Genomic DNA, 223,658 nt, shown 5'->3' on the forward strand with positions numbered 1-223,658 from the left:
TGTTCTTCGGAACGGATTCTGTGCAGAATCTCCTCAAACCTGCCAGCGTGAAGGCGCATTCCTCGATTGTATCGGGCGTCGCAATGTCGGCGCGAACTGCTCCGATCAAGGTCGGAGCCAGAAAAGTGATCACCAGACGCGGGTTCCTGAAATTCGCCGGAGGTTCGTTCCTCTCGCTGGCGTCGCTCAGTGCCTATGCGGTCGGCATCGAGCCGATGCTGTTGACCCATGTGAAGCGCTACCGGCTGACGCCGCCGCATTGGCCGGCGAGCTTGAAGCTGCGCGTTGTAGCACTTGCCGATATTCACGCCTGCCGCCCCTGGATGACGCCTGAGCGGATCGCTTCGCTCGTCGAGGGTGCGAACGTGCTGCAGCCCGATCTGATCGTACTGCTCGGCGACTATATCTCAGGCATGTCCCTGGTGACGAACCGGGTGGAGGCCCATGAATGGGCGCCGGCCTTGTCAGGACTGAAGGCGCCGCTTGGTGTCCTGTCGATCCTCGGCAATCACGACTGGTGGCACGATCCTTTCGCGCAGCAGGCCGGAGCGGGGCCGACTGTGGCGCGCAAGGCATTGGAGGAAGCCGGCATCTCGGTTCTGGAGAACGACGCTGTGCGTCTGGAAAAGAATGGATACGGCTTCTGGATCGCCGGACTCGCCGACCAGCTGGCCCTGTTACCGAACAAGGCCGCAGGCCGCGACAAATTTGAAGGCCTCGACGATCTCGACGGCACGCTGGCCAAGATCACCGATCAGGCACCGATCATCCTGCTTGCGCATGAGCCTGACATTTTCCCGAAAGTGCCGTGGCGGGTTTCGCTGACGCTGTCGGGCCACACACATGGCGGGCAGGTCAGGCTGTTCGGCTATTCACCGGTGGTGCCGTCCCGCTTCGGCAACCGCTTTGCCTATGGCCATGTCGTCGAGAATGACCGCAATTTGATCGTGTCAGGCGGGCTCGGCTTCAGCATCGCGCCGGTGCGCTTTGGCATGCGGCCGGAGATCCTGCAGATCGACCTCGGTTAGGGCATGCCGGTATTCAGGTGATGCCGGCCTGCAAATGAGGTGTTCCTGCGCTTCCGGTAGTCACGGACCAAAGTCCGCTCCCTTCCGGTTCTCGGAACCCCTCGTTTCCGACTCGGCCTGACCTGAAATCTCGACATGCCCTAGGGCTAATGGAGCGAGCGGATTGCATCCATCACGGCGGGTTCGGCCTTTTCGCCGTTGAAGGCATCGACGATGCCGAAGGCGCCGCCAAAACTCCACACCGACCATGAGAAGCCATGCGCCTCGGCGCGCGCGATCATGTCCTTGACATAGGCGGCGCGGTATTTGGGCGGCATCACATAGGGGTTGCCATACTCCTGGCGGATCATGCCGAACTCGCCCAGCGTGATGTTTTCCGGCTTGATGGCGTTGGCCTTCGCCCAGGCCTCGACCTTTTCGAACGGCGCATCCATGACGCCGAGCAGCTTTTCGTCCGTGTCCATGCTGGCGGCTTGTTCATCGAGATAGGCGAGCAGGCCGTTCCGTCTGGTCCATGGCGCCTCGGCTTTTATCTTGGCGCGGATCGCATCCAGCGTCGCATCGAGCTCGGCGCGCGGCACCGCGGTCAGCGGATAGGGCAGCCCGGTAACATAAAGAATGAAATCGCCGGCCCAGGTCGCGCCCTGATGCGTCAGCAGGAACGGGTCGTAGGAGTGGAAGGTCCAGATGAGGTTGTCGTCGGGGATCGACTTTGGGTCGATCCTGACCAGCGAAGCCGCATTCGAATAACAGGCGCCGGTCAGGATCAGCGTCAGCCTGGTGGCCGAGGCGCGCGCGGCCGCGAACAGCTTTTGCTGACGCTCCGGCCACAGGCTGGTGCCATCGCTGTCGCAGTCGACGATAGGCTCGTTCATCGGCTCGAAAGCGACCTGCGCCGGGTCCTCAGTGGCAAGCGTGTGCGCCATTTTGCGGACGACCTCGACATAGGCGTCGAAGGTTGCGGGATCGTCCATCACCTGGCCCATGCCGATCTCGCGGCCGCCGCCGGCCGGGATCAGGTGCATGTCGACGATCACTTTCAGACCGGCCCGGTTGATCATGCGCGCCGAGTCCCGCACGCTGGCATAAAGGTCGTCACGCAGCGCCAGTGTCTGATCCGACATAAACGGCGTGGGATCGACCGGCATGCGCAGAAAGTCGAAACCGGCGGCCTTCAGCGCCTTGAGGTCACCCTCGTCGAGGAACTTGCGCCATTCCGGGTAGGGCAGGATGGCTTGTCGGTCGTTCCATTTGTCTTCCCCGACCCAGGTCGTCCACTGGTCGAGGTTGAGGCCGCGCTTCATCGAAAAGGTCGCGGCCTGACCGGGAAGCGCAGACGCCGCCAGCACCAGCAGCGCTGCCATCACGGTCTTGATCATCGCCGTCAACAGTGCCATCCGGTTTGCTGCGCTGGTGATTTTGGCAAGACAGGTGCCCCGCCGGGGGCAAAAAGGAAAGCGCGATGGACGATCATGGTGAATCGGCGGCGCTTGCTGCCGGGCTTTCCGGAGCCTTGACGGAATTCGGCCATCGGCTGATGGCGCGAGTCTATTATGCCGACACCGATTTTTCCGGCGTCGTCTACCATGCGCGCTATCTCGAATTCTTCGAGCGTGGGCGCTCGGACTATCTCAGGCTGGCGGGCGTCCACCACACAGAACTTCACGAAGGCAAGCACGGCGAACGGATCGTCTGGGTGGTGCGGCGCATGGAGATCGACTTCCGCTCGCCTGCCCGCATGGACGACATCCTGACCATCGACACATCGACGCAGGATATTTCCGGCGCCCGCATCGTCATGGCGCAGCAATTGAAACGCGGGACAGAGGTACTGGTCGAAGCAAAGGTCGAGGCGGCGATCATCGGCGACAACGGCCGGCCGAAACGCTTTCCGAAAGAATGGATCGCGGCCTTTCTACCAGGAGCAAGCTGATATCCAGGCCTGCCGGCCGGCAACGAGCGGCCAATCGGCAGCGCATTCGATTGTGGATGGATGGCCCGCGTCGTGCCTTGGCGCGGCAATGCGCCGCGCCATATTTCCTAACCCATCCTTAACCATAACGGTTCATGAAGAGATCGGTGAAGATTGGAAGAATCCGCGCGCCTTCCTTTCACCAATATTTGCCCTGAAAAGGCCGCCAACGGTGCATTTTGGGGTTAATCCGGAAGCCAAGCGCGAACGGACCACAAGGGATGCCCATGGGCCAGCCGCCAGCGATGCCCGGAAAATCTTAAGGACTGAAGCATGGAAACTACCGCACTCGCCGATCCGGCAGCGCAATTGTCGATTTGGGCGCTGTTCACACAGGCCAGCTGGGTGGTCAAGCTGGTCATGATCGGTCTGCTCTGCGCCTCGGTCTGGACCTGGGCGATCATCGTCGACAAGCTGGTCAGCTATGCCCGCATGCGTCTGTCGCTCAATCGCTTCGAACAGGTGTTCTGGTCGGGGCAGTCGCTGGAAGAGCTCTATCGCACGCTTGCCGACCGCAAGACCACGGGCATGGGTGCGATCTTCGTTGCGGCCATGCGCGAATGGAAGAAGAGCTTCGAGAAGGGGGCCAAATCGCCGCTCGGCCTGCAGACCCGCATCGACAAGGCGATGGACCTGGCGTTGACGCGCGAGATGGAGAAGCTGGAGGGCCGTCTCGGCTTTCTCGCCACCACTGGTTCGGCCGCACCCTTCATCGGCCTGTTCGGCACCGTCATCGGCATCATGACCTCGTTCCAGGCGATTGCCGGTTCGAAGAACACCAGTCTCGCGGTTGTTGCACCCGGCATTGCCGAAGCGCTGCTGGCGACGGCCATCGGTCTTCTCGCCGCCATACCGGCGGTTATCGCCTACAACAAGCTGTCATCCGACGCGAACAAGATCGCGGTGCGGATGGAAGGGTTCTCGGATGAGTTCTCCGCCATACTCTCGCGCCAAATCGATGAAAAAGTAGCGCCTAAGGGCTGAGGTAAGAAGATGGGTATGTCGGTTGGCATGGCAGGACGCGGCGGGCGCGGACACAGGCGGCGCGGCCGCCACCATGCATTGATGTCGGAAATCAACGTCACGCCGATGGTCGACGTGATGCTGGTGCTCTTGATCATCTTCATGGTCGCCGCACCTATGTTGACGGTCGGAGTGCCGGTCGACCTGCCGGAGACGAAGGCCAAGGCTATGAACGCCGACACCCAGCCGATCACCGTTTCGATCGACGCGGCCGGCAAGATTTTCCTGCAGGAGACCGAAATCCCAAGGGAAGAGCTGGTCGCCAAACTGCAGGCGATTTCCAAGACCGGCTACGAAGAGCGCATCTTCATCCGCGGCGACAAGGCGACCAACTATGGCGCCGCGATGGAGGTCATGGCCCTCATCCAGGCCGCCGGCTACAAGAATATCGGCCTAATTTCACTGCAGCAACAGGATCAGTAGACGCACGATGAAGACCGGCCTCACCACATCGGTGATACTGCATACGGTGGCACTGGCTTTCGGCCTGTTCACCCTGTCGGCGCCGGCCGCGCTGCCGTCCACGGATGTGGAGTCGATAGCGGTCGACATCGTTCACATGGAAGCCATTGCGCAGACGCTGCAGGGCGACAAGAAGGCGGTGATGCACGAAAAGCCGGCGCCGATGCCGACCAAGCGTCCCGACATCGTGCCAGATGCACAGAAAATCGGCGAGAACAGCGTTGATACCGACAAGCCGGTGACGGACGAGCCCAAGCCGAAGCCGGTGGAGAAAACAGCGACGGCTGCTCCGGCGCCGACCCCGACCGAAAAGCCGAAGACCGAGGACACGCCGAAGCCAAAGGAAGCGCCGAAGCCGACACCTGCGACGGAGGTGGCGCCGGAGCCGCAGCCGAAGGAAGAGGTCAAGCCCGAGCCGGTGAAGCAGGTTGAACCGAAGCCGACCCCGGTGAAGGAGCCTGCACCAACACCGCAGCCGGACACGACCGCCGCCATAGAGCCGAAGCCACGCGTGAAGCCCGATGCGGTCGCCGAAGCCATATCGGATCAGCAGCCTCTGGAAGAAGCGCAGCTTCCGACTTCCGCTCCTGCTCCCGAAGCACGGCCGAAGCCGCAGCCGGCGCAGGCCGAAAGCGCGAAGGCTCCGGACCGCAAGGACACCGACAAGCCGGTCAAGGAAGCCTCGTCGAAGCCGAAGTCGGATGACAAGCAGTTCAATGAGGCTGACATCAAGGCTTTGCTCGACAAGCAGAAGCCATCCGGCGGCGGCGCCAAGCGCTCGACCCAGCAGGCATCGCTAGGCGGCGACAAGGATCAAGGCCAGAAGCTGTCGAAGTCCGAGCAAGGGGCATTGGAAGAACAGCTCGGTGGCTGCTGGACCCTCCCGGTTGGGCTTGAGGGTTCTGAGGATTTCACCGTGGTGATCCGTTTCAGCCTGGATGCCTCCGGCAAGCTGGAGGGCCGTCCGACCGTCGAGAAGTCCAGCGGCAACCCCCAATTCGACAGCAGCGCGGTTCGCGCTGTGCAGAAATGCGATGTCGTCGGCCTGCAGGTGCCCGCCGGAAAGCATGACATTTGGTCCGACGTTCGCGTCAACTTCGATCCCAGAGCGATGCTTGGCCTGTAGCCTGAGCACCCAGAAATCAGCAAGAGAAGCGAGAAGACATGAAATCCATCCTCAAGCCGCTCCTGATGGTCGCCGCGATGGCGATGGGCATGAACGCCGTCGTCACCTTGCCTGCTCGAGCAACCCTCGAGCTCAACGTCAACAAAGGCAATGTCGAACCGATGCCGATCGCCATCCCAGATTTCCAGGGAGGGCTCGGCGCGCAGATTTCCGAGATCGTCACCGCCGACCTGAAGCGCTCCGGTCTCTTCGCACCGATAGACAAGAACGCCTTCATCGAGAAGATCGCCAATCCGGATGCGCAGCCCCGTTTCGACGACTGGAAGGTGATCAATGCGCAGGCGCTGGTCACCGGCAGCGTGAGCAAGGAGGCGGACGGCCGAATCCGCGCCCAGTACCGACTATGGGATATTTTTGGCAACCAGCAGATAGCCGGGGAGCAGTTTTTCGCCAACGACGCAAATCAACGCCGTGTCGCCCACATCATCGCCGATGCGATCTATGAGAAGCTCACCGGCGAGAAGGGCTATTTCGACACACGCGTCGTCTTCATCGACGAATCCGGCGCCAAGAATGCGCGTAAGAAGCGGCTCGCCATCATGGACCAGGACGGCGCCAATGTGCGCTATCTCTCCGATGGCCGCTCGATCGTGCTGACGCCGCGTTTCTCGCCGAATCGGCAGGAAATCACTTACATGTCGTATGAAAGCGGCCAGCCGCGGGTCTATCTGCTGCAGATCGAGACCGGACAGCGCGAACTGGTCGGCAACTTTCCCGGCATGACCTTTGCGCCGCGCTTCTCGCCCGACGGCCAGAAGGTGATCATGAGCCTGCTGCGCGATGACGGCAATTCCAACATCTTCGCCATGGACCTGCGAAGCCGCTCGACCACCCGGCTGACCAACTCGACCGCCATCGACACCTCGCCCTCTTATTCGCCCGACGGCAGCAAGGTGGTATTCACTTCCGATCGTGGCGGCCGTGCGCAGATTTATGTGATGGGCGCCGACGGCTCGGGCCAGACCCGCATTTCGTTCGGCGACGGCGTCTATTCGACGCCGGTGTGGTCGCCGCGCGGCGACCTCGTCGCCTTCACCAAGCAGACCGGCGGCGAATTCCAGATCGGCGTCATGAAGACCGACGGTTCGGGCGAGCGCATCCTCTCCTCGGGCTTCCAGCAGGAGGGACCGACCTGGGCGCCCAACGGCCGCGTGCTGATGTTCTTCCGCGACTCCGCCGGCGGCCCAAAACTGGTTTCCGTCGATCTCACCGGCCGCAACGAACAGTCGATCCCGACCGCGAATTTCGCGTCGGATCCCGCCTGGTCGCCGCTGCTGGAGTAGGTTCGGCCGAATTGCCACACCTGCTAAAAAGGGGCCCGTTTGGCCCCTTTTCCATTCATTAGTCGCGTTTCGGCCGCATTTCCGCCTAGGGTCCGCGCCAACTGTGACCGTGGATTTGAAGGTCGTGGACGGACGATCGAAACCAAACATTAACCGTATTTCTTGAATGCCGGTTAACCCAAACGTGGTTACTGGGTGATCAACGAAATCACTCGAAATACGATCACTCGAATACGAAGGAGAGGCGGCATGGGCCGTATCGCAGCACTTACCAGAAACCCGGCGATGATCGCCCTGATCGCAATGCTCGCCATCACCGGTTGCGCCTCGAAGAAAACCCCGAACAGCGCTGAAGAGCTCGGCCTCAACGGCGCGGGTGCGGCAACGCCCGGCTCGGCGAAGGACTTCACCGTCAACATTGGCGACCGCATCTTCTTCGACACGGACTCGACCGCGATCCGCGCCGATGCGCAGACGACGCTGTCGCGCCAGGCGCAGTGGCTCAACCAGTACAAGCAGTACGCCATCGTCGTCGAAGGCCATGCCGACGAACGCGGCACGCGTGAATACAATCTGGCTCTCGGCGCCCGCCGCGCCGCCGCCACCCGCGACTTCCTGGTCGCCAGGGGCGTTTCGGCGAGCCGCCTGAAGACCATTTCCTACGGCAAGGAACGTCCGGTCGCGGTCTGCGACGACATCTCCTGCTGGTCGCAGAATCGCCGCGCCGTCACCACGCTCTCCGGCGCCGGCTCCTGATGAGTAAGACGGCGGCCTTAGTCGCATAATTGCAACACTTCCATGCGAAAGGCGGCCTTGTGGCCGCCTTTTTCAGTTTCGGTCCCGGAAACAAACCCGGAAACAAAATTTGGCCGAAGTCTCGCCTCCTGCTAAGAGCCGAGGGCGTCGTGCCGGTCCCACTGTGATCGGAAGGCGCGAACAGGCTCACGATATTCACGGCGAGAGGCACATGCATTTCAGATCGGTCTTGAGCGGCACGCTTGCGCTGCTGCTCGTATCAGGCTTCGCGGCTTCTGCGAGCGGCACCGGACAACCCGCGGATAGCGGCTTTTCCTTCCATCTGCCGACGCTCGGCATTTTCGGCAAGAAGGAGAAGCCGGAGCAGCAACAGATCGCGCAGCAGCAGGACGGCACCGCCGCCGCGGGGCTGGAAGATCAGCTCCGGCAGATGAACGGCAAGCTCGAGGAACTCAACTTCCAGATCCTGCAGATGCAGGAGCAGATGCGCAAGCAGCAGGAAGACAACGAGTTCCGCTTCCAGCAGTTGGAAGGCGGCTCCAGCGGGCAGCCGCCGGCCCAGAAGAAATCGGAGGCCGCGCCGCAGGACGGTGGCGCGGGCACCGGCGTCGCCGAGGCCCCGGCAGACCAGGCGCCGGCCGATGCCGGCGCGCAGCCGGATGGCGGCCAGAGCGTCGGCGAGGTCATCGTCGAATCGCAGACCGGCGATCCCGGCAAGGTGATCAACGGCACGCCGCCCAAGACCTTCGGCACCATTACCGTCGACAAGAACGGCAATGTAATCGACGCCGGCGGCAACACGCAGGCAGCGGCGCCGGCGGAAGGTGCGGCTCCCGCCGCCGAGGCGCCGGCTGCCGGGGCTAAGACCGGCAAGTCGGACGGCACGGTGGTGGCGGCGCTGCCTGCCACCAACAACCCGGAAGAGATCTACCGCAACTCCTACCAGTTCATCCTGTCGGGCGACTACAGCACCGCCGAGCAGGGTTTTCGCGACCACATCGCCCGCTTCCCGAAGGACGCCAAGGCGGCGGACGCGCATTACTGGCTTGGCGAATCGCTGCTTGGCCAGCAGAAGTATCATGACGCTGCCGAGGTTTTCCTCTCCGCCAGCAAGGACTATCCGAAGGCCAAGAAGGCGCCTGACATGCTCCTGAAGCTTGGCGTGTCGCTGGTCGGCCTCAAGCAGAAGGATGTCGCCTGCGCCACCTTCGGCGAGATCGGCAAGCGCTATCCCGATATTTCGGCCGCGCTCAAGGAACGCGTCAAGCAGGAGAGGGCGCTGGCGGCGTGCTAGTCTTTGCCGTGTTGTCCCAGAACCGGGACCACTTTTGCGCGACATGCATTGATGCTCGATACCGAGCCTGACCTTTCGAATTTTTCGCAGATCGACTTTACCAACGGCGCGCTTGCGGCCGTGTCCGGCGGCAGCGACTCGACCGCCCTCCTTCTTCTCCTCAAGGCTCACCTCGACCGCAGCGCCCCGACAGCCCGGCTGCTGGCGGTGACGATCGACCACGGCCTGCGTCCGGAAGCAGCAGCCGAAGCGCGCAGCGTGGCAAAGCTTTGTGCCGAGCGCGGCATCGCGCACCGGGCGCTCAACTGGTCCGGCGCCAAGCCGTCGGCCGGCCTGCCCGCGGCGGCGCGCGAGGCGCGCTACCGGTTGCTGGCCGAGGCAGCGCAGGCGCAAGGCATTGGTGTGATCGTGACCGGCCACACCGCCGACGACCAGGCCGAGACCGTCCTGATGCGAGCCGCGCGGAATGACGGGCGAGAGCTTGCAGGCCGAGGTCTCGCCGGCATGGCGCCTGCCACCCTCTATGACTGGCGGATCTGGATCGCGCGGCCGCTGCTCGGCGCTCGGCGCGCGGCGTTGCGCGCCTTCCTGCAGCGCGAACATGTCGGCTGGGCGGAGGATCCGACCAACATCGACACGAATTTCGAACGCCCGCGCATCCGGGCCGTGCTCGGCGAAGACCGGAGCAGGCAGCGTTTTGCCGAAGCGATCGGCCTGGCCAGGCGGGCCGCCGGCGAGCGCGAACAACTCGGTCGCCGCGCCGCCGCCCTGATCGGTGAATTTGCCAGCCGGCCGGCGAGGGGTCTCATCCGTCTCGATCCCGGTCTTGCCGAAGCTGACGACACGCGAGCCGCGGTCTATGCGCTGCGTGTCCTGCTGGCGGCGACGGGCGGCACCGCCTTGTTGCCGGACCAGGCGCGCAGCGAAGCGCTGTTCGAGCAAATGCGGGCCGGTCGGCTTTGCGCCACATTGTCGCGGGCGGTCGTCGATATCAGGCGAAACGGCATCTTCCTGCGCCGTGAATCGCGCGACCTGCCGCGTTCCGCGCCGGTAGCTGGCGCTCTGCTTTGGGACGGTCGCCGGCGGATCACGCCACACATCGAAGCCGGGGCGATCACATTGGACGACAGTCCGGGTGCATGGTTGATCGCGCCGCTTGGCGCCGCTGCCGCCGCCAAAACGCCGATTGCCGGGGATGGCGCGCCGCCAAGCCTTGTGCGCGCCGCCCTGGCTGCGGAACCGGCGCTGTGGCGCGGCGGCGAATGCCGTGGTTTTGCAGGGGATGTAGCGGCGGCGCCGGCAATCGCCGTCAGCCCGGTCGTTGCGCCCTTTGCCCGTTTCCTGCCGTGCTTCGATCTGGTGTTGGCGCAGGCCGTGGCCGAGTTGATCGGCGCACCGCCTGTCCCGGCTTGCCCTTTGGCCGCCACAGTGCCGGTTGATCATGGCGCGAAAGCTTAACCCAGACGTGCTGTTATGCTTGGCAAGGGGGGGCGCTCTCCCTATGTTAGGCGCAAGTTTCCTCTCATGACGCGTGTCCCAGCGGGCACCAACGGGACAATTGATGAATCCGAATTATCGCAATCTCGCGCTCTGGGCGATCATAGCGGTCCTGCTCATTGCTCTCTTCAATCTGTTCCAGACGCCGCAGACTCGCGGGGCCTCGACCGACGTTCCCTATTCGCAGTTCCTGCAAGAGGTCGCGGCCGGCCGGGTCAAGACGGTGGTCATCGCCGGCGCCCGCATCACGGGCACCTACGCCGACAACGCCAATGGCTTCCAGACCTATTCGCCTGGCGATCCGCAGCTGGTCTCGCGGCTGCAGGACAAGAACGTCACCATCAATGCGCGGCCTGAGTCGGACGGTTCCAACTCGCTGTTCAGCTATCTGATCTCCTACCTGCCGATGATCCTGATCCTGGGCGTGTGGATATTCTTCATGCGCCAGATGCAGTCCGGCTCCGGCCGCGCCATGGGTTTCGGCAAGTCGAAGGCCAAGCTTCTCACTGAGGCGCATGGCCGCGTCACCTTCCAGGATGTCGCCGGCGTCGACGAGGCCAAGGAAGATCTGGAAGAGATCGTCGAGTTCCTGCGCGATCCGCAGAAGTTCCAGCGCCTCGGCGGCAAGATCCCGCGCGGCGTGCTTCTGGTCGGACCTCCCGGCACCGGCAAGACGCTGCTCGCCCGCTCCGTCGCCGGCGAAGCCAATGTGCCGTTCTTCACCATCTCCGGTTCGGACTTCGTCGAGATGTTCGTCGGCGTCGGCGCAAGCCGTGTGCGCGACATGTTCGACCAGGCCAAGAAGAATGCTCCCTGCATCATCTTCATCGACGAAATCGACGCTGTCGGCCGCCATCGCGGCGCCGGCCTCGGCGGTGGCAATGATGAGCGCGAACAGACGCTGAACCAGCTGCTGGTCGAGATGGACGGCTTCGAGTCCAACGAGAGCATCATCCTGATCGCCGCCACCAACCGGCCCGACGTGCTCGACCCGGCGCTGCTGCGTCCGGGCCGTTTCGACCGCCAGGTGGTGGTGCCGAACCCCGACATCGTCGGTCGTGAGAAGATCCTCAAGGTGCATGTGCGCAACGTGCCGCTGGCGCCGAATGTCGACCTCAAGGTGATCGCACGCGGCACGCCGGGCTTCTCGGGCGCCGACCTGATGAACCTGGTCAATGAATCCGCTCTGATGGCGGCGCGCCGCAACAAGCGCCTTGTCACCATGGCCGAGTTCGAGGACGCCAAGGACAAGATCATGATGGGCGCCGAGCGCCGCTCGTCGGCCATGACCCAGGCCGAAAAGGAGCTCACGGCCTATCACGAGGCCGGCCATGCCATCCTGGCGCTCAACGTGCCGTCGGCCGATCCGCTGCACAAGGCGACCATCATCCCGCGCGGCCGCGCGCTCGGCATGGTCATGCAACTGCCGGAAGGCGACCGCTATTCGATGAGCTACAAATACATGATCTCACGGCTCGCCATCATGATGGGTGGCCGCGTCGCCGAGGAGTTCAAGTTCGGCAAGGAGAACATCACCTCGGGCGCCTCCTCGGACATCGAGCAGGCGACCAAACTGGCGCGCGCCATGGTCACGCGCTGGGGCTTCTCCGACAAGCTCGGCCATGTCGCCTATGGCGACAACCAGGAAGAGGTTTTCCTCGGCCATTCGGTGGCGCGCACGCAGAACGTCTCGGAAGAGACCGCGCAGATCATCGACGCCGAAGTGCGCAGGCTGATCGACGAGGCCTATGTCACGGCCAAGTCCATTCTGACCAAGAAGAAGAAGGAATGGATCGCTCTGGCGCAGGGCCTGCTCGAATACGAGACGCTTTCGGGCGAAGAGATCAAGCAGCTGATCGCCGGGCAGAAGCCCGCGCGAGATTTGGGGGATGACACCCCCACAAGCCGCGGCTCGGCTGTGCCGAAGTCCGGCCGCCGCAAGAAGGGTCCCGAGCCCGAAGGCGGCATGGAGCCTCAGCCGTCGAGCTGAGCTGACATCACTTGATGCAAGAAAACGCCGCGGCTCAATCCGCGGCGTTTTGCTATTCAGGGTCTCTCAAAGAGCATGCGGGACGGATGCATTTGCTTTGCCGGGGCGCACACCGTCAGTCCGGCCAGCATGTTGCTTGCCCCATCTGGCCAGCGGGATCAGGGCATTGTCCAGCTCGATGCCGAATTCGGTAATCGAGTATTCGACCCTCGGCGGCACCTCGGGAAAGATTTCGCGATGGACGATGCCGTCGGCCTCCATTTCGCGCAGCTGTTGGATCAGCATCTTTTCGCTGATGTCAGGCACCAGCCGCTTCAGCTCACCGAATCGTGCCGGCGCCTTGTGAATCTGCCAGAGCAGTAGCGCCTTCCATTTGCCGCTGATGACCTCCAGCGCCGGCCCCAATCCGCAACTATCTGGCTGTTTCTTTCCCATGTTTCATCCAATTCTGAGCAATCGGTGGGTAGCTTACATTTTTGTCGGTACTTGAGAAAAACCAAGCCGGTCCATAGCTTCAAACCAGCTCGCCGGCATCGGCGAACACCACAACATCATATCGGTACCTCGCTTCGACCTGCAAAGGCCGTCGGCGGCCGGATTTTGTCAAAAAGGGATGGATCATGACACGATACGCAAACAAGAAGGCCGTTGTCATCGGCGGGACGCACGGCATGGGGCTCGCCGTTGCCGAAGCCCTGATCGAAAGCGGCGCCGAGGTCCTGGTCACCGGCCGCGACCAGCGCAACATCAAGGCCGCGCGAGCCAAGCTGCTTTCGCGAGCTCATGTCGTGCGGTCCGATATCTCAGACATGGCCGATATCGTCACGCTCGGTGCCGAAGTGGGGCAGAAGCTTGGCCAGATCGACTTCCTTCACGTCAATGCCGGGGTGGCCAATCTCGAACCCGTGGAGCGGGTCACCGAGGACAGTTACGATCGCACCTTCGACATCAACACCAAAGGCGCTTTCTTCACCGCGCAGCGCCTGCTGCCCCTCATCAGGGATGGTGGCGCCATAGTCTTCACCTCGTCGATCGCCGACGAATCCGGCACCGGCGGCATGAGCGTCTATTCCGGATCGAAGGCGGCACTGCGCGCCTTCGCCAAGGTCCTGGCCGCCGAGCTTCTGCCGCGCCGCATCCGCGTGAATGTGGTCAGCCCTGGTTTCATCGATACGCCGACGATGGGTGTGGCCGACGCCTCGGCCGAGGAGCGGGCCGCCTTCATGGCGATCGGCGACGCGGTCACGCCGATGAAGCGCCACGGCACGATGGAGGAGGTGGCGCGCGCAGTGCTGTTCCTGGCGTTCGACGCGACCTTCACCACGGGCGCGCGGCTGACCGTGGACGGTGGCCTTGGCCAGGACCTGAGCCCGACACCGGCGTAACCGCGCAACGAAACCAAGGAGAAGCAGAATGAGCGACATAACAGTGATCGGTCTCGGCGCCATGGGCACGGCGCTTGCCGAAGCCTTTCTGAACCAGGGACATGCGGTGACGGTGTGGAACCGTTCTCCGGCAAAGGCTGAGGCTTTGGCAGCCAAGGGCGCCACTGTGGCCAAGAGTGTCGAGGAAGCCGTCAGATCGAGTCCACTGATCGTGGCGTGCCTGCTTGTCTATGACACCGTTCGTGAGGTGCTCGGCCCAAGCCGAGACGCGCTGTCGGGCCGCACATTGGTCAATCTCACCAACGGCACGCCCGAGCAGGCGCGGGCGATGTCGGCCTGGGCGGTGAGCCAGGGCGCCAGCTACATCGACGGCGGCATCATGGCGGTGCCGCCGATGATCGGCGGGCCGCACGCCTTGATTCTCTACAGCGGTTCGCGCCAGGCGTTCGATGCCTGTTCGGGGCAGCTCGGAGCGCTCGGCACCAGCAAATTCCTCGGTGAGGATGCTTGCCTCGCGCCGCTCTATGATATCTCGCTTCTGAGCGGCATGTACGGCATGTTCGCGGGCGTTCTGCAGGCGTTGGCATTGACGGGCGCAGCAGGGATCCCGGCCGGCGAGTTCATGCCGCTGCTGGCCTCCTGGCTTCAGTCGATGCAAGGCCTGCTGCCGAAGTGGGCGGAACAGATCGACAGTGGCGATCACACCAGCAATGTCGTTTCCAACCTGGGCATGCAGGCTGATGCCTACGTCAATCTCATCGATGCCAGCAGGTCGGCTGATGTCAGCACCGAACTCGTCTTGCCGATGCAAAGCCTGATGAAGCGCGGGGTGGCTGCCGGCCAGGCCAATGCCGATCTTACAAGCCTGGTCGCACTGCTCCAGCTCTCGAAACAAGGCGCTTGACGGGGCAAGACCCAAGAGAAGGCCCGCCAACCTTGCGGTTGGGGGCCTTCGATCTTCAAACGCTGCTGGTCGATCAGCTCTTCAGCTTGGCGTTGCAGAGGCTGTAATAGCCGCCGCCCTTCTGGATCCAGCGAAGGCCGTTCAACGTACCCGCGTCCTTGTTGCCGTGGTAGCCCTGCAGGCAGGTCTTCATACGCGCCTTCGAGGGCTTCTCGGTCTTGAATTCGGCGGCGAGGGTGGTCGGGAATGTCACGCCCGTCGGCGCTACAGCGGGGGCGACCGCCGCGCTGGTTTCCTTCTGCGACTGCGGCTCGGTTTTGACCGCATCCGCATTGGCACTCTCCGCAGCTGACGTCGCGCATTTCTCGGTGCGGAAAGCGGTCCAATCCATGCCGTTCAGAGTGCCGCCTTCCTTGGCTGTGCGATAGGCCTCGCCGCATTCCTTCATCGTCAGTGCGCTTGCAGGGGCGACGTTCCACGCAATCCATGCCGTCACAGCCAATGCCGCCAATTTCAATCTGGACATAAGACCCTCCTGGTTGACAAAAGTTCGATGTCCTTTTGTATACCATTTGTTCTGCATATGTCCAACTGGAATCTTTGCGAACCACCGATATGTCTGGGGTGGGCAGTGTGGGCGAATAGATGATGCCGACAGCTTCCGCGATATGGAAACGCGATCAACGCCGGGTGTGTTCGAGCGCAATAAAAAGGCCCGCGCATGCTGCGATGCGCGGGCCTTTGTCTGGAGAATATGGCTACGCGATCAGCTCTTCAGCTTGGCATTGCAGAGGCTGTAGAAGCCGCCGCCCTTCTGGATCCAGCGCAGGCCATTGAGCGTGTTGGCGTCCTTGTTGGCATAATACACCTCGAGGCAGGTATGCATGCGGCCCTTGGCCGGCGTCTCGCCGGCGTATTTCTTCGAGATCGCGGCCGGGAACTTCACGCCCTTGGGAGCGGTGACCGAGGGCTTCTCGGGCTCGCTGGTATAGGTCGCCTCGCTCGGAGCGGGCACGGTGTCGTCGTCATCTGCGCCTGCGCCGCATTCGGCCTTGCGGAAGTCGTTCCACTTCTTGCCGCCCAGCGTATTGGCAGACTTGGCAGCCTGGTACTTGGCGCTGCAATCGGCCATGCTCAGGCCCTTGCCGCTGCTGTCGGCAGCTGCCTTGGTGGTTGCCTTGGCGGGTGCTGCCGCGGCCGAGGCCCCGGCGGCGCATTCGGTCTTGCGGAAGTCGTTCCACTTTGCGCCATTGAGCGTACCGGCGGCCTTTGCCGCCTGGTACTTGGTGCTGCATTCCTTGGCCGTCAGGCCCTTGGCGCCATCGTCGGTTGTGGCTGCGGCCTTGGTCGTGGCCTTGGCGGGTTCTGCCGCGGCGGATGCGCCGGCGGCGCATTCGGTCTTGCGGAAGTCGTTCCACTTTGCGCCATTGAGCGTACCGGCGGCCTTGGCAGCCTGGTATTTAGCGCTGCATTCCTTGGCCGTCAGACCCTTGGCGCCGTCATCAGCAGCGGCGGCGGCCTTGGTCGTGTCCGTCTTGGCCGCAGCGGCCTTCTTGGCCGCCGGCTTTGCGGTCTCGGTGGTGGCCGCCGCGTCGGTGCCGCACTCGGCCTTCCGATACTGATTCCAGGTCTGCCCGTTCAGCGTGCCGGCGTCCTTGGCGGCATTATACTTGGTACTACACTGGGCCATGGTCAGCGCGCTGGCGGGCGCCGCCATGAACAAGGTTGCGACGGCAAGACCCGTCAAAGTTGCAAGTCGGTGGATGAGCATGGCGTTCTCCCGTTGCTGCGCCCATAGGTTGTACCTGTGTCAATCAATAGTTCTCAACGCTAGGCTGCGCCAGATGCTAAACGGCGTTCTCCCGATAAGGTGATGGACCCTTGCGATCTGCCCCTCCAACAGTCCGGCTTACCGGCCCAATCTGCGCAGTGTGGCCCAGTGTGAATGCTATATTGCGGCAACACCGTGTCATGATACGCTGCCAACGCTCCGAACAGCCTGCTACAATGATTTTCTAAGAATTGGTAATATACAATCACACAATGTGATAGTCGGGCTCGGACCAATTGTGGCATTACGAGCCGGCTGAAAACCGACGGGGATTCTGGCAAGCATGGCAGGACGTTATTTTGGCACCGACGGCATTCGCGGGCGCGCCAACAAGTTTCCGATGACGGCTGAGATTGCGATGCGGGTCGGCATGGCCGCCGGCCTGTCGTTCCAGCGCGGCAGCCATCGCCACCGCGTCGTGCTCGGCAAGGACACCAGGCTGTCCGGCTACATGATCGAAAACGCCATGGTGTCCGGCCTGTGCGCGGCCGGCATGGATGTGTTCCTGCTCGGCCCGATCCCGACACCGGCGGTCGCCATGCTGGTACGCTCGCTGCGCGCCGATATCGGCGTCATGATCTCGGCCTCGCACAACCCTTATTACGACAACGGCATCAAGCTGTTCGGTCCCGATGGCTACAAGCTCTCCGACGAGATCGAGGAGCGCATCGAGAGCATGCTCGACAAGGATATCGAACTGGCGCTCGCCGATTCCGACGGGCTCGGCCGCGCCAAGCGCGTCGACGGCGTGCATGACCGCTACATCGAATTCGCCAAGCGCACGCTGCCGCGCTCGATGTCGCTGTCGGGTCTCAGGATCGTCGTCGATTGCGCCAATGGCGCAGCCTACAAGGTGGCGCCTGCCGCACTTTGGGAACTGGGCGCCGAGGTCATTGCCATCAATGTCGATCCGAACGGTTTCAACATCAACAAGGAATGCGGCTCGACCCATCCGGCCGGCCTGCAGAAGAAGGTGCATGAAGTGCGCGCCGATATCGGCATCGCACTCGACGGCGATGCCGACCGTGTCGTCATCGTCGACGAGAACGGCACCATCGTCGACGGTGACCAGATCATGGCGCTGATCGCCGAGTCCTGGCACCAGAGCGGGCGACTGGCCGGCGGCGGCGTCGTCTCGACGGTGATGTCCAATCTCGGCCTCGAACGCTTCCTTGGCGACATGAAGTTGCAGCTGCATCGCACCAAGGTCGGCGACCGCTATGTCGTTGAGCATATGCGCGCCCATGGGTTGAATGTCGGCGGCGAGCAGTCGGGCCACATTGTGCTGTCCGATTTCTCGACCACTGGCGACGGGCTGGTCTCGGCGCTGCAGGTGCTGGCCTGCATCAAGCGGCAGAACCGGCCGGTCAGCGAATTGTCGAAGAAATTCGAGCCGGTGCCGCAGCTGTTGAAGAATGTCCGCATCGCCGGCGGCAAGCCGCTTGAAGAAGCCTTGGTCAAGGCGGCGATCGAAGATGCGCGCAACCGTCTTGGCAAGGCCGGCCGCCTGGTTATCCGGCCCTCGGGCACCGAGCCGCTGATCCGCGTCATGGCCGAGGGCGACGACCCACAGCTGGTCGAGGCCGTGGTCAACGACATCGTCGACATCATCTCGGAAACGCGCAGCGCCGCCTGATTGCGCTGCCTCCGACGGGAGGGGCGAACTGCCGGCTCAAGACTTCAAGCCCGCCTGCAGGCGGGCTTTTTGTTTCGGCCAGGGTTGGTCCCAGCGTCATGGCGGCGGAGGCCGTTTGCTAAAATGTCGAGAATTCGTGGTTAATCGACAGGGTTAAACGCCTTTTAACTTTTGCAATTCATTATCCACAACTGAGGTCAAACACATTCGAGCGGATTCAAAGTTCCGACGGGTTCTCAGGGGTGACAAACATGTTCAATGCAGCAAAAATGGCTTTCCTTGCCGCGCTGTTCGCAGGCGTGGCCGGGCCAGTATTCGCCGCCGATCTGGCGGAGCCGCCAGTGGTCGAAGAGGCGCCGGCGCCGATCGCCTATGAACAGCCGGCCGATTTCGGCGGCTGGTACATCCGCGGCGATATCGACTATCACTGGTCGAAGTTCCGCGGTGGTGACTACACCACCTACAGCCCGGCACCGCCCCAACTCCCCGGTTCGTTCGCCTCCGGCAAGTTGAAGAGTTCCTTTTCGGCCGGCGCCGGTGTCGGTTACCAGGTCAACCGGTACTTCCGCACCGATCTGACCTTCGACTGGATGGGCAAGTCCAATTTCCGCGGCTCGACCAATGGTTTCTGCGGCGGCGGCATAGCTTGTACCTCCGTCGACACATCGTCCTATTCGGCGATGCTGCTCCTGGCCAATGCCTATGTCGATATCGGCACCTGGCACGGCGTGACGCCCTATGTCGGCGCCGGCATCGGTGGTGCCTGGGTCAAGTGGGATACGCTGCACAATACCGATCTCGATGGCTCCTTCGAGCACAGCGGCGGCAAGGGCTGGCGCTTTGCCTATGCCCTCATGGCCGGCGCCTCCTACTGCCTGACCGACCGGGTCAAGCTCGATCTCGGCTATCGCTACAGCCACATCAATGGTGGCAAGATGTTCAACTACGCCTCCGACAGCGATGTCGGCCCGGGCTTCGATCGCGGCATCAACGTGCACGAAGTGCGCGGCGGCCTGCGCTACCAGTTCGGCCGGTCGGACTGCGCCCCGCCGCCGGAGCCCTACGTTCCCGAACCGGAGCCGGTCTACACCAAGTAGTCGCTTCGAAATCCAGGAATTTGCGAACCGCCCGGCCATGCCGGGCGGTTTTTGTTTGCCGATTGCGGTGCACTTCCAGCCGCGGCGTGCGGAGAGAAAGCCTATCGAAATCAAATCGGTAACGTCGCGTTATCCTTAACCCGCACTTAACCACTATGGTTAACAATGCCTACTGAAACGGCGCTTGCGATCAAAATGAAGAGCGCCAATTTCAGGAGCCGGGGACCCATGAATTTCAAATTGCTGACAGCGCCGGCACTTGCCGCACTCGCGCTTGCGCTGCTGACGCCGGCGCAAGCCGCGGACTACGATCCGCCGATCTATGTCGATCAGGCGCCGGACTATCAACCGGTCGAGGTCGGCTCGGGCTGGTATCTGCGCGGCGATGTCTCTTATCTGGCGCAGAAGAGCTACGAGGATCAGGATTTCACCTTCGCCCCCGCGAGCTTCAGCGAGAAGCAGGATCCGGCCTTTGCCAGCATCGGCTTCGGCTACCACTTCAACGACTATCTGCGCGGCGACGTCAATCTTGGCTATCTGCCCGGCAACAAGATCGGCGTCGGCTTTGACGATTCGGCGACGCCGCCGCCGGGTGGTGCGACCATCGCGTCGGCATCGCTGCAAAATTATTCCCTGTCGGGCATGGTCAATGGCTATGTCGATCTCGGCACTTATGTCGGGATCACGCCCTACCTCGGCGCCGGCATTGGGCTGGTCCGGAGCAAATACAAGCTGTCGGCGAGTTACTTCACCGACAATGTCGACCCTACGGATGATTTCGTCCGGAACGACAACAAGACCCAGTATTCCCTCGCCTACACGCTGGATGCGGGCCTGGCCTATCAGGTGACCAAGAATGTTTCTGTAGATCTCGGCTACCAGTACTTCTCCGCGCCGGATGCCGAATATGTCACGGCCGAGAGCCTGACCTCCTATCCGATCCGCAAGGGCATCAGCAATCATCAGGTCAAGCTCGGCCTGCGCTACGACCTCTGGTAGGCTGGCTGCAGATACGAAACCCGACGGCGGATCTCTTCGATCCGCCGTTTGCGTTTGGGCTCACGACATCCTGATCCCGGACTGCTTCTATCTTGTCAGCGACAAAAACTTTCCTCTTGACGCCTGAGGGCTGAACGCATATCGCCGTTCGTGGGCCACCCCTCCCCAACGAGGGGCCACTATCTGGAAGGATAGACCACGATGACGATGCATACGAAGCCCGGACTCCGTCCGGCAAACCCCAATTTCTCCTCAGGTCCCTGCGCAAAACGCCCCGGCTGGTCGGTCGAGGCGCTGAAGAATGCCGCGCTCGGCCGTTCCCACCGCGCCAAGATCGGCAAGACCAAGCTCGAACAGGCGATCGAGCTGACGCGCGAAATTCTCCAGGTTCCGGCGGATTACCGTATCGGCATCGTGCCGGCGTCGGACACGGGTGCTGTCGAGATGGCGCTGTGGTCGCTGCTCGGCGAACGCGGCGTCGACATGGTGGCATGGGAAAGCTTTGGCTCGGGCTGGGTGACCGATGTCGTCAAGCAGCTGAAGCTCGCCGGTATCAGAAAGATCGAGGCAGGCTATGGCGAACTGCCGGATCTCACCAAGATCGATTTCGACCGCGATGTGGTCTTCACCTGGAACGGCACGACCTCAGGCGTGCGCGTGCCGAATGGCGATTTCATCCCGGCGGATCGCAAGGGCCTGACCATCTGCGATGCCACCTCAGCGGCATTCGCGCAAAAGCTCGATTTCCAGAAGCTCGATGTCGTCACCTTCTCCTGGCAGAAAGTGCTGGGCGGCGAGGGCGCACACGGCATGCTGATCCTGTCGCCTCGCGCCGTCGAGCGACTGGAAACCTACAAGCCGGCGTGGCCGTTGCCGAAAATCTTCCGCCTGACCTCGGGCGGCAAGCTGATCGAAGGCATCTTCAAGGGCGAGACCATCAACACGCCGTCGATGCTGTGCGTCGAGGACTATCTCGATGCGCTTCATTGGGCGAAGTCGATCGGCGGTCTCGATGCGTTGATTGCCAGAGCCGATGCCAATGCCGCCGTGCTCGATGGGTTTGTCGACAAGTCGTCCTGGCTCGGCCATCTCGCGGTCGATGCGGCGACACGTTCCAACACGTCCGTATGTCTGTCCTTCACCGACGCCGATGTCGCGGCGCTCGACGCCGACGGGCAGGCGGCTTTCGCCAAGGCGATCGTCTCTGTGCTCGACAAGGAAGGCGTCGCGTTCGACATTGGATCCTATCGCGATGCACCTTCCGGCCTGCGCATCTGGTGCGGTGCCACCGTCGAGACATCCGATCTCGAGGCGCTGCTGCCTTGGCTCGACTGGGCCTTCGCCACGCAGAAGGCTTCGCTGAAGGCCGCAGCCTGAGATTTCGTGGTGGCCTGCGGGCCGCCCTTTCCCGACAATCCAGTTCAAGGAGGCCGCCATGGCGCCCCGCGTTCTCGTCTCTGACAAACTCTCCACCACCGCCGTCCAGATATTCAAGGACCGCGGTATCGAGGTCGACTATTTGCCCGATCTCGGCAAGGACAAGGAAAAGCTGCTCGAAGTCATCGGCCAGTATGATGGCCTTGCCATCCGCTCGGCGACCAAGGTCACGGAAAAACTGATCAACGCCGCGACAAGACTCAAGGTCGTCGGCCGCGCCGGCATCGGTGTCGACAATGTCGACATCCCCGCGGCGAGCCGCAAGGGCATCATCGTGATGAACACGCCTTTCGGCAATTCGATCACCACGGCCGAACATGCGGTGGCGATGATCTTTGCACTCGCACGGCAGATCCCGGAGGCCAATGCCTCGACCCATGCCGGCAAATGGGAAAAGAACCGTTTCATGGGCGTCGAGATCACCGGCAAGACGCTGGGTGTCATCGGCTGCGGCAATATCGGCTCGATCGTCGCCACGCGCGGCGTCGGCCTGAAGATGCATGTCGTTGCCTTCGACCCGTTCCTGTCGGACAAGCGCGCCGAGGAACTCGGCGTCGACAAGGTCGAGCTGGACGAGCTTTTCGCCCGCGCCGATTTCATCACGCTGCACACGCCGCTGACCGACAAGACGCGCAACATCATCGACGCGGCGGCGATCGCCAAAATGAAGAACGGCGTGCGCATCATCAATTGCGCGCGTGGCGGGCTCATCGTCGAAGCCGACCTGGTCGCGGCGCTGAAGAGCGGCAAGGTGGCGGGCGCCGGCGTCGATGTGTTCGAGGTCGAACCGGCGGAGAACAACGCGCTGTTCGGCATGGAGAATGTGGTGGCAACGCCGCATCTCGGCGCCTCGACAGCGGAAGCGCAGGAAAATGTCGCGCTCCAGGTGGCCGAGCAGATGGCCGACTATCTGATCAAGGGCGCGGTTTCGAATGCCATCAACATGCCCTCGATCACGGCCGAGGAAGCACCGCGGCTGAAGCCGTTCGTCAAGCTCGCCGAAGTGCTCGGCGCCTTTGTCGGCCAAGTCACCGAGGACCCGATCAACGAGGTCGAGATCCTGTTCGACGGCTCGACCGCGACGATGAACACGCGTGCCCTGATCAGTGCCGCGCTTGCCGGACTGATCCGGCCGCAGGTCGCCGACGTCAATATGGTGTCGGCGCCGATCATGGTGAAGGAGCGCGGCATCATCGTCGCCGAGGTCAAGCGCGACAAGTCGGGCGTGTTCGACGGCTACATCAAGCTGACGGTGAAGACCGAGCACATGACGCGCTCGATCGCCGGCACCTGCTTCTCCGACGGCAAGCCGCGCTTCATCCAGATCAAGGGCATCAATCTCGACGCCGAGGTCGGCCAGCACATGCTCTACACAACCAATGCCGATGCGCCCGGCATTATCGGCCTGCTCGGCACGGTGTGCGGTGAGAACGGCGTCAACATCGCCAACTTCCAGCTCGGACGCAACCGGCCGGGCGGCGACGCCATCGCGCTGCTCTATCTCGACGCGCCGTTCCCGGAGAAAGTGCTGGAACAGGTCAAGGCGCACAAGTCCATCGACTCGGCCAAGCGGCTGCAGTTCGACGTCAACGCAATGTAGTTGACGGCGTGGCGGATGCGGCGGTCCTCCCCCCATCATTGGGGCGGCCGCCGCACAGGCCGGTTCAGGTCAATTCATCTGAGCCGTCGGAGACGCCCACGCGATGCCGATAGACCAATTCCCAGCCCTTCCAGCCTGTAAACAGCAGGACCAGAACCACGATCAGCGATAAGATAAAGCCGGTCGGGATCACAGCCGCCGCTCCACCGACATAACGCGAGTACCAGTTATAAAGCTCGATCAGCACGACGAGCACGTTGCCGCCGGCATGGAGCCATGCCGTCGTGAGATTGCGGATCTGAACATCGCCGAGAACGTCCGTCAGGCCGGTAAGAGCGGCCAAGGCGCCCATGATCAGGCCGGCGCCGAGAAGCCAAAGCGATCCGGTGACCCACCCGGGATCGGCTGTTTGCCAGAAAATCAGATCGCAAACGAAGGTGCCGACAAAGAAGGCGATCGGAAACGGAATCAGCATTGGATGAATGGGGTGACCGGCAATGCTTGCCGTGCTGCGAGGGTTATGGCTCATCTTGTTGCCTCCCACGCAAGCAAACTCCGCCAGAGGTAAAATGTTCCAGGTCGGCGCGCGGCAGCAGTTATCGCGACGGCGGCGCAGCGCGGCAGCAGCCAAATGTTATCCGCGGCGGTTCGGTGCCGCCATCTTGCGCCCGCTGTATTCGGCGAGCGAAATGCCGCCCAGCACCAGGACGAGCGCCAGCGCCTGGTAGAGCTGGAATGTCTCGCCGACGATCAGCACTGACAGCAGCGTGCCGAAGATCGGCACCAGATTGATGAACAGCCCGGCACGGTTGGCGCCGATCAGTTCGTTGCCCCTGATGTAAGTGATCTGCGAAATGACCGAAGCGCCGATCGCGGTATAGACGATGACCACCCAGCCGCTGATATCGGGGACGATAACCTTGCCGGCGGCGACCTCCCACAGGAAGAACGGCAGCGAGGTGATGAGGGCAGCGATCGCCAGGGACAACATCAGGCTCTGCCAGCGCATCACCGGCTTCAGCCGCAGCCCGACCGAATAACCGCTGTAGAGGACGACCGCGACCAGCATGATGGCGTCGCCGAAATTGAGTTCCAATGTGAGCAGCCGGCGCGGATCGCCGTGGCAGGCAGTCAAGATGACACCGAAGATGGTCAGCACCACGCCCGCAATCTGCGCCCAACTCACGCGCAGGCGGAAGAAGAAGAAATTGGCAATGATGATCAAGACCGGCATCGCCGCCTGTTCGATCGAGACATTGATCGCCGTCGTGTAGTTGAGCGCGGTGTAGAAAATGGTGTTGAACAGAGTGAAGCCGCTGGCGCCAAGTGCAGCCAGGACGAACCAGTGTTTGCGCACCACCGGCCAGTCCTCCCTGATCGTGCGCCAGCCGATCGGCAGCAGGATCGCGACGGCCAGCACCCAGCGCAGGAAGACCAGCGTCATGGGCGAGACGTGACCGACCGCCAGCTTGCCGGCGACGGAATTGCCGCCCCACAGCAAGGTGGTCAGCAGCAGGAACAGGTAGGCGCTTCGATGCATGCGGGATTCCGGCCGCCTGGGAAGTTGTGTTTGCCGGCCTATTGCCCCCGCCGACGCAAGTAAATGTTGTCAAAGCCGAAAATTGTTGTGCCTCAGGGCATTTTCGACGGCAAAGAAAGGTCGCGCTTGCGAGGTCTTGACGCTATAGAGGCCTGTCGTTTCGAACCATATCCAGGCCGCCAGGGCGGCATCTCAAGGGAAAAGAAACATGGCCAATGTGGTGGTCGTCGGCTCGCAATGGGGCGACGAAGGCAAGGGCAAGATCGTCGACTGGTTGTCGGAGCGCGCCGACGTGGTCGTGCGCTTCCAGGGCGGCCACAATGCCGGCCATACGCTGGTCGTCGACGGCAAGGTCTACAAACTGTCGCTGCTGCCGTCGGGCGTGGTGCGGCAAGGCAAGCTGTCGATCATCGGCAATGGCGTCGTCTTCGACCCGCACGCCTTTGTCGCGGAAGTGGCAAAACTCAAGGCGCAAGGCGTCGAGGTCACGCCGGACCGCCTGAAAATAGCCGAAAACACCGCGCTTATCCTGTCGCTGCACCGGGAGCTGGACGGATTCCGCGAGGACGCCGCCTCCAATTCCGGGACGAAAATTGGCACGACGCGTCGTGGCATCGGCCCCGCCTATGAGGACAAGGTGGGCCGGCGCGCGGTTCGGGTGATGGATCTGGCGGATTTGGAAACGCTGCCCCTCAAGGTCGACAGGCTGCTGACGCATCACAATGCGCTGCGTCGCGGGCTTGGCCATGGCGAAGTCACGCATGAGGCGATCATGACCGAGCTGACCTCGGTCGCCGATGAGATCCTGCCCTATATGGACCGCGTCTGGAAAATCCTCGACGACAAGCGCCGCGCCGGCGAACGCATCCTGTTCGAGGGCGCGCAAGGCACGCTGCTCGACATCGACCACGGCACATATCCGTTCGTCACCTCGTCCAACACCGTTGCCGGCCAGGCAGCCGCCGGCTCGGGGGTGGGCCCCGGCGCCATCGGCTATGTCCTGGGCATCACCAAGGCCTATACGACGCGTGTCGGCGAAGGCCCGTTCCCGACCGAGCAGAAGAACGAGATCGGCGAATTTCTCGGTACGCGTGGCCACGAATTCGGCGTCGTCACCGGGCGCAAACGCCGTTGCGGCTGGTTCGACGCCGTGCTGGTGCGCCAGGCCGTCGCCGTCAACGGCATCAAGGGCATCGCGTTGACCAAGCTCGACGTGCTCGACGGGCTGGATGAGATCAAGGTCTGCACCGGCTACCGTCTCGACGGCGAAACGATCGACTATCTGCCGGCCAGCCAGGGCGCGCAGGCGCGTGTCGAGCCGGTCTACGAGACGCTCGAAGGCTGGAAAGGCACCACCGCCGGCGCGCGCAGCTGGAACGACCTTCCGGCGCAGGCCGTCAAATACGTCCGTTACATCGAGGAGCTAATCGGCGCACCCGTCGCGCTCCTTTCCACCAGCCCGGAACGGGACGACACGATACTTGTGACCGATCCGTTTCAAGACTAGTTTTCTGAAGCCTTTCCGGGCATCGCGGCCGATTTGCGGGGGCCGGCGCGGAAACAAATACAGGTCGACTGAAGCATGGCAGATTTCGTTGCTATTCTGAAAAAGGCGCTCGACAAGCACGGCGACGAAACGCCCGAAAAGCGTACGCGGATCTATGAAAGCGTTCGTACCATGCTGGCGAAGAAGCTTGCGGAGTATTCGCCGCCGCTGGCCGCCGAAGCCATAAGCACGCAGAAGCGATCCCTGGAAGATGCCATCTCGAGCGTCGAGCGCGACTATGCCAGGGCACTGCCGGCATCCGATCCGCTGGCGGAGCTGGAGCACATCTTCTCCTCCATAGACCGCAACAAGAACCAGTCCAGTCATGTAAAGCCTTCCGCCACGCCTGCGCCGGCCTGGCAGCCGGCGAAACCCGTGCAGCCGGCGCCGACCACCAGGACAGAGCCGAGCTGGCAGAGGCCCGCTCCGACACCGCCTCCGCCTGTGGCGCGTGCAGAAACCATCGACAAGCAAGCCGCGGAGCTGGACGCCGACGACGATAGCGCCGATGTCTTTGCCAATGACGAGCAGCCGGCGGCGGACACGTTCCAACGCCTGCGCCCCGCCGAGCGCAGGCGCAGCTATGGCGGGTTGATCGCGGCTGTCGTCGCGCTTTTGGTGGTGGCCGGCGGTGGCTATGGCATCTGGCTGAACAAGGATGCCTTTGGCTCGATGCTGGGCCTCGGCGGCGACACCAAGACGGTCTCGACCGAACCGCTGGTAAAGCCGGCGCCGGCCAAGCCCGCGGCCGATGCACCCGCACCGGCTCCTGCCGGCGAGGGAACGAAGTTCACCCAGCGCCTGTCGCCCGAAGGCGGTGAGACCGATCCCGGTCCCGCGGCCGGTCAAAGCGGCATCGGCGAGGGCGAGTCCGTCGCCGCGCTGACCACACCGCCACCCCCGGCTCCAGCGCCACCTGCGGCTCCAGCGCCTGCGACCCCGCCGGCCGGCGACGCCGCAGCCACGGGCGCGCCCGCCACGCCGGCGCCCGACGCTTCCGCCACGCCACCGGCAACGCCGCGCGCCGATGGCGTCGCTCCGCCGGCCAACGGGGCAGCACCGGCTGATGCCGCCGCCACGCCGCCCGCGGCCGGCACGCCGCCCGCTGCGCCGGCGGCCGCCGCTCCCGCGCCGACCGTTGCGGTCGGCCAGAAGGCGATCTTCTACGAGGAACGCACCTCGACCGCGCAAGGTTCGGCCGAACCCGGCAGCATCGTCTGGTCGCTGGTGCAGGAATCGCCCGGCGGCGACCTGCCGCCCGAGCCGGCGATCCGCGCCGAGGCGACCATTCCCGGCAAGGACATCCAGCTGCGCATGACCATCCGCCGCAATACCGACCAGACGCTGCCGGCCAGCCACATCATCGAGATGATCTTCCTGACGCCCGAGGGCTTTGACGGCGGTGGCGTCGACAACATCCTGCGCGTCGCCATGAAGAGTTCGGAACAGGATGCCGGCAGCCCGCTGATCGGCATTCCGGCCAAGATCGCCGACGGCTTCTTCCTGGTGGCGCTCAACGACACCAAGGCCGACGAGGACGCCAATATGACCTTGCTTCGAGGCCAGGACTGGATCGACGTGCCGGTGGTCTACAAGACCGGACGCCGGGCGTTGCTGACCATGGAAAAGGGCATTCCGGGCGAGAAGGTGTTCGACGAGGCGCTGAAGGCCTGGCAGGCCAAGACGGCAGGTTGACGGGCGGCAGTAGCGGCTGCCTTCGCTCAGAAGCCCTGGAACAGCATGTCGAGCGCGGCGACGATGTCGTCGTGATGTCTAGAAAGGTTTCCCTCTGGCATCCGCAATTCGGACGCGCTGAAGGCCGACACAAACTGTGTGACCATCACAAGATCTTTGCCGTTTATAGCGAAGGTCGGGTTTAGGCGGCGGCCAGGAAGCGGGGCAATCTCGGGCGGCATCAAAGGAACGACCACCGTCGTGCTCAGCCCTTCAAGCATATCTGACTGCACGTCGAGAAGATAACCGTCGCTCTCGGTACTCCGATAGAAATCGTAACGCGCCATCAGAACGGCCGGTGTTTAGCCAATGGCAGTCCGTTCTTTCGGACATATTCGTTGGAGCTTTCGATGGCTTCCCTGTTTTCTTCTTGCCATCGACGCGTTTTCTCCGCCGCAATCGCTTTCGCGATCCCTGCTTCGGCAGCGCGGGAGATGTTGATGCCCAACGCTTTGGCGTCCTTGATCAACTGAGAGTCAATGGACGTGTTGACAGAGGCCCGCTGAGTTTTTGGCGTCGATTGAAGCACGGAGATGCCTCCTTTCATGCGCACAATATACGCGCATAAAAGACCGCAGGCAATGCTACCCCTCCATCTCCTCACGCAGCATTTCCAGCTCCAGCCACTCTTCCTCGAGTGCGGCCAGCGTGGCGCGTTCCTTGTCGAGGGCGGCGATGGTCTTTTGGAACGAGGCCGGGTCGCGCTCGTAATAGGCGGGATCGGCAATGTTGTTTTCCAACCGCGAGATCGAGGCCATTACCGCCTCGATCTTCTTGGGCAAGGATTCCAGGGCGAATTTCTGCTTGAACGACAGTTTCTTCGACGGCCCTTTCGGCGCTGCCGGCTCGCTCTTGCCCGGCGCCGGCGCATCGCTGGCTTCGGCCTTGGCGCGCGCCTTGCGGTCGTCGAGCCGGGTGCCGCCGCGCTGCGCCAGCATGTCGGAATAGCCACCGGCATATTCGATCCAGCGGCCGCCTCCGTCCGGGGCGATGATGCTGGTGACGGTGCGGTCGAGGAAGTCGCGGTCGTGGCTGACCAGGATGACCGTGCCGGCAAAGCCGGCGACAAGTTCCTGCAACAGTTCCAGCGTCTCCATGTCGAGATCGTTGGTCGGCTCGTCGAGCACCAGAAGGTTGGCCGGCCGCGCCAGAACACGCGCCAGGAGCAGCCGCGCCCGTTCGCCGCCGGACAGCTCGCGCACCGGGGTGCGCGCCTGTTCCGGCTTGAACAGGAAATCCTTCATGTAGGACACGACATGGCGCTGCTCGCCATTGATGACGAGGTTTTCGCCGCGCCCGTCCGTGAGATACTGCGCCAGGGTCTCGGCCGGATCGACCGCCTCGCGCTTCTGGTCGAGCGTGGCGATTTCCAGATTGGTGCCGAGCCGCACTGAGCCGGCGTCGGGCTTCATCTCGCCGGTAAGCATCTTCAACAGCGTCGTCTTGCCGGCGCCGTTCGGCCCGACAAGGCCGACGCGATCGCCGCGCTGGATGCGGGTCGAGAAGCTTTTGACCACGGTGAGGTCGCCAAAGCTCTTTTCGATGTTCTTGGCCTCAATCACCAGCTTGCCGGATTCGGCGGCGTCGCTGGCCACCATGGTGGCCGAGCCCTCGGCGCCGCGATGGCCGCGAAAACGCTGGCGCATGGTCTGCAGTTCGCCCAGGCGGCGCATGTTGCGTTTGCGGCGAGCCGTCACGCCATAGCGCAGCCAATGCTCCTCGCGCACGATCTGGCGGCCGAGCTTGTGCTGTTCGCGCTCTTCCTCTTCCAGCACAAGGTCGCGCCATTCCTCGAAATGGCCAAAGCCCTTGTCGAGGCGGCGGGTCTGGCCACGGTCGAGCCAGACGGTGGCGCGCGAGACGCGTTCGAGGAAGCGACGGTCGTGCGAGATGACGATCAGCGCCGAAGACGTCCGGACAAGCTCTTCTTCCAGCCATTCGATGACCGACAAATCGAGATGGTTCGTCGGCTCATCAAGCAGCATAATATCGGGTTCGGGCGCCATGACGCGGGCAAGTGCTGCGCGGCGCGCCTCGCCGCCGGAGAGATCGTTGGGGTTCTCCGTGCCGGCGAGGCCGAGATGCTCCATCAGATATGTGGCGCGGTAGGGATCGTCGGCAGGCCCAAGCCCGGCCTCGACATAGGCACGCACATTGGCAAAGCCGTCCATGTCGGGCATTTGCGGGAGATAGCGCACCGTTGCCGAAGGCTGGCGGAAGACCTCGCCGTCTTGCGGCTCGATCAGGCCCGCGGCAATCTTCAGGAGCGTCGACTTGCCGGAGCCGTTGCGGCCGACGAGCGCGATCTTGTCACCGGCGGACGCCGTCAGTTCGGCGCCATCGAGCAGCGGCGTGCCGCCAAAGGTCAGTCTTATGCCGTCGAGGTTGAGAAGGGGCGGGGCCATGTCAGCTTTCAGGCAAGGGATAGGGGTGGGCGAGCAGCAGCGCGCGGCCATGGCCGAGCGCGATTTCGAGGCCCCCGGTCTTGTTGGACTTGACCTCGTTCGAGATGGTCAGCGACGAGCCGAACACGACCTCGACATGGTCGAGCGGCCACTTCGCGCCGGACACGGTGAGGCCCGAAAGATCGGAAAAGCCGAGCACCGAAAACAGCGTTCCGTCGGCATAGTCGAAGCCGGCCTTGCCAGGCAGCAGAGGGGCGCCTTCCTGCGCTCCGCTGGTCAACAGCACTTTTGTGCCTGTCTCTGTCAGCCGCAGGCTGAGCGCCAGATGCAGGAAGGCGTGGTCGGCGCGCTTGCCGCCGAAAGCGCCGGCCAGCACCAGGCTGGTGGCGCCGCGTCCCAATGCCGCCGCGATCGCCAGTTCGCCATCGGTCTTGTCCTTTTCGGGAGGAAACACCTCCCGCGGCACGGCGGCGAGATCGGCAGGCAGGTCCGCCGGCACGGAATCGAAATCGCCGACCCACAGCTCCGGCATCAGGCCGAGCAGGCGGGCATGATCGATGCCGGCGTCGGCGGCGATGACGCGCGTGCCCGCGACCTGGCGGTCGAGCCGCGGCGTGCGGACGAGATCGCCGCCAAGCAGGATGGTGAATGTGCTCATATCCGCTGGCCCTTACCAGCCCCGCCGACGAAACGGAAGGCCGAGCGGCACCGTCACTCTTTGTTGGAGCATGATCTTTTTCCGGAAACGGATTCCACTTTCCGGGATCATGCTCGGGCAAACTTCCACTTGCGTGGCACCTTGGCCGGGCCTATGTGTCGAAACGCTCTAACGGGGTGCCGGACGCGATCTTCGCGGACCGGCTGAGAGGCAGTCTCGCCAACCCGCTGAACCTGATCCGGTTTGTACCGGCGGAGGGATTAGACGCTTCGGACAGCCCGACGCCTCAATTCCTTTCAACACGAATGAAGGAGGCGCCGATGCGCATGTTTTTGTCCCGTCTTGTCCCAGCGCTGGGGCTTGCTGTTTCGCTACTGGCAAGCTCTGCGTCCGCGCAGGAAAAACTCACGATCTATACCTATGAGAGTTTCACTGCCGACTGGGGTCCGGGGCCCCAGGTGAAGAAGGAATTCGAGGCCGAGTGCGGCTGCAGCGTCGACTTCGTCTCGGTGGCCGACGGCGTCGCGCTGCTCAACCGCGTCAAGCTCGAAGGTGCCTCGACCAAGGCCGATATCGTGCTTGGTCTCGACACCAACCTCACCGCGGAAGCCAAGGCTTCCGGCCTGTTTGTCCCACATGGCGCGGTGGCTGAAAACAACGTGCCGGGCGGCTGGAGCGACGACACTTTCGTGCCCTACGATTATGGCTATTTCGCCGTCGTCTACGACACCGAGAAGCTGAAGAACCCACCGAAGAGCCTGAAGAAATTGGTCGAGGGCGATGCCGCCGACAAGATCGTCATCCAGGATCCGAGGACGTCGACGCCGGGCCTTGGCCTGCTGCTGTGGGTCAAGTCGGTCTATGGCGACAAGGCGCCGGAAGCCTGGGCGAAACTCAAGGGCAAAGTGCTGACGGTGACGCCGGGCTGGAGCGAGGCCTACGGCCTGTTCACCAAGGGCGAGGCGCCGATGGTGCTTTCCTATACGACGTCGCCGGCCTACCACATGGTGGCGGAGAACACCGGGCGCTACCAGGCGGCCTCGTTCGAGGAAGGCGAGTATCTGCAGATCGAGGTCGCCGGCATCACCACCACGGGCGCGAAGAATCCGCTGGCGGCGAAGTTCCTGGCCTTCATGACCGGGCCGAAATTCCAGGATGTCATTCCGGAGACCAACTGGATGTTCCCGGCCGGGAAAACCGACAAGCCGCTCAATCCGGCTTTTGATAGGCTGGTCAAGCCGGCGAAGACCTTGCTGTTCAGCCCGGAAGAGGTCGCGGCAAATCGCAAGGCCTGGGTGGATGAATGGCTGGCGGTGATGAGCAAGTAGATTTGGCTGTATAGTCAAAAGATGAGTGCTCTACGGCGCCCCCCTCTGTCCTGCCGGACATCTCCCCCACGAGGGGGAGATTGGCCTTTACGTTGACTTTCGCCAATCTCCGAAGCTGCAGGAATGAGCGGAGCGCTAAAACCGCCAATCTCCCCCTCGTGGGGGAGATGTCCGGCAGGACAGAGGGGGGCGCGAAGGAACGCGACGCCCGGTAAAGAGTGCAACGCTCTGACCCCTGCATCACGGCCGGCATTGTCGCGCTTGCGGCAATCGCGCTGCTGATCGGTGGCGCCTTCGCCGGCCTTATCCGCGAAGGCGCGCACGACCTTTCCGGCGCCGCGTCCGCCTTTGACCTCTATCTCCTGCGCGTTGTCCGCTTCACGCTCTGGCAGGCTGCGCTCTCGACTCTGCTTTCCGCCGTACCGGCGCTCTTCGTCGCCCGGGCGCTGTCGCGGCATCCGCGCTTCTTCGGACGCGGCTTCATCCTGCAGCTATTCACTGTGCCCCTTGCCTTGCCGGCGATTGTCGGAGCGCTGGGAATACTGGCGCTCTATGGCCGCGCCGGTTATTTCGCCGCGATCGGTGGCCAGAGCTGGCCCGACATCTATGGGCTGTCGGGCATCCTCGTCGCCCACGTCTTCTTCAACCTGCCGCTGGCCACCCGGCTGTTCCTCGAAGCGCTGGGAACGGTGCCGGCCGATCAATGGCGGCTGGCGAGCCAGCTCGGCATGGGGGCGAGGCCAGCCTTCCGGCTGATCGAGTGGCCGGTGCTGCGCGCCGCGCTGCCGGGCGTCGCCGGGCTTGTCTTCATGCTTTGCATCACCTCCTTCACCATCGTCCTGATCCTCGGCGGCGGGCCGGCGGCGACGACGCTGGAAGTCGCCATCTATCAGGCGCTGCGTTTCGACTTCGATCCGGCGCGAGCGGTGACGCTGACGGTGCTACAGATCGCGCTGACTTTCGCCGTCATGCTGGCGCTGACGCGGCTCGGCGCCAATGTGACCGGCGACGCCAATTTGCCTGTCGCGCCGCGCCGCTATCACTTGGCCGGCAAAGCAGAAACAGCGTTCAACGCCGTCCTGATCGTGCTCGCCTTGCTGTTCGTCGCCGGACCGATGGCGGCCACCGTTGCCTCCGGCCTCGGCGCCGATCTCGGCCGGCTGGCGGGCGAGAGTGCCGTGCGTCAGGCGACGCTGACCAGCGCCGGTCTCGCCTTCTCGGCGGCGCTACTTTCGGTGGCGCTGGCACTGTCGCTGATCATGGCGCGGCGGGCACTGTCGCTGCGCCGCCGGTCCAGTGCCCGTTCATTGCTCGAACATGCCACCGACACCGGCGCCGGCTTCGTCCTCGTCGTGCCGCCCATCGTCATCGGCGCCGGCTGGTTTCTCCTGCTGCGCACGGTCAGCGATGTCTTTGCCATCGCGCCGGTCATGGTCGTCACCGTCAATGCGGTGATGGCGATGCCCTTTGCCATCCGCGCGATGCGCCCGGCCTATGATGCGGCGAGCGAGCGCCATGAAAAGCTGTGCGCGCAGCTCGGCATTGCGGGCTGGAACCGGCTGCTTCTGGTCGACTGGCCATCGCTCCGGCGGCCGCTGGCCACCGGCTTTGCCTTCGCCATGGCACTGTCGCTCGGCGATCTCGGCGTCATCGCGCTGTTCGGCAGCGATTCGGTGCAGACCTTGCCCTATCTCCTGCTGGCGCGCATGGGCAGCTATCGCACGGCCGATGCTGCCGGGCTGGCTTTGCTGCTCGGGGCGGTCTGCCTTGCATTGGTGGTCGCGGCAGACTGGCTGGGACGGGGAGAGAGATCGTGACGTCCGCTGTGGAGAAAGGCACGACTGTCCGGCTGGACAAGGTCTCGTTCAGCTATGGCGAAACGCCATTCCTGTTCGATGTCGAATTCGATACATCTAAGATCACCGCCATCATGGGGGCAAGCGGTTCGGGCAAATCGACCTTGCTCAATCTGGTGGCTGGTTTCGAGACGCCGGAGTCCGGTCGTGTGCTGATCGGCGCCGCCGATGTCGGCGCCGAGCCGCCTTCGGCGCGGCCGGTGTCGATGGTATTCCAGGAAAACAATCTGTTTGCTCATCTCTCGGTGGAGAAGAATGTCGGGCTCGGCCGCTCGCCATCGCTCAACCTGACCGACGCCGATCGCGCCGCAATCGCCGAGGCGCTTGACCGCGTCGGCCTGGCCGGCAAGGAAATGCGCCTGCCGCGCGAACTCTCCGGCGGCGAAAGGCAGCGCGTGGCGCTCGCCCGCGTTCTGGTGCGCGACCGGCCAGTGCTGCTGCTCGACGAGCCGTTCGCTTCGCTCGGGCCAGCACTGCGCGACGACATGCTCGACCTGGTGGCCGGCGTTCATGCCGAGCGGGCGATGACGGTGCTGTTCGTCACGCATCAGCCGGAAGACGCTCGCCGTATCGGCGAGCAGATGGTTTTTCTGGACAATGGCAGGGTTGCCGCGACGGGACCTGCCGGCGATTTTTTCGACGGCACTGGCCCTGAAGCGTTTCGGCGCTATATCGGCGCAAGTTCGGGCGGATCACGCGATATTGCCCGGAAGCGGACATAATTTACGACCAAACCGGCTACAGGTGATGTGGCGCTTGCTTGCCATGGTCCAGTCGATGTGGCTAGGTCCGCTTAGTACTGGTCCGGCACGAGCCGTGATTTGCCCCTACAGCGCCGCACCCGGCCGGATGCGTAAACGCTGTAGGTTTTTTGATGTGTGCAGGATTGCCAACGAAACCGATTTTTCGCTGGCGCGGACCCCGGTTCCAAATCATGCGCCGAGAGCTGAAGGAACGCCGTGCTGCCGACCGGCACTGACACTTTGAAACGCAGACCGCTGGTGCGCTTCCTCGCGCTGGCCGGCCTTGCCGTGGCGCTGGCCAGCTGCCAGATGTTCACGCCTCCCGAAGTGCAGGAATCCGGCTTCCAGCCTTCCGACAAGCCGATCACGGTCGACAATGTCGCCGCCAACAGCAAGCTTGCCGAACTGGCGAAGGCACAGCATCCGCGCATCCTTGCCACCTATGGCGGCGAATATTCCGATCCCAAGCTCGAGCGCATGGTGGCCAAGGTTGTCGGCAGCCTGACCGTGGTGTCGGCCAATCCGACCCAGACCTATCGCATCACCATCCTCAATTCGCCCAACGTCAACGCTTTCGCGCTGCCGGGCGGCTATCTCTACGTCACCCGCGGCCTGCTGGCGCTGGCCAATGATTCGGCCGAACTCGCCGCCGTCATCGCGCATGAGATGGGCCACGTCACCGCCAATCACGGTCTGCAGCGACAGCAGCTCGAGGCCGAGGAAGGCCTGGCGACCAAGGTGGTCTCCGATGTGCTGGGCGACAGCCCGACCGCCAAGCAGGCATTGATCCGCGGCAAGCTGAGGCTGGCGCAGTTCTCGCGCAACCAGGAGCTGGAGGCAGACGCCATCGGCATCAAATCGATCGGCGAGGCGGGTTACGATCCCTATGCCGCCGGGCGTTTCCTGCAGTCGATGTCGGCCTATACCGATTTCCGCTCGATCAGCGGCGCCACCGACGCCAGCCTCGACTTCCTGGCTACGCACCCCAACACGCCGCAGCGAATTGATCTGGCGCAGCGCCACGCCCGCCAGTTCGGCGCGCCGGGCATCGGCACCCGCGACCGCGATTCCTTCCTGGCCGGGATAGACGGCCTGCTCTATGGCGACACGCCGGAAGAGGGCTATGTGCGCGGCCAGACCTTCCTGCATCCGGGCCTCGGCGTTTCGTTCACGGTGCCCGACGGCTTCATCATCGACAATTCGGCGGCGGCGGTGACGGCGACCGGTCCCGGCGACATGGCGATCCGCTTCGACGGTGTGTCGATCGACAAGGATCGTGCGCTGACCGACTACATCAGAAGCGGCTGGGTGGCCGGTCTCGACGAGACCAGTGTGCGCCAGGAGACGATCGACGGCAACGAGGCGGCGACAGCGCACGCCGGCGCCGATGGCTGGCAGTTCGACATTGCAGTGATCCGCGCCGGCGGCCAGGTCTATCGGCTTTTGACAGCGGCCCCCTCGGCCAGCACGACACTCGATCCGGTGGCACGCTCGGTCAGCGGTTCGTTCCGCGTGCTCAGCCCCGCCGAGAAAGCGGCACTGAAGCCGCTGCATATCCGCGTCGTCACGGTACAGGCCGGGCAGACGATGGGCACACTTTCGGCGCAGATGGTCGGCGTCGACCGCAAGCTCGATCTGTTCCGCGTGCTCAACGCGATGTCGCCGGGCGCCTCGGTTTCGGCCGGCGACAAGGTCAAGATCGTCACGGACAGATAGCGCCGGTCTTCGTCAGAAACCCCAGCCTTCGTAGTGCTTTTTTCTGAGATAACTTTTCTGAGATAACTCGGGGCGGTACCCCTGTTCCTGGCAATCTCACGCTGCCATGAATTCGGGGTTCTGCTTCACCAGCGCGAGCTTGAGCTTTTCCATGGCGCGGGCCTCGATCTGCCGGACACGCTCCTTGGAAATGCCGAGCGTCTCGCCGAGCGCCTCAAGCGTCGCACCTTCGTCGGTCAGCCGACGCTCCTCGATGATCCTGAGTTCGCGGGCATTGAGCGCGCGGAGCGCCGTCTTCAGCCACATCAGGCGCCGTTCGACGTCGATGGTGTCGCCGGCGACCTCGTCAGGCAATGGATCGTCCGAAATCAGGAAGTCCATCCGCTCGGTGGTACCGGCCTCATCGGCGAGGGGTGCGTTGAGCGAAGAGTCAGGTGCTGAAAGCCTGGAATCCATCTTCTCGACATCGGCCTCGGAGACGCCGAGGGCTACCGAGACTTCGCGGTAGAGCGTGGCGTTAGAGATCGGCTCGGCGCCGTTGGCAAGACGGGCGCGCAGGCGCCGCAGGTTGAAGAACAGCGCCTTTTGCGCCGAAGAGGTGCCGCCGCGAACGATCGACCAGTTGCGCAGGATGTAGTCCTGCATCGAAGCGCGGATCCACCATGTCGCATAGGTCGAGAAGCGCACCTCGCGCTCCGGCTCGAAACGCGCGGCTGCTTCCAGCAGCCCGACATGGCCCTCCTGGACCAGATCGCCGAGCGGCAGGCCGTAATGTCGGAATTTCGAAGCCATGGAGATGACCAGCCGCATATGGGCGACGGTAATCTGATGCAGCGCCTGCTGATCCTGGTCTTCCTTCCAGCGCAAGGCGAGAACATGTTCCTCATCGCGCTCGAGGTAAGGGGCTTTCATTGCCGTGCGGACCATGGTCCGTCCTGCCGTGTCTTCGATCATGCCGCGCTCCTGCTCCCGGACATTTTCGGACGGCCTGGCGGCCGTTATCTCTGTTTGACGCAATTCCGAGGGAAACCGCTTTCCCACTTTCCTGGAATTGCTTCGGGCCTAGCGCAGCCAAGGGTTCTTGAAATGGAAACGCGGCGCCCTACAACAAGCCATGAACGTGCCACACCGGGGATTGGTTCCGCCGCCGATGGCGGTTGTTTTGTGCGGTCCGACAGGGCGCATCGACACCGCAGATCGGGACTATTGGCACCGATCCGAGCTGCTTTGAGAATCTGATTTCTGGATCGTCTTTTTTTTGAAATCTGGTTCCTTATTTTGCTGCGCTGTATCTGTCAGTTTCCGGCTCTCACAAGCGCCGGACACCGGCCAAGGACGGGATCACACAGAAATGAAATGGCTCAATTCGCTCATCGTCGCCGGAACGCTTCAGGTTCTGGCTGTTACATCAGGCCATGCCGGCGCCAATCTTGACCAGATCAAGCAGGCCGGCACCCTCAAAGTCGGCACCGAAGGCACCTATGCGCCCTTCACCTATCATGATGCTTCCGGCGCGCTGGTCGGCTTCGACGTCGAGATCGCCAAGGCGATCGGCGACAAGCTCGGCGTCAAGGTCGAGTTCCTCGAAGGCAAATGGGACGGGCTGATCGCCGGCCTCGACGCCAACCGCTACGACGCCGTGATCAACGAGGTCGGCATCACCGACGCGCGCAAGGCCAAGTACGATTTCTCCGATCCTTACATCGCCTCCAAGGCCGTGCTGATCGTGCGCGGCGACAACACCGACATCAAGACCTTCGCCGACCTCAAGGGCAAGAAGTCGGCACAGTCGTTGACATCGAATTTCGGCAAGCTCGCCGAGACCAACGGCGCCGAACTCGTCGGCACCGACGGCTTCGACCAGTCGATCCAGCTGCTGCTCACCGGCCGCGCCGACGCCACCATCAATGACAGCCTGTCTTTCCTCGACTTCAAGAAGCACAAGCCGGACGCCAATGTGAAGATCGCCGCGCAGGAAGAGAACGCCGACTATTCCGGCGTCATCGTGCGCAAGGGTGATCCGGAGCTGGTCGCGGCGATCAATAAGGCGCTGGCCGACATCAAGGCCGACGGCACCTACAAGAGGATCGCCGATACCTATTTCGGCCAGGATGTCTCGCAGTAAAGACCATTTCCCGGCGGTTGCCGGCAATGACCAATAGCGGCGGGCCGTCTTTGACGGCTCGCCGTTTTTCGCATGATATGAGAAGCACACAATCGCACTGCCGTCACCGCGGCGGTCTGTGAAGGAGGAGCCGTTCGTGCCGCACTGGCTACACCTGATGCTGGACTCGTTGCCGACACTGCTGTGGGCGGCGTTGATCTTCACCGTACCGCTGACATTGCTATCGTTCGCACTCGGCCTGTTCGTCGGCCTGGTTGTCGCCCTGGTGCGGCTGTTCGGTCCCAAGCCTCTGGTTGCCGTGGTCCGCTTCTATGTCTGGATCTTTCGCGGCACGCCGCTTCTGGTGCAGCTGTTCCTGATCTTTTACGGCCTGCCTTCGGTCGGCATATTGCTGGACGCTTTTCCGGCGGCGCTGATTGGCTTCACCCTCAACATAGGCGCCTACAGTTCGGAAATTATCCGCGCCGTGATCGGCTCGGTGCCGAAGGGCCAGTGGGAGGCGGCCTATTCGATCGGCATGACCTGGAGCCAGGCGATGCGGCGCACCATCCTGCCGCAAGCCGGCCGCGTCGCCGTGCCGCCGCTGTCCAACACCTTCATCTCGCTGGTCAAGGACACGTCGCTCGCCGCCGCCATCACCGTGCCGGAGATGTTCCAGGCGGCGCAGCGCATCGTCGCCACCACCTATGAGCCGCTGATCCTCTATGTCGAGGCGGCGATCCTTTATCTGGCGATGAGCTCGGTGCTTTCGGCCTTGCAGACGCGGCTGGAGGAGCGGCTCAACCGCTATGGCGGCTTCCTGGAGGCGCGCTCATGATCGGCCTCACCGACATCGAAAAGCGCTTCGGCGACAATCTGGTGCTGAAGGGCGTGACGGTCACCATTGCCGAAGGCAGCGTCACCGCGCTCGTCGGCCCCTCCGGCGGCGGCAAGAGCACACTGCTGCGCTGCATCAACCTGTTGGAGATCCCGACCTCGGGCATGGTGCGCATCGGCGACGAGACACTGGAATTCCGTCCCGGCATCAAGATCCCCAGCCGCGACATCCAGCGCCTGCGGCTGCAGACCGGCATGGTGTTCCAGAACTTCCAGCTGTTCCCGCATCGCACCGCGATCGAGAACGTCATGGAAGGCCTGGTGACGGTGCTCAAATGGCCGACGGCAAAGGCGCGCGAGCGGGCACTGGCGCTGCTCGAGAAGGTCGGCATGGCGCACAAGGCGGACGATTGGCCGGCAACGCTGTCGGGCGGCCAGCAGCAGCGTGTGGCCATCGCCCGCGCCCTGGCGCCGTCGCCCAAGGTTCTGCTTTGCGACGAGCCGACCTCGGCGCTCGATCCGGAACTGGCGCAGGAAGTGGTCGACGTGCTCGGAAAACTCGCCAGCGAAGGCACCACCATGGTGATGGCCACGCACGACCTTCGCCTTGCCTCCAAGATTGCGCAGGAGGTGGTGTTCCTCGACGCCGGCGTCATCGTCGAGAAGGGGCCGTCCGCCGTGGTGTTCTCCAACCCGGAGCGTGAACGGACCAAGCGTTTTATTGCGACGCTGAAGCAGGAGGCGGAGAAGGAAGCCGGCGGCTGAGCCTTCTACGTTCCCCTTGTGAAGAGGTCGGACGGAAGGTCCGGTTGCGGTCTGGTGTCGTCCCCATCCTCGCTGCTTCGCAGCCACCTGCCTGGGCGAGCCACGGGTCCCGCCCGTCCTTGGAACCCCACAAGGGGGTAAAAACAAAAACCCGGCACAAGGCCGGGTTTTCATGAATTCGACGGTGAAAGCGATCAGGCAGCTTCTTCCTGCTCGGCTTCCTCATTGTCGGCCTTGGCGCCGCGCTTCGGGCCCTTATTAAGGTTGACCTCGATCAGGCGCACGGCTTCGGTTTCCGACATGCGGTTGACTGCCGCGATCTCGCGCGCCATGCGGTCGAGTGCCGCCTCATAGAGCTGGCGCTCGGAATAGGACTGTTCCGGCTGGTTGTCGGCACGGTAGAGGTCGCGCACGACTTCCGAGATCGAGATCAGGTCGCCCGAATTGATCTTGGCATCATATTCCTGCGCACGGCGAGACCACATGGTGCGCTTGACGCGGGCGCGGCCCTGGACGACCTTCAGCGCGCGCTCGACATAATCCTCTTCCGACAGCTTGCGCATGCCGATGGAGGTCGCCTTGGCGACCGGAACCTTCAGGCGCATCTTGTCCTTCTGGAAGTCGATGACGAACAGTTCCAGCTTGTGGCCCGCAACTTCCTGCTCGTCGATCGAGACGATCTGGCCGACGCCGTGTGCCGGATAGACGATGTACTCGCCGGTCTTGAAACCGTGGCGTGCCGAGGTGGACTTCTTCTGCGGGGTGATCGTTGCCATTACGCCCTGAACTCCTTGTTGTGGCACCGGCGGCCTGCCGGTCCGAACGCATGCGACCGGGGACACCGATCGTTAGCCGCACAACAGATGAACCCATCGGAAAAAGCCGGGACCGGCAAACCGCATACATAGCGACTGCCTGGCCCAGATCGCTCTGGTCCGATTGGGGATTTCACCTTTCAGTGATTTGGGGCGCTTGCGCCATAAATCGACGTTGTGTCACCGGCATGTTTCAACTGGTGTAGCACAAAAAGTCGGAAGAATCAAGGTTTTGCTGCAAACGCGAAGGTCGAGCGACATCGCCGCCTGTCAAGGCAGTTAATGTATGAGGCGCGTTACGCAGCGTTATGACGATCCAATAGGCCGCACTTTTTTGCTTTGCGCATCACCCTTTCCGAAATCGATTCCGATTCCAGGGTCATGCGCTCAGTCGCCTTCGCCGGGCTCAGCGGAGAAATATTTCTCGAACTTGCCGGCCTCGCCGTCGAAGCTCTTGGCATCTGCCGGAGGCTCCTTCTTGGCGGTGATGTTGGGCCATTTCTCGGCGTATTCGGTGTTGACCTGCAGCCATTTGTCGAGGCCCGGCTCGGTGTCGGGCTTGATTGCATCGGCCGGGCATTCCGGTTCGCAGACGCCGCAGTCGATGCACTCGTCGGGATGTATGACAAGCATGTTCTCGCCCTCGTAAAAGCAGTCGACCGGACAGACCTCGATGCAGTCCATGTATTTGCATTTGATGCAGTTGTCGGTCACGACATAGGTCATTGGTCGGCTCCGGGACGTCCCGTTCTTGCTAGGGCGATGTGCGTCCAATTGGACGCATAAAGTACGCTCTGACACTTTGAATCTGCGCATCGTGCTTTCCGAAAATCGATCTCCGATTTTCGGGCCGATGCGGCGGCTTTTTTGGTGAGGTAACGCCTTTGCCTGCCGCTTGCAAGGGCAGCCATTGCCGGCGGGGCCGGCGTGTCCGGAATGAAATTCCAGATCGTCGCCATGGCGCAGACGGCCAAGGCTTCAGTCTTCGCCGAACAGCCGGTCGGTTTGCCTGCGCTCTTTCTTGGTCGGCCGGCCGCTGCCGGCGTCGCGCAGCGCCGGAATGGCATCGGCAACAGCCTCGCCTTTCGGCGCCGGCGGCGGGGACATGTCCTCGTAGAGCGTGCGCGCTTCCTCGGCCGGACCGCGCCGCACGCCGGTGCCAAGCACCTTCCAAATGAAAATACGGCGCTCGTGCGTAATGGTCAAAACGTCGCCAGGCTTGACCAGATCGGAGGCCTGCGCTGCTTTGTCGCTGTTGATGCGGACGCGTCCGGCGACAACCAGCTTGGCCGCCAGCGAGCGCGATTTTATCGCGCGCGAAAAGAACAGCCACTTGTCGACGCGCTGACGACCTTCAGCAACCATCGCAGCGAACCTGGGGCTTATTTCTTCAGCTGGTCGCGCAAGGCGGCGAGCTTGGCGAAGGGCGAGTCCGGATCGAAGCGCACCGGGCGTTCTTCGCGCGGCTTGGCCTGGAAGGCCGGCTTGGCGCCTCGCGGTCCGCCTTTGCCTTCCGGCCTGCCGCCTTTCCAGTCAGGCCGGCCCTCGCGCGGACGCTCGCCTTGCGGCTTGCCGTCGCGGCGCTGTTCGCCCTCGGCCTGCGGCTTGGGCTTGAACTTCGAACGGTCGAAGCGTGGCTTGGCGGCACCGTCGCGCTGGTCGCGCCGGCCTTGGTAGGCCGGCCGCTCGCCCGTTGCGGGCTGTCCGCCGGCAGCGTCGGCCGGCGCGTCGGCGCGGGCAGCCTGGCCGTTACGCGGGCGATTGTCCCGGCCTTGACGATGGCGCGGGCGCTGCTCGAAACGACCCTGCCGCCACAGCAAGATGGGCTTTGGCGCTTCGGCCTCGGGGACAGGCTCAGCGCTTCCACCCTCCCCCTCGTGGGGAGGGTCGGCGCGCAGCGCCGGGGTGGGGGCAGCGCCGGCGTCGGCGGTTGCGCCTGAAGTGTCTGCTGTGTCTGCACCTGCTTCGTTAACGCTGTCACCCCCACCCGCGTCGCTTCGCGCCGCGACCTCCCCCATCGAGGGGGAGGTAAGGGCGTCGGCGTTTTCGGCGACGGTGGCGTCGGCGCTTTCGGGGACGGTGTCGTCAGCTTCCGCAACAGCCGGAGCTTCTTCCGCGATTTCTATGGGAGCTTCGACCTGTTCTTCCGCGACGGGCTCTGCCGTTGCTTCCGCGATGGCTGGAGCTTCGGCGGTGGCTTCAACGGCCGCAGTTGGCTCCGAACCCTCGGGAGGTGCGCCCGGCTGAGCGTCCGCAGCAACAGCATCCGCTGCGGCTTCGGCGACGGGCTGCTCAGCCGCAGGCTCAGCGGCGGCAACCGCATCCGGCTCCGATCCAACGGCCGGCGCTTCAGCGACGGCTTCACTTGCAGCGGCTTCCGCCGCCTTGGGCTGTTCAGCTTTTGCAGCCGCGTCCGCAGCCAGCTTGGCGGCAGCCGCTTCCCGCGCCGCGTTGTCCTGTGCTTCCAGCCGCGCCTTGACCTCTGCCGGCGGCTTCGGCTCGGCGCGATAGCCGAGACCTTTCAGGATCTCTTCCATGTCGTCGGCGGTGGCGCCGAGGATGGACATCATCGGCGGCGTCACCATGAAGGACTGGCCGTCATAGGCGCCGTCCGGGCGCTGTCCCAGACCGGGCTTCCAGTTGGTCGCAGGCCGGATCAGGTCGGCCAGCCGTTCCAGAATGTCGATGCGCACGGCGCGGCGGCCGAGATTGCGGTAGCCGGCAAGCTTGTAGAAGCTCTTGTCGAAAGCAGGATCGATGACCACCGAGGTGCGGCCGGAAGCCAGTGCGTGCACCACGTCGCCAAAGCCCGGCTTGTCCTTGCCGTCGTTCTTCAGCGCCCACAACAGCGTAATCAGTCCGGCGGGCGCCGGCTTGATCAGCGCCGGCACGAAGACGTGGTAGGCGCCGAAGCGCACACCGAGCCGGCGCAAGGCGGCGCGACCCTCCTGGTCGAGCGACTTCATTTCCTCGGCGATGTCGCGGCGGTTGATGAGGCCGAAATGCTCGACGAGCTGGAAGGCGATGCCACGGCCGATGCCGGCGATCTGCTCGGCATTCTTCAAGTCGACCAGCGGCTTCAGCAAGGATTCGATCTGGAAATTGACGAAACGCTCGGCGCGCGCGGCGACCTTGTCTCGGGCGGGGCCGGTCAACTGCTCGTCGGCCAAAAGCACCAGGCGCGGCTTCAGCGCGTCCTCGCCGGCAACCAGCGTGCCGATCGGCGCGCCGATCCAGCGCAGCGTGCCGTCGGAGCCGAGCGCAAGGTCGCCATTGGCGCAGGCGCCGAAGCGTTCGGCACGCGCCTCGAACTCGGCGGCCAGCGCTTTTTGCGCTGCCGTACGCACGGCCTTGGCGTCTTCGCCGCCGGCGCTCTGGTCGGCGGTGAAGCGGAACCCTTGCAACTCGCCGACATGATGGCCTTCGACAAGGACGGTTCCGGTAGGACTGATTTCGGCTTCAGGCATTGTATTTTCTCTAAGGCGCCGCATGAGGACGGAAGTCCTGCGGTCTACAAACCGTTTCGTCAACCGCTCATGCAGCGCATCCGACAATCTGTCTTCGATTTCGCGCGTCTTTTCCCGCCAGTGTGCCTGATCGGCCAGCCAGCCCGGCCGGTTGGACACGAATGTCCAGGTGCGGATCTGCGCAATGCGGTGCGACAGCGTGTCGATGTCCCCCTCGGTCGTATCGGCGCGGCGCACCTGCTCGGCCATGTAGTTCTCGTCGACATGGCCGTGTTTGGCGAGGTCGGTGTAGATAGAAGCGATCAGGTCGGAGTGCTGGGCCGGCGCGATCTTGCGGTAGTCCGGCAACGCGCAGGCTTCCCACAGCAGCGCGACGCGCTTGGCATTGGTAGCCAGCGCGCGGATGTCCTCGTCGCGGGAGAGATGTTCGAGCGCCTGCGCATCGACCGCCGGCAGCGCGCGCGTCAGGCCTTCGACCGGCGCGTTGGCCTCGATCGAGCGCTTCAGCGCGTCGAGGCTGGCGAAGTCGAAATGCGCGGTGCGCCATTGCAGCACCTTCACCGGATCGAACTCGTGCCCCTCGATGCGCTTGACCAGTTCCTCGTCCAGCGGATCGACCTGGCCGGTGACGCCGAAGGTGCCGTCGCGCAGATGCCGGCCGGCGCGGCCGGCGATCTGGCCGAGCTCGGCCGCCGTCAGGTTGCGGTACTGGTAGCCGTCGAATTTGCGGTTCTGGGCGAAGGCGACATGATCGAGATCAAGGTTGAGCCCCATGCCGATGGCGTCGGTGGCGACGAGATAGTCGACGTCCCCTGCCTGGAACATTGCCACCTGGGCATTGCGGGTGCGGGGCGACAGCGCGCCTAGCACGACCGCCGCTCCTCCTTGCTGGCGGCGGATCAGCTCAGCGATGGCATAGACCTCGTCGGCGGAGAAAGCGACGATCGCCGTACGCCGCGGCAGGCGGGTCAATTTCTTCGAACCGGCATAGGCCAGGTGCGACAGGCGAGGGCGCGTCACCACCGAGACGCCTCTCAGCAGCTTTTGCAGGATGCCATGCATGGTGGCCGCGCCGAGCAGCAGCGTTTCCTGGCGCCCGCGCAGGTGCAGGATTCGGTCGGTGAAGATATGGCCGCGCTCGAGGTCGCCGGCGAGCTGCACCTCGTCGATGACGACGAAGGCAACGTCGGTCTCGCGCGGCATGGCTTCGACGGTGCAGACCGAATATTTCGCGCGGGGCGGCTGGATTTTTTCCTCGCCGGTGATGAGCGCCACCTTGTGGGCGCCGACCTTTTCGCAGACGCGGGCATAGACCTCGCGCGCCAGAAGGCGGAGCGGCAGGCCGATAATGCCGCTCTCATGCGCCACCATGCGCTCGATGGCGAGATGGGTCTTGCCGGTGTTGGTCGGACCCAGCACGGCAGTCACGTCGCGGCCCGACAGGATCAGCGGCTCGGTGTGTTTCGGCTGGATGTTCATCGGCCTGGAGATGAGGCTTTCTGCATCGTGTTGTCGGGAGCGCGCCTCGCGTGGCGCGTATGACAGGCGACACATAGGGATTTCAGGCGCGAAGCGAAAGCGGAATGTTCCGGCCGGCAGTCCCACGGTTCGTCTTTGAGGTCTCAATTAACAGTTGGAACGAGTCTGGAACGAATCGGCGACGAATCAGTGACTCCGGCAGATTCAGCTTTTGTTCACGGCTACATGTGGATTTTGCGAGCCTGAGTCTCACCATATGCTGAATCGCGGAAACTGGCCCGATTCCTGCAAGGCGACCATTGGCGTTAACCTTTGCCGGCGGGGCATCGTCGTGATCCGATACGCCTCGGCCAACATTATGAAATTGCTGAATTTTCTTAATCGGCCTTAACCATTTTCCGGTGGTATTCGGCCTTGGTCGTTAACGTTCCGCTCAAAGCCGGAACGAATGGGTGACGAATCGGCGATGGCGGGATTTTCCTGGTTTGTTCACCCCAACATGTTGTGTTGTCCACAGCTTGTCCACCGAGAATTCACAGCTTGCGAACCGGGTTTTGCACAGGGCGCCTAGAAATCGTTAATCTTTGCGTGCCGGAACGGGTCAATGTCTCGCGCGCAGCCCGGGGAACATCGCCGGCCGGCGATGAAAAACGGGCCATAAGCCGGCCCGTCCTACCGGGCGAAATTGCTGTCGTTCAGACGAAGTACTGGCCGCCATTGGCGGTGATGGTCGAGCCGGTGATGAAACCGGCGTCCTCAGAGGCGAGGAAGACGACGCAACGCGCGATCTCTTCCGGTTCGCCGAGGCGGCCGACCGGGATCTGCGGAATGATGCGTTCATTCAGCACCTTCTCGTCGATCGCCTTGACCATCTCGGTGGCGATGTAGCCGGGGCAGATGACATTGACTGTGATGCCCGCGCGCGCGCCCTCCTGCGCCAGCGCCTTCGAGAAGCCGATGTCGCCGGCCTTTGCGGCGGAATAGTTGACCTGGCCGGCCTGGCCTTTCTGGCCGTTGATGGAGGAAATGGTGATGACGCGGCCGAATTTGCGGTCGCGCATGCCGCCCCACAGCGGATGCGTCATGTTGAAGACGCCAGACAGATTGGTGTCGATGACTTCCTTCCACTGCTCGCGCGTCAGCTTGTGGAACATGGCGTCACGGGTAATGCCGGCATTGTTGACCAGCACCGAGACCGGGCCGAGATCGGCCTCGACCTGTTTGATTCCGGCGGCACAGGCGTCGTAGTCGGCGACCGACCATTTGTAGGCCTTGATGCCGGTTTGTGCGCTGAACTTCCCCGCTGCCTCGTCATTGCCGGCATAGTTGGCTGCAACGGTGTAACCGGCATTCTTCAGGCCGATCGATATGGCGGCGCCGATGCCGCGCGATCCACCGGTGACGAGCGCTACTTTGGTCATTGAAAGTTCTTCCTCCCTTTGGTCGGAAGAAGGGAATAGGGAATAGGGAGTAGCGAGTAGGGATCGATATCCCGCCGCGCTGCTCCTTCTTCCCCATTCACTACTCCCTATTCACTACTCACTTCTCTTTCACAGCGCTTCCACGCACAGAGCGACGCCCATGCCGCCGCCGATGCACAGCGTGGCAAGGCCTTTCTTGGCGCCGCGGCGGCGCATCTCGAAAACCAGCGTGTTGAAGACGCGGGCGCCCGACGCGCCGATCGGATGGCCGATGGCGATGGCGCCGCCATTGACGTTGACGATCGACGTATCCCAGCCCATGCCCTTGTTGACGGCGCAGGCCTGCGCGGCGAAGGCTTCATTGGCCTCGACAAGGTCGAGGTCCTTGACCGACCAGCCGGCCTTCTCGAGCGCCCGCTTCGACGCGGGTATAGGTCCGGTGCCCATGATTGCCGGATCGACGCCAGCCGTCGCCCAGGATGCGATGCGCACCAGCGGGGTGATGCCGCGCCTTGTGGCTTCAGCCTCGCTCATCAGCAGCGCGCCGGCGGCGCCGTCATTGATGCCCGACGCGTTGGCGGCGGTCACGGTGCCGTCCTTGTCGAAAGCCGGCTTCAGCTTGGACATGGCGTCGATGGTGGCGCCGTGGCGGATGTACTCGTCCTGGTCGACGACAGTGTCGCCCTTCCTGCCCTTGATCGTGAAGGCGACGATCTCGTCCTTGAACTTGCCGGCCTTCTGCGCGGCCTCGGCCTTGTTTTGCGAGGCCAGCGCAAACTGGTCCTGGTCGTCGCGGGTGATCTGGAACTGGCGGGCGACGTTCTCGGCGGTGTTGCCCATGTGGTAGCCGTTGAAGGCGTCCCACAACCCGTCCTTGATCATGGTGTCGATCATCTTGTAGTCGCCCATCTTGACGCCGGCGCGCAGGTGCTCGGCGTGCGGCGACAGCGACATCGATTCCTGGCCGCCGGCGATGATCACCGTGGCGTCGCCAGCAGCGATCTGCTGCATGCCGAGCGCTATGGCGCGCAGGCCCGAGCCGCAAACCTGGTTGAGGCCCCAGGCGGTCGTCTCCTTGGGCAGGCCGGCATTGATCGACGCCTGGCGGGCGGGGTTCTGGCCCTGCGCGGCGGTCAGCACCTGGCCGAGAATGACCTCGTCGACTTCGCCCGGCTCGACGCCGGCGCGCGCCAAAAGCTCCCTGATGACGACGGCGCCAAGTTCATGCGCCGGGGTGGCGGCGAAGGCGCCGTTGAAAGAGCCGACAGCCGTGCGTGCGGCGCTGGCAACGACGATTGAATTGGAAGCGGACATTTTTCTCTCCAGACTTCGAGGTGTCGTGTTCTTGGGGGCTTGTTGGGACTTTTCTTGCCCGTTCCACACCCCAAGTCAAACCGGAAATGGGCATGCCGGCCAAGCGCCGCAAGCAGGGCGCGGGCGGCCGGCGGGATCGCCCAACCTTTGCTGCGCAGCATAATCGCCCGGCCATGCAGCAATAAATGATGCCGCACTGCACAAAGCGCTTGGAATTATAGAGCTTTTGCGCATATCCTTAAAAATGGCGCAATCGTTACCGGCGGCTTACTCAGGCGCGCCGGTGTCCCGGGAGGATGCTGATGGCCGCGAAAGACGACCCTATCATTATCAAGAAATATGCCAATCGCCGGCTCTACAACACCGGCACCAGCACCTATGTGACGCTTGAGGATCTGGCCGAGATGGTCAAGAAGGGCGAGGAGTTCACCGTCCAGGACGCCAAGACCGGTGACGACATTACCCATCCGGTGCTGACGCAGATCATCTTCGAACTGGAGAACAAGGATGGGCAGAACATGCTGCCGATCCCGTTCCTGCGCCAGTTGATCGCTTTCTACGGCGACCAGATGCAGCAGATCGTGCCGAGCTTCCTCGAACAGTCGATGATGGCCTTCTCCAAGGAACAGGAGCGATTCCGCGAGCAGATGAAGGGCGCGATCGGCAAGTCGCCGCTGGATGTAATGAAGATCGCCACTCCGATCAAGGCGCTGGAAGAGCAGACACGCCGCAACATGGAAATGTTCCAGAACGCGATGCGCCTGTTCACGCCGTTCCCGACCGCCGCCACAAATGCTGCGGCCGCGGCTGCACCCGAGCCGGCCCGCAAGGATGTCCCGGAAAAGAGCGGCGACGACCTTCAGGAACTGAAGCAACAGATCGCCGCCATGCAGCGCAAGCTTGACACCATGTCGTAGAGGCGGCCGGGCAATGGTCTGAACCGGCTCAACCCGGCTGGGCCTTGCCTCACGGGTCGATTTCAGTTGCCACGATTCCCAGATATTCGTCGGGCTGCCCGCCGAGTGAGCGGTAGAATGCCTTCGCCGGTATGTTGGATTTCAGCACCGTCCATTTGATGGCCGATGCGCCGATGCCGATGGCGTGTTGGCGAAGCTGTTCAACAAGCGCATGGCCGACCCCCATCCCGCGCGCCGCTTCAGTGACGTAGAGTTCCTTCAGCCAGACAACCGGCTTCAGGTCGTAGGTCCAGGGATGAGGTAGTGGACGGCGATGCCGACGATCACGCCCTCGCGCTCCGCCACCAACACGCCGAACCGGGGCGATGGTCCCAGCCCGTGCTCGATGAGGTTCGCTTAGGTGACGCGAAGCTTGTCGTCATAACCCTCGAAGACGACTAGCGCCCGCATGAGGGCGAGCACCGCACCGACATCCTCGCGCACGAATGGACGAATTCTAACCATCGCCTTTGCATGCTTACTCCAGCCCGACCATATCGCGTGGACGCTGCCGCGCAGCCTGGCCTTGGCCTCACGCGTGCAAGACACCGGGCTCCTTGCCTGAAGCGAAAGGAAGGTCCTCGTCCTGCCAACCGGTTATGCCGCCGATCATGATCTTCACGGGACGACCGAGGCTGGCCAGCTTGAAGGCCGCCTGATCCGCGCCATTGCAATGCGGTCCCGCGCAATAGACGACGAACAGCGTCTTTTCGGGCCATTGCACCATCCGCTCGGCCGATATTTCGCGGTGGGGCAGATGCAGCGCGCCCGGCACATGGCGGCGTCCATAGGCTTCCGGCGAACCGACCACATGCAGGAGAACAAAGTCCGGCTCTCCGGCACGCAGTGCGGCGGCGACGTCGGAACAGTCGGTCTCGACGGAAAGCCGGCGCAGAAAATGGTCGCGGGCGATATCCGGCGATGCCGCCGGAATGTCTGTCACGTGGCTCATCCTCGTATCTCCATTGCTGATGCGACGGAGAGATAAGACAGGAAGCAGGGCGATTGCAGCTGGCAGCTTTGCCATATATCGTCAAGATCATGCCATCCTCTGCCAATCCGCGCCCTGCCAACCCTCTTGTCGTTGCCGTTGCCTATGACGGGCTGTGCACGTTCGAGTTTGGCGTGGCGGTTGAGATCTTCGCCTTGCCCCGGCCGGAAATGGGTGAGGATTGGTACCGTTTTGCGGTTGCCGGTATTGATACCGGTGAAATGCGCGCGCTGGGCGGCGTGCGTATTGTTGCCGACGGCGGGATCGATCTGATCGGCCAGGCCGGCACGGTGATCGTACCGGGATGGCGCGGAACGGAGGCTCCGGTGCCGCCGGCGCTGATCGAGGCGCTTCGAAAGGCACACGAGCGCGGCTCTCGCATTCTTTCGATCTGTTCGGGCGTGTTCGTGCTTGCCGCCGCCGGCCTGCTTGCGGGCAAAAGAGCGACCACGCATTGGCGCTACAGCGAGAAGCTGACGGAGATGTACCCCGACATCACCGTGATTCCGGACGTTTTGTACATCGATGAGGGCAATGTGCTGACATCGGCAGGCAGTGCCGCGGGCATCGACCTCTGCCTGCATCTGGTTCGGCGCGACTTCGGCACCAAGGCTGCAAACATGGTGGCGCGCCGTCTGGTCGTGCCGCCGCATCGCGACGGCGGCCAGGCGCAGTATGTCGAGAGTTCCGTTCCCGAGCCACATGAGCGCAGCCGGCTTGGACCGTTGATCGACAGGATGCGCGCCGATATTGCCGCCGACTATCCCGTCGCCATCTTGGCCGAGCTTGCCGGTATGAGCGAGCGGACGTTCCTGCGCCGGTTCGCGGCCGCAACCGGCGTCACGCCGGCGCGCTGGCTGCTGTCGGAACGGCTTTCGCGGGCGCGCACGCTGCTGGAAGACACCGCCATGCCGATCGAACGGATTGCCGAGACTGCCGGCTTTGGCGCGGCAGGCACGCTGCGGCATCATTTTCGTCAGCAGTTCGCCACGACGCCCGTCGCGTACCGTGCGCGGTTCGGGAACACGGCCAGGTCGGCTTAAGTCACGCGTCCCTCATAGCGGCCACGCGGCCTGATGATGCTGCCGCTAATGATCTGTTCGACCATATGCGCGGCCCAGCCGACACTGCGTCCGAGCGCAAACAGCTGGAACGGTGCATCGCGCGGCAAGCCAAGGCCGCGCGTTAGTGCGGCCAGGGCGAAGTCGATGTTGGGCTGGGCACCGGCCGCCGCCATGGCGGCTTTTTGCAGCTGTTGCAGCGTCTCGTCGACAGGGATGACTTCCAGAAGTGCGGTGGCACGGGGATCGCCGTCGGGATAGAGCGGATGGCCGAACGCCGGCAAGGTCCGATCATGGCCGAGCCAGCGCCGGATCGCCGCATCCGCGCCGTGGGCTGCTGCATCTTCAGCCAGTTGCATCACCGCTTCGCCGGCGCCACCGTGGCGCGGGCCGGACAGCGTTGCCAGGCCGGCCAGCAGGCATGCGGCAGGCGAGGCGCCTGTGGACGCTGCGACGCGGGCGGCGAAGGTCGATGCGTTGAGTTCATGATCGGCGAGCAGGACGAGGGCGCAGCGGATCGCTTCCGCGCCGGCATCATCCACCGACCAGCCCTGCGCCAGGCGCTTATGGACGGGCGCTGTGCCGGCTTCAGCGCCCAGCGACTGCGCCAGCGCTCCGACTGTGCGCGCGGCCTCGGTGCACAGCGAGGCGGCGCTGCGTCCTAGCGAAGGCCGCCCGTGGCCTGCAAGCATGGCAAGCTGCGCAAAGGCCGAGGCGCGGCCGACTGGATGAGGCGCTTCAGGTGACGGAGCTTTGAACGTCACCGGTTCGGCCGAGGCCCACAGCAGAGCGGCGGTTTCCTCCAGCGTCGCCGATTTGGCGAGCGCAACGGCGTCTTGCCCTCGGTAGATGAGGCTCCCGTGCAGAACGGTCGAAATTGCTGTTGCAATCGAGGGTTCGCCCCAGGCGATCGCACTCTCGGCGATGGCCGAGGGACTGCGGCCGCGCGCCCGGCGGGTCGCCAGTGCGGCGATGTCGTCGGCGCGGTACTGGCTGCGGCGCGGGTCGCTCTCATCCGGCCGCATGCCGATGCGGCCACGGCTGACATAGGCGTAAAGCGTCTGCGGCCGCACCTTGAGCCTTTCCAGCGCCTCTTCCCGCGACAGCCATTCGGACATTTTCAGCCCATACATTGATTATATTGATCAAGATTGATCGAGGCGCAGCCTAACCCTTATCTCCCATGCAGAAAAGCTGCAAGGAGATGAGATATGGCGAACGGGCTCGATGATGTGGTGGCGGCGGAGACCGTGCTCTCCGATGTCGATGGCCTTGGCGGCCGCCTGACGATCCGCGGTCATTCGCTGCCGGAATTGGCGGGACGCTGGCGCTATGCGCAAGTGGTTCGCCTGTTGCTCGACGGCTTCTTCGACGGCCTTCCCGGCGATGCCGAACTGGCAGCGAGGCTGGGCAAGGCTCGCGTCGAGGTGTTCGAGCGGCTTGCGCCCTCGCTGCCGCTGCTCGCACCGCTTGAGATCTATAGCGCCATGCGCGCCGGCATGGCGCTGCTGCCGGATGGCGAGACGCTGACGGACGCCTTGCGGCTGATCGCGGCGCCCGCTGTGCTGACGCCGGCTCTGCTGCGGCTGGCGCGTGGCGAGCAGCCGATCGCACCTGACGCGAAGGCCGATCATGCCGCCGACATGCTGAGGATGCTCGAGGGATCCATCCCGTCGCCGGCGCTGGCAAGGGCACTCGACACCTATCTGGTGACCGTCTGCGATCACGGCCTCAACGCCTCGACCTTCGCCACCCGCGTCGTGGCATCGACGCTGGCCGGGCTGACATCGTCGGTGCTGGCCGGGCTCGGCGCGCTCAAGGGGCCGCTGCACGGCGGCGCGCCCGGCCCGGTGATCGAGATGCTCGATGCAATCCAGGCGCATGGCGACGCGGCCGGTTGGCTGCGCGAGAAGGTCGCGCATGGCGAGCGCATCATGGGTTTCGGCCATCGTATCTACCGCGTGCGCGATCCGCGCGCCGATGTACTGAAAGCCGTCGTGCGGCAGCTCGGCAGCGAGGGCGAAGCCGGCCGCCGGCTGGCCTTCGCCGAACAGGTCGAGCAGACGGCGCTCGAAGTGCTGCGGATCGCCAAGCCGCAGCGCTCGTTGCAGACCAATGTCGAGTTCTACACAGCGCTTGTGCTTGAGGCGGCGGGCTTTCCGCCACAGGCGTTCAGCAATGTCTTTGCTGCCGGACGTGTCGCCGGCTGGATCGCGCATGCGCGCGAACAGCAGACGACAGGGCGGCTGATCCGTCCACAGTCGCGCTATGTCGGGCCGGTGCCGAAGCTTGTCGCTTGAGTTTTTTGCGAAGATGACCCCACCCTGGCTTGCCGAGGCGAGCCACGGGTCTCGCCCGTCCTTCGGACCCCCACAAGGGGAGGGAAGCTGCCGCGCGCCGCCGAAACGTCGGTGGTTTGCTGAGATCAGCGTCTACCAAGTCTCCCTCCCCCTTGTGGGGAGGGATCAAGGGTGGGGGTATTCGTAGGGCGAAGACCTGGGCGTGGAGGACCATTCCCCATGACCAAAATTTCATGTGATCACGCGACCGTGTTCGTGTTCTTGCCTTGGTCATCCCTTATATGCTGCACTGCAATATAAGTCCGCTGCCGTCGAACCGCCGATTTCCGGGCGGAATGAGGCAGCAGCGACCAAACCGAACAGGAACGCCATGACCAAAAACGGCAAGGCGGAGGAAACGAAGAAGATCAAGATCGCGCTGCAGGGCGGCGGCTCGCACGGGGCTTTCTCCTGGGGTGTACTCGACCGGCTGCTGGAGGATGGCAGGCTCGACATTTCAGCCGTGTCCGGCACCAGCGCCGGCGCGATGAATGCGGTGGCGCTGGCCGATGGGTTTGTGCGCGCCGGTGTCGAGGGTGCACGGCAAAAGCTCGACGATTTCTGGCGCGCGGTGGCGGCCAAGGGCCGCTTCAGCCCGGTGCAGCGCATGCCCTGGGACGTCGCCTGGGGCAACTGGTCGATCGAGAACACCCCCGGCTATTTCTTCTTCGACACCATGTCCCGAGTGTTTTCGCCCTATGTCGCCAATCCGCTGGGCTTGAACCCGCTGCGTGACGTGGTCGAGCAGGAGATCGATTTCAAAAATGTGCACGCCTGCAACTCGATGGAGCTGTTCATTTCGGCGACCAATGTCGAGACCGGCCAGCTGCGCGTCTTTTCCGACGGCGAGATCGACCTCGACACGGTGATGGCCTCGGCCTGCCTGCCGCAATTGTTCCGCGCCGTCGAGATCAAGGGCGTGCCCTATTGGGATGGCGGCTATGGCGGCAATCCGGCGCTGTTTCCGTTCTTCAAGACGGCGGCGACGGAGGATGTGCTTTTGGTGCAGATCAATCCTGTGGTGCGCGAAGGCACGCCGAAAAGCGCCAACGAAATCCAGAACCGCATCGACGAGATCACCTTCAATGCCGGGCTGCTGAACGAATTCCGCTCGATCGCCTTCGTCAAGGAGCTGATCGCCGCCGGCCGGCTGCCGCGTGGCGAATACCGCGACATCCGCATGCACCGCATCGATGCCGACGAGGCGTTCAAGGATCTGTCGGCGTCATCCAAGGTCAACGCCGAATGGGCCTTCCTGAGCTATCTCAGAGATCTCGGCCGCATAGCGGCCAGCGACTGGCTGGAGCAGAATTACGACGCCGTCGGCAAGCGGCCGACGCTCGATCTTTCCGGCGAACTCGATGACGGCTTCAAACCGGTGCGCGGGCCGGCACCGGGACGGCGGGTGAAGGAATTCCTCGCCGCCCGCAAGAAGCCGGAGGCGGAACGCCGGCGGGCCTGAGTCCGCCCGGATCGATCAAGACGATCAGCGAAGTGTTCGGCAAATCGGAGTAGCGCCGATGACTTTCCGTCCCGGAACAACCGTTGCGTGTGACGGTATACAAAATCATACTGACGCCTGCTGCCATTCACTGAGTGGCTACGCAGGTCGCGCCCACATTTGAGCGTCAAAAACTAGTGCGGGCACAGGGGGATGTCAGTGCTCAAAACGCCTTGAAAACAAAGCGCCTCCAACATCCGTATGGTTCCGAGACTGTGGTTCCGCCGCCTGACGGGGCGCCGATAAAACCGTTTCCGTTAGCCACACTACGCCTGCCTTGCGCAATGCCCCTGCAACTTTTCGACTGTATTGCGATGCAACTTTGATGTAGAAGCGCGGCTTCGCCGTTCACGGCAAATTGAACACGGCCTGGCGCGCACCCATATCGGCGACGCGCCCGAGTTGGAAGACACGGTAGCTGTTAGACGACGGACACCCTGTTGGATAACGACTTGGCCGAACCCCGCAGTGGAAAAAAATGATGCCGAAGATCAGGTTTCACAAGCTTGCCGCTATTGTTGTGCTCATCGGCTTCGCGGCCTGGATGGGAACAGGCGCGTTCTCGTCCGTCGGCAGCGCCGCTGTCGAAGGTGCTGGCAAGGCAGGCGATCAGGCCAAGCCGGGCGATCAGGCCAAGGCGCCGGATGCAGCCAAGGCGGCCGAGGCCGAACCGAAGGCGCCGCTGCGCACCGTCGCTGTGGTGACGCCGCCGCGCAAGACCTATGCCCGCGCCATCCGCATTTCCGGGCTGACCGAGGCCGACAAGCGCGCCGTGCTGGCGACGCGTGTCGCCGGCGTCATCGAAAAGCTGCCGGTCAAGCAGGGCGATCACGTCAAGACCGGCGATCTGGTGCTGATGCTTGCGGCGGAAGAAAAGATCTCGATGGTCGACAATGCCAAGCAACTCGTCGTGCAGCGCCAGGCTGAACTCGACGCATCGCTGCGGCTCATGAAGACCGGCAATCTGCCCAAGCTGCAGCTCGACACGGCGCGTTCGAACCTGACCGCTGCGCAGTCGCAGCTGGAAACGGCGCAGGCCGAGCTCGACCGCAATCTGGTCAAGGCGCCCTTCGACGGCGTCATCGACCGGGTGCCGGTGGAGCTCGGCAGTTCCGTCATGCAGGGCGGCGAGGTGGCAACCATCCTCAAGCTCGATCCGGTGATTGCGCGCGGCGAAGTCAGCGAACGCGACCTCGGCTATCTCAAGCTCGGCGACAAGGCCACTGTCCGGCTGGTCAGCGGCCAGACCGTCGAAGGCACGGTGCGCTACATCAGCCGCGACGCCTCGTCGGCCACCCGAACCTTCCGCGTCGAGATCGCCGTGCCCAATGCCGATGGCTCCGTGCCGGCGGGCATGACGGCCGAGATTTCGCTCAGCGCGCAGCCGACCGATGCCGTCATGTTGCCGCGCTCCGTGGTGACGCTGGGCGACAAGGGAGACCTCGGCATCCGTGCCGTCGACAAGGACAACAAGGTGGTGTTCTTCCCGATCGACCTCGTTGACGACTCGCCGAAGGGCCTCGTGCTTGGCGGCATTCCCGCCGATGCCCGCGTCATCGTCGCCGGCCAGGAACTCGTCAAGGAAGGCGACGTCGTCAAGCCGGTCGAGGCCGACCAGGCGACCATCCAGAAACTGTTGGGCGAAGCGACAACGCAGTAGCGCCGGGTGGCCCCGGACGGGGGCAACCGGCCGCAATGCGCTCCTGAAATTTTGAGAACAGGCCATGGATATCGTCAAACTCGCGATCAACAATGCCCGGCTGACCATTGCGGTGCTGGTGTTCCTGCTGCTGGCGGGCTGGGTCGCCTATCAGTCGACGCCGAAGGAAGCGGAACCCGACGTTCCTACCCCTTATGTTTATATAAATGTCGCCTATCAAGGCATTGCGCCCGAAGACGCTGAAAGACTTCTGCTTAGGCCGCTGGAGGCAAAGCTTAAGAGTCTTAAGGGGTTAAAGGAGATGAAATCATCCGCCTATCAGGGCGGCGCCTTTGTCTTTCTTGAGTTTCTGCCGTCTATAAAAGTCGACACCGCGGTGACAGATACACGCTCGAAGGTTCAGGACGCGAAGGCTGACCTGCCCCAAGCGGCAGAAGAACCGGTTGTTACCGAGGTCAACATTTCCGAGTTTCCCGTCCTGGTCGTCACGCTGTCCGGCGATGTGCCCGAGCGTGTGCTTACGGCGGCGGCGCGCGAACTGCGCGACCGCATCGAGGAAGTACCGGGCGTTCTTGAGGGCACCATACAAGGCGCGCGCGACGATCTTGTCGAAGTCGTCATCGACCCGATGAAGCTGTCCTCCTACGGCCTGCAGCTCGACCAGTTGATCGGCGCGGTCGGCGCTTCCAACAGCCTGGTCGCCGCCGGCAATATCGAGGGTTCGGAAGGCAAATACGCGGTCAAGGTGCCGTCGCTGATCGAAACACCAGAGGATGTGGCGTCGCTGCCGGTGGTTGCCGGACCCAATGCCGTCGTCCAGGCCAAGGACATCGCCACGATCCGGTCGACCTTTGCCGATGCCACGACCATCACCCGCCTCAACGGCAAGCCGGCCATCGCCATTGAAGTCAAGAAGCGCATCGGCGCCAATCTGATCGACACGCTGGCCAAGGTGCGGGAAGTGTCCGACGCCTACGTCAAGACCATGCCGGAAGGCATGAACATCACCTACACGCAGGACAAGTCCGTCTTCGTCAACCAGCTGCTGGGCGACCTGCAGAACCACGTGATGATCGCCGTCATCCTGGTGTTCATCGTCATCCTCTATGCGCTGTCGGGACGCGCCTCGCTGCTGATCGGGCTTGCCATTCCGTCATCCTTCCTCATCGGCATCCTGCTGCTTGCGATGATGGGCTACACGATCAACATGATCGTGCTGTTCAGCCTTATCCTGGCGGTCGGCATGCTGGTCGACGACGCCATCATCGTCACCGAATTCGCCGAACGGCGCATGGGCGAAGGCATGCCGAAGGCGGAAGCCTTCACGCTGGCCGCCAAGCGCATGGCCGGTCCGGTCATCGCCGCGACGATGACGCGCATCGCGGCGTTTTCGCCGCTGCTGTTCTGGCCCGGCATCATCGGCGACTTCATGAAATACATGCCGATCACGCTGATCGTCACGCTGTCGGCCTCGATGCTTTATGCGCTGGTGTTCGCGCCGACGCTGGGCGCGCTCTTCGCCAAGGCGCCGGAGCATCACGAGGAACACAATCGCGACGGCTGGTACATGGCGCTGGTCAAGCAGGCGGTGCGCTTCCCCATCACCGTGCTGGTGCTTACCGCCGTGCTTTTGACCGGCGTTGGCTTCGCCTATTCCAAATACGGCGCCGGCGTCGAGTTCTTCCCCAGCGTCGAGCCCGACTACGGCCTGCTCTATGTGCATGCCCGCGGCAATCTCTCGCTGGCCGAAATGGATACGGCAACCAGGATCGCCGAAAACCGGCTGCTCGGCTGGCCCGGCGTGAAATCGGTCTACACCCGCGTCGGCAAGACGCAGGGCGGCGGACAGGACGTGCCGGAGGACGTCGTCGGCGTCATCCAGTATGAGTTCATCGACTGGCGCGAGCGCAAATCGGCGAACAATATCCTGGATGAGCTGCGCACCGTCATGGCCGGCATTCCCGGCGTCGATGTCGAAGTGCGCGTGCCGGAGGCCGGTCCTCCCACAGGCAAGGCGGTCCAGCTCCGGCTTTCAGCCATCGATCCAAAAGGGCTTGACGACCAGGCCCGTGCGGTCGCGGCGCGCATCGCCAAGGTGCCCGGCGTCATCGACGTTTCCGACGGCCTGCCGCCGCCCGGCGTCGACTGGGCGCTCGAGGTCGACCGCGCCAAGGCGGCGCAGTACGGCATCAGCCCGACCGCGGTCGGCACCGTGGTGCAGTTGGTGACCAATGGCTTGAAGCTCTCGGAATATAGGCCCGCCGGCGCCGACGACGCCGTCGACATCAGGCTGCGCCTGCCCGAAGACCGGCGCACGCTGTCGACGCTCGATGAGCTCAGGGTGCAGACCGCGCAAGGCTCGGTGCCGATCTCCAACTTCGTCGTGCGCAAGCCGGAGCCGACGGTCGGCATCCTCAACCGCATCGACGGCGCCCGCACCGTGGTCGTCCAGGCCAACGTCGCCGCCGGCACGCAGGTCGCGGCGGTGCAGGCGGAGGTGACCAAGGCGGTCACCGACATGAAGCTCGACAACGGCATACGCTGGAAGCTCGCGGGGTCGAACGAGGACAGCGCCGAAGCCAGCGCCTTCCTCGGCAAGGCCTTCGGCGCGGCGATCTTCCTGATCTTCCTGGTGCTGTTGATGCAGTTCAACAAGTTCACCAGCGTGCTTCTGGTGCTGTCCTGCGTGGTCATGGCGACGATCGGCGTGTTCCTGGGGCTGCTGCTGACCGGCGAAGCGTTCGGCATCGTCATGTCGGGCATCGGCGTCATCGCGCTGGCCGGCGTGGTGGTGAACAACAACATCGTGCTCATCGACACCTATGACCGGCTGCGCGAAGAGGGCTGGGACAAGATGGAAGCGGTGCTGCAGACCTGCCGCGAACGTGCCCGCCCGGTGGTGCTGACGGCGGTCTCGGCCATCCTCGGCGTGCTGCCGATCGCCTTTGGTCTCGGCCTCGAAATCTTCCATCACGAGACGACGATCAACGCGCCGTCGACGCAATGGTGGATTTCGCTGTCCTCGGCCATCGTCTTCGGCCTGTCCTTCGCCACGCTGCTGACGCTGGTGGTGACGCCGTCGATGCTGATGATCTTCACGCGCAGCAAAAACAGCCGCTTCTACGCGTTCTTCCGCCGGCTGTTCGGGCGCGACAAGAAACGGGATGCGTCCACGGGGCCGAAGCCGGGTCCGCTCGATGAGCCGGCAATCGCCTTCCCGAAAGCCGCGGAATAGCTGCATTCGACCTGTCGGACGAAAGGCCGTCCGGAACAACCGGGCGGCCTTTTGCATTGTCCCTCATATCCGACCAGCAAGGCGAGGGACTCTTAATGACCGTCAGCACCATCCTCATCATTGTCTTGATCCTGATCCTGATCGGCGCCGTCCCGGCCTGGCCACACTCGCGCTCCTGGGGTTATGGGCCGTCCGGAATAGTCGGCGCTGTGCTGGTGGTGCTGCTGATCCTGGTGCTGATGGGCAGGGTTTGATTGGGGCAAGAGACCTCTGCGATCAGCGCGTCCTCGCCCGATGAAGTGCTGGCAATAGGCATACGGCGGCGCCTGCCCCCACTCCGGCCGCTGCACGGCCACCTCTCCCCATGTCCATGGGGGAGAGGAAATGCCAAGCTTTTCAAGGCAGCGACCTCGGCGGTTAGCATTTCCTCTCCCCCACGAATGTGGGGGTAGAGGTGGCTGGGCGAAGCCGAGACGGAGTGGGGGAGCTCCCAATGCGATTGGCCCGAAATCGAGATGACGAGCACACGCTGTGCCCCCTTGGCCACCCCGCTCCCTTGCGTATACGCTGCGCTCACCACAATCACCGAGGGAGCCATCAAGGTGAACACCGCCAACTCGCCCAGACCCCTCGCCGAGATCGCCAGCTATCACGCCCACATCTACTATGACGGGCAAGCCGAGCGGCAGCATGCCGAATGGCTGCGCCTGCGCATCGGCGAACGCTTCCGCGTGCGACTGGGCAACTGGCGCGACGAGCCGGTCGGCCCGCACGAGCAACCCATGTACCAGATCTCCTTCGCCACCGAGATTTTCGCCACGCTGGTTCCGTGGCTGATGCTGAACCACGGCGGCCTCAGCATCCTCATCCACCCCAACACCACCAACCCCAAACGCGACCATCTGGTCGATCCGATCTGGATCGGGCGAGTGCTGGGGGTGCATGGGGATGTGCTGGGTGAGGATGACGAAGCGGAAGAGGCGCTGGAGGTGAATACGGAGCCGACGTTGGTGGCTTAGGGAGGGCGTTCTGCAAAGTAGAGACTTGGCCCATGGAGACGCGTTCACCAATAGCCCAGTTCAGGCATGCATGACCGGCCGCTTTACGCCTCAAGCCGTATCCTATGCCTTCATCATTGCTTCGTCGAAGATGCCGAACCAGCGTGGGGCCGTTGGAGCGATGGACCGTCGATGGATGGCAAGGGAGAGTTCTCCCTGGTCGCCGGTACGCCGAGGCGGGGCCGCCGAATAGGCAAAAGATTGCAATACAGGACGCAGCCGGCACTCGGTTCCCGCGGAGTCGGGCGCACCGGTTCGTACGGGAGCAACTGGCGCTCCGCACGAGGGACAGGGCAACTCACTGGTGACTGGGTGCGTGCCTGACGAAGCCCTTCGTTTCGGCTGAGATAAATGCTCTCACTTACGGAACATCGCAGGTTCGTCGAAGTTGGAAAGCTACGGAGGACGTGCACATGAACAGTGTCATCTATCTTATCGGCCTTATCGTTGTCGTGCTCGCGGTCCTCTCCTTCCTCGGTTTTCACTAGGTGGCCTCATGCAGCATGAGAACGATCAGGGCGGACAGCCCACCGATTTCGACAAGGCGAAAAGCGACGTCTCCGACAGACTTCGCCAGGAAAATGAGCGTGCCAGCGAGTTGCTTCACGACGCGCGGGACGAGGTGACCCGTAAGGCTGGCGACTATGCATCTGAAGCCACGCAGGTCATCTCCGACAAGGCGGAGGAGGCGCAGCGCGACATCGGATCGAGCTTGGCGGCGTTGGGTGGTGCACTGCGAGCGGCCAGCGATCACCTTGCCAGCAACGATGAAAGGAACGCATCGAAATTCGCTTTGGATGCTGCCAGTGGCCTTGAGCGGCTTTCATCGTCCTTGAAACAGAAGCCCTTTAGCCAAGTCCTTGATGACGTGCAGTCCTTCGGCCGGCAAAATCCCGGTGTCCTGCTTGCGGGATCGGTGTTGGCCGGATTGGCTCTCGGGCGGTTCATCAAGGCTTCTCCGCCGGCAACGCCCGATTCTGAGGCCGCTCCGGGAGGCCTCAGATCACACACCGATCAGCCACAGGGTTGGTCCGCTGATCGTCCACAAGATTTTGGCGTGGTCGGCGATGATGGCGCCACGCAGATCGCGGAGCAGGACAGATGAACAACCAGGACAATCCCAGCCTTGCCGGGCTAGTCACCGATTTGGCCCAGAATGTAACCACTCTGGTGCAAACCGAGGCGAGGCTGTTTCGGGCCGAGCTCTCTGAAAAGCTTACCAAAGCCGGAGCAGGTGCCGCGGAAGTGCTGGGCGGCGCGATTTGCCTGCTCGCCGCGCTCTTGGTGTTGCTGCAGGCGCTCATTATCGCACTGACGCGGGCAGGGCTTGGCGCGGGGTGGTCTTCCCTGCTGGTCGGTGTGGTCGTGGCGGTCCTCGGCGTCATCCTGCTGCGGACCGGGACGGCCAGCATGGCGCCTTCGGAACTTACCCCCGACCGGACCCAGGGACAGCTGAAGCGCGACGCGAGCGCGATTAAGGAACAGGTGAGATGAAAGAGAAATCCGCAGCCGAACTTGAACGCGAGGCCGAGGGGGCGCGCGCCCGGGTGATGGAGACCGCCGAATCCATTCGAGGCAAGATGACGCCGGGACAATTGCTGGATGAGTTCACCGGGCTGTTCTCGGGAGGGGAGAGCGCGGCCATGCTCAGCAATCTCAGAACGCAGGTCCGAGACAATCCTTTGCCGGTCACCATGGTGGGCGCAGGTCTGGCCTGGCTGATGTTCGGCAGCGGTGCCTCAAACACCGCCCACCGTTCGGCTGGCTATCCATTGCCTTCAGCGCCGGGACGACATGATGTAGCAGGGGAGCGCGGCGGTTTGGGCGGCACGCTCTCCGACGCCGCGGAATCGCTCTCCTCAAGCGCTACCAGCGTCGGCGACACCATATCGAGCACCGCAAGAGCCGCTGCGGCGGGTCTGACGGGAAGCGCTGCCAATGCAAGCTCGACGACTGGGGACATGGCGGCGAAAGCCAGCCGCTCCGCGCAAGATCTGTTGGAGGACCAACCCTTGGCCGTAGCGGCCGTCGGTCTCGCCATCGGCGCCGCTATAGGTGCAATGCTGCCCCATACCGCAACGGAGGACGAGCAACTAGGCGCCTATGGCGACAAGCTTCGCGATTCCGCCGAAACTTTGCTCAATAGGGGCCTCGATGAGGCCAAGCAGGTCGCCGCCGAAGCCTATGAGACCATCAAGCAGGAAGCTGGCCGGCAAGATATGGAAGCAGACACGATAGCCGATCAGCTCGGCGAGATCGTGAAGTCCACAGCAGACAAGACCGAGCATGCCGTGCGCGAACGAATTTCCGATACGTCTCAGCGCCAAACCTAGCTTGATGATCCTGGATCAACGATAGCCGGCCTCTCCAGAAAGGGGCCGGTGTTGTCCGTCAAACGGTGACCCGCTCGAGTCACTTCAGAGCCGTGTGCGGACTGATGTCCCTTGCCGATAGTAATCCAGCGGATCAGGTTCTCTGGATTGTTGGCCAACCCGCCGCCGATAAGACGCGGTCAGCAAAACTGGCATCTAGGCGAGGACCGACATTGCACTTGAAGTTCGCAGACCGAGGATGCCGGTCCGCTCTGGGACGTAGGGCGACACCCCACTTCACCCCCCAGCCAGCCGCGGCAGCAGAAAAATCTCCGCCCCCGGCGGCAGTTCCTTCGACCACGTATCGCGATAAATCGTCCCGTCGATCGCCACCGCGATGCCCTTCTCGATCCAGGGCTCGATGCCGGGATACTGTTCAGCCAGTTTCCTGAACAGCTCCCTGATGTCCTTGGCCTCGACCTCGACCTTGCTCTGGCCGCCGGCGAGCTGGCCCAGCGCGCCCCAGAGCGTCACTTCGACCATTAGGGCAAGAACCTCATTTTCGCCCTAGCCTCCCCGTTCCGCCTCGATCGCGGCGAGAACCCGTGGCGGCGACATCGGGATGTGGGTCATGCGCACGCCGGCGGCGTTCGAAACCGCGTTGGCGATCGCCGCCAGCGGCGGCACGATCGAGGTTTCGCCGACGCCGCGCACGCCATAGGGGTGGTTGGGATTGGGTATCTCGAGGATCTGCGTGTCGATCATCGGCAGGTCCGAGCAGACCGGGATGCGGTAGTCGAGGAAGCCGGCGTTCTGGAGACGCCCATCCTTTCCGTAGATGTACTCCTCGTTAAGCGCCCAGCCGATGCCTTGCGCGGCGCCGCCTTGGTACTGGCCCTCGACATAGGTGGGGTGCACCGCCTTGCCGGCATCCTGGATCACCGTGTAGCGGATCACCCTGGTCGAGCCGGTATCGGGGTCGACCTCGATGTCGCATATATGGGTGGCGAAGGAGACGCCGGCGCCGTCGGCGACGAGCTCGCTGTGGCCGGCGATCGGCCCGCCGGTCTTGCCGGACGCGGCGGCGATCTCCTTCAGCGACAGGGCTGCAAGATTGCCGTACTTCTCGCCCTTGGCGATGGCGTGGCCGTTTTCCCAGACCACGTCGTCGACGGGGATGTCCCACGTCTGGGCGGCGCGCTCACGCAGGATCTTGATGGCGTTGCGGGCGGCCGAGATGGTCGCCATCGAGGACGAGAAGGTGCCGCGGCTGCCGTCGGTCATGTCGTTGTAGCCGAGCGAGGACGTGTCGGCGACCACCGCCTTGAGCTGGGCATAGTCGATGCCGAGCTCCTCCGCCGCCACCAGCGACAGCGACGCGCGCGAACCGCCTACGTCCACCGTGCCGACGGCCAGCGACACCGAGCCGTCCATGCCGATGTTCAGGTCCACGCAGGTCTGGCCACCGAAGTTGAACCAGAAGCCGCAAGCCATGCCGCGGCCCTGGTTCTTGCCCAGCGGGGCCTTCATGTGCGGATGGTGCTTGGCCGCCTCCAGCGTCGGGCCGATGCCGATCGGGCCGTAGACCGGGCCATAGGAGGACCTGGTGCCTTCCTGCGCGGCGTTCTTGATGCGGAACTCGACCGGATCCATGCCGAGTTCCTTGGCCAGCTCGTCGACGGCACTTTCCACCGCGAAAGCCGCCATCGGTGCGGAGGGCGCGCGGTAGGCCGCGGTCTTCGGCCGGTTGACCAGCACTTCGAAGCCGACCGTCTTGACGTTGTCGAGCTTGTAGCAGGCGAATGCCGTCATGGCGCCGATCTCGGCCCAGGTGCCGGCATAGGGACCGCTGGTGTAGCGCAGCGTCGCTTCGGCGGCGGTGATGGTGCCGTCCTTGCGAGCGCCGATCTTCACGTCGATCGAGGTGGCGCTGGTCGGACCCGAGGCGCGGAACACCTCGTCGCGGGTCATGACGAGCTTCACCGGCCGTCCCGCCTTGCGCGACAAAGCCAGCGCCACCGGCTCGGCCCAGACATGGGTCTTGCCGCCGAAGCCGCCGCCGATTTCCGACGAGGTGACGCGCAGCTTCGAGGCTTCCAGCCCGAGCAGTTGCGCGCAATGCTGGCGGTAGACGAAATGGCCCTGCGTGCAGACCCAGAGGTCGGCGGTGCCGTCGGACGAGACGCTCGCAACGCAGGCGTGCGGCTCGATATAGCCCTGATGCGTCTGTTCGGTCTTGAAGGAGCGCTCGACGATGACATCGGCGTGGCCAAAGCCCTGATGGACATCGCCATGGCCGAACTGGCTGCGCTTGGTGACGTTGGACGGCTTTACCGGCTTTTCCTCGAGACCCTCGGTGAAGATGGTGTCGTTGATCAAGGGGGCGGTGTGCTTCATCGCCTCGTCGACATCGGTGACATGCGGCAACAGCTCGTATTCGACCTCGATGAGCTTCAGCGCCTGCCTGGCCGTGCGGGCATCGACGGCGGCGACCGCGGCCACGGCGTGGCCGTCATAGAGCGCCTTGCCGCGCGCCATGCAATTGTCGAGGACGTCGTACATGGCGGCATCGCCATCGGTGAGATCGGGCAGGTCGGCGGCGGTGATCACCGCTTTCACGCCGGGGAGCTTTTCCGCCTTCGAGGTGTCGATCTTGAGGATTTTCGCGTGGGCGTGCGGGCTGCGCAGAACACGCCCGACCAGCTGTCCAGCCATGTTGAAGTCGGCGCCGTAGCGGGCGCGTCCGGTCACCTTGTCGACGCCGTCGGGACGGATAGGCCGCGTGCCGACGGATGAGAATTTGCGGCCCGAAAAGCGTGGATCGAAGTTCATGCGTGTGCTCCCTTCATCACGTTGGCCGCATCCTGCACCGCGCGCACGATCTTGTCGTAGCCGGTGCAGCGGCAGAGGTTTCCGGCGAGGCCGAAGCGGATTTCTTCCTCGGTCGGATCGGGGTTCTTGGCCAGGAGGTCCTTCGCCGCGATCAGGAAGCCCGGCGTGCAGATGCCGCATTGCAAGGCTGCGTGTTCGAGGAATTTCTGCTGCAGCGGATGCAACTGATCGCCATGCGCCATGCCTTCGACGGTCTCGATATGCCGGCCTTCGGCTTCAGCGCCAAGCACAAGGCAGGAGCAGACCAGCCGATTGTCGAGAATGATCGAGCAGGCGCCGCAGTCGCCCGTGCCGCAGCCTTCCTTGGCGCCGGTCAGGCCGAGCCGATCGCGCAGGACGTCGAGCAACGTCTCGTCGGGCTGGCAAAGGTATTCGACGTGATCGCCGTTGATTGTCGTTGAAACTGCTACACCGGCCATCATTTGCCTCCTGCGCGTGCGTAGGCGGTCGTCGCGGCCCGTCCGGCCAGCACGCCCGCAACTTTTCGTCTGAACTCGATGGTACCGCGCTTGTCGTCGATGGGGCGGCAGGCCCCAGCGCAGATCTTGGCGAGCCGCTCAAGTGCCGCCTCATCCAGCTTCCTGCCGATGAGAGCCTCGGCTGCTTCTTCCACCAGAAGCACGGTCGGGGCCGCGGCGCCCAGCGCGACGCGGGCGGCTGTTATGACGCCATGCTCGTCGAGCGTCAGCTTCACGCCGGCGCTGACCACCGCGATGTCCATCTCGGTGCGCGGAATGAATCTGAGGTAGGCGTCGCCCGAACGCGGCGCGCGCTTGTCGAGCAGGATCGCCTCGACGATCTCACCCTTGGTGAGCGAGGTCTTGCCAGGCCCGATCGGCACAGCCTCGACCGGAATGGTGCGCTTGCCCGAGGGACCGGCAACCGCGGCCTTTGCGGCGGCGGCCACCAAGGCCGGGACGCTGTCGGCGGCCGGCGATGCGTTGCACAGATTGCCAACGATGGTGCAGCGGCCCTGGACCTGCTTGGAGCCGATCAGCTTCGCCGCTTCGACGACACCGGGCCAGGCCTTCTTCAGAACCGAGCTCTCGCCCAGGACGGCGCAGGGGACGGCGGCGCCGATGCTGAAGCCGTCGGCCGTCTCCCTGATCTCGCTCAAGCCCTCGATCGCCTTGATGTCGACGATCAGGTCGGGATTGACAAACCCGCCCTTCATCCGAACGAGGAGGTCACTGCCTCCAGCGAGAATGGCTGATGTGCCGGAAGCGTCGGCCAGCAGGCCAACGGCGTCTTCGATTGAAAGCGGACGTATGTAACGCATCGTCTCCCCTTGGTGATGGTGATCTCGCCGACCGTTATAAACAGTCTCCTCATAATGACCATCCGGTTGCTGATTTCCAGCGATTGGGCCAGCACCGCGAGAGATTTTGTCTAGGCGGCGTCTTTTGCACGGTCGAGGCTGATGCCGATGTCCTTCAAGGCCTCGGCCACGGCCTCGTCCAGCGGGGTGTGCGGGACTTCGCCGATGATGCCTTCCAGCCGGTCGGACACGAGCCGGTGCGGTTCGAAGCGCAGATAGGACATCGAGACGATCTCGCGCCACATCGCCACGAACGGGCTGCCGGCGCGCAGCACCCACCAGGGCATGAAGGTCAGTTTCAGCGGGCGGCCAAGCGCCTTCTCGGCCGCGGCCTTGATGTCCATGTCGGTGACGGCGTGGCCGGGGAAGTTGAGCGTCTCAAAGAAGCCGAGCTTGCCCTGATTACGCGCCAGGCCGACGAAGCCGATGGCGAAGTCCGGCAAATAGGCCCATTCGTGCACGAGGTTGGCGGGGCCAGGCGCTGTGTAGACGTCCTTGTTCATCTTGGCGGTGACGACGAGGTCGAACCATGATCCGCTGCCGGTGCCGCCGAAGAAATCGCCGGCGCGCAGGATGATGGTGCGGACGCGGCCGGCATTGGCCTCGCGGCGAAACAGCGCTTCCATGGCGCAGCGGATGCGGCCCTTCTCGGTGGTCGGGCGGAACGGCGTGTCTTCCGTGACGAGCTGAGGCATCGGCGAGCCGTAATTATAGACGGTGCCGGGGAAAAGTTGCAGCGCGCCATTGGCATGGCAGGCGGCCATGACGTTCTCCGCCATCGGCAGGCATTTGCCCCAGTCGGTGTAGATCGGGTTGAGACCGTTGAAGACGATGTCGACACCCTGCGTGGCGCGGATCAGCGCCTCGCGGTCGAGTGCATCTCCGGTGACGGCGGTGGCGCCCTTGAGTTCGGCCGGCACCTTGCCGGTGCGGGTGACGGCGCGGACGTCGAAACCGGCGTCGATGAAGGCCTTGCCAACCACGCGGCCGAGCCGGCCATTGGCGCCTAGAATTGCGATCTTGGTCATTTTTCTTCTCCGTGTCTGTGTTTGCACGGCGAATATGATGCGTTCATACGCGAATGAAAATTGACTATGGATGCAGATTTGTTATTCATAAATGAATGGAAGACATCGACTGGAACCTGATCAAGAGTTTCGTCACCGTGGCGGAGACCGGCAGCCTGTCGGCCGCGGCGCGCAAACTGTCGGCCAGCCAACCGACGCTCGGGCGTCACATCGGTGAGCTCGAACAGGCGTTGGGCGTCACCTTGTTCCGGCGCGGGCGGCGCGGCTATGCACTGACGGAAGCAGGCGCCACGCTGTTCGAACGCGGCAGAGCGGTGAGCGAGCAGGCGAGCGCGTTCTCACTATTGGCATTGGGCTCGGTCGAGGCGATCGAAGGCACGGTGCGCATTGCCGCCAGCGAGGTGGTGGCGGCCTATGTGCTGCCGAGGATGACGGCGCGGCTCGGCATCGAGGAACCCGGCATCGAGGTCGAGATCGTCGCCTCGAACCAGGTCGAGAACCTGCTGCGAAGGGATGCCGACATCGCCATCCGCATGGTCAAGCCGGCGCAGAACGAGCTGACGGCGCGCAAGGTCTGCGATATCAAGCTCTGCTGCTGCGCGGCGAAATCCTATCTCGACAGGCACGGACGCCCGCTCAAGCCTGCGGACCTTCTCGACCATCCGCTGATCGGCTTCGACCGCAGCGACGAGATGATCCGGGGCTTTACCCAGGCCGGCATCCCCGTCACCCGAAGCAGTTTCCGCTTCAGGACCGACAACCAGATCGTTCTGTGGGAAGCGCTGCGGGCGGGAAACGGCGTCGGTCTTGGCCAGGAGCCGCTGGCGGACAGCGACCCGTCGCTGGAGAAAACTGCTGCTCGGCCTGCCACTGCCCAGCCTGCCGGTGTGGCTGGCCATGCATCGCGACGTGCGCACCAGCGTGCGCATCCGCCGCGTAGCGGATTTCCTCTACGAGGAGCTGAAGCGCTATTCGGCGGGGGCGGCCGCGAATTCGGCGCGGTGAGCGAGCCCGGCCATCAAAAGCACGACGATCAACAGCCCCGACATGGCGACGAAGATCGGCCCGAAGCTCGAATGCTCGGCAACGAAGCCGATCGCCGACGGCGCCACCAATATACCGGAATAGCCCATGGTGGTGACGACGCTCATGCCGGTGCCCGACGACATGCCTTCCTGATTGCCGCCGGCCGAGAAGATGATCGGCACCATATTGGCGATGCCGAAGCCGCACAGGGCAAAAGCCGCGATGGCGATCCAGGGCGAAGGCGACAGGCCGGCGACCAGCATGCCGGCGGCGGCGACCACCGCCGAGCCGCGCAGCGTGGCCACCGCGCCGAAGCGGTTGCGCACGCCGTCGCCGAAAAAGCGCATGACAGCCATGACGCCGGAGAAGGCGGCGTAGGCAAGGCCGGCGATGGCGAGGTCGGCGCCGAGCTCCTGCCGGAGATAAAGCGCTGCCCAGTCGAGCACGGCGCCCTCGGAAATCATCGTCAGCAGCGCCATCAGCCCGACAAGATAGACCAGCGGGTTGGCCGGCAGCGTTAATCTGTGATGCTCGGCGGCCTGCGGCTTGTCCTCGGCGATGAGGTAGCCGACCGCCACGGCAATGACGGCAAAAGCTATGACCGTGACCACAGCCGCATGGGCGAGGTGGCCGTAAGTCTGGATGGCGTAACCGCCCAGACCGCCACCGGCGAAACCGCCGAGGCTCCAGAAGCCGTGCGAGGACGACATGATGGCGCGGGACAGCCGGCGCTCGACCACCACGGCATTGGCGTTCATGGCGACATCCATGCCGTCGATCGAGCCGCCGAAGATGATCATGGCGATCGACGCCAGCGGCACGTTGGGCGCCAGCGCCACGACCAGCAGGCCGAGGCTGCCGCACAGGCCGAACCAGCGCAACACGGTGCGCGAGCCATGCCTGGAGATCAGATGGCCGCACCAGCTCATGGCCGCGACCGCGCCGACGCCGAACAGAAGGATCAGCAGGCCGAGGGTGAATTTCGAGATGTCGAGCCGGGTCAGGAACACCGGAATCTGCGGCGCCCAGCTGCCGGTCAGGAAGCCGTTGGCGAGGAAGATCGCGGCTACGGCCCATCGCCCCTGAAGGGCGCTCTGCATGGTGTCTTGCGCGTTCATGGCCCGAATCCGGTCAAAGAATGGCTTTGCGCGGCAAATTAGATCGATTCAATTTCTCGTCAAGCGCTTGGCTGCGAAAAGCTTGTGGGCCACATCTAAGGGGAGAAACCGTTAGGCAGCGTTCCTTCGCGCCCCCCTCTGTCCTGCCGGACATCTCCCCCACAAGTGGGGAGATTGGCGGCTTCGGCGCCTCGCTTATTCTTGCACCGCTGGCGATTGGCTAGAGCCTGCGTGACGGCCAATCTCCCCCCAAGTGGGGGAGATGTCCGGCAGGACAGAGGGGGGCGCTGTCCCGCCGACGTCAATCCTGTGAACCGCGCGCTACTTCAGTGATCCCTCGGTCGTCTTGCCACTAACTCCGCTTTCTTGGCGTCCGAAGCCTCGGTCTGGTTCAGCGCCTGCCATTGCGCATAGGGCATGCCGTAGACGATTTCGCGCGACTGGTCCTTGCCGAGATCGACGCCCTCGGCCTCAGCGGCTTCGCGGTACCAGTTCGACAGGCAGTTGCGGCAGAAGCCGGCGAGGTTCATCAGGTCTATGTTTTGCACATCGCTGCGCTCGCGCAGATGCTCGACCAGCCGGCGGAAGGCCGCGGCCTCGAAATCGCGTTTCTGGTCATCGCTGAGTTCGGTCATTGCCTTGGATCCTCACAGCGGCCCGGTGCGCGAGCCGAACATCTTCACCTGATGTATATCGGGACGGCGGTCGATGGCGTCAACGATCGGCGCCAGCCGTTGCGCCCAGGCCAGCGCCCCCTTGCTGTCTGATATCAGGTCCTGGCGGATCTCGATCAGCGCATGGGCAAAGCCGTTGGCGATGGCGTGCTTGAACATGGTGTCGCCGCGCAACGCGCCGTCATAGGGTTCATTGTCGCCGACGACGAGGTTTTTATCCTGCGCCAGCATGTCGATCAGCGGCCGCGCCACGCGGTCGTCGAGGTCCCACAATATGCCGACATGCCAACGGCGGATGAAGCCCTGCATGACAGGGGTGAAGGAGTGTACGGAGAAGATGAACGGTGCTTTGCCTGAGGCGTGCGCCACCGACGCGATCATGGCGCCGACCGCGTCCTGATAAGGCCGGTAGAAGCCGTCGAGCCGCCTTTCGCGTTCTTGCGGCGCCATAGGGTAGTTTCCCGGCACGACGGTGCCGTCATAGAGCTGGCGGATCAGCGTCGGGTCGTCCTCGCCGCGATTGGGATCAATCAGCAGCCGCGAAAAATTGGCAATCACCGCCGGCACGTCGAGCGCCGCCGCCAGTTCGCGCGTCACCGTCTCGACACCGATGTCGTAGGCAATATGGCGATCGAGTTCCGCCGCCGGCAGGCCGAGACTGCCATACTCCTCCGGCAGGTCGCGGCGGGCATGGTCGGCGACAAGCACGATGCCTCGCTTGCGGTCGCCTTCGACGATGTCGAAAGGCGCGAAAACTGTGGATCGGGTCATTGGCTGGAAAGGTCTGTTCGCTGGCTTCCGGGGAGGGTGGTATCGTCATTCCCACGAAGAGGACGGTTGCGCAATGCCGTTGTTTGGCCACGGTTTCTGCGAAAATCCGGTCACGCGCGGCAGATCGCGTGTCGGGGGCCTTTCTAAATCGATTGGAATTGGACAGAACGGCGCGTTGACATGCGCCCGGACTTTTCCGAAAAGGGGCGTTGAGAGATGCAGATGACGTTATTGAGGGGTTTCGGGATGGGTTCCGCCGGCAGGCCGCGTGCGCGCACCGCCTTTGCCGTGCCGCTCCTGACCCTGACGCTAGGGCTCACCGCGCTGGTCGCGGCCTCGCCAGCCCGCGCCGATTTCCGCGTCTGCAACGCCACGCAGAACCTGGTCGGCGTCGGCATCGGCTACCGCGCCAAGGCAGGCTGGATCACCGAGGGGTGGTGGCACATCGAAGGATCGAGCTGCAAGACGCTGATCGAAGGTCCGCTGTCATCGAGGTTTTACTATCTTTATGCAGAAGACGCCGAGCGCGGCGGGCGCTGGGATGGCCCGATCAACATGTGCGTGGCCGAAAAAGAATTCAAGATTGCCGGCGTTACCGATTGCGTCGCCCGGGGCTTCCAGCGCGCCGGATTCCAGGAATATGACACGGGCGAGCAGGCAAGCTGGATGGTCCAGCTGACCGATGAGTCCACAACGGGAGGCGCTCCAGCCGCCCCGGGAACAAACAGTCAATGAGACGTAGCCGCAAGGTCAAGATCCTCGCCACCATCGGTCCGGCCTCCTCGTCCGAGGAGATGCTGCAGAAGCTGTTCGAAGCCGGCGCCGATGTCTTCCGCATCAATATGAGCCACACCGATCACGAGTTGATGCGCACGCTGGTCGGCCGCATCCGTGCCGTCGAGGAAAAGGTCGGCCGTCCGATCGGCATCCTGGCCGATTTGCAGGGACCGAAGCTGCGCGTCGGCAAGTTCGCCAACGGCAAGGAGGTGCTGACGCCGGGCCAGACCTTCACACTCGACAACAATCCCGAGCCCGGCACGTCGATGCGGGTCTACCTGCCGCATCCCGAAATCCTGAGTTCGGTCGAGGCCGGCCACCGTCTGTTGATCGATGACGGCAAGCTGGAGCTCAGGGCGGTGAAGAGCGACGGCAAGTCGATCACCTGCGCGGTCGTCGCCGGCACCACCATTTCCGACAAGAAGGGCGTCAGCCTGCCCGACACCGACCTGCCGGTCGGTGCGCTGACCGAAAAAGACCGCAAGGACCTCGATGCGGTGCTGGCGGAAAGCGTCGACTGGGTGGCGCTGTCGTTCGTGCAGCGGCCGGAGGATTTGGCGGAAGCCCGCAAGATCGCGCGCGGCCGGGCGCTTATCATGGCCAAGATCGAAAAGCCGCAGGCGGTAGCCCGGCTGGCCGAAATCATCGAACTCTCCGACGCGCTGATGGTCGCCCGCGGCGATCTCGGCGTGGAAATGCCGCTCGAAGCCGTGCCGGGCATCCAGAAGCAGATCACGCGCGCCGCGCGCCGCGCCGGCAAGCCGGTGGTGGTCGCCACGCAAATGCTGGAATCGATGATCACCGCGCCGGTGCCGACCCGCGCCGAGGTCTCCGACGTGTCGATCGCCGTGTTCGAGGGCGCCGACGCCATCATGCTTTCAGCCGAATCCGCTGCCGGCGCCTATCCGGTCGAGGCGGTGGCGATGATGAACCGCATCGCCACCAAGGTCGAAACCGACCCGACCTATGCCGGCATCATCAACGCGCAGCGCTCGGAACCGGAAGCAACCGGCGCCGACGCCATTTCGCTCGCCGCCCGCGAGATTGCCGAGACGCTGAAACTGTCGGCGATCATCACCTATACGGCGTCGGGCACCACCGGCCTGCGCGCCGCGCGCGAGCGGCCGCAAGTGCCGATCATCGCGCTGTCGCCGATCCTCAACACGGCGCGGCGGCTGTCGCTTTTGTGGGGCACGCATTGCGTCGTCTCGCCCGACGCCAGCGACCTCGACGACATGGTCGACCGCGCCTGCCGGATCGCTTTCGAAGAGGGGTTCGGCCAGCCGGGCGACCGTGTCATCATCACGGCGGGCGTGCCGCTGAGGACGCCGGGTTCGACCAACATGCTGCGCATCGCCTATGTCGGATCGGACGTGCAGGCCACCCGCAACATAGGCTGAGACCTCGTCACAGTCCGCAGCGCTCTTGCCGCACCTTCGGCGTGATCGATACGCTGAAGGAAGCGGCGTGCCCGTGGAACGGGGTCGTGCAGGTACTGGTCCGGACCCAGCATCTTTCGCCGGTTGAGTTCGACTGTGTCGAGCAGATCGAAATCGACCGTGGCGATCGTGCAGTGCCACCCGGGATTGCGCGACGCCCAGCCCCTCTCGTGGTGTTCCAAAAGCTGCTCGCGGGCGGAATAGCCGTGATAGTCGAACGCGATCAGGCCGTTGGTCGCGTAAATATGGTTCCCGGAAAAGCCCTCGCCAGGAATAATCCGTTCGCCGTAAAATCCTTCCAGAGGAGCATGCTCGAGAAAGGCGCCGGCAAGAATGGCGCACGCGCCATAACCGAAGAAGATGCGGTCCGGCAACGCCCATCGCTTCTCCGGGTTTCTCTTGATACCGTGTTTCAGGACATACATGGCGATCAGGTCGGGGCCAGTTCCGCGTCGGGCACGGCGATGTCGGGGCATCGCCCCTCATTGTACGCATCGCCGGCGATCCGTGCTTCCACGGTTTTTGCCATTGCCTGCAGGTCGACGACCTTGCCGGCGACTTTCTCGATCGCGCCGACGACGAGGTCGGAGGCGATCCAGTCCGGCTTGTGGCCGAGATTGTGGACCCAGATCAGTTCGGCGCCGGGGATGTCCCTGACCAGGCCGACCGAATGGATCGAGGCATAGACCACCTTGTCGCGGTCGCCCGAGATGACAATCGTCGGCGCTGTGATCTCGCGGTAATGCGGCGCGGCCTTCAGCGTATAGTCGTAGAGGCCGGCGACATCGATGGCGTTGGCGCGGAAAGCGCCGGGACGCAGCACCAGCGGAATCGAGGCATTGCCGACATAGCCTTCCGGCACCTTGTTGGGAGAAAACACGCAGGCCGTGGCGCCGTCCATCTGCAGCGTGCCTGCCGGATAGGTCAATGTCTCCGAAAACAGCCAGCCGATGATGGGGGTGGCGGTCAGCTTGTAGTACCAGGCGGTCGCGCCGCCCGGCCAGGGGTGGCTGACCGGCGACAGAAAGACCAGCCCGAGCGTCTTCTCCGGGTGTTCGCGGCCAAAGGCGGCGGTGATCACGCCGCCAAAGGAATGGCCGACCATGATCGCATTGTGGATGCCGAGACGGTCCATCAGCCTGGCGATGGTGTCGGCCTGCGCCGACGGGCTCTCATTACCGGGGCCGCGTGCCGACCAGCCGAAGCCCGGCCGGTCGAGGAAGACCATCTCGGCGCGGCCTTCGAGCAAAGGCCTGATCGGCAGCATCTGATCCCTGAGGTTGGCGCTGGCGCCATGGATGAAGACGATCGCCGGCAGCTCGGCATTTTGTGGCGCCGGCACGTGGACATAGTGGATGCGGGTGGCGTCGATGTCGGCAAATTCGCCGGCCGGCGGGTTCCGCCACTCGATCAGCCACGTGCCGGCGCGGGTGACACCGGCCAGGGCAAAGACGAGCGCGAGGAGCAAAGCACAGGCGGCGTAAATGAGGTTCATGCGCGGAGATACGGGGGTGGAGGGGGATAAGTTCTAGGGAGTAGGGAGTAGGGAGTAGGGAGGTGGCGTCTCGACCAATCTTCTCCACTGACTACTGACTACTGACTAATCCCTAATTCCTACTGCCTAATCAAATTCCTTCGCCGGCAAGCTCTTCCGAAATTGCCGCCACCTGGTCCTGGGCGCTGCGCATCATCGGGTAGATAGTCAGCACCTTCTGCCAGGCTTCGAGCGCCGACTGCTTGTGGCCGGTGGCGGCCATGATCTGGGCCAGGCCCGAAAGCGCGCCGAAATGGCGTGGTTCCAGCTGCAGCGTCTGGTCGATGTCGGACATCGATTTCCCGAAATTCTTCATCATGTAATGCACGGTGGCGCGCCGGTTCCAGCCTTCGGCATATTTTGGCTGCAGGATGACGACCTGGTCGAGAAAGTCGAGGGCGACGTCGAACTTCTGGTCGTCCATCGCCTTTTGCGACCATTGCATCATCAGGTCGATCGAGGCGCTGCCGGACTGGAACCATTCGCCCCAGATGCGCCCGGCGATGCGCTCGGCCGCCTTTTCGTTGCGCTCGCGCTTCAGCTCGGCAAACAGTTGGTCGAGCCTGGCTTCCCTGGTCAGGGCAACCGGCGGCTTTGCCGGCGGATCGTCCGCCGACGCCGGAGCGACGCCGAAAAGAAACAGGGTCGCCAAAAATGCAAAAAGAATCCGCATCGCCGGAATCTAACCCCGGACGGCGGATCGTCAAACTGAAATTAGCGTGAAAGTGCCTGAAACCAGGCAATTACCATCATATGGACGGAGGCAACGAGCCCCCGGCCGAACACTCAGCCCTGGCGCGCCTTGTAGCGCGGAGCGGTCTTGTTGATGATGTAGACGCGGCCCTTGCGGCGAACCAGCTGGTTGTCGCGGTGACGCGCCTTCAGCGCCTTGAGCGAATTCTTGATCTTCATGGTCTTGCCCGTCGGTCTGGGCCCTGTCCGGGCCGAATTATTAAGGCGCGCCTGAAAAGCGCGCCTTTGAACTTGCGGTGGCTCATAAACGAGGAGCCTTGCCCGTGTCAACCGCAAGCGTGCTGGATAGAGGCCGAGAATGGCTTTGGCCATCAAATATCCGCCATCTCGGCTCCACGCCATTGCGCGGCTGAAGGCGGGCTGGAATGGTGCGGCACCCGCAAGCCGATTTGGAGACCTCCATGCGCCTGTTGTTTGTGTCCGCGAGCCTTGCCGTTATGGCAGCGGCATCCACCGCGCAGGCGCAGGAATGCGACCGCAACGACGACAGCCAGCAGATGATGAACATCTGCGCCGGCGAGGACTATCGGGCGGCCAATGCCAAGCTCAACCAGGCCTACAAGGATCTCGTCGGTCGCAACGACGACAAGGGCAGGAAGCTGCTGCAGATCGCGCAACGCGCCTGGATCGCCTTCCGCGACGCCGAATGCGCCTATACGACGACAGACAGCGAGGGCGGCTCCATCCATCCGATGGAGGTTTCACAATGCCTGACCGAACTGACGGACCAGCGCATCAAACAGCTCACCGCGGGCGCCAATTGTAGGGAAGGCGATGCGAGTTGCGCCAGCCCCAACGAGGACGGGGATCTGAACGACGAGCTGCAATAGGGCCCTCGCGCAAAGTGCCGGAATGGCTTAGCTACGGCGGCTGATGCGCGTGAAATGGCCCATCTTGCGGCCTGGGCGCGCTTCCGCCTTGCCGTAGAGATGCAGCATCAGATCGGGCTCGGCGAGCAAAGCGGGCACCCGCAGCACATCGTCGCCGATCAGGTTTTCCATGATGCAGTTTGAATGCCGGCCAGGGTTGCCTAGCGGCAGGCCGGCAATCGCGCGGATATGCTGCTCGAATTGCGAAACGATGCAGGCGGCTTCCGTCCAGTGGCCGGAATTGTGCACGCGCGGCGCCATTTCGTTGGCCAGCAGCGTGCCATCGGCAAGAACGAAGAACTCGACGCCGATGACGCCGACATAGTCGAGGGCCGCCAGGATTTTCGCTGCCGACCCCTGTGCCGTCGCCGCCGTCTCCAGCCTGATCTGGGCCGGCAGGGTCGAGGTATGCAGGATGCCGTCGCGGTGGACGTTCTCAGCCGGATCATAGGCGGCGACCGCGCCGTCCAACCCGCGCGCGGCGATGACCGAGATTTCGCGCTCGAAAGCGACGAAGGATTCGAGGATCAGCGGCACATTGCCCATGGTCTCGCATGTGCCGGCAAAGCCGCCCGTCTCCATGTTGCGGAAGACGCGCTGGCCCTTGCCGTCATAGCCCATGCGGCGGGTTTTCAAGATGCCGCTGCCACCGAACTCTCTCAGCGCCGCCGTCAGCTCGTCGTCATTGTCGACGGAGCGGAAATCCGCTGTCCTGATGCCGATGCCGTTCAGGAATAGCTTCTCCGCCACCCTATCCTGGGCAACTTCCAGCGCTCGCGGCGGCGGATAAACCGGGACCTTGGCAGCAAGTGCGCCGGCGGCCGCCACCGGCACATTCTCGAATTCGTAGGTGACGACGGCGCTGACTGCCGCCAGTTCGGCAAGGGCGTCCGCATCGTCATAGGCGGCGGTGATCTGGCGGTTGGCGACCTGAGCCGCCGGGCAATCGGCCTGCGGTTCGAGGATAATTGTGCGGTAGCCGAGGCGCGCTGCGGCAACAGCCAGCATGCGGCCGAGCTGGCCGCCGCCGATGATGCCGATGCTCGATCCCGCGGGCAGGCTCACGGCGCGTCCGTCGGTTCGGTGGCGACCCTGGCGGTTTGGGCGGTGCGCCAGGCATCCAGGCGGGCGGCAAGTTTTTCGTCGTGCAGCGCCAGCACGGCGGCCGCCAGAAGGGCGGCGTTGGCCGCACCCGCCTTGCCGATGGCAAGCGTGCCGACCGGAATGCCGGCCGGCATCTGGACGATGGAGAGCAGCGAATCCTGGCCTGACAGCGCCTTCGATTCGACCGGCACGCCGAACACCGGCAGCGGCGTCATCGCCGCCGTCATGCCGGGCAGGTGGGCGGCGCCGCCGGCGCCGGCGATGATCACCTTGTAGCCGGCCGCCTTGGCGCCTTTGGCGAAATCATAGAGGCGGTCCGGGGTGCGGTGGGCGGAGACGATCAGCCGCTTGTGCGGAATGCCCAGCGCCTCCAGCGTTTCGGCGGCGTGGCGCATCGTCGCCCAGTCGGACTGGCTGCCCATGATGATGGCGACGTCGGCGCGGTGGTCGGTCAAGCGCATGCTCCCGGCGGTAAAGGCGCGCCTTAGCGGAATTCGGGCTGGCCCGCAAGGATGGCGGCCGCCGCAGCCTAGTCCGGCCAGCGCAGGGCGCCGGATGAATCCTTTCGCGGCTGTCTCATCGCATCCGCCGGCCTGTCGGCCGCGGTGAGCACGGCGCGGAGGCGTTCGGCGACGATCTCGGCCTCGCCTGGGTGCAGGTTGCAGGGGTCGAGAAAGAAATGGCCACGCTCGACCTCGTGGTTGCGCACGATGATGGGCGGCGATCCGGCCGCCAATGCCGAGGCGAGGCCGGCGGCACTGAAGCGGCTTTCGGGGGAGACGAAGATCTGCAGCCGGTCGAGCGGATTGGCGGTCGGGTCGGGAATGATGTTTGCGACGATGCCGGGTATTCCCTGCAGCGAATCCCTCCATAGATTGAGCGCCGCTTCCTCGCGCTGGCGGATGCCGGCATGGTCGCGCTTTTCCCACGCTTCGAGCGCCGCCATCGTGCCGGCGATGCTTTCCTTGCCGACCTTCATGGCGCGGGCGACGCCACGGTTTTGCAGATAGGCGGCGCGGACGAGATCCTTGCGGCCGGCGACGATGCCGCTGGTCGGCCCCGAAAGGAATTTGTGGCCGCTGTAGACGACGATGTCGGCGCCGCGCGCCAGGAAGCTGCGCAGGTCATATTCGGAAGCCGCGTCGACGATCACCGGCACGCCCCTGGCGTGGCAGATATCGCAGAATTCCTCAAGGGAAAGCATGCCGTATTGCACGGTGTGGTGCGCCACGACGTAGAGCGCCGCCGCCGTGCGCTCGTTGATAGCCTCGCGCACATGATAATCCTGCGTGACGCTGACCGTGCCGGCCGGAATGACCTTGGCGCCGGCGACGCGGATCGACTGGTCGATCGGTGCGCCGTAATTGACGATATGGCCGAGCTGGATGACGACTTCGGACTTCAGCCCTTCGGTATCGTCGGGCAGCCGTTCGATCGCCAGCAAATTGGTGCCGGTCATCGCCCCGGCGATCGCCATTGTGATGCCTGAGGCGCAGCAGGCGGTGATGAAGCCGGCCTCGCCGCCGGTGAGGCGGGCTGTGATCACGCTTGCGGCGCGCTGCAGATCGTCCATCTCCACCCATTGCGAGGCGATCTCGGCCATGGCGCTGATCGCCTCGGGAACGATGATCGAGGCGCCGAGCGTCGTCATCGTGCCGGAGACGTTGATGATCGGCCGCAGTCCCAGCCGTTCACGGATCGTGGTGTTGGAGCCGGTGTCGGAATAGGTTTTCATGTTCAGCAATCCCTTGACGGTCAGGCGGCGATCTCGACGACCGCTTCGATTTCAACGGTGATGTTTCCAGGCAGCGAGCCGACCCCGATCGCCGAGCGGGCATGGCCGCCGATCTTGTCAAAGACGCTGGCGAACAGGTCCGAGCAGCCATTGACCACTTTCGGGTGGTCGCTGAAGGTCGGCGTCGCATTGACGAAGCCGAGCAATTTGACGACGCGCACGATGCGGCCGAGATCGCCGGCGGCGGCGTGCATGACGGCGAGCAGGTTGAGGCCGGTGAGGCGGGCATGCTCATAGGCCTGCTCGACGGTGACGTCCTCGCCGACCTTGCCGGTGCACAGCGTGCCGTCGGCGCGCAGCGGCCCTTGACCCGAAAGAAAGATCAGCCGGCCGCTTTCCGCATGGGTGACGAAATTGGCGATCGGCGTCGGCGGCTCGGGCAGCGTCAGGCCGAGCTCGGCGAGCCGGATGTAAGGCGTCATGGAAGAATTCTCCTTGGGCCGGCCTGTTGTTTTACGCAATTCCCAGGGGAAAGCGCTTCGCGCTTTTCCCGGGAAAACCGCTTACACTTTTCCTGGAGTTGCTTTGGGCCGCCCATGTCAGAAATGCGAGGCGCGGAACCGCGCCAGGAAAGAGCGCAGGCGCTCATTGGTGGTCTCTTCGGCAAGGATCTCCTTCGGCGGGCCAACACCGCTGACACCGCCATCGGCCATGAAGACAATGCGGCTCGAAGCGTCGCGGGCAAAGGCCATCTCGTGCGTGACCATCACCATTGTCATGCCGTCTTCGGCCAGGCTGCGCACAACGGCCAGCACCTCGCCGACCAATTCGGGATCGAGCGCGGAGGTGATCTCGTCGAGCAGCAGGATCTTCGGCTCCATGGCGACTGCCCGCGCTATGCCGACGCGCTGCTGCTGGCCCCCGGAGAGTTCCGCCGGCAGGCTGTCGGCCTTGTGGGCCAGGCCGACGCGGCTCAGCCAATGCTCGGCGATCTGGCGCGCCTCGGCCTTGCTCTTGCCGCGCACCTTGGTGAGGCCGAGCATGATGTTGCCGGCGGCGGTGAGGTGCGGAAACAGGTTGAAGCTCTGGAACACCATGCCGGTTTCGGCGCGCATATTGGCAAGGTCGCGCTCGCTGCGCCGCTGGCGCGCGCCGGCCTCACGAAAACCGACCTCCTTGCCGTCGATTCGGATCGAGCCTGAGTCGTAGCTTTCGAGAAAGTTGACGCAGCGCAGCAGGGTGGTCTTGCCGCTGCCGGAAGGGCCGATGACGGTGACCACCTCGCCCCTGTCCACCTTGAGGCTGACCGAGCGAAGCACCTCGACCGAACCAAAGGCTTTCGAGACCCCGGCAATGTCGAGAAGGGCAGCATTGTCGTTCGAGCTTGTGGCCATCGTGCTAGTCCCGGATGAAGGCAAAGCGCCGTTCCAGCCGCCGGCTGGCGTAGGAAAGCGCATAGTTGACGGCGAAATAGATCAAGGCGCCGAGGATGTAGAGCGGCATCGCCTCATAGGTGCGGCCGATGACCTGGTTGATCGCCTGCATCAGGTCGGTGATGCCGAGCAGCGAGACCAGGGCGCTGCCCTTGACCGCATCGGTGACGCCGTTGATCCAGGGCGGCAGGAAGCGCCGGAAGGCCTGCGGAAAGATGACGTAGGTGAGCCGCTGGCGAAAAGTCAGCCCAATGGCCATCGCCGCTTCTGACTGGCCCTTGGGAATAGAGCCGACGGCGCCCCGGAGATACTCAATGACCTGCGCCGTCTTGAACAAGGTCAGCGCCAGCACCGCCGCCGAGAAGGATTGCAGATGCAGGCCGATGGCCGGCAGGCCGTAATAGACGAAGAACATCAGCACCAGGATCGGGATGCCGCGGATGGTGTCGGAGAAGATGCGCACGGCCCAGCGCAGCGGCGCCGGGCCGTAGACCAGGCCGACGCCGAGCGCGACGCCGGCAATCAGCGACAGCACCACGACCAGCAGCGACACCCACAAAGTGATGGCGAAGCCCTGGGCGAGGAACGGTACGGCGTAGAGGATCTGGCTCAGCATGTCAGCGCGCAGCCCTGAACCGGCGTTCGACCAGCCGCAGCCCGAAGAGCAGGGTGTAACCGGTCACCAGGTACATCGCCGTCGTCACCAGATAGACCTCGACAATGCGGAAGGTGTTGAAGTTGATCCACTGGGCGCCGAAGGTGAGCTCGGGCACCGAGATGACCGATGCGATGGACGTGTCCTTGAACAGCGAGATGAAGGTGTTGGACAGCGCCGGCAGCGTGATGCGCAGCATGGTCGGCAGGCGCACATGAACCAGCCGCTGCCAGGGCGTCAGGCCGATGGCTTTGCCGGCATCGAGCTGGCCGCGCGGCACGGCTTCCAGGCCGGAGCGGAACACCTCGACCAGATAGGCGCCGCTATAGACCGACAGCGTCAGCACGAACGAGGTCGGCGCGTCGTAGGCGACGTCGATCACCGTCGGCAGGCCGTAGAAGACAAGATAGACGAGCAGGATCAGCGGCACGTTGCGGATGAATTCGACGTAAGCCGCAATGATGGCGCGCACCACGCGTCCGGCCGAGACATACCAGACCGCCAGCACCAGGCCGATGACGACGCCGATGGCAATCGAAATCACGGCAAGCTCGAGGCTGAGCAGAAGGCCGCCCCACAGCTTGTCGAAATGGCGCCAGATCAGGTTGAAGTTGAGCGTATAGCCCATGCGTCTCCCGCAATAACCAAGGGGATGCGAACTAGAAGGCGGAAGGGCTAACCCTTCCGCCAGCACTTGTCAGACAACCGGGAAACCGGGATGGCGGGCCGGCGGCTCTTGGCCGAAATAGTCCTTGAAGGCGGCGTCGTAGAGTGCGGTCTCATGGCCGAACATGGCGATGGTGAAGGTCTGGTTGACGAAGGTCAGCCAGTCCAGGTCGCCCTGCCTGACCGCCGCGCCGTAGAGCATCGAGTACCAGCTCTTGCCGGCATCGAAATATTTGTCGGGGTTGCGCGAGGCCAGCCAGCGCACGGTTGAAAGATCGACAGCGGCGGCATCGGCGCGTTTCGATTCCAGTGCCTGCAGCACATTGGCCTGGGTGTCGATCTGCAGCACCTGCGCCTCCGGCAGGGCGTAATGGACCGAGCTTTCGGCATCGACATTCTGCAGGATCGAGATGCGCGTCGCCGAACCACCGGCGAGCAGCTTGTCGAAGGTCTTGTTTTCCGCCGTCGGCAGCGTCAGCAGGGCGACGCCCTCGACATAGTATGGCCTGGAGAAGTGGATCAGCTGCGAGCGCTGCGCGGTCATGGTCATGAACTGGATGGTAATGTCGACCTTGTTGGTGGTGACATTGGGGATGCGCTGCGCCGGATCCTGCATGACGAACTCGACCTTGCTCGGATCGTCGAACAGACCCTTGGCCAGGATGCGGCCCATGGTGATGTCCATGCCGACCAGCTCGCCGGCATCGTTTTCGAAATGCCATGGCGCGTTGGTGCTGCCGGTGCCGACGATCAGCTTGCCGCGGTCAAGCGCGGTGCGCAGAACGCTGTCGGATGCGGCTTGTGCCGCCGCCTTTTCGGCGCTGACAGCGGTCATCACGCCCGCCGTTGCAAGCCCGGCCATGCCCAGTTTCAGAAAATCTCGCTTGGATGCGTCGTTCACTGCGACCTCCTGTTGTTTGAGTTCCCCTTACAGACACACGTGTCGCCGACCTGAATTGTCTCTTACAATAGACACATGTATCCTGTACAAGACAGATACTAACATCAGGAATCAGTTATGCAAGACAGCAATGGACTCACGGATCGGGCGGAGCTTGGTCCAGCCGAGAGCCCGACGCCCGACAAGACCTCCGGCTCGCGCGAGAAGGGCCTCAACCGGGTGCTGGAGATCCTGGACTTCCTGCATGTTACGCAGCGCGCCATCGGCATTGGCGATCTCGCCAAGGGGGTGAATGCGCCGCGCTCCACCACCTATACGCTGGTGCGTTCGCTGGTCGATGCGGGTCTCCTGGAGATGGAGGGCGACGGCAACCGGGTCTATTTCGGCAAGAAGCTCTACCTCTATGGGATGGACTATGTCAGGGGCAACGACCTGCTTAGGCGGGGCCGGCAGGAGGTCGACAATCTGTCGCGCGAGACCGGCGAGACCTCCGAATTGTGCATGCTGCAAAGCGGGCGCTATACCATCGTCCATTCCAGCCCCGGCACCAGGCCGTTCCGCATCAGCTCGGCCACCGGCCTGCAGATCCCGCTGCCATGGACGGCATCGGGGCGGCTGCTTCTGGCCGGATTGGAAAGGGCCGCCATCCAGGACATGGTCTCGGAAGACGACCTTTTGCTGCCCGACGGCCGCAGGCTGCAGTTCGACGACTTCATCGCCGATATCGCGACGGCCAGAACGACCGGCTATTGCATCACTTCGGGGCTGGTCGACGCCTACACCAAATGCCTGGCCGCCCCTGTCTTCGCGGCCGCCGGCAAGGTCGAGGCGACGATGTGCCTGGTGGTGCCGATCGACACTTCAGCGGAGAAGACCGACGAATTGCTGACGTTGCTGCGCCATCGCGCGGCGCGGCTGTCGATAGCGGGGTGAGCAGTTAGGCCCCGAGGCCGTCGGCTAAGCGATGATGTCCGGAATGATCTTGTCTTCCAGCGCCATCAGCCGGTCCTTGAGGAAAAGCTTCTTCTTTTTCATGCGCTGGATCTGCAAGGGGTCGCAGCCCATGGCGATCATCGCATTGATGGCCGCGTCGAAATCGGCATGCTCCTGCTTCAGGCGGGAAAATTCGAGGCGGACATCGGCCTTTTCCTGGTCGGACATTCTCTACCGTCTGCATGTCTGCGGCGCCCGGCAATGGGCATGATTGGGCGGGGGCGGCATCAATTGCCGCCGGCGCGCAGCCAATATCACATATCACATTGTCGTGGAATGCTACCACGCAGCATTCGACATCGCAGCCGGATGGTGGCAGACTGTCATGGTGCCGTCACAGATGCGACCTGCGGTGGACGTGCCTTTGACGGCTGCAATCGAGGAAACCATGAAAGGGAGAACCAATCATGTCTCTTGCATCCCATCTTGATGAGTTGCAGCGGAAACACGGTGATATCGAACGCGAGATCGACGATGCGATGAACCATCCATCGGTCGACGACCTCGAAATCGTGAATCTGAAGCGACGCAAGCTGGCACTCAAGGACGAGATTGAAAAACTGAAGGCGAAACCGACGAGACACTGACGCCCTTCCAGGATTAGACGCGCCGCCTTGGCGCGTGACTATCGCTCCGGTGGCGACATGCCGCCGGAGGCCTGTTTTTGCTACTGGTTCCGATACTGTTGGCCGGCGAAACCCGTCTGTGGGATCGCCGCGCTACTGCGATTTGGCGGCTCTGCTTGTCTGTCGCCATTGACAAGCCATCTTTGCTCCTCCACCTCATGCCCGAACCTCAGCGCTATGCGCTGATAGCTGTTTGAGCGTGCGTCGACGTGGACGTATGTCGCTCGGGTGATCAAGAGGCTGCCGGCATGACCGGGTATTTTTCCTCCCCCTTTGCGCGCCGGACATCGGTCGGCGTCGATGTCGGCGGCGTGGTCGTCGGCGGCGGCGCGCCGGTCGTCGTGCAGTCGATGACCAACACCGACACGGCCGATATCGACCAGACCGTCGCGCAGGTTGCGGCTTTGCATCGCGCCGGCTCCGAGATCGTGCGCATCACCGTCGATCGTGACGAGAGCGCTGCCGCCGTGCCGCGCATCCGCGAACGGCTCGAGCGGCTCGGCATCAACGTGCCGCTGGTCGGCGACTTCCACTATATCGGCCACAAGCTGCTGGCCGACCATCCGGACTGCGCCGAGGCGCTGGCCAAATACCGCATCAATCCCGGCAATGTCGGCTTCAAGGACAAGAGGGACCGCCAGTTCGCGGCGATCGTCGAAATGGCGATCAGGCATGACAAGCCGGTGCGCATCGGCGTCAATTGGGGGTCGCTCGATCAGGAGTTGCTCACCCGGCTGATGGACGAGAACCAGCGCCAAGGCTTCCCGCTGACGGCGCAGGAAGTAACCCGCGAGGCGATCGTGCAGTCGGCGATCCTGTCGGCCGAAATGGCTGAAGAGATAGGCCTCGCCCGCGAAAAGATCATCCTGTCGGCCAAGGTCAGCGGCGTGCAGGATTTGATCGCCGTCTACACCGAGCTTGCCACGCGTTCCAACCATGCGCTGCATCTCGGCCTCACCGAAGCCGGCATGGGCTCCAAGGGCATCGTCGCCTCGTCAGCGGCCATGGGCATCCTCTTGCAGCAAGGCATTGGCGACACCATCCGCATCTCGCTGACGCCGGAGCCGAATGGCGATCGCACTCGCGAGGTGCAGGTCTCGCAGGAACTGCTGCAGACCATGGGCTTCCGTCAGTTCGTGCCGATCGTCGCCGCTTGCCCCGGCTGCGGCCGCACGACATCCACCGTGTTCCAGGAACTCGCCCAGAACATCCAGGCCGATTTGCGCAAGAACATGCCGGTCTGGCGGGAGAAATATCCCGGCGTCGAGAACCTCAAGGTCGCGGTGATGGGCTGCATCGTCAACGGCCCCGGCGAATCCAAGCACGCCGATATCGGCATCTCGCTGCCCGGCACCGGCGAGACGCCGACCGCGCCCGTCTTCGTCGATGGCAAGAAGTCGGCGACGCTGCGCGGTCCGTCGATCGCCGCCGATTTCGAAAAAATGGTTGCCGACTATATCGAGCAGCGGTTTGGCCAGCACGGCAAGGCTGCGGCCGAATAAGCCATGCGGGGGCTGCTCAAAGCCGGTGTGATCCTGCTCTGCGGGCTGGGTGCCGGACAGGCGCTCGCCGATCCACCGCAATCGCGCTCGGCGGCGAAACGATTGATCGGCCGTGTCTGTGACCTGATCGAGACGCATGCCGAGCGGAACGGCCTGCCGAAGGATTACTTCGCCCGGCTGATCTGGAAGGAAAGCCGCTTCGACCCCAATGCGGTGAGCCCGGTCGGTGCCGAAGGCATCGCCCAGTTCATGCCGGGCACCGCCAAGATGCGCGGGCTGGCCGATCCTTTCGACATCGACCAGGCGATCCCGGCTTCGGCGAAATATCTCGCCGAAATGAAGACCGGCTTCGGCAATCTCGGCCTGGCGGCGGCTGCCTACAATGCCGGCGAGAGCCGCGTTTCGCGCTGGCTGGATTCCGGCGGTTTCCTGCCGATGGAGACCGAGAGCTACGTCTTCGACATCATGGGCGAACCGGCCGACAAGTTTTCCGACAGCGCTTACGCCGGGACGGTCGAGCCGCTCGACCCGAAAACCAGCTTTCCCGTCGCCTGCCGCAAGCTGCCGGTGATCATGTCCAGAACCGTGGCGATGGCCTCGATCACTGTGAAGCCATGGGGCGTCCAGGTGGCCGGCAATTTCCGCAGGGGCGCGGCGATCAATCAGTGGCTGCGGGTCAGGAGCCGGTTTCCGGCGCTGCTTTCCGGTCGTGACCCGGTGGTCAGCCGGGTGCGCACGCCGATCGGCCGACGCGGCATCTACGCCGTCAGGATCGGCGTCGACGACCGTGCCGCCGCCAACGTCATCTGCCAGAAACTGCAAAGCGTCGGGGGCGCCTGTATCGTCGTGCGCAACCGATAGGCCGAGGGGGCGACATGACGGCCAAAATCGTCCTGCTTAATGGCGTCGGCAGCGCCGGCAAAAGCTCGATCGCCAGGGCGCTGCAAACAATCGCCACCGAGCCCTTCCTGCATGTCCAGATGGATGCTTTCATCGACATGCTGCCGCCGGCGCTGCAGGATCATGCCGACGGGTTTTCCTTTGAGACCGTGCTGGAAGACGGCAAGCCGTCGGTGGTGATCAGGAGCGGGCCGGTCGGCGCGCGAGCCATGCGCGGCATGCGCCATGCCATCGCCGCCATGGCCGGGCAAGGCAACAATCTCATTGTCGACGACGTGATCTTCAATGACGAGATAGCGGAGCACCGCATGCTGCTGTCGGGTTTCGACCTGCATCTGGTCGGCGTCATGGCGCCGCTGGAGGTGCTGGGAGCGCGCGAGGCCGCGCGCGCCGACAGGCTGCCTGGCCTGGCGCGCTGGCAATATGGACGCGTCCACAACGGCATAGACTACGACCTCGAAGTCGACACCAGCCGGCTGACGCCGCTTGAATGCGCCCGTCGCATCCAGGAAAGATTCCGACTATAGTGGCCGGTGTTCTTTTGTTGCAATCATAGCTCTTCCAATCGCCCGAAAGCGATAGTCACCCGTCATGTGCAGGGTCGTGGCGATTAAATATTAATGAGCCCTGCTGTAGCAAAAGAGGTCGATATCTCGACGAGAGCTTTTGCGATCGTCAAAAAGGCGGGGCATGGGGGCGGTGGCAAATTTCCTTAGACGCGTTGTAAGTGAACTTGAAACGCCGCGCGCCAAACGGCCGTTCGGTTCTGGCTGGCTGTCCGGCTCGATTGGCTTGCTTGCCGGGGTCACCGCCCTGCTGATGGTCATCGTGCTGCGCTACCCGTCGCTTACATCGATGCCGGATCTGGCCCCCATCCACCAGATGCTGTTCTTCAAGCCGGTGCTCTATTTCGTCCTCATCTCCGGCTATATCCTGGCGATCCTCAGCATGACGCTGCGCAGGCAAAAGACGCTCGGCGCGGCAGCGATGTTCACTGTGCTGCTGGCGTCGCTGGTCGGCATGCTTCCGGTGCGCCATCAACTGCACATCGAAGGGGTGTTCTTCGGGCTTGATTTCTTCATCCTGAACGCCCTGTTCATGGGTGTGCTGTTCGTTCCGCTCGAACGTCTTTTCGCGCGCAACAAGGATCAGACCGTGTTCCGCGACGAATGGCGCGAGGACCTGTTCTACTATCTGGTCTCATCGCTGCTGGTGCAGATTTTGACCTACCTGACCTTGGCGCCGTCCAACTTCGTCAATGCGCAGGGCGCCCTTGGTTCGGTGCGCGCCTGGGTCCACGACTTGCCGTGGCTGGTGCAACTGCTGGCGGCAATGTTCCTGACCGACCTTGCCCAGTATTGGGTGCATCGGGCCTTTCATCGCATTCCCTGGCTGTGGAAGTTCCATGCCGTGCACCATTCCGCCAAGTCGATGGACTGGATTGCCGGTGCGCGCATGCATTTCCTGGAAATCATCGTGCTGCGCAGCCTGACGGCCACCCCGATGTTCGTGCTGGGGTTCGATGAATCGGCTATCCAGACGTATATATTGATCGTCTACGTCTATTCGTCTTTCATCCATTCCAACATCGGAACCAGTTTCGGTCCAGTCGAAAAGGTGCTGGTGTCGCCGCGTTACCACCACTGGCATCACGGCCTCGAGAAAGAAGCGATCGACGTAAACTTCGCCATCCATTTCCCGCTGCTCGACCGGCTGTTCGGTACCCACCATATGCCCGAAGGGCGCTGGCCGAACGGCTACGGCATTCACGGACATCCCGTTCCGAACGGATACTGGCAGCAATTCCTCTATCCCTTCCGGCGCGGCTAGACTGGAGTCCTTCGCGAAGCGCGCGTGTCACCGCGCCTGGCGAGGTTAGCCCAATCCATGACAAGCGACAGAGCCCCGAGATGCGTGACGGCTACATAATCTGCGGCACGCCGAGAACCGGAAGCACCTTGCTGTGCGGCCTTCTGGCCTCGACGAAAAACAGCCGGCGATCCGCACTCGTTCTACCGGCGGCAGGACAAGGCGGAATGGGCAGAAGAGTGGAAATTGCCGCATCCCGATACGATGAGCGCGCATGACTTCGATGTCGCCTACCTCAAGGCGGCAATCAGCGCGGGAAAGGGCGGAACAGCCGTCTTCGGCTTGCGCCTGATGCGGGAAAACCTGGGTGAACTCTCGGCCATCCTCGACCGGATCTACCCAGACCTGCCATCGGACAAAGCACGCTTTGAAAAGGCCTTCGGCCGAATCCTCTACATCCATCTTTCGCGCGAAAACAAGCTGGCGCAGGCGGTGTCGCTGATCAAGGCCGAGCAGACTGGGCTTTGGCACATCGCGCCCGACGGAACCGAGATCGAACGGGTCGCACCGCCGCAGGAACCCCGCTACGATTTCAAGCGGATCCAGCGCGAGCTTGCCGAACTCGAAGCCTATGACGCGGGCTGGAACGTCTGGTTCGCGGAGCAGGGGATCGTCCCGCTGCGCATCGGCTATGAGCGCCTGTCAGGCGATCCGGCAGCGGCATTGGCATCCATCTGCAAGGCCCTGGGCGTTCCGGCGCCGAATGCCGCCGACGTAAAGCCGGGCGTCGCCAAGCTCTCGGACGAGATTAGTCTGGACTGGATGCGCCGCTATCGTCTGGACGCGGCGATTTGATCAAGCCCTCTTTACCGCCACCGTTTCGCTGAGCCATGTGCCGATCTTGCTGCCGAGACGGTCGGGCGACACCGGCTTGGGTAGATAGTCGTCCATGCCGGACTCGATACATTTGTCGCGGTCGCCCTTCAGTGCGTGCGCGGTGACGCCGATGATTGGTGTGTGATTGCCACTCGCTGCCTCCGCCGCCCGGATGGCGCGGGTCGCCTCGTAGCCGTTCATCTCCGGCATGGAGACGTCCATGAGGATCAGCTTCGGTCGCAGCGCCCGGTACATCTCGACGGCCGTGCGGCCATTGCTGGCGATGCGGTAGCTGAGGCCAAGCCCATTGAGGATCTGGCCGAACACCAGCTGGTTCACGTCATTGTCCTCGGCGATCAGAATATCGATCGGGCCGTTTGGCGTGGCGATCGATTCAGGCACTGTGGCCGCCGGAATTGCCGGGCCGCGAATGACGGTGAAGGCGGGTGGCGCCACAGGTGCCGCCTGCGGAACAACAGGCTCGCGAACGAACTGGGCCTTGCCGATCTGGGCCCGCGCTTTCTGGATTGCCGAGATGACGGTGCCGAGCAGGACGGCCGAGCGCGCCGGCTTGGTGAGATGCGCGGCGATGCCGAAATCGATGACCATCTTGCCGAAATCGACCTGGTCGACGGAGGTCAGCAGCACCACCGGGATAGCGGAGAGACGGCTGTCGGCGGAAATCGCCTTGGCGACATCGGCGCCGTTCATGCCGGGCATTTGGTAGTCGAGGATGATGCAGTCGACCGCAGCAGCGAGTTGGCTGGCCCGGTCTAGGAAGGCGAGGCCGACGGCGCCGCTTTCGGCGGCCGCGCAGTCGAAGCTCCAGCTTCTGAGCTGCTCCAGCAAGATCTCGCGGTTGACCGGGTTGTCGTCGATGACCAGCACGCGGGCGCCGGTGACGTCGACCGGCACGATCTCGTTGCGCGTGTCCTGCTGATGCGCCGGCAGCGGCACGGCGAACCAGAACACCGAGCCGCGGCCGATCTCGCTTTCGACGCCGATCTTGCCGCCCATCAGATCGATGAGGCGGGCGGCGATGGCAAGGCCGAGGCCGGTGCCTTCATGGCGGCGCGTCGACGAGCCGTCGACCTGCGCGAATTTCTCGAACACGTTCTCGAGCTTCTCGGCAGGAATGCCGATGCCTGTGTCCTCGACGCGGACCTTGAGCTGGACCATGCCGTCGACCACCTCGCCGCCGACATCGATCAGCACATGGCCCTTCTCGGTGAACTTCACCGCATTGCCGAGCAGATTGGTGACGATCTGACGGAACCGTCCGGCATCGCCGACGACATGGGCAGGCAGGCGCGGGTCGACGCGCACGATCAGCTCGAGGTTCTTTTCGGCGACGCGCGCCGACACCAGTGTGGCCACGTCCTCGACCGCTTCGGCAAGCCGGAAGGGTGCAGGATCGAGCGTCAGCTGACCGGCATTGATCTTGGAGAAATCGAGGATGTCGTTGATGATGGTGAGCAGCGCATTGCCGGACTTGACGATCACTTCGGTGAAGGTCTTCTGGCGTGCGTTAAGCTCGGTCTTGGCAAGCAGTTCGGCCATGCCCAGCACGCCATTCATCGGCGTGCGGATCTCATGGCTCATATTGGCCAGGAATTCCGATTTGGCGCGGTCGGCCGCTTCGGCCTTGAACAAGGATGCGGCGGATTCGGTGAAGGCGCGGCGGATTGCCTTTTCCATCGGCCGGAAGATCCAGAGGGCGACGATGGCAAGAACCGCGAACAGAAGGCCGCTTGCCCACAACAGCAGCCTGTCGCTGGAGGCGTCGGCCAGATGGCGTTCGCCATCCATGGCGGTACGCACACGCACCAGCATCGGCTGGACGAACAGGTCGTTCTGGTTGAGGATTTCGCGCGAACTCCATTCGTCGGTCTGTTGCGCCGCCGACATCAGGTTGAAGTTGCGCACGATGTCGCGCGACGACCAGAACAGGTCGCCGTTGACGGCGGCCGACGAGAGTTCGTCCAGCGTTTTGGCCGATAGGCTCGGCTTGATCGCGGCCAACTCCGCGGACAGTGTTTCGATCTCGCTGGTCAGGCGTTGCGAATGGCCGCGCGCGGCGGCGGCAAGGCCGTCACGGGTTTCGGTGCGCCAGGTCGTGCTGGCGGTTTCGCCAAAGCTGGAGGCGTTGCGCAGGTCGCGGGTGAAGACGACGAGATTGCTGCTCAGCGCGTCGATGTCGTGGCGGAAGGAATTGACGCGATTGAGCGCAAACATCACCGCGGTGGAAGCCAGCGCAAAGATGAGCAATCCCGAGATGTAGCGGATCCGGATCGAGCGGATGAAGAAAGAATATTCCGGCATGCGCAACCCCAACACATACGCATCATTTTAACGGTCGGGATTACGCTTGATTTACATTAAAATTCCGTTCGCGCCTGGCGGGCCGTCAAGATCCTGGCTGCACGTGCCCGGAGTTGGCGCCATAGAGGGTGGCATCGCATTCGCGCATCATGCGCAGTGCTTCTTCCTCGGTCAGGCCGAACTTGCGCATCATGCTCCGGATTTCGGGGCCTACAGCTATCTCCACCGGTCTTGCCGCCTGGCGGGTCTTCCTGGCCTTTTTCTTGGACATCAGTACGTTTCCCGTTTTGACCGACACATGTTTCGCATCAGCCCTGGCCCGGCCTCACCGTGCTGCGCCAGACCATGGGCGCATGGCAGATCAGGCGGCTGCCAGCCTCCTCCCGCGCGCCGGTCGCGAGCCGCACGGCGCGCCTGGCGATCTCCTCGATCGGCGGCGAGAACGTCGTCAGCCGGTAAGAGGCCCAGTCGGCCTGTTCAATGTCGTCAAAGCCGATGACGCAGAGATCGCGGGGTACGTTGATGCCGAACTCGTGGCGGGCCGCATCGAGAAAGCCGCACGCAATCAGGTCGGTCACGCAGAACGCCGCATCCGGCCGCTGCCGGCCGGAAAAGAGTCGCCTGGCGCCATCGGCTCCGGTGGCATAGCCGGTGCGGCCCTCGCGCCACACGGTCACCTCCAGCCCTTCCTTCTGCGCGGCGGTAAGGAAGGCGGTTTCGCGGGAGAGCAGGCTGGGCGTGCCGGCAGCCGAGGTCACCAAAGCGGGGCGGGTACAGCCGGCCCGGATGAAGGCATGCAGCGCTGCCTCTGCGGCTGCAGCGTTGTCGACACCGATATTGTGCGGGCCGTCGAAGCGGTCATCGCGATTGATCAGCACCAGCCGCTGGCCGTTCTCAAGACAGGTGCGGATCAGCAACTGCGGCGGCGAGCCGGACAGAACGATGCTCGCATCGGCGCGATAGTTCAGCGTGTTGCGCAGCGCCTGGTCGACATGGTGGCTGGGGCCGGAGGTGTTGAACACCATGGCCATTTTGCCGGCGTCCCGCAGATGTTGGGTCAGCGCCTTCTGCAGGCGGGCATGATAGGGCGTGTCGCCATCGGCAACGATGAGGCAGACGATGCCGGTCGAAGCCCGCATCAGGCCGCGAGCCAGATGGTTGACGTGATAGCCGAGTTGCTCGGCCGCCAGCATCACCCGCTCGCGGGTTTCCCCGGAAACGGAAGCGCCGGGCGTGAAGGTACGTGACACGGCCGAGCGTGAAACCCCGGCGAGGTCGGCAACCTGCTGGGCGCTGGAAAAACCGGTGCGGATTCTCGGAACCGTCAAGCGAACGCTCTCGCTGCTGTTTTCGTGATTCTTTGCACGCCAGTGCAATGTAATGCAACTCTCCTGCCATTGCCACCCACCGCACTTGACAGGCATGGCCGAATGCAACAGCTTTGCACAGCCGTGCAATACAAGCCGGCTCAAGAGTGGCATCGGAGGAATACCCTGTCCATTTCGCCGAAGACGGCTTTGAGGGCGCGATTGTCCGGACCGGCTGCATGAGCAGGGCGGCGGCGCATCCGAAGGCGGACCGGCTGTCCGAGGCCGAGATGGACAGGCGTGCCGAGGTCTGCCGGAAACTGCTTGTCACGGCCGGGCAACTGGCGATGGAAGGCTATGCCCGGCAGGGCGCCGTCCAGCCGGTGGCGATGAAAGGCCCGCAGGATTTTCTCACTGAAACCGACGGCAAGGTCGAGGAGCACATCCGCGCGACGCTGGCAGAGGCTTTTCCGCAGGACGGGTTTTTGGGCGAGGAAGGCGGTGGCATGGGCTCTGCCCGCATGTGGGTCGTCGACCCCATCGACGGCACCGCCAATTTCATGCGCGGTATTCCGCATTTCTGCATTTCGATAGCTTTCGTCGAGAACGGCCGCAGCGAGATCGGCGGCATTGCCAATCCGGCCATCGGCGAAACGTACTTTGCCCGTCGCGGGCAGGGCGCGACGCGCAATGGCGCGCCGATCCATGTGTCGCCGACGCAAGCGTTCGACCGCGCCTTTGTCGAGTTCGGCTGGTCGCCCAGGATTCCCAATCGCGACTATCTGGACAAGGTGAGCCTTGTCTGGGCACTCGGCGCCAATGTGCGGCGCTCCGGCTCCGGAGCGCTTGGGCTGGCCTATGTGGCCGACGGCCGCTCGGATGCCTATGCCGAGCTGCACATCAATTCGTGGGACTGCCTGGCCGGATTGCTGCTGGTGGAGGAGGCCGGCGGCCGTGTGAACCGGTTCCTCGACGGCGACGGCATGGCGAAGGGCAATCCCGTGCTAGCGGCAGCACCCGGCCTTGCGGCGACATTGTCCCAGGTGATCGGAGTGCCGCTCGACGACGGGTAGATCGTTTCCAGTGAGAAGACAGGGAGGAATATCGATGAAGACATTTGACAGTAAGCAAGGCTTGCGCGCCGCCTGGCTTGGCCTTGGCGCGGCGCTGGCCATGTTCGGATTGGCGAGTGCCGCCCAGGCGGCCGACCGCAGCCTCACAATGTATTGCGCCGTCGACGAGGCCTGGTGCCGGGCGATGGCGACCACCTACCAGAAGGAGACGGGCGTCAGCGTCGACATGACCCGCATGAGCGCCGGCGAAATCTACGCCCGCCTCCGGGCCGAGAAGGACAATCCGCAAGCCGATATCTGGTGGGGCGGCACCGGCGACCCGCATCTGCAGGCGGCGGAAGAGGGCCTCACCCAGGAATACAAGTCGCCGCAACTGGCAAACTTGCGCGACTGGGCGCTGAAGCAGGCCGACAGGTCGAAGAACCGCACGGTCGGCATTTATCTCGGTGCGCTCGGTTACGGCTATAATGAGGAAGATCTGAAGCAGCGCGGGCTGACCGCGCCGGCGTGCTGGGCCGATCTGGTCAAGCCGGAATTCCAGGGCGAGATCGAGATGGCCGACCCGAATTCATCGGGCACGGCCTGGACCATGCTTGCCACGATCGTCCAGCTGATGGGCGAGGACAAGGCATTCGACTATCTCAAGCAGCTCAACAAGAACATCGCCGAATACACCAAGGCAGGGGCCGCGCCGGCACTCGCCGTCGGCAAGGGCGAGACGCTGATCGGCATCTCCTTCCAGCACGACGTCATCAACGCGGCCAAGCAGAACCCGGCGGTGAAGGTGGTTTCGCCTTGCGAGGGCACCGGCTTCGAGATCGGCTCGATGAGCATCGTGACGGGCGCCAAGCATGTCGAAGAGGCGCAGAAATTCTACGACTGGGCGCTGAGCCCGGATGCGCAGAAGCTCGCGGCGCCGAACGGCAGCTTCCAGATCCCGTCGAACACCGCCACGCCGGTGCCGCCCGAGGCGCCGGACCTCTCGAAGATCAAGCTGATCGACTACGACTTCGCCAAATACGGCTCGTCGGCCGAACGCAAGCGGCTGTTGAAGAAGTTCACCGACGAGGTCCGCAATGGCGGCTGAGCGCGTTCTTTCGTGCTCACTCTAGCATCTGATCGCCGGCTGCCCTTCGCGGCAGCTGGCGCACCATCCTTTGGCACAGAAAGACATTGAATGGCCGCGGCCGGTTCCATGGTCAGTTCCGCTCCTGGACGCAGCGCGCTCGCCTGGGTAATGGCCGCGTGGGCGAGCTTCGTGCTCTTGCCTTGGTACAAGGTCGAAGGCGGCTTCCTGTCGTTCGACTGGCTGGCACAGCCGACGGATGCGACGCCGGCCATCATACTGGCGCTCGGTGGCCGGCCCTGGCTGTTGCCGCTTGTCCTGCCGCTTCTGCTGGCGAGCTGGCTGGTGGCGCGCAACAAACCCAAGAGCCTTGCGATTGCAGGCGCGGCGGGCCTGCTGTGGCTGGCCATCGAAGGCTTTTCCATCATCCATTCGGGCTGGGGATTTGGCTTGCTTACCCAGGTCGCCGGCACGCCGGGACCGATACAGCCGGGGCTCGGCTGGGGTGCGGCGCTCTATGCCGTGGCGATGCTGATGTTCATCGCCGAGGCGCTCGCCGCGCGCGGCTGGTGCAAGGGCGACCGTTTCGTCGTCGGCTCGCTCTCAATCGTGATTGCTTCGCTGATCCTGTTCGTCGCCTATCCGCTGCTGTCGATCCTCACCTCGGCCATCAAGGATAATGACGGCAATGTCGTGCCGGCGCTGTTCGTCGAAAAGATCTTCAGCGCCAACATATGGAGCCTGCGCTGCCTCTATGGCGAGGGCTCCTGCGGCGTGGCGTGGAACACGGTGGCGATCGCAGTCCTCGTCGGCTTTTTCTGCACGGCGCTTGGGCTGGCTCTGGCGCTGATTGCGCTTCGCACCAAGCTGCCGGCCAAATGGCTGCTGCGCGGCCTGTCCATCCTGCCGATCATCACGCCGCCCTTCGTCATCGGCCTGGCGCTGATCCTGCTGTTCGGCCGCGCCGGCATCGTCACCAACCTCATGTCGGTGCATCTCGGCATTCCGCGCAGCCGCTGGATCTATGGCATGGCCGGCATCACCATCGCGCAGGTGCTGGCCTTCACGCCGATCGCCTTCCTGGTTCTGGTCGGCGTGCTGCAAGGGGTCAGCCCGAGCATGGAGGAGGCGTCGCAGACCTTGCGCGCCAGTCGCTGGCGGACGTTTCGTACCGTCACCTGGCCGTTGATCCGGCCGGGCCTGGCCAGCGCCTTCCTGATCTCGTTCATCGAGAGCATGGCCGATTTCGCCAATCCGCTGGTGCTGGGAGGCAATTTCAACGTGCTGTCGACCGATATATTCTTCGCGGTGGTTGGCGCGGCGCACGACCAGGGCCGCGCGGCGGTGCTGGCGATCGTGCTGTTGATGTTCACGCTGGCAGCCTTCGTCATCCAGCGCCGCTGGATCGGCAGCCGCAGCTACGTCACCGTCGCAGGCAAGGGCGATGGCGGTGTACCGGCGACGCTGCCCAAGGCCTTGCGGATCGGCTGCTACGCCGCCGTCGTTCCGTGGCTGGTTCTGACCATCGTGGTCTACGGCATCATCCTGTGCGGCGGTTTCGTGCAATCGATCGGGCGCGACAACACGCCGACGCTCGAATATTTCCTCACCGCCTTTTCGATCGAGAAAGGCGTCAATGGCTGGTTTTTCAGCGGCTCGGCCTGGCCGTCGCTGCTGATGACCATCGGCCTGGCGCTGGTGGCGATGCCGTTCACCGCGGCGCTCGGCATCCTGACGGCCTATCTGCTCGACCGGCAGCGTTTCGCCGGGCGCACCATGTTCGAATTCCTGGCGATGATGAGCTTTGCCATTCCCGGCACGGTGATCGGCGTCAGCTATATCCTTGCCTTCAACGTGCCGCCGGTGCAGTTGACGGGCACCGGGCTGATCATCGTCATCTCCTTCATCTTCCGCAACATGCCGGTGGCGATCCGCGCCGGGCTCGCCAATCTCGGCCAGATTGACAAGAGCCTGGATGAGGCATCGCTGACGCTTGGGGCGCGGTCTTTTGCTACCTTGCGGCGGGTGATCCTGCCGATCCTGAAGCCGGCGATCGTGACCGCGATGATCTACAGTTTCGTGCGCGCGGTGACGGCGGTCAGCGCCGTCATCTTCCTGGCGAGCGGCCGGTTCAACCTCGCCACGGTCTACATTGTCGGGCGCGCAGATGTCGGCGAATACGGCATCGCGATTGTCTATTCGGCGGTGATGATCGTCGTCATGATGGTCATCCTCATCGGCATCCAGCTGCTGGTCGGCGAACGCCGGCTCGGCCGGCGCCGTGCCGGTCCGGAAGCCGTTGTGGCAGCAATCTGATGGGGAGAAGCGGCGTGGATCAGACGGCGAAGACTGCTGCCCCGGTTGTCACGGACAGGCCGGCCGTGCGGTTCGAGGGCGTCACCAAGAAATACGGCGCGGTGACCGCCGTCGACAACGTCAGCTTCGACATCGCGCCGGCCAGCCTGGTGACGCTGCTCGGGCCCTCGGGTTGCGGCAAGACGACGACGCTCAGGCTGATCGCCGGACTGGAACAGACCAGCACCGGGCGCATCCTGATCGACGACAAGGACGTCACCTTGCTGTCCGCCGCCGAGCGAGATGTCTCCATGGTGTTCCAGTCCTATGCGCTGTTCCCGCACATGAACGTGATGGAGAATGTCAGCTACGGCTTGCGGGCTATGGGGCTTGGCAAGGCGCAGGCAGCCGAGCGCGCCGCCGAAAAGCTGTCGCTTGTCGGCCTGTCCGGCTACGAGAAGCGCCAGCCGAGCGAATTGTCCGGCGGCCAGCAGCAGCGCGTCGCGGTGGCGCGAGCCATCGTACTGGAGCCGAAGGTGCTGCTGTTCGACGAGCCGCTGTCCAATCTCGACGCCAAGCTGCGCCGGCGGGTGCGCGACGAAATCCGGGGTCTCCAGCAAGATCTGGCGCTGACCATGGTCTATGTCACGCATGACCAGGAAGAGGCGCTCGCCGTCTCCGACCGCATCATCGTCATGAACGCCGCTCGCGTCGCCCAGGACGGCACGCCGCGCGACCTCTACAACGAGCCGACCAACCGCTTCATCGCCGACTTCATGGGCGACGCCAATCTGCTCGACGTCGAGGTGCTTTCCAGCAATGCGACCAGTGCAAGGGTCAAGGTCGGACCCTTGCTGCTCGACATGCCGGGTCGCGGTAACGCTCCGGGGCCGGCGATGCTCGCTGTGCGCCCGAATGCCGTGCGCATCTTGCCCGGCCAGCCAGCGGGCACCATGAAGGGCCGGGTGGTCAAGAGCTCGTATCTCGGCGACCACATGGAATACCGCATCGCGATCAGCGATCCGGCGGTCGAACTGTTCGCGACATCGCCTGATGTCACACCCGCCGTGGCGGAAGGGACGATGGTCGGGATCGATTTCGATCCGGCGAAGATCGTGCTGATCAAAGACGATTGAACGCGCCGGGAAAGCACCTTCGAAAAAATCCAGCCTGAATGTCACACCGGCCGGTCTTGTCTCGTCATGATGGCGTACCCAACACAAGGACTGCAATCATGACCGCCAAGATCGACCTCTTCGCCGCCGCCCCTGCGCTGATCAAGCAGTGGCAGCGCGCATCGACCGAACTCTCCGTCGCCGCCGGGCTCGAGCACAGCCTCAACGAGCTGGTGAAGCTTCGGGCGTCGCAGATCAATGGCTGCGCCAACTGCATCAATCTGCATGCCACCGAAGCGCGCGAGAATGGCGAGACCGAGCAGCGCATCTATCTGCTGCCGGCCTGGCGCGAAGCGCCCTGCTACAGCGACCGCGAGCGTGCCGCGCTCGGCTGGACCGATGCGCTGACGCGCCTCTCGGAAGGACAGGACCGCGAAAGCGCCTATGATGATCTTAAGGCGCATTTCACCGAGGAGGAGCAGGTGAAGCTCACCGTTTTGATCAACATCATCAATGGCTGGAACCGCATCGCCGTTGGCTTCGGGCTCTACACCGACGCAGCAACGATACGCGCCAGCGCCAAGGCGGCCTGATGACGGCGACGGCACCCGACGACGCGGCAGCGGGCTTCGGCCCGCTGCGTCCGAAGCTGATGCGGGTCGCCTATCGCATGCTGGGCTCGGTGAGCGACGCCGAGGATGTCGTGCAGGATGCCTTCATCCGCTGGATGGGGACCGACCGCTCGCAGGTTCGCGAGCCAGAAGCGTTCCTGCGCCGCACGGTGACGCGGCTTTGCCTTGACCAGCTCAAATCCACGCGGCGCCAGCGCGAGACCTATATCGGCCCTTGGCTGCCCGAGCCGATCGTCGAAGAGGACGATCTTGAAGATGTCACCTTGCCGCTGATGTTGGCGCTGGAGCGGCTTTCGCCGCTCGAGCGGGCGGCCTTTCTGCTGCACGATGTGTTCGGGCTGGAATTCGAGGAGGTCGCGACCGCCATCGAGCGCGATTCAGCCGCCTGCCGCCAGCTTGCCGCTCGCGCACGGGGCCATGTCCGCGAGGCGCGGCCTCGCTTCAAGGTGGAGAAGCAGCGTGGCCTGGAGATCGCCGAAGCCTTTTTCGCGGCATCGCGCAGCGGCGACATGCAGGCGCTCGGCGCGCTGCTGACGGAAGATGTCAGCGCTCATGCCGATGGCGGCGGCAAGCGTCCGGCGGCTTTGGCGCCGGTGCTGGGCTTCGACGCCGTCATGAAGCAATACGCGCAAGTCGCGGCCTGGCTGCGCGACAATCGCTCGACGCTGGTGCGCATCGGCTTCGTCAATGGACTGCCGGGGTTCGTCACGCGGGAGGCCGATGGCGAACTGCAGACGACCGCGCTTGACATCGAGGACGGGAAGATCGCGGCCGTCTATGTCATGCGCAATCCCGACAAGCTCAGGCATCTGCGTTAGACCCGATTGAATCGGAGCGAAATACCGGTTCGGCCCGCCTCCAAAAGCCGGCCCTTCCTGTGTGCGACCCGAGGACGATGTCAGGGCTGCCCTTTGCCGCTGCCGCCACCGACCTCTAGGATGCCTTCTCCCCGTCACGTGGCTGGATCAGCCTGCGCGCGGCATCTGCTCCTGCCGCAAGGAAGCGATCCGACAATTCGGTCCCTGCCACCGCGCGGGCCAGTTGAAGCGCGCCGATGAGGGTCGCAAAGACGCCCGTGGCAACGCCTTCCGGATCCCTGGCCTGCGGAAGCGCTGCAGACAACTGGCGCACCAGAACCAGCAAGCGTTCGGTGTAGACTTGGCGCGTTTCGGGCGGCTGACGCGCGAGTTCCGGCAACAGGGCGGCCGACGCGCAGCCGGCTCCCGGATTGTCCCGGTGCTCAGCTGACAGATACGCCGCTATGCCCATCTCCGGACCACCGGCTGCCAATACCTCCTGCAGTTGCTGCGACTGGGCCTCCAGTGCCGCTACAAGGCTTTCACGCACAAGCTCCGCCTTGGACTGGAAATGCGGATAGAAGGCTCCGTTCGTCAGTCCGGCGTCGCCCATGATGGCTGCCAGTCCGGACGCGGCGATGCCGTCACCGCGAAAACGCTGGGCTGCGACCTCGACGATGCGATCGCGAGAGGCGTCCTTTCGGCCCTTTTCGTAGCGCATGGCGCTCTTCCTTTCTGCTATTGCATTATAGGTGTAATGTGATATTACGATCATAATTCAATCAACGGCAAAAAGCTAGCCCTCATGTCTGTGGAGTATCAAATGAGTACCCTTTCGGGAAGAACCGCAGTCGTGACCGGAGCCTCTTCGGGCATCGGCCGCGCCAGTGCCGAGGCCTTGGCGCGGGCGGGGTATACCGTCTTCGGGACAAGCCGCAGCAAGGCCGGCAACGGCCCGGCGCAGGTGTCCATGCTGACCTGCGACGTGACCGACGGGGAGTCGGTCAGCGCCCTCGTTGCAACCGTGCTGGCCCAGACCGGTCGTATCGATCTGCTGGTGAACAATGCCGGTGTCGGCCTGCTTGGCGGTGCCGAGGAATCTTCGGTCGCACAGGTGCAGGCTCTGTTCGACGTCAATCTGTTCGGCGTCATGCGCATGACCAATGCGGTGTTGCCGTCGATGCGGCGCCGCGGCCAAGGGCGCATCGTCAACATCGGCTCGATTCTGGGATTGGTGCCCGCGCCATACTCAGCGCACTACTCGGCGGTCAAGCACGCGCTGGAGGGCTATTCGGAATCGCTCGATCATGAGGTTCGCGCCTTCAACATTCGCGTCTCGGTCATCGAGCCGGCATTCGTGCGCACCGTCTTCGACCAGAACGGCATCGAGCCGGATTCCCTGTTGAAGGACTACGATCAGGCGCGCGCCGGTCTCAAGGCGCTGCTTGCCGATGTGATGCCCAAAGCCGATCGGCCGGAAGTGGTGGCGGATGTGGTCGTCAAGGCAGCGACCGACGCCCGTCCGCGACGGCGCTATACCGCAGGGAAGGCAGCGCGCCAGGTCAGCCTGCTGCGCCGCTTCGCCCCCGCGGAGATGTTCGACAAGACCTTGCGCAAGCAGTTCCGCTTGCCGGTCTGAACAACGGCGGGACGGAGAATTTCACGCACAGACAGCAGGCCAACAGACACTTTCAGAAAGTCACTGCCATGAAGGCATTCGTTGTCGATAAATATAGCAAGAAAGGCATTTTGCGGCTGGCCGAGATGCCGGAGCCGGAGCTGCTGGACAATGACGTCCTGGTCGAGGTCCATGCCGCCGGGGTGAACCTGCTGGATTCCAAAATCAGAACCGGCGAATTCAAACTCGTCCTTCCCTATCGCCGGCCCTTCATCCTCGGTCACGACGTTGCCGGGAGGGTTGTCAGGGTGGGCTCGAAAGTCCGCAGATTCAAGCCCGGCGACGCCGTCTATGCGCGGCCGCGCGACGGCCGGATCGGGACATTCGCCGAATTCATCGCAATCGATGAAGCCGACGTGGCGCTGAAGCCGGCGAACCTCAGCATGGAAGAGGCGGCCTCGATCCCGCTGGTCGGTCTGACCGCCTGGCAGGCTCTCATCGAGAGGGCGGGTCTGAAGACAGGCCAGAAGATCTTCATCCAGGCTGGCTCCGGCGGCGTGGGGACATTCGCCATCCAGTTGGCAAAGCACCTCGGCGCGATCGTTGCGACAACAGCGGGCGCGGCAAGCAACGATCTGGTCAGGGATCTCGGCGCCGATGTCGTCGTCGACTACAGGAAGGACGACTTCGAGAAAATCCTGTCGGGCTACGACGTCGTCCTGAACAGCCAGGACGCCAAGACGCTTGAGAAATCCCTGACTGTGCTGAAACCGGGTGGGAAGCTCATCTCGATTTCCGGTCCTCCGGATCCCGAATTTGCCAGGAAACAGAGACTGAACGTGGTGCTAAGGCTGCTGCTGCGGCTGCTGGGCCGTGGTATCAGGACCAAAGCCAAGCGCCGGGGCGTGGGATTTTCGTTCCTGTTCATGTCGGCGCAAGGTGAGCAACTGAGCAAAATCACGTCCCTCATCGAAGATGGGGCGATTCGCCCGGTCGTCGACAGGGTCTTTCCTTTTGAAGCGACCAATGAGGCGCTGGCTTACGTCGAAACAGGACGCGCCAAGGGCAAGGTCGTCGTCAAGGTCAGATAGCGCGCCCAGTTGCTTTGGGGGCATTTGAGAGACACCAAAGCAAGGCAGCGCAAGGCCGACAAATTCCGAAAACGGTTCGGCATCCGATCGCCCAAACCTCAGTTGTTGCGGATTGCCACGAAGCTTGCCGCTGCCTTCAGCAAGGCTGCCTGTTCACCGTAAGGCTCAAGCAATTCATGGGCCTGCTTGACCAGCCCATGGAGCTGGCTGCGCGCCCAGTTCGCGCCATGCAGCGCCACCAGCGTCGCCTTGCCGGCGGCTGCGTCCTTGCCGGTCGCCTTGCCCATCTGGCTGGCATCGGCGGTCAGGTCGAGCAGGTCGTCGGCAAGCTGGAAGGCAAGCCCGACCGCCGAGCCGAATTCGGCCAGCCGGTCGCGGTCCCGCGGTGCGGCGCCGGCAATGATTGCACCGGCTTCGCAGGCGTAGCGGATCAGCGCGCCGGTTTTCATCGCCTGCAGCCGGATGATGCCGGCCTCGTCCGGCCTGTTGCGCTCGGCTTCGAGGTCGAGCGTCTGCCCGCCAACCATGCCCCCGGTGCCAGCCGCGCGCGCCAGCGCCAGCACCAGCGCCGCCCTGCGCTCCGCCGGCAGCGCCGTCGCCTCATCGGCGAGGACATCGAAGGCAAGCGTCAGAAGCGCATCGCCGGCAAGGATGGCGGTGGCTTCATCGAAGGCCTTGTGCACGGTCGGCTGGCCGCGGCGCAGATCGTCGTCGTCCATGGCAGGCAGATCGTCATGGATCAGCGAATAGCAATGCACGCATTCGAGCGCCGCCGCCACGCGCATCGCCGCCTCGCCATCGGCGCCGAAAAGGGCGGCACTTTCCATGACCAGGAAGGGGCGCAGCCGCTTGCCGCCGTTCAGCACGCCATGGCGCATGGCCGCCATCAGACGCTCCGGCCGGGCGATCTCGCCGGCAAGCGTGCGGCCGTCCAGCAGCAGCCTGAGCCCGGCCTCGATAGCCGCCGCCCGCCCCAGAAGTGCGGCCTCAAAGGCCAATTGCTCGTCTTTCGTCATGGCCGGGAGCGGTAGCCGACACTCAGACGTTGCGCAAGAAGCCCCGCGCCATTATGCCGGAGGCGGGAGAATGGCGCGGGTGGGGCGGCTTGACGGAACCGATCGTCGATCATGAAACCGAGGGGTTTGAGATGGCGCGACCGAGGCGCGTGAACCGCGCCGGTCTGAAGCGCCTCGCCCGGCGTTGCCTGGTCGTCGCCGCCGTGCTGGCGGCGATACCCGTTGGGCTGACCTTCCTCTATCTGCCGTCCTTCGTGCATCCGATATCGACCTTGATGGTCAAAGACCTCGCGACATTTTCCGGCTACGACCGGCGCTGGGTGTCGATCGACGATGTGTCGCCGGTGCTGGCCAATTCGGTGATCATGTCGGAGGACGGTCAGTTCTGCTTCCATCGCGGCATCGATCTCGGCGAATTGCGCGGCGTCGTCGACGATGCGCTGGCCGGCGAGGCGACGCGCGGCGCCTCGACCATCACCATGCAGACGGTGAAGAACCTTTTCCTGTGGTCGCGGCCGCTGGGCTCGGTGCGCAAGGTGGTCGAACTGCCGCTGGCCGTCTATTTCGACGCGGTGATGTCGAAACGGCGGATCATGGAAATCTATCTCAACATCGCCGAATGGGGGCCGGGCATTTACGGCATCGAGGCGGCGGCGCAGCATCATTTCGGCGTTTCGGCCAAGCAGCTGTCGCGGCGGCAGGCGGCATTGCTCGCCGTCTCGTTGCCCAATCCGATCGCCCGCAATCCGGCCAAGCCCGGTCCGGGTCTGCGGCGCCTGGCGTCGCTGATCGAACGCCGCGCCGGCCGTTCGGGCGCGTATGTCGGTTGTCTTGATTAGGTAGAACCGCTGCCAGTTCAAAAAAAATCGCCACGGTGCTGGCCAAAACGGCCTAGGGCGTGTATAGGCACCCGACTTTCTCAGATTATGGCCCTGACGCGGCCCTTTCACGAGGGCTATCGGGGCATTTTGACCATGTAGTGGAGCATATCCATGGCCGTTCCGAAACGAAAAACCTCTCCGTCCAAGCGCGGCATGCGCCGCTCGGCCGACGCTCTCAAGGCCCCGACCTATGTCGAGGACAAGAATTCCGGCGAAATGCGCCGCCCGCACCATATCGACCTGAAGACCGGCATGTATCGCGGTCGCCAGGTGCTGACGCCCAAGGAAAGCTGAGACCAGCTTTCGAAGGGTTTGATGCCAAAAGAACCGGCCATTGGCCGGTTTTTTTTGCGTTTGGTGCGCGCCGCGCCGCCAACTATGCCAAAGACCGGGCGTCCGTGGCGATACAAGCTGCGGCGGCGGTGCTGTATTGAGTCCGCATGCCTTGTCGCGGCGCTTCCGCGCGATCATCGACCGGCTTCAGAGGGCCCGCATGACCAAGCTCACCACAGCACCCCGCGATATCTTCCAGACCTTCATGAACTTCCCGCTGGTCGAGGACCTCGATGCGCTGAAGGCGGATGTCGCCCATCATCGGCATGCCTTACGGCAGTCCCTACACGATCGACGAGCTGGTCAACGACCAGACCAACGCGCCGACCGCGGTGCGGCGCGCCTCGCAGCGCATCAGCCTCGGGCTCGACCGCTATGATTTCGACATTGGCGGAACCCTGTTCGACGGGCAGGACGTCAAGGTGGTCGATGTCGGCGATGTCCCCGGCGATGCCGCCGGCAGCCACTACAGGTTGGCCGAAACGGCGATCCGCAAGATCCGCGTCGCCGGCGCCTTGCCGATCACCATTGGCGGCGATCACGGCATTCCAATCCCGATCCTGCGGGCGCTTGACGGCGAAGGGCCGATCACCCTGGTTCAGATCGATGCCCATCTCGACTGGCGCGACAATGTCAACGGGGTCAGGGAAGGCTATTCCAGCCCCATCCGCCGCGCTTCGGAGATGGCCGCATATAGCCGGGATTTTCCAGCTCGGCATCCGCGGCCAGGGCAGCGCCCGGCTCGAGGAGGTCGAGGCGGCCCGCGCCTACGGCTCCAACATCGTCACCGCCAATGAATGGCAGGATATCGGTACGGCGGCGCTGCTCAAGCGCATCCCGGACCGTGGCCGCTATTACCTGACCATCGATGCCGACGGTCTCGATCCCGCTGTCATGCCGGCGGTCGAAGGCCCGGCGCCTGGCGGCATCAGCTATCGGCAGACGATCGAACTGATCAAGGGGCTGTTCGCCAAGGGACGTGTCGTCGGCATCGACATCGTCGAGATCGCGCCGGCGCGCGACGTCAACGAGATCACCTCGATGACCGCCGGCCTTTTCATCCTCAACGCTATCGGCGCCGCCGTGCGGACAGGCCAGTTCAAGCGCTGAATCCCGGCGTGTCGGTGGTCAGCCGGGGCAACTGTGGCTGACAGGGTTGTTTCGCGCGGTCTTTTTCCGTGTTTGCGGGCGCTAGCGAAAAATCTTGACGGCGTGCCTGCGGGGCATTCTACAGAAGGTGCCCCCATTGTTTAGGCAATTCCTTGGGAAACCGCTTTCCTGGAATTGCTAGAGGAGACGCCTGATGTTCGGTGCCATCCCGCTGCTGATCGTGCCCTTCGTGGCCTACAATCTCGGACTCCTCGGAATATTCGGCAGCGGCGACGATCCGTGGGCGACCGAGATCTTCTCGTTCAGCATGATGTCGGGCGGGGTGTTCTCGATGACGCTCGGCGACCTGATGGTGGTGATCGGGCTGATCTTCCTGTTCCTGGAAATGGTGAAGTCGGTGCGCACCACGAACGCCTCGATCATGGACCATCTGTTGTCGACGCTGGTCTTCGTGGCGTTCCTGGTCGAATTCCTGCTGGTGAAGGGCGCGGCGCACTCCGTCTTCTTCACGCTGATGGTGATCGCCCTATTCGATGTGCTGGCCGGGTTTTCGGTGTCGATGCGGTCGGCGAGTAGAGACATAAATTTGAACTAGCCGCCTTCGTTGGATGGTCGCATCCGTTCGCGATTGGCGTGGCTGCTCTTTCTGGTCGTCATCCTGGGGCGAAGCAAGGAGCGAAGCGACGCGGCGCAGACCCTGGGATCCATTCCGTGAAGCTAAGGCGTTGCAACGGTTCAGAATTCTGCTCCGCTTACACTTGCGGCAAAGGTCGCGGCATGGATCCCAGGGTCTTCGCGACGGAGTTTCGTTCCTGCTTCGCCCTGGGATGACGAAGCTCCCCCTCAGCCCGGATCGGCGGTGAAGCCCGCCGCTTCGATGCCGGCGATGGCGGCGGCTTCGTCATTGTCCGACGTATCTCCCGAAATTCCGACGGCGCCGATGACGGCGCCTGCCTTGTCGCGGATCAGCACGCCGCCGACGACCGGCAACACGCGTCCACCGGAGACGTCGGAAATGCCGGCGACGAGATGCGGCCGCTCCTTGGCGAAAGCCTCGACACGGCGCGAGCCCATGCCGATGGCGAGCGCGCCATAGGCCTTGCCGGCCGACATTTGCGGGCGCAGGAACGAGGCTCCGTCCTGACGCTGGAAGGCGACGAGATGCGCGCCGGCGTCCAGCACGGAAACGCCGAGCGGCTTGAGCTTCAGCTCGGCGCCCTTGGCGAAGGCGGCGTCGATGATGTGCTTGGCTTTTTCGAGGGTCAGTGCGGTCATGGCTGTCTCCTGATCAAAACGCGTCAATCATCGACCTGACATGCGGGATGCGAAATCCCGGTTGCGGTTGAAATTGCTTCGCGTGGGAAAGCGGAAATGGCGGGCATTGCTGATCGTGGCACATGGCGGCGGATACGATCCGCCGGCATCCAGATCGGGCGTCGATGAAGAAGGCCGCGCTATTTTTTCTTGGCTCGGGGCGCTTTCTTGACCGGAACGGCAGGGGCGTTGGCGAGGTCTTCCGCTTCCTTGGCAAGGCGCAATGCCCGGAGCTTGTTGGTCTTGGCCTGGCGGGCGTCGGCCTCGGCGACATACTCCGCCATCGCCTTTTGCCGCACCGTGGCGGCCTCTTCCTGCTTCTTGAAACGCATATCCGCCCGGGCGCGGGCAGTATCCTTAGAGTTCTCGACCAAGAGCGTTATCCAATCCCGTAAATTATGTTTTTCAGCCCCTTGATAGCAGAGCCGGCCTGATAATGGGGAAATAAGTTGGTCAAGCGGCGGGGGCCTCGATGCCGCTCGACGCCTTGCGGGCGACCACCGCCTCATATCCGGCCTGCAATGTAGCGCGGACGGAAGGCTGCGCGGGTGTGGCGACAGGCGTGCCCAGATGGTCGTGGCGCAACTCGTCCATGAACTGCTCCCACATTGGCGGTCCGCCTTTCTCCAGCAGCTCGGCCCGGATCGAAAGCTCCTCGCTCACCGGCAGCCAGACGCGGCCCCAAGCGCCGAGATGCGCCATGATCGGCACCAGCGTGATGGCCATCTCGGTCAGGCTGTAGATCGCCTTCTGCTTGTGCGAGGGGTCGTCGGCCTTGGTCAGCATGCCGAGTTCCATCAGCCGCTTCAGCCGGTCGGCCAGGATATTGGAAGCGATGCCCTCGATCGAGCCGTTGAGCAGTTCGCGAAAGTGGCGTTTGCCGCCAAAAATCATGTCGCGCAGGATGATCAGGCTCCAGCGATCGCCGAACACTTCCAGCGACAGATTGATAGGGCATCCCGAGCGGTGTTCGGTTTTCATCCGACTCTCCTCAAAAACCAGTTGCATTATCGTATCAGTTTTATTATCGTGCAACCGATTGCAAAACGCAATCAGTTTGGTTGGCCTTTGATTGGCCGATGCGAGGAGAGTCCCATGACACGGGCCGCAGCACCCGAAATCGTCTCCCAGACGTTTGGGGATCCCGGCGATCCAACCGTTCTGCTGATCATGGGCGCCATGGCCTCGATGCTCTGGTGGCCGGAGGCGCTCTGCAAAAAACTCGCCGGCGAAGGCCGCTTCGTGATCCGCTACGACAATCGTCGACCAAATATGCGCCGGGCGAGCCGACGTATACGTTCGACGACATGGCGGACGATGCGGTGCGCGTCCTCGACAGTTGCGGCATCGGCAAGGCGCATGTGATCGGGATGTCGATGGGCGGCATGATCGCGCAATGACTGGTGTTGAAACATCCCTCGCGTGTCATCACACTGACGGTGATCAGCAGTTCGCCGGTGGGGATCGATACATCGCACCTGCCGGGGACGACCGAAGCCTATATGGAGCACTCGGCCGATGGCGCCAAGGTCGATTGGTCGGACCGCGACCAGGTGATCGGCTTCGTCGTCAAGGATGCGCGTGCGATCGCCAGCACCGCGCATCCCTTCGACGAGAAGGCGATGCGCGCGTTCGTCGAACAGGACTACGACCGATCCGGCGGCTTCCTGAGCGCGACTAACCATTTCATGCTGAAGAGCTGCGAGGATCTGAAAGGACGCCTGCGCGAGATCAAGGTTCCGCTGCTCGTCATTCACGGGACATCGGATCCGATCTTTCCGGTCGAGCATGGCGCAGCCCTTGCCGACGCTGTTGCCGGCGGGCGGCTTGTCCGCGTCGAAGGCGGTGGCCACGAACTGCATCCCGACGACTGGGGCACGATCGTTGCCGCCATCGTCACGCATACCAAGCCCTGAAGGCAGTCTCGAACCTTGACACATTCGCCTCACGGAAATAGTTAAGTAAATGCTTCAGTGTCGGCGCAGGCTGGCACCGCTCAGCATCGGCGAACCACAAACAGACGAGCAAAAAATGTCCCTGACCTTCCATTTCCATCCGCTGGCATCGTTCTGCTGGAAACCGCTGATTGCGTTCTACGAGAACGACACGCCCTTCACGCCGGTTATCGTCGACCTCGGCGACGAGCAGTCGCGGGCAGCATTCCTGAAGGTGTCGCCGACCGGCAAGATGCCGGCGCTGTATGACGATGCACGCAATCGCACGGTGCTGGAATCGACCATCGTCATCGAATATCTGGCCGCGCATTATCCCGGGCCGGTCGAGCTCATCCCGGCCGAGGCCGACCTTGCTCTCCAGGTCCGCCAGGCCGACCGTTTCTACGATTTCTACGTGCAGGCGCCGATGCAGAAGATCGTCGGCGACAGGTTGCGCCCGCAGGACCGGACCGACCCGTTCGGGGTCGACGAGGCGCGCGCGCAACTGCGCAACGCCTATGCGATCATCGAGGAGGAGATGCGTTCGAAAATCTGGGCGGCCGGCCCCACCTTCACCATGGCCGACTGCGCCGCCTCGCCGGCGCTGTTCTACGCCAACAAGGTCGAGCCGTTCGGCGACAGCTATCCGGCCGTGAAACGCTACCACGACCGCCTGCTCAAGCGGCCGTCTTTCGCCCGGGTGATCGAGGAGGCGCAGCCCTACTTCAAGTTCTTTCCCTACAATAACGGCTGATCGCGATGCTGCACGATCCCGCCCAGCTCGACCTGATGTTCCAGGCGCTCGCGGACCCGGCCAGGCGCAGCATGGTCGAGCGGCTGTCGCGTGGGCCGGCCTCGGTCAGCCAGTTGGCCGAACCGCTGGCGATGTCGCTGTCGGCCGTCGTCCAGCATCTCAACGTGCTCGAAGCAAGCGGGCTGGTGCGCTCGGAAAAGCTCGGCCGCGTGCGCACCTGCCAGATCGCGCCGCAGGCGCTGCGCAGCGCAGAACACTGGATCAACGAACGGCGGCTGACATGGGAGCGTCGGCTCGACCGGCTCGGCGATTTTCTCGCCGGGACCGAATGATCTGAAGCAGAGGAGAAATGACCATGCCCGGCAAAAGCAGAGCGGAGTTGATCCGCGGCTATTTTTCCGCCTACCAGGCGAATAACATGGCTGCCGTCGCGGCTATGCTCGCCGACGATTTCACCTTCACCAGCCCCTATGACGACGCCATCGACCGTGCGACCTATTTCGAGCGCTGCTGGCCGGACAGCCCGGCCTTCAGCTCGATCGTCATCGAGCGGATATGCGAGGACGAGGACGCCGCCTTTGTCCTCTATCGCTGCGAGACGGCGGACGGAAAGACCTTCCGCAACACCGAACTGCATCTGTTCCATGACGACAGGTTGCGCGCCGTCGAAGTCTATTTCGGCGCGTCTTATCGCGACGGCGTCTTCGTCGCGCAGAAACCATCAAGCTGACCATGAGGACCTGACCATGGCCGAACGATCCGTCGTCCACTCCACCTTCGTCCTCGAGCGCCTCTATCCATTTGCACCGGCGAAAGTCTATTTCGCGCTCAGCGATCCGGCCGCCAAGCGGCGCTGGTTCGCCGACCCCGACAACCCGATGACCCACAGGCACGAAATGGATTTTCGCGTCGGCGGCCAGGAGGTCAATGCCGGCGGGCCGAAGGACGGGCCGATCCACACCTATACCGCCACCTATCAGGACATCGTGCCCAACCAGCGCATCGTCTACAGCTACGACATGCTGTTCGGTGATGTCAGAATCTCGGTTTCGCTGGCGACAATTGAGCTTCGCCCGGAAGGCACGGGCACGCGTCTGGTGCTGACCGAGCAGGGCGCGTTTCTCGATGGGCACGACACACCGTCATCGCGCGAGCATGGTACCGGATTCCTGCTCGATGCGCTGGGCAAGGCGCTGGCAACGGACACTTGAAAGCCAGGGAGGCGAGGTGGAATCGCGGCCTATGCTTCCCAGAACTGATCAAGCCAAATATTGAGCTTGAGGAAGCCGGCACTGCTGACTGTATAGACCCGCCTCGTGCCCTCGGCCTTGGCCTGAACCAGACCGGCGTCCAGCAACACTTTCAAATGCTGGGACACGGCCGGGCGGGAGACTGGCAGGCCCGAAGCCAGTTCGTTGACGGTTTTCGGGCCACGCCGGAGCTCTTCCAGAAGATAGCGCCGGTTGGGGTCGGCAATCGCCATGAAGGCGTCAGAAAAGATCATGCCTATACTTGTGGGGCAAAGCTTTTCAAATCTCAACCGTCGGCTTCCGCTTTTCTGAGCCGCAGTGCTTCAGGGGTGACCGAGCGATCGGCCGGCTGGGTCTTGAAGGCGTCGCGGTCTTCGATAGGCACCGGCGCGCGGCGGCTGATGCGCAGCAGCGTGTAGGCGGCGAGGCTGAGATGCGCCAGCGCGGTGGCCAGGAACAGGCCTTCGGGGCGGAGCCAGCCCATCAGGGCGGCAGCCAGCAAGGGCCCGATCATGGTTCCGAAGCCATACAGAAGCAGCAGGCCGCCCGAGACCTTGACGAAATCCTCCGATCGGGCGTGGTCGTTGGCATGCGCCACGGCGATCGAATAGAGCGTGTAGGCAAAGGCGCCGTAGGCGGCGGCGAAGACAATGACGAGGACGGCGGAACGCGGTTCGAACAGGAAGATCAGGATGGCGAACAGTGCGGCGCCGAAAGCCGCGCCCGCCAGCACGAAACGGCGGTCGGTCTTGTCGGAGAGGCGTCCGGCCGGAAGCTGCATGGCCGCGCCGGCAATAACGACAAGGCTCATCATCAGTGCGATCTGGGCGGTGGAGATGCCGATACGGGCGCCGTAGACGGCGCCAAGCGTGCCCCAGGCGCCATTGGCGATGCCGACCAACAGGCAGGCGATCGCCGACACCGGCGAGTTGGCGTAGAGACCTTTGACGTCGAGCTTGACGTCCTGCAAAGGCTTGGGAGACGAAGCCGACGACACCGCGGTCGGGATCAGCGACAGGCAGAACAATATGCCGGTGATCATGAACAGCGACGCCGATCTGACGTCGCCGCCGGCAACGATCATCTGGCCGCCCATGATCGAGGCATAGGTGACCATCATGTAGAGGCCGAAGACGGTGCCGCGGTTCTCGTTGGTGGCCTTCTCGTTCAGCCAGCTTTCGATGACCATGAAGGCTCCGGCCATGGTGAAGCCGGTGAAGGCGCGCAGCAGGATCCAGACATATTCGTCGATGATCAGGCCGGTAAGCAACGCCACGATGGCGCCCGAAGCGGCAAAGGCGCCGAACGCCCGGACGTGGCCGGCGCGGCGCACCAGGCGCGGTGCGAAGAAGCAGCCGGTGACGAAGCCACCGGCCCAGGCCGTGCCCATCAGGCCGAGCGATGCGGTCGAAAACCCTTCGAGCTGGCCGCGCAACGGCAACAACAGGCCGTGCAATCCCGAAGCCGCGAGCAGGAAAGCGGTGCCGCGAAGCAGCGAGAGGATCGGCCTGTAGCTTGCAAACATTGTTTGATCCGTCTGGAGATTCGGTAGCGGGGTCTGAAGACAGGCGCATTCGGGCTTTTCGGCGGCGGACGCTCAACGCCGAAACTAACGCGAAAACTAGCCGCGGCGAAACAGGGCTTCGGCCGCCGATTTGGTGCTGCCCTTGGTCTGGAGCTCGGCTTCCAGCCGGGCAATCTCCTCGCGCAGGATGCTGATCCGTTCGGTAAGGTCACCGACCGAAAGCAGCGACAGATCCTGTCCGATCTCATGCGGGCGGGCTTTCTTCTTGGGTTCGTCGTCGAAGATCGCCATCGTCGCTCCTCCCTATTCAGTATTGGGCTGATTTGGCCATTTGCCTGATCCGGCAATCAGCATACATAGGGCAGGGGCGCAGATGCAAACAGCCGGCAAGAAGCTGGCAGCCGGCGACAGACCGGCGGACCCAGACGGGAAATTTCATGGCGAGCGGACATAAAATTCCAGCCACAATGACGGCCATCGCAATCTCGCAACCGGGCGGGCCGCGGGTGCTGAAACCGGAAACGCGCGACGTGCCGGTGCCTGGTCCCGGCGAAATCCTGATCCGGGTGCGTGCGGCCGGCGTCAACCGCCCCGACGTGCAGCAGCGCAAGGGCGCCTATCCGGCGCCGCCCGGCGCTTCCGACCTGCCCGGCCTCGAAGCATCGGGCGAAGTGGCCGCCCTTGGCGACGAGATATCGCGCTGGCGCATCGGCGACCGGGTCTGCGCGCTGACGCCGGGGGGCGGTTATGCCGAATATGTCAAGGTTCATGCCGGCAGCGTGCTGCCGCTGCCCGCCGGCTTCACCCACACGGAGGCGGCCGCGGTTCCGGAAAACTATTTCACCGTCTGGCACAATGTGTTCGAGCGCGGCGGCTTGAAAAAGGGTGAGACGCTGCTGGTCCATGGCGGCTCATCGGGCATCGGCACCACGGCGATCCAGCTGGCGTCGGCCTTCGGCGCGTATGTCGTCACCACCGCCGGCTCGAAGGAGAAATGCGACGCCTGCCTGAAGCTCGGCGCCGACCGGGCGATCAACTACCGCGAGGAGGATTTCGTCGCGGCGGTCAAGGATGCGACCGGCGGCAACGGGGCAGACGTCATACTCGACATGGTCGGTGGCGACTATATCGCGCGCAACTACGAGGCCGCCGCGGTCGAGGGCAGGATCGTCCAGATCGCCGTCCAGGCCGGCGCGATGGCGAGCGCCGATTTCTCGAAAATCATGGTCAAGCGGCTGACCCACACCGGCTCGACGCTGCGGCCTCGCACGGTCGAGTTCAAGGCGGCGCTCGCCGCCGCACTGGAAGCACAGGTGTGGCCGCTGCTCGGCACCCGCAAGGTAGCGCCGGTGATGGACATGATCTTCCCGCTGACCGACGCATGGCGGGCGCATGAGCGCATGGAAGAGGGCGAGCATATAGGCAAGATCGTTCTCGACGTCGGGTAGATGGGCGAGAGTCAGGTGAGGCCGGCCTGCGAATGGCGGCTCCCTGCGCTTCCCGCCTCCGCCGGCCGAAGCCCCCATGAGGGGTTGCGGCAGTTAAGGCTACGGCCGGCGTAGGCCGGTTCTCGGGAGCCGCCATTCTCGGCTCGGCCTACCTGAATCTCGCTCATCCTCCGCGCTCAGCCTGTCGGCAAGATGAACAGAAGCTTAATGCTGCAATGCAGCATTTGCATTGCGGCTATGCAAAGACGTCTGTTCAATTCGTGGGCAGCACTGCCTATCTAAGCGTCATCGAAACGATTTGATCCAACAACTGGAGGACAACCATGAACCCGATCCGCGCTTTCCGTAACTGGCGTATGTACAACGAAACCGTGCGCGAGCTGAACAAGCTCAACGCCCGTCAGCTCAGCGACCTCGGCATCAGCCGCGGCGACATCGAGAGGATTGCCCGCAAGGCCATCTAATTCGAAGCATGGTCGGCCAGTGAGGCCTGACCACGCGGCAGAAGCAAGAGCCGCCGCAGACGGTATCCCGTCGCCGGTTCCGAGCCCGCTGGACCCTGTCCGGCGGGTTTTGTCGTTTTGGACCCCCTGTACAACTCGGCATCAATGGTCGCCGGAGCCGAGGTCCTCCTGGCCTCCCCCGCTGTCCGGTGTCCGACGGCTGCGCCCTGCGCCAAAAACATTGCGAAACGGCAGCGGAGCGGTTATACAGGCCGCGAATTTCCCATTTTGGTGGCTCTAAACCACCGCCCGCGCGGGAACGCGGGCGAACGAGAAGGATTTTTGAAATGGCCAATACGCTGCTGATGCCCAAGGCGACCGCCGTCTGGCTGGTCGACAACACCGCGCTGTCCTTCGAGCAGATCGCGCAGTTCTGCGGGTTGCATCCGCTCGAGGTCAAGGCGATCGCCGACGGCGAATCGGCGCAAGGCATCAAGGGCATGGACCCGATCATGACCGGACAGCTGACCCGCGACGAGATCGCGCGCGCCGAGAAGGATCCGAACCAGCGCCTGAAACTGTCCGACCCCAAGGTGCGGGTGCCGGAATCCAAGCGCAAGGGTCCCCGCTACACGCCGTTGTCGAAGCGCCAGGACCGGCCCAACGCCATCCTGTGGCTGGTCCGCAACCATCCGGAATTGAAGGACGCGCAGATTTCGCGCCTGGTCGGCACGACCAAGTCGACGATCGAACAGATCCGCGAGCGCAAGCACTGGAATTCGGCCAATCTGCAGCCGATGGACCCGGTGACGCTGGGTCTCGCTTCGCAGATCGACCTCGACATGGAAGTCAACCGCGCCTCGCGCGGCCGCGAGCAGGCGCAGCCTGTCGGCGACACGCTGCTGCCGGCTGCCGTGACCGAGCGCCTGGTGCCGGCGCCGGAGAAGCCGAAGGACGAGGATGCCGAACTCGACGCCAACGCCGTGTTCGCCAAGCTCTCGGCGCTCAAGTCCAAGAAGGAAGATGCGGACGACGAGTAAGGTTTGCGACAGTTCATCAAAAAAGCCCGCTTCGAGCGGGCTTTTTCATTGATTGTCGAAGTCTCAGCTGCGCGCCGCCCGGTCCGGCGTCATGCCATAGTCCTCCGAGCGTTCGACGGCGCGGTAGAAGTCGGCAAGCTGCTTGCCGCGCTCAGGCTTGAAGATGCGGCCGGCGATGACCACCGAGGCGATGCGGTCGATGCGGAAGGCGCGGAAATCGTCGCGCATCTCGCACCAGGCAACCAGCGTCCATACCTTGCCCCAGAACCACAGACCGAGCGGACGGATGTCACGCCCGGTGCCGCGGCCGGCCTCGTCGCGGTAGTCGATGGTCAGCACCTGTCGCTTCTCGACAGCGCGCTCGATCACGTCGATCGCCTCACGCGCGGCGTCGCTCACCACCCACATCGGCGTGTGGATCTCGGTGCGGGCGATGCGGTCCTTCTCGGCGTCGGGCAGGACGGCGCCGATCTTGACCAGCGCCTCGTCGGCCGCACGCGCCATGGCCGCGCCGCCAAAGGCCCGCACCATGCGGGCGCCGGCGACCAGCGCGACGATTTCGTCACGCGTGAACATCAGCGGCGGAAGGTCGAAACCTTCCCTCATCATGTAGCCGACGCCGGCCTCGCCGTCGATCGGCACTCCGGTCGACTGCAAATCGGCGATATCGCGGTAGATGGTCCGCTCGGAAACCTCGAGCCATGTGCCGAGCTTCTGGGCGGTGACCAGCCGGCCGCCACGCAGGTGCTGCACGATCTGAAAGAGCCTGTCGGCACGTCGCATCGTATGGTCCCTCGGCTGCTTTTCTATGAATGTCATGGTCCCGAAACCGGTTCCGGGTGACATCCATCTCCTGTTTTATGCTTGTCGTTCTCCCAAAAACCGCTGCGCACTTTTGGGCGACACGCATTATGGTTTAAGTCCTTCGCGCTTGCGCTGCACGGCGACGAATTCCGCGCCGAAGGACAATTTCTTCGTTGTCGGCGTGTTCACGTCGAGCACACGCCAGTACGGCGTGATATCGTTCAGCGTCATGCCGCGTTCGAGATCCTCATTGGCGGCTTCGGCGACGGTGCGCAGATGATAGCCGATGGTGACCGGACATGTCACTTGCGCCCCATGCTCGATGGCGAGCGCAGTGCGCAAGGCGCGTACATCCATCTCGACGCCGTTGGGGATCGTGCGGATGAAATCATCGACCTGACGGGGCGTCGGCACCAGCATCGGCTGGCCCTCGACGACGTCGCCCATTGTGCGTGGCGTCGGCTTCACGCCGTTGACGCCCGGCGTGTTCAGCCTGTCGTTCCAGCTTTTCACCATTCATGTCTCCTGACACGTTTATGGCATGGTGCTCCTGACAGCATTCTGTCAGGAGCCTTCAGCATTGTCCGTAGCAGGCGCCAAAAGTCTTTGCGCCAGCCCAAGGCGTCGCCGCCCGGGGGTCCATGTCAATGATCCGGGCGTTGCGGGGTCCGCATCCAAGCATTGTCATGTAAAACGCCTCAGATCTCGCGAATGCGGCTGTGACCCTCATACATATCCGGCCAGCCAATGTCCTTGCGGATGTCCGCCGGCAAGGAGTTCAGGAAGCGCTGGGTACGGACTTCATTGCGCATCGTGCGGATCTTGCCGACATAGTGCTGTACGCTGTTCAAAATACCAAAGCTGTTCATGACCATCTCCTCTTCTCTGATGGAGACACTATCGCATACCCCTCCTGACAGCAGTCTGTCAGGAGCATGTCAGCTCGTTGAAGAAAGCTGCGAGGTGCTTGGCGGTCGGTTCGGAAACGAGCCTTTTGTCAGGAATGGCCAAGTCGACCGAGACCATGCAAGAACCGCTTTGACAGCCTGTCGCGATGCTGCTCAAAGGCGGGCATGTCGAAACTCCTCGCGCTCGTCATCATCGGCATGATGGCCATTCAGCTGATCAAGCCGCTCGGCTGGCCGGGCCTGAAGCGGCGCGGCGATTTCTGGAAGCTGGCCCTGATCGCCATGGCGGCCATCGCGCTGGCGGGTGCGCTGGGGCACTGGGCATAGCCTTGAGGGTCAGGTCGGGTCCACCGTTCCCATGGCAATCATCCGGATGGCGTTGAGGCTGGGCACGAAGAAATAATCGCCACCGCGCGTCGTCATGAATTCCGGCAGGTTCGCAGCAATAAAAGGCGTGCCGTTGGCCGGGCCGGCCGGAATGACATGCTTGCTCGATTCGGCGCGGTTGCCGGTCAGCGTGCAGGTGTCGTTGCCGGTTTCGGAATCCAGGCCGTAGCTCATCCATTGCTGCTGGATTATATTCTGGCTCAGATCCATTGGAAGCAGGCTGCAATCAACAGTATTTGGAAATACTCGCGTCAGTTCTCTGAAGCCCACCAGTCCGAGCTTGTGCCCCCTCAGGTCAATCGGCGAGCACCCATCCGACCAGATGTTCGGCCCAGGCGCGGTAACCGGCTTCCGAGGCATGAAAGCCATCGGAGGCAAAGCCGGCCTCAGGGTTGGTGATCGGCAGCCGTGGCGCCGGCACGGCGCCGCGCTCGAAACAGAGGCGCTCGCCCATGCGGTTCATTGCGGTAGCGCGGATTTCGAGTATCTTGCCGAGCAGCGGCGGCATGGCCGGCGCACGGGTGAATTCCAGCACCGGCGACCAGACGACGCGGGCCTCCGGCCATTTGGCGCGCAGCGCGTAAAGCAGGCCGCCGAACTCTTTCTTGAAGCGCGGCACCGAGTGGAAATTCTTGGTGTCGTTGGTGCCGATGGCCAGCACTATATGCGTCCACCGATCGGCCGACAGATTGGGCAGCACATGGTCGCGGATCTGGCCCGACGTTGCCGAGTTGAACCCGGCGGCGCGCCAGCGCACGGCAAGGCCGGTTCGTTTTGCGACCAGCATTGCAAGCTGCGCGGCAAGCCCGTTCTCGGAATTGCCGATGCCGACGGAAGCGGCCGAGGAATCGCCCAGCACCAGCAGCGAGATGGCCGGCGCCTTGCCCGATATTTCGTGCATGACCGGCCCTTGTGCCGGCAGCATGCGGGTGGTGCGGCGGCGCACGCCGAGGCCCTGCCAGACATAAACGGGGTAGGCGAGCCAGGTAAGAAGGGCCGGGAAGCGCATGGCGATACCGTTTAGAGATCAGCGGCAGCCTTAGCGCAAGTTTCGCCTGAGGTGAACGAGCTTCTAGTCGCAGCAGTTCGGCTTGTCCGCCTGCTTGTCCTGATATTCGTCATGCAGCCGCACCCAGTCCATCAGGCTATGATAAGGGCCATTTTCGCCGCGGCCCTTCGGTGTCATGTCGAGATAGTCGTAAGTGCCGATCTGGGCCTCGCCGCCGCGGGCGCGCGACATAAAGGTAAGGAATATGTCGCCGTTCTCTTCCTTGTAGAAAACACTGGTGCCGGGAAGGTCCTTTGACGTGCGCGGACGCGTCTCGAAATTGTAGGTGGTGTCGCCGGCCGCGATCTGCTTGTCGGTGAAGGAGACCTGCATGTCGAAGTTGAAATCCGAGGCGTAGGACGACACCCAGTCGAATTTCCAGCCCATACGCTGCTTGTAAGGCAGCAGTTCCGCCAGCGGCGCGCGCGCAACCACCACCAGCGACACGTCGTGGTGCCTGAGATGCTGATCGGCGCCGTCTATATGGTCGGCAAGGAAGCAGCATCCTTCGCAGCGGTGGTTCGATCCTGGCGTCATCATGAAGTGGTAGACGATCAGTTGGCTGTTGGCGCCGAACAGTCCGGCCAGGTTCTTCGGACCCTGCTCGGTCTCGAAGACATAGTCCTTGCGGATTTTCATCCAGGGCAGTTCACGCCGCTCGGCGGCGATGCGCTCACGCAACCGTGTCAATTCCTTCTCGCGCGCCAGATGCGCCTTGTGCGCCTCAAACCAGTCTTCACGCGAAACCACCTTGCTGCGAGTCATGAAGTTCTCCCTGTCTGTTCACCCAAGGACGTTTGGGGTGGGCAGAAACCGACATCGCCGTCAGCTTTTGCCGAAAAGGAGATAAGGATGGACGAACTCCGTCCAAGCCGCGCTTTGCATAAACAAACCCGGGCGCATCGGCCCGGGTTGTATGACAACGGGAGGACTGCGCTCAGGCGGCCTGTTCGAGGCTCGCCGTCCATTGTCCCAGCGCCGCCAGATGGTTCATGTGGGCACGATGGGTGAAAGCGGCCTGGCCGGCGGCGACGTTCGATGCCTTGCCGCTCCAGGCCTTTTGCGGGGCGGCCTGCAAGGCGCGGCCATAGGAGAAGGTCAGCTTCCACGGATGCGGGCCGATGGCGTTGATGGCGTTGAGGTTGGCGGTAGCCTCCTCGTCCGACTGCCCGCCCGAAAGGAAGGCGATGCCCGGCACCGCTGCCGGTACGGTTTCGCGGAACAGTTTTATGGTCTTTTCCGCGACCTCTTCGGGGCTGCTCACCTTGCCCGACTTCCTGCCGGCCAGCACCATGTTCGGCTTCAGGATGGTGCCTCCCAGCAAAACGCGCGCCGCATGCAGCTCGTCATAGAGCTTGATCAGCGTTGCCTTCGAGATGTCGTAGCAGGTGTCGATGTCGTGCGCGCCGTCCATCAGCACTTCCGGCTCGACGATCGGCACGATGCCGGCCTCCTGGCACAGTGCGGCATAGCGGGCCAGCGCATGGGCGTTGGAGGCAATCGAATTGACCGAGGGCACGCCCTTGCCGGTGTCGATGTCGATCACCGCGCGCCATTTGGCGAAGCGGGCGCCGAGCTTGTAATAATCTGCGAGCCGCTCGCGCAAGCCGTCGAGGCCTTCGGTAACGGTATCGCCGGGAAAGCCGGCGAGCGGCTTGGCGCCGGCATCGACCTTGATGCCGGGGATGGCGCCCGCCGCCTTGATGATGTCGACCAGAGGCGTGCCGTCGGCAGCCTTCTGACGGATGGTCTCGTCGTAGAGAATGACGCCGGAGATGTACTTCGTCATCGCGTCCTTGGCGCGGAACATCATCTCGCGGTAGTCGCGGCGGCTGTCGGCGGTCGATTCGACGCCGATGACGTCGAAGCGCTTCTTGATGGTGCCGGAGCTCTCATCGGCGGCCAGCAGGCCCTTGCCGCCGGCCACCATTGCGGCGGCAATGTCTTCGAGACGTTCGCTCATTTTTGCTTCTCCTTGACGGTGTTGTTCCGCGCTTAAGGGAAGTCTACCGCCAAAGGAATGGCATCGGAAAGCTCGAATCGATTGAAAGTTTCCAGCGCCTCGTTTGACGCCCTCGTCCCGATCAGGCCTGCTTCTTCAGGACGTCGACGCCGGGCAGCGGCTTGCCTTCCATCCATTCCAGGAAAGCGCCACCGGCGGTCGAGACATAGGTGAAGTCGTCGGCGACGCCGGCATGGTTGAGGGCGGCCACCGTGTCGCCGCCACCGGCGACCGAGACCAGCTTGCCGGCCCTGGTGCGGGCCGCCGCGTGCCTGGCCGCCGCCACCGTGGCGTGGTCGAAAGGCTCGATCTCGAAGGCGCCGAGCGGGCCGTTCCAGACCAGCGTCGCGGCGCGGTCGATCCATTCACCGATCGTCTTCACGGTCTTTTCGCCGACATCGAGGATCATGCCGTCAGCCGGGACATCCGTAATGGCAACGGTCTCGCTGGCCGCACCCGCCTTGAATTCCTTGGCGACGACACCGTCGACAGGCAGGATGATGGCGCAGCCGGCTTCGGCGGCCTCGATCATGATCTGCTTGGCGGTCGCGGCAAGGTCATGCTCGCACAGCGACTTGCCGACAGCGGTGCCACGCGCGGCGAGAAAAGTGTTGGCCATGCCGCCGCCGATCACCAGCGCGTCGACCTTCTTCACCAGGTTCATCAACAAGTCGATCTTGGTCGACACCTTGGCGCCGCCGACAATGGCGACGACAGGGCGGACCGGATTCCCGAGCCCCTTCTCCAGCGCCTCGAGCTCGGCCTGCATGGTGCGGCCGGCATAGGACGGCAACAGCCGCGCCAGGCCTTCGGTCGAGGAGTGCGCCCGGTGGGCGGCGGAGAAGGCATCATTGACGAAGATATCGCCATTGGCGGCGAGCCGCTCTGTGAAATCAGGGTCGTTCTTCTCCTCGGTCTTGTGGAAGCGGGTGTTTTCCAGCAGCAGCACATCGCCCTTGTTCATGGCGGCGACCGCACTGCCCGCCGTGTCGCCGACGCAATCGCCGGCAAAGCCGACCGGGCGGCCAAGCACCTCCGCGGCAGCCTTGGCGATCGGCTCCAGCGAGAATTCGGGCGAGGGACCATCCTTCGGGCGGCCGAAATGCGCGAGCAGAATGACCTTGGCGCCCTTGCCGGACAGTTCGGCGATGGTCGGTGCGATGCGTTCGATTCGGGTGGCGTCGGTGACCTTGCCGTCGGCGACGGGAACGTTGAGGTCGACGCGCACCAGCACGCGCTTGCCGCTGATATTGCCGATATCGTCGAGTGTCTTGAAGGCGGCCATGCGGGTTCCTTTCCGTGGAAAATCGCCGGGACCATACCTCGCATCGATGACGATGCAAGGCTTGAGCCGGGGTGCGAGCTAAATTTTGAGATCAAGGCGAAGGCTGTCGTGATGATGCGGGACGTCAGCGTGAACCGATCGCTTGTCAGCCTTCTGTCGTTATCTTTTCCGCCGTCGGCTCAAGGGCCTTCTCATTGGCTGTCGCCTCTGCAGTCTGCGTCTCGGTCGGCTTGCGCCAGTTGCGGATGAAGGCGGAGACACGATCGCCGATCTCGCCGGCGCTCAGGAACACCGGAACCCGCGCCACCGGCGCGGTCGGCTCGAAGGAGAGGCCGAGACCGGTGATCTTGCCCTTGTCGTCGACGTCGCGGACGATCAATTCGATCGGGCCGATCAGCACCCGGTCGGCATATTCGGCATGGCCGCCGAGCCGCGCCGTCACCAGCGCGCCGACGGTGAGCTTCTGCTCGGCTTCGCTCAATCCCGGAGTGTATGCGGCCTCGAGCTCTGCGGCCGAGCGGGCGGGATCGACGGCAAAGGCGCCGAAGAAGTCGGCATCCTCGGGGTCGACTACGGCGCGGCTGGCAAACAGCTTGTCAAGCAGGCGCGGATAGCGGTCGGGCACGAAGATGTAGACCTGGTCGCCGGCCGCGAGCCGGCCCATGTCCTGGAAACGCATCGAGCGGCCGTCGCGCAGCACCAACGAGGGCCGTGCCCAGCGCGGGATACGCTCGCCGCGCGCCACCGGGCTGCCGGGCGCCACGCGGTAGGCGAGCAGTTCGTGATGGGCGGAGCCCGGCAGTTCGAGTTCGACCTTGTCGAGCGGCCCGAGCCTCGCCGGCACGATCAGGCCGAGCCGGCGCGCCAGCGGACCGACCGACCAGCCCTGCACCACCAGCGATACCAGCACGATGATGAAGGCGACGTTGAAGATGGTGCGGCCGTTCTCCAGTCCGCCGAGCAGCGGGGTGATGGCAAGCAGGATGGACACGGCGCCGCGCAGGCCGACCCAGGAGACGAAGGCGATCTCGGGACGCGGCAGGCGGAACGGGATAAGGCAGAGCCAGACGGCGACAGGGCGCGCGACAAACATCAGGAACAGGCCGAGCAGCACCGCCGGCACCATGATCGCCGGAAACTGCGAGGGTGTCGCGAACAGGCCGAGGATCAGGAACATGATGATCTGTGCCAGCCACGACATGCCGTCCTGGAAGCGCTTCAGGATGGTGACGGCGCGGATGTCGGAGTTGCCGGCAATGAGCCCGGCGAGATAGACCGCCAGGAAGCCCGAGCCGCCAATGGCGCCGGCGGCGGCGAACACCATCAGTGACAGGGTCAGCACGAAGATCGGCAGCAAGCCATGGTCAAGGTTGAGCCGGTCGACGAGGCGCACGATGCCGAGCCCGCCAAGCACGCCGACGACGGCGCCGAGCCCCATATTGAGCAGGAAGCCGAGGATCAGGTCGGTGACCAGCACATGGGTCTCGGGATTGGCGTGGGCGGCGATGATCTCGACCAGCGTGATAGTCAGGAAGATGGCGATCGGGTCGTTGGTGCCGGATTCGACTTCCAGTGTCGCGCGCACGCGTTCGCGCAGATTGATCTCGCCGGCGCGTAGCAGGAAGAAGACGGCCGCCGCATCGGTCGAGGCGACCGCGGCGCCGAGCAGGAAGGATTCCAGCCAGCTGAGGTCGAGCAGGTAATAGGCGGCGGCGCCGAACAGGCCAGTGGTCAGGATTACGCCGAAGGTCGCCAGCGACACCGCCGGTCCGGCCGCCTGGCGCAGCGCGTTGAGCGGCGTGCCGAAACCGGAATCGAACAGGATGACCGCCAGCGCCAGCGAGCCGGCAAAATATGCCACGCGCGCATTGTCGAATTCGATGCCGAGACCATCGACGCCGCTGGCGAGGCCGATGCAGAGGAAGAGCAGCAGCAAAGGGGCGCCGAAGCGGAAGGCGATCAGGCTCGAGAACGCTGCGGCGACGACTAGCGCTGTGCCGACCAGCGTGACGAGATAGATCGCATGCTCCATCCGTGATTTGCCCCTCGAATTCCTCTTTCTACCGATTCACGGGAGAGTGGGGCGAAGGCATGGCCGGTGCAAGGCGCAAGGATGGCTTTTTGCCTGATGCCGCTGATTTTCCGGCGTTTGGCGGCTTGGCGCGCCTTGCCCGCCGCCCTGACGAAAAACGCCCGGACAAGCCGGGCGTTCGAAGCTGCGAGACGATGCCTTCAGGTCAGGCGATGGTCTTGCCAAAGGCGACCGAGGTGTCGGCCATGCGGTTAGAGAAGCCCCACTCATTGTCGTACCAGGACAGCACCGAAACGAAGTTGCCGTCCATGACCTTGGTCTGGTCGAGCGCCAGGATCGACGAGCGCGGATCGTGGTTGAAGTCGATCGACACATTCGGGTGATGGGTGACGCCGAGAATGCCCTTCAACTTGCCGTTGGAGGCGGCGATCACCGCTTCGTTGATCTCCTGCACGGTGGTGGCGCGCTTGGCGATGAACTTGAAGTCGACAACCGAGACGTTGGGGGTCGGCACGCGGATCGAGATGCCGTCGAGCTTGCCCTTGAGGTCGGGCAGCACCAGGCCGATCGCCTTGGCCGCACCGGTCGAGGTCGGGATCTGCGACAGGGCAGCCGCGCGGCCGCGGTAGAGATCTTTGTGCATGGTGTCCAGCGTCGGCTGGTCGCCGGTGTAGGAGTGGATCGTCGTCATCATGCCCTTTTCGATGCCGACGGTCTCGTGCAGCACTGCGGCCAGCGGCGCCAGGCAGTTGGTGGTGCAGGACGCATTCGAGATGACGATGTGGTCCTTGGTCAGCTTGTCGTGGTTGATGCCGTAGACGACGGTGAGGTCAGCACCTTCGGCAGGCGCGGAGACCACGACGCGCTTGGCGCCGGCGGTCAAATGCGCGGCAGCCTTGTCGCGGGCGGTGAAGATGCCGGTGCATTCGAGCGCGATGTCGATGCCGAGTTCCTCCCACGGCAGTTGCGCCGGGTCCTTGATCGCGGTGACCTTGAAGGTCTCCTTGCCGACGGTGATCTGGTCGCCCAAGACCGACACTTCGTGCGGGAAGCGGCCGTGCACGCTGTCATAGCGCAGCAGATGCGCGTTGGTCTCAACCGGGCCGAGGTCGTTGACGGCGACCACGTCGATATCCTTGCGGCCGGATTCATGGATGGCGCGCAGGATGTTGCGGCCGATGCGGCCAAATCCGTTGATGGCAACTCTGACGGTCATTTTACTCTCCCTGGGAGCTGGAGGCGGCAGATGGGTCCGCAGCTTCATAGCGGCGGATGGCACAAGAATCCAGCCGCAGAAGGCCGAAGTTAAATCGATTAGGTTGGTTCAGCCCCGCGAATCCGCCTTGGAGGTGCGCGGGACTGACCCTGATCTTACTTGCCGTGCAGGCGGGCTTCCGCAGCCTTGGCCGCGGCTTCGGCGGTGATGCCGAAATGCGGGTAGAGCTGCTCGATGGTGCCGGAAGCGCCGAAGCCGGTCATGCCGATGAAGATGCCGTCGGAGCCGATCAGGTGATCCCAGCCCTGGCGGATGCCGGCCTCGATCGCCATCTTGATCGGCGCGTTGCCGATCGTCTCCTTGCGGTAGGCGTCGCTCTGCTGGTCGAACAGTTCGAAGCAAGGCACCGAGACGACGCGGGTCGGGTGCCCATGCTTTTCAAGCAAATCACGGGCGCCGAGCGCGATCTCGACCTCGGAGCCGGTGGCGAAGATCGTCACCGCCGCTTCGCCGCTCGCCGCGGCCAGTTCATAGGCGCCCTGGCTGCTGAGGTTCCTGGCCGAGTGCTCGGTGCGCACCGTCGGCAGGTTCTGACGGGTCAGCGCCAGGGTGGACGGGGTCTTTTCCGATTCAATGGCGATCTGCCAGCATTCGGCGGTTTCCACCGCGTCGGCCGGGCGGAAGACATTGTGGTTGGGGATGGCGCGGAGCGCCGCCAGGTGCTCGACCGGCTGGTGGGTCGGGCCGTCTTCGCCCAAACCGATCGAATCATGGGTCATGACGAAGATCGAGCGGATGCCCATCAGCGACGCCAGCCGCATCGACGGACGGGCATAGTCGGAGAAGCACATGAAGGTGCCACCATAGGCGATGAGGCCGCCATGCAGCGTCAGGCCGTTGAGGGCGGCCGCCATGCCATGCTCGCGGATGCCGTAGTGGACATAGCGCTGGCCGTAATCGTCCGGCGTGATGTTCTTGGTCTGGCTGGTCTTGGTGTTGTTGGAGCCGGTGAGGTCGGCAGAGCCGCCGATGGTTTCCGGCACCGCGCCATTGATGACTTCCAGCGCCATTTCCGACGATTTGCGGGTGGCGACCTTCGGCTTGTCGGCCGACAGCTTCTTCTTGTAGTCGGCAATGACGGCATCGAAATTCGACGGCAGCTTGCCGGCGAGGCGGCGCTCGAACTCGGCCTTCAACTCAGGCTGGGCCTTGGCCAGGCGGCCCTCCCAGTCGGTGCGCGGCTTGGCGCCGGCCTTGCCGGCGGTGCGCCAGGCGTCGAGGATGTCGGCCGGGATCTCGAAGGGCGGCGAGTCCCAGTTGAAGAATTTCCGCGCGCCTGCGATCTCGTCGGCGCCGAGCGGCGAACCGTGCGCCTTGTTGGTGCCGGCCTTGGTCGGGGCGCCGAAGCCGATGGTCGTCTTGCAGGCGATCATCGTCGGCTTGTCGGAATGGCGGGCGGCTTCGATGGCGTAGGCGATCGCCTCGGGGTCGGTGCCGTCAATGTGGCTGGCGTTCCAGCCGGAGGCCTGGAAGCGGGCGACCTGGTCGGTGTTGTCTGCAAGCGAAACCGGACCGTCGATCGAGATGTTGTTGTTGTCCCAGAAGACGATCAGCTTGTTGAGCTTGAGGTGGCCGGCCAGCGCGATGGCTTCCTGGGAAACACCTTCCATCAGGCAGCCGTCGCCGGCCAGCACATAGGTGTAGTGGTCGACGAGGTCGTTGCCGAAGGCGGCGTTCATGATGCGCTCGCCGAGCGCGAAGCCGACCGAATTGGCGAGACCCTGGCCGAGCGGGCCGGTCGTCGTCTCGATGCCGGTGGCATGGCCGTATTCGGGATGGCCGGCGGTCTTGGAACCCAGCTGGCGGAAATGCTTGATCTGGTCGAGGGTCATGTCCTCGTAACCGGTCAGATGCAGCAGCGAGTAGAGCAGCATCGAACCATGGCCGGCCGACAGGATGAAGCGGTCGCGGTCCGGCCAATGGGGGTTCTTCGGATCATATTTCAGGAAGCGGGTGAACAGCACTGTGGCGATGTCGGCGCAGCCCATGGGCAGGCCGGGATGGCCGGACTGGGACTTCTCGACGGCGTCCATGGAGAGAAAACGGATCGCATTGGCCATCCGGTCATGTTGTTCACGCGACGTCATGGTACCTCCGGGGTGGGGATTTGTGGGCTTGGCAGAGCCCAGGAAAGAGTGCGCGACACATAGCAGCCACGGGCTTTTAGTCAACAAATCGGCTGCACATTTGCCGGTCTTGTGATGGCTTTGAGACCTTATGGGGCGACCTACATTAGCGTTAGCGGGGGACAGTCGCGAGAGCTTTGTTGACGTTGCCTTCACCCGGTGCCTAATGTTTCCTTGTTAACGCGTTCTGAACGCGAAGCGATTCGGTGATGGGCAGGGCACAGGACGAAGGCCATGACCGGCGAAACCACACTCAAGGAAGTCATCCACAGGCTGGGCAAGGCCATCGAGGGGCTGGAAAACGCCGTCGCGGCCAAGCTCGAGCACGAGCGCGACTATTCCGAAGCCGAGGCTGAGGTGCAGCGCATGAACGCCGACCGTTCACGGCTGGCGCAGGAACTCGACAATTCCGAAGCCCGCGCCGAACGGCTGGAAGATGCCAACAAGGAAGTGTCGCGCCGCTTGGTGACCGCCATGGAAACCATCCGCGCGGTGCTGGACAGGTAGGAGCTGCAGGCCATGGCACAGGTCACGGTTTCCATCGACGGCAAGCAGTATCGCATGGCTTGCGACGAGGGTCAGGAAGAGCACCTGATCGACCTCGCCGAGCGGTTCGACCGTTATGTCTCGCATCTGAAGGATTCGTTCGGCGAGATCGGCGACCAGCGGCTGACGGTGATGGCCGGCATCATGGTGATGGACGAGCTTTCGGAGCTGCAGAAGCGGGTCAAGGGCATGGAGACCGAAGTGCAGACGCTGCGCAAGACGCGCGACGAAGCGCTGACCAAGGCCGACAAGAACGACACCGTGCTGACCAGCGCGCTCGGCGCGCTCGCCCAGCGCATGGAAGACCTGGCCACGTCGCTGGCGGTCAACAAGGCCTGAGCCTTTCCCGCACAAACGAAAGATTGTCGGCCCAACGTCGGTCCGTAGAACGAAAGTGCTCGTTCCGTCGCCAATAATAGTTTCCTATTGTCCTGCAGCCGCGATTTTTGCGCTAAGATGCGGGAATGCCGGAGCGTTGACGCCGTCCACGGCCGCTCCTGACGAAATCTGTTGCTGGGGAAATAATGCCATGAGCCTTCGTATCAACGACATCGCGCCTGACTTCACCGCCGAGACCACGCAAGGGCCGATCAAGTTTCATGACTGGATCGGCGACGGCTGGGCGATCCTGTTCAGCCATCCGAAGAATTTCACCCCGGTCTGCACCACCGAGCTGGGCACGATGGCGGGGCTCGAAGGCGAGTTCAAGAAGCGCAACGTCAAGGTCATCGGCATTTCCGTCGATCCCGTTGCGAGCCACGACAAGTGGCAGGCCGACATCAAGACGGCGACCGGCCAGACGGTGAACTACCCGCTGATTGGCGACAAGGACCTCAAGGTGGCCAAGCTTTATGACATGCTGCCGGCGGGCGCCGGCGAGACGTCGGAAGGCCGCACGCCGGCCGACAACGCCACGGTGCGCTCGGTCTATGTCATCGGGCCGGACAAGAAGATCAAGCTGGTGCTGACTTACCCAATGACGACGGGCCGCAACTTCGACGAGATCCTGCGCGCGGTCGATTCCATGCAGCTGACGGCCAAGCACCAGGTGGCGACGCCGGCCAACTGGAAGCAGGGCGAGGATGTGATCATCACCGCCGCGGTTTCGAACGAAGATGCGGTCAAGCGTTTTGGCGCTTTCGAGACGATCCTGCCCTATCTCAGGAAGACCAAGCAGCCGTCAGCCTAGGTTTTCTCCGTCGGAGCTATTTGGGGCTTCAGTCCTATTTGTGGCAAGGCGTGCTTGACCGGCGCGCTTTGCCAGATGACCATGCTCTTGTTCAACCCGACGGAGAAAACGGTTCCTGTCGGGCAAGGGGCAGGGGGGCCGGACATTGGACATCGCTTCGGCCAAACCTGAGGTCGCCGGCTTCTACGACAAGCCGACCGGCGCCATCCAGTATGTCGTCACCGACCCGGTGACGAGACGCTGCGCCGTCATCGACCCGATCCTCGATTTTGACGAAAAATCCGGCGCGACGGCGACGAAGAATGCCGACGCCTTGCTGGATTTCGTCCGGGCAAACGGGCTGGAGCTCGAGTGGATCCTGGACACCCATCCGCATGCCGATCATTTCTCGGCGGCGCACTATCTCAAGGAAAGGACCGGCGCGCCGACGGCGATCGGCGACAGGATCGTCGAAGTCCAGGCGCTGTGGAAGGCGATCTACAACTGGCCGGATTTCCCCGCCGACGGCTCGCAGTGGGACCGGCTGTTTGGGGAAGGCGAAACGTTCATGATCGGCAACCTTCCGGTCAAGGTGCTGTTCTCGCCCGGCCACACGCTGGCCTCGATCACCTATGTCATTGGCGACGCAGCCTTCGTCCACGACACGCTGTTCATGCCCGACAGCGGCTCGGCAAGGACGGACTTTCCCGGCGGCAGTGCCGCGCGGCTGTGGCATTCGATCCAGGGCATTCTGGCGCTGCCGGACGAAGCGCGGGTGTTTGTCGGCCACGACTATCAGGCCGGCGGCCGCGAGCCGTGCTGGGAGAGCACGGTCGCCGAGCAGAGGGCAAAGAATATCCACCTCGTTGCGGCGCGCAGCGAAGCCGAGTTCGTCGACTTGCGCGAAGCGCGCGACAAGACACTGCCGATGCCGCGGCTGATCCTGCATGCGCTGCAGGTCAACATGAATGGTGGACGGCTGCCGGAACCGGAGGCCAATGGGAGGCGGTATCTGAAGTTTCCGCTTGATGGGCTTTGAGAGGGCAGTTGGCGAAGCTGCCGATCTCCCCCGCAAGGGGGGAGATTGGATGTCAAGAATGCTTTCGCCAATCGCCAGCGTAAGCGTAAGACATAAAAAAGGCGGCGCCGGTTTCCCGACGCCGCCTTCTGTTCCTTAGCCGAACCCAGCTTTACGCCGCGGGCTGCGCCTCGATCGTGCGCAGGGCCTGCATCTGGCGCTTGGCGGCGGCCTTGACCGCGTCCTGCACCTTTTCGAAGGCGCGCACCTCGATCTGGCGCACGCGCTCGCGGCTGATGTCGAACTCGGACGACAGTTCTTCCAGCGTCAGCGGCTCCTCGGCGAGGCGGCGGGCCTCGAAGATGCGCCGCTCACGATCATTGAGCACGGCCAGAGCGCCCGACAGCATGCCGCGGCGGTTTTCCAGCTCGTCCTGCTCGATCAGCATGTCTTCCTGGCTTTCGTGGTCATCGACCAGCCAGTCCTGCCATTCGCCGGATTCACCTTCGCTGGCGCGGATCGGCGCGTTCAGCGACGCGTCGCCGGACAGGCGGCGGTTCATCGACACGACTTCAGCTTCCGACACGTTCAGCCGGGTGGCGATCTCGGTGATCTGGTCGGGCTTGAGGTCGCCATCGTCCAGCGCCTGGATCTTGCCCTTCACCTTGCGCAGGTTGAAGAACAGGCGCTTCTGATTGGCGGTCGTGCCCATCTTGACCAGGCTCCACGAGCGCAGGATGTACTCCTGGATCGAGGCCTTGATCCACCACATGGCGTAGGTCGCGAGGCGGAAGCCACGCTCGGGTTCGAATTTCTTGACGGCCTGCATCAGGCCGACATTGCCTTCCGAGATCACTTCGCCGATCGGCAGGCCGTAGCCGCGATAGCCCATGGCGATCTTGGCGACGAGCCGAAGATGGCTGGTGACGAGCTTGTGCGCAGCGGAAGTGTCTTCATGCTCGGCGTAGCGCTTGGCGAGCATGTACTCTTCCTGCGGCTGAAGCATGGGAAAGCGGCGGATTTCTTCCAGGTAGCGGCTGAGGCCGCCTTCGCCGGAAACAATACTGGGTAGTGACTGGGCCATGATTGCGCCCCCTCTCTATTGGAGTGATGCCCCCGAAACGCGGCGGGCATGTGACGCGAGCACCAAAAGGCTCGCCCGCGGCAACTGATTTATATAGGAACAAAACCAGAAAAGACAGGCATTTGTTCAACACGAAACAGTGTGTCACGCTGAAGTGAACAATGCCGCTCAGGTTTTAGCTGGCTGGTTCAGAGCTTGCGGAAGCCGCCGACGAGTTCCTCCATGTCCCCCGGTATCGGCGCCTCGAACCTCATCGATAAATGGGTAGCCGGGTGCCGAAATGCAAGGAGCCAGGCATGCAAAGCTTGCCTGGAAAATGCCTTGACCTGGGTTTTCAGCGGCTCGGGCAGCCGGTTGGCCTTGGTGCGGAAGGCCTGGCCGTAATCCGGGTCGCCGATGACGGGGTGGCCGATATGAGCCATGTGGACGCGGATCTGGTGGGTGCGGCCGGTTTCCAGCCGGCATTCGACCAGGCTGGCGGCGGCGAACGGCTGCTGGTTTTCGCCGAAACGCTCCTTGACGGTGAAATGGGTCACGGCGTGGCGGGCGTCGTCACGGCCTTCCGACACGACGGCGCGGCGCACGCGGTCGGCGGCACGGCCAAGCGGCGCGTCGACCGTTCCGGTCGGCCGCGACGGGATTCCCCAGACCAGCGCCAGATAAGCACGTTCGAGGTCGCCGGTGCGGCCGTGGTCGGCAAAGGCCTCCGACAGCGCCTTGTGGGCGCGGTCGGTCTTGGCCACCACCATGACGCCGCTGGTTTCCTTGTCCAGCCGATGGACGATGCCCGGCCGCCTGACGCCGCCAATGCCTGAAAGACTGTCGCCGCAGTGGTGGATCAGGGCATTGACCAACGTGCCGGTCCAGTTGCCGGCGCCGGGATGGACGACGAGGCCGGCCGGCTTGTTGATGACGATCAGCTCGTCGTCCTCATAAAGCACGTCGAGCACGATGGCCTCGCCTTGCGGTTCGGCCGGTTCCGGCTCGGGCATGACGACCGATACGCGCTCGCCGGCACTCATCTTGCGCTTGGTCTCGTCGACCGGCTTGCCGTCGATCGAAACGGCACCTTGCCGGATCAGCATCTGCACCCGGCTGCGCGACATGTCGGGACCAAGGGCGCTCGCCAGCCACTGGTCGAGGCGCTGGCCGGCCGCTTCCGCGCCGGCTTCGAGCACGGTTGGCGCCGCCTCTATGAATTGTCCAGCCTCTATCAATTCAGGGGTCTCTTCGCTATGAGCGCTCATCGAAAAAAGTTCCGGAAGTTCTGCCATGGCCCGGCCCGTTGCCGATGAAGAAGAAAAGCCGCTCGATCCCGAGATCGAAAAGGTGCGCGGCAGGCTCATCCGTTTCATGGCCATCAATCTCGGCCTGCTTTTGCTGGCCCTTATGGTGGTGATCGCGGCCATTGTCTACAAATCGCGCAAAGCGCCGCCCGCGAACCCGCCGCTCGCCAACGACATTCCAGTTCCGCCCGGCGAGCCGCTCGCGGCCGACATAGTGCTCCCGGTCGGAGCCAAGGTGATCAGCCAGGCTCTGTCGGGCAATCGCATTTCGATCGACGCCGAGATCAGCGACGGCAGCCGCACCATCTTCGTCTACGACATCGCCGAGCGCCGTATCATCGGCCGCTTCGCCATACGCAACAAATGAGCGGGCCGAAACAATGACCGGGTTTGCCGACCATCGCCGCATAGCAACCGTTACGCTCGTCGTCGCCGACTATGACGAGGCGATCGCCTGGTATGTCGGCAAGCTTGGCTTTGTCCTCTGCGACGACATCGAGCTCGGCGACGGCAAGCGCTGGGTGACGGTAACGCCGGCGGTCGGGCAAGGGCCCCGGCTGCTTCTGGCGGAAGCATTGGACGATGTGCAGAAGAGCCGCGTCGGCGACCAGACCGGAGGCCGCGTGGTTTTGTTTCTCGAAACCGATGATTTTGACAGTGACCATGCGACCATGCTGGAAAACGGCGTCGACTTCCACGAAACGCCACGCCATGAGCCCTACGGTACCGTGGCGGTTTTCGCCGATCTCTACGGCAATCTGTGGGACCTGATCGAGCCGAAACGCTAGGTTCGCGAAGCGACATTACACAGAAGCGGTCCGGCCGTTCCAAGCCCAGTTGCTTTTTCCAAACCGTCAGCCTATATCGCCGGTTCTTGAACGCGCCCATCGTCTAGCGGTCAGGACACCGCCCTCTCACGGCGGGAACAGGGGTTCGATTCCCCTTGGGCGTACCAAGCAACGACTTTCCTTCTGCATCATCGAAAATTTCGGGCAGCAGCCGCGCGGATCGCGTGTGACCGCGAGGGTCGGCGCATCAGCGAAATTCGGCAAGTCCGCGCACCCGAATACACCCAATTTAAGTCAGGCCGCGACGCTTGAAAGCGTAGCGATCTCTGTTACTTGCGGTGCGGGGATAGCATCTGCGGCAACGCGGATTTGGTTTGGCATAGCAGGCATGAATTCGGCAAAAATGATATGCCCGTGCTGTCACGGCAGCGGGCAGGTTTTCGATTGCTTGAAATGGCGTGAGTCGAAAGGGCATTGCTGCCCGCAAGGCACGCACCGGGCCGGCTGTCCCGGGCAGACGATGGCATGCGCCGAATGCGCGGGCCTGGGAACGCTGGCGGAAGCCGATCTCAGAGCCGTTGCATAGCCTCAGGTCATGCAACTCAAACCCCTTTCACCATCCAGCGCCGGCAGTCTCCGCGAGCTTCTGGCGCGGCGCTGCCAATTGCACTAGCATCATGTACGAATTCGCCAAAGGGCGTTGCGGCGCGCAAGACGCCGGGGAACATAGGCGAGGGTCGGCGAGGAGGAGACCGATGCAGAAACTGCAGTCGCAGGGCGTCCATCACATCACCCTCGTCGGCGCCGGGCGCCAGACTTCGATCGATTTCTGGGAGGGCGTGCTCGGCATGCCGTTCATCTTCGAGCAGCCCAACCTCGACAAGCCAAGCGAAAGTCATCTCTATTTCGATCCCGGCGACGGCAGGTTGATCACCGTCTTCACCGACGAGAGCCGCACGCCGGTCAAGCGGCGCACGCCCACCGAACCGGGCTGCGTCCATCATATTGCGTTCTCGGTGTCGCGCGTCACTTTCCTGCAGGCGGTCGCCCGGCTCGACGAACGCGCCATCAAGCACAGCGGCGTCAAGGATCGCGGCTTCATGGATTCGATCTATTTCGAGGATCCGCTCGGCCTCTTGATCGAACTCGCCTCCTATCGCTTCGATCCGCCGGCAGGTTTCACCCATGCCGACGTGCTGATGCAGGCGCACAAGCTGCGCGTTGCGCGCGGCGACTACAACATCGCCGAAGTGCACCTTGCCGACGCGATCCAGACGCTGGTCGAGTGGTCGCGCGCGACCTTGTCGGACGACCGGACGCCGAAGAATCCATACTGACGGCCAGCAAAAGGGGAGGACCACAATGGCAAAGACAGTGATCAAGAGCGCCGGGAAATCAGCGGCCAAGCCTGCGGCGAAAGCGGCTGCGAAGCCGGCCGCAAAGGCGGCCGTAAAGGCCGCGCCGAAGGCAGCCGCAAAGCCGGCCGCGAAAGCCGCGACGAGGCCGGCTGCCAAGAAATCCGCGCCGAAGGTCAAGGCGGCGAAAAAACCGGCGCTGAAGCTCTCGATGCTGAAGCCGAGCGTCAACAACATGACCGTCCGGGTGTTTGCCCGTGCGGCCGGGTTCGACGCCGCCGAGACCGACGCCTGGGGCCACACGCGCTCGCCCGAATATATGGCGCGCAATCCGGCGCATCTGACGCCGATGATCGAGGACAAGGGGCTGCCGCGCGGCGTGCTCTGGGAGAGCTGTGCCATCATGCAGTATCTCGCCAACAAGCACGGGCTGGAGAAATTCTATCCCAAGGCGCCGGCCAAGCGGGCGATGGTCGACAGCGCCATGTTCTACCTGATCGGCACGCTCTACCCGTATGTGGCGCGCGCCACCTATCCGGCGCTGGGTTTCCCGCACTATGCCGGCGAGGTCGGCCATAGCGACGCTCATCCGGAGAAGAAGTCCGAGGCGCAGAAGGCCGCCATGGCGGCGATTGCCGAGCCGCTGGAGGTGTTTCACTCCTTCTTCAGGGACGGCAAGCCGTTCATCGGCGGCAAGCACCCGTCGATCGCCGACATACGCCTGGCATCGACGCTGGAGTTCCTGGCCGTCATCGACTATGCGCTGCCCAAATGGGCCAAGGAGTATGTCGCTGCGATGGAGAAGAAACTCGGCCAGGCCTATGCCGAGCCGGCCGGCGATGTCAGAGGCTACATTGCCTATGTGAAGTCGCAGGCCAGCGCGCAACGCTAAGGATTCATTAACCAGAACGCTGTCTATTGAAGGCACCGCGCGACCACGGATGTACTGGCGCAAGGGTGAAGGGAAAGGTCGGCGCAATGCCGGCCTTTTGCTTTTCGCCGATGCGCCATCAGGCGCGTCTCATGCTGTAAAGTCCGACATCAGGCATATTGCCATCGTCTGCTTCGACCCTACCATCATGGTCGGCGGACGACACACGAGGAGCTTTGCGATGAAGGGCGTAGCGAGAGTGTTTGCGATTGCCGGTGTTGTGTTGGTCGGAGGCTACCCGTGCAATGCCGCGCCGCTCGACACGATGGCGGAGGTCGGCGATGCCATCCAGGCGTGCTGGACGCCGCCGGCGGGTGTTGGAAATGCCAGCGTCACCTTGAGCTTCAGCTTCAAGCGCGACGGCACGCTGATCGGTCCGCCGCGGCCGACGGCGATCAAGGTCGATGGCGATGCCGATACCAGGAAGTCATTCGTCGACGCCGCAACCACTGCCCTGCAAAAGTGCCTCCCGTTGAGCTTCTCGCCGACGCTGGCGCAAGGCGTCGCGGGCAATGTCTTCACCGTGCAATTCGCTTCGCCCAAGCAGTAGGCGAGCGGGCGAGCGTTTCACCGTTTTCACAGAAACGGCGACCCCCTCTCTCGTTGTCTTGACGCAATTCCCAGGGGAAAGCGCTACGCGCTTTTCCCGGAAAAACGACTCACACTTTTCCTGAAGTTGCTCTGATCAGTTGTGCGGGCGTCTGATATCGACATGCCGCTGCAGTTCCGGCGTCTCGAAGACGTAGTCGGCCCAGGCGGATTCCGGAATCTGTCCGGCCAGATAGCATTCCAGCAACAGGCTCTGTTCGGGATCGAGCGCTCTCGGCGCCCGCTCATGGTCCAGCCCCAGCGAGTGGAACAGGTTCCTGGTCAGGCCAGAGACAGTGAAGTGAATAGACATCTTCGTCTCCTTTGCCCGACACAACGCGAGACACCGGAGAAAGGTTTCATCCGCAAGGGCCCGATAACGCGGGATCGATGATTGCGGCGGCCCGGGCTCGCCCGAGCCTGGCCTCGTCGCAATCTTGAAACAAAAGTGTAATAGCGAATTTACAGGAACCGGCATAATACACTCGGCATAAAATACCTGGCGGTTGCTGGCGTCTCTTGAATTAGACTTACCTCACGCATTGAGGCTCAATCGGCTGGAGCGGCGATCGGCTCCACAGGGGTACAAGGACCAGGTGTCGCCGATGATGTGTTTGTGGCTTGTCGTGACCTTTGCACTGGTGTCGGCAAGCGTCCTCGGCATTTCGGCTTCCCTTGCCGATCCATGCGCCGCGCTCAGGAGCCAGCTGGCACCGTCCGGCCGCAGCGGCGGGATCAGCTCCGAGCTTGCGCAGCTGCGTCGCCAGCTTGCGGCGATCCAGGGGCTGGAGAGGCAACGCCGGTGCACGGCGCAAAGTGCGGTGGGGGGCTTCTTCAATGCTTGCGCCGACCTCGCCAAAAGCCGCACACAGGTGCAACGCCAGATCGCCGGCGCCGCGATTTCGCGCCGGGATGCGTCCGGACTGCAGGCCAGGCTCGTCGCGCTCGGCTGCACGCCCGCCGCCGGGCAACAAAGACAGCGTCCGGCTGGCGCCATGATCGGCAGCAATTCGATGCTGTTTTGCGTTCGTCTCTCCGACGGCTATTTCTTCCCGGCGCCGAAATCGCAGTTCGTGCAAGGCGGCGATGTCAAGGAGATGGTCGATCAGTGCCGCTACATCTGCGACGATGCCGGCGTCGACCTGTACACGCTCAGTGATCCAAGCCTTGAAACCGAAGAGATGGTCGCGCTCGATACGCGCACATCCTACAAGGACCTGCCGACGGCCTTCAAATATCGCAATGATGCGAACTTCAGGGCCTGCGACCTCAAGCGCTATCACCGGCGCGTTGCCGAGCTGAGAGCGCGCACGGTGACGCCAGCCAATATGGCCAACGCGATCATTCCTTTGCCGTCAGCGAAGCCGGATCTTGGCACCGTGGCGCAACTTCTCCAGCCTGGCGCAGACGCTGCAGAGGCCAGGGGCGCCGCCCAGCGACAATCGGTCGAGCCATTGGCCGGCTCGCGGCCGGTCAGGGTGGTCGGGCCGGCTTTCTTCCCGGCGGAGTAACCTGCGCCTAGAGCGTTTCACCGTTTCACCGAAACGGCGAACCGCTCTATGTCTTTGTTTTACGCAATTCCGGACGGAAAACCGTTTCACACTTTTCCTGGAATTGCACTAGTACCAGCTATTCGCAAACCATCCTGTAGCGTTTGCCGGGTTCGCTGACATTCTTGCAGGTGAGCGGATTGGCCGGTTCGGAAGCCATGCTGGGAGGGCTGGACCTGACGTGCCGCCTTGGCGCAGCTATTTGTGTCGTGTGCCTGCGTGCCGCGGGCCGGTAGGGCTCCTGCGGCGGCGGCGTCGGAAACACACCGGCTGCCGCCTGCATCCGGCTGGCCTCAGTCTGCGACGGATCGCGATCCCAGACCCGCCTGATATCGAGCGGCTTCGGGATCACCACCGTGCCGTCATAGCTGCGTGCGCAGCCGCTGCCCGCAAGCAGCGCCATGCACAGGAAACAAGGCACGATCCAACCGGTCATCAGCAACACCCCCGCCGACTTATAGCCCGGCCGGGGTTCCGCCGACAACCGGCGGAATACCGCAGGGCAATGTGGCTCTGGCCGCAGTCTGGATTGGTTATGGTTAGCGGATCATTAATGCTTCTCGGGCACATTCCGCCGGCGAACCGCTGAGGGGGTTCGGCCTTGGCTTTCGGGGTGGGAACGGGATGGCTGACGGGACTGTTGGAACACGCGGCGGACGCGGTTCCCGAAAAGGGGTGGTGAACGGCGAGGATACGTCCGTCGGGGGTTCGCCCGAAGCGCTGCGCGAACTGGTCGGGGCCGGCGCCGACTGGGTCTGGGAGACCGACGCCGAGCTGCGCTTTTCCTGGCTTTCGGAGAACTACCAGGCCGCCACCGGCATCGATCCCGCCAGCATTCTTGGCCGTTTCCGCTTCGATTTCCTCAAGCAGATGGTGCACGGCAATCGACACGCCGCCGCGCATCTGGAGGATCTGCAGGCGCATCGGCCGTTTCGCGACTTTGTTTATGAGTTGAAGGGCGGCCGTCCCGGCTGCCGCTGGGTTTCGATCACCGGTTCCCCGCGGTTCGACGGCGAAGGCGAATTCATCGGCTATCGCGGCATCGGCCGCAACGTCACGGCACTGGCCGGTGCGCTGGACGAACTGCGGCAGGACGAGAGCGATCCGCCGGCCGGCGAGGCTACGCAGCACCTCGCCGATCTCGAGCGGACAATGGATGCCATGCATATGGGCGTCGTGGTGCTTGACGCGAAGTTCGACACGCTCATCGTCAACAAGGCCTATCGCGAGCTCTCCAGGATTCCCGACGGCGCCGTCACGGTCGGCGCGCCGTTCAGCCTGTTGATGGAACTCAACCGCCGCAACGGCATCTACGGCGATCTCGATGAACAGCAGTGGCAGCACTACCTAGCCACCCGCATCGAGGAGATCAGCGCCGGCTCGGTTGCGCCACGCGAATTTCTCCATGCCAATGGCAGGACGATGATGTTCTCCGTGACGGCGTTGTCCGGCGGCAAGCGGCTGTTGACCTACTACGACGTCTCCGAGCTCAAGCGTCGCGACGCCGAGATCGAGAGTGCCAACGCCAAAATTACGGAGACCTTCGCCAATCTTCGCACGATGGTCGACCAGATGCCGATCGGCGTGCTCGTCCTCGATGCGGAGATGCGCGCGGAGGTGATCAACCGCGCCTTCTATGATTTCTGGGAAATCGATCCCCGACGCGCCGGCATCGGCTGCGGCTTCCGCGAACTGATGCAGGCCAGCCGCGATATGGACCCTTACGGTGCTGACGATGCCGAATGGCAGGGCCACATCGCCGAGCGCGAAGCAGAAATCTCGGCCGGCCTGGTTGGCTCCAGGCAACTGCCACGCAATGACGGCCGTACGCTGATTGCCTCGCTGGCGCCGCTCGCCGGCGGCAAAAGGCTGATCTCCTATGTCGACGTCACCAACATGAAGGATCGCGAGGCTGAACTCGCCCAAGCGCTGGAGAAATCGCGGCTGGCCGAGGCGGTGATCAACGGCGTCAAGGACCCGATCTTCGTCAAGGACGACAATCTGCGTTTCGTCTTCGTCAATGAGGCGTTTTCGGCACTGTTCGGACAGAGCCCGCAAGCGATGCTGGGCAGGCCCGGCGGCGACTTCCTCAAGCAAAAGGACGCCGCGCAATTCGAAGACAGCGAACGCGCCGTGCTGGCGACCGGCACGCCCTACGAGGTCGAGGAGACTTTCGACGCCGAGGGCGCCAGCCGCTCGCGCATCGTGCGCAAGAACCGCGTCGGCATGCCCAGCGGCCGCAACTATGTCGCCGGTTTCCTGTTCGACATCTCCGACATGAAGCGCCGCGAGACCGAAGCCGAGGACGCCCGCAAGAACCTCACCACGGTGCTGGAGTCGCTGCCGGCGGCCGTCATCATCTATGACCGCGACGACAAGTTCGTCTTTGCAAACCGCAAGCTGCAGGACACGCTGCCGGAGCTGAAACCGGCATGGCAGCCCGGCCGCAGCTTCCGCGAGGCCCTGGAACTCGGACATTCGGTCGGCTATTTCCGATCGAGCGGCGATCGAGAAATCGATAGGCTCTATGAAGGCGACCCCGATGTCTGGCTCAATGCCATCCTCGCCCGCTATCGCCTGCCCAACTCGTCCTATGAGCGCCTCAATGCGGACGGCCGCTGGTATCAGGTCTACGATATGCGCACCGAGGACGGCACCTTCATCGGCGTGCGCGTCGACATCTCGGAGATCAAGAGCCGCGAAAAGGCGCTGCAGGAAAGCATGCGCCAGATCGACCTGTTCCGCCACGTCATGGACGAACTGCCGGTCGCCGCCTTCATCAAGGCGCAGGATCTGAGCATGGAATTCGTCAACAAGGCCTGGTGCGCGCTGACCGGCATCCCCAAGGAGGAAGTCATCGGCCGGACCGATCTCCAGCTTTTCGGCATCGACGACGCCGAAACCTACACCCATGACGACACCGAGGTCGTCGTCACCGGCCGCGGCCGCGAGATCGAGGAGCCCGTTACCCATCGCGACGGCACGGTGCGGCAATTGATGACGCGCAAGAGCCGGCTGGTGGCGCTCGATGGGTCGGTGCACCTTGTCGGCTCCAGCACCGACATCACCGACGTCAAGGCGCGCGAGCAGGCGCTGGAAGAGAGCATGCGCGAGAACGAGGTGTTCCGCAATCTCATCGACAACGTGCCGGTGTCGATCTACGCCAAGCGCTCCGACCTCAGGCAGTTCTACGTCAACAAGGGCTGGTGCGACCTCACCGGCCTCCGCAGGGAAGACGCGATCGGCAAGACGGACATCGAGATTTTCGGCGAAGACGGCGAAGCCTTCGTCAACAGTGATCTCGCCGTGCTGCGCACAGGCGATACACAGGAGATCGAGGAAACGGTGACGCTTGCCGACGGCAGCGTGCGCCACCAGTTCGCCCGCAAGGGCGCGATGATCGCGTCCGACGGTTCGCTCTATCTGATTGGGTCGACCACCGACATCACCGAACTGAAGCTGCGCGAGGCCGAACTGCGCGAGGCGCGCCAGCGCGCCGTGCTGGCCGACCGCGCCAAGTCGGAATTCCTGGCCAATATGAGCCACGAGATCCGCACGCCGATGAACGGCGTACTCGGCATGGCCGAGTTGCTGGCCAAATCCGACCTCGATCCCAAGCAGAAGACGTTCACCGATATCATCGTCAAGTCGGGTAACGCGCTCTTGACCATCATCAACGACATACTGGACTTCTCCAAGATCGATGCCGGACAGCTGGTGCTCGACCCTGCGCCCTTCAACCTGCCCGAAGCGATCGAGGATGTGGCGACGCTGATATCGACGCGCGCCAAGGAGAAGGACCTCGAGCTCATCGTGCGCGTCGAGCCGGGCCTGGAAAGCCTGTTCGTCGGCGATGTCGGTCGCGTCAGGCAGATCGTCACCAATCTGGTCGGCAACGCGGTGAAGTTTACCGACGAAGGCCACGTGCTGGTCGACGTGACCGGACAAAGGGGGCCGACGGGGACAAAGCTTACCGTTTCGGTCACCGACACCGGCATCGGCATTCCGCAGCAGAAATTAAAGCTCGTCTTCGAAAAATTCAGTCAGGCCGACACCTCGTCGACCAGACGCCACGAAGGCACAGGGCTCGGGCTCGCCATCACCTCGCGGCTGGTCGAGTTGATGGGCGGCGAGATCGGTGTCGAGAGCGCCGAAGGCAAGGGCTCGACCTTCTGGTTCACCGTGACATTGCCCAGGGCCGAGGAACAGACCGGACGGCGGATCATGCCGGTCGACGTGACCGGCTCACGGGTGCTGATCGTCGACGACAATGCCGTCAACCGATCGATCCTGAGCGAGCAGATGGCGTCATGGACCTTCGATTCCTGCGCCGCCGAAAGCGGACCCGAAGGGCTCAAGGTGCTGGTCGCCGCGGCTGCCTACGGCGTGCCGGTCGACTGCGTCGTGCTCGATTATCAGATGCCGGGGATGAGCGGCGCCGAAATGGCGCGCGTCGTGCGCAACACCGCAGGGCTGGCCGACACGCCGATCATCATGCTGACCTCGGTCGACCAGTCGCTCGCCAACACCAGCTATCGCGATCTCGGCATCGACGCCCAGCTGATCAAGCCGGCGCGTTCCTCGGTGCTTCTGGAAACGCTGGTCGCCACCATCCAGCGGCACCATCACAATATCACGGACGGCCGTGTGCTGCCGGCGGCAAGCAGCGGTTCCGGCGGCGGCAGGAACGAACCGTCGCCGGCAAAGCCGCCGCTCGCTGCATCGGAACGCGCCTTGCTGCAACCGCCGCCGGTTCGTGCCCGCGCCCGGGCCGCCGGGGATGAACGCCGGCTCGACATTCTCGTTGCCGAGGACAATGAGGTGAACCAGATGGTGTTCACCCAGATAATCGGCGAAACCGGCTACAGTTTCGAAATCGTCGGCAACGGCCGCAAGGCGCTCGACGCCTTCGGCCGGCTTAATCCGCGCATGATCCTGATGGACGTCTCGATGCCGGAGATGAACGGGCTCGAGGCCACCGCCGCAATTCGCCGGCTGGAAGAACATACGGGTATGCATATCCCGATCGTCGGCGTCACCGCGCATGCCTTGAAGGGCGACCGTGAGCGCTGCCTGGAAGCCGGCATGGACGACTATCTGCCCAAGCCGATCAGCCCCAGGGCGCTGCTCGAAAAGGTCGAGCGCTGGGTCGGCATATCAGGCGAAGCCCAACGAGACGCTGGATAGCAACCTGCGGCGCCGCCGGGATTCGGCCGCGCCGCAACAGCCAAGGATATGGTGCGATCGCACCATATCAAAGCTGGCGCCCAGTCAGGACAATGGTCGCAACGAAACCGCTCATTCAGTTACGGGCGGGAGCAAGCGACCGCCGACAAGAAACAGCGTCGAATCTACCCCAACGGACCTGTTTTTGGCGATGGCTCGGCCAAGATTCGCTCTGGTCACGGGCAACGCGCTCCCGTCCGGTTTTTCTTTCTCGGCATCGCGGCCTGCGGTGTGCCGGGACTTGATGCCAGCACGAATTGCGCAAGCGTCTGATTCCAGCGGCAACTTCCATTCCCACAAACCGGCTTAAAGGGTGCGGCCCACAAGACGTCTGTGCGACGTTACCGGGCTGACACGAAACTGTCATGCGACTGTAATAATCGAAGGCTATTGGCCTCAGCGGGCGCCGGTTTGAAGAGGGCGCCAAGAGACCATCTTCCGAACAGGAGCAGGCCACATGAAGAAATTCCTCGTTACGGCATCGGCCGTGGCGGTAGCGTTCGCCGCATCGTCCGGTGTCGCCGCTGCGCGTGACCAGATCCAGGTCGCCGGTTCGTCGACCGTGCTGCCTTACGCCAAGATCGTCGCCGAGCAGTTCGGCGAAACCTTCACCAACTTCAAGACCCCGGTGGTCGAGTCCGGCGGCAGCGGCGCCGGCATCAAGGAGTTCTGCAAGGGCGTCGGCGAAGACACGATCGATATCGCCAACTCCTCGCGCCCGATCAAGAAGGACGAGCTGAAGTCCTGCGCCGACGCCGGCGTCAAGGACGTCCAGGAAGTCCGCATCGGCTATGACGGCATCGTCTTTGCCACCGGCATCAAGGGTCCGGACTGGGCGCTGGTTCCCGCCGACATCTACAAGGCGCTCGCCGCCAAGCTAGTGGTCGACGGCAAGCTGGTCGACAACCCGAACACCAAGTGGAACCAGGTCAATCCGAAGCTGCCCGACTGGGATATCGCCGCCTATATCCCGGGTGAGAAGCACGGCACCCGTGAAGTGTTCGAGACCAAGCTGCTCGACGCCGGCTGCGACAAGGCCGCTTTGAAGGCTGCCGGCATCGCCGACGACAAGGAAATCGGCAAGACCTGCATCGCCATCCGCAAGGACGGCAAGGCTGTCGACATCGATGGCGACTACACCGAGACGCTGGCCCGCATCGACTCCAACAAGACCGGCGTTGGCGTGTTCGGCCTCGCCTTCTACGAGAACAATGCCGACAAGCTGAAGGTCGCTACCGTGGAAGGCATCGTGCCTTCGACGCAGACCATCGCCGATGGCACGTACCCCGTGTCGCGGCCGTTGTTCTTCTACGTCAAGAAGGCGCATCTGGGCGTCGTTCCCGGCCTCAAGGAATATGTCGAGTTCTTCCTTGATGACCAGATGATCGGCCCGGAAAGCCCGCTCGCCCAGTACGGCCTGGTTTCCGCTCCCGACGCCGAACGTCAGGGCCAGCGCGACGCCTTCGCCGCCGGAAAGACGATGTAATCAACCGACCGGATCAGGGCGCGGACCAAATCCGCGCCATGATTTCGCCGCTTGCCGCAACGGTGGCGGCGATCTGAATTTTCCCTGGGGTGGGTGATGTCGTCCTTGCTCGTACTCGCCATAGTCATCGCCATAGGCGTGGTCGCTTTTGTGATCGGCCGCCAGCGCGCAGCGGCGCAGGATACCGGCAAGGTCAAGCCGCATTCGCGCGCGCATTATCATGGCTGGTGGGCCTTTCTGCTCGCGGTCCTGCCTGCCGTCCTGCTGCTCGCCGTCTGGGATATCGGCTCTTCCTTCTATCTCGACCGGCACATCCATGCCGCTTTGCCCGAGCGCACCGCCGACACAAAGGTGGCCAGCGAAGCGCTCGACGCCAGCCTGGTGAAGAGCCTGGCCAAGGGCCTGCGCCGGCTCGATGGCGATACCGCACTTCCCGCTACTTTCGCCGAATTGCAGCCGCTGCTCGCCGCCAAGGGCGTGGCACTGGCCAGCGACACACAGGACTATATGATCCCGATCGCGGTCGAGGCGAACCAGGTCCAGGACCGGCTCGGCCTGTTCGGCGCCGTGCTGACCTTCGCGCTGTCGGTCGCCGGCGCCTTCTATGCGCTGAGGCAGATCGCGCCGCGCGCCAGGGCGCGCAACAATGTCGAGAAGCTGATGCTGTGGGGGCTGCTTGCGGCCTCGACCATCGCCATCCTGACCACGGTCGGCATCGTGCTGTCGATGCTGTTCCAGACCATCACCTTCTTCGAGAGCGTGTCGCCGATGAGCTTCTTCTTCGGCACGGTGTGGGATCCGCGTTTCGCCGCCGCCGGTTCCGGCGGCAGCCAGGGTCAGTTCGGCCTGATCCCGCTTCTTGCCGGCACGCTCTACATCGCCGCCGTCGCCCTTCTGGTGGCAGTGCCGGTCGGGCTGATGTCGGCGGTCTACATGTCCGAATATGCCTCGCGCGGTGTGCGCTCGGTGGTCAAGCCGGCGTTGGAACTGCTGGCCGGCATTCCGACCATCGTCTACGGCATCTTCGCCGTTGTCACGCTCGGACCGTTCTTGCGCGACCTGTCGGCGGCACTCACCGGGGGCTCGCCCTTCATCCAGGGCCAGAGCATCTTCACCGCCGGTCTGGTGATGGGCGTCATGCTGATCCCGGTCGTGTCCTCTTTGTCCGACGACATCATCACCGCGGTGCCGCGCGCAATGCGTGACGGCTCGCTCGGCCTCGGCGCCACCCGCTCCGAGACGATCAAGCGGGTGATCCTGCCGGCGGCACTGCCCGGCATCGTCGGCGCCATCCTGTTGACGGCGTCGCGCGCCATCGGCGAGACGATGATCGTCGTGCTGGCGGCGGGCGTCGCCGCCAATCTGACGGCCAATCCGTTCGAGGCGATGACGACCATCACCGTCAAGATCGTCAACCAGCTGACCGGCGACCTCGAGTTCAACTCGCCGCAGACGCTGGTCGCCTTCGCGCTCGGCCTGACGCTGTTCGCGCTGACGCTGGTGATGAACATCGTCGCCCTCTACATCGTGCGCAAGTACCGGGAGCAGTACGAATGACCGACATCCCCCTGGACACGATGGCGGGCGCCGTCGCGCGACCGCGCCGCGACATCGGGCTGAAGGCGCGCTACGCCGCCGAACGCCGGTTCCGCATCTATGGCGTGATTGCGATCTCGGTGGGCCTGGCGTTCCTGGCCATCATGTTGATCACCATCGTCTCGAAAGGCTACACCGCCTTCTGGCAGACGACGGTGACGCTGCCGGTCACCTTCGACGAGAAGGTGATCGATCCCTCCGGCAAGCGCGCGACCGACCCTACCGTGCTGATCAAGGCGAACTATCCCAAGCTCGCCGAAAACGCGCTGGTGGCCAAGCTCGGCATCGATCCGGCCAACAAGCCGATGATGCTGAAGCTCAAGGGCTTCCTGTCGGAAGGCGCCCGCGTCCAGCTGCGCGACATCGTCTCCGCCGATCCGTCGGTGATCGGCACGACGCGTGACGTCGACATCCTGGCCGCCGCCAATCTCGACTCGGCCTTCAAGGGCCAGATCGACCTCGGCGTCGATGAAGCGCGCCGCAAGGTGTCCGACCAGCAGATCGACTGGATGAACAAGCTCAAAGCCGAAGGCGCGATGGCCGAGCATTTCAACACCGGCCTGTTCAGCTATGGCGCCTCCAGCCGGCCCGAGACGTCGGGCATGGGCGTGGCCATCATCGGTTCGTTCTACATGATGGTGATCGTGCTTTTGCTGGCGCTGCCGATCGGCGTCGCCGCCTCGATCTATCTCGAGGAGTTCGCCAAGAAGAACCGCTTTACGGACCTGATCGAAGTCAACATCAACAATCTCGCGGCGGTGCCGTCGATCGTCTTCGGTCTGCTTGGCCTTGCCGTGTTCATCAACTTCCTCGGCATGCCGCGCTCGGCTTCCTTCGTCGGCGGCCTGGTGCTGACCTTGATGACGCTGCCGACCATCATCATCGCGACGCGCGCCGCCCTTGCCGCGGTGCCGCCGTCGATCCGCTCGGCAGCGCTCGGGCTCGGCGCCTCCAAGATGCAGATGGTGTTCCACCACATCCTGCCGCTTGCCGCCCCAGGCATCCTTACCGGCACCATCATCGGCCTGGCGCGTGCGCTCGGCGAGACAGCACCGCTGCTCTTGATCGGCATGGTCGCTTTCGTCGCCGATTATCCGACGACGCCTTTCGATCCGGCGACCGCGCTGCCGGTGCAGATCTACATGTGGGCAAACGAGGCTGAGCGCGCTTTTGTCGAGCGCATGTCCGGCGCCATCATCATCCTGCTCGTCTTCCTCATGGCCATGAACATCACCGCGATCGTGCTTCGGCGCCGGTTCGAGCGGCGCTGGTAGAAAAAAGGCAATTTGGTATGAACATCATGACCGAACAGTCCCTTGAGAATGCAGTGGGCGACAAAATGAACGCCAAGTCGAACGAAGTCATCAAGATGCGCGGCGACAAGGTCGGCGTCTTCTACGGCGAGAAGCAGGCGTTGTTCGACGTCAATCTCGACGTCCGCCAGAACCAGGTGACGGCGCTGATCGGCCCGTCCGGCTGCGGCAAGTCGACCTTCCTGCGCTGCCTCAACCGCATGAACGACACCATCGATTCGGCGCGGGTGACCGGCAAGATCACGCTCGATGAAGACGACATCTACGACAAGAACATCGATGTCGTCGAACTGCGCGCCCGCGTCGGCATGGTGTTCCAGAAACCCAACCCGTTCCCGAAGTCGATCTACGAGAACGTCGCCTACGGCCCGCGCATCCATGGGCTGGCCAAGCGCAAGTCCGACATGGACCAGATCGTCGAGCAGAGCCTGAAGAAGGCTGCGATCTGGAACGAGGTCAAGGACCGCCTGCAGGAGCCCGGCACCGGCCTGTCCGGCGGCCAGCAGCAGCGCCTGTGCATCGCGCGCGCCATCGCCGTGTCGCCGGAGGTGATCCTGATGGACGAGCCCTGCTCGGCGCTCGATCCGATCGCCACCGCCCGTGTCGAGGAGCTGATCGACGAACTGCGCCAGAACTACACGATCGTCATCGTCACCCACTCGATGCAGCAGGCGGCGCGCGTGTCGCAGCGTACAGCGATGTTCCATCTCGGCTATCTCGTCGAGGAGGGCGCCACCGACAAGATGTTCACCAACCCCGACGACAAGCGCACCCAGGACTACATTACCGGCCGCTTCGGCTGAGCCGTCCGGCGGGTGAATTTTCAGGCACGAGGACCAAGATCATGGGTGAACATACCGTCGCCTCCTTCGATGAAGAGCTCGGGCAGATCAGCAAGCTGATCCGCGACATGGGCGATCTGGCAGGCTCGATGGTCAGCGGCTCGACCAGGGCGCTGCTCAATTCGGACAATGCGCTGGCACAGCGTGTCGTTTCCGACGACGCCATCATGGATGCGCGCCAGCGCGAACTGGACGACCGCGCCATCACGCTGATCGCCAAGCGCCAGCCGATGGCCAACGATCTGCGCGCCGTGGTCGGCTCGATCCGCATGGCCGGCGACCTCGAGCGCATCGGCGATCTCGCCAAGAACATCGCCAAACGCGTCGGCACCGTGGGCTTGAGCGTCACGCCGCGCGACCTCTCGCACTCCATCGATGCCATGGCGCAGCTGGTGCTGATCCAGGTGCAAGGCGTCGTCGAGGAATATGCCGCCACCGATGCGGCAGCTCTTGCAAAACTCAGAAATGACGACGAACGCATCGACGTCAAATACACGTCCGTGTTTCGTGAGCTCTTGACCTACATGATGGAAGACCCTCGCAACATCACCGCCTGCACGCATCTCTTGTTCTGCGCCAAGAATCTTGAGCGCATCGGCGATCATGTCACCAACATCGCCGAAAATGCGTATTATGTGCTGACCGGCCAGCAATTGCCCGCCAATCGTCCGAAGCAGGACGAGACGGCGATGGCCACGCCGGCCTGATGAGGGTGAACTGCCTATGATCGCGCCACGCATCATGGTCGTGGAGGACGAGGAGCCGCTAGGCGTGCTCCTCCGCTACAACCTCGAATCCGAAGGCTATCACGTCGAGGTGGTGACACGCGGCGACGAGGCCGAGATCCGCCTGCAGGAAAACGTGCCCGATCTCCTGGTGCTCGACTGGATGGTGCCCGCTGTTTCCGGCATCGAGCTCTGCCGGCGGCTTAGAGTGCGGCCCGAAACCGAGCGGCTGCCGATCATCATGCTGACCGCGCGCGGTGAGGAAAGCGATCGCGTGCGCGGCCTGTCCACCGGTGCCGACGACTATCTGGTCAAGCCATTCTCGACGCCGGAGTTCATGGCGCGCGTGAAGGCGCTGCTGCGCCGGGCCAAGCCGGAAGTGCTGTCCAGCGTGCTCAAGGTCGGCGACATCGTGCTCGACCGCGAGTCGCACCGTGTCTACCGCAAGAAGAGCGAGATCAGGCTCGGACCGACCGAGTTCCGGCTGCTCGAATTCATGATGCGCCATCCCGGCCGCGTGTTCTCGCGCAGCCAACTGCTCGACAATGTCTGGGGCGAGACGATCTATATAGACGAGCGAACCGTCGACGTGCATGTCGGGCGGCTGCGCAAGGCCGTCAACAACGGCCGCATGCCGGATGTCATCCGTACCATTCGCGGCGCCGGCTACGCTATCAGGGAAGACTAGGATGCTGCGCGTCGCGCCGTTGCCGGCCATTCAGGCGACATGCTTGCCGGATTTCGCCTGAATGCCCGGCGCGAAAATCTCCTGGTCGACGAAGCCGAGCGCGCGCATGGCGCAGCCTTCGCGGATCAGCGGCAGCTCGTTGGGCTCGGTGTCGAAGGAGATCGATTTCGAGTGCTGGCCGCCGGCGGTCTGGGCGATCGCTTCGCGCAATGCCGGTTCGATCAGGTCGAAGGCGGCGGCGCTGACGCCGACCATGGCGACGGGTGCCGGATCGATCAGAGCAAACAGGCTGCCGAGGCCGAAGCCGAGCGCCTCACCGGCCCTGCGATAGGCTTCGCGCTCCGGGCCATCGGTTTCGCGGGCGCGCGCGGCGAGTGCGCGCATATCAGCGTCGCCGATATCGACCGGCTCGGCATCCTCGCCCATCATTTTGGCGCTGCGCCAGATGGCGTAGTTTCCGGCATAGGCCTCGACGCAGCCGCGCCGCCCGCAGCGGCAGAGCGCGCCGCCCGGACGGTGGATCATGTGGCCGAACTCGCCGCCCGAGGAATGGGTGCCGGTGAACAGTTCGCCTTTCAGCACCAGTCCCATGCCGATGCCGTGCGACAAGAGGATGGCGATAAAGTTGTCGCGGTAGCGCTCGGGCTGGCGCCATTGCAGCGCCACCGCCATCATATTGCAGTCGTTCTCCATGGTGGCCGGAATGCCGAATTCCACTTCCAACATGTCGGCGAAGGCAATGTCGGTCAGTGGCGTGATTGGCGACCACAGCATGGCGCGCGCCTGCGAATCGGTGATGCCCTGGATGCCCATGGCAATGCGGGCGATGCTCTGGACATCGAGGTCGGGATCCTCAAGCCGCCGCCGGACGATTGCTACGCATTCGCCAATCAGCTCGTCGCGCGGCTTGGTCAGCGTGTCCAGCCGGCGCTGTTCCTCGGCGACGACGTGGCCGGCATAGTCGATGACGGTGACGGACAGGAAATTGAGCGACAGCACGACGGTCATCACCGCCGCCGCTTCCGGGTTGAGGCCAAGGCCGACCTGCGGCCGGCCGCGTTTCAGTGCGCCTGTCTCGCCAGGTTTGCCTTCAATCAGGACGCCTTCTTGAATCAGATCAGACGAGATTGCCGATATGGTCGAGTGGCTGAGGCCGGTGGTCGCCGCAATCTCGGTCCGCGACGGCTGGCCGGCCCGGCGCACGGCCGAAATCACCATGGCACGGTTGCGACGGCGCAGATCGTCGTGGCGGATTCCAACCGACATTTGTTTCCTCCCGGCCTCCTCGCGCCTCATGATAGTGAAGGCGTTCGACGGCACCAGCCAAATATTGGCAGACGCCGGCAGCCCTGTCATTGTTTATTGCGGACCTCGAAAAAATTCGGCAAGGCCATCAGAATCCATCAGAATCGATGTTGACAGCGCCTTATCATTGAACCAGTATTTTTTCGAGGCTCGAAAAATAGGGCCTCTGTGTGCCGGCCCTCGGGCCAGTTTTGTCGCGCCGCACGCGGCGCAGGGAGGATTATGATGAACAGATTTGCAGCCGCCATGCTGGCGGGTGTCGCCATGTCGCTGGCGCTGATGTCGGTCGCGCAGGCGAAGGACAAGGTCATCGGCGTGTCGTGGTCGAACTTCCAGGAAGAGCGCTGGAAGACCGACGAGGCGGCGATGAAAACGGCGATCGAGGCTGCCGGCGACAAGTACATTTCGGCCGACGCGCAGTCCAATCCCGGCAAGCAGCTGACCGACGTCGAAAGCCTGATCTCGCAGGGCGCCAACTCGCTGATCATCCTGGCGCAGGACGCCTCGGCCATCGGCCCGGCGGTGCAGAAGGCGCTGGACGAAGGCATTCCGGTCGTCGGCTATGACCGCCTGATCGAGAACAAGGACGTCTTCTACCTGACCTTCGATAACAAGGAAGTCGGCCGCATGCAGGCCCGCGAAGTGTTCAAGGCGAAGCCCGAAGGCAACTATGTCTTCATCAAGGGCTCGGGCTCGGATCCGAATGCCGATTTCCTGTTCTCGGGCTCGATGGAAGTGCTCAAGGAAGCCATCGACTCGGGCAAGATCAAGAATGTCGGCGAGGCCTATACCGATGGCTGGCTGCCGGCCAATGCCCAGAAGAACATGGAACAGTTCCTGACCGCCAATGACAACAAGGTCGATGCCGTGGTTGCGGCCAATGACGGCACCGCCGGCGGCGTTGTCGCCGCGCTGACGGCGCAGGGCCTTGCCGGAACGGTTCCGGTCTCCGGCCAGGACGGCGACCATGCCGCTCTGAACCGCATCGCGCTCGGCACGCAGACGGTGTCGGTGTGGAAGGACGCGCGCGAACTCGGCAAGAACGCCGCCGAGATCGCCTCGCAGCTTGCCGATGGCAAGAAGACGGGCGACATTGCCGGCGCCAAGGACTTCACCACGCCTGGCGGCAACACCGTCAAGTCGCTGTTCCTGACCCCCGTCGCGATCACCAAGGACAACCTCAACGTCGTCATCGACGCCGGCTGGATCAAGAAGGACGAAGTCTGCACGGGCGTCGCCGCCGGCAGCGTCGCGGCTTGCAACTGATCTCGACGACTTGAAGAAATGAGGCGCCGCGGCTGTCAAGCCGCGGCGTTTTCTCTACGAGAATTGTGTGTTTCCGCCATCGGCGGCAAACTTCTAGGCTGTGGTCCGGCATCCGCGCCAGACGGCAAGCCGCTGGAGGACATCATGACCGACACGACCTCAAATCCGCAGGCCGATACGGCACGAGCGTCTGAACTCGGCGCGGTCGCCCGGTTCCTGAAAGCGACCGAGCTCGACACGCGCATGCTCGGCATGGTCGGCGCGCTGCTGGTCATCTGGGTCGGCATACATATCCTGTCGGGTGGGCTTTTCCTGACGCCGCGCAATCTTTGGAACCTGTCGGTGCAGACGTCCTCGGTCGCGATCATGGCGACCGGCATGGTATTGGTCATCGTGATGCGCAACATCGACCTTTCGGTGGGCTCCGTCGAAGGCGTGATCGGCATGATCATGGGCGTGGCACAGGCCGAATTCCTGATTCGCGTCATCGGCTTCCAGCTTGGAAACCCCTGGCTCTGGGTCGTCGCGCTTGCCGCCGGCGTGGTGCTTGGTCTGCTGATCGGCGCGTTCCAGGGCTTCATCATCGCCTATATGCAGGTTCCGGCCTTCATCGTGACGCTTGGTGGCCTGCTGGTCTGGCGTGGCATGGCATGGCTCATCACCAGCGGGCGCACGGTCGCGCCACTCGACGCCACCTTCCAGCTGATGGGCGGCGGACCACGCGGCTCGATTGGCGCCGCTGCCAGCTGGATCGTCGGCATCGTCGCCTGCGCGGCGGTCGCCTTCGCGCTGCTCAACGGTCGCTCACAGCGCAAGCGCTTCAGCTTTCCACTGCGCCCCGTCTGGGCCGAGACCTTGCTTGGCGTGGTCACTTGCGCGGCCATCCTCGGCGCCGTGTGGATCGCCAATTCCTATCCATGGCCGATCGGCATCGTGCGCCAGTACGCACAGCAGAACGGCATCACCGTTCCCGAAGGCGGGCTGTTCATCGCGCATGGCATCGCCATACCGGTGCTAATGGCGGTGATTGTCGGCATCATCATGACGTTCATCACCAAGCGCACGCGTTTCGGCCGCTATGTCTTCGCCATCGGGGGCAATCCGGAGGCTGCGGAACTCGCCGGCATCAACACGCGCTGGGTGACCATGAAGGTGTTCATGATCATGGGTGTGCTGGCTGCAATCAGCGCGGCGATCTCGTCGGCCCGTCTCAATGCGTCAACCAATGCGCTGGGCACACTGGACGAGCTTTTGGTGATCGCGGCCGCTGTCATCGGCGGCACGTCGCTCGCGGGCGGCGCCGGAACGGTGATGGGCGCCATGCTCGGCGCGCTACTGATGCAGTCGCTGCAATCCGGCATGGTGCTGCTCGGCATCGACTCGCCGCTGCAGAGCATTGTCGTTGGCGCTGTCCTGGTCATCGCCGTCTGGCTCGACACCGTCTACCGCAAGCGCGTCTAGGGAGGAACGACTATGGAAAAAACTGCTCCCACCGGTACGCCACTGATCGACATGCGCAACATCTCGATCGCGTTCGGTGGCATTCGCGCCGTCGACGATGCGTCCATCGATCTTTTCCCGGGCGAAGTGGTGGCGCTGCTTGGCCACAACGGCGCCGGTAAGTCGACGCTGATCAAGATCCTGTCGGGCGCCTACAAGCGCGATGCCGGCCAGATCTTGGTCAACGGCCAGGAGGCCTCGATCTCCAATCCGCGCGACGCCAAGAAATACGGCATCGAAACGATCTACCAGACGCTTGCGCTGGCCGACAATGTCGACGCTGCCGCCAACCTCTTCCTCGGCCGCGAACTGATGACCGCGTGGGGGACACTCGACGATGTCGCCATGGAGGCCGAGGCGCGCAAGGTGATGGGCCGGCTCAATCCGCGCTTCCAGCGCTTCAAGGAGCCCGTGATCAAGCTATCGGGCGGCCAGCGCCAGTCGGTGGCGATCGCACGCGCCATCCTGTTCAACGCCCGCATCCTGATCATGGACGAACCGACGGCCGCGCTTGGGCCGCAGGAGACGGCGCAGGTCGGCGAACTGGTAAAGCAGCTCAAGGCCGACGGCATCGGCATTTTCCTGATCAGCCACGACATTCACGACGTGTTCGAGCTTGCCGACCGGGTCTGCGTAATGAAGAACGGCCAGGTCGTCGGCACCGCGCTCACCACCGATGTGACGCAGGACGAAGTGCTCGGCATGATCATCCTGGGAAAGTGCCCGCCCGGCGCCATTCCCGGTCCGGGTGCGCTGAAGATCGCGGCCTGAGACCACGCTATCGTCAGCTGTCATGTTCACTGATGCTCGAGATCGATAAGCCGGCTAAATATGCATGATATGCCAGCTGTCATTATGGCTTGGCCGCGCCATTGTCTTGCCGCGGCGACTTGCCCATAAAGGTCCCGAACCGTCCATGGGCCTGCGTTGAAGAAGTTTTTCCCGATCCTTGCCTTCATTGCCGTTGCACTGATCAGCCTGACGATGGCGGGCTTCGCCTATTTCGCGACCCAGGAAGCGGCGCGCATCAAGTTCGAGGCGACGGCCGACGACGCGCTCAACCGCATCGAAAGCCGTATCGATCTGCATCTGTCACTGCTGCGCTCGACGCAGGCGCTGTTCGACGCCCGCAATGGCGAGATTTCAGGTAGCGAATTCAAGGCCTTCTTCAGCGCCCTCGATGTCGATAACAATTTCGCCGGCCTGCGCGGCATCGGCTATCTCAGGCTGGCCAAGACCGGTGACGAAGCGGCGGTCGAGCGCGACATGTTGCGCGACCGCGGCGCCGCCCACACGGTCTATCCGGACACGACACAGCCATGGCGCACGCCCGTCGTGCTGTTCGAGCCGCTCGACCCTGCCAACGAATCCACCATCGGCTACGACATGTTCACCGAGCCGGTGCGGCGCGAGGCGATCGAAAAAGCGATGGCCGATGACGCACAGCACGCAAGCGGTCTGGTCCAGCTCGGCCAGGACACTGGCGCGGCGCAGACCTTTACCGGTTTCCTGGTCTTCGTCAGGCTCAATGTCGAAACCGCGCCGGATGGTATCAATGCGTCCAGATCATCGACATCAGGCCTTCTCTACGCGGCCTTCCGCGCCCGCGACCTGTTCCAGACCGCGCTCAGCCGCACGCCTTTGCTGCCGGTCAACACCGCGGTCTATGACGGCACGGCCGACGCCGACAATCTTCTGTTCCAGTCGGAAACGCCGCCGGTTGCGAGCTTTGGCGACAGGCTGTTGGTGACGCGCAAGATCATCGTCGCCGGTCGGCCGTGGACGGTGCTGTTTCGGCCGACAAGTGCATTTTCGCAACCGTCCTCGCGCGCCATTCCGGTCATGCTCGGGCTGTTCGGCCTGCTTCTGGCCGGGGCCATCGCGTTGGTGGCGCGCTACCAGGAGCGCGCCTACGACGCCAAGTCGCTGCTGCATGAAACGACGGAAAAAAGCCTGCTCGAAAAGGATTTGATGCTGCAGGAGATGAAGCATCGGATCAAGAATTCGATCACGCGGGTGCTGGCGATTGCGCGCCAGACGGCAGCGCAAGCAACCGACGTGAAGGAGTTCTCAACTTCCTTCTCAGCCCGCCTGCAGGCAATGGCGGCTTCCCAGGATATGCTGACGCGTTCGCGCTGGCAGAAGGCCGATCTTGGCGACCTGCTGCGCATCGAGCTCGGCCAGGTGTTCGGCAAGGAGCTTCCGGAAGGGATATTGTCAGGGCCTCAGGTGCTGCTCGACGAGAGGACGACGCAGGCGCTTGGCCTGACCTTTCACGAACTGGCGACGAATGCGCTGAAATATGGCGAGGCCGGCAATTCCGTGGGTGCGCTCAAGGTCGACTGGTCGTTCGAGGGGCGCGGGTCCGAGCGGATGCTGGTTCTGAACTGGCGCGAGGCCGGGCAGAAGGAACTCGAAGCGCCGGCGAAGACCGGCTTCGGCACCAAGCTGATCGACCTCAATGTCACGCGCGAATTGCGCGGCACGATTGCCCGAGATTTTCGCATCGATGGGCTTACGGTGGAAATCAGGATCCCGCAGCCTGATGCAGTCAAACAAACGGAGGCCGGCTGACCGGTCTCCGTCGCGATTGTCTGACGCTTTTGAAGCGGATCAGCAGCGAGCGGTGTAGAGCCGGCCGCGATTGTCGCGATACTGGCAATAGCCGTTGCGCAGGTTGCGCACCAGCAGGCCGGAACCGGCGCCAACGGCTGCGCCGATCAGCGCACCCTTGCCGCCGCCGATCAGTCCGCCGGCCAAAGCACCGACACCGGCGCCGACACCGACATCCTGCTCGGTCGTGCTGCAGCCGCTGACGGCGACCACCGTAACCATGGCAATAATCAATTTCCGCATAGAATCTCTCCTCACTTTTGTCCTCACTTTAGTAAGCTCCAGCCGCTATTTAGCACGAAACAGCAGCCTTTGCCCGCTCGATCTTATTGTTGGCTAAGAGAGTCTTTTTCGCGGCGCGTGGCGTTCGACGCGACCACGACACTGGAAATCTGCAAAGACGCGTCGAGGGTGCCGTCCGGGCGCACGTTCCAGACGATCTGGTCGTAATCATCCTCCAGCGCGGGGTCGACCGTAAGACATTTGGCAACGACGTGCTCGGCCTGACCCTGCACGTCGCCGGCAGCGAATGGACGTTCTGCCGTGCATGCTTCGGCGGTTTCGAAAACACTGACCGGCACCGGCAGTTCACGACATTCGGTCATGTTGTTCGAACAGCCAATTACCAAAAGCAAAGCGGCGATGTGTTCCACGGCGATACGTCCTCTCGCCATAAGAACGGTCCACAGCCGTCAAAGTTCCTGTGCCGAAAGGGGCGTTAATAATTGGTCGGCTACGAGCTGGACAGCTTCTGAGCCAGGCTGCTTGGGAGCAGCGTGAACCTGAGCATCTGGCTCAGGCCAATTGCGACGCCACGATCAGCACAACAGCGGCGAAGCGAAGCAAGGGGTGCCAGGCGTGCTGCAAAGGCGAGGCTGAAGCATCAGGATCCTGAAAGCCGCTCATCGAGACCCGCGCGGCCTGCTCCAGCCTGTTCATATCGGCCACCGTCATGATCATTCCTCCCATACTTGCGTTGCAGGCCGCGGACGAACATCGGTTGAATCGGTCAAGATCCAGCAATCTCTGGGAACCACAGCATCGGATTTTATGGTGAACAGCCGGTTAAGGAATCCCGCCGCTCATTCGGTTTCGAAATTGCCGTGCGGAACCACCAGGCGATATTCGAGGCGGTCACTGGTGATCTCCAGCGTCGCCGTGCCGTTCAGCGATGCCGGCACGACACGTTCGAGGGCAACGCTGCCGAAGCGTTTCTCGGTGCGTCTGTTATCATTGGCGACAATGGCCTCGACCCAGGTCAGCGACAAAGCCGGCTTGTCGGCGGCCTCTGCGACGTTCGACAGATCGGCAGTTACCTCGACAAAGCCGTCCGGCCGCGCCAGGGCGCCGTAGCTGAATGAATTGACGGCGAGTTCGTGCATTGCCAGTCCGATATGAATGGCGGCGTTGGGATTGAGGTAGGGGTTGACGCCATTGAAGCGCAGGCTCTGCGCGGGATCGGCGCCGTAGCGAACGACCTGGCCGCGGATAAGCTCGCGAAGTGCTGCACCCCGCCAGTTCGACGACGTTACCAGATCCTGGGAGGAAGCCAGTGACTGCAGGCGGCCGCGAAAGCGCTTCAGGAAATCGTCGGGTGTCTCGGAATAGCGGCCGGTCTGGGTGGCAATACTCTGGATGATGGCCAACAGGTTCTTGGAGCGGTGGCTGACTTCGCGCAACAGCGTCTTCAGCGTCTGTTCGCGGCGTTTCTGCTCGGTGGTTTCCACCATCGTGGTGACGACGCCCTGCACGTCGCCGCGATGGCCCCGATCGGCATCGACCCATACCTGGAACCAGCGCATGCCATCACCGGTGGGAACACTCAGTTCAAGGCGTTCCGGATTGCCGGAAGCGATCACATTGCTTTTGGCGGCGGCGATTTGCTCAGCTTGCGCCGGTGGCAACGCGCCGTTGCTGTCGGCTGTGTCGGAAACCCACGGCGCACGCATGTTGCGGGCCCATACAGTCTTCAATTCACGATCCTGATAGAGGACGGAAATGCCGGCATTGTGCAGAGCGTGAAGCAAGGCCCGGCCAAGCTGCATTCCGCTTTCAGCCGGGTGCAGTGCGATCACCTCGTCGCCCTGTCCGCTCTCGCCTCCGCCAATGGAACGCATCAATCACCTGTCCACCTGATCGGGACCGAACGATTCACTTGGACTCAGTTCCTGAGTAGGTCCCCAGAAAAGGTCCGCCGGACGATGTCCCGTTGGAGGACATCGCCCGGCGGTGGCTGGAAACCGTTTGAGGGGTGCGGCTTCCAGTGTTCTTCGCCCGCTCCTACGATGCCCGTCTGAACAGGCCGGCCAGAAGCGAGATGACGAGGAAGGCGAGAAAGATGAAGAACAATATTTGCGCGATACCGGCCGAGGTACCGGCGATGCCGCCGAAACCAAGCGCGCCGGCGATGATCGCCACGACGAGAAATACGAGCGCCCAGTAGAGCATGATCTGTCTCCTTCCGATACTGGATCAAGAACGTGAGTGATTGCTGTTTGTTCCACCATTTGACGAAAAAGAAGGTCTTTGGAAGAGGCCCGGACGCGAATTGATTCGCGCGCGTGAGCGCCATACGGCGCGACGGGCAGCCGCCGATCGCCGGGTTAGGCGATCGCCAGTGCCGCCAACGCTGCGAGGCGGCGAAAAGTTGGAGATTGAAGGCCCTACTTCACGCGGCGGCCTTGGCCTGCCGGTCGAAGAACAGCGCTTGGCTGATCAGCGCCTTGACCATGTCGGGATTGAACGGCTTGGTGACGAGGAAGGCCGGTTCAGGCCGCTCGCCGGTCAGCAGACGTTCGGGGAAGGCGGTGATGAAGATTACCGGCACCGAAGTCGACGACAGGATTTCGTTGACCGCATCGATACCCGAGCTGCCATCGGCAAGCTGAATGTCGGCCAGCACCATCTTCGGCCTTGTCTTGCCGAACATCGCCACCGCCTCGGTATGGGTGCGCGCGGTTCCGACCACGTGGTGGCCGAGGCTCTCGACCATTTCCTCGATGTCCATGGCGATCAGCGGCTCGTCCTCGATGATCAGCACATCGGTCGCCACCTGGCGAGAGATCTCGTTGCTCGCCTGGGCAAGCAGTTCGGAGAATTCCTTGGCGTCGACATCGAGAATTTCAGCTGCCTCGTCTTCACCGAAGCCTTCGACCGCGACCAGCAGGAAAGCCTGGCGTGGCCGTGGCGCAATGGCGTTCAGATTGGCGGCGGCGCGCTGCTCCCATGCCGATTGCGCCTGCTCCTGCGGAACGCGGATGGCAATGGAGGTGAACAGTTTGGCGAATACCTTGTAGAGCGCGATGCGGTCGCTTGACGCTTGCGGGAAGATGTCGACGTCGGCGATGATGGCTTCGAGCATCGCGGCTACCAGCGCATCGCCACTCTCCTGCGATCCGGATACGGCGCGTGAAAAGCGGCGCAGGAACGGCAGGTGCGGAGCGATGGTTGCGGAAAGGCTCATGGTAGACGTCTCCCTCAGATGACGTGATTGCATAGATTGCAGGTCAAGCTGATTGCAAGCCCCAACACCCAAACGCGGGTTTTGCGAAAAAGTTCCGAGACTTGTGGAACGAAACCGTACGGGCGACGTTTGTGGTGCGATGGGCAACCAGACGAGGGGGCCGCTTTGCGTTGTGTAATGGGGCGGCTCGGGGCGCTGGATTTAAGGGCGAAATGAAGGACATGAATAAAGAAACGCTGGCTGGCGCCGCTGACAGGCGCCGGGCCAATTCCGGCGACCCGCTCGGGGCGAATTCGGAAATCGGCCGCAAACTCAAACAATATTATGACGAGCTGGTCTCGGACAATGTGCCGGATCGCTTTGCCCAGTTGCTCAGCCAACTGGAAAAGGCCGAACCTGCACAGAAGAAGGACTGAGGCATGGCAGCTGTCTCACAAGGGTTCAAGACCGACCTGCTCGGCTCGATCCCGAGCCTGCGGGCCTTTGCCGTGTCGCTGACGCAGAATGCCGACAAGGCCGACGATCTGGTGCAGGAGACGCTGGTCAAGGCTTGGGACAAGCATGAGAGCTTTCAGCCCGGCACCAATCTCAAGGCATGGCTGTTCACCATCCTGCGCAACGAGTTCTATTCCCAGATGCGCAAGCGCGGCCGCGAGGTGCAGGACAGCGACGGCATCATGACGGCCAGGCTTGCCGTTCATCCGGCTCAGCACGGCCAGCTTGACCTCAAGGATTTTCGCGGCGCGCTCGAGCAACTCCCCGAGGACCAGCGCGAAGCCATCATCCTCATCGGCGCTTCAGGCTTTTCCTATGAAGAGGCCGCCGAAATCTGCGGCTGTGCGGTCGGAACGATCAAAAGCCGGGTCAGCCGGGCCCGCACGCGGTTGCAGGAGATCCTGAAAATCTCCGGTGAAGACGAATACGGGCCGGACGCAATCTCGTCCCAGGTGACGGGTTCAAACGCTGCCTGACGGCGGAGGCCCGTTTGCGGGCCTGGGCTCTTTACACATACGCATCGAAGATATCTCAGACTGGCGCGCGGCCGCAGGCCGCCGCCAGAGCCTCGACGAGATCGGTCCCCGAATAAGGCTTGGTGACCAGGCGGATGCCGGGAAAAGACCCTTTGATCTCATCGGGGTCCGAATAGCCGGAGGCAAAGACAAACGGCAGGCCCGATTGGCGCAGCCGCGCGGCGAAATCGAGTGTGGACGTTCCGCCCAGCATGAGGTCCACGATAGCGGCGTCGAACTCGCCAACGACCTTCTGCTCATCGATCTCGGCCAGAGCGCGGGCAATCACTACGTCGTTCGCGCCATGGTCGCGGCAAAGCTGCTCGACATCCATGGCGATCAGGAATTCATCCTCCAAGACAAGAATTCGCAATCCCTCAAGCAATGGCGGCACTTGGCAATCTCTCCTCAATTCTTGCAGCATCGGCTACAGTGACTCCAGTCAACCGCATCGCGGACCTTGGGGGATCGGTCAGGCCTTAATCCGAAAAGTTCGCCCACCGGCTCTACTCCACAAGCGAGCTTCGAATTCGCCTCAGTGGAGTGTAGCGAGTCATGATCGCTATTTGCCATCCTGTCATTTAAAAAAGACATGCCATCGGCAGCGGAACCGCGGCCTTGCAAAGGCGTAGCACTCAGTCTCTGGCAAGAGACTTTCGAAAGAGGGATCGAAATGTCTGGCCAGAATGGTCGTTCGTTTTCCAGCCGTCAGTACCCATGCGAGATCTGCCCGCTTCGGCGATTGCCGGTGTTCCGGGAATTCGAGAAGCAGGAGCTTGCCTATGTCAGCATGTTCAAGAAGGGCGAACTGGCCGTCGACAAGGGCGCCACAGTGCTGGTCGAAGGCAGCCAAAGTGCTCATCTCTACACCGTGCTTTCGGGCTGGGCCTTCCGCTACAAACTATTGTCGGACGGCAGGCGCCAGATCCTGAACTACTCCATGCCCGGCGATCTTATCGGGCTGCAGGGCAGCCTGATGGGCGAAATGCAGCACTCGGTCGAGGCGCTGTCGCCCATGCTGTTGTGCGTCTTCGAGCGTGAAAACCTGCACGAGCTCTACCGCAACCATCCGGGCCTTGCTTACGACATTACCTGGCTGGCGTCGCGCGAGGAGCGCATGCTGGACGAGAACCTGCTCAGCGTCGGCCGGCGCACGGCGGTCGAGCGCACCGCCTATCTCATTGCCTTCATCGCCAGCCGCGCGGCGGCAGTCGGGCTCAACGGCAAGGCGCCGGTGCAAATCCCGATTACCCAGCAGCATGTCGCCGATACGCTCGGCCTGTCGCTGGTCCACACCAACAAGACGATCCGCAAGCTCATCGATCGCAAGCTGATCGCCTGGCGCGACGGCGGTTGCGAAGTGATCGACGGGGAGGGGCTGAAGGATCTCGCGCGCTGGGAGGGCCTAAGCGAAGGCCGTCGGCCGCTGATCTGACAGGCAGGCCTCCATCTGGGGCTGGACTCGCACTTGCAAACACCCTTTCATGGATACGGTCTCCGATTTCGGAACCATGATGTGTGTCGGGCGTTTGAAGCCAAGCAAACGCAAGGAGTTTAGAATGGCAACTGCCGCAGGAAAAACCGCCAACGAAAGTCAGACGAACGCCGACCTGGAAGCCGACATTCGGCAGTTGAAGGCGGATATCGAAAAATTGACCAAGCAATTGGCCAAGACCGGCGAACATGGTTACGGCACGGCGCGGCGCGCTGCTGCCGAAGGCGTCGACCAGTTGCGCGCGCAGGGCGAAGCCGTCTTCGACAGCCTGCGTGGCAACGCCAAGGATCTTGAGGCCCAGATCACGGCCAATGTGCGCGAGAAGCCGGTCACTTCACTGGCGATCGCGGCCGGCGTCGGCTTCCTGTTTGCGCTTCTTGCCCGGCGCTAGTTTCGACAGAGATGGGCATGCTGGCACCGCTTATCTCGGCCTTGGCCTCGGGTGAAGCCATTGCCGCCATGCGCCGCGCGCGCACGGCGGCAATCGTCTATGGGCTCGCCGCCGTGGCTGCCCTGTGCGGCCTCGGGTTTCTCCTGGGGGCGGCCTACATCTGGGCGGCTGACCGTTACGGCTCGATGGCCGCCTGTCTCGGCTTCGCGGCCGGTTTCCTGGTAACGGCCGGGCTTATCGTGCTCATTCATCAACTTGCGGCCGGAACGCGTGCGCGCCGACGTGCGCGAAGGCGCAATGCCGACCTGAAGGCGCTCGGTATCACCGCGGCGCTTGCCGTGCTGCCGGCCTTGCTCAAGGGGAAAGGCGGGAAGGGCGTCATTCTCGGCCCGATGATCGCGCTCGCGGCCTATGCCATCTACCGCGAGAACGTCAAACCGGATCCGGGCGATCCAGACAGCGAAGCCGACTAAAGCGCGTCGCGCTGATACGCTGTTCCCGGGAAAACCGCTTCGCACTTCTGAAATTGCTTTAAGCCGGCAGATCTTCAAGCGGCATCGATATTTCGGCGAACACGCCTTCGCTGCGGAATTCGTGGGTCACTTCGCTCGATAAAACCTTGGCGAGGCTGCGGCGGATCAGGATAGAGCCGAAGCCCTGGCGTTCCGGCGGGTCGACTTTCGGCCCGCCGCTTTCGCTCCAGGTCAGCACAAGGCGGTGCGCGCCTTTCTTGCCCGCCGCCTTCCAGTCGACATCGACCTTCCCCGAGCCAACCGACAGCGATCCGTATTGCAGCGCGTTGCTGGCCAGTTCGTGCATGATCAGGCCGAGCCCCACCGCCTGGTCGGGCGAAAGCAGCAGCTCCGGACCGGAGATCACGATGCGCGGCCGTTCTGCCGAATCGAACGGCTTCACCTCGATCTGCATCAGTTCGCGAATACCGATGCCGCGCCATTCGCGATCCGACAGCAGGTTATGGGCAGCGCCCAGCGCCTGCAGCCTGGCGCCGAAGGCTTCCAGGAATTCGCTTGGGCGGCGAGCGTGGCGAACGGTCTGTGTGGCCAGCGCCTGCACGGTCGCCAGCGTGTTCTTGACCCGATGGTTGAGCTCGCGCAGCAGCAGCCTTTGCCGGTCCTCGCCGAGCTTGCGTTCCGAGATGTCGTAGTTGACGCCAAAGATAAGCGTCGGCTTGCCTTCGCCGTCGCGCTCGATGACGCGGCCGCGGGTGACTATCCAGCGCGGCGGATCGAAGCCTTTGACCCGGTATTCGCCGAAATAGTCGTCGCTGCCGGTCAGGGCATCGCGAAAGCGCGTCTCGGTCTGGTAGACGTCGCGCGGGTCGATGGCGGCCAAAATGTCGCGCGCCCGCAGCCGGTTCGAACGCGGCAGGTTGAACAGCTCCGACAAACGCACGTCGCATTCGATCATGTCGGTGCGGATATCCCAGGCCCAACTGGCGAGCGAGGCGGCGTCGAGCGCTATGGCTCGGCGCTTTTCCTCCTGCGCCAAAGCAGCCGTGGCAATGGCGCCGCTGCGGGTGGCGTCCTTGAGGGTAAACAGGCTGGCGGCGAGGCTGGCCAGCGATTTCAAATGATCGAGCGCGGCAGCGGACGGAAATTCATGCGGCTCCCGGTCGAGTACGCACACCGTACCGACGCGCGCGCCGGCGACCACCATCGGCGCGCCGACATAAAAGCGGACATGGTGTTCGCCGGTGACCAGCGGGTTGCGGGAGAAGCGAGGGTCGATGCTGGCATCCGGCACCACCATCGGCTCGTCGCCGGCGGCAATGGTATGGGCGCAGAACGATATGTCGGTCGCGGTTTCGGTCTCGTTGAAGCCGACACAGGATTTGAACCACTGTCGTTCGGTGTCGAGCAGCGTGACGAGCGCGATCGGCGCCTGCATCACGGCGGCGGCAAGGCCGGTGATGCGATCGAAGTCGGGATCGGAGTCGGTGTCGATCGCGTCAAGCCCGTGCAGTACGGCAAGCCGCTCCGGCGCCGCCACGGCGCGGCGGACCTCAACCGGCAAACCAGCCTGCTTCGTCACCTTGCTATCCACCAAGCCCCCTCGCTTGCAGGCCCCACCCGCGGTGGCGCGCACCTTGCGCGGCCGTCGCGCCGGAACTTTTGTAGCAAGCAATCGTTACCCCACCATGTTTCGCCGGCGATGGTTTTATCCACCATCCCGGTTGCGCGATAGGAACGCCGCCGATGACCAAGATCGCCCCTGAAAACAAAGCCCGTCAGGGGCGCTGGGGTTGGCACGGCCTGCGCATATTGGTCGCCGCGTTGCTCCTGGCTTTCATTGCTTGGGGAGCGGCCGAGATTTATGGCCAAAAGATCGATCCAGATACCCCTGAAAGCCAGGGGCAGCCCACCGGCCAGACCGCGCCGGCCGACCAGAGCGCGCCAGCCGGCGAGGGGCAGTCGGGCGGCTAGGGTTTTCCTCGTCATTCGTAATCGCATCAGGCGGCCTTCGCCTGGGCGGCTTGCGCCGGAACCAGGACGTTCAGTGCGCCAGGGTGGATCTGGATTGTCGTTTCACGCTCCAGCTTGACCAGTTCGCCGTCGATGACGGCGCCGAATTTCTTGCTCCCTGTATGGATTTTCACGATTGCCTTGTCGGCCTGATGGGTTTCGACATGATCGCTGTCGCGCCACCTGCCGCGAGCCATGTCGAAGAGCGCCCTGACCAGCTCGCCACGCTGCCGCGCCACGGTGACATAGATGCCGAGCACGCCGCCGGCAGGATTGTCGGCATAAGGCAGATGGCCTTCGCCAAACAGATTGTTGGAAATGCCGATGCCGCTGATGCGGGTCACGATTTCGGCTTCGCCGACCGTCAATGTCACCTTCATGGCTGGAGGATTGTTGATCGTCGTCCAAGCGGCCTTGGCCGAAGCGCGGATCTTTCCCAGGCGCGAGGCAAATTCCATATTGTCGCGCAGCTTCACCATTCTGGCGTGCAGGCCAATCGAGAACTGATGCACGAAAGGCCGGCCATTCGCGCTCGCGATATCGACCGCCATGATCTCGCCGTCGGCAAAGGACTTTAGCGCGCCATCGATGGTCTGCGGAATTCCAAGGCCACGGGCAAACAGGTTCATGGTTCCTGCAGGCAGGACGGCCAGCGCCTTCTTGCCATTCATCAGCCGCCCCGCGGCGGCCGAAATGGTGCCGTCGCCGCCACCGGCCAGCACGACGTCGATGTCGCGCCGCGCGGCGACCTTGTCGAGCGCCGCGACAATCTCTTTGCCGGCGACGATGTCGATATCGATGGAGTGACCAGCCGCCTCGAGCGTCTGGCGCATGCGGTCCGTTAGCGCGGAAAGATCGGTGGTCCGCAAGGTGCCGCCGTCCCGGTTCAGCACCGCTGCAAATCGCATGCCCCGCTCCGTATTCTTTTTTAAAGGCCGGAATGCCAGCCGCAGGCTGAAACGGGCAAGCTTGGCAAAGGTTCCATCGGCCGGGCGGGAATGTCGGGCGATTCCGCGGACTTGCCCAGGGTATTTCGATGCTCCCGTTTTTTCGGAACAAGCGCCTTGTCACAACGTTGTGATCCCATTGGAGGCGCCGCCTTCGGTCTCCCGGCAAGTGGTTTGCCGATTGCGGCGCGCATGAGATCACGCAAGAGGAGACTTAATCATGATCCGCACACTGTTCGCGACGACTGCACTCGCAACGCTGATCGCTACCGGTGCGTTTGCGCAGTCAACGACGGCCCCGGCGACGACCCCAGCGCCGGCTGAAGCCCCTGCTACCATCGCGCCGGCGCCGCAACAGGCCGACGGCGCGCTGATGACCAATATCATCGGCGAGTCCGTCTACAATGGCACTGGCGACGATGCGCAGAAGATCGGTGACGTCAGCGACGTCGTCCTCGATGAAAACGGCCAGGCGAAATCCGCCATTATCGGCGTTGGCGGCTTCCTCGGCATAGGCAGCAAGAACGTCGCCTTCGACTACGGCAAGTTGCAATGGGTCGAGAGGAATGGTGACCGCTGGCTCGTCGCCGAGACGACGAAAGAAGCGTTGACGGCGCTGCCCGACTTCGACCGTAAGCCCTACGATCCGGCCTCGGCGCCTGCTTCCACGGCGCAGAACGACCCGCAGAAGCCGGTTGATCTCAACGCCGCGCCGTCAGAACCCGCGGTGAAACGCGCTGACGGCAATCTCGCAACCAACATCATCGGCGAGAATGTCTACAATGGCACTGGCGACGATGCCCAGAATATCGGCGACGTCAACGACATCGTGCTGACCAAGGATGGCAAGGCGCAGTCGCTGGTGATCGGCGTCGGCGGCTTCCTCGGCATGGGTGAAAAGAACGTCACCTATGATTTCGCCAAGGCGCGGTGGGCCGAAAAGAACGGCGATCGCTGGCTGGTGGCGCAGACGACCAAGGAGGAACTGCAGGCGCAGCCTGATTTCGACCGCAAGCCCTATGATCCGGCGCCGGTGACGACAACCTCCGACGCAACGCAGCCGACTGCTCCCGCTGCCCCGACGGCCGTTGCACCGGCTGACAATGCTCAGCCAGCGGACAAGACCGCGGAAGCTCCGGCCGGTACAAAAGCCACCGATCCGACGCAAACGGCAGCGATCGACAAGTCGACACTGACCGAAATGCCGGTCGGCAACATCAGAGGCGACGACCTGAAGGGCACCACCGTCTATGGCGCCAACGACGCCAAGGTCGGCGAGATCGGCGACGTCGTGCTCACGCCCGACAGCAAGCCGGATGCCGTCATCATCGATGTCGGCGGCTTTCTAGGCATCGGCGCCAAGGAGGTCGCGGTCGGCATGGACAAGCTCAAATTCATGACCGACAAGGACGGCAACAAATATCTCTACACCAACTTCACCAAGGAGCAGTTGCAGGCGCAGGCCGCCTATGACAAGGGCAGCTATGCCGAGAAGCGCGACCAGCAGCGGATGATGGTACAGTAAGGGAATAGGCAGTAGGGATTAGGCAGTAGGCGAAAACTAGGCGATCAGGCACCAGGCCGCCAGGAACATTCTACTGCCTACTGCCTACTGCCTACTGCCTACCGCCTACCCACATACCCACCACCCCCTCGTCCGTCAGCTCTGCAAGCGCCAGCGACTGGTCGAGATGCTCGGCGCGCCAGGCAAGCAGCCGCTCGGCAAATTCAAGCCGCACGCTGAGATAGGCCGGGTCGGCGGCAACGTTGGCCAGTTCGCCCGGATCCTTCTCCATGTCGAAGAGCAGCGGCGGCAGGCCGCCGCCGAAATGCACGTATTTGAATTTTTCCGTACGGATGACGGCGAGGTTGCACTGGCGCGAGCCGATGCCGAAATGCCGTTCGGCCTCACCGCTGGCAATCGAGCGGAAGTCGAACTCCCAATGCGCCGCGTCGCGCCAATCCTTAGGCGGTTCATCTTGCAGGAACGGTTTTAGCGAGCGGCCGTCGAGATGCAGCTGGGCGTCGGCGTCAAGCAGATCGAGCAAAGTCGGAAAGATGTCGACTGCCTCGGTGAAGTGGTTGACGATCGAGCCGGCTGCATTGCCGCGTCGTGGGTCGCGCACGATCAATGGGATGTGATAACTGCCGTCGAAGAAGCCGCCTTTGCCCAGCATGAAATGGTCGCCCATCATCTCGGCGTGGTCCGAAGTCAGCACGATGATGGTGTCATCCCATGCATTCGCCGTCTTGATCGCTTGCCAGATGCGGCCAAGCTGCGCGTCGACCTCCGAGATCATGCCGTAATAGATCGCGCGGATGGCCCGGATGTTGTCGTCGCCCCAGTCGCGCACGTGGCCGTCGGTGCCGGGGCGGAAGCTTCTCCGCTTCCGGCGACCAAGGTCGTAAGCCAGATAGGGATGCCTTTGCGCCTCTGCCTGCCAAGTCTCGGCACGGCGGAAGGGCGGTCCGTCCGCCGGATCATACAGCGTGTTGTAGGGCCGCGGTACGACAAAGGGCGGATGCGGGCTGATGAAGGAGACATGCGCGAACCATGGCGAATCCTGTTCGTCCAGCCAGCGAATGAATTCGCCGGCAAGAAAAGCGGTCGGCGTCTCGTCCCTGGAATAGACAGGCGGCGCGCTGGTCACGGCGTCGCCCGCTTCCCCGCCCACGGGGCGGTGAATGCCGGGAGAGCCCGCGCTGGTGTCGACGCCACGTGCCTTCAGCCATGACAGCCATGGTTTCTGATGCTCAGGCAGGAACTGGCGAACGCTGAAGCCGGGCAGCACGCCCTCATAGCTTTTCAGCCGGGGATCGCCCGGCGCCATCGTGCGCGGATCGGGCGAGACGTCGGTGTAGCCGAACAAAGTCGGATCATAGCCGAGGGCGCGGGCCGAAAGCGCCATGTTGCCGTGGCGAGCGTCGAGCGGCGTGCCGTTGCGGCAGACGCGATTGTTCATCTGGTAGAGGCCGGTGTAGAGGCACGCGCGGGCCGGCGAGCAAGGCGCCGCGCCGCCGTAATGCCGCATGAAAAGGACGCCTTCGGCGGCGAGCGCATCGGCATTCGGCGTCTTCACCACGGCATGGCCGGCAGCCGACAGGCAATCGCCCCGCCATTGGTCGCAGGAGATCAATAGGATGTTCGGGCGTCTGCTTTTCGCGGCCAATGCTCTATCCTGTCACGTCGGGAAGACGTTCAATGAACCGGAATTTGGCGGCAGCGCAAGCCTGTCAGTCTTGCTTAAATGGTGAACGAAAATTTCCTGCTGTTCACTATTAAGATACAGTCCATTCTGAGTTTGCCGCCTTTGCCGTTGCCGGGCGGCCCCTCATATAGGCGTGGACAGCGGCAACGGCCGCAAACCCAAGGGAAGGAGCAAGACAATGCTCGACCAGATCAAGGGCCTGCATCACGTGACGTCGATGGCCGGCGATGCGCGCCAGAACAATGATTTCTTCACGCACAAGCTCGGCCTGCGCCGGGTCAAGAAGACCGTCAACTTCGACGCGCCAGATGTCTATCACCTCTATTATGGTGACGAGCACGGTACGCCCGGCTCGGTGATGACCTATTTTCCGTTCCCGGACATTGCCAGGGGCCGCCACGGCGTAGGCGAGGTCGGTACCACGGCCTATTCGGTGCCGGCCGGCACGCTCGGCTATTGGGAAAAGCGCTTCGCCGATGAAGGCGTTGCGGGTGTCTCCCGCGAAGAGACGTTCGGCGAGAAGCGGCTGGCCTTCGCCGGTCCCGACGGCGACGGTTTCGCGCTGGTTGAAGACAAGGCGGACAGCCGCGCGCCATGGTTGAAAGGCGGCATTCCCGCTGATGAGGCGATACGCGGCTTCCACTCGGTCTCGCTCAGATTGAAGGATGGTGGCGCCACGGAAGAGCTGTTGAAGTTCATGGGCTATGAGCAAGTGGACAAGTCCGGCAGTGTCAGCCGGCTCGCCATCAAGAACGGCAACGGCGCTGATGTCGTAGATATCGAATCGCTGCCTACCGCGGGCTTTGCCAATCTCGGCGCCGGCTCGGTCCACCATGTCGCCTTCGCGGTGGAGAACCGCGCCCAGCAACTCGAAGTGCGCAAGGCGCTGATCGATACGGGTTATGGCGTAACGCCGGTGATCGACCGCGACTATTTCTGGGCGATCTACTTCCGAACGCCGGGCGGCGTGCTGTTCGAAGTCGCTACCAATGAGCCGGGCTTCGACCGCGACGAGGACACCGCCCATCTCGGCGAAGCCCTGAAACTGCCGACGCAGCACCAGCATCTGCGGCCCTATCTTGAAGAGCATCTGCAGAAGCTGGAAGGCTGAGACGATGAGCAAGGAAGCTTACATCCATAAGACGCTGCCGGGTTCGCCCGGCGGCCCGCTGCTCTTCGTCTTTCACGGCACCGGCGCGGACGAGAGCCAGCTGCTGTCGCTCGGGCGCGACCTCGCGCCACAGGCGACGATCGTATCGCCGCGCGGCGATGTTTCCGAGCATGGTGCGGCGCGTTTCTTCCGCCGCACCGGCGAGGGCGTCTACGATATGGACGACCTCGCGCGGGCGACCGCCAAGATGGCCGGTTTCATCAAGGCGCAGGTGATAGCGGCAAGGCCATCTTCGGTCTTGGGTCTCGGCTATTCCAACGGCGCCAACATCCTGGCGTCCGTAATGTTCGCCGCGCCCGAGCTGTTCGATGCGGCGGTGCTGATGCACCCGCTGATCCCGTTCGAACCGCAGGTGCAGGGCAGCCTTGCCGGACGCCGCATCCTGGTCACCGCCGGCAAGCGCGACCCGATCTGCCCGCCCAACCTGACATCCCGGCTGGAGGCCTATTTGCGCGCCGATGGCGCCGATGTCACAGTGGAGTGGCACGATGGCGGCCACGAAATTCGACCAAACGAGATCGAAGCGGCGAGGCGGCTTTTTGCCGATGCGCCGGTTGAAGGAGCAAGCGATGCCTGACGAATTGCCTGAGATCGAACTCGAGGACCGCGGCTCGAAGGGACGTTATGTCCTGCGCGGGCCCGGTGGCGCCGAGGCGGAAATGACCTTCACCAAGGTCGGCGAGCACCAGATCATCATCGATCACACCGAAGTGCCGGACGTGTTTCGCGGCCAGGGCGCCGGCCTTCGGCTTGTCACACGCGCCGTCGAGGACGCGCGGGCAGTGGGCAAGAAGATCATCCCGCTCTGCCCCTTCGCCAACGCCCAGTTCCGCCGCCATCCGGAATGGGCGGATGTGCTGAAGCAATGACCTTTTTCCCTTCTCCCCTTGTGGGGTGAGCAGCCGGTTCGCCGCAGGCGAATTCATCGTGCCGGTGGCATGATGAAAGGCCGGCGAACGCCGGGACGCTGCGAAGCAGCGGGGACCGGCAGGTGGTCGGAGTCGCTCAGCCACAAGAGCGAACGCCTCTCTGGCATTTGCGCAGTTCGGCCTTCTTGCCTAAGTACACAGTTCGCTGCGGTTCGTCCGCTCCTGCCAACTGACCGAATGGCTTCCTGATGACCGAATCCGATCTCGTCCCCGTCTTCGACGGCCACAACGACACGCTGCTGCGACTGTACCAGTCGAAAGACACCGACGTCGAAAAGCTGTTCATCGAGGGGACGCAGGGCGGTCATATAGATCTGCCGCGCGCCAAGAAGGGCGGCTTTGCCGGCGGCATGTTCGCGATCTTTCCACCGCCGGTCGAGAAGAGCAAACGCTCTGCGGTGCCGCCGGCGCCGAGCGACAATGAGCCGTTGCCGCCGGAACTGCCGCGCGCTGATGCGCTCAATTCCACCATCGGCATGGCCTCGATCCTGTTTCGGCTGGAGCGAGCGGGGGCGCTGACCGTCTGCCGCAGTGCCGGTGACATTCGCGAGGCGATGGCGAAAGGTTCGATCGCGGCGGTGTTTCATATTGAAGGCGTCGAGGCGATCGATCCCGAACTTACCTTGCTCGACGTGCTCTACGAATCCGGCCTGCGCTCGCTCGGCATTGTCTGGAGCCGCCCCAACGCCTTCGGCCACGGCGTCCCGTTCCGCTTTCCGTCGTCGCCCGATACCGGACCGGGGCTGACCGATGCCGGCAAGGCGCTGATCAAGGCCTGCAATCAGCTCAAGATCATGGTCGACCTGTCGCATCTCAACGAAAAGGGCTTTCGCGATGTCGCCGCACTCAGCGATGCGCCGCTGGTCGCCACCCATTCGAACGTGCATGCGCTGTGCACCCATTCGCGCAACCTGACGGACTGGCAGCTCGGCGCTATCCGCGAGACCGGCGGCATGGTCGGGCTCAACTTCGCCACCGGCTTCCTGCGCGAAGACGGACGGATGAACTCGGACACCAGCCTCGACATCATGGTGCGCCATGTCGACTCGCTGCTGCAGGCGCTGGGCGAGGACGGCGTCGGTCTCGGCTCCGATTTCGACGGCGCGATGATTCCGGCGGTCATCGGCGACGTTGCCGGCTTGCCGAAGCTGATAGATGCGCTGGCCGCGCGCGGATTCGGACGCGCATTGATCGAGAAGATCGCCTATCGCAACTGGCTGAACGTTCTCGAAAGAACCATAGGCTGAGGCTTAAGCGCCCATGCGCTTCAGCCAATCCTGGCCGCCGCGATCCCTGATCATCGGCAGCGGGTTCTCCCAGTCCAACCGCGCGCAGATGCGGTAGACTTCGAGCGTCTCGGCGCTCATTTCGCCGCGCTTGTAGAAGTACATGGCGGCGGCATAGCGGGTACGACCCGACCATTTTTCGCCGAGCGGCGTGTTGACCAGCTGCCACTGTTCGGCGGCTTCCGTATCATCATCCGGTTCGTCGGCCATGATCAGAAATCCGCCGGCGGATTGGCGGTGCGGCGGTCGAGCTTGATGAAAGGACGGGCCACCACCTTGGCCCGCTTCATCAGCTTCTGGTACTGCAACTCGCGCATGGCGTAGATCTCGACCCAGAGGTCTTCCACCATCGTATCACCATAGGGACGCGTCAGCGAGGCGATGGCGATATTGCGCTTGGCCATCGGCGACCAGATGGCGGCGCTGACCAGCCCGACCTCCTGATGCTTCTTGTGGTAGACGATGGCGTGCTCGGCCGGGATGTTGCCTTCGATCTCCAGCCCGACCAGCATGTGGCGCAGCCTGCGTTTGGCACGGGCTTCGAGGATGGCGCGGCGGCCGTTGAAATGGCCTTTTCCCAAATCGACCATAAAGCCGAGACCGATCTCGTCCGGCATGCGCAGACGGTCGGCGCGAATGGCATGGTCTGCGGTGGTGAAGTCGGCATTGGCGACGATCAGGCCGGCTTCCAGCCGGGCGCGGTTGAGGGCGGCGTAGCCGATGGCGCGGATGCCGCGCAGTTCGCCTGCCGTCATCAGGCGGTCCCAGAGGCTGAGCGCTTTTTCGGCCGGCACGAACAGTTCGTAGCCGAGATCGCCGGTGAAGCCGGTGCGCGAGATGGTTACGGTGCCGCTGTCGTGCGGAAACTCGGCGAGGTCGAATATCTTCAACTTCTCGACGCCGGCGAAACCCGCCTCGCGCAGCACGGCGAAGGAGGTTGGGCCTTGCAGCGCGAGACCAGCGACGTTTTCGGTCTCTTCCTCGACGGTCACTTCGAAACCGATGGCGCTGTCGAGCAGCCAGGGCAGGTGCCGCTCCTGCGAACACAGGCGGAAGCGGGTCGGCGACAGCCGGAACAGCGTGCCGTCATCGAGGACAAAACCTTCGTCGTCGCACCATGCGGTGTAGTGGACGCGGCCGGGTTTCAGCTTGGTGACATCGCGCAGCGTGACGCGATCGAGGAAGGCTTCGGCATCCGGCCCCTCGATGCGGTATTTGGTCATCGGCGAGATGTCGAACAAAGCCGCCTGGCTGCGGATGGCGAAATATTCGAGTTCCTCGTCCCACAGCGAATGCGGCGCGCGATAGCCGGCCCAATTGTACCAGTCCTGAGTTTTGGCCACCGCATCGATGCGCGGCTGGAACGGCGTGCCGAGACGCAAGGTGCGGAAATGGCCCTGCGCTGTGGTGCGGGCGGCGTTGTTGACCCGACTCGTCATGACGGCATTCCTTCGCCGTAGAGTGCGGCGTTGACTGGCTGAAACATCCGATCATCCCTTCATCGCTATGATGCGCCGCGCCGCATTAAAACCGGGAGCACCCGAAACGCCGCCGCCTGGATGCGAACCGGCGCCGGCCAGGAACAGCCCCTCGATCGGCGTGTCGTAGCCCGACCAGCCCGAGACGGGCCGCGACATCAGCATCTGGTCGGCCTGCAATTCGCCGTGGTGCCAATGGCCGCCCGGCATCCGGTAGTTGGCTTCGATACCGGCTGGCGTCAAAAGCTCGGCATGCAGCACGGACTTGCCGATACCGGGGGCGTACGCTTCGAGCTGCGCCATAACAGCCTTGAGGAATTTCGGCTTGCCGGCATCCCAACCCTCTTTCAGCGCGTAAGGCGCGTATTGCACGTTCGCCGACAGCACGCAGGCGCCGCTTGGCGCGAGCGAGGGGTCGGAGAGCGAGGGCAGTGTGATCTCCATCACCGGTTCGGCTGAGAACTCGCCATATTTTGACGGGTTGAAGGCGCGCTCGACATGGTCGGCCGAGGGCGCGATGACCAGACGGCCCTTGTGATTATCGGCGTCGACGCCGGAAAATTGCGGTGGCCGATCGAGCGCCAGATGGAGCTTGGCAGCGTCGCCCTTCATGCGGATATTTTTTACCTTGCGCACGAAACCCGTGTCGATCTCGCGCGGACCGACGAGATCGAGCATGGTCGTCGCGGGGTTGACGGCGGAGACGATCGTTCTGGCGTGCAGCACCTCGCCGCCGTCGAGGGTCACGCCGAGGGCGCGGCCTTTCTCGACGACTATTCTGGCCACGGGCGCTGCCGTGCGGATGGTGACGCCGGCTTTCTCCGCCGCCGCGCGGATCGCGGCGACGACCGCACCCATGCCACCTTTCGGCAGCATCTGTGCCCCTGCCGCACCGTCGGTCTCGCCGGCCAGCCGATAGTAGAGGCCGAGCAGGGAGGTCGGCGAACGCGGGCCGAGATGGCTACCAAGCGTGGCGTCGAAGGCAAGCAGGCCCTTCAGCCTGATATCGGCAAGCTGCTCGTCGAGCAGGTCGGCGACGTTCATCAGGAGAACGCGCAGAAAGTCGCGCATGTCTTCCTTGCCGAGCTTTTTCAGCGCCACGGCCGTCTGGCCGAGCGCTGCCGTTTCAAGCAGCGACATGCCACCGAGATCGGGCGGGCGCCGCGACAGGAACGGTTTCAGGATGCCGGCATAGCGCATGAGTTGCGCGCGCAATTCCTTCCAGGCGGACTGCTCGGACGGAGTGGAGCCGGTCAGCACTTCGCCATAGGCGCCATGCAGGACAAGCGGCGGGCCGTCCTTCGCCAAGGCGACCGACGGCATGAAGTCTGTACGGGTGACCTGCAGCCCGTGTTTCTCCAGCTCCAATGTCTTCACCACGTCGGGGTGCAGGCGGTTCAGCACATGCGCGATCGAGGAGACCCGAAAACCCGGCGCAAACTCTTCGGTGCGCGCCGCGCCGCCGACATCGCCAGCGGCTTCCAGCACCAGCACCTTGCGGCCGGCTTTCGCCAGAGTGGCGGCAGCGACAAGGCCGTTATGGCCGCCGCCTATGATGATGGCATCAAATGACGTCATGGGCCGGGCTCATATGGGAGGTCGATTTGGCGAGATCGCGCAGGATTTCGGCTGCCGCATTGCGGCCGGGCGCGCCCATGACGCCGCCGCCGGGATGGGTCGAGGATCCGCATATATAGAGCCCGCCGACCGGCGAACGGTATTGCGCGTAGCCCGGCACCGGCCGGTTGAACAGCAGCTGGTCGAAGGTCAGCTCGCCCTGGAAAATATTGCCTTCGGTCAGCCCAACCTCGGCTTCGATCTCGCGCGGCGTGCGAACCTCCATGTGAACGATGCGGTCGCGGAAGCCCGGCGAGTATTCCGCGATCTGCGCGACCACGCTTTCGGCGAAGCCGTCGCGGTCGGTATCGGTCCAGTCGCGGCCGTTCACCTTGGGCGGCGCGTACTGCACGAAGCAGCTCATGAAATGCTTGCCCGGCGGCGCCATGGTCGGGTCGAGCGTCGTTGGGATGACCATGTCGAGGAATGGGTCGGCCGACCAGCGACCGGCCTTCCAGTCGTCATAGGCGCGCTCCATGCGCTCCATGGAGTCGGTGAAATGCATGTCGCCGCGATAAACGGGCGAATCCTTCGGCAGTGCCGGGAAATCGGGCAGCGAATCCAGCGCGATGTTGACCTTGCCGGACGAGCCGCGGACCTTGAAGTTCCTGACCCGACGCAGGAAAATATCGGGCAGTTCCTTCTCCTCGACCAGTTTCAGGAATGTGCGTTTGGCGTCGGCGTTGGAGACGACGAGCTTGCCGTAGACCTCCTCGCCGCCGGCCAGCACCACGCCCTTGGCCTTGCCTCGGCTCACCAGCACATGGTCGACCTCGGCGCCGGTACGGATGGTGCCGCCGGACCCCTCGAAGGAAGCGGCGAGCGCCTTGGTGACAGCGCCCATGCCGCCGCGCGCATAGCCCCAGGCGCCGACCGAGCCGTCGACCTCGCCCATATAGTGGTGCAGCAGCACGTAGGCCGTGCCGGGCGACATCGGCCCGAGCGCGGTACCGATAATGCCGGACAAAGCGAAGTTCGCCTTGATGACATCGGTCTCAAAATATTCGTCGAGGAATTCCGAGATCGACATGGTCCAGAAGCGCAGCGTCAGCGCCATTTCTTCTGATGACAGGCCGGCGAATTTCCTGCCGAGATAGAGAAACTCTCCGAGGTCACGCGGCTTGAGACTGGTCGGGTCCGGTGCGGTGCGCATCAGCAGCGGCTGGATGAAGCGGCACTGCCGCGTCACGTCGCGCGAATAACGGTCATAGGCCTCGGCGTCGCGCCTGGAGAAGCGGGCAAATTCGCGCCGGTGCGCATCGTGATCGCGGTAGTTGGCGAGGTAGTCGCCATCGCGCGTGAACACGGCGCCGCCCTCATAGGAAATCACCTGCAAGCCGAAGCGCGGCAGTTCGAGGTCGCGCATGATCTCGGGGCGAAACAGCGAGCAGACATAGGAGCAGTTGGAGTAGAGGAAGCCCGGCGTCAGCTCGCGGCTGGTGGCGGCGCCGCCGACCCAGTCGTTCTTTTCCACCACCAGCACGTCGAGCCCGGCGCGTTGCAAATAGCAGGCGTTGACCAGGCCGTTGTGTCCGCCGCCGATGACGATCGCATCCCAAGCTTTCATTCGCGCCCAGCCTTCATGGTGCTCGACCCTTCATTTTTCGCGTGATTTGTCGCCGAATGCGCGGAATTTGGCACGGCAGCGGCTATTCTGTCCAGCCGTTCTGAATGAATGTTCAACAAATGATATTGCGTTTTCCTGTTAATACGCTACGCTTTGCCGGCATTCGAACCTGCGCAATTCGGCTGATGGGACTTAAAGTCTGATGATCGAAACGGCAGATGGCGAGCCGGAATATGACGACGCCGCGATCCGCTTCCTCGAGGCGCTGTGGGGCGAGGGTTATCTGTCGCCGGGCCGACCCGACGAGGTCGACCGGGTGGTCGAAGGCCTGTCGCGCAAGACGATCCTCGACATAGGCTGCGGCTCCGGCGGCATCGCGTTGCATCTGATCGAGCGCCACGGTGCAGCCCATGCCACCGGCTTCGACATCGACGCCCGGTGATCGAGGCGGCCAGAACGCGGGCTGCTGCACGCGGGCTCTCAGACCGCGCCAGCTTCATCCAGGCGTCACCCGGAGCGCTGCCTTTCACCGATGGCGCCTTCGATGTTGTGTTCTCCAAGGACGCGCTTTTGCATGTGCGTGACAAGGACGCGCTGTTTGCCGAAATCTTCCGCGTGCTGAAACCGGGCGGCGTCTTTGCCGCCTCCGACTGGCTGATCGGCCATGACGGCGAGCCGTCATCTGAGATGAAGGCCTATGTCGCGGCCGAAGGCCTGTCCTTCGCCATGGCCTCGCCGGCACGCTATGCGCAAGCGATGCGCAGCGCCGGCTTTGCCGATGTCGCCGTCAGAGACCGCAATTCTTGGTATCGCAAGGTCGCGCGCGGCGAGCTGGAAAGGCTGAAAGGCCCGCTCTACCAGACGGCGGCAGCCGCAGTCGGAGCGGCCTATATCGACAAGAACATACGAACCTGGGAGGCCATGCAGAAGGTGCTTGACAGTGGCGAGCACCGTCCCACTCATCTTCGCGGGTGGAAGCCGGCTGTGGTGGGATAGCCGGCAATGTGGAGCATGACGGCACCGATGAAAGCTGCAGCGCGCGAAGAGCGATCCTCCGACACGTCTGGAAAAACCGAACCGGAAAAACGCGGCCGCAAGGCGTCGAAGGAGGTCAGGCAACAGCAGCTGATCGAAGCGACCATCGATTCGCTGGCCAAGCGCGGTTATTCGGAAACGACGATGGCCGATGTCGCTGACGGCGCCGGCCTGTCGCGCGGCATCGTCAACTTCCATTTCGAGAGCAAGGAGAAGCTGCTCGTCGCCACGCTTGCCTATATGGCCGACGAATATGCGGCGCATTGGCGCGTCGCGCTGACCAAGGCCGGCGAGGATCCAGCCCGGCAGCTGCGGGCGCTGGTCGCCGCCGATTTCGACCGTTCGATCTGCAACAAGCGCAAGCTCGCGGCCTGGTGCGCGTTCTGGGGCGAGGCCAAGTCGCGGCCGACCTACCAGGCGCTGTGCGGCGCACGCGACGCGGCCTACCAGAAGATCTTCATCGACCTCTGTGCCACGCTCAAGCAGGGCGGTGGTTATGCCTATGAGCCGCAGGTGATGGCGCTCGCGCTCAGCGCCATGCTGGAGGGCTTGTGGCTGCGGCTGATGATGGGGACCGAGGACGTCACCCGTGAGAGCGCGCTGCAGGCGGCAAACGAATTCCTGTCGGCCGCCTTTCCGAAACACTACCGGCCGGGCAGCGGACGTTGACAACAACCGGCAGATCCAAGCCGGAGCGAACAATCAAAAACAAAGAGGATGGAACAGCATGAAAAGAATAACCCGACGCCTGACACTGACATTGGCGCTGACGGCGACGCTGGCTGGTTCGGCCGCGGCGATTGCGGTCGCCGCCGACAAGGACCTGATCGTGTTCGACTGGTCGGGCTATGAGGACCCGAGCTTTCACCCCAAATATGTCGAGAAGAACGGCGACTCGCCGACCTTCGCCTTCTTCGGCGACGAGGACGAAGCCTTCGAGAAAGTGCGCTCCGGTTTCAAGGCCGATCTTGGCCATCCCTGCTCGCAGAGCGTGACAAAGTGGCGTGAGGCGGGGCTGCTGCAGCCGCTCGACACCTCGAGGATCACCGGCTGGAAGGATCTCAATCCCGGCATCATGGCGATGAAGGATCTGGCCACCACTTCGGACGGCAAGGCCTGGTTCATGCCGTGGGACTGGGGCAACACCCAGCTCACCTACAACTCCGACAAGATCGACGCGAAGGATGTGCAGTCGCTGAAGGCCTTCGCCGACCCCAAGTTCAAGGGGCGGGTCTCAATCGGCGACAATGTCGACGACGCCTATGCGCTGGCCAGCCTTGCCATCGGGCTCAAGGACTGGACCAAGATGACGGACAACCAGTTCAAGCAGGCTTCCGACTTCCTGCGTCAGGTGCACAAAAATGTCCGCTCCTACTGGACCGATACCACCGACGTCGTGCAGTTGCTGAGCGGCGGCGAGGTCGATCTCGCCTGGGCATGGAACGATGCCACAGTACAATCCGTCGCTGCCGGTGTGCCGATCAAGTCCAAGAAGGATACGGACGAAGGCATCTCGACCTGGGTCTGCGGCTACGTGCTGTTCAAGGACGCACCCGGCAATGTCGACAAGGCCTATGACTACCTCAACGCGATCAACGATCCCGAGACCGCCAAGGTGCTGGTCAAGGACTGGGGTTATGGCCAGGCCAACGCCAAGGGCATGGCCGGCGTCGACCCGGCGATCCTGAAAGAAAAGGGCTATGACGACGTGCAGAAATTCGTCGACAAGACCCTGTTCCAATCGCCCGTGCCGTCGTCGCTCAAGCTCAAGATGATCGCCGAATTCGAGAAGATCAAGGCAGGCTACTAAAGCTCTGTCCGGCCTCCTCCGTCTGCCTGTCAGTGCGCCGGGCAGACGGTCTCGCCAAGGCCGCTGAAATTCCGTAACGTCGCCCGGCCGCTTTTCGCGATGAGGAGTTTCGCGCCATGAATTCCATGCTTCGCCGCCTCGCCCTTGCCGCTGCTCTTACAGTCGGCGCCGGCGCCGTGCTTGCTTATGCCGAAGGCGGCGGCGACCTCGTCGTGTTCGACTGGTCAGGCTATGAAGATCCGTTGCTGCACCCCGACTACACCGCCAAATACGGCGCCGAGCCGACCTTTGCTTTCTTCGGCGACGAGGAGGAAGCGTTCCAGAAGATGCGCGCCGGCTTCAAGGCCGACATCGCCCACCCCTGCTCGCAAAGCGTGACCAAGTGGCGCGCGGCCGGCATTCTGCAACCGCTCGACACCTCGCGGATCGCCGGCTGGAAGGATCTCAATCCCGGCATCATGGCGATGAAGGATCTCGCCGTCACCGCCGACGGCAAGGCCTGGTTCATGCCGTTCGATTGGGGCAACACTTCGCTGCTCTACCGCACCGACAAGGTCACGGCGGAGGAAGCGCAGTCGCTGAAGATTTTCGCCGATCCCAAATTCAAGGGCCGCGTCACCATCGGCGACAATGTCGATGACGCCTATGCGCTGGCCAGCCTGGTCATCGGCCTCAAGGACTGGACCAAGATGACCGACGCGCAGTTCCAGGAGGCGTCCGCCTTCCTGCGTGACGTCCACAAGAACATCCGCTTTTACTGGACCGACGACACCGACCTCAACCAGGCCTTTACCGGCAATGAGGTCGACCTAGTCTGGGGCTGGAATGAGACCTTCGTGACGCTCAAGGGCCAAGGCATGCCGATCGCCATGAACCGCGACACCAGGGAAGGCATATCCACCTGGGTGTGCGGCTATGTGCTGATGAAGGATGCGCCGGGCAAGCTCGATCAGGCCTATGATTTCCTCAGTGCGGTCAACGCGCATGCCGTGTCCGATTACTTGGTCAAGACCTTCGGCTACGGCCACGGCAACAGCGCCGGGATGGCCGCGATCGACCATCAGGTGCTGAGCGACCGTGGCTTCGACAATCTCGACAAGTTCTTGGACAAGACGCTGTTCCAGCAGCCGGTGCCGCCTGAGCTCAAGCAGCGCATGGTCACGGAATTCGAGAAGATCAAGGCCGGCTATTGAGCGACAGGACTGAAAGAACCGATGTCGTCATCGTCGGCGCCGGTTTCACCGGCCTGTCGGCTGCGCTTGAGCTGAGAAAGGCCGGCATCGATGTCGTGCTGCTCGAAGCACGCGACCGCGTCGGCGGCAGGGTCGAGGCTATTCGCAACGGGCTTGGCGAGCGCATCGACAGCGGCGGCCAGTTTTTCTGCGAAGACATGCCGGAGGTGACGGCGCTGGCCGCGTCCCGTGGCAAGGCCTTCGTCGAAACCTATGTGAATGGCGATTTCATCACCCATCCATCGCTGTCGGTCGAAGAGGCCGAACGGACCTATCATGGCGCGATGGCAATCCGCGAGCGGATGAATGCGATCGAGCCGGACGATCCCTCGATCGCCGGCATGAGCGCTGCCGCCTGGCTCGAACGCCAGCCTGATCCCACTGACGCCAAGACGGCTTTCCGCTCGATGATCGAAGGCCTGTGGTGCCTGGCGATGGACAAGGTGCCGCTGTGGTACCTCATCGACAATGACCGCCGCATCACCAACGAGATGCCCGAGCTGCAATATTCGCTGCTCGAAACCATGCAGTCGCTGGCCGAGGACATGGCGGGAGATCTCGGCGACAGGGTTTGGCTGAACGAACCGGTTACGCGCATCGAGCACGGGCCGCAACGGGTTCGTGCCGTCTCGGCGAGCAACTCCATCGAAGCGCGAAAAGTGCTGGTCGCGCTGCCGCCGGCGACGGCCGCGAAGCTGGATTTCGCGCCCGCTCTGCCGCCGGCTCTCGCAAAGGCGCTCGGTGTCTGGGAAAGCGGTGCGGTGATCAAGATCCTGGTGCGCTATCCCACGCCGTTCTGGCGCGAGCGCGACCTGTGCGGCATGGTGATGTGGCGCGACCTGCCGGGCCTGTTCGCCTGTGACGCCAGCAAGGATGCGCAACATGCCGCGCTGGTCGTCTTCGTCGGCGGACCGCTGGCCTTGCATTGGCGTCCGCTCGCGGACGCGGCGCTGCGTGCGGAGGTCACGGCAAGGCTCGTTGATGCCCTTGGCCCGGAGGCGGCCGATATTATCGATTTCAGCCAGCGCGACTGGATCGATGACCGCTGGAGCGGCGGCGCCTACAGCGACCTTATTGTCGATGTGACGGCACGGGATGCCGAGCGCACGATCCGTGCCGGCGCAGATCCTGTTCATTTCGCATCGTCGGAACTGTCGCCGTCATTCCCGGGCTATGTCGAAGGCGCCATCGTGATGGGGCGGATCGCAGCCAAACAGATCGCGACGGAACTTAAAATTCTTAGTGGAGCATGATCTTATTCCGAAAACCGGTTTCCACTTTTCGGGATCATGCTCAGTCCGCCATCGCCACCAAGGCCTCCGGATCGTAGCCGAGGCGGATCGAAGTGCCGACGGGGATATCGTCGGCGCCGAAGTCGTTGGTCTCGGTGACCGACAGTGGCTTTTCCAATCCGGGTATCTCGACGATGAGATGGGTGATCTCGCCAAAATAGTGGCGTTCGACCACCTTGCCGGCCACTTCGAATTTCGCCGTCGCGTTGTCCCACAGCACGCGCAATCGCTCCGGCCTGATGCCCAGCGTGGCGCCGCCGCCATTGCGCACGAAGGCTTTCGGCTTGTCGGTCCGGACGCGGCCGAAGCCCAGCGTGCCGACGACCAGCGAGGCGGCATTCTCCTCGACGATCTCAGCTTTTACGAAATTCATGCCGCCGAGGAAGTCGGCGACCTGGCGGTTGACCGGCCGCTGGTAGATTTCCTTGGGCGAGGCGACCTGGGCGATCTTGCCGCCGAACATTACGGCGATGCGATCGGACATAGCGAGCGCCTCATACTGGTCATGGGTGACCAGCACGAAGGTGATGCCGACCGCCTGCTGCAGGCGGCGCAGTTCGACCTGCATCTGCTCGCGCAATTTCTTGTCGAGAGCCGACAGCGGCTCGTCGAGCAGCAGCACTTTGGGCCGCATCACCAAGGCGCGGGCGAGCGCCACGCGCTGGCGCTGGCCGCCGGAAAGCTCGGTGGCGAGGCGTTTGCCGAGGCCGGTGAGCGACACCTGCGCCAGCGCTTCCTCGACGCGGCGCTTTTCTTCCGTTCCTCCCAGCCTGAGCCGTTTCAGCCCATAGGCGACATTCTGCTCGACATTGAGATGCGGGAAGATGGCATAGCTCTGGAACACCATGTTGGTCGGCCGGCGGTTGGCCGGGATGCCTTCCATCGACTGGCCGCCCGACAGCGGGAACTCCTGATAGAACTGCACCGATTCCGGCATGATCGACAGCGCGTTGTTGGGGAAGATGCCGTAATAGATCCAGGCCCTGCGCAGATGCTCCGGCAGGTGTGAGGCATCGGGCGTGAGCTTGATGTATTCGCGCACGCTCCAGCGCCGGCCGGCATGCGGATTGTAGGTGGCAAACGAGCGCGACACGCCGTTGATGAACGGCTCGTCGAAATAGGTCGAGCCGTAGAGATCCTGCAGCGCCGGATGCGCCATGGCGACGTGGTAGCCTTCATTGTCGACGTCGCGCACCGACTTCCAGTTGACCGGCGTTTTCTGTGTCCAGATGCCCCAGGACGGCACCATCTCGGCCACGTTGTAGTGTGCCATCTCGGCCTCGATCGGCTTCAACAGTTCGGCCACCGAAGGCTGCGGGCCGCCCTTGCGAAAGCGGACAAAGATGAAGCCCATCCATATCTCAAGGTCGAGCGGCATCAGGCCGAATTCGGTCTTGTCGAGCTCGGGGAAGGAGCGCGGCCGGGCGGCGCCGCGCAGCGTGCCGTCGAGATTGTAGACCCAGCCATGGAACGGGCAGACCAGCGCGTTCTTGCAGGTGCCCTGGCTGTCGGCGACGACGCGGCTGCCGCGATGCCGGCACATGTTGTTGAAGGCGCGCACGACGCCGTCCTTGCCGCGCACGATGAGCGCCCGCTCGCCGACCACGTCCATAGTCAGATAGTCGCCGGCATTCGGCACGTCGCAGACATGGCCGGCGATCTGCCAATGGTTGCGGAAGACGTATTCCTTCTCAAGTTCGAGAAGCGCGTCGGAGTGATAACTCCAGCCCGGCAGACCCCGCCGGTCCCAATCATTGGGGATCGCCACGTCACGGAGATGCGGGTTCATAAAAAAGCTCTTCTTTTATTGAATACTCATTCAATAAAACCATATTTTACATTGAAATGCAATGGCTTGTAGAAATCACAACTTTTCAAGTCGGCACAACAGGACCAGCTGAAAGCCAGAAAATCCCGGAATATCCGGGCGTTAACCGGGGGCGTGAAATAGCTGTCCGGCATGCGGATTTGGCCGTGCCGAGCTTGCAAACACGGCCCGCTCCGAGACGAAAATACCTGGCGTCCGCAAATTCGATCCGCAGTGTGAGCTTGTTCATAGTGCGGCCGACAGGAAGCGGGCTTGGTGCGTTCGCGGCCCGCCTGTCGTCAACATTTGATTGCCCGGATGAAACAGCTTCGCAAACGCATCTTGCCGTCGGCACATGACCGGATCTGTCCGGATATGCCCGAATTTCTTGTTTCAAACCTGTTACGCGGGCAAGCCAAGCGCATCATTCGCCCGTTACCAGGCGCGCTTAGGTTCGTTTCATAAGAAAACGAAGGGGAGCAGCAATGCATACGAAAGTCGAGATCACTAGCAACGAACGACGCGCCAAACTGGCACTGCGTCAGCGCGCCAGCGACCATCCGGTTGCGATGTTCTCCATGCTGGGCGCCTGCGCTCTGGCCGTCATGTTCCTGACACCGGCTTCCGGTCCGGCTTTTGCTTCGCTCAACCCGCCGGCCAATGTTGTCCAGGGCGCGCCGACCACCATCAAGACCGCCCGGCTGCCGGAGCCGGAAATCGATTTTGCCTGCCAGGGTCAGGCCTGGGGCGCCGAGAGCGCGGAGTGCCTGCGCGTCATCGCCGCCCAGTCCGGCGTGCACAAGGCGCGTTCCGTCCGCATGATCGCCAACGCAGCGCCGCTGACCACGACACCCAACGTTTTCTGAACCTCCCGAGCGCTTCCTCCCGCGCTCGTTCTTGGCTCCCGCCGCTTCCCTCGGTCGGGAGCCTCTTTTTTAGGGCCTATCGATATTCGGGTGAGGCCGGCCTGCGCATGGAGGTTCCCTGCGCTTCCGGTGCTCGCGTACTTCAAGTACGCTCCGCTCCGGTTCTCGGGAACCACCATTCTCGACTCCGCCTGACCCGAATCTCGATAGACCCTACGTGGGTGCTTCGGAAAACTTAGCCGGCGGCGGCGACCTGGTCGGCTATTGCCGAGAGTACGCCGCGGACGTCCAGCGTCGAGAACGGCTTTTCCAGGATTTGCGGGCGCTGCGGCGCCGGCAAGGCTTCGATCTCGGCCTTGGCGCCGATCAGGTCGCCGGTTACCAACACGAAGCGTTTGGCCAGCGCCAGGTTGTCGGCGAGCAATTCGCGGTAGATGGCAATGCCGCTGGTGCCGGGCATGCGCAAGTCGGAAAAGACGATGTCTGGCGGCATGTGGCCGGTCAAGGTCGCCGCCGCCGACGTCCAGGCCGGCACGACCCGCGACTTGATACCCATCAGTTCCAGGATGTCGGAGAGGGAGCCGGCGACGTCGGGTTCGTCGTCGATGATCAGCGCATGGCGCAAGCCGCTGGAACGAGCCGGGCTGTCGCCGGCTGCTGCCGCGCCGCCGGTGATTACCGGCAGCTGGACGACGAAGCGCGCGCCACGCGGCAGCACCTCCTCGAACCAGATATTGCCGTTGTGGCGCTCGACGATCGATTTCGAGATCGACAGGCCGATGCCGGTGCCGACGCCGACCGGCTTGGTGGTGAAATAGGATTCGAAGATGCGGCTGCGGATCGCCTCGGGAATGCCCGGTCCGTTGTCCTCGACCGAAAACCCGGGGTTGCCGCGATCGCTGCGGAATGTCCGCACCTTGATCAGGCGGTCGCCGCCGATACCGGCCAGAGCGTGTTGGCTGTTGATCAGGAAATTGGCGGCCACCTGCGTGACGTGGTCGGCATCGGCCATCGCCAGCAGCGGGCCGGGCGCGAAATCGGTGTCGATGATGATGCCGCTCGAGCGTGCGCCATAGGCGGTTACTTCGAGTGCGGCGCGGATCACCTGGTTGAGATCGGTCTCGGCCTGCGCCGCCGGATGCAGGCGCACCATCGACAGGAAGCTTTTGACGATGCGGCCGCAGCGCTCGGCAGCGGCGCGCACTTTCTCGGCGCGAACCTTGGTCTGCGGGTCGGTGGCGAATTCATGCAGCAGCGTCGACTGCGCAACGACCACGGCGAGCGGGTTGTTGAGCTCGTGCGAAACACCGGCCAGCAGTGAACCCATCGCCGCCATCTTCTCGTTCTGGTGCAGTTTTTCGCGCTGGCGGTTGATCTCTTCTTCGGCGCGCAGCTTATCGCGCAGATCGCGGATCGAACCGAAGATGAGCTGACGGTCAGCCACCCGCATCTCGGTCGCCGTCAATTCGATGGGAAACACCTCGCCGGCCGCATTCTGTGTCACGGTCTCAAGCCGTTGGCCAACCATCGGCGCGCCGCGGCCAGACATGTATTCGGCGCCCGAGACATAGCCCTTGCGGTAATATTCCGGCACCACGGTATCGAGCAGGTCCTTGCCGAGGATGTCGCTGCGCTGATAGCCGAACATCTTTTCGGCGGCCGGATTGAATTCGATGATCGAGCCGGTCTCGTCGATGACGATGATGGCGTCGAGCGACGCCTGCAGCATGGTGCGGCGGATGACTTCGCTGGCATGGGCGTCGGACGGCGAGTGCTCGATGGCGTCGCCGATGGCGAGCGCGATGATGTGCATCGTCGCCTCTTCCTCTTCGGTCCATTCGCGCTCGTTTAGGCAGTCGTTGACCGCGAACGTGCCCCACAGATGACCGTGCGCGAACACCGATACCGACAGGAACGACTTGATGTGCTGCTTTTCGAAATCGGCCCTGAGGAACCCGTCGAGATCGCGCGTATGGCCGGCGAAGATCTTGCCTTGCCGCTCGTCCTCTCCAATCCGCTCCAGCAGCGGATCGGTATCGACGATCGACTGCATGATCACCGTCGGCGAAGCCAGTTCGCCGCCGAAGCGAGGATCGATCCAGTAGGCGGCGACCGATTGGGCGAAGCCCTGGCCGGGCAATTCGCGCAGCCTGAACAGGATGCCGCGCTGGCAATTCATGGCGCTGCAGAGCGTTTCGAGGATGGTTTCCATCTCGCGCTGCCAGTCGCCGGCATCGCGCAACCGGCGGACGACGCGCACAGCCGCCATCGCGGCGCTCTGGCGAGCGCCTTGCGGGTCCATACGTGGTGCTGGTTCAGCGGTCATGTCAGCCATCAGTAAAGGGCCGTCGAATTAGGCAGCTATGGAGCATTTCACGAAAAAGGTGAAACGCTCCATGTTTCAATGTAATCCCGAACGGAAATCGCTACGCACTGTTCCTGGAATTGCTAGAGCGTTTCACCGTTTCACGGAAACGGAGAAGCCTCTATCTCTTTGTTTTTACGCAATTCCGGGCGGAAAACCGCGTACACTTTTCCTGTAATTGCTCTAGTGCCCGTCACCGGTCGGCAGCGAGAAGATATAGCCTTCGCCGCGCACTGTGCGCAAAAATTTCGGATTGGCCGGATCGGTTTCGATCTTCTTGCGCAGCCGCATGATGCGAATGTCGACGGCGCGCGACGATTCAGGATCCTCGACAAAACCAATCGCCTCGGAGATCGCCGATCGCGTCAACAGCCGGTTGGCGCGGGTCAGGAAAACCTCCAGCACATCGAACTCGCTCTTGGCCATGTCGATGACGGCGCCGTTGGCGCCGGTGACAAGCCTGCCGTCGAGGTCGGCCTGGAACGGGCCGAAGGTCAGGCGGCGGCCGCCATCGGCTTGTGTCTTCGCCGCCTGGGGCGGGCTCGGCTGCGGAACGCGGCGCAGCACGCTGCGCACACGAGCCAGCACCTCACGCAACTCGTAGGGCTTGACGATGTAGTCGTCGGCGCCAAGCTCCAGCCCGACAATGCGGTCGAGTGCGGTGCCGGCAGCCGTGGCATAGATGATGCCGACCGGTATTTTCGAGCGCAGCCAGCGGCCGAGCGACAGTCCGTCCTCGCCCGGCATGGCGATGTCGAGAATGGCCAAATGAAACGATTCCGTCTCCAGCAAGGCGCGCGCCTCGGCCGCGCTTCCGGCCTGGGTCACATCGTAGCCGTTGGCGCCGAGATACTCGGCGACCGCGTCCCGGAGATCGGGCTCGTCCTCGACGATGACAATCCGTGCCCGCACTATGGCCTCGCTCCCGCTTTCAGCGGAAAGTAGATTGGGTATAAACATGATGTCCAGCACTCATATCCGGTTGCGGGGGAACGGGAAGAAAAACATGGCTGCACGATCCGTCATCGCGCTGGTTTCCGTCGCCGATGTGGTGGCCGGCGATCTTGCCGATCATCTCGACCGGCGCGGCCATGACGTGCGCGAGGCGCGGCAGCCCTGGGAAGCTGAATCCCTGCTTTCGGCCGGAGGCATCGATATCGTCATCGTCGGCGACAGCCTCAGCCAGGCGGAGGGGCGGGACCTGCTCAGGCGTTATGGCGGCGGCCAGAGCGCGGACGGGAAGGCGGGGCCGGATTTCATCCTGATCTGCCGGCCGGCCGATCTGGTCGACAAGGTGCTGGCGCTCGAGCTTGGCGCCGCAGATGTCGTCGAAAGTCCGCTCAATGTCAGGGAGCTTGCCGCGCGCATCGGCGGCCTGCTGACGCGGCGCGGCAGGTCCGCCCAGGAACTGATCGTGCTGGAAAATGCCACCGTCGATTTGCGGTCGGCCATCGTCATGCACCGTTCGGGTACGGAAGAACAGCTGTCGCCGGGCCAGGTGGCGCTGCTCAGGCTGTTTCTGGCCAGCCCGCGCAAGGTGCTGACGCGCGACGACATCATTGCGGCGGCGCCCGCCGAAAATGCCGATGCCTTCGACCGCTCGATCGATTCGCGCATCGTGCGGCTGCGCCGCAAGCTCGACACCGAAACCATCACAACTATACGCGGCGCAGGCTACCGGTTCGACCCGCCGACGCAGCGCGCCGACTGAGGGTCGGGAGGCTGGATTGTTCCTCGGCTCGCCCAAAAAAGCTGCGCAATCTCGGGCGCCATGCATAGGCGTCAGCGCACCACCAGAAGCGATGGTCCCGACGGCAATTCGCTGGCGACTACGATTTCGCTGGCGGCATGCGCGCGGTCCTTCAGGAGAACCGTGGCGAGACCGGCAAAGCCGAGCAGGCCTTGTGCATAGAGCAGTACCGAAAGCACGGAGGCTGCAGATTTCGTCTTCATCGGTTGTCCCCAAAAATCAGAACCGCGGGTGCTTCAGGATAAACCCGAAGTGCCCGCGTCGCCCACGGAGCCCCCCGTTGCGACGCGGGCCTTCGGTCCTCTCGGCAGCAAGTTGCCGGAGGGGCCGCGCATCCACTTCAACCCGAGGCCGACCCGCCAGAGGGCCCTGAGACGGCTGATGCGCAGACTGGAGACAATCCAGACCAAGGCTATGAACAGCGCGGCATGCAGCGTCGAAATCTCACCCGAATTCATCACCGCCAGTTTCGTCATCGGGGTGCCGGCTACTGTGCCGATGCCGCCGACGACAAATGCGGCGATGCTTATCCTGAAGAGCCAGGACAGGGTGGTCGATTTGATGCTCATTTTCGTTGGCGCCGGCTGTTCTCGTTGGGATGACTGTGCCGCGAGCCTGTAACCAGATCATGCCGCCCAGGCCGCGCTTTGTTGCAAGTCGGTTTCGAGCGAAGCCAATCTTCTTTCATATAAGGACATCAGCACTTTCGTTTGGGGGCGCGGTGCGTGATCGGGAGTGCGCAGCGAAGGCGGAGCACGCTTCCCTTGTCCACCTTGCTTGTTAACCAGAGGAAACAGATTCGAAACACAAACGAGCCTCAGCGAAGTCAGTCTGAAACATGGCGCGGGGATAAGGCGGCCACCGAATTGACGCCGGCAGGACCGGCAAAGAGGAGCCATCATGTACAAAGCCATTTCCGCCAAACTCATCAACGTCACCGCCGCAGCCGGCGGCGCCGCGCTTCTGCTTGGCACCGCCAACAGCACCGCCCATGCCGCGGCAAACCAGATCGTGGCGCGTGTTTCGCTGTCGCAGCAGACCATGGAAGTGCTGGTCGATGGCCGGCCGACTTTCGCCTGGAAGGTCTCGACCGGCGACAGTGCGCATGTCACGCCGACCGGCTCGTTCAAGCCGACCCGCATGCACGAGATGTGGCATTCGAAGAAATACGACAACGCGCCGATGCCGCATTCGGTCTTCTTCAGCGGCGGCTACGCCGTGCATGCGACCAACGCCATCAAGCGGCTGGGACGGCCGGCGTCGCATGGCTGCGTGCGGCTGCATCCCGACAATGCCGCCGACTTCTACCAGTTGGTCGAAACCTTCGGCCCGACCAACACCAGCATCGTCATCGTCAAGTAGCAGACTGCGTTTGGAGCGATGGTGCAGCGCAGCCGGCCAGGTCATGCCGCACCGCAAGTTCCCGCCTGAAGCTCCATCAGAGCTTCGCGGTAAATCAATCCAGTCAAAAAAGAGGCCGGAAATTTCCGGCCTCTTTTCGTTTGTTCGCTAACGCCGTTCGCAGCTCAGTCCGCGTGCACCGGCATCAGCTTCGGGTCTGGCTTTTCGGCGTGGTGCGGCAGGTCCTTGCTGGCGATGAAGGTGTAGAACATCGGCACCACGAACAGGGTGAACATGGTTCCGACCAGGATGCCGGTGAAGATCACGAGGCCCATCGAATAGCGCGCCGCCGCACCAGCACCACTGGACACGATCAGCGGCACGACGCCGAGCGCCATCGCCGCTGTCGTCATCAGGATCGGCCGCAAGCGCACCTTGGCCGAGGCGACGATCGCATCGCGCCGCCTCATGCCATGCAGCTCGCGCTGCTGGTTGGCGAACTCGACCAGAAGAATGCCATGCTTGGTGATCAGACCTATCAGTGTGATCAGGCCGACCTGCGTGTAGATATTGAGCGTTCCAAGCCCCAGATTGAGCGGCACGATGGCGCCAAAGATCGACAGTGGCACCGCCATCATGATGATCAGCGGGTCGCGGAAGCTTTCGAACTGCGCCGCCAGCACCAGATAGATGACGATTACGGCGGCTGCGAACGCGATAAGGATCGTGTTGCCCTGCTCCTTCTCCTGCCGGGACTGGCCGGAATAATCGATGAAGAAGGTATCGGGCAGGCTCTCCTTGGCAAGGTTCTCCAGGGTCTGCAGCCCGTCGCCCGTGGTGACGCCGGGAAGCGGCAGCGCTGATATCGTCGCCGAGTTCAGCTGGTTGAACTGCTCGATCGCGGCCGGCGCGGCGTTGGTCGAAATCTTCACTACCGCTGAAAGCGGCACCATTTCGCCGGTCACGCTACGCACGAAATATTCGCCGAGCTTCTCGGGATTGTCGCGGAATTCCTTCGGCACCTGCGGGATGATGTCGTAGCTGTTGGAGTCGCGGTCGAACTGAGCCACTTCGGCGCCGCCGACCAGCAGCGTCAGCGTCTGGCCGATGTCGGCGATCGGCAGGTTGAGAGCCGCCGCGCGGTCGCGGTCGATGGTCACCGTCACCTGCGGAGCGTCAAAGGACATCGAGTTTTGCACGACGATGAAGCGGCCGGAGGCCTGCGCCTTGTTCTTAATCTGCTCGGCCGCCTCGTAGACCTCGGCGGAGCCACCGGTCGAGCGCACCACCATGGAGATCGGCAGGCCGCCGCCGGAGCCCGGCAGCGTCGGCGGCGCGAAGACGAAGGCCTCGACGCCGGCCACCTTGCCGAGGCGTCCCTGGATATCGGCTTGAAGCTCCTTTGAGTTGCGCTGGCGCTCGGCCCAATCCTTGAAGGCGAAGCCGACAAAGGCGCCGTTGGTGGCGCCGCCAAAGGCAACGGCAGAGAATTGCGCCCTGGTTTCGGGAATGTCCTTCACCAGGCCGAGGATCTGGTTGACGTAGGTCTCGGTGTAGTCCGAGGTCGCGTAGCGCGGTGCCGTCACGATCGACAACAGGAAGCCCTGGTCCTCTTCCGGCGCCAGTTCGCTCGAGGTCTTGGTGAACATGAAGCCGGTGAGCGCAACCAGCGCCACGACCATCAGCAGCGTCACCGGTCGATTTCTCAAGGAGGCGGTGACCGCCCGCTCATAGACATGCTCGACACGGCTGAAGGTTCCGTCGACGACGCGCTGGAAGCGACTGTGCGATCCCGCCTTGAGCAGACGCGCCGCCATCATCGGCGTGATGGTGACGGCTATGAGGCCGGACAGCACCACCGAACCGGCGAGCGTCACCGCGAACTCGCGGAACAGCGCGCCGGTCAGGCCGCCGGTGAAGGCCAGCGGCGCGAACACGGCGGCGAGCGTGATGGTCATGGCCACGATGGCGGAGAAAATCTCGCGCATGCCGTTGAAGGCCGCCTGCATCGGCGACATGTGGTCCTCCTCCATGTGGCGATGAATGTTCTCCACCACCACGATAGCGTCGTCGACGACAAGGCCGATGGCCAGCACCATGGCCAGCAGCGACAGAAGGTTGATCGAATAGCCGACCGCAAACAAAAGAAAGCAGACGCCGACCAGCGACAGCGGGATGGTCACGATCGGCATCATCACCGAGCGGAATGAGCCGAGGAACAACAGGATGACCACGACGACGATGGCGACGGCTTCGGCGATGGTCTTGAACACTTCATCGATCGAGGCGCTGATCTGTTCGGTGGAATCGTAGACGATTTCGATGGTCATGCCTTTCGGCAGCGTCTCTTGAATCAAAGGCACGATCTTGTGGATCGCCTCCGCCGTTGTCAGCGGGTTGGCGGCCGGCGTCGGGAAGATGGCGAGGAAGGTGCCGGGCTTGCCATTGAAGCTCACCCTCGTGTCGGTGCTCTCGGCGGCAAGCTCGACTCGCGCCACGTCGCGCAAGCGCACCACCTGGCCGTCCGTCGAGCGCAGCGGAAGCTCGGCAAAGGCCTCAGGCGTCTGCAGCGTCGAGCGAACCGTGATCGAGGAGACGACATATTCGTTCTCGGTGTTGCCGGGCGCCGACAGGAAGTTGGAGTTGTTGATCGCCGCCAGCACTTCGGCGGCGGTGACGCCACGCGCAGCAAGCTTGACCGGGTCGATCCAGACCCGCATCGAATATTCCTCGGCGCCGAAGATCTGCACGTCGGCGACACCTTCGACCGTCGACATGCGGGGCCGCACGACGCGCTCGATATATTCGGTGAGCTGCTCCTTGCTCATGTTCGGATTCTGCATCGAGATGTACATCATCGCGAACTCTTGGCCGGTGCCCTTGACGATGACCGGGTCCTTGGATGCATCCGGCAAGGTGCCGCGTACGCCCTGCACCTTCGACAGGACCTCGGTGAGCGCGACATCCGGATTGGAGCCGAGCTTCATCTGGACGACCACAGTGCTCGAAGACGGCCGGCTGGACGAGGTGACGTAGTCGATGTTCTCGGTCGAGGCGACGGCCCGCGCGATCGGGGCGGAGATAAAGCCCTGGATCAGGTCGGCGCTGGCGCCGGGATAGGCGGTGGTGATGGTGATCGCCGTCTCGTCAACCTTGGGATACTGCCGGATCGACAGGTTGAAGATGCCCTGGAAACCCAGGAGCAGGATCATGCAGGCGAGGACGGTGGAGAGGACCGGCCGGCGAATGAAGATGTCGGAAAAGTTCATTGCTGAGCCTGCTGGTTAGCCGACTTGCTGGGGTCAATGGTGTTGTCGACAGCGACGGACATGCCGTTGAAGAGACGGTTCTGACCGGCGGTGACGACCTCGTCACCGGTCTTGATGCCCTCGATGATCTCGACCATGCCGTCGTTGCGGCGGCCGGGCTTCACGAACACCTGCGACAGCACGAGCGCCGGCTTTTCCGGTTCTGCCGCGGGCTTCGCGGGGTCGACAGCCGGCTTGTCCGCGGGCTTCGCCGCGGCGTCTTCGGCAGCCGGTTTCGCGTCTGCCGGCTTTGCATCTGCCGCCGGCTTTGCTGCGTCGGCCCCCGCGGCAGGCTTTTCCTCGGGTTTCGCGGCTGGGGCGCCTTCCGCCGGCTTCGCCGGAACGACGACGAAGACGAAGTCGCCATAGAGGCTCGACGTCAATGCCGTCTGCGGCAAGGACAGAATGTTTTTCTCCTGCGGCAGCTCGACGCGAACCTGGACGAACTGGCCGGGCGTCAGCTTGCCGTCAGGGTTGGCGACCTCGCCGCGGACGGACACCAGGCGGCTTGAAGCGTCGATCTTGGGATCGATGCCGCGAATGGAGCCGGCAAACGGCATGTCGGCGCCGCCGCCGGTGCCGCCGAGGCCGAGCCGCACCGCCTGGCCTATCTTGAGCAGCGGCAGCTGCTGTTCGGGTACCGAGAAATCGACCCGCATGGTGTCCAGATCCTGCAAGGTCACCACTGCGTTGCCGGGCGAGAGATATTGGCCGAGGTCGATCTTGGGGATGCCCACGGTGCCGGCGAACGGCGCCGTCAGCTGCTTCTGATCGAGCACGGCCTGCAGCTTGTTGACCTGCGCGGCGGAGGCCGATGCAGCGGCTTGAGCGGTGTCGAGCGTGGCATCCGTTCCGACGCCGCGCCGCTGCAGCTCCAGCGCGCGTTCGAGCGCCGTCTTGTCGGACACGGACTGCGCCTTGGCCGCGACCAGATCCGCGCGTTCGACGGCATCGTCGAGCTGCAGCAGGACCGAATCGACCGGCACCTTCTGGTTGGCATGGAAAAGGATGTCCTTGACGATGCCGCTGGTCTCGACGGTAAGGTCGACACCGCGCACGGCGCGTACCGTGCCGATCGCCTCGACGCCCGGCGTCCAGTCGGAAGGCTTGACGACAACCGTCGATACGGTCGTCGCCGGCGGCTTCATGGTGGCGAAATACTGTTTGATAGCGTTGTCGCGGAACAGGTTGAAGCCGACAACGCCGACGCACACCAGAGCGAGCAGAAGCAGAATTGCGGTGATAGAGATGAAGCGCTTCACGAACTGTCCCCTCGGCCGGTGTCCGGCAAAATAGCCGAATAGCGGGACACTTATCGACGCCAGGTCCCGATTACAAATGACGGCGAACTTACTGTACCGTCTGGACGGTCTTGTCAATTCCGCCTAGGCTGGTGCGGGGGAAGGGATCGATGAAGACCCAAAGGGCAAATTCGCGCGACAAGATACTCGCCGCCGCCGCCGATGTCGCACGCGAGACCGGTCCCGGCAGCCTGTCGCTTGACGCCGTCGCCAGCCGCGCCGGCGTGTCGAAAGGCGGCCTGTTATATAACTTTCCGACCAAGGCCAAACTGATGCAGGGCCTGGTGGAGAATTACCTGCGCGCGTTCGAGCTGGCGCTGGAATCGGGCCGTGTCGCCGGCGCCAGCGGCGAGAGCCTGCTCGCCACCTATATCCGGCTCTCGGCGGATGATTGTGAGGAGCCGAAGCCGACGGCTTCGTGGATATTCTCGGCGATCGCCGAGGATCCGGATTTCCTGACGCCGATAAAAGCCTTCAAGTCACAGCTGCTGCAGCGGCTGAAGAGCGAGACGCCGGACCTCAAGACGCTGCTGGTCTGCTTTCTGGCCATCGAAGGGCTGCGCAGCATGAACCTCTTCGATTCCGACGTGCTGTCCGCCGACGAACGCCACTTGCTGGTATCGGCCCTACTGGAGATTGCGGGATAGCTTAGGGCGTCGCGGTCGAAGAAGCGATACGGGCCGGGCGGAAAGGACGGTTAGTGAGCGGCATGGCATAGGCACGCATCACGACATCGGCGATTTCAAGCTACAGCCCCCTGATTCGTTGGATCGATGCTTCAGGAATGACTGCGCGAATGCGCGGCCGACTATGTTGCGCCGCACCATAACACTGCCGTGCCAGCCTTGACGTGTCAGCCTTGAGACGGCGCTCGGCGAGGCCGGCAAAGCGCGTTTTAGGGCTGTGATGGCGCCGGCATATGGTTATGGCATTGTCATGTTGCGGCGCACAAACTATGTGCCTTTGTAGTCCTCCTAACAGTCGCGAGATCTCCATGGGTTCCCTTTCTTCGAAGAATGCGCTCGTCACCGGATCGACCAGCGGCATTGGCCTGGCCATTGCCCGCGCCCTTGCCGCGAGGGCTCCAACGTCACGATCAACGGCCTTGGCGAAGCCGCGGCGATCGAACAGGAGCGCGCCGGCATCGAGAAGGATTTCGGCGTCCAGTGCCGCTACTCCGGCGCCAACATGATGGACGGCGCAGCGGTGACCGCCATGGTGCGCGAAGCCGAGCAGGCCTTAGGCAGCCTCGACATTCTGGTCAACAATGCCGGGATACAGCATGTCGCGCCAATCGAGGAGTTTCCCGACGACAAGTGGGAAGCCATCATCCGCATCAATCTGCTTGCCGCCTTTTACGCGATCAAGGCCGTGGTGCCCGGCATGAAGGCGCGCAAATGGGGCCGCATCATCAACACCGCGTCGGCGCATGCACTGGTCGCCTCGCCGTTCAAGTCGGCTTACGTCTCGGCCAAGCACGGCATAGCGGGTCTGACCAAGACGGTAGCGCTGGAAGTCGCGCAGGACGGCATCACCGTCAACGCCATCGCGCCCGGCTATGTCTGGACGTCACTGGTCGAAAGGCAGATCCCCGACACGATGAAGGCGCGCGGCATGACCGAGGAACAGGTCAAGCGCGACGTGCTCCTGGCGGCACAGCCGACGAAGCAATTCGTCACCGTGGAGGAGCTCGCCGCGCTGACGCTGTTTCTGTGCTCGGACTCGGCCAGGCAGATTACCGGCACGACTTTGCCTATGGATGGCGGCTGGACGGCGCAGTAGGCGCGGTCCCCCGGCGCCGCTCTTTCCTTGACAAAGACGAAGGATCAATCCAGCATTGTGGCAAGGGGTTCCTTCGCGACGACCCCGTGAGGCGTCAGCCCAATGATCGCGTCCAAACTCTCACTCTGGAGGTGGACGCCATGCCGTCAACAACCGCAATCACCGTAGCGCAGCTTTCCCGCCTTGTCGGTCTGTCCGACGCGCCTGTTCTTGTCGATGTCCGCATCGACGAAGACTACGACGCCGATCCGCGGCTGCTTCCGGCCTCGTGCCGGCGCGACTTCAAGTCTGTTTCGAGCTGGGCGGCCGAGTTCACGGGGGCTCATGCTGTCGTCATCTGCCAGAAGGGGCTGAAGCTCTCGCAAGGCGTTGCCGCATGGCTGCGCCATGAGGGCATTGCTGCCGAATCCCTTGAAGGCGGCTTCGAGGCGTGGCAGGCGGCCAAGGGACTTCTGGTCAAGGCCGACAAGATACCGCCCCGCGACGACAAGGGCCGCACGGTCTGGGTGACGCGTGCCCGCCCCAAGGTCGACCGCATCGCCTGTCCCTGGCTGATCCGCCGCTTCGTCGATCCCTCGGCGGTGTTCCTGTTTGTCGAGCCGTCTGAAGTGCTGGCGGCCGCCGATCGGTTTGGGGCGGTTGCCTTCGACATCGACGACGTGTTCTGGAGCCATCGCGGCGAGCGCTGCACCTTCGACACGATGATCGAAGAGTTCGGGTTGCGGTCCGAAGCGCTCGATCGCCTTGCGCTGATCGTGCGTGCAGCCGATACGGCGCGCCTCGATCTCGTACCGCAGGCGGCCGGGTTCCTCGCTGCATCGCTCGGGCTGTCGCGCATGTTCCGCGACGATCTCGAACAGCTTGATGCCGGCATGCTGCTCTACGATGCGTTCTTCAGATGGTGCCGCGATGCCACTGACGAAACCCACAATTGGCCCAGCGCGGGCAAAGCGCCATGAGCGCCCTCGCCGCGGACGACGATGCACAGGCTACCGAGGCTCCGGTCGTCCCGACCTTCCGCCAAGCCGCGAAACTGTGGGCAAGGATCGGCCTGCTCTCCTTCGGCGGGCCGGCCGGACAGATCGCGCTGATGCACAAGGAATTGGTCGAGGATCGCCGCTGGATCGGCGAGCAGCGGTTCCTGCATGCGCTCAACTACTGCATGCTTCTGCCAGGCCCCGAGGCACAGCAGCTCGCCATCTATATCGGCTGGCTGCTGCACCGGACCGCCGGCGGCCTCGTCGCCGGCATCCTGTTCGTGCTGCCCGGTGCGTTTGTCATGCTGGGCCTCAGCATCTTCTACGTGCTTTACAATGATGCGCCTGTCATCGAGGCGCTGTTTTTCGGCATCAAGGCGGCGGTGCTGGCCGTCGTCGTCGAGGCGGTCCTCCGCATCGGCAAACGGGCGCTCAAGAACCGGGTGATGGTGGCGATCGCGGTGGCCGCGTTCCTTGCCATTTATGTCATCAGGCTGCCGTTTCCGCTGATCATCCTGGTTGCAGGGCTGACCGGCTGGATCGGCAACCGCTTGGCACCGGCGCGTTTTTCCGGAGCCGCACGCGGCAAGGACAATTTGCCCGATGTCAGGGGCGCCGTCGACGTCATGTTCGAACGCGGCGACCTCGCTCACACCAAGCCGACGAAATGGCACGCGCCGCGCACCATCGCGATCTGGCTGCCGATCTGGCTCGGGCCGGTCGTACTGATCCTGGCGCTGACCGGCCCTGCCAGTGTTTGGGCACAGCTTGGCGGCTTCTTCAGCCTGATGGCGGTGGTCACATTCGGCGGCGCCTACGCTGCGCTCTCCTATGTCGCGCAGGCAGCGGTGACCTCGTTCGGCTGGCTGGCGCCGGGTGAAATGGTCGATGGGCTTGGTCTGGCCGAGACGACGCCGGGACCATTGATCCTGGTGCTGCAGTTCGTCGGCTTCGTCGCCGCCTATCGTCACGCCGGTGCGATGGGACCGCTTGTGGCCGGATCGCTCGGCGCATTGCTGACGCTCTGGGTGACGTTCGTGCCGTGCTTCTTCTGGATCTTTCTGGGTGCCCCCTACATCGAGGCGCTGCGCGGCAACAAGGCGCTGTCGGCGGCGCTGAGTGCGATCACGGCGGCTGTGGTCGGCGTGGTGATGAACCTTGCGCTGTGGTTCGCACTGCATGTCGTCTTCGGCGCGTTGCACCGTTTTGGTCTTGGGATGGAGCTACCGGTGCTGTCGTCGCTGGATTGGCGCGCCGCGCTGCTGGCGGCGGCCGCCATGGTCGCCATGCTGAAACTGAGGATCGGCATGCTGCCGACATTGGCCGGCTCGGCGCTGGCCGGACTGGCGCTGCTGGCCTTGCCTGCGTAGCGTCCGAAGGCGCGACCAGCCATTATCACAGCCGGATTTTTGAGGTATGCCGGGCCGGCGCACAACGGTCGCGGGCGCTGGTAGGATCAGCGCCGGCCCCGGAGATACGCTTTACGTCGAACCCGATACCGCCAAGCTGAACCTGCTCGACGCGGAGAGCGGCGCGCTGGCGAACTGATTTGACGAGGTTGGCCGAGCTGTTCAAAGTCGATCCTGGATCGCACAACGGGATATGACATGGTGGATTCCGATCGGATCGACAAGCTGATCGCAGGGGTGCCCCCCGCCTTGGCGCTTCGTGCCGGGCTGGACCTTGGCATCTTCACCCGGCTCGGCGGCGATGCTGCGACTGCCGACAGCCTTGGGGCAGCGCTCAAAGTCGAGCCCGCTCGTCTGTCGCGGCTCCTCTACGCGCTCGCCAGCATCGGTCTCCTCGACGTCGAGGATGGTCAGTTTCGCAACGGAGCCGAAGCGTCGAAGTTTCTCGACGCGTCCAAGTCGACCTATCGCGGCGGCGATCATGTGCTGCTGCGCGAACTCTGGGGAGCCGACCTTTTGACCGCAGAGTCGCTGCGGCAGAACCGGCCGGCCGCGCTGCACGACTTTTCTGAAGCGGGGCCAGAATCCGCAGCGGCCTTCAGCCGCATGCTCGCACCGGGAGGGGTGATTTTCGGCCGGAATCTGGCCCGTGAGCTGGACCTCTCGGCGGTCCGTTCGGTGATCGACATCGGCGGCGGCGCCGGGACCATTCTGGTCGGACTTCGCGAGCGATGGCCGCATATTGCGGCGACTTTGATGGAACTCCCGACGGTCGCAGCGGTCGCACCAGCGATCCTGTCGGAATACGGTGCCGGCGATGTGGTTGTCGAAGAAGGCGACATAACGGTCGCGCCATCGACCGGCCGGCATGACTTGGCAATCCTGAAGGCCGTCGTCCAGGTCCTGCCGCCGGACCAGGCGCGCAGTTCGATCCTGAACGCGGCGCGTTGCCTCACCCAAGGAGGCGAGATCGCAATTGCGGGGTGGGGTGTCGTCGATGACGACCGTCTCGGCCCGCCTGAGGGTGTCTTTCTCAATCTCACCTTCCTGAACCTTTACCGCGCAGGCGAATCGTACACGGAAGGTCAGTATCGCGGGTGGATGGCCGGGGCTGGGTTCCGGGATATCTCCAGGTCGCAGCTGACCGACGGCACCACGTTGTTTCGTGGGCGCCTCACGGACTGATCGTGGCTGGAGTGGTTGGTTTCGGGCGTGTGTGGCCCTCAGAGCCAGCCCCGGACGGATTGCACAAAGTTCCTGAGGCGGCGTGAGCCGATCTTTCCCCTTACCGGCAGCGCGGTGTCCCCTGTCTTCTCGATAGCTTCTTCGCAGAGGGGGCATTTAAATGTCACTTGGTCGACAACAAAGTTCGGGATAGCGGCATATTTCGCATTCGTCGATTGGGGCGGAACCTCCGACAGGATGTTGCGCGGTCGCTGCAACTTGCGCCTAGCTAGCCCGTTCGACTACGTCGAATCGGAATGGAGTTTTTAGACATTCGTTTATCTATTCGTGGTTTCTAATACATATGGCATCCAACGCGTTCACCCGGATTTGGTTTGCTTTGAGCCGCCTAAGGCGCGCCACGAACGGTAACGTTGCCGTCATCGTTGCCTTCACCTTGCCGGTCGTGGTTGGCGGCGCCGGCCTCGGTGTGGAGACATCCTTCTGGTATTACAGCAGCCTCAAGCTGCAGGCCGTTGCCGATGCCGCGGCCTATGCCGGCGCGCTCGAGAAAGTCGCGGGTTCCGATAACCCGACCATCATCGCCGCCGCCACGCAGTCCGCGACCTCGAACAATTTTGCCACGCCGGGCACGATCCAGGTCAACACGCCGCCATTGTCCGGCCCGAACACCGCGAAGAAGGCAGTGGAGGTCATCGTCAAGCAGAACCTCGACCGCTACTTCACGGCGATTTTCAACCAGGCGCCCGTTGCCGAACAGGCAAGGGCGGTGGCGCTGATCAATGACGCCTCCAAAGCTTGCGTGCTGGCGCTCAGTCCGTCGGCCTCCCAGGCTGCGCTCTTTTCCGGCAACACCACCGTCAACCTCACCGGCTGTTCGGTCATGTCGGACTCGATTGCCTCGGACGCCATAAAGACGCAGGGCTCGGCGGTGCTCAAGGCCGACTGCCTGATCACGGTCGGCGGCATGGTGCTGAACAATCCAGCGACCACAGTCTGCAAGTCCAACATCACCCGAGCCTTGCCGGCAGCCGATCCTTTCTCCGGCTTGGCGACGCCGACAGCCGGCAACCCTTGCAAGAATGTCAACGGCAACAAGACGTCGCAAACACTCCAGCCTGGCACCTACTGTAGCGGCATGAGCCTCAGCGGCAACGTCACCCTGCAGCCCGGCGTCTACGTCGTGCAGGGCGGTATGAAGGTCAACGCCAACGCGGTCGTCGCCGGCAGCGGGGTAACCATCTTCATGGCAGGCAGCAACACCGTCAGCATGAACGGCAACGCCAAGGTGACGCTGAGCGCGCCTACCTCCGGAGCCTATTCCGGCGTGCTGTTCTACGGCGACAGGACCGGGACTGCGGCACAGAGCACCTTCAACGGCACAGCGGACTCGCTTTTGACCGGCGCCATCTATTTTCCCAGGCAGCAGGTCAACTACCTTGGCAACTTCTCGGGGAACGGTGGCTGCACTCAGGTCGTCGCCGACACCATCCAGTGGTCAGGCAGTACGACGATCAAGCAGAACTGCAAAGGCCTCGGGATGGACGACATTCCGGCGGCACTGTCCGTTCAGCTTGTCGAGTAGCGGGATGGGTGGGCGGACCTTGCGCATTGTCCGGGACAAATCCGGGATAGCCGCCGTGGAGTTTGCCATGTTGCTGCCCGTCCTGTGCTTGGTCTGCCTCGGCATCGCCGATGGCTGGTCCTACGTGACGAGTTACCTGCAGATGCGCGCGGGCGTCAAAACCGCGGCCAATCTCGTGATGGCCGGCGCGTCCAATGACACCGGGACGCAGGCGGTCGCGCTTTCGAGCTGGAACGACAAGCCCGAGGACGCCGCGGTCGTGCTGGTCCGCTCCTATTTGTGCGGCGCCACGGTCGTGGATGAGACCACCATCTGCGGCGGAAAGAAAATCTTCGTCCAGATAACGGCGACGGGCACCTGGGTGCCCCCGTTTAACTTCGGTGTCTTCCCGGACCCGCGCGCGATCAGTCATCAGCAGGTGATCCGTGTCCGCTGAAAGGATCGGATCCAGGTGGCGCCGTGACTGCTCCGGCGCAGCCGGGCTGGAATTCGCTTTGATCGCGCCTTTCCTGGTGATGCTTTTGTTCGGAATCTTCGCCTTCGGCTGGGCCATGAATGCCGTGTCGACCGTCCGCTATACACTGGAAACCTCTTCCCGGGCGCTGCAGCTGAACAACACGCTTTCGCAGAGCGACATCCAGGCCATCGCCACGCAGAAATTGGTGAACCTGGGTCTGAAGAACGTCATTGTGACGATCGCGACCGACCCTGCCAGCGGCGGTTTCAAGATGGCGCATCTGACCGCCAGCTATGCCTTCGTCATCGCTTTCCCGTATTTCGACCAGTATCCGATAAATTACGCCACGACCGTCACGGTGCCCCTGGTTGCCAGCTAGGATACGGCCGGCTTCGTTGAGTTGGCGGCGCCGAACTCAGACCGTAACGGATCGACTGGGAACCATCGCTCGATCTGGAATTGTACTTGCAAGAGGTCGATTCTCTTCGCGGCTGTAGATGCTTAAAGCTCGCTCCTGAGACCTCAGGGATGGACTTTTTCTATGGAACTAAAGTCAGGCTGCTTGCTTGGTCGCGTCCGTGAAAATCACCGAAAACCAGTCCATCAGTGCTGCAACATGCCGACAGGCTATCTCAGTCACCAAGCCTTTGATCTTGCTGGTGATCCCGACAGGAATCGAACCTGTGACCTACAGATTAGGAATCTGCCGCTCTATCCTACTGAGCTACGGGACCACGCGGCCCGACACATAGCCGCTTCCGATCGTTTCGCCAAGAGGCTCGCCGAAGGCAATGAAGAGGCCGGCCGAAGGCTAATCGGCCGGCCTTTCGTCGGGGCAGGTCAGGCTGCCAGCGCCGTTTCGGCCAGTTTCACCCAGTAGCTCATGCCGTGCGGTATGACTTCGTCGTTGAAGTCGTAGGCCGGATGATGGAGGCCGGCGGTCTCGCCATTGCCGATGAAGATGAAGGCGCCAGGGCGGGCTTCCAGCATGTAGGAGAAGTCTTCGCCGCCCATCACCGGCTGGATGGCGCGGTGGACCTGGGTGTCGCCGGCGACATTTGCCGCGACATCGCCGGCAAAGACCGTTTCTTCCGGATGATTGAAGGTCACGGGATAGTTGGCGTCATAGTCGACAGTGATCGTCGCGCCGAAGGCGGTGGCTATTCCTTCGCAGATGGTGCGGATGCGCTCTTCCGATTTCTTGGCGATCTCTTTCTTCAGTGTGCGCACCGTGCCGGCAATCTCGGCGGTCTCGGGAATGACGTTATAGGCGTCGCCGGCGTGGAACTTCGTCACCGAAACCACCACGGCCTCGACCGGATCGGTGCTGCGCGAAGCGACCGTCTGCAGGGCGCCGACCAGCTGGCTGGTGATGACGATCGGGTCGATCGTGCCGTGCGGCATCGCCGCATGGCCGCCGCGGCCCTTGACCGTGATGGTGAACTCGGCGGTCGCCGCCATGATGGGACCCGGCCGGATGGCGAACTGGCCCACCGGCAGGCCCGGCATGTTGTGCATGCCAAAGACGCGCGAAATGTCGAAACGCTCCATCATGCCGTCCTTGACCATCTCGTTGCCGCCGCCGCCGCCCTCTTCGGCCGGCTGGAAGATAACCGCGACCGAACCGGCGAAATTGCGCGTTTCGGTCAGATATTTGGCGGCGCCCAAAAGCATCGCCGTATGGCCGTCATGGCCGCAGGCATGCATTTTGCCAGGAATGGTCGAGGCATAGGGCTTGCCGGTGATCTCGTTGATCGGCAGCGCGTCCATGTCGGCGCGCAAGCCGATGGTCGCGCCTTGCCCCTTGCGGCCATGGATGATGCCGACGACGCCGGTCTTGCCGAGGCCCGTCACCACGTCGTCGCAGCCGAATTCCTTCAGCTTCTCGGTGACGAAGGCGGCGGTCTTGAAGACATCGAAATTCAGTTCTGGCGTCTGGTGCAGATGGCGTCGCCAGCCGGCAACTTCATCCTGCATCTCGGCGGCGCGGTTGAGAATCGGCATAATGGTTCCATCTCGCTGTTGGAGCAGACGATCTGGCCTGCTTGATTGCAATTGTGATTGCCATGCTTGTTGCCATCTTGGCACTTTGCCATCTTGGCGTCACATAGGGTAAATAGCACCCCAGACAATGTGATCCGGAAATTGAGGGCCGGATCAGGTCATGCTGGCCATCGCGTAACGAAATCTTACGGAGCCAGGGGCGACTACGGCAAGAGGCGATTTCGGATTCCATGATGCGGCACAGCCATATCCTCAAATTACTGCTAACGGGCGGCTTGGCGCTACCCATGCTGGCTGGGCCAGCTTTGGCCAATCCGGTGATCCTGTTCGACCTCAACAGCGGCAAGGTTCTGCAGCACCAGGACGCATTCAAGCGCTGGTATCCCGCTTCGCTGAGCAAGCTGATGACCGCCTATGTCACCTTCCGGGCGATTGCCGCCGGCGAGGTCCAGCTCGATTCACCGATCAAGGTGACCAAGCATTCGGCGGGCGAACCGCCGAGCAAGATGGGCTTCAAGCCGGGCTCGGTGATGCGGCTCGACAATGCGTTGAAGATGATGCTGGTCAAATCGGCCAACGATATCGCCATGGCCATCGGCGAAAACATAGGCGGCTCGCAGGCCGGATTCGCCGTTCGCATGAATGCGGAGGCGGCGCGGCTCGGCATGACCGGATCACATTTCGTCAATCCGAACGGACTGTTTTCGCCGGAGCAGTATACGACGGCGCGCGATCTTGCCCTGCTGGTGATGGCGATCCGCAAGGAATTCCCGCAATACGCCCCCTGGTTCTCGATCGAAGGCCTTGCCGTCGGCAAGAAGGCGATCTCCAACTACAATCTCTTGATCGGGCGCTATCCCGGCGCCGACGGCATGAAAACCGGGTTCGTCTGTCCCTCGGGCTTCAACATGATCGGCTCGGCGACACGCAATGGCCGCACGCTGGTCGCGGTCGTGCTCGGCGAAAAATCGGCGATCAGCCGTGCCGAGACCGCCGCCAGGCTGCTCGACCAGGGCTTTGCCACGCCCGACCCGAACTGGCTCACGGTCGCGGCCATGCCTTCCTATGGCGATACAATGTCACCCAACGACATGCATGATGAGATCTGCAGGAAGAAGGCGCCGCACGAGCAGTCCGAGGCGGCTCCGCCGGTGGCCGCGAAGGGTGCCGACGTGCCGAAATCGCCCTATCAGGAAAAGCTCGACCACGTGCCGACGCTGGTTGCCGTGGGCCTCGGCGGCGCCACCGGGCCGGCGCCGAAGGCGATGCTCGACCAGGGCGGCCAGGAATACGCCGATGTGCCGCTGCCGAGCTGGCGGCCAGACATTCCGGCGCCAAAGGGCGCCGAACCGGCCGTGGTGGGCCAGGCAACCGCGGTGCAGGGCGACCAGCTGGTCAAAGCCGCGAACTAGGCGATGGCTGGCTTTCCGATACCCGTCACGGTGGTCACCGGCTTCCTCGGCGCCGGCAAGACGACATTGCTCAACCGGCTGCTCAAAGATCCGGCACTGGTCGACACGGCCGTCATCATCAACGAATTCGGTGAGGTGGCGATCGACCACCTGCTGGTCGAGCAGGCCTCGGACGGCATCATCCAGTTGTCCGACGGCTGTCTGTGCTGCACGGTGCGCGGCGAACTGGTCGATACGCTGGCTGACCTCGTCGACCGGCTGCAGACCGGCCGTATCGCCCGCCTTGCCCGCGTCGTCGTCGAAACCACCGGGCTCGCCGATCCGGCGCCGGTGCTGCAGTCTATCATGGCGCATCCCGCCCTTGTGCAGGCCTTCCGACTTGATGGCGTCATCACGCTGGTCGACGCGGTCAACGGCAATGCGACGCTCGACGGCCATGTCGAGGCGGTCAAGCAGGTGGCGGTCGCCGATCGCATCGTGCTGACCAAGGTCGATCTGGCCAGCGATCCCGGCGACGTCGATGCTTTGCGAACGCGACTCCATCAGCTCAATCCAGGCGCCGTGGTGCTGGAGGCCGGCGACGGCCGAACCGGCGTCACGGCGCTGTTCGATTGCGGCCTCTACAATCCGGCGACCAAATCCGCCGATGTCCGGCGCTGGCTCGGCGAAGAAGCCGCCCATGAGCACCACCATCATCATGATCACGGCGAACATGAGCACCACCACCGCCACGATTCCCGCGTGCGCTCCTACTCGCTGGTCCATGACGGCCCGGTGCCGTTTTCGGCGATCGAGATGTTCCTCGACCTGCTGCGTTCTGCGCATGGCGACAAGCTTTTGCGGATGAAGGGCGTCATCGAGCTTGCGGAGGACCCGTCGCGGCCGCTTGTCGTCCACGGGGTGCAGAAGATCCTGCATCCGCCGGCGCGGCTGCTGGCCTGGCCGGACGGCCAACGCGGCACCAGGCTGGTGCTGATCACGCTCGATATGCCGGAAGATTATGTGCGCCGGCTGTTTTCCGCCTTCACCAACCGGCCGTCGATCGACACGCCGGATCGCGCGGCGCTGGAGAGCAATCCGCTGGCGATAGCCGGGGGCTGATTGTCAGGCTCGCTATGCGCCGCGTTCGACCAGGAAGCGGTGGCCGCCGCTGACGGCTGATGTTTCAACAAGCTGGTGGCCAGCGTCGGCGCAAAAGGCGGGGATGTCGATGACCGCCAGTGGGTCGGTGGTCTCCAGCCAAAGCCGGCTGCCCGGCTGCATTGCCGCCAGGCGTTTTTTCGCCTTGAGAACGGGCAGGGGGCAGTTCAGGCCCTTGAGGTCATAGATCGCGGTGTGATTTGTTTGTTTGTCTTCATGCATGTCTTTGTCCCAAAACCGCTGCGCACTTTTGGGCGACATGCATCGGCAAGGCGAAAAACCTCAGCCGCCGAACATGCCTAGCAGCTTGTTCTTGATCTTCGACATCCGGCTTTCGTCCGCCGGCGGTTCTGCAGGCGCCGCCTCGACGCTCGCAGTGGCGACCGGCTGCTGGGGGGCCTGCTTGGCTGCTTCCTTTTCGGCCAGCGCTTGGGCCTTTGCGGCTTGCTTTTCAGCCAGTGCCTGGGCCTTGGCGGCTTTCGCAGCCTCGATGGCAGCAACCCGCTGTTCCTCGGCCTTGCGCTTGGCTTCCTTCTCTGCGTCCAGCGCCGCCATCTTGCGGCCGGCGGGCGAATCGATGCGGCCCATGCGCGCCGTCTCGGTCAGCGTGCCGTCGGAATTCAGCGACGGCGGTTCGATCGGCACGCGCTCGCCCCGGGCGCGGCGCTTCGACCATTCGGAAACGATGGCGGCTTCCTTGATGCCGGCAATGGTCGGCTTGGGCGCCGGCACGCTGGCTTTGACCGCGCCGGTGAAGGCCGCGTCATAGCTGCTTTGATAGGCGTTGAGTGCGCTCTTCAGCGAATCCGGCTGCGTGGTCGCCGGGCAGGCGCCGGTCGGATCGAATGTCGTGCCCTCGGGCGCCACCTGGTTGAAGACATAGCGCTTGTCGCAGACATCGACTTTCGGCGGCACCTTGGTGATCTCGAAATTGTCGTAACCGACCTTCAGCATCTTCCAGAACTCATAGTTCGGGTCGTTGCGGTAACGCGCCATGTTGGCGGCGGTCATGCGGAATGGGAAAGCCTGGATCTGGAACTCGGTCTGGCCGCCCTGGAAGGCATCGCGACCAAAAGCGTAGATCTGCTCGATCTGCGGATCGGTCATCGAATAACAGCCCGACGACGAGCAGGCGCCGTGCACCATCAGATTGGCGCCGGTGCGGCCATTGGCACGGTCATAGGCGTTGGGATAGCCGATGTTGAAGGACAGGTGATAGTTCGAGCGCGGATTCATCTGCGACGGGCGGACCGTATAGAAACCTTCCGGCGCCTGGCGGTCGCCCTCGGTGTATTTCGGGCCGAGCTTGCCCGACCATTTGCAGATGTCGTAGCTGGCGACCATCTCGTAGCGGCCGGTGGTCTTGGCCTTCCAGATTTCGAGCTTGCCTTCTTCCTTGAAGATGCGAGCCATCACCGACGAGGTGCGGATCATGCCCTTGGCCTTCATGTCGGCCAGGATCTTGTCCGGCAGCGGCTTGCTGGCTTCCGGCGCAAAATTCTTCATAGAGGAATCGTTGCAGCCGGCAACGCCAAGCGCGGCGATCAGAAGTGCGGTGCGGGCAAGCTTGGCAAACATGGATACGGCTATGTCTTTTTCTCGCGTCACGGGCCGGATAGCGCCCGGTCCTGTATGCTGAACACTGACGGACACCCTAAGCCCGTTAACCTTGAAAATTCCTTACCGCAAGCGTCGGACGGCGTCCCCCACGGCAATTCGCCCGGTGTCACGGATTTTTTATTGAGCCGAATGCGGCGGCATTTTTATGGCGAAATTGCTCCTTGACGCCACATTGCGGTGCGTTGCCCGCCGAAATCAGAGGCTGCGGCCCATCGCCAGGTATTTTTCGCGGCGCTGCTCGCGAAAATCGGTATTGGCGCCGGCAAATTCCTTCATCGTCTTGGCAATGAGGTCGCCGGTGGCGGCGATCACCGTTTCGGGCGCGCGCTGGGCGCCGCCGAGCGGCTCGGCAATGATGGCGTCGATGATCTTCATTTCCAGAAGGTCCTGGGCGGTGATCTTCATGTTGGTCGCCGCATCCTTCGAGCGCGTGGTGTCGCGCCACAGGATCGAGGCAGCGCCTTCCGGCGAGATCACCGAATAGATGGCGTGTTCCAGCATGTAGACGCGGTTGGCGGTGGCGATCGCAATGGCGCCGCCCGAACCGCCTTCGCCGATGACGACCGAAATCGATGGCACTTTGAGGCCGAGGCAGGCCGAGGTTGAACGGGCGATGGCTTCAGCCTGGCCGCGTTCCTCGGCGCCAACGCCGGGGTAGGCGCCGGCGGTGTCGACCAGCGTCAGAAGTGGAATCTGGAAGCGGTCGGCAAGTTCCATCAGCCGCACGGCCTTACGGTAGCCTTCAGGGCGCACCGAGCCGAAATTGTGCTTGAGCCGGCTCGCCGTGTCGGAGCCCTTTTCCTGGCCGATGACGGCCACCGGTTCGCCGCGGAATCGGGCGAAGCCGCCGATGATCGCCTGGTCCTCGCCGAAATTGCGGTCGCCGGCGAGCGGCGTGAAATCGCTGAACAGACCCTTGATGTAGTCGAGGCAATGCGGCCTGTCGGTGTGGCGCGCGACCTGCACCTTCTGCCACGGCGTCAGCGCCTTGTAGATGTCGCGCAGCGCGTCGCGCACGCGCTTCTCGAGCCGGCTGATTTCGTCGCCGACATCGACCGCCTCGCCATTCTCGGCAAGCTTCTTCAGCTCGAGGATCTTGAGTTCAAGGTCCTGCACCGGCTTTTCGAAATCGAGGTAATTGTACATTCTTGAGCGGACCGATGCGTCGGAAGGCAAACATCGCGCAGATGTAGGCTCCGCGCGGGCACGTTGCCCTCACATAGCGATATGAGGCCTAGTCGGCAAGCGGATGATGATCGTTGACCAGCCGCACCAACCGCTCTTCCAGCACATGCGTGTAAATCTGCGTGGTCGAGATATCGGCGTGGCCGAGCAGCTGCTGCACCGCCCTGAGATCGGCGCCGTTCTGCAGGAGATGGCTGGCGAAAGCATGGCGCAGCACATGCGGCGAAATTTTCGCCGCCGATATGCCGGCCCGCGCGGCAAGGCCTTTGAGGTCGCGGGCAAAGACCTGCCGGGAGAGAAAGCCGCTGTCGCCGGCGGCCGGGAACAGAAACGGGCTGTCGGCGAAAGCCGGCACCGACGCCCGGGCCGTGAGCCATGCCCGCATCGCCATGCGGGCCTTGGCCGACAGCGGCACCATGCGCTCCTTGTCGCCCTTGCCGCGCACCATGAAGAAGCGGTCGTCGCGCTGCGCGACGGTCACCGGCAGGCCGACAAGTTCGGAGACGCGCAGGCCGGTGGCATAGAGCACCTCGACCAAAGCGTGCAGGCGCAGTGCCGCCACCCGGTCGCCATTGACGCCATCGCCTGTCTCAAGCGCCGCACGGTCGAGCAGCCGACCGGTATCGGCCTCGCTCATCGTCTTGGGCAGCGGCCGGCCCTTTTTCGGACTGTCCAGCGTGCCGGTCGGGTCGTCGCCGCGCAAGCCCTCGGCGTAGAGAAACTTGAAGAACTGGCGGATCGCCGACAGTTTGCGCGCCTGCGACGTCGACGCAAAGCCGCGCGCCGCGATATCGTCGAGATAGGCGCGGATGTCGGCTGCGGCGGCAGCGGCAAGCCCGCCGGCAATCTGCTGCGAAGCGTCTTCGAGATCACGGCGGTAGGAAGACAGCGTGTTTGCAGCGGCACCGCGTTCGGCGCTCATCATCTCGAGAAAGGCTTCGATGCGAGCCGCGCTGTTCATGTTCCAGGGGTCAGTTTGGGTCAGTTTTTCTTGGGGTTCAGCTTTTCCGGTGGGATGCGCACGGTGATTTCGGCTTTTTTCGGCTCGACGAACATCGCCAGCGCCACCATCGTACCATAGGCAATGCCGGCAAGAATCATCATCGTCACGACAAAGCGGAACAGTGTCGGCATCAATCTTCGCCCGTCTTCTTGCTCTGCGATTCCAAGCCCGTGTCCTTATGGGACGCTAATTCCGTCAATTCAAGGACGAAGGGCTCTGCGTGCGAAAGGCGCTATGCTTGACGCAAACGGGCTTTTGATGTCGATACGCCGGCAAAGACGGCTTAGAAACAGCATGGTCTCATGAACGCGTTACCAGCAAATCCTCCCGGCGATAGCCATGCCGCGCTGCTCGACAGGCTGGGCAGCCGCTCGATCGTCTTTGTCGGCCTGATGGGCGCCGGCAAGACGGCGATCGGCCGCAAGGTGGCGACGATGCTGTCGCTGCCCTTCGTCGACAGCGACCAGGAGATCGAAACCGTGTCGCGCATGACGGTGCCGGAACTGTTCGAACGTTATGGCGAGACCGAATTCCGGGCATTGGAGCAGCGCGTCATCCTGCGCGTGCTGGAGAGTGGGCCGCAGGTGCTGTCGACCGGCGGCGGCGCGTTCATGAATGCGCAGACGCGGGAAGCGATCGCCGGGCATGGCGTGTCGGTGTGGCTGAAGGCCGAGATCGACCTGTTGATGGAACGCGTGTCCAAGAAGCAGAACCGGCCGTTGCTCAAAAGCGCCGATCCGCGCGCCGTGCTCGAGCGGCTGATGGGCGAGCGCTACCCGGTCTATGCCACGTCCAACATCACGGTGCCGACACGCGACGACCGCAAGGAGGTCATTGCGACCGAGGTTGTCGACGCGCTGTGCGGGCATTTCGGCATTCCGGCTCCGACTGCGCCGGGCGAGGTGCGGCTGTGAGCGAACCGGTCACTGTCGAGGTCGGCCTTGGCGAGCGTGCCTATGACATCCTGATCGGCCCCGGCCTTTTGGCGCGCGCCGGCGCCGAGATTTCGCGCCGCCTGCCCGGCACGAGAGCGGCGGTGGTCACCGACGACAATGTCGCGGCGGCACATCTCGACGCGCTGAAGGCCGGTCTGGAAACAGGCGGCATCCAGCCTGCCGTCATCACTTTGCCGGCCGGCGAAAAGACCAAGAGCTTTGCCCATCTCGAAGAGGTGGTCGACGGCGTGCTCGCCGCCAAGCTGGAGCGCGGCGATGTCGTCATTGCGCTCGGCGGTGGCGTCATCGGCGACCTCACCGGCTTTGCCGCCGGCATCGTGCGCCGCGGCATGAATTTCGTCCAGATTCCAACCTCGCTGCTGGCGCAGGTCGATTCCTCGGTCGGCGGGAAAACCGGCATCAACAGTCCGCGCGGCAAGAATCTGGTCGGTGTCTTCCACCAGCCGAAACTGGTGCTGGCCGACACCGAAGTGCTCGACACGCTGCCGATCCGCGAATTTCGCGCCGGCTATGCCGAGCTTGCCAAATACGGGTTGATCGACCGACCGGCGTTTTTCGCCTGGCTGGAAGCGAACTGGGAAAAGGTGTTCGCTGGCGGACCGGAGCGGACCGAGGCCATTGCCGAGGCGTGCCGCGCCAAGGCCGATGTCGTCGCCCGCGACGAGTTCGAAACCGGCGACCGCGCACTGCTCAATCTTGGCCACACATTCGGCCATGCGCTGGAAGGCGCCACACAGTATGACGGCGCCCGCCTCGTCCATGGCGAAGGCGTCGCCATCGGCATGGCGCTGGCGCACCGCTTTTCCGCAAGGCTCAATCTGGCCAGCCCGGACGACGCGGCGCGGGTCGAGGCGCATCTTCGCGCCGTCGGTCTACCCTGGCGGATGGCCGACATCCCTGGTGAGTTGCCCGATGCCGAGGCGCTTCTTGGCTTCATCACCCAGGACAAGAAAGTGTCGCGCGGCGCGCTGACCTTCATCCTGACGCGCGGCGTTGGCCAGGCTTTTATTGCCAAGGATGTACCGGCGTCGGAAGTGCTTTCGTTCCTCAGCGAAAACCACCCGGGCCAGGAAGGCCGGCCGCGATGATCAACGAGCCCGGCTGGACCGTCGTCGCCGTCCTTGCCATCCTCATCCTGCTTGTCCTGGCCGTGCGCACGCGCCTGCTTGCCATGTTCGGCTATGAGTTGTCGCGCATCGAGCCGCAGCGCTCGACCCAGGACGAGTTGCGCGGCGCGGTCGACGATTTCCGCCGCGACGGCCAGATGGTGCGTGAGGACCGCGACCGTGTCGGCGGGCTGTTCGATCTCGCCGAGCTCGAAGTCTCCGACATCATGGTCCACCGCACCAATATGCGCTCGGTCAATGCCGACAATGGGCCGGAAGCCGTGGTGCGCGAGATCCTGCAGAGCCCGCACACCCGCATGCCGTTGTGGAAAGGCTCTCTCGACAACATTGTCGGCGTGCTGCACGCCAAGGACCTGCTGCGAGCGCTGAACGAGGTCGGCAACGACTTTTCCCGGATCGACGTGATGAAGATCGCGTCGAAGCCTTGGTTCGTGCCCGACACCACCACGCTGCAGGAACAGCTCAACGCCTTCCTGCGTGCCAAGGCGCATTTCGCTATCGTCGTCGACGAATATGGCGAGGTCGAAGGGCTGGTGACGCTGGAGGACATTATCGAGGAGATCGTTGGCGAGATCGCCGACGAGCACGATGTCGACATTCAGGGCGTCAAGCAGGAGGCGGACGGTTCCGTGGTCGTCGACGGCACCGTGCCGATCCGCGATCTCAACCGGGCGCTCGACTGGAACCTGCCTGACGAGGAAGCGACCACCATTGCCGGCCTGGTCATCCACGAGACGCAGTCGATCCCCGAGGAAAAGCAGGCTTTCACCTTCCACGGCAAGCGCTTCGTGGTGATGAAGCGCGACAAAAACCGGATCGCCAGAATCAGGATCAGGCCGGCGGGCGAATCTTAAAGGTACCGAGCAGGCCCGCCACATGACGCTCTTTGCCGAGCTTATGCCGCGATCTGGCTCGTAGACCGTTCGTGGATGGTCGCACCGGTTTGAGCGTCAACTGCGACCAGGCTGACCTCGTAGCCCCAGAGGCTGCGGACATGGCGCAGCGTCGCGTCACGGCTGGCCCCTTCGAGCACAACACCATCCTTTACCCTGTGTTGCAGTCGCAACTGCCGGTCGCCGAGCAGGTCGACATCAATCACCTGGATGTCCGGCCGATTCGCTCCAAGGTCGTAACCGTGGGCTAGCTCGGCCCGTATCTTGTGATAGCCACGTTCGTTGTGGATCGAGGCGACTTCGAAATGCGGTTGGTCGGCTCCATCGCCAAGCACGAAGAACCGCCATTTTCGGATCAAGCTCGGGCTGAGGTACTGGCGGATAAAGGATTCGTCGCGGTGGTTGGCCCAGGCCTCAAGCAGGACCTCGCGCCAGTTGCCATGTCCTGCAATGTCCGGGAACCAGTCGCGGTCCTCCGCCGTCGGCTCGGTCGAAATGCGCTGTATGTCCTGCATCATGTCGAGGCCGAGGGCATAGGGATTGATGCCTGAAAACCGGGGATCGTCAAAGGCCGGCTGGAAGATCACGTTCGAATGGTTGCGCAGGATTTCGAGCATGGCACCTTCGCCGATCCGGCCGCGATCGAATAGCATGTTCATGAGCGTATAATGCACGAAGGTGGCGCAGCCTTCATTCATGACTTGAGTCTGTCGCTGCGGGTAGAAATATTGCGCGATGACGCGGACGATCCTGATGATCTCGCGCTGCCAGGGTTCCAGGATCAGGCTGTTCTTCTCGAGGAAATAAAGGAGGTTTTCCTCGGGAAGGTTGAGCGATCTCTTGCGCTCCGCCATCCCTTGATCCTCATTGCCGGACTTGTTTTTGTTCTGCGACGGCGGCAGCGTGCGCCACAGATCGTTGTAGGAGCGCTCTTCGTATTCGAGGCGCTCGCGAAGCCCTTCGCGCTGTCGCTCCGACGAGAGCTTTGGCGGCCGGTGGTAGCGGAACACCCCTTGTTCCATCAGCGCATGGGCGGAATCGAGAATAGCCTCCACTGCTGCAAGGCCGTGCCGCTCCTCGCACCGGGCGATGTAGCCCTTGGCGAAGTCCAGATAACCCAGGATTGCCCCGGCGTCGGTCCATTGCTGAAACAGATGATTGTTCTTGAAGAAATGATTGTGGCCAAGCGCCGCGTGGGCCGTCACAAGGGCCTGCAAGGCCATGGTGTTTTCCTCCATGAGGTAGACGATGCAGGGATTGGAGTTGATGACCAGTTCATAGGCCAGCCCCCGACCACCCTTACGGTAAAGAAGCTCCTGGTGAAGGAAATGTTTGCCGAACGACCAATGCCGATACATCAGTGGCATGCCGATAGATGAGTAGGCGTCGAGCATCTGCTGGGAGGAGATTATCTCCATCTGGACCGGGTAAGTATCGAGATGCAACTCGTCGACCGCGATCGCCTCGATCTCTTCAAAAGCCCGCGATAATTTCTCGAAATTCCAGTCGGAACCGGAAAACAACAAATTCGTTTCGTTGGCTCGCCTGACCATCTCTCTCTCTCAAGCGCTCTTGATGGCCACCGGCTGCCTGGCGAAGAGCCGGTGGAAGACCGGGTAAATATCCGCGGGAGCAGCGATGCGGCTCATCTGGAAGTTGGGCCATTTCAGCTCGATCGTACTGTAGGCGCGCCAAAGCGACGTCCCGTTTTCGGTAGCACCGAATATGTGGCTCTCGCGTTCGTCGATGATCTCGACATAGGCGAAATACTGGCACAGGCGCATGAGCTTGCCGTTCATGAGCTCTATGCATCGCTCGGAATCGGTGGTGAAATTGTCCCCGTCAGAGGCCTGCGCGGCGTAAATGTTCCACTCGCTGGCAGGATAGCGCTGGCCGATAATGCGGTGCATTTCGTCGAGCGCGGTGGAGACGATCGTACCGCCGCTCTGCGTGTTGTAGAAGAACGTGTCCTCATCCACTTCGTGCGCCTCATGGGTATGGCGGATGAAAACGATCTCCGTGCGTTCGTAGCGCCGTTTCAAGAACAGGTGCAGCAGCACGAAGAAGCGTTTGGCCAAGTCCTTTTCGCGTTGGCCCATCGATCCGGACACGTCCATAAGGCAGAACATGACGGCATTGGCATTCGGCACCGGCCGGGCGTCGAAGCGGTTGAATCGGATATCGACCGGATCGACAAAGGCAATTCGCCTGCGCCGTCGCTCCAGCCGGTCAAGCTCGTCGCGTAATTCCGCGATGCGCTGGCGCACCGCCGCGCCGGCCGGGGCCGACTCAAGCGTGACGATTTCCCGGAGGATCGCCTCCAGTTCCTGCTGCGTGGGGCGCCTCAGCGCAATGCGCCGGCCTAGGCTGTTGCGCATCGTGCGGCCGGCATTGATGTTGGTCGGGGAACCAGTTGCCGCGAAGCCGGCCCGGCGCGGCTTGAAGGCAAGGATTTCCTTGAGATTGAGCTTAACCAGGTCGGGCAGTTCGAGATCCTCAAAAAAGAGTTCGAGCACCTCCTCGCGTGACAGCACGAAACGAAAATCGTCTTCCGACGCCGTGTTTCCTGGCGACGACGCCGCGCCGCCCCCATGCGGCTTCGGGAGCAGGTCTCCAGGGGAAAAATGCCTGTTGCCCGGAAGGATGTGTCGGCGCCGTCCGCTGGCCCTGTCATCGTTGAAGCTCGGCTCGGCCGTTTTCCTTTCAGGCATGGGCACGGCGTGCTCGGTATCCACGTCGGCGATCCTGCCAGTGCGGATTTGATCGCGAATGCTCCGCTTCAACTCCTCGCGAGCACGCCTGAGGAAGCGCTGTCGATTGCCAAGGCTCTTGTCCTTGGGGTTCAGGCGACGGTCGATGAAGATCGGCATGGAACCATCCGGCTCTGTCAACCCGCCTTGTTCACCCGCATGTACCAGTCCACCAGCCGGCGTACCTGCCGTTCTGTGTAGCCACGCTCGATCATGCGCTGTACGAATTCGTTATGGCGCTTTTCCGTAACGCTGTCTTGCTTGGAGCCGAAGCTGATCACCGGCAAGAGGTCCTCGACCTGTCCGAACATCCGCTTCTCGATGACCTCGCGCAGTTTTTCATAGCTGGTCCATGACGGGTTGCGGCCGTGGTTTCTTGCGCGAGCGCGCAGAGTGAACTTCACCACCTCGTTACGGAAGTCCTTGGGATTGGCGATGCCTGCCGGTTTCTCGACCTGCGAAAGTTCGTTGTCCAGGATCTCCCGGTTGAGGATCTGGCCGGTGTCGGGGTCCTTGTAGTCCTGGTCCTCAATCCAGGCATCCGCATAGGCGATGTAGCGGTCGAAGAGGTTCTGGCCGTATTCGCTATAGGACTCCAGATAGGCCTTCTGGATTTCGTGGCCGATAAACTCGGCGTAGCGCGCCGCAAGCTCCGACTTGATGAATTCAAGATAGGCCGCTTCCGTTTCCTTCGGGAACTGCTCCCGCTTGATCGCCTCCTCCAGAATGTACATCAGATGCACAGGATCGGCGGCCACCTCCTCATTATCGAAGTTGAATGTCTGCGAAAGGATCTTAAAGGCAAAGCGCGTGCTGACGCCCGTCATGCCTTCATCGACGCCGGCGGCGTCGCGATACTCTTGGACCGACTTTGCCCTGGGATCGACTTCCTTCAGATTTTCGCCGTCATAGGCGCGCATCTTGGTGTAGAGCGGCGAGTTGTCGTGCTCGGCCAAGCGCGTCGAAACTGCAAAGCGGCTGAGGATGTCCAAAACTTCAGGGGCACAGGGGCTGGCGGCCAACTCGCTCTCACGCAGCAATTTCTCATAGATCTGCCTCTCTTCGGTGATCCGCAGGCAATAGGGTACCTTGACCACCAGGATGCGATCGAGAAACGCCTCATTGTTCTTGTTGCTCTTGAACTGTTGCCATTCCGACTCGTTGGAATGGGCGACGATGATCCCCTGGTAGGGAAAGGCGCCGAAATTTTCAGTGCCGTTGTAGCTGCCTTCCTGTGTCGCGGTCAGCAGCGGATGCAGAACCTTGATGGGTGCCTTGAACATCTCGACGAATTCAAGCAGACCTTGCGTGGTCCGGTTCAGGCCACCGCTATAGGAATAGGCATCGGGGTCGGACTGGCTAAAATTTTCCAATTGCCTGATGTCGACCTTGCCGACCAGGGCCGAGACATCCTGATTGTTCTCATCGCCAGGTTCGGTCTTGGCAATGCCGATCTGGCGCAGCCGCGAAGGCATCAGCTTGACGACGCTGAATTTGGAAATGTCGCCAGACAATTCGTCGAGGCGCTTGGCCGCCCATGGCGAAATCAATCCGTTCAGCCGGCGCCGGGCTATGCCGTATTTATCCTCTAGCAGATCACCCATGTGATCGGGATGGAACAGCCCAAGCGGCGACTCGAAAACCGGGCTGATCTGGTTGCCGACCTTCAGCGTGTAGATCGGGCGCTGCTCCATCAGTTTCTTCAGGCGCTCGGCCAGAGAGGATTTGCCGCCGCCGACCGGGCCGAGGAGATAGAGGATCTGCTTGCGTTCTTCGAGCCCCTGCGAGGCATAGCGGAAATACCCGGCTATGCGCTCGATCGTATCCTCCATTCCATAGAAGTCGGAAAAATGAGGGTAGACCTTGAGGGTCCGATTCGCGAAAATGCGGCCGAGCCGCTCGTCTTTGCTGGTGTCAACCAGTTTTGGTTCGCCGATTGCGTCGACCATCCTTTCGGGAGCCGAAGCGTACATCGATTTGTCTTCCCGACAGGCAAGAAGATACTGTTGGATGCTGACCTCTTCGTCCGCCGCATTGGCATAAATTTCCGAAAAAAGATCGAAGACGTCGGATTGGGTTGCACGCATGATGTTCTGCCCTCGGAGCCGATCTGGATTCCAATCGCCTCATCACCTTCAACTGTCGGAAAGCATTGTTGGTTCCCTTCACATGAAGGAGAGTGGCTGCAATCCGGGTAGAAGGCTTGGGAGGAAACATTCGGAGTGGCTGGAATGGCGGGTTGCCCGGTGCTGCGGCGCTGATGGGCGGCGTTGTCGCCGGCCAGCTATCTCGATGGACACAAGCATCCGCCGACCTTCATCGCCTATTCGCGCGCCGAAGGCCGCGACGACCAATCGAAGGCTTTGCCAAACGCCTGCGCGCCATCGGCACTGAAGTGACGCTGTTCGACGGCAACGCCTACACGCATATGTCGATCAATCACGACTTCGGCGAGGACGGCGACGCGTTGACCGCCGCGATGCTGGCCTTCCTGAATGGACCGTCGGTTGATCCCCGATCCCCGCGAGGCGTCCTGGATCAGACCAAAAGCCCCGGCGGGACATTGCCGACCCGGCGGCTACAGGTGCAATTGTTCCTGAGTTGTCGATTGGGAAAGAAAATCATGAATGGCGCCGATCTGCTGTGCGACGTGCTCCTGGCCAATGACGTCACGGTCTGCTTCGCCAATCCTGGCACATCCGAAATGCATTTCGTTGCCGCACTGGACCGCAAACCTCAGATGCGCTGCGTGCTCGGCCTGTTCGAGGGCGTGGTGACCGGCGCCGCCGACGGCTATGCGCGCATGACCGACCGCCCGGCAGCAACGTTGCTGCATACCGGACCGGGTCTCGCCAACGGTTTGGCCAACATGCACAACGCAAGGCGTGCGCGCAGCCCGATGATCAACATTGTCGGCGACCATGCTTCCTACCATCTGCCGCTCGATGCCCCGCTGACCAGCGACATTGAAGGCCTGGCGTCGCCGATGTCGAACTGGGTTGGCCGCGTCAAGGGGCCGGCCGATATTGTGCCGGCCGCAGAGGCGGCTTTCCGCGCCTCACTCACGCCGCCTGGCGTCACGACCTTGATCCTGCCTGCGGATGCCGCCTGGGGCGAAGTTGCTGCGATTTCGCCTGGCAAGGTGAAGCTGGAGCCGCCGCCCGCCGTCGACATGGCTGTTGTGCGCACGATCGCCGAAGCAATCCGCGCCGCGCCGGGCCGTGTCGGCATGGTGGTGCGTGGGCAGGCGGCGCGCGCCGATGGACTTGAAATCGCAGGGAGAATGTCATCGGGAAGCGATGTCAGGCTGTTCAGTGAGGTTCTGATCGCCCGCATGCAGCGCGGCCGCGGGCGGTTCGCCCCGACCCGCATTCCCTATCCGGTCGATGCGGCGACGGCCATGCTCCGGGATATCGACTTGCTGGTGCTGGTCGGCGCCAAGGAGCCGGTTGCCTTCTTCGCCTATCCCGGCAAGCCCGGGCGGCTGGTTCGGGACGATTGCAAGGTGCTTTCGCTGGCGGCGCATGGCCAGGATCTGAAAGCGGCGCTGGAGGCGCTGGCTGCCGAGGTCGGCATCAAGCCGACGCAGCAATTCGCCGCCGCAACCGCCTTTCCAGACGAACCGACGCTGAGCGGCAGACTGACGGACGATGCCATCGCGCTGTCGGTGGCGCGCAAACTTCCGGCCAATGCCATCGTCTGCGACGAAGCGGTCACCTCGGCGAGACGGTTCTTCGCGCTATCCGCCTTTGCGGCGCCGCACGACTACATGATGGGTACGGGCGGATCGATCGGCGGCGGCATTCCGATGGCGACAGGAGCAGCGATCGCCTGCCCGGACCGCAAGGTGATCAATCTCGAGGCCGACGGCAGCGGCATGTACACGGTGCAGGGACTGTGGACCCAGGCCAGGGAAAAGCTTGACGTCGTGACCATCATCTTTTCCAACCGGACCTACGCCATCCTGCATGGCGAAATGAAGAATGTCGGGGTCAATGAGATCGGCGAGAACGCTAGGCGCATGCTCGATCTCGACCATCCGGCGCTGGACTGGGTTGCGCTGGCCAAAGGCATGGGCGTCGAGGCGGCCCGCGCCGACACGTGCGAGCGGTTCGACGCGCTGCTCGACAGTGCCCTGTCGCGTCCGGGACCGTTTCTCATCGAAGCGGTGATCTGAGGCGGAGAGACTTACCAACGGGTCTTTTCGCCGGGTGCAGCCGGTTCGATTGCCAGCGCATGGACGCCGGCTTGCAGCTCCGCTGCGAGCAATTCGTTGACGGCGCGGTGGCGGTCG

218 protein-coding genes, 2 tRNA genes, 7 pseudogenes and 1 riboswitch (1 of these 228 running past the window's edge) are annotated in these 223,658 nt (G+C 63.3%); of the genes and pseudogenes, 126 read left to right on the top strand and 101 right to left on the bottom strand.

What is annotated here, in order from left to right:
* The first annotated feature begins 125 nt into the window (after positions 1-125).
* Positions 126-1,028: a metallophosphoesterase gene (locus NLY33_RS07900; RefSeq protein ID WP_023704891.1), complete on the top strand. Its 903-nt coding sequence runs from the start codon at positions 126-128 to the stop codon at positions 1,026-1,028.
* Between the two features lie 146 nt (positions 1,029-1,174).
* Here the strand turns inward: NLY33_RS07900 and NLY33_RS07905 are convergent, their stop codons facing one another.
* Complete coding sequence (locus NLY33_RS07905) at positions 1,175-2,425, bottom strand: glycoside hydrolase family 5 protein (RefSeq protein WP_023704890.1); 1,251 nt, start codon at positions 2,423-2,425, stop codon at positions 1,175-1,177.
* Between the two features lie 65 nt (positions 2,426-2,490).
* Between NLY33_RS07905 and ybgC the strand changes: the two genes are divergently transcribed.
* From ybgC to ftsH, 9 genes are all read left to right on the top strand, one after another.
* Entirely contained in the window at positions 2,491-2,961 is a 471-nt protein-coding gene (gene ybgC / locus NLY33_RS07910; protein WP_023704889.1) for a tol-pal system-associated acyl-CoA thioesterase, read from the top strand.
* 312 nt (positions 2,962-3,273) lie between these two features.
* Complete coding sequence (gene tolQ / locus NLY33_RS07915; protein WP_023673844.1) at positions 3,274-3,984, top strand: protein TolQ; 711 nt, start codon at positions 3,274-3,276, stop codon at positions 3,982-3,984.
* Between the two features lie 9 nt (positions 3,985-3,993).
* A complete protein-coding gene (gene tolR, locus NLY33_RS07920; RefSeq protein WP_023673843.1) occupies positions 3,994-4,446 on the top strand; it encodes a protein TolR in 453 nt (150 codons plus the stop codon).
* 7 nt (positions 4,447-4,453) lie between these two features.
* On the top strand, positions 4,454-5,611 hold the full coding sequence (tolA, locus tag NLY33_RS07925; protein ID WP_023708210.1) for a cell envelope integrity protein TolA: 1,158 nt from the start codon (positions 4,454-4,456) through the stop codon (positions 5,609-5,611).
* Between the two features lie 38 nt (positions 5,612-5,649).
* Entirely contained in the window at positions 5,650-6,954 is a 1,305-nt protein-coding gene (gene tolB, locus NLY33_RS07930) for a Tol-Pal system beta propeller repeat protein TolB (RefSeq protein ID WP_023673841.1), read from the top strand.
* Between the two features lie 249 nt (positions 6,955-7,203).
* Positions 7,204-7,710 carry a peptidoglycan-associated lipoprotein Pal gene (gene pal, locus NLY33_RS07935; protein ID WP_027050585.1) on the top strand — a complete coding sequence of 169 codons (507 nt, stop codon included), beginning with the start codon at positions 7,204-7,206 and terminating at the stop codon, positions 7,708-7,710.
* A gap of 211 nt (positions 7,711-7,921) precedes the next feature.
* Positions 7,922-9,004: a tol-pal system protein YbgF gene (gene ybgF, locus NLY33_RS07940; protein ID WP_023694601.1), complete on the top strand. Its 1,083-nt coding sequence runs from the start codon at positions 7,922-7,924 to the stop codon at positions 9,002-9,004.
* Between the two features lie 51 nt (positions 9,005-9,055).
* Positions 9,056-10,462: a tRNA lysidine(34) synthetase TilS gene (tilS, locus tag NLY33_RS07945; protein ID WP_023704886.1), complete on the top strand. Its 1,407-nt coding sequence runs from the start codon at positions 9,056-9,058 to the stop codon at positions 10,460-10,462.
* Positions 10,463-10,565: 103 nt separating this feature from the next.
* Positions 10,566-12,491: an ATP-dependent zinc metalloprotease FtsH gene (gene ftsH, locus NLY33_RS07950; protein WP_023673598.1), complete on the top strand. Its 1,926-nt coding sequence runs from the start codon at positions 10,566-10,568 to the stop codon at positions 12,489-12,491.
* Between the two features lie 66 nt (positions 12,492-12,557).
* On the opposite strand, the gene NLY33_RS07955 is transcribed toward ftsH, so the two are convergent.
* Positions 12,558-12,926 (bottom strand): winged helix-turn-helix transcriptional regulator, encoded by a 369-nt coding sequence (locus tag NLY33_RS07955; protein WP_023704885.1) that lies wholly within the window; start codon positions 12,924-12,926, stop codon positions 12,558-12,560.
* Positions 12,927-13,111: 185 nt separating this feature from the next.
* Between NLY33_RS07955 and NLY33_RS07960 the strand changes: the two genes are divergently transcribed.
* Positions 13,112-13,876 carry an SDR family oxidoreductase gene (locus NLY33_RS07960; RefSeq protein ID WP_023704884.1) on the top strand — a complete coding sequence of 255 codons (765 nt, stop codon included), beginning with the start codon at positions 13,112-13,114 and terminating at the stop codon, positions 13,874-13,876.
* A gap of 19 nt (positions 13,877-13,895) precedes the next feature.
* Positions 13,896-14,780: pseudogene (locus NLY33_RS07965) on the top strand (NAD(P)-dependent oxidoreductase); the annotation flags it as partial.
* Positions 14,781-14,853: 73 nt separating this feature from the next.
* Here NLY33_RS07965 and NLY33_RS07970 read toward each other — a convergent pair.
* Entirely contained in the window at positions 14,854-15,306 is a 453-nt protein-coding gene (locus NLY33_RS07970; protein ID WP_023704882.1) for a hypothetical protein, read from the bottom strand.
* 240 nt (positions 15,307-15,546) lie between these two features.
* Positions 15,547-16,551 (bottom strand): hypothetical protein, encoded by a 1,005-nt coding sequence (locus tag NLY33_RS07975; protein WP_023704881.1) that lies wholly within the window; start codon positions 16,549-16,551, stop codon positions 15,547-15,549.
* A gap of 343 nt (positions 16,552-16,894) precedes the next feature.
* Between NLY33_RS07975 and glmM the strand changes: the two genes are divergently transcribed.
* The 5 genes from glmM (at position 16,895) to serA (ending at position 23,380) form a co-directional block, all read left to right on the top strand.
* Positions 16,895-18,247 carry a phosphoglucosamine mutase gene (glmM, locus tag NLY33_RS07980; protein WP_023704880.1) on the top strand — a complete coding sequence of 451 codons (1,353 nt, stop codon included), beginning with the start codon at positions 16,895-16,897 and terminating at the stop codon, positions 18,245-18,247.
* Positions 18,248-18,498: 251 nt separating this feature from the next.
* Complete coding sequence (locus tag NLY33_RS07985) at positions 18,499-19,344, top strand: outer membrane protein (RefSeq protein ID WP_023673590.1); 846 nt, start codon at positions 18,499-18,501, stop codon at positions 19,342-19,344.
* A gap of 228 nt (positions 19,345-19,572) precedes the next feature.
* Positions 19,573-20,343: an outer membrane protein gene (locus NLY33_RS07990; RefSeq protein WP_023708208.1), complete on the top strand. Its 771-nt coding sequence runs from the start codon at positions 19,573-19,575 to the stop codon at positions 20,341-20,343.
* Positions 20,344-20,544: 201 nt separating this feature from the next.
* Positions 20,545-21,720: a phosphoserine transaminase gene (locus tag NLY33_RS07995; protein WP_023704877.1), complete on the top strand. Its 1,176-nt coding sequence runs from the start codon at positions 20,545-20,547 to the stop codon at positions 21,718-21,720.
* A 58-nt stretch (positions 21,721-21,778) separates the two neighbouring features.
* Positions 21,779-23,380 (top strand): phosphoglycerate dehydrogenase, encoded by a 1,602-nt coding sequence (gene serA / locus NLY33_RS08000; RefSeq protein ID WP_023699182.1) that lies wholly within the window; start codon positions 21,779-21,781, stop codon positions 23,378-23,380.
* Between the two features lie 64 nt (positions 23,381-23,444).
* On the opposite strand, the gene NLY33_RS08005 is transcribed toward serA, so the two are convergent.
* Positions 23,445-23,909 carry a DUF2231 domain-containing protein gene (locus NLY33_RS08005; RefSeq protein ID WP_023684195.1) on the bottom strand — a complete coding sequence of 155 codons (465 nt, stop codon included), beginning with the start codon at positions 23,907-23,909 and terminating at the stop codon, positions 23,445-23,447.
* Between the two features lie 105 nt (positions 23,910-24,014).
* Complete coding sequence (locus NLY33_RS08010; RefSeq protein WP_023708207.1) at positions 24,015-24,920, bottom strand: DMT family transporter; 906 nt, start codon at positions 24,918-24,920, stop codon at positions 24,015-24,017.
* A 208-nt stretch (positions 24,921-25,128) separates the two neighbouring features.
* Here NLY33_RS08010 and NLY33_RS08015 point away from each other — a divergent pair, with 208 nt between their 5' ends.
* Positions 25,129-26,427: an adenylosuccinate synthase gene (locus NLY33_RS08015; RefSeq protein WP_023684197.1), complete on the top strand. Its 1,299-nt coding sequence runs from the start codon at positions 25,129-25,131 to the stop codon at positions 26,425-26,427.
* Between the two features lie 75 nt (positions 26,428-26,502).
* Entirely contained in the window at positions 26,503-28,161 is a 1,659-nt protein-coding gene (locus NLY33_RS08020) for a hypothetical protein (RefSeq protein WP_286439597.1), read from the top strand.
* A gap of 26 nt (positions 28,162-28,187) precedes the next feature.
* On the opposite strand, the gene NLY33_RS08025 is transcribed toward NLY33_RS08020, so the two are convergent.
* From NLY33_RS08025 to NLY33_RS08040, 4 genes are read right to left on the bottom strand one after another with little or no spacing between them, the layout of a single operon-like run.
* Positions 28,188-28,487: a CcdB family protein gene (locus tag NLY33_RS08025; protein WP_023707245.1), complete on the bottom strand. Its 300-nt coding sequence runs from the start codon at positions 28,485-28,487 to the stop codon at positions 28,188-28,190.
* Positions 28,487-28,729, bottom strand: coding sequence for a type II toxin-antitoxin system CcdA family antitoxin (locus NLY33_RS08030; protein ID WP_023709715.1), 243 nt, complete (start codon positions 28,727-28,729; stop codon positions 28,487-28,489). Before NLY33_RS08030 ends, NLY33_RS08025 begins: the two co-directional genes overlap by 1 nt.
* Positions 28,730-28,784: 55 nt before the next feature.
* Entirely contained in the window at positions 28,785-30,605 is a 1,821-nt protein-coding gene (locus NLY33_RS08035) for an ABC-F family ATP-binding cassette domain-containing protein (RefSeq protein ID WP_023707247.1), read from the bottom strand.
* Position 30,606: 1 nt separating this feature from the next.
* Positions 30,607-31,263 carry a thiamine diphosphokinase gene (locus NLY33_RS08040; RefSeq protein ID WP_023707248.1) on the bottom strand — a complete coding sequence of 219 codons (657 nt, stop codon included), beginning with the start codon at positions 31,261-31,263 and terminating at the stop codon, positions 30,607-30,609.
* A 162-nt stretch (positions 31,264-31,425) separates the two neighbouring features.
* Positions 31,426-31,540: riboswitch (TPP riboswitch) on the top strand.
* 43 nt (positions 31,541-31,583) lie between these two features.
* Here NLY33_RS08040 and thiB point away from each other — a divergent pair.
* From thiB to NLY33_RS08060, 4 genes are all read left to right on the top strand, one after another.
* A complete protein-coding gene (thiB, locus tag NLY33_RS08045; protein ID WP_023709716.1) occupies positions 31,584-32,591 on the top strand; it encodes a thiamine ABC transporter substrate binding subunit in 1,008 nt (335 codons plus the stop codon).
* 218 nt (positions 32,592-32,809) lie between these two features.
* Positions 32,810-34,408 (top strand): thiamine/thiamine pyrophosphate ABC transporter permease, encoded by a 1,599-nt coding sequence (gene thiP, locus NLY33_RS08050; RefSeq protein WP_023708959.1) that lies wholly within the window; start codon positions 32,810-32,812, stop codon positions 34,406-34,408.
* The gene (gene thiQ, locus NLY33_RS08055; RefSeq protein ID WP_023707251.1) at positions 34,405-35,169 is read left to right on the top strand and encodes a thiamine ABC transporter ATP-binding protein; all 765 of its coding nucleotides are present in this window, start codon (positions 34,405-34,407) and stop codon (positions 35,167-35,169) included. Before thiP ends, thiQ begins: the two co-directional genes overlap by 4 nt.
* 330 nt (positions 35,170-35,499) lie before the next feature.
* On the top strand, positions 35,500-36,906 hold the full coding sequence (locus NLY33_RS08060; RefSeq protein WP_245260366.1) for a M48 family metalloprotease: 1,407 nt from the start codon (positions 35,500-35,502) through the stop codon (positions 36,904-36,906).
* A gap of 96 nt (positions 36,907-37,002) precedes the next feature.
* Here NLY33_RS08060 and NLY33_RS08065 read toward each other — a convergent pair whose 3' ends face one another.
* A complete protein-coding gene (locus NLY33_RS08065; protein ID WP_023693606.1) occupies positions 37,003-37,860 on the bottom strand; it encodes an RNA polymerase factor sigma-32 in 858 nt (285 codons plus the stop codon).
* Between the two features lie 397 nt (positions 37,861-38,257).
* Here NLY33_RS08065 and NLY33_RS08070 point away from each other — a divergent pair, with 397 nt between their 5' ends.
* From NLY33_RS08070 to NLY33_RS08080, 3 genes are all read left to right on the top strand, one after another.
* Positions 38,258-39,031, top strand: a complete 774-nt coding sequence (locus NLY33_RS08070) for an amino acid ABC transporter substrate-binding protein (protein ID WP_023707253.1) — start codon at positions 38,258-38,260, stop codon at positions 39,029-39,031.
* Positions 39,032-39,167: 136 nt separating this feature from the next.
* Positions 39,168-39,848 (top strand): amino acid ABC transporter permease, encoded by a 681-nt coding sequence (locus tag NLY33_RS08075; protein ID WP_023693608.1) that lies wholly within the window; start codon positions 39,168-39,170, stop codon positions 39,846-39,848.
* The gene (locus NLY33_RS08080) at positions 39,845-40,612 is read left to right on the top strand and encodes an amino acid ABC transporter ATP-binding protein (protein WP_023685808.1); all 768 of its coding nucleotides are present in this window, start codon (positions 39,845-39,847) and stop codon (positions 40,610-40,612) included. The genes NLY33_RS08075 and NLY33_RS08080 overlap by 4 nt, the downstream gene beginning before the upstream one ends.
* 194 nt (positions 40,613-40,806) lie before the next feature.
* Here the strand turns inward: NLY33_RS08080 and NLY33_RS08085 are convergent, their stop codons facing one another.
* The 6 genes from NLY33_RS08085 to NLY33_RS08110 form a co-directional block, all read right to left on the bottom strand.
* Positions 40,807-41,388: a CarD family transcriptional regulator gene (locus NLY33_RS08085; protein WP_023673664.1), complete on the bottom strand. Its 582-nt coding sequence runs from the start codon at positions 41,386-41,388 to the stop codon at positions 40,807-40,809.
* Positions 41,389-41,814: 426 nt separating this feature from the next.
* Positions 41,815-42,153 carry a ferredoxin FdxA gene (gene fdxA / locus NLY33_RS08090; protein WP_013529180.1) on the bottom strand — a complete coding sequence of 113 codons (339 nt, stop codon included), beginning with the start codon at positions 42,151-42,153 and terminating at the stop codon, positions 41,815-41,817.
* Between the two features lie 252 nt (positions 42,154-42,405).
* Complete coding sequence (locus NLY33_RS08095) at positions 42,406-42,792, bottom strand: RNA-binding S4 domain-containing protein (RefSeq protein ID WP_023707255.1); 387 nt, start codon at positions 42,790-42,792, stop codon at positions 42,406-42,408.
* Positions 42,793-42,809: 17 nt separating this feature from the next.
* The gene (locus NLY33_RS08100; protein WP_286439610.1) at positions 42,810-46,373 is read right to left on the bottom strand and encodes a helicase-related protein; all 3,564 of its coding nucleotides are present in this window, start codon (positions 46,371-46,373) and stop codon (positions 42,810-42,812) included.
* A 695-nt stretch (positions 46,374-47,068) separates the two neighbouring features.
* Complete coding sequence (phbB, locus tag NLY33_RS08105) at positions 47,069-47,794, bottom strand: acetoacetyl-CoA reductase (protein WP_023707257.1); 726 nt, start codon at positions 47,792-47,794, stop codon at positions 47,069-47,071.
* A gap of 129 nt (positions 47,795-47,923) precedes the next feature.
* The gene (locus tag NLY33_RS08110) at positions 47,924-49,108 is read right to left on the bottom strand and encodes an acetyl-CoA C-acetyltransferase (RefSeq protein WP_023673832.1); all 1,185 of its coding nucleotides are present in this window, start codon (positions 49,106-49,108) and stop codon (positions 47,924-47,926) included.
* A 302-nt stretch (positions 49,109-49,410) separates the two neighbouring features.
* Between NLY33_RS08110 and phaR the strand changes: the two genes are divergently transcribed.
* Positions 49,411-50,025: a polyhydroxyalkanoate synthesis repressor PhaR gene (gene phaR, locus NLY33_RS08115; protein ID WP_023685813.1), complete on the top strand. Its 615-nt coding sequence runs from the start codon at positions 49,411-49,413 to the stop codon at positions 50,023-50,025.
* Between the two features lie 49 nt (positions 50,026-50,074).
* Here the strand turns inward: phaR and NLY33_RS08120 are convergent, their stop codons facing one another.
* Positions 50,075-50,392: a GNAT family N-acetyltransferase gene (locus tag NLY33_RS08120; protein WP_286439850.1), complete on the bottom strand. Its 318-nt coding sequence runs from the start codon at positions 50,390-50,392 to the stop codon at positions 50,075-50,077.
* Between the two features lie 204 nt (positions 50,393-50,596).
* On the bottom strand, positions 50,597-51,016 hold the full coding sequence (locus tag NLY33_RS08125; protein ID WP_023707263.1) for a rhodanese-like domain-containing protein: 420 nt from the start codon (positions 51,014-51,016) through the stop codon (positions 50,597-50,599).
* An 89-nt stretch (positions 51,017-51,105) separates the two neighbouring features.
* Between NLY33_RS08125 and ftrA the strand changes: the two genes are divergently transcribed.
* Entirely contained in the window at positions 51,106-52,098 is a 993-nt protein-coding gene (ftrA, locus tag NLY33_RS08130) for a transcriptional regulator FtrA (RefSeq protein WP_023708560.1), read from the top strand.
* Here ftrA and NLY33_RS08135 read toward each other — a convergent pair.
* Positions 52,095-53,234 carry a citrate synthase gene (locus tag NLY33_RS08135; RefSeq protein ID WP_023708561.1) on the bottom strand — a complete coding sequence of 380 codons (1,140 nt, stop codon included), beginning with the start codon at positions 53,232-53,234 and terminating at the stop codon, positions 52,095-52,097. The two genes, ftrA and NLY33_RS08135, sit on opposite strands and share 4 nt — an antisense overlap.
* A 93-nt stretch (positions 53,235-53,327) precedes the next feature.
* On the opposite strand from NLY33_RS08135, the gene NLY33_RS08140 reads away from it, so the two are divergent.
* The 9 genes from NLY33_RS08140 (at position 53,328) to NLY33_RS08180 (ending at position 64,242) form a co-directional block, all read left to right on the top strand.
* Positions 53,328-54,416, top strand: a complete 1,089-nt coding sequence (locus NLY33_RS08140; protein ID WP_023708562.1) for a citrate synthase/methylcitrate synthase — start codon at positions 53,328-53,330, stop codon at positions 54,414-54,416.
* A 370-nt stretch (positions 54,417-54,786) separates the two neighbouring features.
* Complete coding sequence (locus NLY33_RS08145) at positions 54,787-55,917, top strand: patatin-like phospholipase family protein (RefSeq protein WP_023707268.1); 1,131 nt, start codon at positions 54,787-54,789, stop codon at positions 55,915-55,917.
* A gap of 520 nt (positions 55,918-56,437) precedes the next feature.
* The gene (locus NLY33_RS08150) at positions 56,438-57,616 is read left to right on the top strand and encodes an efflux RND transporter periplasmic adaptor subunit (RefSeq protein WP_023708563.1); all 1,179 of its coding nucleotides are present in this window, start codon (positions 56,438-56,440) and stop codon (positions 57,614-57,616) included.
* A gap of 64 nt (positions 57,617-57,680) precedes the next feature.
* Positions 57,681-60,851 (top strand): efflux RND transporter permease subunit, encoded by a 3,171-nt coding sequence (locus NLY33_RS08155; RefSeq protein WP_023707270.1) that lies wholly within the window; start codon positions 57,681-57,683, stop codon positions 60,849-60,851.
* A 95-nt stretch (positions 60,852-60,946) separates the two neighbouring features.
* Complete coding sequence (locus NLY33_RS08160) at positions 60,947-61,105, top strand: DUF3309 family protein (RefSeq protein WP_023707271.1); 159 nt, start codon at positions 60,947-60,949, stop codon at positions 61,103-61,105.
* Between the two features lie 348 nt (positions 61,106-61,453).
* The gene (locus NLY33_RS08165) at positions 61,454-61,870 is read left to right on the top strand and encodes a DOPA 4,5-dioxygenase family protein (protein ID WP_245261171.1); all 417 of its coding nucleotides are present in this window, start codon (positions 61,454-61,456) and stop codon (positions 61,868-61,870) included.
* Between the two features lie 535 nt (positions 61,871-62,405).
* Positions 62,406-63,014, top strand: a complete 609-nt coding sequence (locus NLY33_RS08170; protein ID WP_023696785.1) for a hypothetical protein — start codon at positions 62,406-62,408, stop codon at positions 63,012-63,014.
* Complete coding sequence (locus tag NLY33_RS08175) at positions 63,011-63,403, top strand: phage holin family protein (protein WP_023693628.1); 393 nt, start codon at positions 63,011-63,013, stop codon at positions 63,401-63,403. The genes NLY33_RS08170 and NLY33_RS08175 overlap by 4 nt, the downstream gene beginning before the upstream one ends.
* Positions 63,400-64,242, top strand: a complete 843-nt coding sequence (locus NLY33_RS08180; protein WP_023708565.1) for a hypothetical protein — start codon at positions 63,400-63,402, stop codon at positions 64,240-64,242. Before NLY33_RS08175 ends, NLY33_RS08180 begins: the two co-directional genes overlap by 4 nt.
* A 276-nt stretch (positions 64,243-64,518) precedes the next feature.
* On the opposite strand, the gene NLY33_RS08185 is transcribed toward NLY33_RS08180, so the two are convergent.
* From NLY33_RS08185 to NLY33_RS08205, 5 genes are all read right to left on the bottom strand, one after another.
* Positions 64,519-64,764 (bottom strand): MoaD/ThiS family protein, encoded by a 246-nt coding sequence (locus NLY33_RS08185; protein ID WP_023684042.1) that lies wholly within the window; start codon positions 64,762-64,764, stop codon positions 64,519-64,521.
* A gap of 24 nt (positions 64,765-64,788) precedes the next feature.
* Positions 64,789-67,053, bottom strand: coding sequence for a xanthine dehydrogenase family protein molybdopterin-binding subunit (locus NLY33_RS08190; protein WP_023708566.1), 2,265 nt, complete (start codon positions 67,051-67,053; stop codon positions 64,789-64,791).
* Positions 67,050-67,532 carry a (2Fe-2S)-binding protein gene (locus NLY33_RS08195; protein WP_023684040.1) on the bottom strand — a complete coding sequence of 161 codons (483 nt, stop codon included), beginning with the start codon at positions 67,530-67,532 and terminating at the stop codon, positions 67,050-67,052. The genes NLY33_RS08190 and NLY33_RS08195 overlap by 4 nt, the downstream gene beginning before the upstream one ends.
* Positions 67,532-68,392, bottom strand: coding sequence for an FAD binding domain-containing protein (locus tag NLY33_RS08200; RefSeq protein ID WP_023708567.1), 861 nt, complete (start codon positions 68,390-68,392; stop codon positions 67,532-67,534). Before NLY33_RS08200 ends, NLY33_RS08195 begins: the two co-directional genes overlap by 1 nt.
* A 110-nt stretch (positions 68,393-68,502) precedes the next feature.
* Positions 68,503-69,459 carry an SDR family oxidoreductase gene (locus NLY33_RS08205; RefSeq protein ID WP_023708569.1) on the bottom strand — a complete coding sequence of 319 codons (957 nt, stop codon included), beginning with the start codon at positions 69,457-69,459 and terminating at the stop codon, positions 68,503-68,505.
* Between the two features lie 95 nt (positions 69,460-69,554).
* On the opposite strand from NLY33_RS08205, the pseudogene NLY33_RS08210 reads away from it, so the two are divergent.
* A pseudogene (locus NLY33_RS08210) lies at positions 69,555-70,319 on the top strand (LysR family transcriptional regulator); the annotation flags it as partial.
* A 108-nt stretch (positions 70,320-70,427) separates the two neighbouring features.
* Here NLY33_RS08210 and NLY33_RS08215 read toward each other — a convergent pair.
* The 3 genes from NLY33_RS08215 to NLY33_RS08225 form a co-directional block, all read right to left on the bottom strand.
* A complete protein-coding gene (locus tag NLY33_RS08215; protein ID WP_023708571.1) occupies positions 70,428-71,603 on the bottom strand; it encodes an MFS transporter in 1,176 nt (391 codons plus the stop codon).
* A 326-nt stretch (positions 71,604-71,929) separates the two neighbouring features.
* Positions 71,930-72,238, bottom strand: coding sequence for a DUF1244 domain-containing protein (locus NLY33_RS08220; RefSeq protein WP_023708572.1), 309 nt, complete (start codon positions 72,236-72,238; stop codon positions 71,930-71,932).
* Positions 72,239-72,250: 12 nt separating this feature from the next.
* Positions 72,251-73,048, bottom strand: coding sequence for an N-formylglutamate amidohydrolase (locus NLY33_RS08225; protein ID WP_023708573.1), 798 nt, complete (start codon positions 73,046-73,048; stop codon positions 72,251-72,253).
* A gap of 246 nt (positions 73,049-73,294) precedes the next feature.
* Here NLY33_RS08225 and NLY33_RS08230 point away from each other — a divergent pair, with 246 nt between their 5' ends.
* Both NLY33_RS08230 and pyk read left to right on the top strand, forming a co-directional pair.
* Positions 73,295-73,783, top strand: a complete 489-nt coding sequence (locus NLY33_RS08230; protein ID WP_023673118.1) for a DUF1036 domain-containing protein — start codon at positions 73,295-73,297, stop codon at positions 73,781-73,783.
* Positions 73,780-75,225 carry a pyruvate kinase gene (gene pyk / locus NLY33_RS08235; RefSeq protein ID WP_023708574.1) on the top strand — a complete coding sequence of 482 codons (1,446 nt, stop codon included), beginning with the start codon at positions 73,780-73,782 and terminating at the stop codon, positions 75,223-75,225. The genes NLY33_RS08230 and pyk overlap by 4 nt, the downstream gene beginning before the upstream one ends.
* Here the strand turns inward: pyk and NLY33_RS08240 are convergent.
* The 4 genes from NLY33_RS08240 to ykgO form a co-directional block, all read right to left on the bottom strand.
* On the bottom strand, positions 75,183-75,689 hold the full coding sequence (locus tag NLY33_RS08240; RefSeq protein WP_023708575.1) for a hypothetical protein: 507 nt from the start codon (positions 75,687-75,689) through the stop codon (positions 75,183-75,185). The genes pyk and NLY33_RS08240 overlap by 43 nt on opposite strands.
* Positions 75,690-75,694: 5 nt before the next feature.
* The gene (locus tag NLY33_RS08245) at positions 75,695-76,759 is read right to left on the bottom strand and encodes an alpha/beta fold hydrolase (RefSeq protein ID WP_023708576.1); all 1,065 of its coding nucleotides are present in this window, start codon (positions 76,757-76,759) and stop codon (positions 75,695-75,697) included.
* A gap of 130 nt (positions 76,760-76,889) precedes the next feature.
* The gene (locus tag NLY33_RS08250; RefSeq protein ID WP_023684032.1) at positions 76,890-77,471 is read right to left on the bottom strand and encodes a tetratricopeptide repeat protein; all 582 of its coding nucleotides are present in this window, start codon (positions 77,469-77,471) and stop codon (positions 76,890-76,892) included.
* Between the two features lie 113 nt (positions 77,472-77,584).
* On the bottom strand, positions 77,585-77,710 hold the full coding sequence (ykgO, locus tag NLY33_RS08255; RefSeq protein WP_006327841.1) for a type B 50S ribosomal protein L36: 126 nt from the start codon (positions 77,708-77,710) through the stop codon (positions 77,585-77,587).
* Between the two features lie 242 nt (positions 77,711-77,952).
* On the opposite strand from ykgO, the gene NLY33_RS08260 reads away from it, so the two are divergent.
* Positions 77,953-78,381, top strand: a complete 429-nt coding sequence (locus tag NLY33_RS08260) for a lysozyme inhibitor LprI family protein (RefSeq protein ID WP_023708577.1) — start codon at positions 77,953-77,955, stop codon at positions 78,379-78,381.
* A 27-nt stretch (positions 78,382-78,408) separates the two neighbouring features.
* On the opposite strand, the gene NLY33_RS08265 is transcribed toward NLY33_RS08260, so the two are convergent.
* From NLY33_RS08265 to NLY33_RS08300, 8 genes are all read right to left on the bottom strand, one after another.
* The gene (locus NLY33_RS08265; RefSeq protein ID WP_023702776.1) at positions 78,409-79,485 is read right to left on the bottom strand and encodes a 5-(carboxyamino)imidazole ribonucleotide synthase; all 1,077 of its coding nucleotides are present in this window, start codon (positions 79,483-79,485) and stop codon (positions 78,409-78,411) included.
* The gene (gene purE / locus NLY33_RS08270) at positions 79,482-79,979 is read right to left on the bottom strand and encodes a 5-(carboxyamino)imidazole ribonucleotide mutase (RefSeq protein ID WP_023708578.1); all 498 of its coding nucleotides are present in this window, start codon (positions 79,977-79,979) and stop codon (positions 79,482-79,484) included. Before purE ends, NLY33_RS08265 begins: the two co-directional genes overlap by 4 nt.
* Before the next feature lie 74 nt (positions 79,980-80,053).
* Entirely contained in the window at positions 80,054-81,259 is a 1,206-nt protein-coding gene (locus NLY33_RS08275; RefSeq protein ID WP_031196080.1) for an aminotransferase class V-fold PLP-dependent enzyme, read from the bottom strand.
* Between the two features lie 20 nt (positions 81,260-81,279).
* Positions 81,280-81,741 carry a RidA family protein gene (locus NLY33_RS08280; RefSeq protein ID WP_023673109.1) on the bottom strand — a complete coding sequence of 154 codons (462 nt, stop codon included), beginning with the start codon at positions 81,739-81,741 and terminating at the stop codon, positions 81,280-81,282.
* 117 nt (positions 81,742-81,858) lie between these two features.
* Positions 81,859-82,653, bottom strand: a complete 795-nt coding sequence (locus NLY33_RS08285) for an amino acid ABC transporter ATP-binding protein (RefSeq protein ID WP_023708580.1) — start codon at positions 82,651-82,653, stop codon at positions 81,859-81,861.
* A gap of 4 nt (positions 82,654-82,657) precedes the next feature.
* Positions 82,658-83,308: an amino acid ABC transporter permease gene (locus tag NLY33_RS08290; protein WP_023684027.1), complete on the bottom strand. Its 651-nt coding sequence runs from the start codon at positions 83,306-83,308 to the stop codon at positions 82,658-82,660.
* A gap of 1 nt (position 83,309) precedes the next feature.
* Positions 83,310-83,975 carry an amino acid ABC transporter permease gene (locus NLY33_RS08295; protein ID WP_023693641.1) on the bottom strand — a complete coding sequence of 222 codons (666 nt, stop codon included), beginning with the start codon at positions 83,973-83,975 and terminating at the stop codon, positions 83,310-83,312.
* Between the two features lie 69 nt (positions 83,976-84,044).
* Complete coding sequence (locus NLY33_RS08300) at positions 84,045-84,875, bottom strand: transporter substrate-binding protein (protein WP_023673105.1); 831 nt, start codon at positions 84,873-84,875, stop codon at positions 84,045-84,047.
* Between the two features lie 156 nt (positions 84,876-85,031).
* Between NLY33_RS08300 and NLY33_RS08305 the strand changes: the two genes are divergently transcribed.
* Complete coding sequence (locus NLY33_RS08305; RefSeq protein ID WP_023684025.1) at positions 85,032-85,847, top strand: IclR family transcriptional regulator; 816 nt, start codon at positions 85,032-85,034, stop codon at positions 85,845-85,847.
* Positions 85,848-85,871: 24 nt separating this feature from the next.
* On the opposite strand, the gene NLY33_RS08310 is transcribed toward NLY33_RS08305, so the two are convergent.
* Positions 85,872-86,075, bottom strand: coding sequence for a YdcH family protein (locus tag NLY33_RS08310; protein ID WP_023673103.1), 204 nt, complete (start codon positions 86,073-86,075; stop codon positions 85,872-85,874).
* Positions 86,076-86,314: 239 nt separating this feature from the next.
* On the opposite strand from NLY33_RS08310, the gene NLY33_RS08315 reads away from it, so the two are divergent.
* From NLY33_RS08315 to NLY33_RS08340, 6 genes and pseudogenes are all read left to right on the top strand, one after another.
* The gene (locus NLY33_RS08315) at positions 86,315-86,494 is read left to right on the top strand and encodes a YdcH family protein (RefSeq protein ID WP_023684024.1); all 180 of its coding nucleotides are present in this window, start codon (positions 86,315-86,317) and stop codon (positions 86,492-86,494) included.
* A 287-nt stretch (positions 86,495-86,781) separates the two neighbouring features.
* Positions 86,782-88,035: a flavodoxin-dependent (E)-4-hydroxy-3-methylbut-2-enyl-diphosphate synthase gene (gene ispG, locus NLY33_RS08320; protein WP_023684023.1), complete on the top strand. Its 1,254-nt coding sequence runs from the start codon at positions 86,782-86,784 to the stop codon at positions 88,033-88,035.
* Between the two features lie 3 nt (positions 88,036-88,038).
* On the top strand, positions 88,039-88,896 hold the full coding sequence (locus tag NLY33_RS08325; RefSeq protein ID WP_023706269.1) for a lytic transglycosylase domain-containing protein: 858 nt from the start codon (positions 88,039-88,041) through the stop codon (positions 88,894-88,896).
* A 14-nt stretch (positions 88,897-88,910) separates the two neighbouring features.
* Complete coding sequence (locus NLY33_RS08330; RefSeq protein ID WP_023684021.1) at positions 88,911-89,462, top strand: chloramphenicol phosphotransferase CPT family protein; 552 nt, start codon at positions 88,911-88,913, stop codon at positions 89,460-89,462.
* Between the two features lie 163 nt (positions 89,463-89,625).
* Entirely contained in the window at positions 89,626-90,765 is a 1,140-nt protein-coding gene (locus NLY33_RS08335) for a sterol desaturase family protein (protein WP_198020361.1), read from the top strand.
* Positions 90,766-90,984: 219 nt separating this feature from the next.
* Positions 90,985-91,599: pseudogene (locus NLY33_RS08340) on the top strand (Stf0 family sulfotransferase); the annotation flags it as partial.
* Here NLY33_RS08340 and NLY33_RS08345 read toward each other — a convergent pair.
* The 3 genes from NLY33_RS08345 to NLY33_RS08355 form a co-directional block, all read right to left on the bottom strand.
* A complete protein-coding gene (locus NLY33_RS08345) occupies positions 91,600-93,942 on the bottom strand; it encodes a response regulator (protein WP_286439622.1) in 2,343 nt (780 codons plus the stop codon).
* 85 nt (positions 93,943-94,027) lie between these two features.
* Positions 94,028-94,213: a hypothetical protein gene (locus tag NLY33_RS08350; protein ID WP_023684018.1), complete on the bottom strand. Its 186-nt coding sequence runs from the start codon at positions 94,211-94,213 to the stop codon at positions 94,028-94,030.
* 37 nt (positions 94,214-94,250) lie between these two features.
* A complete protein-coding gene (locus NLY33_RS08355; protein WP_031195645.1) occupies positions 94,251-95,270 on the bottom strand; it encodes a LacI family DNA-binding transcriptional regulator in 1,020 nt (339 codons plus the stop codon).
* A gap of 218 nt (positions 95,271-95,488) precedes the next feature.
* On the opposite strand from NLY33_RS08355, the gene NLY33_RS08360 reads away from it, so the two are divergent.
* The 6 genes from NLY33_RS08360 to NLY33_RS08385 all read left to right on the top strand — a co-directional run bounded on the left by NLY33_RS08360 (position 95,489) and on the right by NLY33_RS08385 (position 102,248).
* Complete coding sequence (locus NLY33_RS08360; RefSeq protein WP_050590901.1) at positions 95,489-96,322, top strand: inositol monophosphatase family protein; 834 nt, start codon at positions 95,489-95,491, stop codon at positions 96,320-96,322.
* 61 nt (positions 96,323-96,383) lie between these two features.
* Positions 96,384-97,409, top strand: a complete 1,026-nt coding sequence (locus NLY33_RS08365) for an ABC transporter substrate-binding protein (RefSeq protein ID WP_023706271.1) — start codon at positions 96,384-96,386, stop codon at positions 97,407-97,409.
* 90 nt (positions 97,410-97,499) lie between these two features.
* A complete protein-coding gene (locus tag NLY33_RS08370) occupies positions 97,500-99,704 on the top strand; it encodes an ABC transporter permease (RefSeq protein ID WP_023706272.1) in 2,205 nt (734 codons plus the stop codon).
* Positions 99,705-99,718: 14 nt separating this feature from the next.
* Complete coding sequence (locus NLY33_RS08375) at positions 99,719-100,819, top strand: ABC transporter ATP-binding protein (protein ID WP_023706273.1); 1,101 nt, start codon at positions 99,719-99,721, stop codon at positions 100,817-100,819.
* 98 nt (positions 100,820-100,917) lie between these two features.
* Positions 100,918-101,391: a carboxymuconolactone decarboxylase family protein gene (locus tag NLY33_RS08380; RefSeq protein WP_023673089.1), complete on the top strand. Its 474-nt coding sequence runs from the start codon at positions 100,918-100,920 to the stop codon at positions 101,389-101,391.
* Positions 101,391-102,248: a sigma-70 family RNA polymerase sigma factor gene (locus NLY33_RS08385; protein ID WP_023684011.1), complete on the top strand. Its 858-nt coding sequence runs from the start codon at positions 101,391-101,393 to the stop codon at positions 102,246-102,248. Before NLY33_RS08380 ends, NLY33_RS08385 begins: the two co-directional genes overlap by 1 nt.
* 115 nt (positions 102,249-102,363) lie before the next feature.
* On the opposite strand, the gene NLY33_RS08390 is transcribed toward NLY33_RS08385, so the two are convergent.
* Positions 102,364-102,948: a TetR/AcrR family transcriptional regulator gene (locus NLY33_RS08390; protein ID WP_023690068.1), complete on the bottom strand. Its 585-nt coding sequence runs from the start codon at positions 102,946-102,948 to the stop codon at positions 102,364-102,366.
* Between the two features lie 102 nt (positions 102,949-103,050).
* On the opposite strand from NLY33_RS08390, the gene NLY33_RS08395 reads away from it, so the two are divergent.
* Positions 103,051-103,866, top strand: coding sequence for an oxidoreductase (locus NLY33_RS08395; protein ID WP_023690069.1), 816 nt, complete (start codon positions 103,051-103,053; stop codon positions 103,864-103,866).
* Between the two features lie 68 nt (positions 103,867-103,934).
* Positions 103,935-104,936, top strand: a complete 1,002-nt coding sequence (locus tag NLY33_RS08400; RefSeq protein WP_023708583.1) for an NADP-dependent oxidoreductase — start codon at positions 103,935-103,937, stop codon at positions 104,934-104,936.
* 98 nt (positions 104,937-105,034) lie between these two features.
* Here the strand turns inward: NLY33_RS08400 and NLY33_RS08405 are convergent, their stop codons facing one another.
* Positions 105,035-105,952 (bottom strand): polyprenyl synthetase family protein, encoded by a 918-nt coding sequence (locus tag NLY33_RS08405; protein ID WP_023708584.1) that lies wholly within the window; start codon positions 105,950-105,952, stop codon positions 105,035-105,037.
* A 131-nt stretch (positions 105,953-106,083) separates the two neighbouring features.
* On the opposite strand from NLY33_RS08405, the gene NLY33_RS08410 reads away from it, so the two are divergent.
* The 4 genes and pseudogenes from NLY33_RS08410 to NLY33_RS08425 all read left to right on the top strand — a co-directional run bounded on the left by NLY33_RS08410 (position 106,084) and on the right by NLY33_RS08425 (position 108,871).
* Entirely contained in the window at positions 106,084-106,791 is a 708-nt protein-coding gene (locus NLY33_RS08410) for a transglycosylase domain-containing protein (RefSeq protein ID WP_196815018.1), read from the top strand.
* A 153-nt stretch (positions 106,792-106,944) separates the two neighbouring features.
* Positions 106,945-107,127 carry a 50S ribosomal protein L32 gene (rpmF, locus tag NLY33_RS08415; RefSeq protein WP_008834724.1) on the top strand — a complete coding sequence of 61 codons (183 nt, stop codon included), beginning with the start codon at positions 106,945-106,947 and terminating at the stop codon, positions 107,125-107,127.
* Positions 107,128-107,326: 199 nt separating this feature from the next.
* Positions 107,327-108,276: pseudogene (locus tag NLY33_RS08420) on the top strand (agmatinase).
* A 193-nt stretch (positions 108,277-108,469) separates the two neighbouring features.
* Complete coding sequence (locus tag NLY33_RS08425) at positions 108,470-108,871, top strand: hypothetical protein (protein ID WP_023670154.1); 402 nt, start codon at positions 108,470-108,472, stop codon at positions 108,869-108,871.
* Between the two features lie 248 nt (positions 108,872-109,119).
* Here the strand turns inward: NLY33_RS08425 and NLY33_RS08430 are convergent, their stop codons facing one another.
* From NLY33_RS08430 to NLY33_RS08440, 3 genes are all read right to left on the bottom strand, one after another.
* Positions 109,120-109,551 (bottom strand): GlcG/HbpS family heme-binding protein, encoded by a 432-nt coding sequence (locus NLY33_RS08430; protein WP_023690074.1) that lies wholly within the window; start codon positions 109,549-109,551, stop codon positions 109,120-109,122.
* Positions 109,552-109,730: 179 nt separating this feature from the next.
* On the bottom strand, positions 109,731-109,964 hold the full coding sequence (locus NLY33_RS08435) for a hypothetical protein (RefSeq protein ID WP_023684002.1): 234 nt from the start codon (positions 109,962-109,964) through the stop codon (positions 109,731-109,733).
* 79 nt (positions 109,965-110,043) lie between these two features.
* The gene (locus NLY33_RS08440) at positions 110,044-110,571 is read right to left on the bottom strand and encodes a winged helix-turn-helix transcriptional regulator (protein ID WP_023670151.1); all 528 of its coding nucleotides are present in this window, start codon (positions 110,569-110,571) and stop codon (positions 110,044-110,046) included.
* A gap of 114 nt (positions 110,572-110,685) precedes the next feature.
* Between NLY33_RS08440 and NLY33_RS08445 the strand changes: the two are divergent.
* The 5 genes and pseudogenes from NLY33_RS08445 to NLY33_RS08465 all read left to right on the top strand — a co-directional run bounded on the left by NLY33_RS08445 (position 110,686) and on the right by NLY33_RS08465 (position 113,489).
* Positions 110,686-111,506, top strand: a pseudogene (locus NLY33_RS08445) (alpha/beta fold hydrolase).
* A 115-nt stretch (positions 111,507-111,621) separates the two neighbouring features.
* A complete protein-coding gene (locus NLY33_RS08450; RefSeq protein ID WP_023706274.1) occupies positions 111,622-112,278 on the top strand; it encodes a glutathione S-transferase family protein in 657 nt (218 codons plus the stop codon).
* 5 nt (positions 112,279-112,283) lie between these two features.
* A complete protein-coding gene (locus tag NLY33_RS08455; RefSeq protein WP_023699361.1) occupies positions 112,284-112,610 on the top strand; it encodes an ArsR/SmtB family transcription factor in 327 nt (108 codons plus the stop codon).
* A gap of 23 nt (positions 112,611-112,633) precedes the next feature.
* A complete protein-coding gene (locus NLY33_RS08460; RefSeq protein ID WP_032891742.1) occupies positions 112,634-113,008 on the top strand; it encodes a nuclear transport factor 2 family protein in 375 nt (124 codons plus the stop codon).
* Positions 113,009-113,024: 16 nt separating this feature from the next.
* The gene (locus tag NLY33_RS08465; RefSeq protein ID WP_023706276.1) at positions 113,025-113,489 is read left to right on the top strand and encodes an SRPBCC family protein; all 465 of its coding nucleotides are present in this window, start codon (positions 113,025-113,027) and stop codon (positions 113,487-113,489) included.
* Positions 113,490-113,518: 29 nt separating this feature from the next.
* Here the strand turns inward: NLY33_RS08465 and NLY33_RS08470 are convergent, their stop codons facing one another.
* The 3 genes from NLY33_RS08470 to NLY33_RS08480 form a co-directional block, all read right to left on the bottom strand.
* Positions 113,519-113,782, bottom strand: coding sequence for an ArsR/SmtB family transcription factor (locus NLY33_RS08470; protein WP_023706277.1), 264 nt, complete (start codon positions 113,780-113,782; stop codon positions 113,519-113,521).
* 32 nt (positions 113,783-113,814) lie between these two features.
* Positions 113,815-115,053, bottom strand: coding sequence for an MFS transporter (locus tag NLY33_RS08475; RefSeq protein WP_023683997.1), 1,239 nt, complete (start codon positions 115,051-115,053; stop codon positions 113,815-113,817).
* 96 nt (positions 115,054-115,149) lie between these two features.
* Positions 115,150-115,344, bottom strand: coding sequence for a DUF1192 domain-containing protein (locus tag NLY33_RS08480; RefSeq protein WP_023670145.1), 195 nt, complete (start codon positions 115,342-115,344; stop codon positions 115,150-115,152).
* Positions 115,345-115,490: 146 nt separating this feature from the next.
* Here NLY33_RS08480 and NLY33_RS08485 point away from each other — a divergent pair, with 146 nt between their 5' ends.
* From NLY33_RS08485 to NLY33_RS08495, 3 genes are all read left to right on the top strand, one after another.
* The gene (locus NLY33_RS08485; RefSeq protein ID WP_031196069.1) at positions 115,491-116,501 is read left to right on the top strand and encodes an NAD(P)H-quinone oxidoreductase; all 1,011 of its coding nucleotides are present in this window, start codon (positions 115,491-115,493) and stop codon (positions 116,499-116,501) included.
* Between the two features lie 323 nt (positions 116,502-116,824).
* Positions 116,825-116,965 carry a DUF1127 domain-containing protein gene (locus NLY33_RS08490; protein ID WP_023670143.1) on the top strand — a complete coding sequence of 47 codons (141 nt, stop codon included), beginning with the start codon at positions 116,825-116,827 and terminating at the stop codon, positions 116,963-116,965.
* 326 nt (positions 116,966-117,291) lie between these two features.
* Positions 117,292-117,984 (top strand): DUF1013 domain-containing protein, encoded by a 693-nt coding sequence (locus tag NLY33_RS08495; RefSeq protein ID WP_023670142.1) that lies wholly within the window; start codon positions 117,292-117,294, stop codon positions 117,982-117,984.
* Between the two features lie 63 nt (positions 117,985-118,047).
* Here NLY33_RS08495 and NLY33_RS08500 read toward each other — a convergent pair whose 3' ends face one another.
* The 3 genes from NLY33_RS08500 to NLY33_RS08510 form a co-directional block, all read right to left on the bottom strand.
* Positions 118,048-118,767 (bottom strand): helix-turn-helix transcriptional regulator, encoded by a 720-nt coding sequence (locus tag NLY33_RS08500; protein ID WP_023683994.1) that lies wholly within the window; start codon positions 118,765-118,767, stop codon positions 118,048-118,050.
* Positions 118,768-118,893: 126 nt separating this feature from the next.
* On the bottom strand, positions 118,894-119,304 hold the full coding sequence (locus NLY33_RS08505) for a hypothetical protein (protein ID WP_031196067.1): 411 nt from the start codon (positions 119,302-119,304) through the stop codon (positions 118,894-118,896).
* A gap of 182 nt (positions 119,305-119,486) precedes the next feature.
* Positions 119,487-119,657: a hypothetical protein gene (locus NLY33_RS08510; RefSeq protein WP_023670139.1), complete on the bottom strand. Its 171-nt coding sequence runs from the start codon at positions 119,655-119,657 to the stop codon at positions 119,487-119,489.
* Positions 119,658-119,861: 204 nt separating this feature from the next.
* Between NLY33_RS08510 and NLY33_RS08515 the strand changes: the two genes are divergently transcribed.
* Complete coding sequence (locus tag NLY33_RS08515; RefSeq protein WP_023683991.1) at positions 119,862-120,023, top strand: hypothetical protein; 162 nt, start codon at positions 119,862-119,864, stop codon at positions 120,021-120,023.
* 9 nt (positions 120,024-120,032) lie between these two features.
* Here the strand turns inward: NLY33_RS08515 and NLY33_RS08520 are convergent, their stop codons facing one another.
* From NLY33_RS08520 to tkt, 8 genes are all read right to left on the bottom strand, one after another.
* Entirely contained in the window at positions 120,033-120,257 is a 225-nt protein-coding gene (locus NLY33_RS08520) for a hypothetical protein (RefSeq protein ID WP_155929767.1), read from the bottom strand.
* Between the two features lie 121 nt (positions 120,258-120,378).
* A complete protein-coding gene (locus tag NLY33_RS08525; protein WP_023706280.1) occupies positions 120,379-121,092 on the bottom strand; it encodes an SGNH/GDSL hydrolase family protein in 714 nt (237 codons plus the stop codon).
* A 63-nt stretch (positions 121,093-121,155) separates the two neighbouring features.
* Complete coding sequence (locus NLY33_RS08530) at positions 121,156-121,896, bottom strand: DUF899 domain-containing protein (protein ID WP_023706281.1); 741 nt, start codon at positions 121,894-121,896, stop codon at positions 121,156-121,158.
* 172 nt (positions 121,897-122,068) lie between these two features.
* Complete coding sequence (locus tag NLY33_RS08535; protein ID WP_023708586.1) at positions 122,069-123,094, bottom strand: class I fructose-bisphosphate aldolase; 1,026 nt, start codon at positions 123,092-123,094, stop codon at positions 122,069-122,071.
* Between the two features lie 121 nt (positions 123,095-123,215).
* A complete protein-coding gene (locus NLY33_RS08540; RefSeq protein ID WP_023706283.1) occupies positions 123,216-124,418 on the bottom strand; it encodes a phosphoglycerate kinase in 1,203 nt (400 codons plus the stop codon).
* A gap of 145 nt (positions 124,419-124,563) precedes the next feature.
* Positions 124,564-126,450, bottom strand: a complete 1,887-nt coding sequence (locus NLY33_RS08545; RefSeq protein WP_023683985.1) for a potassium/proton antiporter — start codon at positions 126,448-126,450, stop codon at positions 124,564-124,566.
* Between the two features lie 205 nt (positions 126,451-126,655).
* Positions 126,656-127,666, bottom strand: a complete 1,011-nt coding sequence (gene gap, locus NLY33_RS08550) for a type I glyceraldehyde-3-phosphate dehydrogenase (protein ID WP_023696438.1) — start codon at positions 127,664-127,666, stop codon at positions 126,656-126,658.
* Between the two features lie 155 nt (positions 127,667-127,821).
* Positions 127,822-129,813 (bottom strand): transketolase, encoded by a 1,992-nt coding sequence (tkt, locus tag NLY33_RS08555; RefSeq protein WP_023706284.1) that lies wholly within the window; start codon positions 129,811-129,813, stop codon positions 127,822-127,824.
* A gap of 273 nt (positions 129,814-130,086) precedes the next feature.
* Here tkt and NLY33_RS08560 point away from each other — a divergent pair, with 273 nt between their 5' ends.
* From NLY33_RS08560 to NLY33_RS08575, 4 genes are all read left to right on the top strand, one after another.
* Positions 130,087-130,359 carry a DUF4164 domain-containing protein gene (locus NLY33_RS08560; protein WP_023670128.1) on the top strand — a complete coding sequence of 91 codons (273 nt, stop codon included), beginning with the start codon at positions 130,087-130,089 and terminating at the stop codon, positions 130,357-130,359.
* A 12-nt stretch (positions 130,360-130,371) separates the two neighbouring features.
* Positions 130,372-130,737 (top strand): cell division protein ZapA, encoded by a 366-nt coding sequence (locus NLY33_RS08565; protein ID WP_023670127.1) that lies wholly within the window; start codon positions 130,372-130,374, stop codon positions 130,735-130,737.
* 190 nt (positions 130,738-130,927) lie between these two features.
* Entirely contained in the window at positions 130,928-131,587 is a 660-nt protein-coding gene (locus NLY33_RS08570) for a peroxiredoxin (protein WP_023670126.1), read from the top strand.
* Between the two features lie 145 nt (positions 131,588-131,732).
* Positions 131,733-132,605 (top strand): MBL fold metallo-hydrolase, encoded by an 873-nt coding sequence (locus tag NLY33_RS08575; protein ID WP_023706285.1) that lies wholly within the window; start codon positions 131,733-131,735, stop codon positions 132,603-132,605.
* Positions 132,606-132,756: 151 nt separating this feature from the next.
* Here NLY33_RS08575 and rpoH read toward each other — a convergent pair whose 3' ends face one another.
* Both rpoH and NLY33_RS08585 read right to left on the bottom strand, forming a co-directional pair.
* Positions 132,757-133,668, bottom strand: coding sequence for an RNA polymerase sigma factor RpoH (gene rpoH / locus NLY33_RS08580; RefSeq protein WP_023670124.1), 912 nt, complete (start codon positions 133,666-133,668; stop codon positions 132,757-132,759).
* Positions 133,669-133,856: 188 nt separating this feature from the next.
* The gene (locus NLY33_RS08585) at positions 133,857-134,915 is read right to left on the bottom strand and encodes an RluA family pseudouridine synthase (RefSeq protein WP_023706286.1); all 1,059 of its coding nucleotides are present in this window, start codon (positions 134,913-134,915) and stop codon (positions 133,857-133,859) included.
* A gap of 25 nt (positions 134,916-134,940) precedes the next feature.
* Between NLY33_RS08585 and NLY33_RS08590 the strand changes: the two genes are divergently transcribed.
* The 6 genes from NLY33_RS08590 to tolA (NLY33_RS08615) all read left to right on the top strand — a co-directional run bounded on the left by NLY33_RS08590 (position 134,941) and on the right by tolA (NLY33_RS08615) (position 138,578).
* Entirely contained in the window at positions 134,941-135,321 is a 381-nt protein-coding gene (locus NLY33_RS08590; protein WP_023701325.1) for a hypothetical protein, read from the top strand.
* Between the two features lie 13 nt (positions 135,322-135,334).
* Positions 135,335-135,742 carry a VOC family protein gene (locus tag NLY33_RS08595; RefSeq protein ID WP_023706287.1) on the top strand — a complete coding sequence of 136 codons (408 nt, stop codon included), beginning with the start codon at positions 135,335-135,337 and terminating at the stop codon, positions 135,740-135,742.
* Positions 135,743-135,834: 92 nt separating this feature from the next.
* Positions 135,835-135,909, top strand: a tRNA-Glu gene (locus tag NLY33_RS08600).
* A gap of 588 nt (positions 135,910-136,497) precedes the next feature.
* Positions 136,498-137,079: a VOC family protein gene (locus tag NLY33_RS08605; protein ID WP_023683976.1), complete on the top strand. Its 582-nt coding sequence runs from the start codon at positions 136,498-136,500 to the stop codon at positions 137,077-137,079.
* A 25-nt stretch (positions 137,080-137,104) separates the two neighbouring features.
* Positions 137,105-137,989, top strand: coding sequence for a glutathione S-transferase family protein (locus tag NLY33_RS08610; RefSeq protein WP_023706289.1), 885 nt, complete (start codon positions 137,105-137,107; stop codon positions 137,987-137,989).
* A 220-nt stretch (positions 137,990-138,209) separates the two neighbouring features.
* Complete coding sequence (gene tolA, locus NLY33_RS08615; protein ID WP_023690097.1) at positions 138,210-138,578, top strand: cell envelope integrity protein TolA; 369 nt, start codon at positions 138,210-138,212, stop codon at positions 138,576-138,578.
* Between the two features lie 135 nt (positions 138,579-138,713).
* On the opposite strand, the gene NLY33_RS08620 is transcribed toward tolA (NLY33_RS08615), so the two are convergent.
* Entirely contained in the window at positions 138,714-138,929 is a 216-nt protein-coding gene (locus NLY33_RS08620; RefSeq protein WP_023690098.1) for a hypothetical protein, read from the bottom strand.
* Positions 138,930-139,221: 292 nt separating this feature from the next.
* Here NLY33_RS08620 and NLY33_RS08625 point away from each other — a divergent pair, with 292 nt between their 5' ends.
* The gene (locus NLY33_RS08625; protein ID WP_023706290.1) at positions 139,222-140,127 is read left to right on the top strand and encodes a DUF2865 domain-containing protein; all 906 of its coding nucleotides are present in this window, start codon (positions 139,222-139,224) and stop codon (positions 140,125-140,127) included.
* A 118-nt stretch (positions 140,128-140,245) separates the two neighbouring features.
* Here NLY33_RS08625 and NLY33_RS08630 read toward each other — a convergent pair whose 3' ends face one another.
* Positions 140,246-140,602, bottom strand: a complete 357-nt coding sequence (locus tag NLY33_RS08630) for a hypothetical protein (RefSeq protein WP_023670115.1) — start codon at positions 140,600-140,602, stop codon at positions 140,246-140,248.
* A 188-nt stretch (positions 140,603-140,790) separates the two neighbouring features.
* On the opposite strand from NLY33_RS08630, the gene NLY33_RS08635 reads away from it, so the two are divergent.
* From NLY33_RS08635 to phoB, 7 genes are all read left to right on the top strand, one after another.
* Positions 140,791-145,353 (top strand): PAS domain-containing hybrid sensor histidine kinase/response regulator, encoded by a 4,563-nt coding sequence (locus tag NLY33_RS08635; RefSeq protein ID WP_198020362.1) that lies wholly within the window; start codon positions 140,791-140,793, stop codon positions 145,351-145,353.
* A 496-nt stretch (positions 145,354-145,849) separates the two neighbouring features.
* Entirely contained in the window at positions 145,850-146,878 is a 1,029-nt protein-coding gene (locus tag NLY33_RS08640; protein ID WP_023706292.1) for a substrate-binding domain-containing protein, read from the top strand.
* A 96-nt stretch (positions 146,879-146,974) separates the two neighbouring features.
* Complete coding sequence (gene pstC, locus NLY33_RS08645) at positions 146,975-148,435, top strand: phosphate ABC transporter permease subunit PstC (protein WP_023706293.1); 1,461 nt, start codon at positions 146,975-146,977, stop codon at positions 148,433-148,435.
* Positions 148,432-149,748: a phosphate ABC transporter permease PstA gene (gene pstA / locus NLY33_RS08650; protein WP_023706294.1), complete on the top strand. Its 1,317-nt coding sequence runs from the start codon at positions 148,432-148,434 to the stop codon at positions 149,746-149,748. Before pstC ends, pstA begins: the two co-directional genes overlap by 4 nt.
* Positions 149,749-149,765: 17 nt before the next feature.
* A complete protein-coding gene (gene pstB, locus NLY33_RS08655; protein ID WP_023670110.1) occupies positions 149,766-150,590 on the top strand; it encodes a phosphate ABC transporter ATP-binding protein PstB in 825 nt (274 codons plus the stop codon).
* A 41-nt stretch (positions 150,591-150,631) separates the two neighbouring features.
* Positions 150,632-151,336, top strand: coding sequence for a phosphate signaling complex protein PhoU (phoU, locus tag NLY33_RS08660; protein ID WP_023670109.1), 705 nt, complete (start codon positions 150,632-150,634; stop codon positions 151,334-151,336).
* Positions 151,337-151,352: 16 nt separating this feature from the next.
* Positions 151,353-152,042: a phosphate regulon transcriptional regulator PhoB gene (gene phoB, locus NLY33_RS08665; RefSeq protein ID WP_031193203.1), complete on the top strand. Its 690-nt coding sequence runs from the start codon at positions 151,353-151,355 to the stop codon at positions 152,040-152,042.
* 30 nt (positions 152,043-152,072) lie between these two features.
* On the opposite strand, the gene NLY33_RS08670 is transcribed toward phoB, so the two are convergent.
* Positions 152,073-153,308, bottom strand: coding sequence for an ROK family protein (locus NLY33_RS08670; RefSeq protein WP_023706295.1), 1,236 nt, complete (start codon positions 153,306-153,308; stop codon positions 152,073-152,075).
* Positions 153,309-153,572: 264 nt separating this feature from the next.
* Between NLY33_RS08670 and xylF the strand changes: the two genes are divergently transcribed.
* From xylF to NLY33_RS08690, 4 genes are all read left to right on the top strand, one after another.
* Complete coding sequence (gene xylF, locus NLY33_RS08675; protein ID WP_023683968.1) at positions 153,573-154,613, top strand: D-xylose ABC transporter substrate-binding protein; 1,041 nt, start codon at positions 153,573-153,575, stop codon at positions 154,611-154,613.
* Positions 154,614-154,757: 144 nt separating this feature from the next.
* A complete protein-coding gene (locus tag NLY33_RS08680; protein ID WP_023683967.1) occupies positions 154,758-156,074 on the top strand; it encodes a sugar ABC transporter permease in 1,317 nt (438 codons plus the stop codon).
* A gap of 12 nt (positions 156,075-156,086) precedes the next feature.
* Positions 156,087-156,884, top strand: a complete 798-nt coding sequence (locus NLY33_RS08685) for an ATP-binding cassette domain-containing protein (RefSeq protein ID WP_023683966.1) — start codon at positions 156,087-156,089, stop codon at positions 156,882-156,884.
* A 156-nt stretch (positions 156,885-157,040) separates the two neighbouring features.
* Entirely contained in the window at positions 157,041-158,687 is a 1,647-nt protein-coding gene (locus NLY33_RS08690) for a CHASE domain-containing protein (RefSeq protein ID WP_023706296.1), read from the top strand.
* A gap of 39 nt (positions 158,688-158,726) precedes the next feature.
* On the opposite strand, the gene NLY33_RS08695 is transcribed toward NLY33_RS08690, so the two are convergent.
* From NLY33_RS08695 to NLY33_RS08720, 6 genes are all read right to left on the bottom strand, one after another.
* Complete coding sequence (locus tag NLY33_RS08695; protein ID WP_023683965.1) at positions 158,727-158,969, bottom strand: YMGG-like glycine zipper-containing protein; 243 nt, start codon at positions 158,967-158,969, stop codon at positions 158,727-158,729.
* Between the two features lie 83 nt (positions 158,970-159,052).
* Positions 159,053-159,379: a hypothetical protein gene (locus NLY33_RS08700; RefSeq protein ID WP_023670101.1), complete on the bottom strand. Its 327-nt coding sequence runs from the start codon at positions 159,377-159,379 to the stop codon at positions 159,053-159,055.
* Between the two features lie 142 nt (positions 159,380-159,521).
* Positions 159,522-159,680 carry a hypothetical protein gene (locus NLY33_RS08705; protein WP_023706297.1) on the bottom strand — a complete coding sequence of 53 codons (159 nt, stop codon included), beginning with the start codon at positions 159,678-159,680 and terminating at the stop codon, positions 159,522-159,524.
* A gap of 128 nt (positions 159,681-159,808) precedes the next feature.
* Complete coding sequence (locus tag NLY33_RS08710; RefSeq protein ID WP_023670099.1) at positions 159,809-160,843, bottom strand: sensor histidine kinase; 1,035 nt, start codon at positions 160,841-160,843, stop codon at positions 159,809-159,811.
* A 163-nt stretch (positions 160,844-161,006) separates the two neighbouring features.
* The gene (locus NLY33_RS08715; RefSeq protein ID WP_023670098.1) at positions 161,007-161,174 is read right to left on the bottom strand and encodes a DUF1328 domain-containing protein; all 168 of its coding nucleotides are present in this window, start codon (positions 161,172-161,174) and stop codon (positions 161,007-161,009) included.
* Between the two features lie 220 nt (positions 161,175-161,394).
* Entirely contained in the window at positions 161,395-162,189 is a 795-nt protein-coding gene (locus NLY33_RS08720) for a response regulator (RefSeq protein ID WP_023670097.1), read from the bottom strand.
* Positions 162,190-162,401: 212 nt separating this feature from the next.
* Here NLY33_RS08720 and NLY33_RS08725 point away from each other — a divergent pair, with 212 nt between their 5' ends.
* Both NLY33_RS08725 and NLY33_RS08730 read left to right on the top strand, forming a co-directional pair.
* Entirely contained in the window at positions 162,402-162,605 is a 204-nt protein-coding gene (locus NLY33_RS08725) for a NepR family anti-sigma factor (protein ID WP_023670096.1), read from the top strand.
* A gap of 3 nt (positions 162,606-162,608) precedes the next feature.
* A complete protein-coding gene (locus NLY33_RS08730; protein WP_023670095.1) occupies positions 162,609-163,160 on the top strand; it encodes a sigma-70 family RNA polymerase sigma factor in 552 nt (183 codons plus the stop codon).
* A gap of 55 nt (positions 163,161-163,215) precedes the next feature.
* Here the strand turns inward: NLY33_RS08730 and NLY33_RS08735 are convergent, their stop codons facing one another.
* Complete coding sequence (locus NLY33_RS08735) at positions 163,216-163,533, bottom strand: response regulator (RefSeq protein ID WP_050485906.1); 318 nt, start codon at positions 163,531-163,533, stop codon at positions 163,216-163,218.
* Positions 163,534-163,872: 339 nt separating this feature from the next.
* On the opposite strand from NLY33_RS08735, the gene NLY33_RS08740 reads away from it, so the two are divergent.
* The 3 genes from NLY33_RS08740 to NLY33_RS08750 all read left to right on the top strand — a co-directional run bounded on the left by NLY33_RS08740 (position 163,873) and on the right by NLY33_RS08750 (position 165,558).
* Complete coding sequence (locus NLY33_RS08740) at positions 163,873-164,634, top strand: Crp/Fnr family transcriptional regulator (RefSeq protein ID WP_023706298.1); 762 nt, start codon at positions 163,873-163,875, stop codon at positions 164,632-164,634.
* Positions 164,635-164,758: 124 nt separating this feature from the next.
* Positions 164,759-165,085 (top strand): ElaB/YgaM/YqjD family protein, encoded by a 327-nt coding sequence (locus NLY33_RS08745; RefSeq protein ID WP_023670092.1) that lies wholly within the window; start codon positions 164,759-164,761, stop codon positions 165,083-165,085.
* A gap of 11 nt (positions 165,086-165,096) precedes the next feature.
* The gene (locus NLY33_RS08750) at positions 165,097-165,558 is read left to right on the top strand and encodes a hypothetical protein (protein WP_023706299.1); all 462 of its coding nucleotides are present in this window, start codon (positions 165,097-165,099) and stop codon (positions 165,556-165,558) included.
* A 58-nt stretch (positions 165,559-165,616) separates the two neighbouring features.
* Here the strand turns inward: NLY33_RS08750 and NLY33_RS08755 are convergent, their stop codons facing one another.
* Entirely contained in the window at positions 165,617-167,137 is a 1,521-nt protein-coding gene (locus NLY33_RS08755) for a sensor histidine kinase (protein ID WP_488473614.1), read from the bottom strand.
* 164 nt (positions 167,138-167,301) lie between these two features.
* Here NLY33_RS08755 and NLY33_RS08760 point away from each other — a divergent pair, with 164 nt between their 5' ends.
* Complete coding sequence (locus NLY33_RS08760; protein WP_023693688.1) at positions 167,302-167,529, top strand: hypothetical protein; 228 nt, start codon at positions 167,302-167,304, stop codon at positions 167,527-167,529.
* 26 nt (positions 167,530-167,555) lie between these two features.
* On the opposite strand, the gene NLY33_RS08765 is transcribed toward NLY33_RS08760, so the two are convergent.
* Positions 167,556-168,476, bottom strand: a complete 921-nt coding sequence (locus NLY33_RS08765) for a diacylglycerol/lipid kinase family protein (protein ID WP_023696423.1) — start codon at positions 168,474-168,476, stop codon at positions 167,556-167,558.
* 259 nt (positions 168,477-168,735) lie between these two features.
* Between NLY33_RS08765 and NLY33_RS08770 the strand changes: the two genes are divergently transcribed.
* Positions 168,736-170,040, top strand: a complete 1,305-nt coding sequence (locus tag NLY33_RS08770) for a PRC-barrel domain-containing protein (protein WP_023708587.1) — start codon at positions 168,736-168,738, stop codon at positions 170,038-170,040.
* Positions 170,041-170,131: 91 nt separating this feature from the next.
* Here the strand turns inward: NLY33_RS08770 and NLY33_RS08775 are convergent, their stop codons facing one another.
* Positions 170,132-171,685, bottom strand: a complete 1,554-nt coding sequence (locus tag NLY33_RS08775; protein WP_023708588.1) for an alkaline phosphatase family protein — start codon at positions 171,683-171,685, stop codon at positions 170,132-170,134.
* A 217-nt stretch (positions 171,686-171,902) separates the two neighbouring features.
* Between NLY33_RS08775 and NLY33_RS08780 the strand changes: the two genes are divergently transcribed.
* From NLY33_RS08780 to NLY33_RS08795, 4 genes are all read left to right on the top strand, one after another.
* A complete protein-coding gene (locus NLY33_RS08780) occupies positions 171,903-172,835 on the top strand; it encodes a VOC family protein (RefSeq protein WP_023670085.1) in 933 nt (310 codons plus the stop codon).
* Positions 172,836-172,839: 4 nt separating this feature from the next.
* Positions 172,840-173,472 (top strand): alpha/beta hydrolase, encoded by a 633-nt coding sequence (locus NLY33_RS08785; RefSeq protein ID WP_023708589.1) that lies wholly within the window; start codon positions 172,840-172,842, stop codon positions 173,470-173,472.
* Positions 173,465-173,764, top strand: coding sequence for a GNAT family N-acetyltransferase (locus NLY33_RS08790; protein WP_023683956.1), 300 nt, complete (start codon positions 173,465-173,467; stop codon positions 173,762-173,764). The genes NLY33_RS08785 and NLY33_RS08790 overlap by 8 nt, the downstream gene beginning before the upstream one ends.
* A 248-nt stretch (positions 173,765-174,012) precedes the next feature.
* Positions 174,013-175,071, top strand: coding sequence for a dipeptidase (locus NLY33_RS08795; protein WP_023708590.1), 1,059 nt, complete (start codon positions 174,013-174,015; stop codon positions 175,069-175,071).
* 3 nt (positions 175,072-175,074) lie between these two features.
* Here the strand turns inward: NLY33_RS08795 and NLY33_RS08800 are convergent, their stop codons facing one another.
* From NLY33_RS08800 to NLY33_RS08815, 4 genes are read right to left on the bottom strand one after another with little or no spacing between them, the layout of a single operon-like run.
* A complete protein-coding gene (locus NLY33_RS08800; protein WP_023708591.1) occupies positions 175,075-175,320 on the bottom strand; it encodes a hypothetical protein in 246 nt (81 codons plus the stop codon).
* A 2-nt stretch (positions 175,321-175,322) separates the two neighbouring features.
* Positions 175,323-176,549 carry an aminomethyl transferase family protein gene (locus tag NLY33_RS08805; RefSeq protein WP_023708592.1) on the bottom strand — a complete coding sequence of 409 codons (1,227 nt, stop codon included), beginning with the start codon at positions 176,547-176,549 and terminating at the stop codon, positions 175,323-175,325.
* 51 nt (positions 176,550-176,600) lie between these two features.
* Entirely contained in the window at positions 176,601-178,166 is a 1,566-nt protein-coding gene (locus NLY33_RS08810) for a phytoene desaturase family protein (RefSeq protein WP_023708593.1), read from the bottom strand.
* On the bottom strand, positions 178,153-179,772 hold the full coding sequence (locus NLY33_RS08815; protein ID WP_023708594.1) for a phytoene desaturase family protein: 1,620 nt from the start codon (positions 179,770-179,772) through the stop codon (positions 178,153-178,155). The genes NLY33_RS08810 and NLY33_RS08815 overlap by 14 nt, the downstream gene beginning before the upstream one ends.
* Positions 179,773-179,974: 202 nt before the next feature.
* Between NLY33_RS08815 and NLY33_RS08820 the strand changes: the two genes are divergently transcribed.
* From NLY33_RS08820 to NLY33_RS08845, 6 genes are all read left to right on the top strand, one after another.
* The gene (locus tag NLY33_RS08820) at positions 179,975-180,214 is read left to right on the top strand and encodes a methyltransferase domain-containing protein (protein WP_245261174.1); all 240 of its coding nucleotides are present in this window, start codon (positions 179,975-179,977) and stop codon (positions 180,212-180,214) included.
* Positions 180,211-180,768: a methyltransferase domain-containing protein gene (locus tag NLY33_RS08825; RefSeq protein WP_245261175.1), complete on the top strand. Its 558-nt coding sequence runs from the start codon at positions 180,211-180,213 to the stop codon at positions 180,766-180,768. Before NLY33_RS08820 ends, NLY33_RS08825 begins: the two co-directional genes overlap by 4 nt.
* Before the next feature lie 27 nt (positions 180,769-180,795).
* Positions 180,796-181,476, top strand: coding sequence for a transcriptional regulator BetI (betI, locus tag NLY33_RS08830; RefSeq protein ID WP_023708595.1), 681 nt, complete (start codon positions 180,796-180,798; stop codon positions 181,474-181,476).
* A gap of 58 nt (positions 181,477-181,534) precedes the next feature.
* The gene (locus NLY33_RS08835) at positions 181,535-182,617 is read left to right on the top strand and encodes an ABC transporter substrate-binding protein (RefSeq protein ID WP_023708596.1); all 1,083 of its coding nucleotides are present in this window, start codon (positions 181,535-181,537) and stop codon (positions 182,615-182,617) included.
* Between the two features lie 116 nt (positions 182,618-182,733).
* Entirely contained in the window at positions 182,734-183,810 is a 1,077-nt protein-coding gene (locus NLY33_RS08840) for an extracellular solute-binding protein (protein WP_023670074.1), read from the top strand.
* On the top strand, positions 183,807-185,102 hold the full coding sequence (locus tag NLY33_RS08845) for a flavin monoamine oxidase family protein (RefSeq protein WP_023706304.1): 1,296 nt from the start codon (positions 183,807-183,809) through the stop codon (positions 185,100-185,102). Before NLY33_RS08840 ends, NLY33_RS08845 begins: the two co-directional genes overlap by 4 nt.
* 40 nt (positions 185,103-185,142) lie before the next feature.
* On the opposite strand, the gene NLY33_RS29630 is transcribed toward NLY33_RS08845, so the two are convergent.
* Together NLY33_RS29630 and NLY33_RS29635 are read right to left on the bottom strand one after the other, a co-directional pair.
* Positions 185,143-186,519 (bottom strand): ATP-binding cassette domain-containing protein, encoded by a 1,377-nt coding sequence (locus tag NLY33_RS29630; RefSeq protein WP_488505116.1) that lies wholly within the window; start codon positions 186,517-186,519, stop codon positions 185,143-185,145.
* A gap of 51 nt (positions 186,520-186,570) precedes the next feature.
* A pseudogene (locus tag NLY33_RS29635) lies at positions 186,571-186,930 on the bottom strand (aromatic ring-hydroxylating oxygenase subunit alpha); the annotation flags it as partial.
* Positions 186,931-187,433: 503 nt separating this feature from the next.
* Here NLY33_RS29635 and NLY33_RS08860 point away from each other — a divergent pair.
* The gene (locus NLY33_RS08860; protein ID WP_023670066.1) at positions 187,434-187,814 is read left to right on the top strand and encodes a hypothetical protein; all 381 of its coding nucleotides are present in this window, start codon (positions 187,434-187,436) and stop codon (positions 187,812-187,814) included.
* A gap of 235 nt (positions 187,815-188,049) precedes the next feature.
* Here the strand turns inward: NLY33_RS08860 and NLY33_RS08865 are convergent, their stop codons facing one another.
* Both NLY33_RS08865 and NLY33_RS08870 read right to left on the bottom strand, forming a co-directional pair.
* A complete protein-coding gene (locus NLY33_RS08865; protein WP_023670065.1) occupies positions 188,050-190,140 on the bottom strand; it encodes a hybrid sensor histidine kinase/response regulator in 2,091 nt (696 codons plus the stop codon).
* A 222-nt stretch (positions 190,141-190,362) separates the two neighbouring features.
* Positions 190,363-191,091, bottom strand: coding sequence for a response regulator (locus NLY33_RS08870; RefSeq protein ID WP_023670064.1), 729 nt, complete (start codon positions 191,089-191,091; stop codon positions 190,363-190,365).
* Between the two features lie 94 nt (positions 191,092-191,185).
* On the opposite strand from NLY33_RS08870, the gene NLY33_RS08875 reads away from it, so the two are divergent.
* Positions 191,186-191,890: a response regulator transcription factor gene (locus NLY33_RS08875; protein ID WP_023670063.1), complete on the top strand. Its 705-nt coding sequence runs from the start codon at positions 191,186-191,188 to the stop codon at positions 191,888-191,890.
* A 71-nt stretch (positions 191,891-191,961) separates the two neighbouring features.
* Here NLY33_RS08875 and NLY33_RS08880 read toward each other — a convergent pair whose 3' ends face one another.
* Complete coding sequence (locus tag NLY33_RS08880) at positions 191,962-192,132, bottom strand: hypothetical protein (protein WP_023670062.1); 171 nt, start codon at positions 192,130-192,132, stop codon at positions 191,962-191,964.
* 33 nt (positions 192,133-192,165) lie between these two features.
* On the bottom strand, positions 192,166-192,498 hold the full coding sequence (locus NLY33_RS08885; protein WP_023706311.1) for a hypothetical protein: 333 nt from the start codon (positions 192,496-192,498) through the stop codon (positions 192,166-192,168).
* A 331-nt stretch (positions 192,499-192,829) separates the two neighbouring features.
* Here NLY33_RS08885 and NLY33_RS08890 point away from each other — a divergent pair, with 331 nt between their 5' ends.
* The gene (locus tag NLY33_RS08890) at positions 192,830-193,291 is read left to right on the top strand and encodes a L,D-transpeptidase (protein ID WP_023683946.1); all 462 of its coding nucleotides are present in this window, start codon (positions 192,830-192,832) and stop codon (positions 193,289-193,291) included.
* Positions 193,292-193,455: 164 nt separating this feature from the next.
* Here the strand turns inward: NLY33_RS08890 and NLY33_RS08895 are convergent, their stop codons facing one another.
* Positions 193,456-196,539: an efflux RND transporter permease subunit gene (locus tag NLY33_RS08895; protein ID WP_023696405.1), complete on the bottom strand. Its 3,084-nt coding sequence runs from the start codon at positions 196,537-196,539 to the stop codon at positions 193,456-193,458.
* Positions 196,536-197,840, bottom strand: a complete 1,305-nt coding sequence (locus NLY33_RS08900; protein ID WP_023708598.1) for an efflux RND transporter periplasmic adaptor subunit — start codon at positions 197,838-197,840, stop codon at positions 196,536-196,538. Before NLY33_RS08900 ends, NLY33_RS08895 begins: the two co-directional genes overlap by 4 nt.
* Before the next feature lie 149 nt (positions 197,841-197,989).
* On the opposite strand from NLY33_RS08900, the gene NLY33_RS08905 reads away from it, so the two are divergent.
* The 8 genes and pseudogenes from NLY33_RS08905 (at position 197,990) to NLY33_RS08940 (ending at position 205,653) form a co-directional block, all read left to right on the top strand.
* Positions 197,990-198,526 (top strand): TetR/AcrR family transcriptional regulator, encoded by a 537-nt coding sequence (locus tag NLY33_RS08905; protein WP_023670057.1) that lies wholly within the window; start codon positions 197,990-197,992, stop codon positions 198,524-198,526.
* A 347-nt stretch (positions 198,527-198,873) separates the two neighbouring features.
* Positions 198,874-199,661 (top strand): annotated as a pseudogene (locus NLY33_RS08910) (3-hydroxybutyrate dehydrogenase).
* A 140-nt stretch (positions 199,662-199,801) separates the two neighbouring features.
* Positions 199,802-200,620: a chromate resistance protein ChrB domain-containing protein gene (locus NLY33_RS08915; RefSeq protein ID WP_023670055.1), complete on the top strand. Its 819-nt coding sequence runs from the start codon at positions 199,802-199,804 to the stop codon at positions 200,618-200,620.
* Positions 200,617-202,008 carry a chromate efflux transporter gene (gene chrA / locus NLY33_RS08920; protein WP_023690134.1) on the top strand — a complete coding sequence of 464 codons (1,392 nt, stop codon included), beginning with the start codon at positions 200,617-200,619 and terminating at the stop codon, positions 202,006-202,008. Before NLY33_RS08915 ends, chrA begins: the two co-directional genes overlap by 4 nt.
* Before the next feature lie 237 nt (positions 202,009-202,245).
* Positions 202,246-203,232, top strand: coding sequence for a methyltransferase (locus tag NLY33_RS08925; protein ID WP_023706313.1), 987 nt, complete (start codon positions 202,246-202,248; stop codon positions 203,230-203,232).
* A 379-nt stretch (positions 203,233-203,611) separates the two neighbouring features.
* On the top strand, positions 203,612-204,817 hold the full coding sequence (locus tag NLY33_RS08930; protein ID WP_348524259.1) for a pilus assembly protein TadG-related protein: 1,206 nt from the start codon (positions 203,612-203,614) through the stop codon (positions 204,815-204,817).
* Positions 204,818-204,821: 4 nt separating this feature from the next.
* Positions 204,822-205,253 carry a TadE/TadG family type IV pilus assembly protein gene (locus tag NLY33_RS08935; protein WP_023690708.1) on the top strand — a complete coding sequence of 144 codons (432 nt, stop codon included), beginning with the start codon at positions 204,822-204,824 and terminating at the stop codon, positions 205,251-205,253.
* Positions 205,243-205,653, top strand: coding sequence for a TadE/TadG family type IV pilus assembly protein (locus tag NLY33_RS08940; RefSeq protein WP_023708223.1), 411 nt, complete (start codon positions 205,243-205,245; stop codon positions 205,651-205,653). Before NLY33_RS08935 ends, NLY33_RS08940 begins: the two co-directional genes overlap by 11 nt.
* Before the next feature lie 278 nt (positions 205,654-205,931).
* Here NLY33_RS08940 and NLY33_RS08945 read toward each other — a convergent pair.
* Both NLY33_RS08945 and NLY33_RS08950 read right to left on the bottom strand, forming a co-directional pair.
* Positions 205,932-206,008 (bottom strand) — tRNA-Arg (locus tag NLY33_RS08945).
* Between the two features lie 106 nt (positions 206,009-206,114).
* Complete coding sequence (locus NLY33_RS08950) at positions 206,115-207,278, bottom strand: M20 aminoacylase family protein (RefSeq protein WP_023685374.1); 1,164 nt, start codon at positions 207,276-207,278, stop codon at positions 206,115-206,117.
* A 233-nt stretch (positions 207,279-207,511) separates the two neighbouring features.
* Between NLY33_RS08950 and NLY33_RS08955 the strand changes: the two genes are divergently transcribed.
* Positions 207,512-208,690, top strand: coding sequence for a D-alanyl-D-alanine carboxypeptidase family protein (locus tag NLY33_RS08955; protein ID WP_023670661.1), 1,179 nt, complete (start codon positions 207,512-207,514; stop codon positions 208,688-208,690).
* A gap of 3 nt (positions 208,691-208,693) precedes the next feature.
* Positions 208,694-209,791: a CobW family GTP-binding protein gene (locus NLY33_RS08960; RefSeq protein WP_023706315.1), complete on the top strand. Its 1,098-nt coding sequence runs from the start codon at positions 208,694-208,696 to the stop codon at positions 209,789-209,791.
* 12 nt (positions 209,792-209,803) lie between these two features.
* Here NLY33_RS08960 and NLY33_RS08965 read toward each other — a convergent pair whose 3' ends face one another.
* From NLY33_RS08965 to NLY33_RS08985, 5 genes are all read right to left on the bottom strand, one after another.
* A complete protein-coding gene (locus NLY33_RS08965) occupies positions 209,804-210,052 on the bottom strand; it encodes a sulfurtransferase TusA family protein (RefSeq protein ID WP_027050749.1) in 249 nt (82 codons plus the stop codon).
* Between the two features lie 60 nt (positions 210,053-210,112).
* Positions 210,113-211,408, bottom strand: a complete 1,296-nt coding sequence (locus NLY33_RS08970; protein WP_023706316.1) for a L,D-transpeptidase family protein — start codon at positions 211,406-211,408, stop codon at positions 210,113-210,115.
* 237 nt (positions 211,409-211,645) lie between these two features.
* Positions 211,646-212,596: an acetyl-CoA carboxylase carboxyltransferase subunit alpha gene (locus tag NLY33_RS08975; RefSeq protein ID WP_023670665.1), complete on the bottom strand. Its 951-nt coding sequence runs from the start codon at positions 212,594-212,596 to the stop codon at positions 211,646-211,648.
* A gap of 88 nt (positions 212,597-212,684) precedes the next feature.
* Entirely contained in the window at positions 212,685-213,596 is a 912-nt protein-coding gene (locus tag NLY33_RS08980; RefSeq protein WP_286439652.1) for a site-specific tyrosine recombinase XerD, read from the bottom strand.
* 20 nt (positions 213,597-213,616) lie between these two features.
* Positions 213,617-213,769, bottom strand: a complete 153-nt coding sequence (locus NLY33_RS08985; protein WP_023670666.1) for a hypothetical protein — start codon at positions 213,767-213,769, stop codon at positions 213,617-213,619.
* A 171-nt stretch (positions 213,770-213,940) separates the two neighbouring features.
* On the opposite strand from NLY33_RS08985, the gene NLY33_RS08990 reads away from it, so the two are divergent.
* From NLY33_RS08990 to NLY33_RS09000, 3 genes are read left to right on the top strand one after another with little or no spacing between them, the layout of a single operon-like run.
* A complete protein-coding gene (locus NLY33_RS08990; protein ID WP_023670667.1) occupies positions 213,941-214,552 on the top strand; it encodes a shikimate kinase in 612 nt (203 codons plus the stop codon).
* Entirely contained in the window at positions 214,549-215,682 is a 1,134-nt protein-coding gene (gene aroB, locus NLY33_RS08995) for a 3-dehydroquinate synthase (RefSeq protein ID WP_023706317.1), read from the top strand. Before NLY33_RS08990 ends, aroB begins: the two co-directional genes overlap by 4 nt.
* Entirely contained in the window at positions 215,679-216,575 is an 897-nt protein-coding gene (locus NLY33_RS09000) for an HlyC/CorC family transporter (RefSeq protein WP_023670669.1), read from the top strand. The genes aroB and NLY33_RS09000 overlap by 4 nt, the downstream gene beginning before the upstream one ends.
* A 41-nt stretch (positions 216,576-216,616) precedes the next feature.
* Here the strand turns inward: NLY33_RS09000 and NLY33_RS09005 are convergent, their stop codons facing one another.
* Genes NLY33_RS09005 through NLY33_RS09015 form a run of 3 tightly spaced genes read right to left on the bottom strand, consistent with a single transcriptional unit; the run spans position 216,617 to position 221,451 of the window.
* Entirely contained in the window at positions 216,617-218,167 is a 1,551-nt protein-coding gene (locus NLY33_RS09005) for a SpoVR family protein (RefSeq protein ID WP_023685369.1), read from the bottom strand.
* 9 nt (positions 218,168-218,176) lie between these two features.
* A complete protein-coding gene (locus NLY33_RS09010; protein WP_023685368.1) occupies positions 218,177-219,484 on the bottom strand; it encodes a YeaH/YhbH family protein in 1,308 nt (435 codons plus the stop codon).
* Between the two features lie 17 nt (positions 219,485-219,501).
* Positions 219,502-221,451 carry a PrkA family serine protein kinase gene (locus tag NLY33_RS09015; protein WP_023685367.1) on the bottom strand — a complete coding sequence of 650 codons (1,950 nt, stop codon included), beginning with the start codon at positions 221,449-221,451 and terminating at the stop codon, positions 219,502-219,504.
* A 183-nt stretch (positions 221,452-221,634) separates the two neighbouring features.
* On the opposite strand from NLY33_RS09015, the gene NLY33_RS09020 reads away from it, so the two are divergent.
* On the top strand, positions 221,635-221,763 hold the full coding sequence (locus tag NLY33_RS09020; protein ID WP_023670673.1) for a hypothetical protein: 129 nt from the start codon (positions 221,635-221,637) through the stop codon (positions 221,761-221,763).
* Between the two features lie 224 nt (positions 221,764-221,987).
* Complete coding sequence (locus tag NLY33_RS09025) at positions 221,988-223,541, top strand: acetolactate synthase large subunit (RefSeq protein WP_023701378.1); 1,554 nt, start codon at positions 221,988-221,990, stop codon at positions 223,539-223,541.
* 11 nt (positions 223,542-223,552) lie between these two features.
* Here NLY33_RS09025 and NLY33_RS09030 read toward each other — a convergent pair whose 3' ends face one another.
* On the bottom strand, positions 223,553-223,658 hold the final stretch of the coding sequence (locus NLY33_RS09030; RefSeq protein ID WP_023670675.1) for a BolA family protein. 197 nt of this gene lie beyond the right edge of the window; the window shows 106 of its 303 coding nt (coding positions 198-303); its start codon lies off the right edge, out of view; its stop codon occupies positions 223,553-223,555.

Source organism: Mesorhizobium sp. C432A, assembly GCF_030323145.1.
Taxonomy (GTDB): domain Bacteria; phylum Pseudomonadota; class Alphaproteobacteria; order Rhizobiales; family Rhizobiaceae; genus Mesorhizobium.

Bases quoted from the DNA above. Each gene is read 5' to 3' on its own strand.
- NLY33_RS07905 (WP_023704890.1), bottom strand. From the start codon at position 2,425: ATGGCACTGTTGACGGCGATGATCAAGACCGTGATGGCAGCGCTGCTG.
- ybgC (WP_023704889.1), top strand. From the start codon at position 2,491: ATGGACGATCATGGTGAATCGGCGGCGCTTGCTGCCGGGCTTTCCGGA.
- tolQ (WP_023673844.1), top strand. From the start codon at position 3,274: ATGGAAACTACCGCACTCGCCGATCCGGCAGCGCAATTGTCGATTTGG.
- tolR (WP_023673843.1), top strand. From the start codon at position 3,994: ATGGGTATGTCGGTTGGCATGGCAGGACGCGGCGGGCGCGGACACAGG.
- tolA (WP_023708210.1), top strand. From the start codon at position 4,454: ATGAAGACCGGCCTCACCACATCGGTGATACTGCATACGGTGGCACTG.
- tolB (WP_023673841.1), top strand. From the start codon at position 5,650: ATGAAATCCATCCTCAAGCCGCTCCTGATGGTCGCCGCGATGGCGATG.
- pal (WP_027050585.1), top strand. From the start codon at position 7,204: ATGGGCCGTATCGCAGCACTTACCAGAAACCCGGCGATGATCGCCCTG.
- ybgF (WP_023694601.1), top strand. From the start codon at position 7,922: ATGCATTTCAGATCGGTCTTGAGCGGCACGCTTGCGCTGCTGCTCGTA.
- tilS (WP_023704886.1), top strand. From the start codon at position 9,056: ATGCTCGATACCGAGCCTGACCTTTCGAATTTTTCGCAGATCGACTTT.
- ftsH (WP_023673598.1), top strand. From the start codon at position 10,566: ATGAATCCGAATTATCGCAATCTCGCGCTCTGGGCGATCATAGCGGTC.
- NLY33_RS07955 (WP_023704885.1), bottom strand. From the start codon at position 12,926: ATGGGAAAGAAACAGCCAGATAGTTGCGGATTGGGGCCGGCGCTGGAG.
- NLY33_RS07960 (WP_023704884.1), top strand. From the start codon at position 13,112: ATGACACGATACGCAAACAAGAAGGCCGTTGTCATCGGCGGGACGCAC.
- NLY33_RS07970 (WP_023704882.1), bottom strand. From the start codon at position 15,306: ATGTCCAGATTGAAATTGGCGGCATTGGCTGTGACGGCATGGATTGCG.
- NLY33_RS07975 (WP_023704881.1), bottom strand. From the start codon at position 16,551: ATGCTCATCCACCGACTTGCAACTTTGACGGGTCTTGCCGTCGCAACC.
- glmM (WP_023704880.1), top strand. From the start codon at position 16,895: ATGGCAGGACGTTATTTTGGCACCGACGGCATTCGCGGGCGCGCCAAC.
- NLY33_RS07985 (WP_023673590.1), top strand. From the start codon at position 18,499: ATGTTCAATGCAGCAAAAATGGCTTTCCTTGCCGCGCTGTTCGCAGGC.
- NLY33_RS07990 (WP_023708208.1), top strand. From the start codon at position 19,573: ATGAATTTCAAATTGCTGACAGCGCCGGCACTTGCCGCACTCGCGCTT.
- NLY33_RS07995 (WP_023704877.1), top strand. From the start codon at position 20,545: ATGACGATGCATACGAAGCCCGGACTCCGTCCGGCAAACCCCAATTTC.
- serA (WP_023699182.1), top strand. From the start codon at position 21,779: ATGGCGCCCCGCGTTCTCGTCTCTGACAAACTCTCCACCACCGCCGTC.
- NLY33_RS08005 (WP_023684195.1), bottom strand. From the start codon at position 23,909: ATGAGCCATAACCCTCGCAGCACGGCAAGCATTGCCGGTCACCCCATT.
- NLY33_RS08010 (WP_023708207.1), bottom strand. From the start codon at position 24,920: ATGCATCGAAGCGCCTACCTGTTCCTGCTGCTGACCACCTTGCTGTGG.
- NLY33_RS08015 (WP_023684197.1), top strand. From the start codon at position 25,129: ATGGCCAATGTGGTGGTCGTCGGCTCGCAATGGGGCGACGAAGGCAAG.
- NLY33_RS08020 (WP_286439597.1), top strand. From the start codon at position 26,503: ATGGCAGATTTCGTTGCTATTCTGAAAAAGGCGCTCGACAAGCACGGC.
- NLY33_RS08025 (WP_023707245.1), bottom strand. From the start codon at position 28,487: ATGGCGCGTTACGATTTCTATCGGAGTACCGAGAGCGACGGTTATCTT.
- NLY33_RS08035 (WP_023707247.1), bottom strand. From the start codon at position 30,605: ATGGCCCCGCCCCTTCTCAACCTCGACGGCATAAGACTGACCTTTGGC.
- NLY33_RS08040 (WP_023707248.1), bottom strand. From the start codon at position 31,263: ATGAGCACATTCACCATCCTGCTTGGCGGCGATCTCGTCCGCACGCCG.
- thiB (WP_023709716.1), top strand. From the start codon at position 31,584: ATGCGCATGTTTTTGTCCCGTCTTGTCCCAGCGCTGGGGCTTGCTGTT.
- NLY33_RS08060 (WP_245260366.1), top strand. From the start codon at position 35,500: ATGTTCACGCCTCCCGAAGTGCAGGAATCCGGCTTCCAGCCTTCCGAC.
- NLY33_RS08065 (WP_023693606.1), bottom strand. From the start codon at position 37,860: ATGATCGAAGACACGGCAGGACGGACCATGGTCCGCACGGCAATGAAA.
- NLY33_RS08070 (WP_023707253.1), top strand. From the start codon at position 38,258: ATGAAATGGCTCAATTCGCTCATCGTCGCCGGAACGCTTCAGGTTCTG.
- NLY33_RS08080 (WP_023685808.1), top strand. From the start codon at position 39,845: ATGATCGGCCTCACCGACATCGAAAAGCGCTTCGGCGACAATCTGGTG.
- NLY33_RS08085 (WP_023673664.1), bottom strand. From the start codon at position 41,388: ATGGCAACGATCACCCCGCAGAAGAAGTCCACCTCGGCACGCCACGGT.
- fdxA (WP_013529180.1), bottom strand. From the start codon at position 42,153: ATGACCTATGTCGTGACCGACAACTGCATCAAATGCAAATACATGGAC.
- NLY33_RS08095 (WP_023707255.1), bottom strand. From the start codon at position 42,792: ATGGTTGCTGAAGGTCGTCAGCGCGTCGACAAGTGGCTGTTCTTTTCG.
- NLY33_RS08100 (WP_286439610.1), bottom strand. From the start codon at position 46,373: ATGAACATCCAGCCGAAACACACCGAGCCGCTGATCCTGTCGGGCCGC.
- phbB (WP_023707257.1), bottom strand. From the start codon at position 47,794: ATGACCAAAGTAGCGCTCGTCACCGGTGGATCGCGCGGCATCGGCGCC.
- NLY33_RS08110 (WP_023673832.1), bottom strand. From the start codon at position 49,108: ATGTCCGCTTCCAATTCAATCGTCGTTGCCAGCGCCGCACGCACGGCT.
- phaR (WP_023685813.1), top strand. From the start codon at position 49,411: ATGGCCGCGAAAGACGACCCTATCATTATCAAGAAATATGCCAATCGC.
- NLY33_RS08125 (WP_023707263.1), bottom strand. From the start codon at position 51,016: ATGAGCCACGTGACAGACATTCCGGCGGCATCGCCGGATATCGCCCGC.
- ftrA (WP_023708560.1), top strand. From the start codon at position 51,106: ATGCCATCCTCTGCCAATCCGCGCCCTGCCAACCCTCTTGTCGTTGCC.
- NLY33_RS08135 (WP_023708561.1), bottom strand. From the start codon at position 53,234: ATGTCCGAATGGCTGTCGCGGGAAGAGGCGCTGGAAAGGCTCAAGGTG.
- NLY33_RS08140 (WP_023708562.1), top strand. From the start codon at position 53,328: ATGGCGAACGGGCTCGATGATGTGGTGGCGGCGGAGACCGTGCTCTCC.
- NLY33_RS08145 (WP_023707268.1), top strand. From the start codon at position 54,787: ATGACCAAAAACGGCAAGGCGGAGGAAACGAAGAAGATCAAGATCGCG.
- NLY33_RS08150 (WP_023708563.1), top strand. From the start codon at position 56,438: ATGCCGAAGATCAGGTTTCACAAGCTTGCCGCTATTGTTGTGCTCATC.
- NLY33_RS08155 (WP_023707270.1), top strand. From the start codon at position 57,681: ATGGATATCGTCAAACTCGCGATCAACAATGCCCGGCTGACCATTGCG.
- NLY33_RS08160 (WP_023707271.1), top strand. From the start codon at position 60,947: ATGACCGTCAGCACCATCCTCATCATTGTCTTGATCCTGATCCTGATC.
- NLY33_RS08170 (WP_023696785.1), top strand. From the start codon at position 62,406: ATGCAGCATGAGAACGATCAGGGCGGACAGCCCACCGATTTCGACAAG.
- NLY33_RS08175 (WP_023693628.1), top strand. From the start codon at position 63,011: ATGAACAACCAGGACAATCCCAGCCTTGCCGGGCTAGTCACCGATTTG.
- NLY33_RS08180 (WP_023708565.1), top strand. From the start codon at position 63,400: ATGAAAGAGAAATCCGCAGCCGAACTTGAACGCGAGGCCGAGGGGGCG.
- NLY33_RS08185 (WP_023684042.1), bottom strand. From the start codon at position 64,764: ATGGTCGAAGTGACGCTCTGGGGCGCGCTGGGCCAGCTCGCCGGCGGC.
- NLY33_RS08190 (WP_023708566.1), bottom strand. From the start codon at position 67,053: ATGAACTTCGATCCACGCTTTTCGGGCCGCAAATTCTCATCCGTCGGC.
- NLY33_RS08195 (WP_023684040.1), bottom strand. From the start codon at position 67,532: ATGGCCGGTGTAGCAGTTTCAACGACAATCAACGGCGATCACGTCGAA.
- NLY33_RS08200 (WP_023708567.1), bottom strand. From the start codon at position 68,392: ATGCGTTACATACGTCCGCTTTCAATCGAAGACGCCGTTGGCCTGCTG.
- NLY33_RS08205 (WP_023708569.1), bottom strand. From the start codon at position 69,459: ATGACCAAGATCGCAATTCTAGGCGCCAATGGCCGGCTCGGCCGCGTG.
- NLY33_RS08215 (WP_023708571.1), bottom strand. From the start codon at position 71,603: ATGAACGCGCAAGACACCATGCAGAGCGCCCTTCAGGGGCGATGGGCC.
- NLY33_RS08220 (WP_023708572.1), bottom strand. From the start codon at position 72,238: ATGACCGAACTCAGCGATGACCAGAAACGCGATTTCGAGGCCGCGGCC.
- NLY33_RS08225 (WP_023708573.1), bottom strand. From the start codon at position 73,048: ATGACCCGATCCACAGTTTTCGCGCCTTTCGACATCGTCGAAGGCGAC.
- NLY33_RS08230 (WP_023673118.1), top strand. From the start codon at position 73,295: ATGGGTTCCGCCGGCAGGCCGCGTGCGCGCACCGCCTTTGCCGTGCCG.
- pyk (WP_023708574.1), top strand. From the start codon at position 73,780: ATGAGACGTAGCCGCAAGGTCAAGATCCTCGCCACCATCGGTCCGGCC.
- NLY33_RS08240 (WP_023708575.1), bottom strand. From the start codon at position 75,689: ATGTATGTCCTGAAACACGGTATCAAGAGAAACCCGGAGAAGCGATGG.
- NLY33_RS08245 (WP_023708576.1), bottom strand. From the start codon at position 76,759: ATGAACCTCATTTACGCCGCCTGTGCTTTGCTCCTCGCGCTCGTCTTT.
- NLY33_RS08250 (WP_023684032.1), bottom strand. From the start codon at position 77,471: ATGCGGATTCTTTTTGCATTTTTGGCGACCCTGTTTCTTTTCGGCGTC.
- ykgO (WP_006327841.1), bottom strand. From the start codon at position 77,710: ATGAAGATCAAGAATTCGCTCAAGGCGCTGAAGGCGCGTCACCGCGAC.
- NLY33_RS08260 (WP_023708577.1), top strand. From the start codon at position 77,953: ATGCGCCTGTTGTTTGTGTCCGCGAGCCTTGCCGTTATGGCAGCGGCA.
- NLY33_RS08275 (WP_031196080.1), bottom strand. From the start codon at position 81,259: ATGAAAACCTATTCCGACACCGGCTCCAACACCACGATCCGTGAACGG.
- NLY33_RS08280 (WP_023673109.1), bottom strand. From the start codon at position 81,741: ATGACGCCTTACATCCGGCTCGCCGAGCTCGGCCTGACGCTGCCCGAG.
- NLY33_RS08285 (WP_023708580.1), bottom strand. From the start codon at position 82,653: ATGGCCACAAGCTCGAACGACAATGCTGCCCTTCTCGACATTGCCGGG.
- NLY33_RS08290 (WP_023684027.1), bottom strand. From the start codon at position 83,308: ATGCTGAGCCAGATCCTCTACGCCGTACCGTTCCTCGCCCAGGGCTTC.
- NLY33_RS08295 (WP_023693641.1), bottom strand. From the start codon at position 83,975: ATGGGCTATACGCTCAACTTCAACCTGATCTGGCGCCATTTCGACAAG.
- NLY33_RS08300 (WP_023673105.1), bottom strand. From the start codon at position 84,875: ATGGCCGGGCTTGCAACGGCGGGCGTGATGACCGCTGTCAGCGCCGAA.
- NLY33_RS08305 (WP_023684025.1), top strand. From the start codon at position 85,032: ATGCAAGACAGCAATGGACTCACGGATCGGGCGGAGCTTGGTCCAGCC.
- NLY33_RS08310 (WP_023673103.1), bottom strand. From the start codon at position 86,075: ATGTCCGACCAGGAAAAGGCCGATGTCCGCCTCGAATTTTCCCGCCTG.
- NLY33_RS08315 (WP_023684024.1), top strand. From the start codon at position 86,315: ATGTCTCTTGCATCCCATCTTGATGAGTTGCAGCGGAAACACGGTGAT.
- ispG (WP_023684023.1), top strand. From the start codon at position 86,782: ATGACCGGGTATTTTTCCTCCCCCTTTGCGCGCCGGACATCGGTCGGC.
- NLY33_RS08325 (WP_023706269.1), top strand. From the start codon at position 88,039: ATGCGGGGGCTGCTCAAAGCCGGTGTGATCCTGCTCTGCGGGCTGGGT.
- NLY33_RS08330 (WP_023684021.1), top strand. From the start codon at position 88,911: ATGACGGCCAAAATCGTCCTGCTTAATGGCGTCGGCAGCGCCGGCAAA.
- NLY33_RS08335 (WP_198020361.1), top strand. From the start codon at position 89,626: ATGGGGGCGGTGGCAAATTTCCTTAGACGCGTTGTAAGTGAACTTGAA.
- NLY33_RS08345 (WP_286439622.1), bottom strand. From the start codon at position 93,942: ATGCCGGAATATTCTTTCTTCATCCGCTCGATCCGGATCCGCTACATC.
- NLY33_RS08350 (WP_023684018.1), bottom strand. From the start codon at position 94,213: ATGTCCAAGAAAAAGGCCAGGAAGACCCGCCAGGCGGCAAGACCGGTG.
- NLY33_RS08360 (WP_050590901.1), top strand. From the start codon at position 95,489: ATGAGCAGGGCGGCGGCGCATCCGAAGGCGGACCGGCTGTCCGAGGCC.
- NLY33_RS08370 (WP_023706272.1), top strand. From the start codon at position 97,500: ATGGCCGCGGCCGGTTCCATGGTCAGTTCCGCTCCTGGACGCAGCGCG.
- NLY33_RS08380 (WP_023673089.1), top strand. From the start codon at position 100,918: ATGACCGCCAAGATCGACCTCTTCGCCGCCGCCCCTGCGCTGATCAAG.
- NLY33_RS08385 (WP_023684011.1), top strand. From the start codon at position 101,391: ATGACGGCGACGGCACCCGACGACGCGGCAGCGGGCTTCGGCCCGCTG.
- NLY33_RS08390 (WP_023690068.1), bottom strand. From the start codon at position 102,948: ATGCGCTACGAAAAGGGCCGAAAGGACGCCTCTCGCGATCGCATCGTC.
- NLY33_RS08395 (WP_023690069.1), top strand. From the start codon at position 103,051: ATGAGTACCCTTTCGGGAAGAACCGCAGTCGTGACCGGAGCCTCTTCG.
- NLY33_RS08400 (WP_023708583.1), top strand. From the start codon at position 103,935: ATGAAGGCATTCGTTGTCGATAAATATAGCAAGAAAGGCATTTTGCGG.
- NLY33_RS08405 (WP_023708584.1), bottom strand. From the start codon at position 105,952: ATGACGAAAGACGAGCAATTGGCCTTTGAGGCCGCACTTCTGGGGCGG.
- NLY33_RS08410 (WP_196815018.1), top strand. From the start codon at position 106,084: ATGGCGCGACCGAGGCGCGTGAACCGCGCCGGTCTGAAGCGCCTCGCC.
- rpmF (WP_008834724.1), top strand. From the start codon at position 106,945: ATGGCCGTTCCGAAACGAAAAACCTCTCCGTCCAAGCGCGGCATGCGC.
- NLY33_RS08425 (WP_023670154.1), top strand. From the start codon at position 108,470: ATGTTCGGTGCCATCCCGCTGCTGATCGTGCCCTTCGTGGCCTACAAT.
- NLY33_RS08430 (WP_023690074.1), bottom strand. From the start codon at position 109,551: ATGACCGCACTGACCCTCGAAAAAGCCAAGCACATCATCGACGCCGCC.
- NLY33_RS08440 (WP_023670151.1), bottom strand. From the start codon at position 110,571: ATGAAAACCGAACACCGCTCGGGATGCCCTATCAATCTGTCGCTGGAA.
- NLY33_RS08450 (WP_023706274.1), top strand. From the start codon at position 111,622: ATGTCCCTGACCTTCCATTTCCATCCGCTGGCATCGTTCTGCTGGAAA.
- NLY33_RS08455 (WP_023699361.1), top strand. From the start codon at position 112,284: ATGCTGCACGATCCCGCCCAGCTCGACCTGATGTTCCAGGCGCTCGCG.
- NLY33_RS08460 (WP_032891742.1), top strand. From the start codon at position 112,634: ATGCCCGGCAAAAGCAGAGCGGAGTTGATCCGCGGCTATTTTTCCGCC.
- NLY33_RS08465 (WP_023706276.1), top strand. From the start codon at position 113,025: ATGGCCGAACGATCCGTCGTCCACTCCACCTTCGTCCTCGAGCGCCTC.
- NLY33_RS08470 (WP_023706277.1), bottom strand. From the start codon at position 113,782: ATGATCTTTTCTGACGCCTTCATGGCGATTGCCGACCCCAACCGGCGC.
- NLY33_RS08475 (WP_023683997.1), bottom strand. From the start codon at position 115,053: ATGTTTGCAAGCTACAGGCCGATCCTCTCGCTGCTTCGCGGCACCGCT.
- NLY33_RS08480 (WP_023670145.1), bottom strand. From the start codon at position 115,344: ATGGCGATCTTCGACGACGAACCCAAGAAGAAAGCCCGCCCGCATGAG.
- NLY33_RS08485 (WP_031196069.1), top strand. From the start codon at position 115,491: ATGGCGAGCGGACATAAAATTCCAGCCACAATGACGGCCATCGCAATC.
- NLY33_RS08490 (WP_023670143.1), top strand. From the start codon at position 116,825: ATGAACCCGATCCGCGCTTTCCGTAACTGGCGTATGTACAACGAAACC.
- NLY33_RS08495 (WP_023670142.1), top strand. From the start codon at position 117,292: ATGGCCAATACGCTGCTGATGCCCAAGGCGACCGCCGTCTGGCTGGTC.
- NLY33_RS08500 (WP_023683994.1), bottom strand. From the start codon at position 118,767: ATGCGACGTGCCGACAGGCTCTTTCAGATCGTGCAGCACCTGCGTGGC.
- NLY33_RS08505 (WP_031196067.1), bottom strand. From the start codon at position 119,304: ATGGTGAAAAGCTGGAACGACAGGCTGAACACGCCGGGCGTCAACGGC.
- NLY33_RS08510 (WP_023670139.1), bottom strand. From the start codon at position 119,657: ATGAACAGCTTTGGTATTTTGAACAGCGTACAGCACTATGTCGGCAAG.
- NLY33_RS08515 (WP_023683991.1), top strand. From the start codon at position 119,862: ATGTCGAAACTCCTCGCGCTCGTCATCATCGGCATGATGGCCATTCAG.
- NLY33_RS08520 (WP_155929767.1), bottom strand. From the start codon at position 120,257: ATGAGCTACGGCCTGGATTCCGAAACCGGCAACGACACCTGCACGCTG.
- NLY33_RS08525 (WP_023706280.1), bottom strand. From the start codon at position 121,092: ATGCGCTTCCCGGCCCTTCTTACCTGGCTCGCCTACCCCGTTTATGTC.
- NLY33_RS08530 (WP_023706281.1), bottom strand. From the start codon at position 121,896: ATGACTCGCAGCAAGGTGGTTTCGCGTGAAGACTGGTTTGAGGCGCAC.
- NLY33_RS08535 (WP_023708586.1), bottom strand. From the start codon at position 123,094: ATGAGCGAACGTCTCGAAGACATTGCCGCCGCAATGGTGGCCGGCGGC.
- NLY33_RS08540 (WP_023706283.1), bottom strand. From the start codon at position 124,418: ATGGCCGCCTTCAAGACACTCGACGATATCGGCAATATCAGCGGCAAG.
- NLY33_RS08545 (WP_023683985.1), bottom strand. From the start codon at position 126,450: ATGGAGCATGCGATCTATCTCGTCACGCTGGTCGGCACAGCGCTAGTC.
- gap (WP_023696438.1), bottom strand. From the start codon at position 127,666: ATGACCGTCAGAGTTGCCATCAACGGATTTGGCCGCATCGGCCGCAAC.
- tkt (WP_023706284.1), bottom strand. From the start codon at position 129,813: ATGACGTCGCGTGAACAACATGACCGGATGGCCAATGCGATCCGTTTT.
- NLY33_RS08560 (WP_023670128.1), top strand. From the start codon at position 130,087: ATGACCGGCGAAACCACACTCAAGGAAGTCATCCACAGGCTGGGCAAG.
- NLY33_RS08565 (WP_023670127.1), top strand. From the start codon at position 130,372: ATGGCACAGGTCACGGTTTCCATCGACGGCAAGCAGTATCGCATGGCT.
- NLY33_RS08570 (WP_023670126.1), top strand. From the start codon at position 130,928: ATGAGCCTTCGTATCAACGACATCGCGCCTGACTTCACCGCCGAGACC.
- rpoH (WP_023670124.1), bottom strand. From the start codon at position 133,668: ATGGCCCAGTCACTACCCAGTATTGTTTCCGGCGAAGGCGGCCTCAGC.
- NLY33_RS08585 (WP_023706286.1), bottom strand. From the start codon at position 134,915: ATGAGCGCTCATAGCGAAGAGACCCCTGAATTGATAGAGGCTGGACAA.
- NLY33_RS08590 (WP_023701325.1), top strand. From the start codon at position 134,941: ATGGCCCGGCCCGTTGCCGATGAAGAAGAAAAGCCGCTCGATCCCGAG.
- NLY33_RS08595 (WP_023706287.1), top strand. From the start codon at position 135,335: ATGACCGGGTTTGCCGACCATCGCCGCATAGCAACCGTTACGCTCGTC.
- NLY33_RS08605 (WP_023683976.1), top strand. From the start codon at position 136,498: ATGCAGAAACTGCAGTCGCAGGGCGTCCATCACATCACCCTCGTCGGC.
- NLY33_RS08610 (WP_023706289.1), top strand. From the start codon at position 137,105: ATGGCAAAGACAGTGATCAAGAGCGCCGGGAAATCAGCGGCCAAGCCT.
- tolA (WP_023690097.1), top strand. From the start codon at position 138,210: ATGAAGGGCGTAGCGAGAGTGTTTGCGATTGCCGGTGTTGTGTTGGTC.
- NLY33_RS08620 (WP_023690098.1), bottom strand. From the start codon at position 138,929: ATGTCTATTCACTTCACTGTCTCTGGCCTGACCAGGAACCTGTTCCAC.
- NLY33_RS08625 (WP_023706290.1), top strand. From the start codon at position 139,222: ATGATGTGTTTGTGGCTTGTCGTGACCTTTGCACTGGTGTCGGCAAGC.
- NLY33_RS08630 (WP_023670115.1), bottom strand. From the start codon at position 140,602: ATGACCGGTTGGATCGTGCCTTGTTTCCTGTGCATGGCGCTGCTTGCG.
- NLY33_RS08635 (WP_198020362.1), top strand. From the start codon at position 140,791: ATGGCTGACGGGACTGTTGGAACACGCGGCGGACGCGGTTCCCGAAAA.
- NLY33_RS08640 (WP_023706292.1), top strand. From the start codon at position 145,850: ATGAAGAAATTCCTCGTTACGGCATCGGCCGTGGCGGTAGCGTTCGCC.
- pstC (WP_023706293.1), top strand. From the start codon at position 146,975: ATGTCGTCCTTGCTCGTACTCGCCATAGTCATCGCCATAGGCGTGGTC.
- pstA (WP_023706294.1), top strand. From the start codon at position 148,432: ATGACCGACATCCCCCTGGACACGATGGCGGGCGCCGTCGCGCGACCG.
- pstB (WP_023670110.1), top strand. From the start codon at position 149,766: ATGAACATCATGACCGAACAGTCCCTTGAGAATGCAGTGGGCGACAAA.
- phoU (WP_023670109.1), top strand. From the start codon at position 150,632: ATGGGTGAACATACCGTCGCCTCCTTCGATGAAGAGCTCGGGCAGATC.
- phoB (WP_031193203.1), top strand. From the start codon at position 151,353: ATGATCGCGCCACGCATCATGGTCGTGGAGGACGAGGAGCCGCTAGGC.
- NLY33_RS08670 (WP_023706295.1), bottom strand. From the start codon at position 153,308: ATGTCGGTTGGAATCCGCCACGACGATCTGCGCCGTCGCAACCGTGCC.
- xylF (WP_023683968.1), top strand. From the start codon at position 153,573: ATGAACAGATTTGCAGCCGCCATGCTGGCGGGTGTCGCCATGTCGCTG.
- NLY33_RS08680 (WP_023683967.1), top strand. From the start codon at position 154,758: ATGACCGACACGACCTCAAATCCGCAGGCCGATACGGCACGAGCGTCT.
- NLY33_RS08685 (WP_023683966.1), top strand. From the start codon at position 156,087: ATGGAAAAAACTGCTCCCACCGGTACGCCACTGATCGACATGCGCAAC.
- NLY33_RS08695 (WP_023683965.1), bottom strand. From the start codon at position 158,969: ATGCGGAAATTGATTATTGCCATGGTTACGGTGGTCGCCGTCAGCGGC.
- NLY33_RS08705 (WP_023706297.1), bottom strand. From the start codon at position 159,680: ATGACGGTGGCCGATATGAACAGGCTGGAGCAGGCCGCGCGGGTCTCG.
- NLY33_RS08710 (WP_023670099.1), bottom strand. From the start codon at position 160,843: ATGCGTTCCATTGGCGGAGGCGAGAGCGGACAGGGCGACGAGGTGATC.
- NLY33_RS08715 (WP_023670098.1), bottom strand. From the start codon at position 161,174: ATGCTCTACTGGGCGCTCGTATTTCTCGTCGTGGCGATCATCGCCGGC.
- NLY33_RS08720 (WP_023670097.1), bottom strand. From the start codon at position 162,189: ATGAGCCTTTCCGCAACCATCGCTCCGCACCTGCCGTTCCTGCGCCGC.
- NLY33_RS08725 (WP_023670096.1), top strand. From the start codon at position 162,402: ATGAAGGACATGAATAAAGAAACGCTGGCTGGCGCCGCTGACAGGCGC.
- NLY33_RS08730 (WP_023670095.1), top strand. From the start codon at position 162,609: ATGGCAGCTGTCTCACAAGGGTTCAAGACCGACCTGCTCGGCTCGATC.
- NLY33_RS08735 (WP_050485906.1), bottom strand. From the start codon at position 163,533: ATGGATGTCGAGCAGCTTTGCCGCGACCATGGCGCGAACGACGTAGTG.
- NLY33_RS08740 (WP_023706298.1), top strand. From the start codon at position 163,873: ATGTCTGGCCAGAATGGTCGTTCGTTTTCCAGCCGTCAGTACCCATGC.
- NLY33_RS08745 (WP_023670092.1), top strand. From the start codon at position 164,759: ATGGCAACTGCCGCAGGAAAAACCGCCAACGAAAGTCAGACGAACGCC.
- NLY33_RS08750 (WP_023706299.1), top strand. From the start codon at position 165,097: ATGGGCATGCTGGCACCGCTTATCTCGGCCTTGGCCTCGGGTGAAGCC.
- NLY33_RS08760 (WP_023693688.1), top strand. From the start codon at position 167,302: ATGACCAAGATCGCCCCTGAAAACAAAGCCCGTCAGGGGCGCTGGGGT.
- NLY33_RS08765 (WP_023696423.1), bottom strand. From the start codon at position 168,476: ATGCGATTTGCAGCGGTGCTGAACCGGGACGGCGGCACCTTGCGGACC.
- NLY33_RS08770 (WP_023708587.1), top strand. From the start codon at position 168,736: ATGATCCGCACACTGTTCGCGACGACTGCACTCGCAACGCTGATCGCT.
- NLY33_RS08780 (WP_023670085.1), top strand. From the start codon at position 171,903: ATGCTCGACCAGATCAAGGGCCTGCATCACGTGACGTCGATGGCCGGC.
- NLY33_RS08785 (WP_023708589.1), top strand. From the start codon at position 172,840: ATGAGCAAGGAAGCTTACATCCATAAGACGCTGCCGGGTTCGCCCGGC.
- NLY33_RS08790 (WP_023683956.1), top strand. From the start codon at position 173,465: ATGCCTGACGAATTGCCTGAGATCGAACTCGAGGACCGCGGCTCGAAG.
- NLY33_RS08795 (WP_023708590.1), top strand. From the start codon at position 174,013: ATGACCGAATCCGATCTCGTCCCCGTCTTCGACGGCCACAACGACACG.
- NLY33_RS08800 (WP_023708591.1), bottom strand. From the start codon at position 175,320: ATGGCCGACGAACCGGATGATGATACGGAAGCCGCCGAACAGTGGCAG.
- NLY33_RS08805 (WP_023708592.1), bottom strand. From the start codon at position 176,549: ATGACGAGTCGGGTCAACAACGCCGCCCGCACCACAGCGCAGGGCCAT.
- NLY33_RS08810 (WP_023708593.1), bottom strand. From the start codon at position 178,166: ATGACGTCATTTGATGCCATCATCATAGGCGGCGGCCATAACGGCCTT.
- NLY33_RS08815 (WP_023708594.1), bottom strand. From the start codon at position 179,772: ATGAAAGCTTGGGATGCGATCGTCATCGGCGGCGGACACAACGGCCTG.
- NLY33_RS08820 (WP_245261174.1), top strand. From the start codon at position 179,975: ATGATCGAAACGGCAGATGGCGAGCCGGAATATGACGACGCCGCGATC.
- betI (WP_023708595.1), top strand. From the start codon at position 180,796: ATGAAAGCTGCAGCGCGCGAAGAGCGATCCTCCGACACGTCTGGAAAA.
- NLY33_RS08835 (WP_023708596.1), top strand. From the start codon at position 181,535: ATGAAAAGAATAACCCGACGCCTGACACTGACATTGGCGCTGACGGCG.
- NLY33_RS08840 (WP_023670074.1), top strand. From the start codon at position 182,734: ATGAATTCCATGCTTCGCCGCCTCGCCCTTGCCGCTGCTCTTACAGTC.
- NLY33_RS29630 (WP_488505116.1), bottom strand. From the start codon at position 186,519: ATGCCGCTCGACCTTGAGATATGGATGGGCTTCATCTTTGTCCGCTTT.
- NLY33_RS08860 (WP_023670066.1), top strand. From the start codon at position 187,434: ATGCATACGAAAGTCGAGATCACTAGCAACGAACGACGCGCCAAACTG.
- NLY33_RS08865 (WP_023670065.1), bottom strand. From the start codon at position 190,140: ATGACCGCTGAACCAGCACCACGTATGGACCCGCAAGGCGCTCGCCAG.
- NLY33_RS08875 (WP_023670063.1), top strand. From the start codon at position 191,186: ATGGCTGCACGATCCGTCATCGCGCTGGTTTCCGTCGCCGATGTGGTG.
- NLY33_RS08880 (WP_023670062.1), bottom strand. From the start codon at position 192,132: ATGAAGACGAAATCTGCAGCCTCCGTGCTTTCGGTACTGCTCTATGCA.
- NLY33_RS08885 (WP_023706311.1), bottom strand. From the start codon at position 192,498: ATGAGCATCAAATCGACCACCCTGTCCTGGCTCTTCAGGATAAGCATC.
- NLY33_RS08890 (WP_023683946.1), top strand. From the start codon at position 192,830: ATGTACAAAGCCATTTCCGCCAAACTCATCAACGTCACCGCCGCAGCC.
- NLY33_RS08895 (WP_023696405.1), bottom strand. From the start codon at position 196,539: ATGAACTTTTCCGACATCTTCATTCGCCGGCCGGTCCTCTCCACCGTC.
- NLY33_RS08905 (WP_023670057.1), top strand. From the start codon at position 197,990: ATGAAGACCCAAAGGGCAAATTCGCGCGACAAGATACTCGCCGCCGCC.
- NLY33_RS08915 (WP_023670055.1), top strand. From the start codon at position 199,802: ATGCCGTCAACAACCGCAATCACCGTAGCGCAGCTTTCCCGCCTTGTC.
- chrA (WP_023690134.1), top strand. From the start codon at position 200,617: ATGAGCGCCCTCGCCGCGGACGACGATGCACAGGCTACCGAGGCTCCG.
- NLY33_RS08925 (WP_023706313.1), top strand. From the start codon at position 202,246: ATGGTGGATTCCGATCGGATCGACAAGCTGATCGCAGGGGTGCCCCCC.
- NLY33_RS08935 (WP_023690708.1), top strand. From the start codon at position 204,822: ATGGGTGGGCGGACCTTGCGCATTGTCCGGGACAAATCCGGGATAGCC.
- NLY33_RS08950 (WP_023685374.1), bottom strand. From the start codon at position 207,278: ATGCCGATTCTCAACCGCGCCGCCGAGATGCAGGATGAAGTTGCCGGC.
- NLY33_RS08955 (WP_023670661.1), top strand. From the start codon at position 207,512: ATGCGGCACAGCCATATCCTCAAATTACTGCTAACGGGCGGCTTGGCG.
- NLY33_RS08960 (WP_023706315.1), top strand. From the start codon at position 208,694: ATGGCTGGCTTTCCGATACCCGTCACGGTGGTCACCGGCTTCCTCGGC.
- NLY33_RS08965 (WP_027050749.1), bottom strand. From the start codon at position 210,052: ATGCATGAAGACAAACAAACAAATCACACCGCGATCTATGACCTCAAG.
- NLY33_RS08970 (WP_023706316.1), bottom strand. From the start codon at position 211,408: ATGTTTGCCAAGCTTGCCCGCACCGCACTTCTGATCGCCGCGCTTGGC.
- NLY33_RS08975 (WP_023670665.1), bottom strand. From the start codon at position 212,596: ATGTACAATTACCTCGATTTCGAAAAGCCGGTGCAGGACCTTGAACTC.
- NLY33_RS08980 (WP_286439652.1), bottom strand. From the start codon at position 213,596: ATGAACAGCGCGGCTCGCATCGAAGCCTTTCTCGAGATGATGAGCGCC.
- NLY33_RS08985 (WP_023670666.1), bottom strand. From the start codon at position 213,769: ATGCCGACACTGTTCCGCTTTGTCGTGACGATGATGATTCTTGCCGGC.
- NLY33_RS08990 (WP_023670667.1), top strand. From the start codon at position 213,941: ATGAACGCGTTACCAGCAAATCCTCCCGGCGATAGCCATGCCGCGCTG.
- NLY33_RS09000 (WP_023670669.1), top strand. From the start codon at position 215,679: ATGATCAACGAGCCCGGCTGGACCGTCGTCGCCGTCCTTGCCATCCTC.
- NLY33_RS09005 (WP_023685369.1), bottom strand. From the start codon at position 218,167: ATGGTCAGGCGAGCCAACGAAACGAATTTGTTGTTTTCCGGTTCCGAC.
- NLY33_RS09010 (WP_023685368.1), bottom strand. From the start codon at position 219,484: ATGCCGATCTTCATCGACCGTCGCCTGAACCCCAAGGACAAGAGCCTT.
- NLY33_RS09015 (WP_023685367.1), bottom strand. From the start codon at position 221,451: ATGCGTGCAACCCAATCCGACGTCTTCGATCTTTTTTCGGAAATTTAT.
- NLY33_RS09025 (WP_023701378.1), top strand. From the start codon at position 221,988: ATGAATGGCGCCGATCTGCTGTGCGACGTGCTCCTGGCCAATGACGTC.